Raw genomic sequence first — 229,229 nt, forward strand, 5'->3', positions numbered from 1 at the left:
CGGAACCGTGAGGAGGAATAATCCTCGCGGTTCTCAGCGTCCTCGCTGTGTGTGCCTCCCAAAGCTTTGGGAGGGCTTTCAAAGGAACCTCATCTCCGTGATGGAGACGGGGTATCAACATATCTGGCGTTGACTTTTGGCACGCTGTTGAGTTCTCAAGGAACGGACGCTTCCTTTGCGCCTGTTTCACCAGGCCCTCCGGGCGCTTCCCTTCGGTCTTGCGTCTCCGACTCTATCAGATCCTTTCGGCTCTGATTTTCGCCGGTGCGATCCGGCCTTTCGACTTTCTCGCGGTTCCGACTTTATCAGATCCTTTTTCGTTTCCGGTCCGCTTCTTGGCGAAGCGCTACCGATTCGAATTCGGTTCCGATTTCCCGTCGGAGGGGGTTTGCCTTTCGGCGTGGTCACTACTTTAGCGGCTTTTCCTGGCGGCTCATAATCGGGCCGCTCGGGCCGAATTTCGGCAACGCCGAAAAAGACCCGTCAGGGGGTCGATCGAAGTAGTGGTTTCTGCCGCTTCCGGGTTACGCAGATAGCGCTGCCCGTGTCGAACGGCTCGGGCTACGTTAGGCGTTTGGCGGGACAGAGTCAAGTAGCCGTGGTGGTGCGTCGCCTGGGGGCGCGGGGACGGTAGGGACTCACCGTGGGGTCGCCGTCGATCCAGTAGCGCCAGGGGTGGTCGGCGCCGTCGCCGCCGACGCCGGTGCGCGGGCCGTTGCGGAGCCGGGCGCGTGGGGCCGGGGTGCCGTGGAGGATCGTGATCGGGGCGCCGGCGGGGGCGCAGACGTCGGTGCCGTCCAGGGAGCGGTCGATGTCGAGGGCGGTGGCCAGGCGGGCCGGGCCCTTGGCGAGCTCGTTGGTGTTGCGGGCCTTGGGGCGGCGGCCGGCGGCCAGGTGCGCGCCGGTGAGGATCTCGCCGGCGCGCAGCAGGACCGCGCCGGCCCGGCCCTCGGGGCCGCAGACCAGGTTGATGCTGAACCACATGCCGTAGATGAAGTAGACGTACGCGTGGCCGGGCGGGCCGTACATCGTGGCGTTGCGGGCGGTGCGGCCCCGGTAGGCGTGGGAGCCCGGGTCGCGCTCGCCGTCGTACGCCTCCACCTCGGTGAGGCGGAGTTCGATCGGGCCGTCGGGGCTGTGGCGTACCAGGGTGCGGCCGAGCAGGTCCGGGGCGACGTCCAGGACGGGGCGGTCGAAGAAGTCGCGCGGGAGAGGGGTGCGCTCCGGTACGTCCGTCATGGGTTCCGAGCGTAGTGGAGGGGGCGGGCGGGTGCCGGGGCCGGTTTGGGCGGGTGTGGAAACGGAATTGGGCCGATCGGTCCGCGGTACGTAAAGATCGGCCCACGATCGGCCGGCTGTACGGGGCGCGCGGCGTCAGGGGAGGACGGGCATGGGGTTCAGGAAGCTGCTGGCGAGTCTGGGGGCCGGGGGCGCGTCCGTGGAGACGGTGCTCTTCGAGGAGAACGTGGTGCCCGGCGGGGTGGTCCAGGGAGAGGTGCGGATCCAGGGCGGGTCGGTGCCGCAGGCCGTACAGGGGCTGTCCGTCGGGCTGCAGGCGCGGGTCGAGGTCGAGCACGGGGACGAGGAGGTGCGGCGGGACGTCGAGTTCCACCGGGTGCGGTTGGGCGGGGCGTTCGAGGTGCAGGCCGGGGCCGTGCACACGGTGCCGTTCGGGCTGGAGATCCCGTGGGAGACGCCGATCACCACGATCCTGGGGCATCCGCTGCACGGGATGGGCGTGGGGGTGACGACGGAGCTGGCGATCGCGCGGGCGGTGGACTCCAGTGATCTCGACCCGGTGCGGGTGCATCCGCTGCCGGCGCAGCAGGCGGTCCTGAACGCCTTCGAGCGGCTCGGGTTCCGGTTCAGGTCCGCCGATCTGGAGCAGGGGCAGATCCACGGGACGCGGCAGCAGTTGCCGTTCTTCCAGGAGATCGAGTTCTCGGCGCCGCCGCAGTACCACGGGCTGAGCGAGGTCGAGCTGTCCTTCGTGGCGGACGACCGGGAGATGGACGTGGTGCTGGAGATGGACAAGAAGCCGGGCCTGTTCAGCGAGGGGTCGGACACCTACCGGTCGTTCACGGTGGGGCTGCACGACTTCGAGGGGACCGACTGGGCGGGATATCTCAACCACTGGTTGGCCGAGGTCGGCGGGCGGCGCAACTGGCTCTAACCTGGCCGGACGAAGTGTCAGCAACCGACCAGGAGGTCCGAGGTGTCCGAGCTGAAGCGGCGGCCGCTCCCGCACGATTTCCACCCGCCGGTGGCGGAGTTCACCGTGGTGAGCGAGGAGGTGGAGCCGGGCGGGACGCTCGATGCGGAGCAGGTGTTCTCCGGTGGGAACCGCTCGCCGCAGCTGCGGTGGCAGGGCGCTCCCGCGGGGACCAAGAGCTACGCCGTCACCTGCTACGACCCGGACGCGCCGACAGGCAGCGGGTTCTGGCACTGGGTGCTCTTCGACGTTCCGGCGTCCGTGACGGAGCTGCCGGCCGGGGCCGGCAGCGGTGAGATGAAGGGGCTCCCCGCGGGGGCCGTGCACGTCCGCAACGACTACGGGACGCGGGACTTCGGGGGCGCGGCGCCGCCGCCCGGAGACGGGTCGCACCGCTACGTGTTCACCGTCTACGCGGTGGACCAGGAGAAGCTGGGGCCGGACGGGGACGCCTCGCCCGCGGTGGTGGGCTTCAACCTGCGGTTCCACGCGATCGGGCGGGCCCAGCTGATCGGCGAGTACGAGGTGCCCGCCGCCGGCTGAGCCTCGCCGGGCCGTCGGGCCCGGGAGAAATGCGTTGCGCCCCGGCGCCTCCGCCACGCACAGTGGTACCCGTACCGCCGCCTCCATGAGGCGTCGGGCAGCTGGTACCGCAGTGGCGGGAGCGTCGGGGCGCAGGTGTGTTCGCCCCGTGTTCGCCGGAGTCCCACGCACAGGGCGTCCGCGCCGGCTGCCGTTCGCTCCGGGTTCCGGGTATGCACGGGGGCCGGGACCCGGAGCGCACTCTCTTCACCTGCCCCCGCGGCGCCTTGGCCCCGACTGCGGCACACCTCTTCTTCACCCTGCGCTCACCCGCCATTTCCCTTGTGGCAGACGGAAATTGCGTTGTCCGGGAAATACCTGCCCCTGCACAGTGGAGCCACTTCGCCACGGCGGCGATCAGGGTCCGGGAGGTGGACGGGATGCGCGAGACGCTGGTGCTGAATGCGAGCTTCGAGCCGCTGGCGACGGTTTCGCTGCGGCGTGCGGTGGTGCTGGTGATGCAGGACAAGGCAGTCGTCGAGCACGCCCACCCGGGGCTGCGGATCCGGGCGGCCTCGATGGACGTACCGGTGCCACGGGTGATCAGGCTCAGCAGGTACGTCCGGGTGCCGTTCCGAAGACAGGCGCCGTGGTCGCGGCGCGGGGTACTGGCCCGTGACCAGCACCGGTGCGCGTACTGCGGGAGGCGGGCGACGACCGTGGACCACGTGGTGCCGCGGTCGCACGGCGGTGGGGACACCTGGCTGAATACCGTCGCTTCGTGCGCGGAGGACAACCATCGCAAGGCGGACCGGACGCCGGAGCAGGCGGGGATGCGGCTGCTCCGGCGGCCGTTCGAGCCGACGCCGGCGGATGCGCTGGTGTCGGCCCTGGGGGTGTCCGTACGGGACGAGCTGCCGGAGTGGCTGCGGGCGCTTCCCGCGTAGCGCCGCGGACCGCCGCCAGCTGGTGGCCGTCGTCCAACTACCGCTATTTCATGAGCAGTTGGACGATGGCCACCAGCCCGACCGCGACGATCACGCCGCGCAGCGCGGTGGGCGGCAGGCGGCGGCCGATCTTGGCCCCGATCTGGCCGCCGAGGGCGGAGCCGACCGCGATCAGGATGACCGCGGTCCAGTCGAAGTGGGCGACGAAGAGGAAGAAGATCGCCGCGACGCCGTTGACGAGGGCGGTGAGGACGTTCTTGAGGGCGTTGAGGCGCTGGAGGTCGTCGCTGAGCAGGACGCCCATCAGGGAGAGGTAGATGATGCCCTGGGCCGCGCCGAAGTAGCCGCCGTAGACGCTGGCGAGCAGCAGGCCGCTGAACAGGGCGATGCCGCCGTCACGGTGGGCGGTGGTGCCGTTGCGGGCGCGGTGCGCACGGACCGCGGCGGCCAGCCTGGGCTGCGCGACGACGAGCACCAGGGCGATGGCGATCAGGACGGGGACGACCGCCTTGAAGGCGCTGGAAGGCAGGGCCAGCAGCAGGATCGCGCCGGCCACACCGCCGATCACGGCGCCGATCCCGAAGCGCAGCACCCGGCGCCACTGGCCGCGCAGTTCGCGGCGGTACCCTATGGCGCCGCTGATCGAACCGGGCACCAGGCCAAGGGAGTTGGAGACGTTGGCGGTCACCGGCGGGAGGCCGACGGCGAGCAGGACGGGGAAGGTGATCAGGGTGCCGGAACCGACGATGGTGTTGATGGTGCCGGCTCCGAGGCCGGCGGCGAAGACTGCGACTGCTTCCCAGAGGGACACGTCGTTCTCCTTACAGAATCAGGGTTGCCTCCCCGCCATGGAGGTCGAGGGGCAACCCTGATCATGCACGAGCCAGGCGCGTCGTCAGTCGATGGGGGGCGCCTGGCGCTCGGGGCTGCTGGGCTTGGGGATGCTGCCGCCGCCCGTGGGGTTGAAGTTGCCGAGGGCGCCGCCGAGGCCCTTGAGCGCGTCGCCGATCTCGCTGGGGACGATCCAGAGCTTGTTCGCGTCGCCCTCGGCGATCTTCGGGAGCATCTGGAGGTACTGGTACGACAGCAGCTTCTGGTCCGGGTCACCGGCGTGGATGGACTCGAAGACCACCCGGATCGCCTGGGCCTCGCCCTCGGCGCGCAGGGCCGCGGCCTTGGCCTCACCCTCGGCGCGGAGGATCGCGGACTGCTTCTGGCCCTCGGCGGTGAGGATCTCGGACTGCCGGACACCTTCGGCCTGGAGGATGGCGGCGCGCTTGTCACGGTCGGCGCGCATCTGCTTCTCCATCGAGTCCTGGATGGAGGTCGGCGGCTCGATCGCCTTGAGCTCGACGCGGTTGACGCGGATGCCCCACTTGCCGGTGGCCTCGTCGAGGACGCCGCGCAGGGCCGCGTTGATCTCCTCGCGGGAGGTCAGGGTGCGTTCGAGGTCCATGCCGCCGATGATGTTGCGGAGCGTGGTGACGGTGAGCTGCTCGATCGCCTGGATGTAGCTGGCGACTTCGTAGGTGGCGGCGCGGGCGTCGGTGACCTGGTAGTAGATGACCGTGTCGATGTTGACGACGAGGTTGTCCTGCGTGATCACCGGCTGCGGCGGGAACGGCACGACCTGCTCGCGGAGGTCGATGCGGTTGCGGATCGTGTCGATGAACGGGACGACGATGTTCAGGCCGGCGTTGAGAGTGCGGGTGTAGCGGCCGAAGCGCTCGACGATGGCGGCGCTGGCCTGGGGGATGACCTGGATCGTTTTGATGAGTGCGATGAACACGAGCACCACCAGGATGATCAGGACGATGATGATCGGTTCCACAGCGGCTCCCGTGCCCTTCGTTGCTGGTCCATCCGGCCGCGGCCGGCTTGTTGTTGATCAGTCTTTCAGAGGTGCGGGCGGTAGCGCACCGGGTTCGGTCAGATGACGAGGGCGGTGGCGCCTTCGATTTCCACCACGTCGACCTGTTGGCCCGGTTCGTAGACCCGATCGCCGTCGAGGGCGCGGGCGGACCAGACTTCCCCGGCGAGTTTGATGCGGCCGCCGCTCCCGGCGTCGACCCGCTCCAGGACGGTGGCGGTCCGGCCCTTGAGGGCGTCGATGCCGGAGGCGAGCCTCGGGCCCTGGCCGCGGTGGCGGTTGGCGATCGGCCGGACGACGGCGATCAGCGCGACCGACACCGCCACGAAGATCAGGAACTGCAGAACGGTGCCGCCACCGAGCGCTGCGGTGACGGCACCGGCGACGGCACCGACCGCGAACATCCCGAATTCGGGCATCGCGGTCATGACGAGCGGAATGCCCAGTCCTACGGCGGCGATCAGCCACCACACCCATGGATCCACGGCCTCATGGTAGATCCGTCGGGTGCCCCGGGGACAGGGCGCGATCGGTCAGCGACGGGCCATTAACTACCGGCCGGTGACGGGCCGTTACTTGAGGGGCAGGCCCTGTGCGGTCCAGCGGTCGTTGCCGTTGTGGTCGACGACGAGCGGGAGGCCGAAGCAGTGCGAGAGGTTGCTGGAGGTCAGCTCCAGGTCGAGCGGGCCGGCGGTCAGCACCTTGCCCTGACGGATCATCAGGACGTGGGTGAAGCCCGGCGGGATCTCCTCGACATGGTGGGTGACCATGATCATCGAGGGGGCGTAGGGGTCGCGGGCGAGCCGGCCGAGGCGGCGCACCAGGTCCTCGCGGCCGCCGAGGTCGAGGCCGGCGGCGGGCTCGTCGAGGAGGAGCAGCTCGGGGTCGGTCATCATGGCGCGGGCGATCAGGGTGCGCTTGCGCTCGCCCTCGGAGAGGGTGCCGAACTTCCGGTCGAGGAAGGCGTTCATGCCGAGGCGGTCGAGGAAGGCCCGGGCGCGCTGCTCGTCGATGTCGTCGTAGTCCTCCTGCCAGCTGGCGGTCATGCCGTAGGCGGCGGTGAGGACGGTCTGCAGCACGGTCTGGCTGCGCGGCAGCTTGTCGGCGAGCGCGATGCCGGCGATGCCGATGCGCGGGCGCAGATCGAAGACGTCGACGCGGCCCAGCTGCTCGCCGAGGACCCGGGCGGTGCCGGCACTCGGGAAGAGGTAGCTGGAGGCGACGTTCAGCAGAGTGGTCTTGCCGGCGCCGTTGGGGCCGAGGATCACCCAGCGTTCCCCCTCCTTCACCGACCACGAGACCTGGTCCACCAGAGCCCGTCCTTCGCGGACCACGGATACGTCCACCAGCTCCAGCACATCGCTCATGAGCGCACTGTCTCCCATTGCTTCTCGGTCGTCGTGTGCGCCTGTAGGCGCAGCCCCCCTGCAAACCTACGCCACTCGTTGTCAGTGCCGTTCCCTAGGCTGGGGACCATGCTCGATGAACCTCGTTCCGGACGACTGGCAGCATGGGGAAATGCCCTTTTGGCCGGATTTGTCTCACCTGATGATGCCGCACACCACATCGCGGACGACGACGATGTGCACCGCGTCTCGGGCCTGCCCGGGGAGGACGCCCCGGTCGGCCTGACGCTCGCCCTGGGGCGGCTGCGGACGCTCGGCGCGACCGGCCTGCGGGTGGCGCTGCCGGCGCCGGGGCATCCGCTCGGCCTGAGCGGCCCGCCGGAGTTCAACGCGCGGGCGCTGGAGGCCGGTGAGGCGGTGCTCGCCCAGGGCGCCGGGCTCGGGCTGGTCCCGGAGGTGTTCGAAGCGGGCCCCGAGGGCGCCGCCGGCCCCGATTTGCACGTCGAGGTGGTCTGGCACTGCCTGCCCGCCCGGGAGGCGCCGCCGGCCGACGTGCCGTCGCTGGGCGAGGCCGAGCGGGAGCTGGCGGAGGCGCTGCGGGACGCGACGGAGGTGCTCTCGCGGCTGGACGTGGCCGGATCCGGCCCGGTGGCGGACGCGGCGCTGGCGGCGTACCGGGCCCGGGCGGAGGCCGGCCGGCAGGTGCTGGCGCCGGGCTACCCGCCGCGGGCCGTACGGGTGCTGGAGCTGGCCCAGCGGGTCGGCGCGCTGGTCGGCATCGCCCGGGGCGCGGGCGGGGACGGCCGGGAGCACGGCGCGGCGGTCAGCTCGTCGGAGATCGCGGCCCGCACCGAGGCGCTGCGGCCGGTGGAGCGGACCGCCCGCCGGGCGCAGGTGGCGGCGTACAACTCCGCGGTGGAGGAGCAGGAGCGGCGCCGGGGGTGAACGGCAGCAGGTCCCGCCGGCCATGGCGCGGCCGACGGGACCAGTCAGGAGAGTCGGGGCCGAACTGCCCCGGGCCGCCCGGGAGTTGCGCCCCGGGCCGGTGGCGTCAGTTGTTGACGGCCGGGTTGCCGAAGGCGGAGTTGAGCACGCCCACGACGTTGACGCTGTTGCCGGTCACGTTCGCGGGGATGTGCACCGGGGCCTGGACGAGGTTGCCCGAACCGACGCCCGGGGAGTTCAGGGCCTTGCCGTCGGCGTGCGCGCCGTCGTGGGCGAACGCCGAACCGGCGGCGGCACCGACGGCGAGACCGGTGGTGGCAAGGACAAGGGCGGCCTTTTTGACGCTGTTCATGGTGGCGTGTTCCTCACGTGGTGGCACAGGGCCGGAATAACGGTGTATGTGGAGGGCGGACCGGCCGCACGGCCAGGGCTGGGCGGGGCCGGTCCGGAGTGACCCGCGCGGGCCGGTGCACGGCCCGGCGCAGGGGTCAGCCGGTGGGAGCGGAGGCTCCTGGGCTCACTTGTTGACGCAGGTGTTGCCGAAGACCGGGTTGAGCAGGCCGATCACGGAGACGGTGTTGCCGCAGACGTTCACGGGGACGTGGACCGGCACCTGGGCGACGTTGCCCGAGACGACACCCGGGGACTGCACCGCGGCACCCTGGGCCTGCGGGCCGTCGTGCGCCGAGGCGACACCGGCGCCCGCCAGGACGAGACCGGCGCCCGCCATCGTGATGGCCGCAACCCGCTTGATGTTCTTCACTTCTCTTGCTCCTCGTTGCCGATGCCGTGGCCAGCCGCCACGACTGCACTGGGAAACGCCCGGCACCGAGCTGGGATACGCCGAATGGGCTACGTATACACGACAGTATGAATCTAGGATCCGCGAGGCGACGGTCGGTTCATAGCTTTGACGAACCGTCAGAATGCCGGTCTTCCCTGTGATTCAGGCCCCGATGCCGTGCCGCACGGCCCACAGGGCGGCCTGGGTGCGGTCGGCGAGGTCCAGCTTCATCAGGATGTTGGACACATGGGTCTTGACAGTCTTCTCCGAGAGCACCAACGCGCGGGCGATCTCGCGGTTGGACCGGCCGTCCGCGATCAGGCCCAGCACCTCGCGCTCCCGGTCGGTGAGCGAACTCCCGCGCCCCTGGCCGCCGTTGCCGTCCTCCTGGGAGAGCAGCGCGCCGGCCACCTCGGGCTGGAGCAGTACGTGTCCGGCGTGCACCGAGCGGATGGCGCCGGCCAGGGCGTCCGGGTCGATGTCCTTGTAGACGTAGCCGGCCGCACCGGCGCGCAGGGCCGGGACGACGGTGCGCTGTTCGGTGAAGCTGGTGACGACCAGCACCCTGGCCGGGTTGTCGAGGGTGCGGAGTCGGCGGAGCGCCTCGATGCCGTCCATGCCGGGCATCTTGATGTCCATGAGGACGACGTCCGGGCGCAGTTGCTCGGTGGCGGCGATGCCCTCGGCGCCGTCCGACGCCTCCCCCACCACCTCGATGTCGTCCTGGACCTCCAGGAACGTCCGTAGGCCGCGGCGGACGACCTGGTGGTCGTCGACGAGCAGGACGCGGATCGCGCGCCCCTCGCCGGTGGCCCGTTCCGTACCGCCCTGCGTGCTGTCAGCCACCGGGCACCTCCATCTCGACAGTGGTGCCCGTGCCGGGCTCCGATTCCACGGTGAGCTTGCCGCCGACGCCGCCGGCGCGGTCACGCATCGACACCAGTCCGAGGTGCCGGCCGGCCCGGCGGACCGCGCGGGTGTCGAAGCCCTGCCCGTCGTCGGCGATCCGCAGCAGGGCGCCCTGGCCGGACCGGGTGAGGCTGACCTCGACGCGCTCGGCGCCGGAGTGCCGCAGCGCGTTGTGCAGCGCCTCCTGGGCGACCCGGAGCATCGCCTCCTCCTGGGCGCTGGGCAGGGCCCGTACGCCCTGGGCGGTGAAGGTGACGCGGGCGGAGTGGGCCCGGTCCAGGACCTGGGCCTGGGACCGCAGGGTGGCCACCAGGCCGTCCTCGTCGAGGGCCGCGGGGCGGAGCTCGACGACGGCGGCGCGGAGCTCGTCGGCGGCCTCCGCGGCCAGCGCGGCGACCTGGTGGAGCTCGTCCTTGGCGCGGGCCGGGTCGCGGTCGACCAGGGCGGTCGCGGCCTGGGCGGTCAGCCGGAGCGAGAAGAGCTTCTGGGAGACGGCGTCGTGCAGCTCGTGGGCGAGCCGGGCGCGCTCGCCGGCGATGGTGAGCTCGCGGCTGCGCTCGTAGAGGCGGGCGTTGGTGAGGGCGATGGCGGCGTGCTGGGCGAGTATCCCCAGGAGCCGCTCGTCCTCTTCGGTGAAGAGGCAGCCGTCCCTGCCGGAAGGAGGGTCCTTGGGGCAGCGCTTGTTGGCCAGGAAGAGGGCGCCGAGGATCTCGTCGCCGTCGGCGACCGGCAGGCCGAGGAAGTCGGACATGTCCGGGTGGGCGGCGGGCCAGCCGCCGAAGCGGGGGTCCTCGCGGACGTCGGCGAGCCGCTCGGGGGTGGCGTTGTGCAGCATCGCGGCGAGGATGCCGTGCTGGCGGGGCAGCGGGCCGATGGCCTTCCACTGCTCGGCGCTGACACCGTCCACGACGAACTGGGCGAAGCCCCCGTGATCGTCCGGCACGCCGAGCGCGGCGTACTCGGCGTCCAGCAGCTCGCGGGCCGAGGCGACGATCGTCTTGAGGACGTCGCGCACCTCCAGATGCCTGCTCATGGCCAGGATCGCGGTGCTCACCGCGGGGATCCCGGCCCCCGGTCCGTTGCTCATGCGTTCACCGTACCGGCGTGCCGAGCGGCCCGTATCGGTCCGCCGACGCTCCGTGCCTAGGGCGGCGGGCCTAGGTCGAACGCCCCGCCCCGGCCGTACGCGGGCACTCCCCCGTGATCCATTTCTTCGACTTTGTGTAGTTATGTGCCTTATTTGCTCTCTATGCATGGATGCGCCTTATGCGTGCAGAGACCCCTATATATAGAGACACCCCATATAAGGGGTTCGGTGGGGCGGCTGCGGGAGTGGACGAGCAGGGCGCGACGGAATCAGAGCTTGTCCCCTTATATAGGGACAAGGTCGGGTGGGTCCGGCAGGCGGCTTCGCGTCGTTCTCGCCGGGGAGGCGGGCGGTATCGGCACTCCTGCGGTGAGCCGCGCCTCCTGCCGCCGGCGCGACCCCAGACTCTGGGCATGTCCTCTTCATCTCAGGCGCGCACCGCGCCGACATCCCCGGCGGAGCGCTGGACGCCGACCCACGGAGAGCCCTACCGGCCGGTGCCGTACCGGCCCGAGCGGATGCCCGCGGCCGAGTCGCTGACCCGCGCCGCCGAGCTGCGGGAGCGGATGGACCGGCGGCGGACGGTCCGGCAGTTCGCCGCCGACCCGGTGCCCGAGCAGGTGGTCCGGGACGCGATCGCCTGCGCGGCCACCGCACCGTCCGGGGCGCATCAGCAGCCGTGGACGTTCGTCCTGGTCAAGGACCCCGAGGTGCGCCGCCGGATCAGGGCGGCGGCGGAGGCCGAGGAGCAGCGCTCCTACGAGGGGCGGCTGGGCGAGGAGTGGCTGGCGGCGCTGCGGCCGCTGGGTACGGACGAGGTCAAGCCGCACCTGACCGATGCCCCGCAGCTGATCGTGGTCTTCCAGCAGCGGCACTGGCTGGGCCCGGACGGCAGTACCCGCAAGCACTACTACGTGGACGAGTCGGTGGGGATCGCGGTCGGGATGCTGCTGTCCGCGCTGCACCTGTCCGGGCTGGCGGCGCTGGTGCATACGCCCAGTCCGATGCGGTTCCTCCAGGAGGTGCTGGGGCGGCCGGCGAACGAGAAGGCGTTCGCGGTGATTCCCGTCGGGTACCCCGCGGCGGACTGCCGGGTGCCCGACCTGGTACGGAAGACCCTTGACCAGGTGCTCGTCGAGGTCTGACGGCACACAGCTCGCCCACAGCCTGCGCACAGCGTGTGCGACTGCAACTACTACCGGCGAGATAAACCCTGACCCGGTGTGACCCCGCGCATAGGGCGCAGGTCACTTACGACCCCGGTTAGTGGACCAACAATTCGTCCTTGAACTGGGAATATTCCGTTCCGGACGCATTCCCTGCCAGCCCGGTTCCACTAACCGGGGTCGTACGTCACATCATTGCCCGGCGAATTTCCGGCCGCTAAGAATGGCTCCCGTCGCTCGGCGCCGTGATGAGAACTCGGCGTTCTGCCGCCGCTCATGGCCCGTGTGACGTCCCCCATTGGAAGAGGTCGAGCCGCCATGTCCAAGTACGCCGTCTCCGGTCTGAATCTGACCCGTGCCCACAAGTTCACCGCCGCCGGCATAGCCGCCGCCGGTGCCGCCGCACTGGTCCTCACCGCCGTCCCGGGTGCCGACGCCGGCCAGGGCAAGGCCGAGGCCGCCTCCGCCAGCCTCAACGTCAAGCCGGTGGCCTTCAGCGCCGTCGACACCGCCGCCCGCGCCCAGCAGGCCACCATCGCCCAGCAGGCCGACACCTCCGCCGCCCAGGGCAAGGCCGCGGCCGCGGCCGCCAAGCAGAAGGCCGAGGCCGCCGCCAAGGCAAAGGCCGAGGCCAAGGCCGCCGCCAAGGCGAAGGCCGAGAAGGAGCGCCAGGTCAAGGAGGCCGTGAGCCGCGCCGCCGTGCGCCAGGCCATCCCCGCCGCGGTGCAGAAGCCGGCGAAGGTCTACCCGAACAACCTCGACGGCTGGATCCGCGAGTCGCTGGACGTCATGGCCAAGCACAACATCCCGGGCAGCTACAACGGCATCTACCGCAACCTGATGCGCGAGTCGTCCGGCAACCCCAAGGCGATCAACCTCTGGGACTCCAACGCCCAGGCGGGCATCCCGTCCAAGGGCCTGCTCCAGGTCATCGACCCGACGTTCCGTCAGTACCACGTCGCCGGTACCTCCTGGGACATCTACAACCCGGTCGCCAACATCACCGCCGCCTGCAACTACGCGGCCGCCAAGTACGGCTCGATGGACAACGTCAACTCGGCCTACTGAGCCGGACGTTCGCCGCGGACCGCGGCACCGTGCACACCGCCGAGGGGCGGCACCCGATTCCGGGTGCCGCCCCTCGGGCGTGCCGTTGCGGTGACCGCGCGCTACTTGCGCATGACCTCCGGCTCGTGGCGGCGCAGCAGCCGCGCGACGATGAAGGCGAGCGCCACGCCGAGGGTGACCAGGAGGACCACGTCCATCACGTAGACGCCGGTCTGGTGCTTCCACAGCGGGTCCGGGTTGCCGGGCTCCCAGGGCAGCAGGGTGTTCATGTCCTCGGTGGCGCCGAGTGCGGCGACCGCCCAACGGGACGGCATCAGCCAGGAGACCTGGGAGACGCCGACGGTGTCGAAGAGCTGGAAGAGGACGCCGGTGAAGACGACCTGGACGATGGCGAACATCACCAGCAGCGGCATGGTCTTCTCGGCGGTCTTGACCAGCGACGAGATGATCAGGCCGACCATCATCGAGGTGAAGCCGAGGGCGATGATCGCGATCGTCATCTCGACGGCCGGGGCCTTGGCGACGAGCAGGCCCTGGGACGGCATCGGCCGGGTGGAGAAGCCGATGGCCGCGATGATCACGCCCTGGAGGGCGGTGGCCACGCCGAGCACGATGATCTTCGACATCAGGTACGCCGAACGCGACAGGCCGGTGGCCCGTTCGCGCTCGTAGATGACCCGCTCCTTGATCAGCTCACGGACCGAGTTGGCCGCGCCGGAGAAGCACATGCCGACCGCGAGGATCAGCGAGATGGTGCTCGCGTCGCGGTTGGTCTGGTGCTTGGCGACCGGTCCGTACCCGAGGCCATAGTCGCTGGGGATCAGCAGGGAGACCACGCCGAGGACGGCCGGCAGGATCACCATCAGGGCGAGGAAGCCCCGGTCGGAGGCGAGCACCGAGACGTAGCGCCGCATCAGGGTCCACAGTTGGGAGCCCCAGCTCTGGGACTTCTGTATGCGGGCCGGCGGGGCCTGGACGTTGACCGACTGCGGCGGGGCGGCGTCGAGGTCCGCGGCGTACATCTGGTAGTGCGGGGAACCGCGCCAGCGGCCCGCCCAGTCGTAGTCGCGGTAGTTCTCGAACGCCGAGAAGACATCCGCCCAGGTCTCGTACTGGAAGAAGTTCAGTGCCTCCTCGGGCGGGCCGAAGTAGGCCACCGAACCGCCCGGGGCCATCACCAACAGCCGGTCGCACAGGGCGAGTTCGGCCACCGAGTGGGTGACGACCAGGACCGTGCGGCCGTCGTCGGCGAGACCGCGCAGCAGCTGCATGACGTCGCGGTCCATGCCCGGGTCGAGGCCCGAGGTCGGCTCGTCCAGGAAGATCAGCGACGGCTTGGTCAGCAGCTCCAGGGCGACCGAGACGCGCTTGCGCTGACCGCCGGAGAGCGAGGTGACCTTCTTGTCCTTGTGGACGTCGAGCTTGAGCTCGCGCAGCACCTCGTTGATCCGGGCCTCGCGCTCGGACTCCGCGGTGTCGCCGGGGAAGCGGAGCTTGGCGGCGTAGCGGAGCGCCTTGAGGACGGACAGCTCCTTGTGGAGGATGTCGTCCTGCGGAACCAGGCCGATGCGCTGGCGCAGCTCGGCGAAGTGCTTGTAGAGATTCCGGTTGTCGTAGAGGACGTCGCCCTGGTTGGCGGGGCGGTAGCCGGTCAGCGCCTTGAGCAGCGTCGACTTGCCGGAACCGGAGGGGCCGATGACGGCGATCAGCGACTTCTCGGGGACGCCGAACGAGACGTCCTTGAGGATCTGCTTGCCGCCGTCGACGGTGACGGTGAGGTGGCGGGCCGAGAAGGAGACCTCGCCGGTGTCGACGAACTCCTCCAGGCGGTCGCCGACCAGCCGGAAGGTGGAGTGGCCGACGCCGACGATGTCGTTCGGGCCGACCGGCGCGCTCCCGGACTTGGGGACCGGCTGACCGTTGACGTAGGTGCCGTTGTGGCTGCCCAGGTCGCAGATCTCGAAGCGGCCGTCGGAGGTCGCGCGGAACTCCGCGTGGTGGCGGGAGACCTGGAGGTCGGAGACGACCAGCTCGTTGTCGAGCGCACGACCTATCCGCATCACCCGGTCCATGTCCAGGCGGTGGAAGGTGGTCGGACTGCGGTCGCCGCCCTGGGCCTGCGGGGCCTGCTGCTGGGGCTGCGCGGACTGCTGTGCCGGGACGGCCTGCTGGGGCGCGTGCTGCTGCGGCTGTTGGGCCTGCTGGGGCGGGACGTACGGCTGCCGGCCCTGCGGCGGAGCCTGCCAGTCCTGCTGGGCCGGCGGCTGCTGCTGCGCGGGCGGCGCCTGCCAGCCCTGGTGCGGCGCGGCCGCGGCGGGCTGCGCGCTGAAGGCGTCGGCGGGCGCCGCGGCGGCGGACAGGCTCAGCCGGGGGCCGTCGGTGGCGTTGCCCAGGTGGACGGCGGTACCAGGACCGATCTCCAGCTGCTGGATGCGCTGGCCCTGGACGTAGGTGCCGTTGGTGCTGCCGTGGTCTTCGATGAGCCAGCTGCGGCCGGACCACCGGAGGGTGGCGTGCCGCCAGGAAACCCTGGCGTCGTCGAGCACCATGTCGCCCTGCGGATCACGCCCCACGCTGTAGGACCTGGACGGATCGAGCGTCCAGGTCCTTCCGTTCAGTTCCAGTACGAGTTCAGGCACTCCATGCCCCATTTACATAGTCCCCCGAGTGACGCCCTGTGTGGGAAGTCTAGGGATGGCGAACATCGTGAGGAACTATTTCAGGCTCGGCCCGCGGACCGGAAACCGGGACGGGACCGGGGTACGGGGCGCTCCCGTCGGCATCGGCGAACCCTCCCGGAGAGCCTGAAGAGCCCGTTCTGCCTGAAATGCCGGGAATTCAGGCCATTCGGTGCCGCCGCGGCGGCACCGGCCGCCCTTCCCGGGATCGAAAACGCCATACCAAAAGGGGAGTTGGAGTGCCAGCCGGGTCCCCCGGGCCGGTGCAACCGGGCGGAGGCGGACACGAGTCCATAACGATCACCGCCGGCCCCGGGACCCGGGCGCAGGACCGGCCCGGCGGCGGCCCGGCCCCCGGAGCGCGGGGTCCGAACCCCGGACACCCGTACGGTCGCCGCCGCCCGCCGGTTACCGTAAGGGCACCATGAGCGCATCGCAGACCCCGCCTGCCGCCGCCGCACCAGGCGAAGACGAACCGACACTCCTCGTCAAGATCTTCGGGAAGGACCGGCCCGGCATCACCGCGGGCCTGTTCGACACCCTCGCCGCCTACGCCGTCGATGTCGTGGACATCGAGCAGGTGGTGACCCGGGGCCGCATCACCCTGTGCGTGCTGGTCACCGCCCCCTCCCCCGGTCAGGGCACCACCGGGTCCTCCGAAGGCGACCTCCGCGCCACCGTGCACAGCTGGGCCGAGTCGCTGAACCTCCAGGCCGAGATCATCTCCGGCCGCGGCGACAACCGTCCGCGCGGTGTCGGCCGGTCCCACGTCACCGTGCTGGGACACCCGCTCACCGCGGAGTCGACGGCCGCGATCGCCGCGGCCATAACGGCCACGGGGGGCAACATCGACCGTATTTTCCGGCTCGCCAAGTATCCGGTGACGGCCGTCGAGTTCGCGGTCTCCGGTGCCGAGACCGAGGCGCTGCGCACCGTGCTGGCCCCGGAGGCCGCGAAGCTCGGGGTGGACGTCGCGGTGGTCGCGGCCGGGCTGCAGCGCCGGGCGCAGCGGCTGGTGGTGATGGACGTCGACTCCACCCTCATCCAGGACGAGGTCATCGAGCTGTTCGCGGCGCACGCCGGCTGCGAGGCCGAGGTCGCCGAGGTGACCGCCGCCGCGATGCGCGGCGAGCTGGACTTCGAGCAGTCGCTGCACGCCCGGGTCGAGCTGCTCGGCGGGCTGGACGCGTCCGTGGTGGACCTGGTCCGCAAGGAGGTGCGGCTCACGCCGGGGGCCCGCACCCTGGTCCGGACCCTCAAGCGGCTCGGCTACCAAGTCGGCGTGGTCTCGGGCGGATTCACCCAGGTCACCGACGCGCTCCAGGAGGAGCTGGGGCTGGACTTCGCCTCCGCCAACACCCTGGAGATCGTCGACGGCAAGCTCACCGGGCGGGTCACCGGCGACATCGTGGACCGGGCCGGCAAGGCCCGGCTGCTGCGGCGGTTCGCGCACGAGGCCGGGGTGCCGCTGGTGCAGACCGTCGCGATCGGCGACGGCGCCAATGACCTGGACATGCTCAACGCGGCCGGGCTGGGGGTCGCCTTCAACGCCAAGCCGGTGGTCCGCGAGGCCGCGCACACCGCCGTCAACGTACCGTTCCTGGACACCGTGCTCTATCTGCTGGGGATCACCCGCGAAGAGGTCGAGGCGGCCGACACCCACGCGGAGTGAGCCGCGGGGCCGCCCTCCTGCCGCCCGGCGGCGACCCGAGGGACCGCCCCGCCCCCGCCCCGGACAACCGGAAGGCCCCGGTGCGCGCACTGCGCACCGGGGCCCCTTCGTCGGTCACCCGCCGCCGCGGGCCGCACACCGTCCGGGACGGGCGCCGCGGCAGCCGGCGCACGGCCGGACCGGACGCGCCATGCCGTGGAGCGCCGCTGCGACCTCAGGCGTGCGGCGACCAGAAGGCGACGAGCCGGCCGACGCCGTGCTCGACCGACTTCCAGCTGCCGTTGAACGTCAGCACGGCCATCGCCGACGTCGGGAAGCCGCTGCGGTTCATCCGCGCCAGCAGGTCCCCCTCGGCCTCTCCCGCCAGGGCGTCGGCGAGGGCGTGCACCCCGGGGTTGTGCCCGACGACCAAAAGGTCGCTCACCTCGTCGGAGGTCTCGTTCAGGATCGCGATGAGCTCGCCGAGGGAGGCCTCGTACAGCCGCTCCTCGTAGACGGTCTTGGGCCGGTGCGGAAGCTCGGAGACGACCAGCTTCCAGGTCTCGCGGGTGCGGGTGGCCGTCGAGCAGAGGGACAGGTCGGGGGTGATCCCGGCACCGGCCAGCCAGCGGCCGGCGACCGGGGCGTCCTTGCGGCCGCGATCGGCGAGCGGACGCTCATGGTCGCTCTCGTCCGACCATTCGGCCTTGGCGTGTCGGAGCAGGACAATCCGGCGGGGTGTATCGACGCTCATGGGTCCCAGCTTCGCATGAAACCCGCCGCCCGGCGCGGGGTGTTGAAGCGCTTTGCCCGGCCGGGTGGCCCGCCCTCGGCCGGCGCCGGAAGGCACCCCCGAGCGGGCCCCGCTCACCCTCCGAGCCGGAGCACCCGGGCGAGGAACTCCAGCAGCGGCGCGAGGCTCTCCGGGGCCCGCGCCGCGGCGGCCGCACTCGCCTCGCCGGGGCTCACCACCAGCACCAGCAGGGCTATGAAGGAGACCACCGGCAGCGCCAACCCCCACCACGGCAGGGCCTTCCGCAGGCGCGGTGCCTGCACTGCGGACGGGCGGCTGAACGCGGCGGACATGGCGGGCTCCAGGAGGTGGCGCGGGAACGGCGCGACCGCGTACGGCGGCGCGCCCACCGCGGTACCGCGGTGTGACTCCGACGCTACGGATCTCCGGCGGCCGTTCCTATCCGGGAAGCCACCCATTGATCCCTGATACCGACCCCCTAGGGGATCGGGGGACAACCCCACCCCGGGCCACGGCGGACGGGCCGGGCGCCCGCCCTCCGGATCATGGCGCGGCGATGCTCGCGATGATCGCGACGACGGCGGTCACGCCGAGCATCAGGCCCAGGACGAGCAGCAGCTTCTTCTGGCTGTTCTGCGGATTCGGTTCGAGCACTGGCATGCGCCCAGTGTCGCACCCGCCCGCCGCGCCGCTCCCGCCAGGGCCCGCGACCGGGTGCGAGCGGCGCGGAACGCCACGCCGCCCGGAGCCGCGCCCCGGGCGGCGGCCGGGGCACGGCCGGGACGGGGGCCGGGGCACGGCCGGGACGGGGGTGCCCAGCCCGCGACCGCCGCCCTCACCGCTCGCCCCCGCTCGCCCCGCTCGTCACCGCTCGTCCTCGATGCGGCGGTTCCGCCCCGCCAGTACGCCCACCGCGATCTGCGGCACCATCAGCCCGATCATCAGCGCGATCGGCAGCCCCCAGCCACCGCTGTGCTGGTAGAGCGTGCCGACCAGCAGCGGCCCGGGGATGGAGATCAGATAGCCGACGCTCTGCGCGAACGCGGAGAGCTTGACCACCCCGGCGGGGCTGGTGGACCGCATCCCGATCATCGTCAGGGCCAGCGGGAAGGCGCAGTTGGAGATGCCCATCAGCAGCGCCCAGACCCAGGCCCCGGCAGCCGGTGCCGACCACAGGCCGATGTAGCCGGCCAGCCCGCAGCTGCCCAGGACCACCACCAGCGGCCCCTGGTGCCGCATCCGGGCCGCCAGCCGCGGCAGGACGAAGGAGAGCGGCACGCCGACGGCCATGGTGACGGCCAGCAGCACGCCCGCGGTGCCCGCCGAGACCCCGGCGTCGCGGAAGATCTGCGGCATCCAGCCCATGGTGATGTAGGCGGCGGTCGCCTGGAGGCCGAAGAAGACGGCCAGCGCCCAGGCGGTCGGCGACGAGGTGATCCGTATGGGGGTTTCCCCGGAGCCCGACGCGCCGCCGCCCGGCGCCGATGACGTCGCGGCCGATCGCCGCAGCAGCACCACCAGCCACGGCAGCACCGCGAGCACGGCGAGCAGCGCCCATACGGCCAGTCCGGTGCGCCAACTGCCGCCCAGCGCAGCCGTCATGGGGACGGTGAGCGCCGCCGCCAGCGAGGTGCCCAGGGCCAGCGCCATCGAGTAGAGCCCGGTCATCGACCCGACCCGGTCGGGGAACCAGGTCTTGATGACCACCGGCAGCAGCACGTTGCTGACCGCGATACCGGCCAGCGCCAGCGCGCTGCCGGCCAGGAAGCCGGCCGTACCGCCGGCGTACGGGCGCACCACGACGCCCACCGCGATCGCGACCATCCCGGCGCAGACGATCGCGCCGGGCCCCCAGCGCCGGGCCAGCCGGGGCGCGGCGAAGCCGAAGACGGCGAAGCACAGGGCCGGCACGGAGGTCAGCAGGCCGGCGACGGTGCCGCTCATGCCGAGCCCCGCACGGACCTCCTCCAGGAGCGCGCCGAGGCTGGTGATCGCCGGCCGGAGGTTGAGCGCGGCGAGGACGAGACCGGCGATCACGATCCCCGACAGCCAGCGGGCGGCGGGCCCTTGGTCCGGGACCCGCTCGGCTGCGGCGGCGGGCGGGGCGGTGGGGGCCAGGGGCTCGGCGGCCGGGCCGAGGGTCGTGAGGTCTTCGTCTGCCATAAGGGTCATCATAGAATCATGGGATGAATACTTGTCCAGCCGATATCGGTAGCCTCGGCTCGCCCCCACGGCGCCACCGGCTCCCCCGGACCGTCGCCGTCCGTGCCGCTACCGCCCGCCCGGCCCACCGGCCCCAGCACCTCGGAGCCCAGCCATGCCCCTGACCTCGCCCCGCCGGTCCGCGCTGGCCGACCAGGTGATCGCCCAGCTGCGCGCCCAGATCACGTCCGGCGAATGGCCGGTGGGGTCCCGCATCCCGACCGAACCGGAACTCGTCGAACAGCTCGGAGTGGCCCGCAACACCGTCCGCGAGGCGGTACGGGCACTGGCCCACAACGGCCTGCTCGACATCCGCCAGGGTTCGGGCACCTACGTGGTCGCGACCAGCGAACTGGCCGGGGTGATGAACCGCCGGTTCGCCGACGCCGACCCCCGGCACGTCGCCGAACTGCGCTCCGCCCTGGAGGCCGAGGCCGCCCGGCTCGCCGCACACCGCCGCACCGCACAGGACCTGCGCCAGCTCGACACCCTGCTGGAGCGCCGCGAGCGGGCCTGGGAATCCGGCGCCGCGGAGGCGTTCGTGGAGGCCGACGCGACCCTGCACATGGCGGTGGTGGCCGCCTCCCACAACGACGTACTGGCCGCGATCTACGCCGACCTCGGCGGCGTCCTGCGCAACTTCCTGCGGGCCGACGTCGGCACCGTGCTGCGCCCCGAGGCCCATATGGACCACTCCCGCCTGGTCGAGGCGATCCGCACCGGGGACGGCGAACGGGCCGCCGCCGAGGCGGGCGCCCACCCCTTCGGGTGCCGGGCGGGGGACGGGGCCCTGGGGGAGGTCGAACAGACCCCGTAGGGGGTGCGGAGGCCCCCTGCGGGCCGCAACGGGGCAAAGGCGGGGGATATTCCCGGCCGGGACAGCGGATGTCCCCGGCATCCCAGGCGTCCCCGGCATCCCAGGCATCCCCGGCGCGAACGCGCAACTGCCCGCCCCGGCGGACCGGGACGAGCAGCGTCGAGCGCGGTGGGCGTCAGGCGCCCATCATGTGCACACCGCCGTCGACGTGCACGATCTCGCCCGTCGTCCGCGGGAAGAAGTCGGACAGCATGCCGACGACACCGCGGCCGGCCGGCTCCGGGTCGGTCAGGTCCCAGCCGATCGGGGCGCGGTGGTTCCACACGTCCGCCAGCTCCTCGAAGCCGGGGATGGACTTGGCGGCCATCGACTTGATCGGGCCGGCCGACACCAGGTTGCAGCGGACGCCCTTGGGGCCCAGGTCGCGCGCCAGGTAGCGGTTGGTGCTCTCCAGCGCCGCCTTGGCCACACCCATCCAGTCGTACTTCGGCCAGGCGATCTGCGCGTCGAAGGTGAGGCCGACGATCGAGCCGCCGTGCTCCATCAGCGGCAGGCAGGCCATCGCCAGCGACTTGTAGGAGTACGCCGAAACCTGCACGGCCGTCGAGACGTCCTCCCAGCCGGCCTCCAGGAAGTTGAAGGCGCCCTGCGGGCCGAACGCGATGGAGTGCACGATGCCGTCGAGCCGGGCGTCCTCGCCCTGGTGCTCACGGATCTTTCCGGCCAACCCGTCCAGGTGCTCCTGGTTGGTCACGTCCAGCTCGATGACCGGGGCGGGCTTGGGGAGCCGCTTGGCGATCCGCTCCACCAGGGAGAGCCGGCCGAACCCGGTGAGGATGACGTCGGCGCCCTCGTTCTGGGCGACCTTGGCCGCCTGGAACGCGATCGACGACTCGGTCAGCACACCGGTGACCAGGATGCGCTTGCCTGCGAGGATTCCACTCATGCTGATCAGTGCCCCATGCCCAATCCGCCGTCGACAGGAATGACGGCTCCGGTGATGTACGCGGCCTCCTCGGAGGCCAGGAAGCGGACCGAGGCGGCGACCTCCTCGGGCTGCGCGTAACGCGCCAGCGGCACCTGCTTCACGATGTTCTCCCGCTGCTCGTCGCTGAGCGCCCGGGTCATGTCGGTGTCGACGAAACCGGGGGCGACGACGTTCACGGTGATGTTACGGCTGCCCAGCTCCCGGGCGAGCGAACGGGAGAAGCCGACCAGCGCGGCCTTGGAGGCGGCGTAGTTCGACTGCCCCGCCGCGCCCATCAGGCCGACCACCGACGAGATCAGGACGATCCGGCCCTTGCGGGCCCGCAGCATCGCCCGGTTGGCGCGCTTGACCACCCGGAACGTGCCGGTGAGGTTGGTGTCGAGGACCGTGCTGAAGTCCTCCTCGGACATCCGCATCAGCAGCTGGTCACGGGTGATGCCGGCGTTGGCCACCAGCACCTCGACGGGACCCTGCTTCTCCTCGATCTCCTTGTACGCCTGCTCGACCTGCTCGGCGTCCGTGATGTCGCACTTCACGGCCAAAAATCCCGTCGGGGGCTCGCCCGAGCGGTAGGTGATGGCGACCTTGTCGCCTGCCTCGGCGAAGGCACGGGCAATGGCCAGGCCAATGCCGCGGTTGCCTCCGGTGACCAGAACCGAGCGGCTCAAGAGATCACCCTTTCCGTTTTCTGTCCGTCTTGCGTTCGGTACGAAACTATCGGTCGGTGGGCCCGTACGAGGAATCGAGCCCACACAGGGGCGCGCCCCCGTTCACTGTCGGGTCCCCACAGAAGCACGGCATGATGCAACCGCCGACTACGGGAGGATGCCGTGCCAGCCGCACCCCATGACCTTGACGAGACCTTCCTCGCGCTACCCCTGCGCGCCCTGGCCGACGCCGCACTGGCTCGGGCCCGCGCGCTCGGAGCGGAACACGCCGACTTCCGCCTGGAACGGGTGCGCAGCGCGATGTGGCGCCTGCGCGACGCCCGCACCTCGGCCACCTCCGACAGCACCGACCTGGGCTACGCCGTGCGCGTGGTGCACAACGGCGCCTGGGGCTTCGCCGCCGGCGTCGACCTGACCATGGACGCGGCGGCACGGGTGGCCGGCCAGGCCGTGGCGATGGCGAAGCTGTCCGCCGCAGTGGCCGCGACCGCCGGCACCGGGGAACGCGTGGAACTGGCCGACGAGCCCGTACACGCGGACCGCACCTGGGTCTCCTCCTACGACGTCGACCCCTTCGACGTCCCGGACGCCGACAAGACCGGCCTGCTGGCCGAGTGGAGCGCCCGGCTGCTGGCCGCGCCGGGCGTGGCCCACGTCGACGCACACCTGCTGGCCGCCCAGGAGAACAAGTTCTACGCGGACACCGCGGGCACCAGCACCACCCAGCAGCGGATCCGGCTCCACCCGGAGCTCACCGCGGTCGCGGTGGACCCCGCCACCGGCGACTTCGAGTCGATGCGCACCCTCGCCCCACCGGTCGGCCGCGGCTGGGAGTACCTCACCGGCGGCTACGACTGGGACGGCGAACTGGCCCGGATCCCCGAGCACCTCGCCGAAAAGCTCCGCGCCCCCAGCGTCGAGCCCGGCAGCTACGACCTGGTGATCGACCCGTCCAACCTCTGGCTGACCATCCACGAGTCGGTCGGGCACGCCACCGAACTGGACCGGGCGCTGGGCTACGAGGCCGCCTACGCCGGCACCTCCTTCGCCACCTTCGACCAGCTCGGCGCGCTCGTCTACGGCTCGCCGCTGATGCACGTCACCGGCGACCGGACCGCCGAGCACGGCCTCGCCACCGTCGGCTACGACGACGAGGGCGTCGCCGCCCAGTCCTGGGACCTGGTCAAGGACGGGATCCTCACCGGCTACCAACTCGACCGCAGGATCGCGAAGCTGACCGGCTTCCCGCGCTCCAACGGATGCGCGTACGCGGACTCCCCCGGCCACGTGCCGGTCCAGCGGATGGCCAACGTCTCGCTCCGCCCGGCACCGGACGGCCCGTCGACGGAAGAGCTGATCTCCGGAGTGGAACGCGGCATCTACCTCGTCGGCGACCGCTCGTGGTCCATCGACATGCAGCGCTACAACTTCCAGTTCACCCAGCAGCGGGCCTTCCTCATCCGGAACGGACGGCTGGCCGGGCAACTGCGCGACGTCGCCTACCAGGCCACCACCACCGACTTCTGGGGATCGATGACCGCGGTCGGCGGCCCGCAGACCTACGTCCTGGGCGGCGCCTTCAACTGCGGCAAGGCCCAGCCGGGCCAGATCGCGGCGGTCTCGCACGGCTGCCCCTCCGCCGTCTTCGAAGGCGTGAACGTCCTCAACACGGCACAGGAGGCCGGGCATTGAACGCACACCACCGATCCGGCCGGGGAACCGGGGGACGCCCCCCGGGCCGGCACGGCCTCGACACGACACAGGAGGCGGGGCGATGAGCCCGCGCGGTACGCGCAGCAACCGGCCGTACGAGATCGTCGAGCGGGCCCTGGAGCTGTCCCGCGCCGACGGCTGTGCGGTCATCGCCGAGGAGCACTCCAGCGCCAACCTGCGCTGGGCCGGCAACGCCCTCACCACCAACGGCACCACCCGCGGCCGGACCCTCACCGTCGTCGCGACCGTGGACGGCGCCCAGGGCACCGCCTCCGGGGTGGTCTCGCGGTCGGCGGTCACCGCGCACGAGCTGGAGCCGCTGGTCCGGGCCGCGGAGGCGGCCGCCCGGGACGCCGGCCCGGCCGAGGACGCCCAGCCGCTGGTCACGGGCGGCCCGCCGACCGCCGGCTTCACCGACGCCCCCGCCGAGACCTCCCCGGACGTCTTCGCCGCGTTCGCGCCGGCCCTCGGGGAGTCCTTCCGGCAGGCCCGGGGCGGCGGCCGCGAACTGTACGGCTTCGCCCAGCACACCGTCGTCTCGTCGTACCTGGGCACCTCCACCGGCCTGCGGCTGCGCCACGACCAGCCCACCGGGACGCTGGAGCTGAACGCCAAGTCCCCCGACCGCACCCGCTCGGCCTGGGCCGGCCGGGCCACCCGGGACTTCACCGACACCGACCCGCGCGCACTGGACGCCGCACTCGCCCGGCGGCTGGCCTGGGCCGAGCGCCGGATCGAGCTGCCCGCCGGCCGCTACGACACGCTGCTGCCGCCCAGCGCCGTCGCCGACCTGCTGGTCTACCAGCAGTGGTCGGCGACCGCCCGGGACGCCGCCGAGGGCCGCACGGTCTTCTCCAAGGCCGGCGGCGGGGAGGGCGCCGCCGGGACCCGGATCGGCGAGCGGCTCTCCGCCCTGCCGCTGACCCTGCGCAGCGACCCGGCGGCCCCCGGACTGGAGTGCGCCCCGTTCGTCCTCGCCCACACCTCCGGCGCGGACGCCTCGGTCTTCGACAACGGGCTGCCACTGACCGCCACCGACTGGGTGCGCGACGGGGTGCTCGACCGGCTGGTGGCCACCCGGCACGGCGCCGCGCTCACCGGGCTGCCGGTGGCGCCGGCCGTCGACAACCTCCTGCTGGAGGGCGGGGGTTCGCGCACCCTCGACGAGATGGTGGCGGCCGCGGGCCACGACGGCCCGGCGCTGCTGCTGACGTCCCTCTGGTACATCCGCGAGGTGGACCCGGCGACGCTGCTGCTGACCGGGCTCACCCGGGACGGCGTCTACCTGGTCGAGAACGGCGAGGTCACCGGCGAGGTCAACAACTTCCGGTTCAACGAGTCGCCGGTGGACCTGCTGGGCCGGGCCGCGGAGGCCGGCCGCACCGAGCGGACGCTGTCGCGGGAGTGGGGCGACTTCTTCCCGCGGACCGCGATGCCGCCGCTGCGGGTGCCTGACTTCAACATGAGCTCGGTCAGCCGGGGCGTGTGAGCGGGGGCGCCGCCCGCCTACGGGCGGCGCCCCGACCTGCGGCCGGCGCGGCGGTCGGCCCGGCGGACAGCGCGGTGAGCGGCCGTTCCCGGCCTAATAGACTGTCGCCCTGTCCTCCCCTCGGGGAACCACGATCGATCAGGGACGCCATGACACGCCTCGGCGAATCCGTCGCCCGCGCCAGCACGCTGCTCTCCGCCGACCTCTCCTCGGACGACACGGTCCGGGAGCTGCTCCAGGAGACCGGTGAGCGGCGCTATCTCGACCTGACGGACCTGTCGCCCAAGGAGCAGGCCGAGCTGATCGCGTCCCGCACGGTCGAGGTGCTGCCGGGCGTGGCGAAGCTGGCCGAGCGCATCGAGGAGCGCCGGAGCGCCGGCAAGGGCCTGCACATCAAGCTGGGCATCGACCCGACGGCGACCGATGTGCACCTCGGGCACGCGGTGCCGCTGATCATCCTGAGCCGGTTCCAGCGCCTCGGCCACGACGTCACGCTCATCATCGGCGACTTCACCGCCAAGATCGGCGACCCGTCGGGGCGTACCGCCGAGCGGCCGCCGCTGACCGACGAGGACATCGCGCACAACCTCGCCACCTACCGCGAGCAGGTGCGCCCGTTCTTCGACTTCGAGAAGGTCAGCTTCCGGCAGAACAGCGAGTGGCTGGCGCCGTACACCTTCCCGGAGCTGCTGGGGCTGCTCGCCCAGGTGCCGGCGTCGCAGCTGCTCCAGCGCGAGGACTTCCGCAACCGCCTGGCGGCCGGCTCCGGTCTGACCATGACCGAGCTGCTTTACCCGATCGCGCAGGGCCTGGACTCGGTGGCGCTGGCCTGCGACGTCGAGCTCGGCGGCTCCGACCAGCTGCTCAACCTCCAGATGGGGCGCAAGCTGATGGAGCTGCGCGGGCAGCGGCCGCAGCTGGTGGTGACCATGCCGCTGATCGAGGGCACGGACGGCAGCGGCGCCAAGATGTCCAAGTCCAAGGGCAATTACGTCGGTCTGAGCGCACCCGCCGACGATGTCTTCGGCAAGATCATGTCGGTGCCGGACCGGCTGATGGAGCCGTACCTCAAGGCGTGGACCGAGTGGACCGACGAGGAGATCGCGCTCGCCCTGGGCCGGATCGGCGAGCGGTCGGTGCACCCGATGGACCTCAAGAAGATCCTCGCGGGTGAGGTCGTGGCGGCGCTCTACGGGCTGGACGCGGCGATGGCGGCCCGGGCCGGTTTCGTGGCCCAGTTCTCCAAGAAGTCGTTCGCGGACGTGGAGTCGCTGCCGGCCGTGGACGCCGGGGAGCACGGGGACCTGCCGGTCGCGGCGGTGCTGACGACGGTGCTGGAGTTCACCCCGAGCGCCTCGGCGGCGCGGCGGCTGGCGAAGCAGAACGCGCTGCGGCTGGTGGTCGAGGGCGGGTCCGGCCAGTCGACGGTGGTGCTCGCCGAGGCCGACGCGGTGCGCCCGCTGTCCGAGGTCCTGGCGGAGAAGCTGTCCGACGCGGAGGGTGTCGCGTACCTGAAGGCCGGCCGCAAGCTGGCTCAGATCACCGGCCGTTAGGGCTCGTCCCGGGCCCCTGCTGCCGACCTGCGTTCCCCCGTCCGCTCTCCCGCGGGCGGGGGGGCCGGGCGGCCCCGAGCCCCCTGCCGCCGGAAGCGCCCGCACCGCGGGAGTCCGACGTACGGCTACGGCGTTCGGAGTACCCCTCCGTACGCCGACGACGTGACCCGGTCTCGTGGGGCCGGGAGGGGCGGCGTACCGTGGAATCTGACCGGAATGCGGGGAGAATCCGGCACGACGGAGCAGGTGGTGGAACGAGATGCGGAAGCAGAGCGGTGGAGTCGAAGCCTTCCGGATCACCGGGGCTCGCCAGGGGCTGACCGAGGATGTGCGGGGACGCCAGCGGCGGTACGTGATCTCGATGGCGGTGCGGACCGTGGCCGTGGTCCTCACTGCCGTGCTGTGGAACATCGAGCGGCCGATTGCCATTGCAACGCTCGTGATCGGCTTGGGGCTCCCCTACATCGCGGTGGTCATCGCCAACGCCGGTCGGGAGAACGTCCCTTCGCTGCCGTCGACGTTCGTCAAGCCCGTGCGGCAGGAGCTGCCGCCGGGGCCTGCGGAATCCGTTGCGGAACGGCCGGCGGAGGAGTCCTCGGCCTCGCGCGAGGAGCGGGGCTGAGCTTCGGCGAGGCCGATCGCTCAGCAAAGCTCAAGAAAAGCTCAGATCAATGATGCGGTTCCGCTGCACCGCACACCATTCCCCGTGGCATACTGCGTACGCGCTCCGCATCCCCCGTCGGAGCGACGGACCGACGCCGGGCGGCTCCCCCCGTGGCTGCCCGGCGTCGTCATGTCCGCAGGGCGATGAGGCCGGAGCGGGCACGGGAGCGGGACGTAGGGTTGAGGCGTGAACTCCCCGAACGATTCCGAGAACGTCACCATCTGCTCGGCCAAGGGCTGCCGCGCCGACGCGGTGTGGGTACTGGCCTGGAACAACCCGAAGTTGCACACACCGGACCGGCGCAAGACCTGGCTGGCGTGCGACGAGCACCGGGAGCACCTGTCGCAGTTCCTCGCCGTGCGCGGATTCCTCAAGGACGTGGTGGCGCTGGCGGAATGGGAGCGGCCGCGGTCAGCCTCCGATAGCTGACATGGGGCGGTCGGGCTGGAGGAAGGTGGGGTCGTCGAGGCCGGATCCCGCCTTCTTGCCCCACATGGCCAGCTTCCACAGGCGGGCTATCTCGGCGTCGGGGGCGCCGGAGCGCAGGGCGGCGCGCAGGTCCGTCTCCTCGGTGGCGAAGAGGCAGGTGCGGACCTGGCCGTCGGCGGTGAGCCGGGTGCGGTCGCAGGCGCGGCAGAACGGGCGGGTCACCGAGGCGATGACGCCGACGCGGTGCGGGCCGCCGTCGACGGTCCAGCGCTCGGCGGGGGCGGAGCCTCGCTCGTCCTGGCCCTCGGGGGTGAGGGTGAAGCGGGTGCGCAGCGAGGCGAGGATGTCACCCGCGGTGATCATTCCGTCGCGCTTCCAGCCGTGTTGGGCGTCCAGCGGCATCTGCTCGATGAAGCGCAGCTCGTAGTCGTTGTCGATGGCCCAGGCAAGGAGGTCGGGGGCCTCGCCGTCGTTGAGGCCGGGCATCAGGACGGTGTTGACCTTGACGGGGGTGAGGCCGGCGTCGCGGGCGGCTTCGAGGCCGCGGAGGACGTCGGCGTGCCGCTTGCGGCGGGTCAGGGTCTGGAAGACGTCGGGCCGGAGGGTGTCGAGGGAGACGTTGACACGGTCCAGGCCGGCGTCGCGCAGGGCCGCGGCGGTGCGCTGCAGGCCGATGCCGTTGGTGGTCAGCGACATCCGGGGGCGGGGGGCGAGGGCGGCGACCCGCTCGACGATGCCGACCAGGCCGGGGCGGAGCAGTGGCTCGCCGCCGGTGAAGCGGACCTCCTCGACGCCGAGGTCGCGCACGGCGATGCCGATCAGCCGGACGATCTCGTCGTCGGTCAGCAGATCGGGCTTGGCCAGCCACTGCAGGCCCTCTTCGGGCATGCAGTACGTGCAGCGCAGGTTGCACCGGTCGGTGAGCGAGACGCGCAGGTCGGTGGCCACACGGCCGTAGGTGTCGATGAGCACTGGGCCCCCTCCCCGAGAGTGTGGATCGGTCTGTCGATCAGTACGTCTTCGAGACTACGCGATGGGTCCGACAGTGAGGAGGCGTGAGAAGCACGAGGTGGGCGGGGGGCCGTCGTAGGTCTCTACGACGGCACCCCGCCCGTGTCCTGTAGGGACGGCTCAGTGCGCTCCGGTACCGGTCAGGGAGCGGACTTCCAATTCGGCGTACTTGGCGGCGTCCGGTGCCTCCCGGGAGAGGAGGGAGCCGAGCCAGCCGAGGAGGAAGCCCAGGGGGATGGAGATCAGGCCCGGGTTCTCCAGGGGGAACACCGCGAAGTCGGCGCCGGGGAACATCGAGCTCTTCTTGCCGGAGACGACGGGCGAGAAGAGGACGAGGAGGACGGAGGAGAGCAGGCCGCCGTAGATGGACCAGAGGGCGCCCTGGGTGGTGAAGCGCTTCCAGAAGAGGCTGTAGAGGAGGGTGGGGAGGTTGGCGGAGGCGGCGACCGCGAAGGCGAGCGCCACCAGGCCGGCGACGTTGAGGCTGCGGGCGAAGACGCCGAGGACGATGGCGATCGCGCCGATGCCGACGGTCGCCCAGCGGGCCGCGCCGACCTCTTCCTTCTCGGTGGCCTGCCCCTTGCGGAGGACGTTGACGTAGAGGTCGTGGGCGAAGGAGGAGGACGAGGCGAGGGTGAGGCCGGCGACCACCGCGAGGATGGTGGCGAAGGCGACGGCGGAGATGACGGCGAGCAGGATGGCGCCGCCGGTGGAGCCCGCGCCGCCGCCGATCTCCTGGGCGAGCAGCGGGGCGGCGGTGTTGCCGGCCTCGCTGTAGGCGGTGATGGTGGCGGGCTTGAGGAGGGCGGCGGCGCCGAAGCCGAGGGCGAGGGTCATCAGGTAGAAGACGCCGATGATGCCGATCGCCCAGTTCACCGACTTCCGGGCGGCCTTGGCGGTGGGCACCGTGTAGAAGCGGATGAGGATGTGCGGCAGGCCGGCGGTGCCCAGGACGAGGGCGAGGCCGAGCGAGATGAAGTCGATCTTCGAGGTGGCGGTGGCGCCGTACTTGAGGCCGGGTTCCAGGAAGGCGGAGCCCTTGCCGCTGTTCTCGGCGGCGGCGCCGAGCAGGGCGGAGAGGTTGAAGTGGAACCGCCACGCCACCAGGAAGGTGATCAGCAGGGTGCCGGCGATCAGGAGGACCGCCTTGACCATCTGGACCCAGGTGGTGCCCTTCATGCCGCCGATGGTGACGTAGAGGATCATCACGATGCCGACCAGGACGACGACGAGGATCTTGCCCGCTTCGCTGGTGATGCCCAGGAGCAGGGTCACCAGGGCGCCGGCGCCGGCCATCTGCGCGAGCAGGTAGAAGATCGAGACGACGATGGTGGAGGTGCCGGCGGCGGTCCGGACGGGGCGTTGGCGCATCCGGTAGGCGAGGACGTCGCCCATGGTGAAGCGGCCGGAGTTGCGCAGGGGTTCGGCGACCAGGAGGAGCGCGACGAGCCAGGCGACGAGGAAGCCGATGGAGTAGAGGAAGCCGTCGTAGCCGAAGAGGGCGATGGCGCCGGCGATGCCGAGGAAGGACGCGGCGGACATGTAGTCGCCGGAGATCGCCAGGCCGTTCTGGAAGCCGCTGAACTGCCGTCCGCCGGTGTAGAAGTCCTCGGCGCCCCTGGTCTGCCGGCCGGCCCAGACGGTGATGCCGAGGGTGGCGGCGACGAAGACGGCGAAGAGGGTGACGATCAGGGCGCGGTGGTCGCCGGCGCCACCGGCGGCGAGGTGGTGGGGGAGGTTCATGCGCCGGCCTCCTGTACGCCGGTCGGCTCGGGGCCGTCCTTCGGGGCGTCGGTCTGCGGGGCGCCGGCCTGCCGGGCCGCGGCGGCCTGCGGGGCGGGGGCGGGGGCCTCCAGGCGGGCCTTGATCGCGTCGGCGCGGGGGTCGAGCCGGGCGGCGGCGTGCCGGGAGTACCACCAGGCGATCAGGAAGGTGGTGGCGAACTGGGCGATGCCGAGCACGAAGGCGACGTTGAGGTGGCCCGCGACCTTGAGGGCCATGAAGCCGCCGGCGTAGCTCGACAGCAGCACGTAGCCGAGGTACCAGAGGACGAAGGCGAGGGTGAGCGGGAAGGCGAACGAGCGGTGTGCGCGGCGGAGTTCGGCGAACTCCGGGCTCGACTGGACCTGCGGGTAGTCGGGCGGGTCGTGCTGTCCCCGGTCGGCGTTGGGTGCGGTGATCACGGGTCTCCTGACGCTCGGTGAGCTGGTGCGGGGCCGACAATAAGGCCCGCATAAGTGATGTGGATCACGCATCGTAGGGCCGCCGGACGCGATGCGACAGACGATGGATGGTTGAATTCCCGAAGAAATCGGGGGAATGGGTGCACCGGCCGCCACCGCCCGGGCGACGCTTCGTTGAGCCGGTCATGACTCCGCCGCCCCAGCAGGACCCGCCTCCGTACGCCCCGCGCCGGCGCCCGTACGGCAGCGTCCGGCTGTCCGCGCCGGTCGCCGTCGCCCCCGCGCGGCCGCGCCCGGGGGCGGACGCCCGGCGCTGGTACGGTCCGCGGATCCCGCTGCCGCCGCTGAGCATGGGCGCGCTGCGGCGGCGGGACTGAGGGCGCCCGGCCCCGCCCGAACCCCCATACCAGATCGACTGCCTGACTGGCCGTCAATTTGCCGTGCCTGTGGAGTATTCTCCGCGTTCCATTGCTGTGCGCCGGTGATCGCCGATAGCTTCACCTGTCATGCACCCGCCCCTGCGCGCCCCGCGTACGGGCGGTCCGACGGATGAGGTGGAGTACCCATGGCACGTCCCCTTGCACATCGCCGGAACAGACGCATGCGGGCCCTGGCCGTACCGCTCGGGCTGGCACTGACGGCGACGACCGGGTTCCTCGGATCCCTCCCGGACGCGGTCGGCGCCGCGCCGCCGGACAGTGGCCCGCTGCTGTCGTACGTCGTGAACACCGTCCCCGACCACGCCACCGTCGACAAGGTCGAGCGGGCGATAGGCCGGGCCGGCGGCAAGGTGATCACCGCCCATGAGCGGATAGGCGTGATCGTCGTCCATGCGGCCGATCCCCGGTTCGCCGCCACCATCCGGACGGTGCCGGGCGTGCAGTCGGCGGGCGCGACCCGCACCGCGCCGCTCAAGCAGTCCGGCACCGCCGACGTCGGCACACCGCAGAAGGTCACCGCGGCCCAGCTCGCGGCGGCGGAGCGGACCGCGAAGGCCAAGGGCCAGGAGCCGCTGGAGCCGCTCCAGTGGGACATCCCGGCCATCAAGGCCGACCAGGCGGCGAAGGTGAACCCGGGCAGCCGCAAGGTGACCGTCGCGGTCATCGACACCGGCGTGGACGACACCCACCCCGACCTCGCACCGAACTTCTCCGCCCGGCAGTCCGCCAACTGCGTGGGCGGGGTGCCCGACACCTCGCCGGGGGCCTGGCGGCCCTACGACCCGGTCGAGGACGCCCACGGCACGCACGTGGCGGGCACCATCGCCGCGGCCCGGAACGGCATCGGGGTGACCGGCGTCGCGCCCGGCGTGAAGGTCTCCGGCATCAAGGTGAGCGAGCCCAAGACCAGCCTGTTCTACGCGGAGAGCGTGGTGTGCGCCTTCGTCTTCGCGGCCGACCACGGGGTCCAGGTCACCAACAACAGCTATTTCGTGGACCCCTGGATGTTCAACTGCAAGGACGACGCCGACCAGGCGGCCATCGTTGACGCGGTCGGCCGGGCGGCGAAGTACGCGCAGGACAAGGGCGTGGTCAACGTCGCGGCGGCGGGCAACGCCAACACCGACCTCGCGGCCGACAAGATCACCGACACCGGCAGCCCCAACGACTCCACGCCGGTCAGCCGCACCCTCAGCCCCAAGACCTGCTGGGACGTGCCGACCCAGCTGCCCGGGACGGTGACGGTCGCGGCGACCGGTTCGCACCGCCTGAAGTCCGGTTACTCCAACTACGGCCTGGGGCAGATCGACGTGGCCGCGCCGGGCGGCGACTCCAAGCAGGTGCCCGACCTGCCGGCCAAGAACGGCAACGTGCTCTCCACGATCCCCGGCGGCGACTGGGCCTTCTACGCCGGTACGTCCATGGCCTCTCCGCACGTCGCGGGCGTGGCGGCGCTCCTGAAGAGCACGCACCCGAAGGCCAGCCCGCAGGAGATCCAGTGGCTGCTCAAGCAGCAGGCCGACAACCCCGGGTGCCCGGCGGGTGACGCCACCTGCACCGGCACCCCGCGGGTCAACAGCCACTTCGGCTACGGCATCGTCGACGCGCTGAACGCGGTGGAGTAGCCGGCGGCGCGGCGGGCGGGGCGCGGGCGGGGCGCGGGCGGGTGGCCGACCATCCGCCGGCGGCCCCGCCCGCCGCGTCCGTCACCCCGCCCGCCGGGTCACACCGCGCGCCCCAGATAGGCGGCGAGCCGGTCCGCCGCCGGGGCACCGGGTGGGGCGGGGCGCTCCGGGGCGAACGAGCCGCCTTCGGTGCGCGGCGCGGCCCCGTAGATCCGGCGCGCCGCCGCCAGGGTCTCCTCGGCGACCTCCGGCGCCAGCCCGGTCGGGGCGCCCAGCGCACGCGCCAAGTCCCAGCCGTGCGCGAGGAGTTCGACCACCACCTGTTGGACGAGCAGCGCGCCGGGTGCCTCGTAGGGGCCGAAGGTGCGCGTCAGCATGCCGCTGCTCCGGAAGGTGGTGAGCGCGGTGCGGGTGGCGTCCTCGAAGGCGGTGCGGGGGTCGTGGCCCAGGTGGTCGGCGGCGTGGTCGGTGCGCGGCGTCCCCTCGGCGATCGAGGTGACCATCAGGCTCTCCCACACGAGGTGGTCGAGGAGTTGCCGGACGGTCCAGTCGGCGCACGGTGTGGGCCGGGCGAGGTCCGCCGGTCGCACGCCCGCGACCAGCGCGCCGACGGCCCGGCCGACCCGCTCGTAGGCGTACAGCACCCGCTCCGGGTCGGTGGCGCCGAAGACGGTGCGGTCCACCTGGAGGGGGGTGAGGTGGGCGCGCAGGGCGGCGGCGGTCCAGGTGCCGGCGGTGTCCCAACGGGGCGGTGCGGGGCGGCCGGTGGCGGTGCACAGCAGTCGCCAGTACCGCTCGGCGAGGGGTTCGGTGGCGGCCCGGAGCTGTTCCAGCAGCCGGGTCCGGGCGGCCGGGCCGTCCTCGGTGGGCGGGTCGGGGGTGCCCGCCTGGGTGGGGAGCCAGGCAGCCACCAGTTCGGCGACGAGCGGGGCGGCGGCCGGTGAGTCCGGTGCGATGCCGTCGGCGACGGCGGCCTCGGCGCGGGTGCGCATCAGGGTGGCCACGCGCAGGGCGGCGTCCGCGTCCGCCGCGGGGTCGCCGTCGGCGGGCGGCGCGGTGCGGGTGCTGTAGGCGGCCAACCGGCGCAGGGCCGCGCCGAGTTCGGGGTCGCGGACCAGGGCGGCCAGCTCGACCCAGGCGTGGAGTTGTTCGGGGGTGGGGTCCTCGGGGAGGTCGGGGGTGGCGGCCAGCAGGCCGCTGCGGTAGGCGGGGGCGGGCACACCGTCCAGGGCGTCGTCGATGAAGTCGGCGACGATCCGGCGGCGTTCCTCGGCCGACAGGCGGGCGAGTCGGGTCATCTGCGGCAGCTCCTCTGCTGCGCTGCCCCGCGCGGCCACCGCCCGGAGGACGGCGCGCTGCGAGCGCAGCGCGGCGATCTGCGCGTCCAGGGCGTCCGCCGAGCGCTCGGCCGTATCGGCGAGGGTGCGCTCGCGGTGCAGGACGGCGCGGATCGCGGCGGTGCCGACGCCCAGGTCGCGCAGGCTGCGCACGATCTCCAGGCGGGCCACGGCGTCCGGTCCGTAACGGCGGTAGCCCGCGGGGGTGCGGGCGGCGGGCGGCAGCAGGTCCTGGTCCGACCAGTTCCGGATCGTCTTGACGGAGACGCCGGTCAGGCGCGACAGCGCGCCGATCGACAGCAGTCCCGTGCCGTCCTCGTACATGCCCCCACCTTCGGGTCTCCCACGGGGGGAGACTCAAGGGGCACGCTACGCGACCGCCGGGCGGGGCGCCGCGGACGCCGGGTGCTCCGGGCCGGTCGCGGCGGCCAACACCCCGATGGCGAGGGCCCATTGGGCCGCCGTGTAGGTGAGCATGATCCAGAACTGCGGGGCGGGGAGCTGCGGCCACCGGGCGATGCCGCCGGCGATCAGGGAGTCGGAGAGCAGGAAGAGCAGCCCGCCGACGGCGGCCCAGGGGGCCGTCCAGAGCGCGCCGAAGGCCATCACGGTGAGCAGCAGGCTGTATCCGGCGACCGGGATCCGCAGGTCGGCGGGGAGGTCCGGCCACAGCAGGACCACGGTGGCGACCAGGGCGGCCGCGTACAGCCCGGCGGCGCCGGCGGTGCGCGCCCGGCGGCGCCCGGTGCCCGCGGCGGGCCCATCGGGGCGCCCCCGGCGGCCGTGCCGGGCGAACAGCACCAGGTAGCAGAGGTGTCCGGCGGCGAACGACCCCATGCCGACGAGGAACGCGGTGCCGCCGCCGATCTGGAGGAAGGTGTCGCCGCCGCAGCCGAACAGCAGCGCCCCGGCCAGCAGCGGCGGCCCGCCGCGGAGCAGGACGTGGGCGGCGAGCAGCGGCATCAGGGCCGGTTTGGTGAGGCGCACGACCGTGTCGGCCAGGGCCGCGGGGCCGCTGCCGGGCGCGGCGGCGGCGTGCGCCACCAGGGCGGCGAGGTGGCCGGCGCCCAGGACGGCGAAGACCAGCAGCAGGGCCCGGGCGGCGCGGGGCCGGGGCGCGGGCGGTCTCACGCTGCGGACTCCCCCACGGCGGGCTCGGCGGCACCGGTGCGGTCCGCGGCCGGGCGCGCACCGGCCTGCCCGGCCGTGGCGGCGGCTGCCGCGGCCGCTTCGGCCGCCACCGCGGCCCGGACCCGGGCCGGCTGCCAGCCCGGCCCGCGGAACACCCGGCCGGCGCGCTCGCTCCAGCTGTCCGCGGACCGGATGTCGCGGGCGATGGCGGCGTACTCGTGGGTGGCGACCCGCAGCGGGTTGAAGGAGTCGACGTTCTTGGTGAGACCGTAGACGGGCCGCTCGGTCTCGGGGACGAACGAGCCGAACATCCGGTCCCAGACGATCAGGATCCCGCCGAAGTTGCGGTCCAGGTAGCCGCCCTGGGAGGCGTGGTGGACGCGGTGGTGGGAGGGGGTGTTGAAGACGAACTCGACGGGGCGGGGCAGGGTGCCGATCCGCTCGGTGTGGACCCAGAACTGGTAGACGAGGTTGGCGCCGGAGGTGAAGGCGATCACGGCCGGGTGCACGCCCAGCGCGACCATCGGCACGTAGAACGGCCATACCGTCCAGGTCGTCCAGGGCTGCCGCAGTGCGGTGGTGAGGTTGAACTTCTTGCTGGAGTGGTGGACCACGTGGCAGGCCCACAGGACCCGGATGACGTGGTGGCCGCGGTGCGACCAGTAGTAGAAGAAGTCCTGGGCGAGCAGCATCAGGGGCAGCGTCCACCACAGGATGGGGATGCGCAGCGGGGTCAGCTCGTAGACCGCGGCGTAGATCGCCACGATCGGTATCTTCCACAGCGCGTCGAAGACCAGGCTGCCCAGCCCCATGGTGACGCTGGTGGCCGCGTCCTTCGCCTCGTACCCCTCGGCGTCGTCGTCGGGGTGCAGGCGGTAGCTCACCATCTCCACGACGGTGAGCAGGACGAAGGCGGGTACGGACCACAACACGACATCGGGCAGGTGCGGCATGCCCCGCACCATAAAGGCGCCGACGGGCGTACCGCTAGAGGTTGTTACCGATAAGTATGTAAGACGCGGCGTCAGCTTCGGGGCGGAGGCGTACCGACGGTAGCCCCGGATCCGGGCGGCGGTGGGGGCCGGCGCCCGGACCGAGGGCGTCCACCGGCGGTGGAGCGCTCACCACACCCGCATCGAAGCCCCCGGTGCGAAGGCCGGGCTGGTGGCGTCGGCGGGCGGGGTGGTGAGGGGTTCGGTGAGTTCGGTGGCGGTGGGGCCGATCCGGGCGGCCACGGGGGCGAGGGCGGCGAGGTCGAAGCCGTAGACGCGGGCGGCGTTGCCGCCGGTCATGGCGGCGATCTCGGCGGTCGGGAGGCCGGCGTAGGCGGCGCGCAGGGCGTGTCGGGAGTAGGGGTGGGTGCCCTCGTCGTGCGGGTAGTCGCTGCCCCACATGATCTTGTCGAGGCCGATCCGGTCGCGCAGCGGGACCTCGTGGGGGCGCATGAAGCTGGCACCGACGTAGCAGTTGGCGTGCCAGATCTCGGTGGGGGTGCGGTCCAGGGAGGCCGCCAGGCCGGCGCCGAAGCGGGATTCCGCGGTGCCGGCGCGGGCCGTGGAGGCGACCAGGCGGCCGTGGTAGTAGTCCAGCATGTCCAGGACGCCGGGGATCCAGCCGGAGCCCTGTTCGGTGAGGACGAGGGTCAGCTCCGGATGGCGGGTGAAGACGCCGCCGAAGATGAGGTGCCACAGCGCGCGGTGGGAGAACCAGGTGGTCTCCACCATGAAGACGGCGCGGGCCGCCGGTTCGTCGCCGAGCGGCGGGGACGCCGAGCCGCCGTGGTGGTTGACCGGGACGCCGAGGTCGGCGCAGACCGCCCAGAGGGGGTCGTAGCACGGCGAGTGGAGCTCCGGGAGGCCGGAGCCGGGTGGCGTGCCCGGGAGCATGATGCCGCCGGTGAGGCCGGCGTCCTTGGCCCGGCGGACCTCGCGGACCGCCTCGTCGACGTCGTTGAGGAGGATCTGGGCGACGCCCGCGCGGCGCCCCGGGGCCTGCGCGCAGAAGTCCGCGAGCCACCGGTTGTGGGCGCGCAGGCCGGCCCAGCGCAGCTCGAAATCGGTGCCGGTGGGTGCCGGTGCCATCAGGGACGCGCTGGGGAAGAACGGCGGGATGGTGTTGGGGAAGACGACCTCGGCGACGATGCCGTCGGCTTCCTGTTCGGCCAGCCGCCGGTCGGAGTTCCAGTTGCGGTCGGCGGTGTCGGCGAGCAGGTCCTCGTGCGGATTGACGTAGGTGGCGGCCCAGGCGTCGAACTCCTCGTGGTGGCGGGCCGGGAGGTAGGACCGGTAGTCGAGGAGGTCGGCGCCGGCGTGGCAGTCGGCGGAGATCACGGTGTAGCGGGGCGCGTCGGCGGTCGCGTCCGGCACGGCGGTGGGCTCAGGCATGGGTCACCCCCACGTACGGGAAGTCGTGTCCGGTCAGCCAGTGGCGGCCGGTGTCGCGGGCGCGGCGCCAGGACGCCTCGACCGCGCTCTGGTCGGCGGGCTGGCCCAGTTCCGCCGGGGTGGGGCCGATCCGGCGGGCGTGCGGGGCGAGCCGGTCCGGGTCGAAGCCGAAGACCTCGGCGGCGGACGTGCCGAGGATGCGGCGGGTCTCGGCGACCGGGATGTCGTGGAAGGTGCTGGTCAGCCACTCGCGGGTGCGCGGCCAGGTGCCCTCCGGGTGCGGGAAGTCGCTGCCCCAGAGGATGTTGTCGACGCCGATCTCGTAGCGCTGGGCCAGTTCGCGGCGTTTGGTGTTGGTGGCGCAGACGAAGACGTTGCGGTCGAGGTACTCGTGCGGCGGGCGCCGCAGTCCGGCGAACGGGGAGAGCTTCTTGCCGCCGTGCGCGCCCAAGTAGAGCCGGTCCATGAACCACAGGAGGTTCGGCAGCCACCAGCAGCCCGACTCGGCGACGCCGAACCGCAGGCCGGGGTGGCGTTCGAAGACCCCGGACCAGAGCAGGAACCACAGCGGGCGGGCCGGCCACCAGGTCACCTCGCTGACGAAGATGCCGAGGTGGTCGCCGTACTCCTCGCGCGGCGCGGCGCCGGAGTGGGTGACGACCGGCATCCCGGCCTCGGCCGCGGCGGCCCACACCGGGTCGTAACACCGGTCGTGATAGGGGGTGTTGGCGCCCCACATGGCGGGGATCATCAGGGCGCCCAGCCCGTCGGCGCGGGCCCGGTGGATCTCCGCGACGACGGTGCGGGGGTCCGCGGTGACCGGTAACAGGGCGACGCCGCAGTGGCGTTCGGGATCGGTGGCGCAGAACTCCGCGAGCCAGCGGTTGTGGGCCCGGGCTCCCGCCATGCCCAGCTCCGGGTCCTGGTCGCCGGTCAGGCCGAGGCCGACGCCGAAGGGCGCGGCGGTCGAGCTGTCCACGGCGTCCGCGTCCGGGAAGACGACCTCGGCGGCCACCCCGTCGCCGTCGAGTTCCTTGGCCCGCTGCACCGGGTCCCAGCCGCCGCGCAGCCCCTCCTCGTGGTCCTCGAACCACTGGGCGGCGAAGGTCTCGTTGCGGACGCCGAGCCGGGTCATGGCCGCGCGGCGGGCCTCCCGGCCGGCCAGGAAGTCGTCGAAGGCGCGGTGGAAGCGGGCCTCCAGATAGGGGCGGTACTCCTCGGTGGGCAGCCCGGCGTGGCAGTCGGAGGAGATGATCAGGTACGGGTCCCGGGAGCCGGGGTCCGGCGGCGGGCCGCCGTCCGGTCCGGGGTGCGGTGCGGTGGTGTCCTGGTACGGGTCGCTCATGGCGGTCCCTCACTCGTCGTCGAGGATGAAGTGCTCCAGGTACGCGGGTGCGGCGCGGTCGAGTTGGGACCGCGCCCGCGCCCGGATCTGCGCGTCGGTGTGCGCACTGGGCGGCAGCATCCAGAAACGGCCGGCCCGGATGCCGTCGACGACCTGCTCGGCCACGGCCTCGACGGGCGTGAACGCCACCTCCTTTCCGGCCTCCCCCATGGCCGCCTCCCACTCCGCGAGGCTGCGGTAGGGCGTCCGGCGGGGGCGGGACTTGGCGTGCCGCGCGGGCCGGTTGCGGTGCGACTCCCACAGCCCGGTACGGAGCATGTGCGGGCCGGGGAAGAGCACCGACGCCCCGATGGGCGCGCCCTCGGCCGCCAGGTGCGCGTACAGCGACTCGGTCAGCGTCACCACGGCGGCCTTGGTGACGGCGTAGACGGAGGCGGTGGGCAGCGGCGCGATCCCGCCGTCCGTGGAGGAGGTGTTGACGACGTGGCCGGGCTCCCCGGAGGCCACCATCCGGGGCAGGAAGCACTGGACGCCGTGGAAGACGCCCCAGACGTTGACCTCGAACGCCCACCGCCAGTCGGCGGGGTCGTGCTCCCACATCCGGCCCTCGGCGCCGGAGCCCACCCCGGCGTTGTTGCACAGCACGTGGACGGCGCCGAAGGTCTCGTAGGCGGCGCCGGCCAGCGCCTCGACCTCGGCGCGCACGCCGACGTCCACGGTGCGGGCCAGCAGTTCGACGCCGTCCGCGGCCAGTTCGTCGGCGGCGGCCCGCAGCGGTGCCTCCTCGACGTCGGCGAGGACCACCTTCAGGCCCTCGGCGGCGAAGCGGCGGGCCATCGCCCGGCCGATACCGCTCGCCGCACCGGTGACCACCGCGACCTGCCCGGCCCGCAGCTCCATCACACGCTCCCTTCCGGCGGGGCGTCGAGGACCTGCCGCGGGTCGTCGTAGCGCTGGTGGACGTAGGGCAGCAGGTCCTCGGCGCGGACCCGCGCGACGACCTTGCCGCTCTGGTCCGAGGTCTTCTCGCCGAGGGTGATCCCGACGAGAGTGCGTACCGGGAGGTCGGCGACCGGGTCGTACATCGACTCGCGCAGCACCACGTCGCCGGTGATCCGCTCCAGCCTGCGGACCTTCTCGGTGCGCCGGCAGTGCACCAGGACCGGGTCGCCGTCGAAGCCCGAACCGTCCACGGCGGGCAGGAACTTGAAGTAGAAGTCGGTCCGCACGTCCGGTGCGGGGAGCGCCAACGGGCCGCTGACCGCGCCGCGCACCTCGACGAAGGCGATGCCGTGCCGGGCGAGGGCGGCGCGGACGGTCAGCCCGTCGCGGTCCACGGTGACCTCGCCGAGCTTCTTGGGTTCGCCGAAGACCTCGCGGCCGCCGGTCAGCGCCCGCTCGTGGGTCATCGGCATGACCAGCGGGTACCAGCCCTCGGTGCCGTCGTGGGCGGCCGCGACCGCGACCGAGCCGGCGCCCAGCGGATAGCCGGGCAGGTTGACGGAGCTGATGGTGGCCCGGACCAGCGGGCGGCCGGTGGGGGTGAGCGGGGGCGGCAGGACGGCCGCGACCGCCTCCGGGTCGGTCTCCCACAGGGCCACCACGCCGGTGGACCAGATGTCGGGGAGCCGGGTGCCGGCGGTCCGGGTCGCGGCGATCTCCGCCTCGGTGCGGGCTCCGTAGCGTATGCGTGCCATGGCGTACCACCCTTCGTCGTCCGTAACGCGCGGGGGTCGTGCGAGGCGTCTGTAACACAGTTACACCGCCGCCGATGAAGGGTAAAGAGCCATGCAGGAAAGGGAGTTGGGAGATAGTGGGGTGCTATGACACGTACCGCGCTCACCGGTGAGGAGGTCCTGGCGGCGGCCGCCCGGCTGGTCCGGGCGCACGGCCCGGCGGCCCTGACCATGCGCCGGCTCGCCACCGAACTCGGCACCGCCGTCACCTCCATCTACTGGCACGTCGGCAACCGCGAGTCCCTGCTGGACGCGCTGGTGGCCCGCACCCTCCAGGAGATGGGCGAGATCCGGCCCACCGGCGGCACGCCCCGGGCGCGCGTCGTCTCGGTGGCCCGCACGCTCCGCACCGCGCTGGGCGAACGCCCGCACCTGATCGCGATGGTGCACGAACGCGGGCTGACCGAGCGGATGTTCCTGCCCGCGCAGCAGGCGCTGGTCCACGAGGTGCACGCGGCCGGGCTGCGCGGGGAGCTCGCCGCCGAGGCGGTGCGCGCCGTGCAGTTCCTGGTCGTCGGCTCGGTCCTGGTGGAGCGCAACCGTGCGCGCTCGCCCGCGCAGCACCCCAGCGAGCGCGAGCTGTGGGACTCCCCCGCCGCCGGACGGGATCCGGCGCTGGCCCGCGCGCTGGCCGCACCGGCCGACGCCGAACGGCTCTTCCTGGTGTCCCTGGAGGCCCTGGTGGCCTCACTGCTCGGACCGGACCGGACCGGCAGCGCGCCCGAGGGCGTGGGACGAGGCTGAGGGCATGGGCCCGGGGGGCATGGGCCCGGGGGCGCGGTCCCGAGGGCCCGGGACGGGCATCGGGAAGGGCGGGCAGCGGCGGTGCCCGTCGGCCGGCCGGGCGCGGGCCCGGGCCGGATCCACAGGGCGTCCGACCTGCGTCCGACCTGCGCCGACCGACCCCGGACCGGCCTCCCCGCGGGCCCTCCCGGCAGGCGCCCGGCCGCGGCGGCGCGCGGCGTCCCGGCCGGATGCGCCCCCGGCGATGCGGTGCCTGTCGGTCCCGGCCCGTATCCTCAGTGACCATGCTCGAAGACCGCAGCGCAGCCGCCCCCTCGATCGCGCCGAAGATCGGCCGGCAGCCGGGCCCGCAGACGCCGCCGGCTGAGTGGCCGGCCGGGTACCCCCAGGGGTACGCGGTGGTCGACGTGGAGACCACCGGCCTGGCCCGCGACGACCGGATCATCTCCGCCGCCGTGTACCAACTCGACGCCCACGGCGAGTTCCAGGACTCCTGGTACACCCTCGTCAACCCGCAGCGCGATCCCGGACCGGTCTGGATCCACGGTCTGACGAGCGAGGTGCTGGCGGACGCCCCGCTCTTCCCGGAGGTCGTGCCGGAGCTGTCGGCGCGGCTGGCGGACCGGGTGCTGGTGGCGCACAACGCCATGTTCGACTGGTCGATGCTGGCCCGGGAGTACGCCCGCGCCGCGGCGGTCGCCCCGGTGCGCCAGCGGCTGTGCACCATCGCGCTCTCCAAGGAACTGGGCCTGCCGCTGCCCAACCACAAGCTGGAATCCCTCGCCGCGCACTTCGGCGTCACACAGGAACGCGCCCACCACGCCCTGGACGACGCCCGCGTGCTGGCCGAGACGTTCCGCCCCAGCCTGCACCGGGCCGCGCAGGCGAACGTCCGGCTGCCGCTGCTGACCTGCCAGCCGCTGACGGAGTGGACCGACGCCCCCGCCCCCCGCTCGCACGGCAGCGCCTCCTCGTACCGCCCCGTCTCCTGGCGGCCGGCCCGCAAGCGCCCCGCCTGCCCGTACCCCAACCCCGGGCGCTACGAGCCCGGCGGCCGGCTCGTCCAGGGGATGCGGGTCGCCTTCTCGGGTGACACCTCCGTCGACCGCGAACTGCTGGAGGACCGGGCGATCGAGGCCGGGCTGCACGTGGCGACGAGCGTGTCCCGGCTGACCAGCCTGCTGGTGACCAACGACCCGGACGGCCGGACGTCCAAGACGGTCAAGGCCGCGACGTTCGGTACGGCCGTCATCGACGAGGCGGCGTTCATGCAGCTGCTGCGCGACGTGGCACCGGCACCGGGGACACCGGCGTCCGGGTGAAGCCCGGCCGACACACCCGCCGACGCCTCGCCCCGTAGCGGCCCCACCCGCACGCTGTGGCGCTCCGTGATGCCCCACAGCGCATGTGAGCCGGGGGCCCTACGTGCGGTAGGCGGGGTGCCCGAAGCCCACGATCCGGCGGGCCGCGGCCGTCCGCGCAATTCACCAAAGCCGCTGATCAGCGGCCTGATGAAAGCTCAAGAAAAGCTCAGATCAATCCTGCGGTTCCGGTGCCACGCGGCCGGTTCCCCGGGGACGGGCTCACGCCGCCACGGGCCTCGTATTCGGCTGGCGCGAGGACGACCCAAGCGGACTGGACCCCAAGACTTCGGAGATCAGAAAGAGCCGCTTTCGAATGACTGGGAGAACCTATCCGTCGAGCGGCAGCAAATCGTAACCCGAAAGACACTTCGGATCGTTGTCATCCATCCAGCCAAGAGCCGTGGCGGACGGTTCAACCCAGAGCGGGTCAAGCCAGTCTTTCATTGCGTAAAAGAATAGGCCCTCTCCCCACAGAAGAGGGCCTATCTTTCATCACGCAGATGCACTTACACTGCCGATTCTATCGATAATTCCCACCTTTCCATCCGCGCGGGAGCAGTGCGCGCCGCAATACCATTTGCCTTCCACTTCCACGCCTTGGCCGATGATCTGCACCCGACAGTGCTCGCAGATCGGCGCCATGCGGTGGATCGCGCAGGCGAATGAGTCGAACGTGTGACGTGCACCGTCTCGGGTTTCGATGGTGAACGCCAGGTCATAGTCATTTCCGCATACTTCACAACGTCCCATGCGCATAATGCTTCCCTCTGACAAGTTGGCGGCGCCCTACCCACCAGGGGTTCTACCCGGTCAGCGTAGCGAGGCCATCTGCCACTACAGCTCCATCAACTCCAGGATCTCATCGACCTGCTCCCCGGTCAGGGTCGGAGCTTCCGAGATCCACTTCTCAAGCCACTCTTCCTTGGTCATACGCCCTCTGATTCTTGAAGCTTCCAGTTCGAGAACCGGACCCCGGGAACGCTCACCGATTTCGGCGCCCCCCGGGACGGGAACAAGGCAGAAGCGGTCATCGAATCTCGCGCGACCATCACCTGAGCCAAGCCTCGCCGGCGGCGGAGACTCCAGGCCGCGACGCAAGCCTCATAGCCACCAACACCCCGGCGCGGGCTCCTTCCGGTCGGGGCACCTCCGTAAGCCGCGAAAAACTTCCCTACGGTCCTTCTTTTCTATGACTCACATGAGAAAAGAAGGACCGTAGGGAAGTTTTTCTGCCCCAGGCGTGAGAGAGGCCGACTCACCGGCGAACAAGCTTGTCACGGCCCCCAGTTAATGCTTATGCAGGCGGGCCCGCGCCACGGACTCCAGCGTCCGACGTGGAGGCGTGAGCGCTCCTTCCGCACCGCTCCTCCCGCGCGCCCCGGTGTCTTCCGAGATGCCGCGCGGGAGTTGAGCACCTGCCCCCGTAGCTCAATGGGAGAGCGCCCGACCGACGGCCAGGAGGCCGCCGGTTCGATTCCGGCCGGGTCGCTTACAGCGTCTCCTATGCGGTCGGTAACTCCCGATCGTCGCTGTCGCTGCCGCAGGTCCATCCCTTGAGTGCGTTCACCATGGCGATCATGGACGCTCGCCTCTCTCCTGAGAGAAACAGCCAAGTCAGCGCGGCGGGCGCCATGAGGATGACCAAGAGGACTACTGGAATCAGGCGCATGGTGATAGCGACCGCATGCACGCAATGACTTCATGCCCCCGGGCCCGCGACTACGACCGCCAATGGCAGGAGGTCACCCGCGGAATGACCGGCGCGGAGGCCCGGAGGGCATGGCGTCGCCACGTCGAGGCGTCTAGTGGGCACTAGCCAGCCACATGAGCTGGCCGTTCACCCCTCATGCGTGCTCAGTCTTCATCACCCTGGCCCATCTCGTCGTCATCGTCGTCATCCGCAGGGGAGACGACCTGGTTGGAGTGGGTCGAGGGAGTCTTGTGCACAACGGCAGCCGCCGCACCTGCTCCGTGGAGTACGGCTGTCGCGACCAGGGCTGCGGCAGCAACTGCAGTGCGAATGCGCATGGAAATCTCCAAGGGTCGAAGTCGAACTACTTGCTGAGAAGGTCCCCTGGTGACTGTCCTTCGATCCGTTCACGTAAGGCAGTTAACCCGATCAGGCTCCGTTGCTTCACCTAACTGTCCGGCCTGGGTAGCTGGGGCCGCGCTGCGCATCAGATCCTCACAACACCGAGGAGAGGTTCCTGCATGGGGACCACCCCCACCACCTCCGAGCCGGCCGAAGTTCCCGTCGACAGCGAATCGGAGCCCGACCGACGCGATGAACGACCCAGAGGAGCAGGGCGACGGCCAGGGGCTGGACGCCGACGCGCTCCGCGCGGAGCGGAGGGCCGTACGGGCGGAGGCGGCGAAGTACCGCACCAGGGCACGGGAGACGGCAGAGGCCCTGAAGTCGGCCCGGACCTCGACCCCGACTCGGACGACGATCACTGCCCCTGGCATAAGGCGAAAACCTCCCGCATCGAGAACGCCAAGACCATGCCGTCCCAGGCCGAGATCACCGTCTGGTGCCGGGCCTGCAACGCTGCCGACCACGCCCAGGACCTCATCGCCGCGTCACGCTCGGCTGACTCGATGTACGTCGAATGGCGACATCGGCAACGCACCGGCCTGCGACGCGTCCAAGAAGCCGGCGTTCCCCTGTACCAGCGCACCGCCCGGTTCCGCATCCACTGTTCGCGACCCATGCCCGGACTCCTGCAAACAGAGGGCTACGCCAGAGCCCTACTCGCACACCATCGCGGACTTCCGGGGCCTACCCGACGACTCGGCACGCGCCGCAGCAGCCCGTGTTGACCGCTCGCACATCATCCGAGACGGACACCGCCGCGTCGCCCTCGACTCCCTCGGGTAACTCGCCGGCAACAGACTGCAACAGACTGGCCCACCTCACAACGCCCCGGTGCGCACTGCGCCCGCTCGGCGGGGCGGGTGGGCATCGTCGACCGGGTCTGACGCCGGTCGGGGCGGCGGTGTGCGGCCGTGCCCGGCGTCCCCGACTGCGCCTTCCCGCACCGCTGGGGGGACCCCGGGGCCGGGCGTCCGGGGACGCGGGGTACCGTCGCAGCCGTGTACCGCTTCCTGTTGACCCGGCAGTGGGTGATCCTCACCCTCGTGGGCCTCGCCCTGATCCCCATCATGATCAAGCTGGGGTTCTGGCAGTTCCACCGCCATCAGCACAAGGTGGCGCAGAACGCGCAGATCGCGCACAACCTGGCCGCCACCCCCGTCCCGGTGACCGATCTGGCCGCGGTCGGCCGGACGCTGCCGCACGGCGACATGTGGCGCCGGGTCACCGCCACCGGAAGCTACGACACCGCGCACGAGGTGGTCGTCCGCCAGCGCACCGCCGCCGACGAGCAGACCATCGGCTACTACGTCCTGACCCCGCTGATCCTCGGCAACGGCGACGCCGTCGTCGTCAACCGGGGCTGGATCCCGGCCGGCGACGACCTCACCAAGTTCCCGAAGATCCCGGCCGCCTCCAAGGGGACGGTCACGGTCACCGGCCGGCTGATGGCCGACGAGACCACCGCGGAGAGCGGGATCAAGGACACCAAGGGCCTGCCGCCCCGCCAGGTCATGCTGATCAACAGCAAGCAGCAGGCGAAGCGGGTGGGCCGGCCGACGCTCGGCGGCTACATCGAGATGACCGCTCCCAAGAGCGACAGCCCCGAGCAGGTGCCGGAACCGGACCACGACTCCATCGGGCCGCACATGGCGTACGCGATCCAGTGGTGGCTGTTCGCGGCGGCGGTGCCGGTCGGCTGGGTCGTCCTGGTGCGCCGGGAGCGCCGCGACCGACTGGCCGCCGCGGCCGGGGACGCCGGCTCCGGGGCGGCCGGTGACGGCCCCGAACCCTCCGGTGCCGAGCCCGCCGGCACCGAGGCCGCCGACGAGCAGCCCGTAGCCCGGACGGCCGTCGCCCCCGAGTAACGCACCCGCCGCGCGGGAATGGCCGCGGAGTGCATCCACGCATCGAGGACTACGCGCTCATCGGCGATCTGCAGACCGCCGCGCTCGTCGGCCGAGACGGCTCCATCGACTGGCTCTGCCTGCCCCGCTTCGACTCCCCCGCCTGCTTCGCGGCCCTCATCGGCGGTCGGGACAACGGCCACTGGGCGCTGGCCCCGCGGTCCGGCGAGGCCCGCGCCGCACGCGCGTACCGCGGGGACTCGCTGATCCTCGACACCGTCTGGGAGACCCCCGAGGGCAGCGTCCGGGTCACCGACTTCATGCCGCAGCGCGACCGCATGCCCGACGTCGTCCGGGTCGTCACGGGGCTGCGCGGCCGCGTCGAGATGCACAGCGCGCTGCGGCTGCGGTTCGACTACGGGCGGGTGGTGCCCTGGGTACGCGCCACCGAGGGCTGCCGGGTGGCGATCGCCGGCCCGGACTCGGTGTGGCTGCGCACCCCGTCCCGGGGCACCACCTACGGCAAGGACCTCAGCACCCGCACGGACTTCACCGTCGCGGCCGGCGAGCGCACCGCGTTCGTGCTCACCTGGCACCCCTCGCACGAGCCCCGGCCCGCCCGGATCGACCCGTTCCAGGCACTGGCGGACTCCACCGACGACTGGCACGCCTGGTCCGCCCGGTGCCGCTACGACGGTCCGTACCGCGCCGCGGTGATCCGCTCCCTGATCACCCTCAAGGCCCTCACCTACGCGCCCACCGGCGGGATCGTGGCGGCCCCCACCACCTCGCTGCCCGAGGAGCCGGGCGGGGTCCGCAACTGGGACTACCGCTACTGCTGGCTGCGCGACGCCAGTCTGACCCTGAACTCCCTGATCTCCGCCGGGTATCTGGACGAGGCCGGGGCCTGGCGGGACTGGCTGCTGCGCGCGGTCGCCGGCGTCCCCGACGACCTGCAGATCATGTACGGGCTGGGCGGGGAACGGCGGCTGCCGGAGGCCGAGGTGCCCTGGCTGTCCGGGTACGAGGGATCGGTGCCGGTGCGGATCGGCAACGCCGCCGTCGAACAGCGGCAGCTCGACGTCTACGGCGAGGTGATCGACTCGTTCCACGTCGCACGCACCGCGGGCATGCCGGCCGAAGCGCACGCGTGGGGCATCCAACGGGCGCTGGTGGACTACCTGGAGTCGACCTGGCGCGAACCCGACGAGGGCATCTGGGAGATCCGCGGCCCGCGCCGGCACTTCGTGCACTCCAAGGTGATGGCCTGGGTCGCGGCCGACCGCGCGGTGCAGCTGCTGGAGGGGCACCCGAAGCTCGGCGGGAACGTGGACCGCTGGCGGGCGATGCGCGACGAGGTGCACCGGGAGGTCTGCGCACGCGGCTACGACGCCGAGCGGGGCACCTTCACCCAGTCCTACGGCTCGACGGAACTGGACGCCGCGACGCTGCTCATCCCGCGGGTCGGCTTCCTCCCGGGCGACGACCCGCGGGTGGTCTCCACCGTCGACACCGTGCGCCGCGAGCTGTCGCGCGACGGTCTGGTACGCCGTTACAGCGCCGAGGGGCAGTCGGTGGACGGGCTGCCCGGCGGCGAGGGCACGTTCCTGGTCTGCTCGTTCTGGCTGGCGGACGCGCTGCTGCTGACCGGGCGCCGGGCGGAGTCGCGGAGGCTGTTCGAGCGGCTGCTGGCGCTGCGGAACGACGTGGGGCTGCTCTCCGAGGAGTACGACCCGGTCACCGGGCGCCAGTTGGGGAACTTCCCGCAGGCATTCAGCCACATCGGGCTGGTGGGCACCGCCTTCGCGTTGCACCACGGCCGAGGGGCAGACTAGGTCCATGGATCTTGGACTCACCGACCGGACATACCTCGTCACCGGCGCCACCCGCGGCCTGGGCTTCGCCACCGCCCGCGCACTGGTCGCCGACGGCGCCAATGTGGTGATCACCGGACGCACGGAGGAGGCCGCGGCCAAGGCGGCCGCCTCCCTGGGCGAGCGGGCCCTGGGCGTCGCCGCCGACAACACCGACCCGGAGGCCCCGGCCCGCCTGGTGGCGGCCGCCCGGGATCGCTTCGGCCGCTTCGACGGCATCCTCGTCAGCGTGGGCGGCCCGGCACCCGGCACCGCCGCCGACAACACCGACGCGCAGTGGCAGGCGGCCTTCGAGACGGTCTTCCTGGGCGCGGTGCGGTTCGCCCGCACCGCCGCCGCCGAACTGGGCGAGGGCGGCGCCATCGGCTTCGTCCTCTCCGGCTCCGTGTACGAGCCGATCGCCGGGCTCACCATCTCCAACGGACTCCGCCCGGGCCTCGCCGGCTTCGCCAAGTCCCTCGCCGACGAGGTCGGGCCGCGCGGCATCCGCGTCGTCGGCGTCCTGCCCGGCCGGATCGCCACCGACCGGATGAACCAGCTCGACGGGCTCTCCGGCGACCCCGAGGGCTCCCGGGCCCGCAACTGCGCCACCATCCCGCTGCGCCGCTACGGCGACCCCGAGGAGTTCGGCCGCACCGCCGCCTTCCTGCTGTCCCCCGCCGCGTCGTACCTGACGGGCGTGATGGTCCCGGTGGACGGCGGGGCCCGGCGCGGCTTCTGAGGACCGGGGGCGGCTTCCGGGACCCGGTGGGCAGCCACCGCGTCCCGGCCCGCCCTCCGTGCAAGCAGCGCGCGAGTGACGCCGGGACCTGGACGCCGGGACCTAGCTGACCCGTTCCGCCCGGTGGCGCAGCGCCCGCAGGCGGACCTCCACCGGCAGCCGGTCCAGGCCCGCCGAGGTGCGGGCGTGCGCCACCGCCCCGTCGGACAGCCGCCGCACCACGGTCCCGGGGTCGGCGTGCGGGGCGAGGACCACGAGGGCGCGCACCTGCGGGTCCGTGCGGCGGCCGGTCAGTGCGACGGCCGCCCGGTCGACGCCGTCCACCGCCACCGTCTCGGCCGCCAGTACGGCCTCCAGCGCCCGCCCGCGCACCACCGCGTCCGCCCCGTCGCCGGTGTCGACCAGCACCGCGCCGAGCCGGCGCCGCCGGAACTGGGCGAGCAGCCACCACAGCAGCAACAGCAGGAGCACGGCCAGCACGGCGATGACCACCGGCCACCACCAGCCGCGGTCGGTGAACCGGGTGCGCTGCCGCGCCGTGAGCAGGACGTCGTCCGGGCCGGTCCAGGGCCAGCCGGCGGGCAGGTCGAGGTGCCACCGGGCCGGCAGGTCCAGGCCGCCCAGCAGGACCAGCCCGCCGGTGCCGAACAGCAGCAGGCCGACCAGCCCGAGCAGCACCCGGTTGACCGTCGCGCGCACGGTGCGCATCGCGCGCTCACCTCCTCTTGGGGCGCTGGACGTCGACGGTCAGCCGCGGCCGGCGCGTCAGGTCCAGTTGCCGCAGACCGTCGTCGAGCACCGTGCCGAGGTCGCCGCGGACCTCGTCCAGCTCCCGGAAGTGCGCCACGGCCCGCGCCCGCGCCCGGCGCCGGCCGACGGTCACGTGCACCGACTGCACACCGGAGACCTCCATGGCCCGGTCCCGCAGCACCAGCGCGGCGGCCGGCCGGTCCAGCCCGGCCCGGACGCCGGGGGCGGTGCGCCGCATCGGCAGCACCGTCCGCAGGCCCGGGGTGGCGGCCAGCACGAGCAGCCAGAGCCCCAGGGCCGCCGCGGCCCCCGCGGCGCCCAAGACCCAGGGGTCGTCGAGGTGCCGGACGGCCAGTTCGTGCGCCAGCCGCCGGCGCCAGGCCATGGCGGCGCGGCCGGCCCGCACCGCGGCCACGTCGTAGAGCAGCAGACCCGTGGCGCCCACCAGCACCAGCGCGACCAGTGCGGCCGGCACCCGGCGGGCCGACCAGAAGCGCCCGGCCGGCCCGTCGTCGACCGGCCCGGGGTCCGCGGTGTCCGGTGCCGCCGCCGGCAACCCGCCCGCGGCGCCGGGCCGTTCACCGGACCGTTCACCGGACCGCTCGTCTGCCCCTTCGCGGGCCTCCGCTCCCTCCGCGCTCCCGGGCCCCGTCACCGCAACCGCTCCCGGTCGGCCAGCAGCGGCGAGTTCAGCCGCTCGACCTGCACCGCCACCTCGGCGACCGTCATGCCCGCCAACGTCCTTACGCGCTCCGCCACCTGACGGCGCACCAGGCCGCAGTGCGGGCCGATGGGGGCGGGGTAGGCCAGTTCCACGGCGATCCGCAGCCGGGCTTCGCCGAACGGCGGGTGGACGTCGCGACGGGTCACCGTCACCGTGGCGTGGGCGCCGGTGGGGTCGCCGGGGGACGCCTCGCGCAGCGCCTCCCGGGCCGCCCGCGCGGCGATCTTGGCGACCACCCGGTCGGCGACCCTGGTCGCGCCGCGCTCACCGGCCGGTACGTCGACGGCAGCGGCCGGCGGGGACACCGTCGCCATCCGGGTTCACCGCCGCCGATCGTCGCGGTCGCCGGTCCGGATACGGAAGAACTCCCCGGCCTCCAGGTCGCCCTCCAGGAACCTGCCGGCCACGAACCCGACGGCGCCCAGCGCCGCCACCAGGACGAAGGCCCCGAACCCGCCGAAGTACCCGGCGAAGCCCAGCGCCATCCCCGCCACGAGACCGATCACGGCCATGCTCATCGTGCGCTCCTTCGCTACCGCTCCGGCCGGGCCCGGTCACTGGAGCCGCGGCTCCGCTCCGCCGGCCCCGCCTTCCTCGTCTTCCTCGTCGGGCAGCTGCACGTCGCTCACCGCGATGTTGACCTCGACGACCTCCAGGCCGGTCATCCGCTCCACGGCGGCGATCACGTTCTCCCGGACGGCCCGGGCCACCTCCGCGATGGCGACCCCGTAGTCGACGACGATCTCCAGGTCCAGCGCGGTCTGCACCTCACCGACCTCGGCCTTCACCCCGCGCGTCGCGGTGGCCGACCGCCCGCCGCCGGGCACCCGGTCGCGCACCGCACCCAGCGTGCGGGCGAAGCCGCTGCCCATCGTGTGGACGCCCACCACGTCGCGGGCGGCGAGCCCGGCGATCTTCTCCACCACACCGTCGGCGATGGTCGTCCGGCCGCGGGTGGCGGGGTCGCCCCCGCCCCGTTTCACCGGCGGCTTCGTGGTGTCCGCGCCCTGCTGGCTCTCGGTCATCGCCGTGCGTCCCTTCTGCGCCGCGTCACGGACCCGCCGCCCGACGGCTCACGGACCTGCCGCGGCGACTGGCCTGGCGCGCATCAAGCGGCCTACGCCTTTGGCGCTATTCACGCCATTCGCGCCATTCATCCTGTTCCCCACAGTAGGGGCGGGCGGGCGGGCGCGCTCCGGGGATGCGGCAGCGGAGTGCCGCATCCGGCCGCGGCGGGCGGGCTGCGGCAGGCTGGGGAGGTGGTCCGGAAAGGGGTGACACGGTGGCCTCGAACGAGTTGGCACGCGCCGTACGGGAGCAGCTCGGCCTCGGCCGGGTCCTGCCGCTCGGCGGCTCGGCGGACGGCGCGTGGATCACCGAACGTGCGGCCCGCACCGCGCTCCTGCGGGCCCCCGGCACCCCGCCCGGCATCCGGCTGGGCACCCTGCGGCTCTCCCTCGCCGCCCCCGACGACGCCCCGGCGCCGACCGTACCGGCGCCGCCCAGCGCCCTGCCGCCGGGCCCGCTGCGCATCACCGCGGACTTCGCCGCACCGCCCGGCCGCCCCCTGCCGGCGCTCGCCGAACAGCTCCGGACGGCCCTGCTGGCCGCGGCGGAGGAGGGCCTGGGCCTGCGGGTGAGCGCCGTGGACCTCCGGGTCGGTGCGCTGCTGGACGACGCGGCCGAGCCGGCGGACACCGCGCCGGACGCGACGGGGGACGGTCCGCGGGCCGGGGCGGGCCCGGGCGGCGCCGAGGAACCGGAGGACCTCGCCGCCCGGGTGCTCGCCGTCCCCGGGGTGGCCGGGCTCGCCCCGGCGGGTCGCTCCCGCCCGGTGGCCCGCAGCGGCGACGGGGACCACGTACTGATCCAGGTGGCGACCGCCGCCGGCCACCGCCCGTTGGACGTGGCCCGCGCGGTCCGCCGGGCGGTCACCGGTCGGCCGCCGGCGCCGGCCTCGGCCGCGGTACTGGTCACGGCGGTGGACGGCGCCTGACGGCGACGGATGCGCGCGGAGTGGACGGTCAGTCGCCGACCCCGGCCAGGTCCCGCAGCCGCCGCGCCTGGGCGGCGCGCTCGGCCCGGCGCTGCTCCTCGTAGGTGCGCCCCGCGGCGCCGGCCAGCAGGGCCTTGGTCTCGATGACGGCGTCCCGGGGCGCGGCGGTGAGCGCGGCGGCCAGGTCGGCCACCGCGGCGTCGAGTTCGTCACCGGGCACGACGAGGTTGGCGAGGCCGATCCGCCCGGCCTCTTCGGCATGCACGAAGCGTCCGGTGGCGCAGATCTCCAGCGCCCGGGCGTAGCCGACCAGGCCGACCAGGGGATGCGTGCCGGTCAGGTCGGGAACCAGGCCCAGGCTGGTCTCGCGCATGGCGAACTGCACGTCCTCGGCGGCGACCCGCAGGTCGCAGGCGAGGGCCAACTGGAAGCCAGCGCCGATGGCGTGGCCCTGGACCGCGGCGATCGACACCAGGTCGCTCCGCCGCCACCAGGTGAACGCGTCCTGGTACTCGGCGATCGTGGCGTCCAGCGCTTCGTCCGTACCGCGCGCCAAGTCGAGGAACGACGGTTCGCCGTCGAATCCTTCGGGCGTGAACGCCTGCCGGTCCAGCCCCGCGGAGAAGGACTTGCCCTCACCGCGCAGCACCACGATCCGTACGTTCCCCGGCAGCAGCGAGCCCGCCTCGACCAGCGCCCGCCACATGGCGGGGCTCTGGGCATTGCGCTTGGCCGCGTTGGCAAGGGTCACCGTGGCGATCGCGTCGTCCACGGTGAGCCGCACACCGTGCTTGTCGAGCAGAGTCATGAGGGCGCCTCCGAGTCAGCCACCGCACCTGCGTGCGTAAGTGACTGAACGGTAACCTCCCGGCCGAACCATCGGACGGCCGGGGGGTGACCGCCTGCACTCGGAGCCGCGGCCGTCAGACCGAGGCGGCCTTCTTGCCCCTCGTGGCTCCGCCGCGGCCTCGCAGGACCACACCGGATTCGCTGAGCATCCGGTGCACGAATCCATAGGAGCGGCCGGTTTCCTCGGCCAGCGCCCGGATGCTCGCTCCGGAGTCGTACTTCTTCTTCAGGTCTGCCGCGAGCTTCTCGCGCGCGGCGCCGGTAACCCGGCTGCCCTTCTTCAGAGTCTCGGCCACCCGTGCCTCCTCGTGGGAAGTGCGCTCTGGACTCTCATGATCACCCCTCCCCGGCTTCCTGGCCACCCATTCCGCAAGGTCTGTGGGACATCCTTTGCCGTCCCGCCGGCGCCCGGCGCGCTCGGAATTGCCGCTTCCGTCCGCTCCGCGGCCCCCGCGCGCACCCCGGCATGGGGGAAGTGCCAGGTCAGGTGGTGTGCCGCCGAAAAGGAAACGGCCGGGCCCAAGAGGCCCGGCCGGTCGCCGCAGGCTCGCCGGTGTACGAGCCGTTCTCACTCAGATGATGGATCACCCATGGGCCGAATGATCCAGCCGGCGTGATCCATCCGGCGGCACCGGTAGGGCGGTGATCAGGCCAGGGCGACCAGGTCCGCGTAGTCCTGGCCCCACAGGTCCTCGACACCGTCCGGCAGCAGGATGATCCGCTCCGGTGTCAGCGCGTCCACCGCGCCCTCGTCGTGCGTCACCAGGACGACCGCGCCGCTGAAGGTGCGCAGCGCGCCGAGGATCTCCTCGCGGCTGGCCGGGTCGAGGTTGTTGGTGGGCTCGTCGAGGAGGAGGACGTTGGCGGAGGAGACGACCAGGGTCGCCAGGGCGAGCCGGGTCTTCTCGCCGCCGGAGAGCACGCCGGCCGGCTTGTCGACGTCGTCGCCGGAGAACAGGAAGGAGCCGAGCACCTTGCGGACCTCGACGAGGTCCATGTCGGGCGCGGCGGAGCGCATGTTCTCCAGGACCGTGCGGTCCGGGTCCAGGGTCTCGTGCTCCTGGGCGTAGTAGCCGAGCTTGAGGCCGTGGCCGGGGCGGACCTCGCCGGTGTCGGGCGTCTCCACGCCCGCCAGCATCCGCAGCAGGGTGGTCTTGCCGGCGCCGTTGAGGCCCAGGATGACGACCCGGGAGCCCTTGTCGATGGCCAGGTCGACGTCGGTGAAGATCTCCAGGGAGCCGTAGGACTTGGAGAGGCCCTCGGCGGTGAGCGGGGTCTTGCCGCACGGCGCGGGGTCCGGGAAGCGCAGCTTGGCGACCTTGTCGGAGGCGCGCACCGCCTCCAGGCCGGCGAGCAGCTTGTCGGCGCGCTTGGCCATGTTCTGGGCGGCGACGGTCTTGGTGGCCTTGGCCCGCATCTTGTCGGCCTGGGAGTTGAGCGCCGCGGCCTTCTTCTCGGCGTTGGCGCGCTCGCGCTTGCGGCGCTTCTCGTCGGCCTCGCGCTGCTGCTGGTAGAGCTTCCAGCCCATGTTGTAGACGTCGATCTGCGAGCGGTTGGCGTCCAGGTAGAACACCTTGTTCACGACGGTCTCGACCAGGTCGACGTCGTGCGAGATGACGATGAAGCCGCCGCGGTAGGTCTTGAGGTAGTCGCGCAGCCACGCGATGGAGTCGGCGTCGAGGTGGTTGGTCGGCTCGTCGAGCAGCAGGATGTCGGAGTCCGAGAAGAGGATCCGGGCCAGCTCGACGCGGCGCCGCTGACCACCGGAGAGGGTGTGCAGGGGCTGGCCGAGGATGCGGTCGGGCAGGCCCAGGCTGGCGGCGATGGTCGCGGCCTCGGCCTCGGCGGCGTACCCGCCCTTGGTGAGGAACTCGGTCTCCAGCCGCTCGTACTTCTTCATGGCCTTCTCGCGGGTGGCGCCCTGGCCGTTCGCCATCCGGTCCTCGTTCTCCCGCATCTTGCGCAGGACGGTGTCCAGGCCGCGGGCGGAGAGGATGCGGTCGCGGGCCAGGATGTCCAGGTCGCCGGTGCGCGGGTCCTGCGGGAGGTAGCCGACCTCGCCGGAGCGGGTGACCGAGCCGCTGGCCGGCATGCCCTGGCCGGCCAGGACCTTGGTGAGGGTGGTCTTGCCGGCGCCGTTGCGGCCGACCAGGCCGATGCGGTCGCCCCTGGCGATGCGGAAGGAAGCGGATTCGATGAGGACGCGGGCGCCGGCGCGCAGCTCAAGGCCGGAAGCGGTGATCACGGGAAAACTCCAGGGCAGGAAGACGGCGGGTTGGACGGACGGTCCGAGAGCGGTCTACGCCGTCTAATGAACCCAAAGGAGGACTGCCATGGAGGCAGTCTAACGGGCCGGTGCAAGTCGTTTCCCGGCGTCGCCGGACCCCGCCGCGCGACTGTGAGCCAGGACACAGGGCCGCGGACGGCGCGTGACCGCCCGGTGACGCGCGGGGCGTTTCCCCGTGCCGAACTCACAACTCACCGGCGGGGAAGGGAGGATGACGCCCGGTTCGAGGGGCGCGGCGGCCCGTTCCGCGGAGCGACAGGGGCGCCGAGGGCGGCGTCCGGAGCGTCGGCGCCTGCCGGCCGGGCGGGACGGGGTCGTGACCCGTCGGCGCCCGGCCGGGGCGTCCGGGCGGTTACGCGCCGCCGGTGTGCACCTGGAAGGCCGCCCGGCGGACGGCCTTGGCGAGCGCCGGGTCGGGGTGGGCGGCGGCCAGCGCCACCAGCACCTGGACGGTGCGCGGGTGGCCGACCGCGCGGACCTCCTCCAGCAGCCGCGGCACCGAGCCCTGGACGGCCGAGTCCAGGTGCCGGACCAGCAGTTGGGTCTCGCCGTGGTCGGCGACGGCCGCCGCGGTGTCCACCCACAGCCAGGTCGACTCCTCGCGGGTGAGGACGTCGGGCGCGGTCTCCGGGTCGCCGCCCTCGTGCTCGAAGAGCCACAGCAGGGCGTAGGGCCGCAGTACCGGCTCCTCGGCGACGGCGCGGACGGCGGGTTCGGCGGGGGCGCCGACCGCGCGCAGCGCCTCGAAGGCCAGCCCGCGCAGCAGTGCGTCCTCGCCGCGGGCGGCGGCCAGGAGTTCCTCGACGGCGGCGCCGACGGAGCGGGCGGCGAGCCAGGCGCGGTACTCGGCGCGGGCCGGGCCCGGGGTCAGCCGGGCGCAGCCGCGCAGCATCGCCTCCGCGGACTGCTCGATGTGGCCGGCCGGGCTCTGCGCGGCGACGCAGATCTGCTCCAGCTTGACCCACACCGACCAGTTGCCGAGCGGCGTCAGCTGGGCCTCCTGGCCGTAGTGGCGGCCCTCGTCGGCGTCTTGGGGGGCGCCGTCCGGCGGCATCAGCGCGCCGACCGCGAGCAGCGCGTCCAGCGCCCAACGCAGGAGGGCGGCGAGCGGCGCCCCCGCGGCGTCGCTCACCGTCCCCCCGGCGTCGGTGCCGTCCGCGGCCGGGTCCGCCTCGTAGGGGACCTCGCAGCGTTCGGTACGCAGTTCGGCGACGCGCTGGTCGAGCATGTCGAGCAGCACCGGCAGCCGCACCGGCCCGGCGGACAGGTGCAGCAGGGACAGCAGCTGCGGGACGGCCTCGACGACCTCGGCCACGGCGGCGGGGCCCGCCTCGGCCGGGGTCGGCAGGGCCAGCGACCAGGCGTCGAAGAGCGCGACCCAGCCGCGCAGCGCGGCGGTGTCGTCGCGGTCCCAGGCGCGCAGTCGCCAGCCGGGGCGGGCCAGGCCGTCGTGGAGTTCGACCAGTCCGGCGAGCCGGGCCCGGTCCCAGTCGGCGCGGACCTGGCGGGGGGACAGGCCCAGGGCGTCCGCGGCGACGGCGACGGCGTCCTCCGGGAGCGATCCGTCCGGACCGGCCCGGAGGCTGCCCGCGCGGTCGGCCCAGCGTGCGAGCCGGGCCGGGCCGGCCAGTACGGCACGGGCCTGGCGGGCCAGTTCCGCGGGCGACGGGGTGCCCTCGGGGGGCCTGGGCGCCGGGCGGGTGGCCCGGGTGCTCACCGCCCGGCGGGCGGCCGCAATCGGTTGTCGGGGGACGAGTCGGAGCCGGGAGTCGCGCGGAGTACGGGACGTCACAGGAGCAGTCTTGCCGCTGACGGCCCGAAAGCCCAATCGGAACCCGGTTTGCGGCTCTTCAGGCCCGCGTCACCGCACCGTCCCACCCCTGATGGGGGCAGTTGTCCCCCCGTACACCTGCGGGCCGGGCCGGGGTCCTTCGGGGGCGGTGGCGGCCGGCGGCCGGCGGCGTCACATGAGCGGGGTGAGGAAGCGGCGCAGGGTCTCCTCGTAGCGGTCCGGTGCGGCGTTCCACATCGCGGCGTGCGGGGCGTGCGGGACGGGCTGAAGGGTGATCAGCTCCGGGCGGCGGGCGGCGAAGCGGCGGGAGGCGTCCCAGGGGGCGAGGGTGTCCTCGGGGCCGTGGAAGAGGAGGACGGGCGCGTCGAGTTCGTCGGGGTCGACGGCGTCGGCGGGGCGGTCGACGGGCAGCCCGGTGTGGCCCTCCGCGGCGCGGACGGCCAGCGGCAGCAGGGCGCGCGGGATGTGGCGGGCGGTGGCCAGGGCGCGGACGGTGGCGTGCCGGTCGAGGACCGGGGAGTCCAGGACGAGGCCGGAGACCCGGTGGCGCAGCCCGGAGTTGACGGCGGCGCGCAGCGCCATGGTGGCGCCGGTGGACCAGCCGTAGAGGACGACCGCACGGGCGCCGTAGCCGACGGCGTAGCGGATGGCGGCGTCCAGGTCGCGCCACTCGGTGTCGCCGAGGTGGTGGATGCCGTCGGCGGTGCGCGGGGCGCCGGCGTCGTTGCGGTAGGCGAGGGAGAGGACGGGGAAGTCGTGGCGCCGCAGGAACGGCAGCACCACCATGGGGTGTTCGCGGGTGGTGCCGATGCCGTGGACGGTGATGACCCAGGTGTCGCGGGCGCCGGGCACGAACCACGCGGGCAGGGCGCCGAGTTCGCCGGGGATGTCGACGTCGGCGCAGGTGATGCCGAGGGTGTCGTGGGGGTTGCCGATGTGCACCTGCGGGGTCAGCCGCATCCGGGCGCCGGGCCGCAGGGTGCCGTGGGTGACCCGCTCCAGCCGGCGCACCACGGCGTCGGCGGGGTGCGGGGTGCCGTGGACGACGGGGCCGACCACCGCGTGGCAGCCGGCGCCGGAAAGTCCGTAGGTGCCGGGCCTGAGGGAGGCCAGGCTCCGGGTGAGGACGATGTGGTCGCCGACGGCGGAGTGGACGGTGAGCCGTGAATCGCCGGGGAAGGGATGGCCGGGCGACGGTTTCAGGGCAACGTCGCCGGCGTACCTCCCGGCGGCCACGGCGGCCACCGCGGCACCGATCACAGTGGTGGCGGTCACCGCCGCCACGGTCCCCAGTCGCATCTCTCCAGTGTGCGCAGCGTCGCCGGTCCCGGCCACCGGGCGCCCGGTGCCGGCGGCCGGACCAGCGGTGTCGTGCGGTGCGGGGTGCGGTGCGGGGTCCCGCGAAGGGCTATGCGGGGCCGTCGGCGCGCTGGCCGTAGCCGCGCAGCCGGTCGCCCGCCGCGTCGAGCTGGGCGGGCGACAGCAGGCTGGGGGTGTGGCCGGGCACGGTGGCGGCGATGAGCCAGACCCGGCACATCCACTCCAGTTGGGCGGTGCGGTCCAGTGCCTGGGCGAGGTCGGTGCCGTACGCGATGGTGCCGTGGTTCTGGAGGAGTGCGGCGGTGCGGTCGCGGAGCGCGTCGAGCATGTGGGCGGCGAGTTCGTCGCTGCCGTAGAGGGCGTAGGGGGCGACGCGGACGGGGCCGCCGAGCGCGGCGGCCATGTAGTGGATGGGCGGGAGTTCGGTGACGAGGGTGGAGACCGCGGTGGCGTGCGGGGCGTGGGTGTGCACGATCGCGGTGGCGTTGGTGTTGCGGTAGACGGCCAGGTGGAGCGGGAGTTCGCTGGTCGGGCGGAGTCTGCCGATGACGGCGCGGCCTTCGAGGTCGACGCCGGTGAGGTCGGAGGGGCCGAGCCGGTCGTAGGGGACGCCGCTGGGCGTGACGAGGATCAGGTCCCTGACGCGGACCGAGACGTTGCCCGAGGTGCCGACGACGAGGCCGTCGGCGGCGGTCCGGCGGGCGGTGGCGACGAGTTCGCTCCAGGCGTCGGCGAGGTGGTCGGGGTGGTCCTTCATGCTGTCCTCCGGTGCGACGCTGCGGGACGTGCGGAAACACACGAGGGCGCTGCACGACACCGTACGAGCAGGCCGGGGCACTGTACGCCAAGGTGCCAACTGTCCGTTATCCGCCATATGGGGGTAACTGGCCATCTCAGGGCGATTGGCCGGAGATCATCCACCTTGCGTCGATCATCCACTAACGTCGAGTGAACTACACCCCTTCACATGTCATCACCCAGGGGGACCCATGACTTGTGACCGCTCCACGCCCCGGGCCAGGCTGGCGACCGCGATAGCGGTGGCGTCACTGGCCGGCACCGCACTCGCCGAACACCCCTCCCTGGCCGTCGCGGACAGCCGGCCCCTCGGGCACGACGTCTCGTCGTACCAGAAGCAGATCGACTGGCGGGCGGCCCGCGCCAAGGGCGCGCGATTCGTCTACGTCAAGGCCACCGAGTCGGCCGGCTACCGCAATCCGTACTTCTCCGCGCAGTACAACGGCTCCCGCGCGGCCGGACTGCTGCACGGCGCCTACCACTTCGCCGTGCCCAGCGCGTCGTCGGGCACCCGGCAGGCCCGGTACTTCCTCCAGCACGGCGGCCACTGGAAGGCGGACGGCTGGACGCTGCCGCCCGCCCTCGACATCGAGCACAACCCGTACGACGCCCGGCAGCCGTGCTTCGGGCTGGGGCGGACGGCGCTGGTCCGCTGGATACGGGCGTTCAGCGACGAGGTGCGGCGCAGCACCGGCCGGCGGCCGGTGATCTACACCACCGCCCGCTGGTGGGACCGCTGCACGGGCGGCAGCCGGGCCTTCGGCGCGAACCATCCGCTGTGGCTGGCGGACTACTCGGGCACGGCGCAGACGCCCGCCGGCTGGTCGTACCCGACCATCCGGCAGTACGCCTCGCACGGGCCGCTGCCCGGTGATCAGGACCGCTGGAACGGGACCCTGGCCCAGCTCAGGAAATTTGCCGACGGGTGAGACGCAAGTGGCAGTAGGGGCGCCTCCGCGTGAACACTGCGGGGGTGTCACCGCGGCGCCCGGCCGAGTTCACTTTCCGTTCACCCGCCGTCCGTACGGTCCCGACGACACTGACCTTCGACACGGATTGCCTGGGTGAATGGAACACATCACGCTTCTCATCGGGATCGTGATCGTCACGGCCTTGGTGTTCGACTTTACGAACGGCTTCCACGACACGGCCAACGCAATGGCCACCACCATCTCCACCGGCGCCTTGCGACCCAAGGTCGCGGTGGCGATGTCGGCGGGACTCAATCTCGTCGGGGCGTTCCTCTCCGTGGAGGTGGCCAAGACCATCTCCGGCGGCATCATCGACGAGAGTGCCGGCATCAGACCTGAAGTGATCTTCGCCGGCCTGGTCGGCGCCATCATCTGGAACCTCCTGACCTGGCTCGCCGGCCTTCCCTCCAGCTCCTCCCACGCCCTCTTCGGCGGTCTGATCGGCGCGACGCTGGTGTCCGTCGGCACCGGCGGCGTGCACGGCCAGGCCGTCGTCATGAAGGTCCTGATCCCGGCGGTGGCCGCGCCGTTCGTCGCGGGACTCGCCGCGATGGCCGCGACCCGGCTCACCTACCGGCTGACCCGCGGCCGCGCCGAGGCCGACACCGCCAAGGGCTACCGCGCCGGACAGATCGCCTCGGCGGCCCTGGTCTCGCTGGCCCACGGCACCAACGACGCGCAGAAGACGATGGGGGTGATCACCCTCGCGCTGATCACCGGCGGGGTCATCGCCCCGCACTCCGACCCGCCGATGTGGGTGATCGCCTCCGCGGGCCTGGCCATCGCGCTCGGCACCTACCTGGGCGGCTGGCGGATCATCCGCACCATGGGCAAGGGCATCACCGACATCCAGCCGCCGCAGGGCTTCGCCGCCCAGACCGGCGCCGCGGCCACCATCCTGGCCTCCTCCCACCTCGGCTTCGCGCTCTCCACCACCCAGGTCTGCTCCGGCTCCGTGATGGGCTCCGGACTGGGCCGCAAGGGCGGCGTGGTGCGCTGGTCCACGGCCGGCCGGATGGTCGTGGCCTGGGGTCTGACCCTGCCGGCCGCCGGTCTGGTCTCCGCGGGAGCCGCGTTCCTCGCCGACCAGGGCACCTGGGGCGTGACCGCGGTCGCCGTCCTGGCACTGGCCGTCTGCGGCGGCATCTGGGCCGCCTCCCGGCGCAAGCCGGTGGACCACACCAACGTCAACGAGGGTCCGGCGGCGGAGCCGGCCGGTGTCGTCACCACGGCGCTGCAGACCGTCTCCCCTCCCCCGGCGGGCCCGCTCGCCCCGGCGACCGCCGAAGCCGCGGAAGCGGCTGCCGCTCCCACCCCGGCCGTCGCCCCCGCCCAACCCGCGTCGGTCACCTCCTGACGCCGGCCGATCCGACCTAAGGACTACGCAATGCACATCGACTGGGCAGCTCTCGGCCAGGTCTTCGGCGTCAGCCTCGTGGTGACGGTGGGAATCGTGGGCCTGTTCACCGTCGGGATCGTGGGGACCTCCCGCAAGCCGGCCGTGGACGGCGACGCGGCGGCCACGACGGCGCCGGGCGCGGGAGCGCGCGCCGGGGCGGTGCTGGCCTTCGCGCTCTGCGCGGCCGCGGTGGCGTACGGGATCTATCTGATCGTCGCCGCCTGAGACCGGCGCCGGCCCGGGCCGGCAGCGGACGGGGCGTCCGGCGGACGCGGCAGCAGCCGCGGCCCCGGGCGCCCCGTCCGCGTTCCCGGGGCCCCGCGTCCGTGCGCCGTCGGACGCCCTGTGGTGTGCGCCACAGGGCCGACAGCCGGGCTGCGTCGCAGGTCAAGGGCGAGTTGACGGACCCTCGCGGGCGTGGTGGACTGCCGGGGCCAATCGGCGACAGCAGAGGAAGTCCGGTGCGAATCCGGCGCGGTCCCGCCACTGTCACCGGGGAGTGCTCCTCCGACGAGGGCCACGGCCCGTACGCACCCCGTACGGGCGGGAAGGCCGGGGGAGGCACCGATCCGGGAGCCAGGAGACTCTGGTCGCCGTCACGTCGAGCCAGGGCGAGGACCCTGAGTGAGGACACACACCATGCCTGGCTGCCCGTCGAGAGCTCCACTGCCCGCTGCCGCAGGGCCCCTTCGAGGGCGGACGGCGGCCTGATCCGATGCGCGGCGAACACGCGGGATATGCGTGCGGCGCAGCCCTCGGCTTCCTCGGTGACCTGATCGCGGCGGATCCACGGCGCGGCCATCCGGTGGCCGCGTTCGGCCGGGCCGCCGCCGCCGTCGAACGCCGGCTGTGGCGCGACCACCGCGGCCACGGGGCGGCCCACACCGTGCTGTGCGCCGGCGGCGCGGCCGCCGGTGCCGCACTGCTGGAGCGCGCCGTACGGCACCGCCCGGCCGCCCGGACCGCGTTGACCGCGGCGGCGGTGTGGGCGGTGCTCGGCGGCACGTCGCTCGGCCGGGAGGCGCGGGCCGTCGGCGGCGCGCTGGCGGCGGGCAACCTGGACGCGGCCCGGGCGCGGCTGCCGCACCTGTGCGGGCGCGACCCGCAGGCCCTGGACGGGCCGCAGATGGCCCGTGCGGTGGTCGAGTCGGTCGCCGAGAACACCTCGGACGCGGTGGTCGGCGCGCTGGTGTGGGGCGCCGTCGGCGGGGTGCCCGGTCTGGTGGCGTTCCGGGCGGTGAACACCCTCGACGCGATGGTGGGTCACAAGTCGCCGCGCTACCGGCGGTTCGGCTGGGCCGCGGCCCGCCTCGACGACGTCGCCGGCTGGCCCGGCTCCCGGCTGACCGCGGCACTGACGGTACTGGCGGGCCCGGACCGGCGCGGCGCGCTGCGGGCCTGGCGGGCGGACGGCGGGGCGCATCCGAGCCCCAACGCGGGCCCGGTGGAGGCGTCGTTCGCGGGCGCGCTGGGCATCAGGCTGGGCGGCACCCTGGCGTACGGCGGGCGGGTGGAGCACCGGCCCGTGCTCAACGGCGGCGCACGGCCGCCCGGGGTGTCCGACATCGAGCGGGCGGCGCGGCTGTCCCGGCAAGTGAGCCTGCTGGCGCTGGGCGCCACGGTGGCGGGCCGGTTTGCGGCGGGCGCGGTACGGCGCGGCATCAAGGGAAGGATGACCCGGTGAACGGGCGGAGGAAGGCGGCCGGCGGGGCCGTGGGCGGCGGGCTGCTGGTGGCCGGGACGACGTCCGACGCGGGCAAGAGCGTGGTGACCGCCGGGATCTGCCGCTGGCTGGTGCGGCAGGGCGTCTCGGTGGCGCCGTTCAAGGCGCAGAACATGTCGCTGAACTCGTTCGTGACCCGGGAGGGCGCGGAGATCGGCCGGGCGCAGGCGATGCAGGCGGCCGCGGCCCGGGTGGAGCCGACCGCGCTGATGAACCCGGTGCTGCTCAAGCCCGGTAGCGACCGCAGCAGCCAGGTGGTGCTGCTGGGGAAGCCGGTGGGCGAGCTGAGCGCCCGCGGCTACCACGCGGGCCGGCAGGAGCAGTTGCTGGGTACGGTGACCGACTGCCTGGCGGAGCTGCGGCGCACCCACGACGCGGTGATCTGCGAGGGCGCCGGCAGCCCGGCCGAGATCAACCTGCGGCGGACCGACATCGTCAACATGGGCATCGCCCGGGCGGCGCGGATCCCGGTCGTGGTGGTCGGCGACATCGACCGCGGCGGCGTCTTCGCCTCGTTCTTCGGGACCACCGCGCTGCTGTCCGAGGAGGACCAGTCGCTGGTCGCCGGCTACCTCGTCAACAAGTTCCGCGGCGATGTGACGCTGCTGGAGCCCGGGTTGGAGATGCTGCGCGGCATCACCGGGCGGCGCACCTACGGTGTCCTGCCGTACGCCCACGGGCTGGGCATCGACGAGGAGGACGGGATGGGGGTCCCCCCTGGTCGAGCGAAGTCGAGACCTTGGGGGAGGGTGTCGCTGCGCGGGGCGGTCCGCGAGTCGGTGGTGGCGCCGCCGGCCGGGGAGGACGTGCTGCGGGTCGCGGTGTGCGCGGTGCCGCTGATGTCCAACTTCACCGACGTGGACGCGCTGGCGGCCGAACCGGGCGTGGTGGTGCGGTTCGTGGACCGGCCGGAGGAGCTGGCCGACGCGGACCTGGTGGTGCTGCCGGGGACCCGCGGCACGGTCCGCGCGCTGGCGTGGCTGCGCGAGCGCGGGCTGGCCGACGCGGTGGTCCGGCGGGCCGCGGAGGGCCGCCCGGTGCTGGGCATCTGCGGCGGCTTCCAACTGCTCGGCGCGCACATCGAGGACGAGGTCGAGTCGCGGGCGGGCGCCGTCGACGGGCTGGGGCTGCTGCCGGTCCGGGTCCGGTTCGCGGTGGAGAAGACCCTCGCCCGGCCGTCCGGTCGGGCGCTGGGCGAGCCGGTGGAGGGGTACGAGATCCACCACGGTGTGGCCCAGGTGACCGGCGGCGAGACGTTCTTCTCCGACGACCGGGGCGACAGCCTGGACGGCTGCCGGGTCGGCGCCGTGTGGGGCACGCACTGGCACGGCTCCCTGGAGAGCGACGGTTTCCGGCGGGCGTTCCTGCGGGAGGTGGCCCGCGCGGCCGGGCGCCGGTTCGTACCGGCGCCGGACACCCGCTTCGGGGCGCTGCGCGAGGAGCAGCTGGACCGGCTGGGCGATCTGATCGAGGAGCACGCGGACACCAAGGCGCTGCTGCGGCTGATCGAGGAGGGGGTGCCGGAGGGGTTGCCGTTCATTCCTCCGGGGGCGCCATGAGGGCGGATGCAGGGGACACGACAGGAGCCGGCCGGCGACGTGGAGGACGACAGGGCATGACAACGACGCAGAACCCGACCCGGCAGTACCCGTTCACCGCGGTCGTCGGCATGGACGAGATGCGGCTGGGGCTGCTGCTGAACGCGATCTCGCCGGCCATCGGCGGGGTGCTCGTCCGGGGCGAGAAGGGCACCGCGAAGTCGACGATGGTGCGCGGGCTGGCGGAGCTGATGCCGGTCGTGGACGTGGTCGACGGCTGCCGGTTCTCCTGTGCGCCGGCCGCGCCCGACCCCGGCTGTCCCGACGGGCCGCACGGCGCGTCCGCCGCCGGGCAGCGCCCGACGCGGATGGTCGAACTGCCGGTGGGGGCGTCCGAGGACCGGCTGGTCGGCGCGCTGGACATCGAACGGGCCCTGTCGGAGGGCGTGAAGGCGTTCGAGCCGGGCCTGCTGGCCGACGCGCACCGGGGCGTCCTGTACGTGGACGAGGTCAATCTGCTCCACGACCACCTGGTGGACCTCCTGTTGGACGCCGCCGCCATGGGCGCGTCCTACGTGGAGCGCGAGGGCGTCTCCGTGCGGCACGCCGCCCGCTTCCTGCTCGTCGGGACGATGAACCCCGAAGAGGGCGAGTTGCGGCCGCAGTTGCTGGACCGGTTCGGGCTGACCGTGGAGGTCGCGGCGTCCCGGGATCCGGAGCAGCGGGTCGAGGTGGTCCGGCGCCGGCTGGCGTACGACGACGATCCGGCGGGCTTCGCGGCGCGCTGGGCGGACGAGGAGCGGCAGCTGCGGGAACGGATCGCGCTGGCGCGGGAGTTGCTGCCGTCGGTGCGGCTCGGCGACGCGGCGCTGCGGCAGATCGCGGCGACCTGCGCGGCGTTCGAGGTGGACGGGATGCGGGCGGACATCGTGATGGCCCGCACGGCGACCGCGCTGGCGGCGTGGGCGGGGCGGACCGAGGTACGGCCGGAGGACGTCCGGCAGGCGGCGCTGCTGGCGCTGCCGCACCGGCGGCGGCGCAATCCGTTCGACGCGCCGGGGCTCGACGAGGACAAGCTCGACCAGGTGCTGGAGGAGTCCGGCGGCACGGACGGCGACGACGACCCGGAGCCGGAGCCGGAGGGTCCGGACGGCGGCCCGGACGGCCCCGGCGGGGGTCCGGACGGCGGGCCCGGCGGGCTGCCGCCGCAGGACGGCGGGGGCCGGGAGCAGTCGGGGGACGCGCCGCGCCCGGACGTGCCGCGGCAGCAGGAGCCGGAGCGCCCGACGCCGTCCGAGAGCCCGGAGCGGGCGCCGGAGGGCGAGCCGGCGGCGTCCGGGCCGGGCCGGGAGCAGGCCGCGGTGGGCGCCACCGAGCCGTTCCGGACGCGGCGGCTGGACGTGCCGGGGCTGGGCGAGGGCGCGGACGGCCGCCGGTCCCGGGCGCGTACCGCGCACGGCCGGACGACCGGGGCGCGGCGGCCCCGAGGCACCCTGGGCAAGCTGCACCTGGCGGCGACCGTGCAGGCGGCGGCGCCGCACCAGTGGGCCCGCGGGCGGCGCGGGCCGGGCCTGGTGGTGCGCCGGGACGACCTGCGGGAGGCGGTGCGCGAGGGGCGCGAGGGCAATCTCGTGCTGTTCGTGGTGGACGCGTCCGGGTCGATGGCGGCGCGGAAGCGGATGGGTGCCGTCAAGGGGGCGGTGCTGTCGCTGCTGGTCGACGCGTACCAGCGGCGGGACAAGATCGGGATGATCACCTTCCGGGGTTCCGGTGCCGAGTTGGCGCTGCCGCCGACGTCGTCGGTCGAGGCGGGCGCGGCGCGGCTGGCGCAGCTGCCGACGGGCGGCCGGACGCCGCTGGCGGAGGGGCTGCTGCGGGCCCACGAGGTGCTGCGGGTGGAGCGGATGCGGGACCCGTCCCGCCGGCCGCTGCTGGTGGTGGTCACCGACGGCCGGGCCACCGGCGCATCAGAAGGGGCGGCGCGATGGGGGTCCCCCCGGACGGAGTCTGGGGGAGGCGCGGCCAGGGGTGGCGGTCGGGCGACGGGCGGGCCGGTGGGGCGGGCGCACCGGGCGGCACAGCTGCTGGCCGCCGAGGGCACCGCGTCGGTGGTCGTGGACTGCGAGGCTGGTCCGGTGCGGCTGGGGCTGGCCGGGGAGCTGGCCCGGGAGCTGGGGGGCACCGCCGTCACCCTCGACGAGCTGCGCGCGGACAGCGTCTCCGCGCTCGTACGGACCGTACAGGGCAAGCCCGGCCACGGCGGCGGCAGTGCCGGCCGGGACCGGGATCACGATCACGCCAACAGGGAGAAGGTCGCGTAATGCCACAGGGACAGCCGTCCGTCGTACCGGAGGACGGGCTCACCACCCGCCAGCGCCGCAACCGCCCGCTGGTCCTGGTCCACACCGGCCAGGGCAAGGGCAAGTCCACCGCCGCCTTCGGGCTGGCGCTGCGGGCCTGGAACCAGGGCTGGCCGGTCGGGGTGTTCCAGTTCGTGAAGTCGGCGAAGTGGAAGGTCGGCGAGGAGCGGGCGCTCACGGTGCTGGGCGCCACCGGGGAGGGCGGCACCGTCGCCTGGCACAAGATGGGCGAGGGCTGGTCCTGGGTGCAGCGCGACTCTCAGTTCAGCAACGAGGAGGCGGCCCGGGAGGGCTGGGAGCAGATCAAGCGGGACCTGGCCGCGGAGACCTACAAGCTGCTGGTGCTGGACGAGTTCGCCTACCCGCTGAAGTGGGGATGGGTGGACGTCGAGGAGGTGGTGGCGGTGCTGCGGGACCGTCCCGGGACGCAGCACGTCGTCATCACCGGGCGGGACGCGCCCGAGGCGCTGCGGGACTTCGCGGACCTGGTGACGGACATGACGAAGGTCAAGCACCCGATGGACGCGGGGCAGAAGGGCCAGCGGGGCATCGAATGGTGAGCACGTCATGAGCGGCGGCGCCGTCCCCCGGCTGGTGATCGCCGCGCCGTCGTCGGGCGCCGGGAAGACGACGGTGGCCACCGGCCTGATGGCGGCGTTCGCCGAGGCGGGCCTTGTGGTGTCGCCGCACAAGGTGGGGCCCGACTACATAGACCCGGGGTACCACTCGCTGGCCACCGGCCGGCCCGGCCGCAATCTGGACGCCTACCTGTGCGGCCCGGAGCGGATCGCGCCGCTGTTCCTGCACGGGGCGGCGGGCGCGGACCTGGCGCTGGTCGAGGGCGTGATGGGGCTGTTCGACGGGGCGTCGGGGATGGGTGAGCTGTCCTCGACCGCGCAGGTGGCGAAGGTGCTGCGGGCCCCGGTGGTGCTGGTGGTGGACGCCTCCTCGCAGTCCCGGTCGGTGGCGGCGCTGGTGCACGGCTTCGCGTCGTGGGACCCGGAGGTGCGGCTGGCCGGGGTGATCCTCAACAAGGTCGGTTCGGACCGGCACGAGGAGCTGCTGCGGGACGCCATGGATTCCTCGGGGGTGCCGGTGCTCGGGGCGCTGCGCCGTGCCGAGCAGGCGCGCACGCCGTCCCGGCACCTGGGTCTGGTGCCGGTCGCCGAGCGGCGGGCCGAGGCGCTGGACTCGGTGCGGGCGCTGGCCGCGCGGGTGCGCGAGGGCTGCGACCTGGAGGCGCTGCTGGCGCTGGCGCGCACCGTGCCGGAGCTGCCGGACCGGCCGTGGGACCCGGCCCGGGCGGTGGCGGCACCCGCCGCGGGCGCCGGGCGGCCGGTGGTCGCGGTGGCCGGCGGGCCCGCGTTCACCTTCTCGTACGCGGAGCACGCCGAGCTGCTGACCGCGGCGGGCGCCGAGGTGGTGCCGTTCGACCCGCTGCGGGACGAGCAACTGCCGGCCGGCACGCGGGGGTTGGTGATCGGCGGCGGCTTCCCGGAGGTGTACGCGCCGGAGCTGTCGGCGAACGCGCCGCTGCGGGCGGCGGTGGCGGAGCTGGCCGCGTCCGGGGCGCCGGTCTCCGCCGAGTGCGCCGGGCTGCTCTACCTCTCCCGGTCGCTCGACGGGAAGCCGATGTGCTCGGTGCTGCCCGCCGACGGCCGGATGACGGAGCGGCTGACCCTCGGCTACCGGGAGGCGGTGGCGCTGAGCGACAACGCGCTGGCGGTGGCCGGGACCCGGGTGCGGGGCCACGAGTTCCACCGGACGGTGCTGGAGCCGGGCGCGGGCGCGTCCCCGGCGTGGGGTGTGACGCATCCCCGGCGCGCGGTGGAGGGCTTCGTGACGGGCGGGGTGCACGCCTCGTACCTGCATGTGCACTGGGCGGCGGAACCGGCGCTGGCCGGGCGGCTGGTGGCGGGGGCGGCGCGGGCCGCGGTGCCGCTCGCGGACGGCGCCCGGTGAACGCCGTGGACGGCACGGCCGGGGCAGCCGGGGCGGACGCCGCCCCGGTCCTCGACCACCTCGTCTACGCCACGCCCGACCTGGACCGGACCGTCGCCGAGGTCGCCGAGCTGACCGGTGTGCGGCCGGTGCGGGGCGGCAGCCACCCCGGGCGCGGCACCCGCAACCATCTCCTGGGGCTGGGCGGCGGCGGGTACTTCGAGATCATCGGGCCGGACCCGGCGCAGCCGGCGCCCGGGCGGCCGCGGTGGTTCGGCATCGACGCGCTGGACGGGCCGCGGCTGGTGGCGTGGGCGGTGCGGGTCACCGGGATCGCCGGGCGGGTGGCGCGGGCCCGGGCGGCCGGCCACGACCCGGGGGACCCGGTCGCGATGTCCCGCCGGACGCCCGACGGCACCGACCTGGCCTGGCAGTTGACGCCGCCGGGGGCGGACGGTGGGCTCGCGCCGTTCCTGCTGGACTGGGGCGGCAGCCCGCATCCGTCGGACGCCGGGCTCCCGGTGGTGCCGTTGGTCTCGCTGGCCGCGACGCACCCGGATCCGGCGGCGGCGCGGGCCGAGTGGGCGGCGCTGGGCGTCCGGTGGCCGGGTGCGCCGGTCGCCGCGGGGCCGGTGCAGCTGACCGCCGTCCTGGCGGGGCGGCACGGCCCGGTGGCGTTCGGGCGGGGAGCCGTCGCCCGGTGAGCGACGGGCCTGCGGCCGCCGTCCCGGAGCGGGCGGGCGCGGCCCTCGTCGCGGGGGTGGGGGCCCGTCGGGGGGTGGCGGCGGAGGAAGTAGTGGAGCTGGTCGGCACCGCGTTGGCGGTGGTCGGTCGTACGCCGGGCGCGCTGGTCGCCCTGGCCACCGTCGAGGCCAGGGCGGCCGAGCCCGGGGTGCTGGGTGCGGCGCGGCGGCTCGGGGTTCCGTTGCGGTCGTTCCCGGCGGCGGAGCTGGCGGCGGTGCGGGTGCCGGCGCCGTCCGCCGCGGTGCGGGCCGCGGTCGGCACGCCGAGCGTCGCCGAGGCGGCCGCGCTGCTGGGCGCGGGGCCGGGTGCCCGTCTGGTGCTCGGCAAGCGGGTGTCGGCGCCGGAAGGCCGGCCGGCCGCGGCGACCTGCGCCCTGGCCGCCCGTGCCACCGCGGACACTTGGGACACTGGGACCATTACCTCCGGTACGGCGGGCGCGGCCGACGCTCCCACGGCGGCTGCCGCTATCGTCGTCCCCTCCCCCAACCTGCCCCGCCCCGGCGCGGATCGGCCGGCGGTGGAGGTCGGCGGCTGCCACCCCGAACAGGAACTTCCCGGCACCAAGGAGACGTTTTGACCACCCGTCCCGCACTGCTCATCGCCGGTCACGGCACCCGTCACGAGGGGGCGGCCGACGCGCTGCGCGCGCTGGTGCGCGCGCTCGCCGAACGGCATCCCGACGTGCCGGTCGCCGGTGGTTTCTTCGGCGCCACGGCATCGCCGCTGCCGCTGTCCGGCGCGGTCGACGAGCTGGTCGCGCGGGGCGCGACCCGGTTGGTCGCGGTGCCGCTGCTGATGGCGCCCACCGGGGCCCTTCGGGAGACCCTGCCGGACGCGGTGGCGCGGGCCGTCGCGGCGCACCCCGGCGTCCGCGCGGTCTGCGGTCCCGAACTGGGGCCGGACCCGCGGCTGCTGGGGGCGCTGGAGCGGCGGTTGGACGAGGCGCTGGGCGGCGGTGCGCGCCGTCCCGAGGACCGGGCCCGTACGACGGTGCTGCTGGTGGGGCGGGGCGCGGCCGATCCGCTCGCCAATGCCGAAGTGGTCCGGGCCGCCCGGCTGTTGTGGGAGGGCCGGGGCTTCGCGGGCGTGGAGAGCGCGTTCGTGACGCTGGCGGCGCCGGACGTGCCGGCCGGGCTGGACCGGTGCCGGGTGCTGGCCGCGGCGGCACCGGGGCCGTCCTACGGGCGCCGGACCGTGGTCCTGCCGTACTTCTTCTTCGCCGGTGACCTGCTGGAGCGGCTGCGGATGCAGACCGAGGGCTGGGCGGCGGCGCACCCGGGCGCCGAGGTGCTGGGCGCGGAGCCGATCGGTGTGGCGCCGGAGTTGGCCGAGGTCGTCATGGAGCGCTACCGGGCGGCGGGCGCGGACGAGGCGGCGTTCGACGGCCGGGCGGCGGCGGAGGACGCCCGGCCGGCCGGCGGCGCGCTGCCGGGCGCCGCCATGAGTGCGGCGGCCGCCGGGGGCCCGGCGTGACCGGGCCGGTGCTGTCCGCGGCACGCACCGGGTCCGGCTCCGGGGAGGTGGACCTGCGGCACCACGGTGACGCGGAGGTGCGCGGCGCGGATCTGACGGACCTGGCGGTCAATGTCCGGACGGGCACTCCCCCGGCCTGGCTGAAGGAGCGGATCGCGGCGTCGCTGGACGGGTTGGCGGCGTATCCGGACGGCCGGGCGGCCCGCCGTGCGGTCGCCGTACGGCACGGACTGGCGGCGGACCGGGTGCTGCTGACGGCCGGTGCCGCCGAGGCGTTCGTGCTGCTGGCGCGGGCGGTGCGGGCCCGTCGGCCGGTGGTGGTGCATCCGCAGTTCACCGAGCCGGAGGCGGCGCTGCGGGACGCCGGGTACGAGGTCGGGCGGGTGCTGCTGGCCGAGCGGGACGGGTTCCGGCTGGATCCGGCTGCGGTGCCGGACGACGCGGATCTGGTGGTGGTCGGCAATCCCACCAACCCCACCTCGGTGCTCCATCCGGCGGCCGTGCTGGCCTCCTTGGCGCGGCCGGGCCGCACCCTGGTGGTGGACGAGGCGTTCATGGACGCGGTGCCCGGGGAGCGGGAGTCGCTGGCCGGGCGGGTGGGTGAACTGCCCGGGCTGGTGGTGCTGCGCAGCCTGACCAAGACGTGGGGACTGGCGGGACTGCGGATCGGCTACGTGCTGGCGGACGAGGAGACGGTGGCGGCGCTGGAGCGGGCGCAGCCGCTGTGGCCGGTCTCCAGCCCGGCGCTGGCCGCCGCGGAGGCGTGCTGTGCGCCGGCGGCGCTGGCCGAGGCGGAGGCGGCGGCCGAGGGGATCGCCGCGGACCGGGCCCATCTGCTGGCCCGGCTGGGCGAGTTCCCCGCAGTGACGGTGGCCGGTCCGGCGGCGGGGCCGTTCGTGCTGGTTCGGCTGCCCGGTGCGGCGGCGGTCCGGGCCGGGCTGCGGGCCCGCGGTTTCGCGGTGCGCCGCGGGGACACCTTCCCGGGCCTGGGCCCGGACTGGCTCCGTCTGGCCGTCCGGGACCGGGCAACCACCGACCGGTTCGCGGCCGCCCTGGCGGACGTGCTCGGCCGACCTCCGCGGTAGCGGGGCGCGGGCGGCGGCCCGGGGCCCCTCGCCGGGGTGCTCCACCGGGCCACGCCCCGGCGGCCCCGGCGAGGGGTGGGTGCGCCGCGCGGGCCACGCGACGCACCCGGTCGTATCCGCGGCGGCGCCCCCACGGCACCGGTGCGGATACGGACTCGTCAGCCGCGCCCGTCCGGCGCGGCGTTCCGGCGGCGGCGGGTGTAGGCCAGCGCCCCGGCACCGCCGGCGACCAGCAGGGCCGCGCCGCCGGCGAGGTACGGGGTGGCGGAGCTGCCGCCGGTCTCGGCGAGGTGCTTATCGGTCGCCGGGCGGACACCGCCGCCGGAGTTCACCTGGGTGCCGCCGGAGTGCGTGCCGGGGCCGTGGGGCCCGCCGGGCGACGGCGGGGTGCTGGGCTCGCCGGGGGCGCCGTGCGGGGTGGTGCAGGTGGCCTGGGCCAGGGTGACGTCGCCGTGCACCTCCGCCACGTTGAGCTTGAGCGGGTTGACGGAGACCCGGAGGCGGAGTGCGGTGGCGGCGGCGCTCGCCGAGGTGGTGCTCTTCTGCGACAGGTCGAGCCGGACGTCGCCGACCCCCGGGACGGTGACCACGGTGGTCCCGCCGGCGCGCAGCGCGACCCGCTTGCCGAGCACCACGACGTCGCCCAGCACCTGGGCCTCGGCCCGCGGCCGCTGTCCGGCCTGGCAGACGGCGCGGGCGGTGACCTGCTGGACCTGTGCCAGCGGCAGCGCCGGGAGGCCGGGGAGTTGGACCCTGGCCCGGACGAGGTTGGCGTAGCCCTCGGCGGTCCGCCCGTCGGCGGTGGCGCGGGCGGTGGCGACGTCGGCGCGCAGCAGGCCGACCGGCCGGCCCCCGTCGATGCCGTCCAGGCGGACGGTGAGCGCGGTCTTGTCGGCCGAGGCCGGGGCGTGGACGTCGTTGAGGACGGCCCGGACGGGGATGTTCAGGGTCTTGTCGAGCAGGCCGACGTCCAGGGCGGTGCGCAGCACCACCGCCCCCGAAGTGCCGTGGATGCGGCCGTCGTTGCCACTGGCGTGGGCGGCGGGCGCGGCGGCGGCGAGGGCGACGGCGGGACCGGCCGTCAGGACGGCGGCGGCCAGGACGGCGCCGATCCGTCCGGTCGTGCCGGTGGCGCCGGCGGAACTGGTGGACACGTGTGTGGAACCCCCACATGAGAGATGGAGCCGCCGACCGCGCCAATGGGGGACATCACGCGGGCCGACGGCCTCGACCCGCACATCGTGTACGCACTGAGGGTGAACGGGCAGCCACGCGAGGTGAGTTCACCCCAAAGGGTGGCTTCCGTGCCTTTATTCGATTGCTTCCGGCTCGTCCGCCCCGGCGGGCACCCCACACCACAGCCGTACCGGGCCACGGCGGCCCGGTACGGCGACGGTGCGTCCGCACGGTCAGCGCATCAGGGCGCCGCCGTTGACGTCGTAGGTGGCGCCGGTGACGAACGACTCCCGGGAGGCGAGGAAGAGGGCGACCCGGGCGACCTCCTCCGGGGTGGCGATCCGGCCCATCGGCACCTGGGCGGTGAGCTCGGCGAGCGCCTCCGGTCCGATCGAGCGGACCATCGGGGTGTCGATCATGGCCGGGGCGACCGCGTTCACCGTGACGCCGTACGGGGCCAGTTCGGCCGCGAAGACCCGGGTGAGGGCGATCAGCCCGGCCTTGCTGGTGCCGTACGCGGCGCCGGTGGGGCGGGGCGTCTGGCCGGCGAGGGAGGCCATGTTGACGATCCGGCCGAAGCCGCGGTCGCGCATGTCGGCGGCGACCGCGCGGGTCAGCAGGAAGACCGCGCGCAGGTTGACCGCGAAGACCTCGTCCCACTCCTCGGCGGTGATCTCCCACAGCGACCGGGCGAGCGGCCGGGCGGCGTTGTTGATCAGCACGTCGACCGGGCGCCAGGCACGGACCGCGTCGTAGGCGGCGGCGAGCGCCTCCGGGTCGCCCAGGTCGACCCGGAACGGCCGGATCCGTTCGCCTTCCGGGTCGAGCCGCTCGGCGAGGGCGCGGTTGGCTGCCTCGTCGATGTCCAGCGCGGCGACGTGGGCGCCCTCGGCGTGGCAGGCGCGGACCAGGGCGGCGCCGAGCCCCTGGGCGCTGCCGGTGATCAGGACGGTCCGGCCGTCGAGTCCGGTGTCGAGCACAGCGGTCCCCCCTCAGGCCGTACCGAAGAAGAGCGGGCGCCCGACCCGGGCCTCGATGCGCAGGTAGCGCCAGAGCCGCCCGTCGCCGACCGGGGTGTCGCGGACGATGTCGCACACCGTGGCGACGGTGTCCAGGTCGGGGACGTCGGCCAGGATGTACGAGGTCCACGGCCAGCCGGGGGTGGCGCCGACCATCAGCCGGTCGTCGTCGAGGGTGCCGAGCACCGTGACGCCGAAGCGTTCACCCAGTCGGTCGAAGGCGGGTGGGATCGCGGCGGCCACGGTGGCGCGCAGCGCGTCGTCGGCGGCGAAGAAGTCCTGGGTCACGCCGATGCAGAAGAGCGTGCGCAGCGGCCCGCCGGAGGTCGGGCCCTCGGCGGATACAGGAGCGGATGCGGGTACGGGTGCCGGGTCGGCGGTGGTCATCGCGGAGCCTCGCGGGAGCGGTCGGTGCCAACGGGGCGGGCGGGGGCCCGGTGGCGCCGGGCGCGGGCGCCGTCGGTGAATAATTAGAGGATCGTCAACGCATTGACGATCGCCGACCGTATCACTCGTTTAGAGAGTTCTCGAACAATGCCTCGTACGGACCCGGGCGCGGCCCCTCCCCAGAGCCCCCAGGAAGCTGGCGGGACCTCCGGCGCCGCCTCCGCGCCGGCCGACCCCGACCAGCCGGAGACCGCGCGGATCCGGCTCGGCGACCTGCTCCAGGCGTTCAGCGACCCGCTGCGGCGGCGGGTCGTGCACCGGCTCGCCGCGGAAGGCGAGGTGGGCTGCGGGGAGATCGAGCTGCCGGTCAGCCGGGCCACCGGCTCCTACCACTTCCGGATCCTGCGGACGGCGGGCTGGACCCACACCCGCCGGGCCGGCCGCGAACGCTACGTCTCACTGCGCCGCGCCGACCTCGAAGCGCGCTTCCCCGGCCTGGTGGAGGCGCTGCTGCGGGCCGACGCGGCGGAGCGCGGCACGGCGGCGGACGCACCGCCGCACGACACCCGGCCGCAGGACCCGCCCCGCCCCTGATCCACCCGGAGAGGGCCTGGCAGGCCCGGCCCCGCCCCTGATCCACCGGACCGGGCCCCGGGAGCCGTCCGGCCGCGCCCCGGGGCGGTCAGCCGACGATCCGGCCGCGCAGCACCACCAGGCGCGGCGCCGCCAGCACCCGGACGTCGGCCCGCGGATCGGTCTCGAAGACGACCAGGTCCGCCGGGGCGCCCTCGGTGAGGCCGGGGCGGCCCAGCCACTCCCGGGCGCCCCAGGTCGTCGCCGAGAGGGCGGCCTCGACGGGCAGCCCGGCCTTCATCAGTTCGGCGACCTCGTCGGCGACCAGGCCGTGCGGCAGCGAACCGCCGGCGTCGGTGCCGGCGAAGATCGGCACGCCCGCGTCGTAGGCGGCCCGCACGGTGTCGTAGCGCCGGTCGTGCAGCCGGCGCATATGGTCCGCCCAGCGCGGGAACTTCCCCCCGCCGGCGAAGGCCAGCTGCGGGAAGGTCGCGATGTTGACCAGGGTGGGGACGATGGCGACCTGGCGCTCGGCGAAGAGCGGGATGGTGTCCTCGGTCAGGCCGGTGGCGTGTTCGATGCAGTCGATCCCGGCCTCGACCAGCGGGGCGAGGGACTCCTCGGCGAAGCAGTGGGCGGTGACCCGGGCGCCGAGCCGGTGCGCCTCGGCGATGGCGGCGGCCACCTCGCCGGGCGGCCAGCAGGCGGCCAGATCGCCGACCGAGCGGTCGATCCAGTCGCCGACGAGCTTGACCCAGCCGTCGCCGCGCCGGGCCTCCTGGGCCACATAGGCGACCAGGTCCTCCGGTTCGATCTCGTGCGCGTAGTTGCGGATGTAGCGCTTGGTGCGGGCGATGTGCCGGCCGGCGCGGATGATCCGCGGCAGGTCGGGGCGGTCGTCGATCCACCGGGTGTCCGAGGGCGAGCCGGCGTCACGGATCAGGAGGGTGCCGGCGTCACGGTCGGTGAGCGCCTGCTTCTCGCTGGTGGCGGCGTCCACCGGCCCGTGCGCGTCCAGTCCGACGTGGCAGTGGGCGTCGACCAGGCCCGGCAGCACCCATCCGGTGACGGTCCTGGCATCCCGTGCCATGGCCGGTCGCTCGAACGTCACCCGGCCGTCGAGGACCCACAGCTCGTCGCGGACCTCGTCCGGCCCTACGAGCACCCTCCCCTTGAGGTGCAGCACCGCACCTTCACTCATGGACGTCATGCACGCACTGTATGCGGGGGCCACGGCCGGGGACCACGGTGCGCCCGCGGCCCGCACCCACACATCCGTCGAGTGGATATCCGAAATCCCGCCGCGCTATCCGCCGTATCACCTCGCGGCACTTCCCGCATCTTGTCGGAGTCGGACTTCGGTGACTTCTCGCGGACCTTTTGGTGAACCGTCCGCGGCGCCTTCCGGAGGCGAATTCCCGGCTTCTCCGGAAGTCAGCTTCCCGTATTCGTATGCCCGCTTTCCCGAACCTCAAACGCCAAGATTTCGCTAGCGTCAAGTCTCATTATTCAGGCACTTCGCACGAGCGTTACTGAGCTGTGACCGACTACACAGCGTGTCCATTTCGCCCGGAACTTCCGTGACGAAACGTGACAACCTGCCGCCGGATCGCGCGCTCGCACGCCCCCGCGTGATAACACAAAAACGCCTCCCGCGTAACCCGGACCCGCGATGCAATTTACTTTTCGCCTGGGTAAATTCAATTGCATGACCGCCGCACAAGCACACCATGCCGGTGCCCGAACCGATATCAAGGAATTCCCGGAGGGCTTCGAGCTCGACACCCCCCGGGTGGAGGACGGGGCAGCGATCTGGCGCATCGCCTGCGACTCGAAGACGCTGGACCTCAACTCCTCCTACAGCTACCTCCTGTGGTGCCGCGACTTCGCCGCCACCTCCGCCGTCGCCCGCAACGCGGCGGGCGAACCGGCCGCGTTCGTCACCGGCTACGTGCGCCCCGACCGCCCGGACACCCTCGTCGTCTGGCAGATCGCCGTCGACGAGGCGCACCGCGGACGGGGCCTGGCCGCCGCCCTCCTGGACGGGCTGACCACCCGCGCCATCGAGGAGCTGGGCATCTGCCGCGTGGAGACCACCATCACGCCCGACAACGACGCGTCCAACCGGCTGTTCGCGTCCTTCGCCGAGCGGCACTCGGTGCCGGTCACGCACGAGGTGCTCTTCGACGCCGCGCTCTTCCCCGAGCAGGGCCACGAGCCGGAAGTCCGGCACCTCATAGGCCCGTTCGAGGTGCCGTCCGGCAGCAGTCGCTGACCCGGGCCGCGCACGCGGCGCCGCCCCAGGCTTCTCCCTCCCCGCACTCATCTCCCAGGAGCATGCTGTGACCATCACCCAGCCCGATCTGAGCGTCTTCGAAACCGTCGAGTCGGAGGTGCGCAGCTACTGCCGTGGCTGGCCCGCCATCTTCGACCGCGCGCAGGGCAGCCGCCTGACCGACGAGGACGGCCACACCTACCTGGACTTCTTCGCCGGTGCCGGTTCGCTCAACTACGGCCACAACAACCCGGTCCTCAAACGCGCCCTGATCGACTACATCGAGCGGGACGGCATCACCCACGGCCTGGACATGTCCACCACGGCCAAGCGGGCCTTCCTGGAGTCGCTGCAGAACATCATCCTGCGGCCGCGCGACCTGCCCTACAAGGTCATGTTCCCGGGCCCGACGGGCGCCAACGCGGTCGAGGCCGCGCTCAAACTGGCCCGGAAGGTCAAGGGCCGGGAGTCGATCGTCTCCTTCACCAACGCCTTCCACGGCATGTCGCTGGGCGCGCTGGCGGTCACCGGCAACTCGATGAAGCGGGCCGGCGCCGGCATCCCGCTGGTGCACGGCACCCCGATGCCGTTCGACAACTACCTCGATGGGCAGACGCCGGACTTCCTGTGGTTCGAGCGGCTGCTGGAGGACCAGGGCTCGGGCCTGAACAAGCCCGCCGCCGTGATCGTGGAGACCGTGCAGGGCGAGGGCGGGATCAACGTCGCCCGCGCCGAGTGGCTGCGCGCCCTGGCCGCGCTGTGCGAGCGCCAGGACATGCTGCTGATCGTCGACGACATCCAGATGGGCTGCGGCCGCACCGGCGCCTTCTTCTCCTTCGAGGAGGCGGGCATCGTGCCGGACATCGTCACCGTCTCCAAGTCCATCAGCGGCTACGGACTCCCGCTGGCGCTGACGATGTTCAAGCCGGAGCTGGACATCTGGGAGCCCGGCGAGCACAACGGCACCTTCCGCGGCAACAACCCGGCCTTCGTCACCGCGGCCGCCGCCCTGGACACGTACTGGGCCGACGGCCAGATGGAGAAGCAGACGCTGGCCCGCGGCGAGATCGTCGAGTCGCACCTCAAGGCCATCGTCCAGGAGCACCCGGGCACCTTCGCCGAGTACCGCGGCCGCGGTCTGGTGTGGGGTCTGGAGTGCACCGACAAGGACCTCGCCGACAAGATCGCCAAGCGCGCCTTCGAGCTGGGTCTGCTCATCGAGACCTCCGGCCCGCAGAGCGAGGTCGTCAAACTGCTGCCCGCGCTGACGACCACCCCCGAGGAGCTGGACGAGGGCCTGCGGATCCTCGCCCGCGCGGTGCGCGACTGCGCCTGACCGCTCCCGTCGTCCGACGCCCCTCACCGTTCAACAGAAAGGCACCCGACGCACCATGATCGTCCGCTCGTTCCAGGACATCGAAGGCACCGACCGCCACGTCAAGGCCAAATCCGGCACGTGGGAGAGCAAGCGCATCGTGCTCGCCAAGGAGCGGGTCGGCTTCTCGCTCCACGAGACCGTCCTCTACGCCGGCACCGAGACGTCGATGTGGTACGCCAACCACATCGAGGCCGTGGTCTGCGTCGAGGGCGTGGCCGAGTTGACCAACGACGAGACCGGCGAGAAGCACCTCATCACGCCCGGCGTGATGTACCTGCTCGACGGGCACGAGAAGCACACCATGCGGATCAAGGAGGACTTCCGCTGCCTGTGCGTCTTCAACCCGCCGGTCACCGGCCGCGAGGACCACGACGAGAACGGCGTCTACCCGCTGCTCACCGAGCCCGAGCCCGAGGCGAGCTGAGCACGGACACCGGACCGTCCACCGTCCGGCGTCACCGTGACGCAGTGAGATTCCGTACGAGAGGAGAGGAAGGCACCACCATGACCACCGCACCCGAGCGCACCGCCGACCTGTACCCGACCCGTGGGACCTCCGAGGTCATCACCCCGCGGCAGGACCCGGTGGTGTGGTCGCAGCCCGGCGCGGCGGGCCCCTTCGCCGCGTCCGAGCTGGGCGACTTCGAACGTGACGGCTTCTTCGCCCTTCCGGAGCTGCTCACCGCGGACGAGGTCGCGGTGTACCGCGCCGAGCTGGACCGGTTGGTCGACGACCCGGCGACGCGTACCGATCCGCGCTCGATCGTCGAGCCGACGTCGCAGGACGTCCGCTCGGTCTTCGAAGTGCACCGGATCAGCGAGGTGTTCGCGAAACTGGTCACCGATCCGCGCGTGGTCGGCCGGGCCCGCCAGATCCTCGGCTCGGACGTCTACGTCCACCAGTCGCGGATCAACGTCAAGCCGGGGTTCGGTGCCTCCGGCTTCTACTGGCACTCGGACTTCGAGACCTGGCACGCCGAGGACGGGCTGCCGAACATGCGCACGGTGTCGGTGTCGATCGCGCTGACCGAGAACTACGACACCAACGGCGGCCTGATGATCATGCCCGGGTCGCACCGCTACTTCGTCGGGTGCGAGGGCGCCACCCCGAAGGACAACTACAAGAAGTCGCTCCAGATGCAGGACGCGGGCACGCCGTCGGACGCGGCGCTGACGAGCATGGCGGACCGGCACGGCATCCGCCTGTTCACCGGCAGGGCCGGCTCGGCGACGTGGTTCGACTGCAACGCCATGCACGGCTCCGGCGACAACATCACGCCGTACCCGCGCAGCAACGTCTTCATCGTCTTCAACAGCATGGAGAACACCGCGGTGGAGCCGTTCGCGGCCCCGGTCCGGCGCCCGGAGTACATCGGCGCACGGGCCCCGTTCGTGCCGGTCAGGTAGGGATCCGCGGCGCGCCCGCCCGGCGGTGGACGGCGCGCACGGCGGCGGCCGCCGCACAGCACCCCCGTGGCGCTGTGCGGCGGCCGCCGCGCTCCGCGATCTGACGTAACGTCAGTTCTCCTCCAGGGCCGGGTAGTCCACGTATCCGCGGTCGTCGCCGCCGTAGAAGCTGGGCCGGTCCGGGGTGTTGAACGGGCCGCCGGCCGCCAGTCGGCGGGGCAGGTCGGGGTTGGCGATGAACAGCGCGCCGTACGCGAGCAGATCGGCCTCGCCCCGCTCGACGAGCGGCAGTTCCTCGGGGCCGGTGGGCCGGCCGTCGGTGACCGGGTTGAGCAGGAACGGGCCGCCGAACAGCTTCCGCAGCCGGGCCAGCAGCTCCAGGTCGTGGACGTCGCAGGTGTGGAGGTAGGCCAGGCCCAGCGGGGCGATCGCCTCGACCAGCGCGGTGTAGGTGGCCTCCGGCGCGGGCTCGGCGATGTCGTTGAACGGATTGCCGGGCGAGAGCCGCAGACCGGTGCGGTACGCGCCGATCGCGTCGGCGACCGCGGTGACCACCTCGATCGCGAAGCGGGCGCGGGCCGCGTCGGAGCCGCCCCACGCGTCGGTGCGCCGGTTGGCGTTGGGGGCCAGGAACTGGTGGACGAGGTAGCCGTTGGCGCCGTGGATCTCCACCCCGTCGAAACCGGCCTCGACGGCGTTGCGGGCCGCGGCCGCGAACCCGTCGACGGTCGCGCGGATCTCCTCGTCGGTCAGCTCGCGCGGGGTGACGAAGTCCGTCGGGCCGTTCTGGGTGAAGCCCTGGCCCGCCGCCTTGACCGCGGACGGGCCGACCGGCTCCAGCCCGTCGGGCAGCAGCACCGGGTGGCCGATCCGGCCGCCGTGCCACAGCTGGGCGAAGATCCGGCCGCCGGCCGCGTGGACGGAGTCGGTGACCCGACGCCACCCGGCGACCTGCTCGGGGGTGTGCAGGCCCGGGGTGAGCGGGTACCCGCGGCCGACCACCTCGGTCTGGGTGGCCTCGGTGACGATGAGGCCGGCCGAGGCCCGCTGGGTGTAGTAGCGGACCATGGACGGGGTGGGCACCCCCTCTTCGGTGGCGCGGTTGCGGGTCATCGGCGCCATGACGATGCGGTTGGCGAGCGGGATGCCGGCGAGGTCTATGGGGTCGAACGCAGTGCTCACTGATGGCCTCTCAGCTGGGGGAAACGGGGCGTCAACTCGTCAGCCGAGCTGAACCCTTGGCCATTACATCAGCCACCGCATCCCGCCCCGCATTCCCCCTGGCCTGCGGAAACACCGCGGCAACGGACGGCAATCGCGCCGTCACGAAACCAGCAGCGCCAGCGCCCGTGCCACATCCTCGGAGGAGTTGTAGAGGTGGAACGCCGCCCGGAGCAGCCCGCCGCGGACCGAGACCCGTACCCCGGCCTCGGCCAGCCGCGGTTCGGCGTCCGCCAGCCCGGGGGTGGAGACGATCGCGGACCCGGGCGCCGGGCGCGGGGTGAACCCGGCCGCCACCAGCCCGGCGCGGTACTGCTCGGCCAGCGCCACGTTGTGGGCGTGGACGGTGGCCACACCGATCTCCGCCAGCAGCCCGAGGGACTGCTCGGCGCCCGCGTAGGAGTAGTGGGCGTGCGGCTCGTCGTAGCGGCGGGCGGTCGCCGCCGGCCGCTCGATCGGGCCGTAGTTCGACTCCCCCGGGTCCTCCCCGGCGACCCATCCGGCGTGCACCGGCACCGGCCACCCCGGGCCGCCCGCGTCGCCGTGTGCCGTCCGCTCCCCGCCGAAGACCATGAACGTGGTCCCCTTCGGGCACAGTAGCCACTTGTACGCCCCGCACACCACGTAGTCGAAGTCGGCGACCGGCACCGGCAGCCACCCGGCGGCCTGCGTGACGTCGACGTAGGTCAGCGCCCCGTGCGCCCGGGCGGCGTCCCGGACGGCGGCCAGGTCCGCGATCCGGCCGTCCATGGCGTGCACCGCGCTGACCGCGACGAGCGCCGTGCCGGGCCGCACCGCATCGGCGAGCGCCTCCCGCGGCACCGCCCGCACCGTGCACCCGCCGTGCGCCACCAGCGGATTGACCAACGAGCTGAAGTCCCCCTCGGCGACCAGCACTTCGCTGCCGGCCGGCAGCGAGGCCGCGACGAACGCCGACTGCACCGCGACCGAACTGCCCACCGCGACCCGCTCCGCGGGCACCCCCATCAGCCGCGCGAACGCCCCCCGCGCCCGCTCCGCCGTCCCGAGGTAGTCGCGCCCCATCGTCCCGTACGACGCCGACTCCGCCAGCGCGTCCCGTAGCGCGGCGGCGGTCCGCGCGGGCAGCAGCCCGCTGGCCGCGGAGTTCAGGTAGACCGTCTCGGGCGCGAACTCGTCGCCGCCCAGTGCCGTGTGTCGCTGCATGGCCCCCACTCTGGCCGGTAACCGGTCCGGCGTCCACGGAAATGCCCGGGGCGCCGGACCGGTTCCGGTCGGCTCACGCCTCCGGGACGGCGCAGCCCCCGTCTCCGCAGGTGTCCGCGTCGCCGGCGGCCAGGACCTGGACGGCGGAGTCGGCGTGCGCACGCTCCAGCGCCTGCCGGAAGACGTCCACCGGCTGAGCGCCGGAGATGCCGTAGCGGCGGTCGATGACGAAGAACGGGACGCCGGTGGCGCCGAGTTCGGCGGCGGTGCGCTCGTCGGTGCGGACGTCCTCGGCGTAGGCGTCCGGGTCGGCCAGCACCCGGGCGGCCTCGTCGGCGGGCAGACCGGCCGCGACCGCGATCCCGGTCAGCACCGCGGGGTCGCCGAGCTGCCGGGCCTCGGCGAAGTTGGCGTGGTAGAGGGCGGTGAGCAACGCGTCCTGCACCCCGTGGGCCTTGGCCAGGTGGAGCAGGCGGTGCAGGTCGAAGGTGTTGCCGTGGATGCGGTCGGAGCGGTAGTCCAGCCCCTCCCCGGCCGCCGCCTCGGCGACCCGGGCCTCCATCGCCTCGGCCTGGTCCCGGCTGACGCCGTACTTCGCCGCGAGCATGTCGAGGATCGGCACGTCGGTGGCGGGCGGGGCGTCCCGGTCCAGCTCGAAGGAACGGTGGACGACCTCGACGTCCGCCCGGTGGGCGAAGGCCGCCAGACCGGCCTCGAACCGTGCCTTGCCGATGTAGCACCAGGGGCAGGCGATGTCGGACCAGATTTCGACGCGCATGGGGATGACTTTCCTCGGGGGGACCGGCCGGTGGCCGGTCAGGTGTACGGAGGGGTGCAACGGGGTGGCGGCGGGGGTTATTCCGGCGGCGGGCGGCATACGGAAGCTTGCGATGATATGGGCGATAACGTCCCTGTATGGGCATGCCACCGCCACGCGCGACCGACGGGTTCTGGGAGACGACCGGGGCCGCCAAGACCTTCACGCACCCGATCGACCCCGGGCTGCTGGCGGAGTTCGTGCCGCGGTCCGCGCGGGTGCTGGACTACGGCTGCGGGTACGGGCGGCTCACCGCCGAACTGGTGGGGCAGGGGTATCGGGCGGTGCGCGGGGTGGACCGGTCGGCGGCGCTGATCGCGCGGGGGCGGCGGGAGAATCCGGGGCTGGCGCTGATGCGGTGGGCGGGGTTCCCGCTGCCGTTCGCCGACCGGAGCTTCGACGCGGCGCTGCTGTTCGCGGTGCTGACCTGCGTCCCGGACGATGCCGGGCAGCGGGCGATCGTCGGGGAGCTGGCGCGGCTGGTGCGGCCGGGCGGGGTGCTGTACGTGAGCGACGTGCCGTTGCGGGACGACCCGTTCAACCGCGAGCGGTACGGGCGGTTCGCGGCGCGGTACGGGACGTACGGGGTGTTCGAGACGGAGGACGGCGGGGTGTTCCGGCACCATGCGCCGACGTGGCTGCGGGGGCTGCTGCGGGCGGCGGGTTTCACGGTGCTGCGGGAGTGCCGCGCGACGGTGCCGACGCCGGACGGCCGGACCGCCGAGCGGCTCCAGATCATGGCGCGGCGGGAGCCGGCGGGTCCTCCGGAGGCGTCAGGGACAGGGTGAGCGCGAGGTGGGTGGCGTCGGGGGCCGGGCGGCGGTCCGGATCGGGGCACCAGCCGAGGCGGCTGTAGAAGGTGCGGGCGCGGTGGTTGTGCCAGAGCACGTCGAGGACGGCCCGGGAGCAGCCCGCGGCGCGCCAGGCGTGCAGGCAGGCGGCGTGCAGGGCCCGGCCCACGCCGGTGCCCCAGTGGGCCGGGTCGACGTGCAGCTGGTGGAGCGTGACGGTGTCCGCGGGGGCGGCGCGATGGCCGTCTCCCCGCGCCGTCGGGGCGTGCGGGAGGTAGGAGGCGGCGCCGACGACGGCGCCGTGGCGGACGGCGCAGAGCGTCGGGGCCTCGTCGTGGTGCAGCAACCGGTGCCAGGCGTCCCGCCAGCGGGCGTGTTCGGCGGGGGCGTCGAAGGGCGCGTCCGGCATCCGGCCGCGGAGGTAGGCGGCGCGGGCGGCGGTGTGCAGGGCGGCGATCGGCTCCAGGTCGGCGGGGGTGGCGGGGCGGACCTGCGGGGTGGGGTGCGGCGGGGCGGCGGGGGTCATGGGGCGGCCTGCGCCCCCTCGGCCCGGCCGTCGACGCGGCGCGGCAGCCCCAGCGGGTTGGCGTCGCGCAGCTCGGGCGGGAGGAGGGCCTGCGGGGTGTCCTGGTAGGCGACGGGGCGGAGCCAGCGCTCGACGGCGGTGGCGCCGACCGAGGTGGCGGTGGAGGTGCTGGCCGGGTAGGGGCCGCCGTGGTGCTGGGCGGGGGCGACCGCGACGCCGGTGGGCCAGCCGTTGACCACGACCCGGCCGGCGAGCGGGGTGACCGCGGCGAGCAGTCGGGCGCCGCGGCCGGCGGGGTCGGTGCCGGCGCCCTCGGCGGTGGAGAGCTGGAGGGTGGCGGAGAGGGTGCCGGGGATCCGGGCGAGGACCGCGGCGGCCTCGTCGTCGCCGGTGCAGCGGGCGACGACGGTGACCGGGCCGAAGCACTCCTCCAGCAGGAGGTCGTGCGGGCCGGCGGTGGCGAGGCGGGCGGCGGGGACGGTGAGCACGGCGGCGCCGACGGTGTGTCCGCCGTCCTCGGAATCGGGGGCCAACGGGGCCTGGACGTCCGGGAGTTGAGTCCGTTCGCGGACGCCGGAGAGGAAGGCGTCGCGCATCCGGTGGGCGAGCATGGTGCCCGGCCCGGTGGCGCCGGCGGCCGCGGTGAGCGCGGCCAGCAGCCGGTCGCCGGCCGCTCCGTCGGGCACCAGGACCAGCCCCGGCTTGACGCAGAACTGTCCGGTACCGAGCGTCGTCGAGCCGGCCAGGCCGGTGCCGATCTCCTCGGCGCGTTCGGCGGCCGCGGCCTCGGTGACCACCACGGGGTTGAGGCTGCCCAGTTCGCCGTGGAAGGGGATGGGGTGCGGGCGGGCCGCGGCGGCGTCGTGGAGGGCCCGGCCGCCGCGGACCGAGCCGGTGAAACCGGCCGCGGCGACCAGCGGGTGGCGGACCAGGTCGAGCCCGGCCCCGAAGCCGTGCACCAGGACCACGGTGTCGGCGGGCAGCCCGGCCTCGGTGGCGGCGCGGCGCAGCAGGGCGGCGCACCGCTCGGAGGTGGCCGGGTGGTCGGGGTGGGCCTTGACGACGACCGGGCAGCCGGCCGCGAGGGCACTGGCGGTGTCGCCGCCGGGCACGGAGAAGGCGAGCGGGAAGTTGCCGGCGGCGTAGACCGCGACGACGCCCAGCGGGATCTTGTAGCGGCGCAGGTCGGGGCGGGGCGGGGTGAGGCCGGGGTCGGGGTGGTCGATCCGGACGTCGAGGAAGGCGCCCTCGTCGACCTGGTCCGCGAAGGAGTGCAACTGGTAGGCGGTGCGGGCGAGTTCACCGGTCAGGCGGGCGGCGCCGAGGGCGGTCTCGGCGTCCGCGGTGGCGACGACCCGGTCGGCGTCGGCTTCGAGGAGGGCGGCGGCGCGGCGCAGCAGGGCTGCCCGTCGGCCGCGGTCGGCGAGCGGACCGCGGGCGGCGTGGGCGGCGCGGACCGCGGCGTCCACCGCGTCGGCTGTGGCCTCCACCGCAACCCGCTCCCGGCGCTTCCCGGTTCGGGGGTCGACGCTCCAGACTGGTGCTGCCACCGGTGCTGCTCCCGCCACTGTCACCGTGCGTCCCTCCCGGGCCGAGTCGTTGCCGCGCGAACCCTTGCCGCACACGGGACGGCGTTCTATATGCTGAACGCTGTCCCAGATGATGAATCCCTGGGACTCTATGGCTGTCCGAACAGAGGGGTCAAGGGCGATGTCAGCTGCCGAGGCCGGTGGAGCGCAGGTCAAGTCCGCGGTGCGGACGGTGGAGTTGCTCGAATACTTCGCGGGCAGCCCCGGCATGCACAGCCTCGCCTCCGTCCAGGAAGCCGTCGGATACCCCAAGTCCAGCCTCTACATGCTGCTGCGCACCCTGGTCGACCTCGGCTGGGTGGAGACCGACGCCACCGGCACCCGCTACGGCATCGGCGTCCGCGCCCTGCTGGTCGGCACCTCGTACATCGACGGCGACGAGGTGGTGGCCGCCGCCCGGCCCACGCTGGACCGGCTCTCCGACGACACCGCCGAGACCATCCACCTCGCCCGGCTCGACGGCGTCAACGTCGTCTACCTCGCCACCCGCCAGTCGCAGCACTACCTGCGCCCGTTCACCCGGGTCGGCCGCCGACTGCCCGCGCACTCCACGTCGTTGGGGAAGGCGCTGCTCGCCACCCACACCGACGACCAGGTGCGGGCGATGCTGCCGCCCACCCTGGCCGCGCTGACCGAGCACACCCTCACCGACCGCGAGCAGCTGATCGAGGAGCTGCACACGGTCCGCGAGCAGGGCTTCGCGGTGGACCGCGAGGAGAACACCCTCGGGCTGCGCTGCTTCGGCGTGGCGATCCCCTACCGCACCCCGGCCCGGGACGCGATCAGCTGCTCGGTGCCGGTGGCCCGGTTGACCTCCGCCCACGAGCAGACGATCAAGGACGCGCTGTTCGACGCCCGGGACCGGCTGACGCTGGCCACCCGCCGGCTCTGAACCGGGCGGCCCGGCGGCCCTCCGCCCGGCGGCTCCTGGAGGCGGTGCACGGGCTCACCTACGCTGTGCGCATGATCACGGGGATGCCGGTGGCCGTCGCGGGGGCCCGTTTCTTCGCCGAACGCGCGGCACGGACCACCGGAGCCGTCCGATGCGGCTGACCGCGGGCCGGGTGGCGCGGCGCTGGGTCCATCTGGTGCTGGGCGGGGCGCTGTTGATGCCGTTCTTCCTGCTGACGTCGGTGGCGCTGACGCTCCTCGTGCCCGGCGCGGACCCGCTGGGCCGCCTCGGCTGGCAGTTCGCCACGTTCGGCGGGGCGCTGCCGCTGGCCGCGCTGGCCGCGCTGCTCTTCCCGCTGCTGCGGCCGTTGGAGACGGCCGCCGTCCGGGCGCTGTGCGCGGTGCCCGCGGAGCGGCTGGCCGACGGACCGGCCCGGTCCTGGGCGGCGCGGCGGCGCAGCGCGCTGTGGTTCACGGCGCACCTGCTGGCCGGCGGGATCGTCAGCGGGATGACGCTGGGCGTGCCGCCGGCCGCGGTGGTGCTGCTGGCCGCGCCGTTCGGCGTCGACGTACCGCCGCTGGGATGGCCGCGCGCCGCCGACGGGTGGGCCGCGCCGTCGGCCGGTCTGGCCCTGCTGGCGCTGCTGCTGGGCACCGTCTGGGGCGCGGGGGCACTGCTGGCCCGCTGCGCGCCGGCGCTGCTGGGCCCCACCACCGCCGACCGGCTGGCCGCCGCCGAACGCCGGGCGGCCGAACTCGCGGCCCGCAACCGGCTGGCGCGCGAACTGCACGACGCGGTGGGCCACGCGCTGAGCGCGGTCACCCTGCAGGCGGGGGCGGCCCGCCGGGTGCTGGACAGCGACCCGGAGTTCGCCCGGCAGGCGCTGGCCGCCATCGAGGACACCACCCGCGAGGCGGTCGCCGAACTCGACACCGTGCTGGGCCTGTTGCGGGCCGAGCACGACACCGGTCCGGCCGGTCCGGCCGCGCCCGCGCCCACCCTGGACGCCCTGGAGGCGCTGTTCGACCGGACCCGCGCGGCGGGCGTCGAGATCGCGGCGGAGCTGTCCGGGGACCGCGCGGCGGTGCCGCCGGTGGTCTCGCGGGAGGCGTACCGGATCGTCCAGGAGGGGCTGAGCAATGCCCTGCGGCACGCCGGACCGGTTCCGGTGGCCGTGCGAATTCGGGTGGAAGAGGGGGAGTTGGCGTTGGTGATGGAGAATCCGGTGGCCGCTGCGGCGGAGCCGGGCGGGGCGGGCCGCACCGGCGGCGGGCGCGGGCTGCGCGGCATCGCCGAACGGGCCCGGCTGCTGGGCGGTGCGGCGTCGGCCGGGTCCGCGGACGGCGGCTGGCGGCTGACCGCCCGGCTGCCGTTCGCCGGGCCCGGCCGCGGGGACGGGGGCCCGGCGTGATCCGGATCGTGCTCGCCGACGACGAGCGGATGGTGCGCACCGCGCTCCGCGCCATCCTGGGCGCGGAGGCCGACATGGAGGTGGTCGGCGAGGCGGCGGACGGCGCGGCGGCGGTGCCACTGGTCCGCGACCTGCGCCCGGACGTCGTGCTGATGGACGTCCGGATGCCGGGGATCGACGGGATCCGGGCGACCGAGCGGATCCTGGCCGGCTCGGCGGATCCGCCCCGGGTCCTGGTCGTCACCACCTTCGAGAACGACGCCTACGTCTACGACGCGCTGCGCGCCGGGGCCAGCGGGTTCCTCCTCAAGCGGGCCCGCGCCGACGAGCTGGTCCAGGCGGTGCGGCTGGTGGCGCGCAGCGATTCGCTGCTGTTCCCGGCCGCGGTGCGGGCGCTGGCCGCCCGGCACGCCGGGGAGCGGGCCGCGGCCGAGACGGCGCGGGCGCTGCGGGACCGGCTGTCGGAGCGGGAGGGTGCGGTGCTGCGGCTGATGACGGCCGGGCTGACCAACGCGGAGATCGCCGAGCGGCTGGGGGTCGGCCCGGCCACCGTGAAGACGCATGTCGCCGGGGTGCTGGCCAAGCTCGGGGTGCGGGACCGGACGCAGGCGGTGATCGCCGCGTACGAGTGCGGGTTCGTCCGGCCGGGGTGACCGTGGGACCCGGACGGCGCAGTCGGCCGGGTCCGCTCACCCGTTCACCGTAGGCCAGCAGGACCGCGGGGCCGTCGGGGGCTTATCTCGTGGGAGGAGGCGCGGAACTCCACCGACTTCCCCAGTGGCACACCTGTGCCGCGGCCGCGCTTCGCGGAGGTTGTTCCCATGCGTTCCACCCGACTGCTCACCGGCACCGCGCTGTCCGCCGCCACGCTGGGTCTGGCCGCCACCGCGGCGTACGCCGGCGACTTCGGCACCATCGAGGTCTCACCGGGCATGGCCAAGGCCGGTTCCACGGTCTCCCTCTCCACCACGGGGTGCGGGAGCAGCCGCTCGGCGAGCGTGGACGCCGCCGCCCTCGGCGGCGGCACGGTCACCTTCGCCCCGGGCTCCGCCAAGGGCTCCCTGATGGGGAAGGTGATGGTCAAGTCCGGCACCAAGCCGGGCAATTACGGGATCGGCGGCAAGTGTGCCGACGGCAAGGAGCTCACCGGTACGGTCCGGGTCGGCACGCAGGAGGCGTCCGCCGGTCCGAGCATGAGCCCCGGGATGAGCATGAGCCCGAGCATGAGCATGAGTCCTGGGATGGGGCACAGCGCCAAGCCGAGCATGCCCGCCAAGGAGCACTCCGCGATGCCAGCGCCGGGCAGCACCATGCCGCCCAAGGGCAAGATGAAGACCGGCGAGGGGTCCACCAGCGAGGACGGCGTCAGCACCACCGAGATCGCCGCGGGCGCCGGTGTGGTGCTGGTGGCCGCCGCCACCGGGGTCTGGCTGGTCCGCCGGCGGCGGCCCGGCGGCCGGTACTGACTCCGGTCCCCGCTCCCGGCCGACCATGCCGCCCGACGGCTCCCCACGGCCTGGTTCCCCGCCGCCGGGTGGCGGCGGGGAACCAGGGCGGATGGGCCGCGGACGCGGCCGCAGGGGCCGGGCGCGGTGGGCCGGTGCGCTGGCGGCCGCCGCCGCGTGCGCTGCCGGCGGCTGGCTGATCGCCAACGGCACCCGGGACACCGCGCCGCCCCAGCCGTCCGCCGCGCAGGGGTTCACCACCGGGCCGCCGGGCGCGGGGGCGGCGACCGGGCACCCGGCCGCGCCACCGCTGCCGGCCGCGGAGCCGCTCCGGGTGGCGGTGCCGTCGCTGCGCATCGACGCACCGCTGACCCGGCTGGGGCTGGCCGCGGACGGCAGCCTGGCGCCGCCGCCGGAGGGCGACCGGAACCTGGCGGGCTGGTACGCGGAGGGCACCCCGCCGGGCGCCACCGGCACCGCCCTGATCGCGGGGCACGTGGACACCCGCGCGGGCCCCGCGGTCTTCTACCGCCTGGGCGCCCTGAAGAGGGGGCACACCGTGCGGATCCTGCGGGCGGACGGGCGGACCGCGGTGTTCACGGTCGACGCGGTGGAGGTGTACGACGGGCGGCACTTCCCGGACGAGAAGGTCTACGGCGAGGCGCGCCGCCCCGAACTCCGCCTGATCACCTGCGGCGGCGGTTTCAACCGGTCCCGGCAGGAGTACCTGGGCAATGTCGTGGTCTTCGCTCATCTGACGAGTAGTCAGGTGGGTGGGGCGGACTCCGCGCCGCTGCCCTGGGCCCGGCCGCCGGCCGACCGGTTCAGCGCCCGCAGCGCCCCCCGCACCGCCGCCAGGTCCGCCGCGCCGGCCAACCCCGCGTGGTAGAGCCGCAGTTCGTCCGCGCCGAGCGCGGCGGCGTGTGCGGAGTCGGCGGCCAGCGTGCCGGGGCTGCCGCCCATCCCGGCGACCACGGTGAGGTTGGCGGCCAGCGTCGTGCCCGCCGGGCGGGACGCGAACGGCCCCAGTGCCGCGGCCCGGACCGCGGCGTCCCCGGTACAGGGCACCACCACCCCGTCCGCGCACGCCAGGGCCGCCGCCGGGTCCACCCCGGCGTTGGCCCCGCACCGGTGCGGGGCGGGGTCTGCGTGCAGCAGCACCCGGAAGCCGTCCACCCCGGCCGAAGCCGCGGCGTCCCGCACGGCGTGCACCACCGCGCGCCGCAGCGCGCCCGCTGCCCGGTCCCGCCAGGCGCGCACCGCACCGGCCGTCTCCTCGCCCAGCAGTTCCTCGACGGCGGCCCACTCCGCCGCCCGGCCGCCGCCGTCCGGTGGCGCGGCGCCGGCCCACACCGGCTCCAGGGCGCGCCGCACGGCCGCCGGCACCTCGTCCTCCGCCAGGCCGAGTCCGGCGTATCCGGCGAGGCACACCGGGCAGCAGCACAGGGACATCAGGTACTCCGCGGCGCCGCCCAGTCCGACGCCCGCGACCTTGTCGTGGCCGTGCAGGTGCGCCAGCCCGTACCAGCCGCAGGATTCCAGCTCCACGCCCCGGGCGCCGGGCCGGACGGCGGCCTCGGCGGCGAGGCGGACGAGGTGGTCGAACACCTCGGGGCGGGCGATGCAGGGCGCCCACGGGTAGCGGTCGCCGTAGGCGTTGCGGACGACCGAGGACGGATGGTCGGCGCCGAGGCGGGAGTTGTGGGCGAGGACGACCCAGCTGTGCACCTCCAGGCCGGCGGCGGTCAGCGCCCGCGCGGCGGTGCCGAAGGGGTCCGGGTCGGCGACCCAGTCCTGGGTGTACGGGCGCAGCGCGCGGCCCGCCCAGCGGTCCGGGTCGGGCGGGTAGAGGACGGCGGAGTGCCGGGCGGTGACGATGCGGTGGCGGGGGTGGCGCGGGGTGAGGGCGCGGGTGGAGTGGTAGGCGGCGGCCAACGTGACCTGCTGGAGGCCGAGTTCGGCGAGGCGGGTGGCGGCGCGCGGGTCGCCGACCACGTCCCAGGGGTAGAGGAAGGCGGCGGCGCGCATCAGGCGCCGCGCCCGGGGGCGGCCGCGGCCAGCGCCAGACCGCGGTCGAGGAGGTGGGCGAGGCGCTCGACGTGTTCGGGCCGGGGGTCGCACAGCGGTGGCCGCACCCCACCGACGGCCGGTCCGCCGCGCAGTCCCACGCCCGCCTTGACCAGCGAAACGGCGTATCCGCGGCCCTCGTTGCGGAGTTCCACCAGCGGGCGGTAGAAGCCGTCCAGCAGGCGGGTGACGGTGGGCTCGTCGCCGTCGCCCAGCGCCCGGTGGAAGGCGAGCGCGATCTCGGGGGCGAAGGCGAAGACGGCGGAGGAGTAGAGGTGGACGCCGAGGCCGCGGTAGGCGGGGCCGGTGAGTTCGGCGGTGGGCAGGCCGTTGAAGTAGCGGAACGGCCGGCCGGGGGCGTCGGTGCGGACCGCGCTGATGATCCGCTGGAGCAGGTCCAGGTCGCCCAGGCCGTCCTTGAGGCCGATGATGCCGGGGGTGCGGGCGAGGGCGGCGACGGTGTCCGGCGTGAAGACGGCGTTGTCGCGCTGGTAGACGATGACCGGGAGCGGGGTGGCGGCGGCGAGCGCGGCGTAGTGGCGGAGCAGGCCGGACTGGTCGGCCTGGACGAGGTACGGCGGCATGGCGAGCAGTCCGTCGGCGCCGGCGGTGTGCGCGAGGCGGGCGAAGTGGCCGGCGAGCGCGGTGCCGTAGCCGGTGCCGGCCAGCACCGGGACCCGCCCGGCGGTCTCCTCGACGGCCGCGGCGACGCAGGCGGCGTACTCGTCGGGGGTGAGGGCGTGGAACTCGCCGGTACCGCAGCAGGCGAAGACGGCGCCCGCACCGGCGTCGAGGCCGCCGCGCACATGCGCGCGGAAGGCGTCCAGGTCCACCGCGCCACCGGGTGCGTACGCGGTCACGGGGAAGAACAGCAGTCCGTCGAGGCGGTCGGCGAGGTCGGGGGACCTCCCGGCGGCGGGGCGAGGGTGTGCGGTCACGGGCTCTCCCTGACGTACACAGACGCGATCTCGTATACGTTTATGATCGATGTCCATATCTCTGAACGGCAGCACGGTATTGCAGCCGAACCGGGCGGGTCAAGGGTCCCAAACCCGTGCCGTACAAGCCGATTTGACCATTCCGTCATACGTCTTGACCGGCCAGGATCGGCCTCCCTAGCGTGTCCCCCCATCTGGCGCGTCCACCCATGTGAACCTGGTCCGCGCGCCTGCCCCCGCCGCCCAGCCGGAGGAGTACCGCCCATGACCGCACCCCGCACCGTCCTGCTCACCGGCGCCGCCGGCGGCGTCGGCACCCTGATGCGGGCACTGCTGCCGCCCTACGGCTACCGCCTGCGCCTGTTCGACGAGCGCCCGATCGACGGCGAACCGGACGCCATCACCGCGGAGTTGGCCGACACCGGGGCGCTGCGCGCGGCCGTCGAAGGGGTCGACGCCGTCGTCCACCTCGCGGGCATCTCCCTGGAGTCGTCGTTCGAGAAGATCCTGCGGGCCAACATCGAGGGCACCTACCGGCTCTACGAGGCGGCCCGCGAGGCCGGCGTGCGGCGGGTGGTCTTCGCCTCCTCCAACCACGCCGTCGGCTTCGCCCCGCGCCCGCCGGACGGCTCCGCCGCCCTCCCGGTCGACATCCCGCACCGTCCCGACACCTTCTACGGCCTGTCCAAGGGCTTCGGCGAGGACCTGGCCGCCCTCTACTGGGAGCGGCACGGCATCGAGACCGTGTCGCTGCGCATCGGCTCGTGCTTCCCGGAGCCGACCACGGTGCGGATGCTCTCCCTCTGGCTGAGCCCGGCGGACTGCGCCCGACTGCTGCACGCCGCGCTCACCGCCGACCACGTCGGCCACACCATCGCCTACGGTTCCTCCGCCAACACCCGCCTGTGGTGGGACCTGTCCACCGCCCGCGCCCTCGGCTACGAGCCGCAGGACGACTCCGAGCCGTACGCCGCCCGGCTCATCGCCGCCCAGGGGGAACTCGACCCGGAGAACCCCGAACACACCCACCTCGGCGGAACCTTCTGCACAAACCCGCCCATTTGGCAGCATTGATCGCGATTCCCTGACAATCCACCACCGTACGGAACCTCGTCCCCGCCGCCCGGCGTCCTTGAGGGCACAACGCCCGCCGGCACCCCACCGGGTGCCGGCGGGCGCGAAGCACACGACGCGAGAACGAGGTAACACACCATGGGCATCGTCAGCTGGCTCCTCCTGGGCCTGATCGCGGGCGTCATCGCCAAGGTCCTGCTGCCGGGACGGGACCCGGGCGGCCTCGTCGGCACCACCCTGATCGGCATCGCCGGCTCCTTCATCGGCGGCTGGCTCTCCACCCGCATCCTGGACCGCCCGATACCCAAGGACTTCTACGACCCGGCCATGTGGATCGCCGCGGTGGCCGGCTCCCTGGTCCTGCTGATCGCCTACCGGCTGCTCTTCGGCAACTCCCGCGCCCGACGCTGACCAGCGCGGACACCCCCCCCGGCCGCCCCGGGGCGGCGCCCGCGGGGAACCGCGCACACCCCCGGACCGTTAGGGCTGGCATGACCGCAATGACTCCTGGCTCGAACCTCCCGCTCACCGCCGCGCGGGTGGCGGTGACCGTCACCGCACCCGTGCGGCTGGACGTGTCGGGCCTGCTGCTCACCGCCGGCGGCAAGGTGCGCTCCGACGACGACTTCGTGTTCTACAACCAGCCCACGGGGCCGGGGGTGAGCCACGGCACGGCGCCCGGCGGCGACACCATCACGGTGGACACCGCCGCGGTGCCCGCGGACATCGACAAGGTCGTGATCACCGCGAGCCCGGACGCGCCCGGTGCGACCTTCGCCGGGACCGAACCGACCGGCACGGTCCGCGACGCGGACGGCGGCGGAGTCCTGGCCACCTTCACCCCGCCGCAACTCGGCCCGGAGACCGCGCTGGTGGTCGTGGAGCTCTACCGCCGCGGCGGCGGCTGGAAGGTCCGCGCGGTCGGCCAGGGGTACGCGAACGGACTCGCCGGCATCGCCACCGACTTCGGGGTGAGCGTCGAGGAGCCGGCCGCCGCGCCGGCGCCCCAGGCACCCGCCGCGACCGTTCCGCCCGCCCCGCAGGCGCCTCCCGCCCCGCCGGCACCCCCGGCGGCGGTCCCCGCGGAGCAGTGGGCACCGCCGGCCGGAGCCCCGGCGCCGCTCGCCCCGCCGCAGCCCCCCGCCCCGGCGGCCCCGCCGGCCGCCGGGAAGGTCAACCTCGACAAGGGCCGGGTCAGCCTCCAGAAGAACCAGACCGTCTCGCTGGTCAAGGACGGCCGCCCGCTGCTCAGCACGGTCCGGATGGGCCTGGGCTGGGAGCCCGCCCGGCGCGGCCGCAGCATCGACCTGGACGCCTCGGTGATCGCCTACGGCCCGGACCGCGGCAAGATCGACAGCTGCTACTTCGGCAAGCTCAGGATCCTCGACTCGGCGATCCAGCACTCCGGCGACAACCTCACCGGCGACGGCGCCGGCGACGACGAGGTGATCACCGTCCACCTCGGCGGGATCCCCCCGCAGGTCTCCGGCCTGGTCTTCGTCGTCAACTCCTTCTCCGGCCAGAAGTTCTCGGACGTCGCCAAGGCATACTGCCGGCTGACCGACGCCCAGACCGGGGAGGAGCTGGTCCGCTTCGACCTGACCGGCGCCGAACCGCGGACCGGCGTGATCATGGCCAAGCTGATCCGGCAGTTCTCCGGCGAGTGGGAGATGACCGCGCTGGGCTCCTTCGTCGACGCCCGCACGGTGCGCGGCATGGTCAAGCCCGCGGCCGCCGCGCTGTAGTCCGCTCCCCCGGTGGATGCGGCGCCTGCGCCCGCACCCACCGGGGCCGGCACCGTACCGCTCAGCCCCGTTTGGACAGTCCCGCCAGCCGGGCCAGCCGCTCGAAGGACTCCAGCAGCGCCGCCCGGTCGTAGGTGCTGGTGGTCACCAGCACCTCGTCCGCCCCGCTCCGCTCGATCAGCGTCCCGAGCTCCTGTGCGACCTGCTCCTCCGTGCCGTGGAGGTGGCCTCGCAGCGCGTCCTCGTAGAAGCCCCGCTCCCGCTCGGACACGCCCGCCCCGGCGGCCGCCGGCTCCCCGTCCGCCACCGGGCGCAGCGGCGGGAACACCCCGTGCGTCCGCGAGTACGCCAGCGCCCGCGCCTCCGGTACGAGCAGCCGCCGGGCCGCCTCCGCCGTCCCGGCCACCGCCACCGTCCCGGAGACCACCACGTACGGCCGCGCCCAGAGCCCCGACGGGCGGAACGCCGCGCGGTACTCCTCGATCGCCGGCAGCAGCTTCGCCGGGTCCCGGACGTCGCCGATCACCAGCGCCAGCCCGGCCCGCGCCGCCACCCGCGCCCCCGCGCCGGTGGCCAGCACGAACGCCGGTACCGCCAGCCCCTCGGCGGGCCGGGCGTGGACCTGCGGATGGGCGGTCCGGGTGCCCGTGAAGTAGCCCAGCAGCTCGGCGAGCTGCGCCTCGAAGTCCTCGGCGGCGTCCTTCTCCGTGCCCAGCGCCCGCCGGATCCCGCCGGTGAAGCCGACCGAGCGGCCCAGACCCATGTCGATCCGGCCCGGGAAGAGCGAGGCGAGCACGCCGAACTGCTCGGCGACCACCAGCGGGCGGTGATTGGGCAGCATCACCCCGCCGGTGCCCACCCGGATGGCGGTGGTGGCCGAGGCCACCGCGGCGGCCAGCACCGTGGGCGCCGAACCGGCGACACCGGGCACGCTGTGGTGCTCCGCCACCCAGAACCGGTGGTACCCGAGCCGCTCGGCATGCCGGGCCAGCTCCACGGTGTCCCGCAGCGCCGCCGCGGGCGGGTGCCCTTCCCTGGTGCGGGAGCGGTCAAGGATCGAGAATTGTGTCGTCCGCATCGTCGAGCTCACCTCCCCTTCAACATCCGCACGCGCCCAGGATTCCGTCCCCACGCCCCCTCGGCCCCTCTCCCCCCCCACGGCCTACGACGAGGAGCGTCCGATGACCGAGCAGCCGCCCCCGACCTGCGGATCCGGCCGGTCCGCGCACCCCGACCAACCGGACGGCGCAGCCCGCCCGGACCTCCCCGAGCGGGTCGCCGCCACCTACGGCGAGGAGGACCTCAGCACCGTCACCGCGTTCACCGGCGGCTTCATCAACTTCGGCTACTGGGCCTGGCTGCCCGAGCCCGCGGACCGGCCGCTGACCGAGGACGACCGGCTCCGCAGCGAGCAGGACCTCTACCGGCTGGTGCTGGACACCTTCGACCGGCCGCGCGGCCGCACCGCCCTGGAGGTCGGCTGCGGGCGCGGCCTGGGCTGTGCGCTGGCCCTGCGCGAGTTCGACTTCGGGTCGGTGATCGGCCTGGACGCCCATCCGGACCAGATCGCCCGCGCCCTGGAGGCCAACGCCGAACTGCTCCACGAGGCCCCCGGCGCCCGCCGGCTGGAGTTCGTGCTCGGCCCGGCCCAGCGGATGCCGCTGCCGGACGCCTGCACCGACTTCGTCTACTCCGTCGAGGCCGCCCAGCACTTCCGCGACCTGGCCGGCTTCGCCCGGGAGGTGGTGCGCGTACTGCGTCCGGCCGGCCGGTTCGCGCTGACCACGTTCTTCGCCCGGGTCCCGGAGGCGGTCCGGGTACTGCCCCAGCTGCTGCCCCCGTACGCGGACGGGCTGGACGTGACCCACCTGGTGGACGACGTGGCCGCCACCTTCGACGGGGCCGGGCTGGCCGACGTCGCGGTGACGCCGATCGGCGACGGCGTCTGGGAGCAGTACGACCGCTATATGGCGCAGCGGCCGGAGCTGCGCGACAAGTGGCCCCGGCAGTACCTGACGGCCTATCAGACGGGGCTGCTGGACTACTACCTGATCACGGCGGCGGCCCCGGCCGGCTGAGCCGGGGCCCCCGTGCGGGACCGGCTCAGCCGGCCTGCCGCGACCGCGCCTTGAAGGCGGCCTTGCGCGCCTCCTTGGCGGCCTTCTTGTCCGGGTGGAGCCGCCCCATGGCCTCCAGCACGTCCGCGGTGGCCGGGTGGTCCACCCGCCAGACCGCGTCGAAGAACCCGCTGTGCTGGTCGCTCAACCCCTGTAGCAGTTCCTGGAGTTCGGCGGTCGACTCGTCGTCGGTGTCGCCGAGCTGGGCCGCGATGGTGTCCACCGTCAGCCAGAAGACCAGGTCCTGGGACGGCTCGGGGATGCCGGGCAGTCCGCGCTCGGCGAGCCAGACCCGGGCCAGCCCGCCCAGGTGCCGGTCGTCGAGCACCTCGCGCAGCGCCGGCTCGGCCTCGGGGGCGATCAGGGAGAGGGCCTGCTGGGCGGCGAGCCGGCGCAGCGGGCCGTGCCCGTCGTCGCCGCGGGCGGCCGCGAGCAGCTCCCGGGCCGCGTCCAGCGGGGCGCGGGCGGCGAGCCACTGCTCGGACTCCGCCTGGGCCATCGCCTCGGGGTAGTCGGGCAGCGCCGTCAGCAGGGCATCGGCGCCCTTGGTGGCGAGGTCGCCGACGGCGGGGGCGTCCACACCGGCGTCCAGCATCCGGGCGCGGACCGCCCAGACGCCGAGCGGGGTGAGCCGGACCAGGCCGTAGCGGGCGACGTCCTCGTCCGCGAGCGGCTCGGCCGCGCTCACCGTCTCGCCGTCCTCGTCGAGCTCCTCGATCAGCGCCTCGTCGACCGGCCGGTAGGCGACCAGTCCGATCGGCTCCAGCACCCGGAACTGGTCGTCGAGCCGCATCATCGCGTCGGAGACCTCTTCGAGGACCTCGTCGGTGGGCTCGTCCATGTCGTCCGGGACGATCATGGAGGCGGCCAGGGCGGGCAGCGGGACATCCTGGTCGGGGACCTCGCCCAGGGCGCTGAGGAGGTAGAGGTTGCCGAGGATGCCGTCCAGGAGCTCGGCCTCCTCCTCCGGGTTCCAGTCCAGGGCGTCCAGGTCGAGCTCCTCGCCCTCGGCGAGCTGCTCGGCGATGTCGGAGAGGTCCGGGGCGACCGCGTCGGCGAGCACGGTCTCCATGCCGCCGAGCCAGATGTCCAGGACGTCCTGCGGGCTGCCGGAGGTGAGCAGGTCCAGCTCCTCGCCGGGGGTGGCGGTGCCGACCGCGGCGTCGTCCGGGAGGTTCGCGGCGTCGACCCCGTCGGCCTCGTCACCCTCCTCGTGCTCGGCGATCTCGACCAGCCCGGTGTCCACCGCCAGCTGCCACGCCTCGGCGGCGTAGGCGGGGCCGTCCTCGTCGTCGGCCAGGCCCAGGTGCTCGGTGGCCTCGGCCAGCGGCTTCTCCAGCAGCTCACCGCCGACACCGACCGGGACGCCGGACCCGGCCCACCGGGCGAGCCGGGCGGCCCGGGCCAGCAGCGGGGCGCTCAGCGCGGCGCGGGCCAGCTCCGCTTCGGAATGCAGCCGCACCGGCGGCATGGTGGGGCGGTCTGCGGACATCTGGCTCAGCTCCTCGGACGGACATCGGCTCGTGCGCCGCCCAAGCGTAGACGGAATCCGCACCATCCCGGACGGTTCACCCTCCCGTACGCTCCCGTCCACCGGGAGAACCTTGACAACTCCCTTGCGCACACAAGAGATTGACGCGCGTAGCGAGCGCCGGTCCCGCTCCGCCACATCTCCTACCCCCCTTCTCCGGAGGCATTGATGCCATCCCGTCGTACGCTCCGCAGACCGGTCGCCCTCACCGCGGTGGCTGCCTGTGCCGCCCTCGCCGGCGGACTGCTCAGCGTGCAGTCCGCCTCGGCGGCCGGCACCCGGATCCACGACATACAAGGCAGGACCCGGATATCCCCGCTGGCCGGCAAGCAGGTCGGCGACGTTCCCGGCACCGTGACCGCGATCCGGGCGTTCGGCTCGTCCCGCGGCTTCTGGGTCCAGGACCCGCACCCGGACGACGACCCGGCGACCAGTGAGGCGGTCTTCGTCTTCACCGGCAAGGAGACGCCGAAGGTCGCGGTCGGCGACGCGGTCACCTTCAGCGGCACGGTCAGCGAGTACTACCCGGGCGGCAAGGACGCCGGCGGCCAGTCCGTCACCGAGATCACCGGTGCCACCTGGCAGGTCACCGCGAGCGACCAGCCGCTGCCGGCACCCGTCAAGCTCAACGCTTCCTCGATTCCCGCGGCTTACGCGCCCGACGCGGGCGGCGGGAGCATCGAGTCGCGCACCCTCCGGCCCACGAAGTACGCCCTCGACCGCCTGGAGTCGCTGGAGGGCATGCGGGTCTCGGTCACCGGCGCCCCGGTCGTCGGCCCCACCAACACCCACAACGAGCTGTGGGTGACCGCCACCCCCGGCCACAACCGCACCGCCCGCGGCGGCACGCTCTACGGGTCGTACGCCGACCCCAACGGCGGCCGGATCAAGGTCCAGTCCCTCATCCCCCCGGCGCAAGCGCCGGCTCCACCGGAGCTTCGCACCCCTGAAGGGCGGCCGTTCCCGGTGGCCAACGTCGGCGACCGGCTGAACGGCACCACCGCCGGCCCGCTGGACTACGACAACTTCGGCGGCTACACCCTCCAGGCCACCGAACTGGGCACGCTCGCCGTCCACACCCCGGCGCCCGAGGTCACCCGCAAGCAGGCGGCCGACGAGCTGGCGGTGGCGACGTACAACGTCGAGAACCTCGCCCCGGACAACCCGCAGACCAAGTTCGACCGGCTGGCGAAGGGGCTGGTGCACAACCTCGCCGCCCCCGACGTCGTCGCCTTGGAGGAGGTCCAGGACGACAGCGGCGCCACGGACGACGGCACGGTCACCGCGGGGACCACCCTCAAGAAGCTCACCGACGCCATCAAGGCCGCCGGCGGCCCGGCGTACGAGTGGCGGGCGATCGACCCGCAGAACGACCAGGACGGCGGCCAGCCCGGCGGCAACATCCGGGTGGCGTTCCTCTTCAACCCGCAGCGGGTGGCGTTCACCGACGTCAAGGGCGGCGACGCGACCACGCCGGTGAAGGTCGTCGACGACCACGGCCGGGCCGGACTGTCCGCGTCGCCGGGCCGGATCGCGCCGACCGACGCGGCGTGGAAGTCCAGCCGCAAGCCCCTGGTCGGCGAGTTCGCGCTGCGCGGCAAGCCCGACCGCCGGGTCTTCGTGATCGCCAACCACTTCAACTCCAAGGGCGGCGACCAGGGCCTGGACAGCCGCTTCCAGCCGCCGGCCCGGACCTCGGAGACCCAGCGCACCGCGCAGGCGAAGCTGGTCAACGCCTTCGTCAAGGAGCTGCTGGCCAAGGACCCCAAGGCCGACGTGGTGGTGGCCGGCGACCTCAACGACTACCAGTTCTCCCCCGCGCTCAAGACCCTCACCAGCGGCGGCGTGCTCACCGACCAGGTCACCAAGCTGCCGGCCGCCGAGCGCTACAGCTACGTCTACCAGGGCAACTCCCAGGTACTGGACCACCTGCTGACCAGCAAGGCGCTGACCCGCGCCGACTACGACGTGGTGCACATCAACGCCGAGTACGCGGACCAGACCAGCGACCACGACCCGCAGGTGCTGCGGATCAAGCCCTGACGCCCGGCATCCCTGCCCCTCGCCTCACCTGGGGTGACCGTCCCGTCACTCCACCAGCCCACTTCCGGGGGCCGACTGCGCCCCGGGGTGCGGTACTGGAACGGCAAGCACCGTTTCGGCGAGACAAAGGGAGTCATGATGCCGAAGTCGCAGAACCGTAAGTCGGGCAAGCAGGACCGGGCCGCCGAGCGCCGCTCCGACCAGCACCGGCCGCAGTCGGAGGAGTCCGCCGCCGAGCGCACCCAGGACCTGAAGCCGCGGTCGCGCAAGGCTGACTGACGCGGGTAGGGCAGTACGCAAGAGCGGCCGCCGCACCACACGGTGCGGCGGCCGCTCCGTCGTTCCGGGCGCCCCCGGACGCGGTCACCAGGCGGCGGGCACCGCCCGTCCCTCCGGCTCCTCCCCGTCCGCCACCGGCGGCCCGGCATCCGGTCCGGCCGGCACCAGCTCCCGCACCAGCAGGGTCGCCCCGGCCACCGCGCCCGGCATCAGCACCACCGCCACGAACGGGATCAGGAACAGCAGCACCAGCGGCGTCCCGAAGCCCACCGCCAGCGCCTTGCGGCCGCGCAGCAGCCGCAGCCGCTCGCGGACCGGGATGTCCCGGCGCTGCATCGCCACCGTGGTCAGCTCGACGGTGAGGAAGAAACCGGAGACGCAGAAGCCGACGGCCGGCACCACGGTCTGCCCGACGAACGGCAGGAAGCCCAGGAGGAACAGCAGTACCCCGAACCCGGCGGCCCGCAGCAGCACATGGACCATGTCCCGCAGCGCGATGCCGATCTCCCGCCACAGCGGACGGCCCGCGGCGGGCGGGCAGCCGCCCTCGCTCTCCTCGACCTGCTCCGACAGCGACTCGTAGAACGGGTCGCCGATCAGCAGGGTGACGGCGGTGAACGTCAGCACCGACAGCGTCAGCCCGCCGGCCAGCAGCAGCGCCACGAACAGCCCGCGCAGCAGGCCCTGCCACGGCGAGCCCCAGCCGTCGGCGAACGGCGTCGCCCAGGCGGCGAGGTCGCCGGACCACAGGGCCAGCACGGTGAGCAGCCCCGCGTACAGCACCAGTGCGACCAGTGCGGGGATCAGCCCGAACCCCCACCACCGGCCGTGCCCGGCGACCCAGCGCACGCCCCGGCCCAGATACCGCACCCCCGCTACAAGATCACGCATGGGGCACACCCTATCGGCGCGGGGTGACAACCGACCGGTCCGGGACGACGCTTCGCGGTACCGGGTCGACACGCGCACACGCCCCGGGCCCGGCGGTGCGGCCGCCGGGCCCGGGGCGAGGACTGCGGGACGGTGCCCGGTCAGTTGTGGCTGTGCAGGATCTCGTTCAGACCGCCCCAGACCGCCTTGTTCGGGCGGGCCTCGACGGTGCCGGTGGTGGAGTTCCGGCGGAAGAGGATGTTGTCGGCGCCGGACAGCTCCAGTGCCTTGACGATCTGGCCGTCGGGCAGCGTGACGCGGGTGCCCGCGGTCACGTACAGACCGGCCTCGACCACGCACTCGTCGCCCAGCGCGATGCCGATGCCGGACTCGGCGCCGAGCAGGCAGCGCTCGCCGATCGAGATGATCTGCTTGCCGCCGCCGGAGAGGGTGCCCATGGTGGAGGCGCCGCCGCCGATGTCGGTGCCGTCGCCGATCAGCACACCGGCGCTGATCCGGCCCTCGATCATCGAGGTGCCCAGCGTGCCGGCGTTGAAGTTGACGAAGCCCTCGTGCATGACGGTGGTGCCGGCCGCGAGGTGGGCGCCCAGCCGCACCCGGTCGGCGTCGGCGATCCGGACACCGGCGGGCGCCACGTAGTCGGTCATCCGCGGGAACTTGTCGACGCTGGTGACCTGGAGGTGCAGGCCCTCCGCGCGGGCGTTCAGCCGGGCCGTCTCCAGCTGGTCTACGGGCACCGGGCCGAGCGAGGTCCAGGCGACGTTGGCCAGCAGGCCGAACATGCCTTCCAGGCTCTGGCCGTGCGGCTTGACCAGGCGGTGGCTGAGCAGGTGCAGGCGCAGGTAGACGTCGTGCGCGTCCAGCGGCTTGTCGTCCAGGGAGGCGATGACCGTGCGGACGGCCACGACCTCCACGCCGCGGACCGGGTCGGGGCCGACGGCCTTGCGGACGGCGTCGCCCAGCAGCTCGGCGGCGCGGTCGTCCGCCAGCTGCTCGGTGCCCGCCGGGCCGGGCGCGTCGACCAGCTCGGGCGCGGGGAACCAGGTGTCGAGAACGGTGCCGTCGGAGGCGACGGTGGCGAGCCCGGCGGCGACGGCGCCGGTGGTACGGGGAGTTGCAGCATCGGTCATGTGGGAAACCTAACCGGAGCCCGCCCGCGGAGGCGAACCGGTCTCAGCGATCGGTCCCGGGCCGTACGGTCGTACCATCCGGCTCGTAGGGTCGCACCAGCCGCCCGGCCCGCGGCCGCCGCTCACCGGGCGGCTCCCAGCACCCCGGCCAACCCCTCGCGCACCAGGGCCGGCTGGAACGGCTGCCCGGTGAGCAGGTGCTGGAGCATCAGCCCGTCGGTGAAGGCCACCACCGCCCGGGCGGCGGCCCGGTCGCCGATCCGCCGGGCGAGCAGCGTCACCATCTCGTCCAGGCACTCGGCCGCGATCGGCCGGACCGCCTCGTGGCGCAGCGCCGCCAGGTACAGCTCGTACTCCAGCTCCACCCGCGCCCGGTCCCCGGCGAGGGTCTCGGCGACCAGGCGGGCCGCCTCGTCGGCGAGCGGCACGTCCGGGTCGATCCCGTCCACCCAGCGCGCGAAGTCCGCCAGCCACCAGCCGTTGGCCTGCCGCAGCGCGGCGACCAGCAGGTCGTCGAGGGTCGCGAAGTGGTACGTCGTGGAGCCCAGCGGGACGTCCGCGGCGGCCGCCACCGCGCGGTGGCTGAGCCCGGCGATCCCCCGCTCTCCGACCACCGCGAGCGCCGCGTCGATGATCCGCTGCCGCCGCTCCGGGTCGTAGCGCCGGGCCATCAGTGCGCCCCGTCGAGGTTGAGCACCACCACCCCGGCGATCACCAGCAGCACCCCGAAGATCTTGGCTGCGCTGGCGCTCTCGCCCAGGAACACCATCCCGATCGCGGCGATCGCCGCGGTACCGGCCCCGGCCCAGATCGCGTACGCGGTCCCGACGCTCATCGACTTGAGCGTCTGGGCGAGCAAGGCAAAGGCGAGTACGTATCCGAGGGCGGTGCCCAGCGAGGGCCACAGCTTGCTGAAGCCGTGGCTGTACTTCATCGAGGTCGTCGCGAGGACCTCGGAGAGGATCGCGCCGGCGAGCGTCAGATAGGCCATGCGTACGAGCGTACACATCGTTGTGTACGGCCGTACGCAACGAACGGGGGGAGACGGCTCCCGGCTCCCGGCTCCCGGCTCCCGGCTCCCGGCTCCCGGAACGACGAAAGCGGCCGTGCCCACCGGAGGAACCGGTGGACACGGCCGCTTCGACCGTGCGGTGGCGCCGCGGAGCGACGCTCAGACGTTGAACCCCAGCGCGCGCAGCTGCTCGCGGCCGTCGTCGGTGATCTTGTCCGGGCCCCACGGCGGCATCCAGACCCAGTTGATCTTCAGCTCGTTGACGATGCCGTCCGTGGCGGACCTCGCCTGGTCCTCGATGACGTCGGTCAGCGGGCAGGCCGCCGAGGTCAGCGTCATGTCGATGGTGGCGATGTTGGCGTCGTCGATGTGGATGCCGTAGATCAGCCCGAGGTTGACGACATCGATGCCCAGCTCGGGGTCGACGACGTCGTACAGCGCCTCGCGGACCTCTTCCTCCGAGGCCGGCTTGGTGGTGGTCGGGGTGTCGGTCATGCGGTCTTCGCCTCCTGGGAAAGGGCCTTGGCCGTGGCGTCCTTCCAGGCCATCCAGCTGAGCAGGGCGCACTTCACACGCGCCGGGTACTTGGAGACACCGGCGAACGCCACCGCGTCCTCCAGCACCTCCTCCATGGCGTCATCCGGCTCCACCTGGCCCTTGGACTGCATCAGCGCCAGGAACGTCTCCTGGATCCGCTGCGCCTCGCCGAGCTCCTTGCCGACCAGGAGGTCGTTGAGCACCGACGCGCTGGCCTGGCTGATGGAGCAGCCCTGCCCCTCGTACGACACGTCCTCGATGGTCGTGCCGTCGAGCCGCACGCGGAGCGTGATCTCGTCGCCGCACGTGGGGTTGACGTGGTGCACCTCGGCGTCGCCGTCCCGAAGACCGCGCCCGTGGGGGTGCTTGTAGTGGTCCAGGATGACGTCCTGGTACATGGAATCCAGCTTCACGACTCAGTCAGTCCTCGTCCTCATCCGCCGTGCTCGTTAACCGCGGTGATCATTAACCGAAGAAGTTGCGGACGTGCTCCAGGCCCTCGACCAAGGCGTCGACCTCACCCGGGGTGGAGTACAGATAGAACGACGCTCGCGTGGTCGCAGGAATTCCGTAGCGCAGGCAGACCGGGCGCGCGCAGTGGTGCCCCACCCGCACCGCGATGCCCTGCTCGTCCAGAACCTGGCCCACGTCGTGCGGGTGGATGTCGCCGAGCGTGAAGGAGAGCGTCGCCCCGCGGTCCTCGGCCGTGCTCGGGCCGATGATCTTGAGGTCGGGGACCTCCAGCAGCCGCTTGACGGCGTACTCGGTGAGCGCGTGCTCGTGCGCGGCGATGTTCTCCATGCCGATCGCGGTGAGGTAGTCCACGGCCGCGCCGAGGCCGACGGCCTGCGCGATCGGGGGCGTACCGGCCTCGAACTTGTGCGGCGCGGGCGCGTAGGTCGAGGAGTGCATGGACACCGTCTCGATCATCTCGCCGCCACCGAGGAACGGCGGGAGGTCCTCCAGCAGCTCCTGGCGGCCCCACAGGACGCCGATACCGGTCGGGCCGCACATCTTGTGGCCGGTGAAGGCCACGAAGTCGGCCTGCAGCGCCTGGACGTCCAGCACCATGTGCGGCGCGGCCTGCGAGGCGTCGATGCACACCAGCGCGCCGACCTCCTGCGCGCGCCGGACGATCGTCTCGACCGGGTTGACGGTGCCCATGATGTTGGAGACCAGCGTGAAGGAGACGATCTTCGTCTGCTCCGTGATGACCTCGTCGATGTTGGACAGGTCGAGGCGGCCGTCGTCGGTGATGCCGAACCACTTCAGCTTCGCGCCGGTGCGCTGCGAGAGCAGCTGCCACGGGACGATGTTGGAGTGGTGCTCCATCTCCGTGATGACGATCTCGGTCTCGCGGTCCACGCGGTAGGGCTCGTCGGCCCAGCCGAGCATGTTCGCCACGAGGTTGAGCGACTCCGAGGCGTTCTTGGTGAAGATCACCTCGTCGCGGCTCGGCGCGTTGATGAAGGCGGCGACCTTGTCGCGGGCGCCTTCGTACAGCGCCGTGGCCTCCTCGGCAAGCACGTGCACGCCGCGGTGGACGTTGGCGTTGTGGCGTTCGTAGTAGGCACTCAGGGCGTCGAGGACCTGGCGCGGCTTCTGCGAGGTCGCCGCGTTGTCCAGGTACACGATCTTCTTCCCGTCGTGGACCTGGCGGTCCAGGAGGGGGAAGTCCTTGCGGATCGCCTCTGTGTCGAGGAGGCCCGGCAGCTGTGTCACGCGGTCGTACCACCCTTCACGTACGCCTCGTAGCCCTCGGCCTCCAGCTTGTCCGCCAGCTCGGGACCGCCGGACTCGGCGATCCGGCCGTTGGCGAAGACGTGGACGTGGTCGGGCTTGATGTAGCGGAGAATCCGCGTGTAGTGGGTGATGAGCAGGGTGCCCACCTGGCCCGTCTCGCGGATGCGGTTGACGCCCTCGGAGACGATCCGCAGCGCGTCGACGTCGAGGCCCGAGTCGGTCTCGTCGAGGATCGCGATGGCCGGCTTGAGCAGCTCCAGCTGGAGGATCTCGTGGCGCTTCTTCTCGCCGCCGGAGAAGCCCTCGTTGACGTTGCGCTCGGCGAACGCCGGGTCCATCTGGAGACGCGCCATGGCCTCCTTGACCTCCTTGACCCACGTGCGGAGCTTGGGGGCCTCGCCGCGGATCGCGGTGGCGGAGGTGCGCAGGAAGTTGGAGACCGAGACACCGGGGACCTCGACCGGGTACTGCATGGCGAGGAAGACGCCGGCCCGGGCGCGCTCGTCGACGGACATCTCAAGGACGTCCTCGCCGTCGAGGGTGACGGTGCCACCGGTGATCGTGTACTTGGGGTGACCTGCGAGGGAGTAGGCGAGGGTCGACTTGCCGGAGCCGTTGGGGCCCATGATGGCGTGCGTCTCGCCCTGCTTCACGGTCAGGTCGACGCCCTTCAGGATCTCGCGCTGGCCGTTCTCGGCCTCGACGGAGACGTGCAGGTCGTGGATCTCAAGCGTTGCCATGGGGAACTCAGGACTCCTGGGTGACGGAGACGAGCACGTCGTCCCCTTCGATCTTTACGGGGTATACGGGGACGGGGCGCGTCGCGGGAAGGCCGGACGGCTTGCCGGTCCGCAGGTCGAAGCTGGAGCCGTGCAGCCAGCACTCGATCGAGCAGTCCTCGACCTCGCCCTCGGAGAGCGAGACGTTGGCGTGCGAGCAGATGTCGTTGATCGCGAACACCTCGCCCTCGGTGCGCACCAGCGAGATCGGCGTGCCGTCGATCTCCACCCTCTTGGGGGTGTCCTCCTCCAGCTCGCTCAGCGCGGCCGCGCGTACGTAGCTCATGCCGCGGACGCTTCCAGCTCGGCTTCGATCTTGCTCATCAGGCGCTCCTCGACGTCCGGGACGCCGATCTGCTGGACCAGCTCGGCGAAGAAGCCGCGGACGACCAGTCGGCGCGCCTCGTCGGCGGGGATGCCGCGGGCCATCAGGTAGAAGAGCTGCTCGTCGTCGAACCGGCCGGTCGCCGAGGCGTGGCCGGCGCCGACGATCTCGCCGGTCTCGATCTCCAGGTTGGGCACCGAGTCGACCCGCGCGCCGTCGGTGAGGACGAGGTTGCGGTTGAGCTCGTAGGTGTCGGTGCCGGTGGCGGCCGCCTGGATGAGGACGTCGCCGATCCAGACCGCGTGCGCGTCCTGGCCCTGCAGCGCGCCCTTGTAGGTCACGTGGGAGCGGCAGTTGGCCACGTCGTGGTCGACGAAGAGGCGGTGCTCCTGGTGCTGGCCTTGCTCGGTGAAGTACAGGCCGTAGAGCTCGGCCTCGCCGCCCGGCGCCGCGTAGGTGATCCGCGGGTGGAGGCGGACCAGGTCGCCGCCGAAGGTGACGACCACGGACTTGAAGGTGGCGTCCCGGCCGACCAGGGCGTTGTGCTGGCCGCAGTGGACGGCGGTGTCGTCCCAGTCCTGGACGGAGACCACGGTCAGCTTGGCGCCGTCGCCGAGGAGGTAGTCGACGTTGGCGGCGAGCACGCCGTCACCGGTGTGGTCGATGACCACGACGGCCTCGGCGAACGCGCCCAGCTCGATGACCTGGTGGCCGAAGGCGGTGCCGCCCTCGCCGTGCACCCGGATCCGGATCGGCTCGGTGAGGACCGTCTCCTTGGGGACGGTGACCACCGACGCCTTCTCGAACGTGCTGTACGCCTGCGCGGCGACCCGGTCCACCGGCGTGCCGGCCTTGCCGACCCGCGGGTCGGCGCGGTCGACGAGCTCGTGGGTGACGCCCTCGGGCGCGGTGATGTCGACCTTCAGGTCGGGACCGCCGGCCGCGGCGCTGCCGTCGTGCAGACCGCGCAGCCGCGCGAGCGGCGTGAACCGCCACTCCTCCTCGCGGCCGTGCGGCACCGGGAAGTCCGCCACGTCGTAGGACGGCGGGGCGCTCATCCGGGTGGCGACGGTGGACTCCGCGGCCACCGCGACGGAACCGGCGGTCGTGGAACCCAACGGGATGTTCTGAGCCTCAGCCATGGCTGTCGTCTAGCTCGCTTTCTGCGTTCTTGCGGGAGTCAGTCGCTGCGTGGGGGCCGGGGTCAGCCGACCGCGCCTTCCATCTGCAGCTCGATCAGCCGGTTGAGCTCCAGCGCGTACTCCATCGGCAGCTCACGGGCGATCGGCTCGACGAAGCCGCGGACGATCATCGCCATGGCCTCCTGCTCGCTCAGACCCCGGCTCATCAGGTAGAAGAGCTGGTCCTCGCTGACCTTGGAGACGGTCGCCTCGTGGCCCATGGAGACGTCGTCCTCGCGGACGTCCACGTACGGGTAGGTGTCCGAGCGGGAGATGGTGTCCACCAGCAGCGCGTCGCACAGCACGTTGGACTTGGAGCCCGCGGCGCCCTCGCCGATCTCGACCAGACCGCGGTAGGAGGTCCGGCCGCCGCCCCGCGCCACCGACTTGGAGACGATGTTGGAGGAGGTGTTCGGCGCCATGTGGACCATCTTGGAACCGGCGTCCTGGTGCTGGCCCTCGCCCGCGAAGGCGATCGAGAGGGTCTCGCCCTTGGCGTGCTCACCCATGAGGTAGACCGCCGGGTACTTCATGGTGACCTTGGAACCGAGGTTGCCGTCGACCCACTCCATGGTCGCGCCCTCGTAGGCGACGGCGCGCTTGGTGACCAGGTTGTAGACGTTGTTCGACCAGTTCTGGATGGTCGTGTAGCGGCAGCGGCCGCCCTTCTTCACGATGATCTCGACGACCGCGGAGTGCAGCGAGTCCGACTTGTAGATCGGCGCGGTGCAGCCCTCTACGTAGTGGACGTAGGCGTCCTCGTCGACGATGATCAGCGTCCGCTCGAACTGGCCCATGTTCTCGGTGTTGATCCGGAAGTAGGCCTGCAGCGGGATGTCCACGCGGACACCCTTGGGCACGTAGATGAACGAGCCACCGGACCAGACCGCGGTGTTCAGCGACGCGAACTTGTTGTCGCCGACCGGGATGACCGTGCCGAAGTACTCCTGGAAGAGCTCCGGGTGCTCCTTCAGCGCGGTGTCGGTGTCCAGGAAGATGACGCCCTGAGCCTCCAGGTCCTCACGGATCTGGTGGTAGACGACCTCGGACTCGTACTGCGCGGCGACACCGGCGACCAGGCGCTGCTTCTCCGCCTCCGGGATGCCCAGCTTGTCGTAGGTGTTCTTGATGTCCTCGGGCAGGTCCTCCCAGGAGGCGGCCTGCTGCTCGGTGGAGCGGACGAAGTACTTGATGTTGTCGAAGTCGATGCCCGAGAGGTCGGAACCCCAGGTCGGCATGGGCTTCTTGTCGAACAGCTTCAGCCCCTTGAGGCGCAGCTTGAGCATCCACTCCGGCTCGTCCTTCTTCGACGAGATGTCGCGGACGACGGCCTCGGACAGGCCGCGCTTGGCAGCGGCGCCGGCGATGTCGGAGTCGGCCCAGCCATATTCGTACTTACCCAGTCCCTCGAGCTCAGGGTGAGCAGTCTCCGTGGGGAGCGTCATGCGGGGTTCCTCCCGGCCGTGCTAGCAGATGCTGTGGTGGTCTTGGTGGGGCGCTCACCGGTGCGGTGAGCTGCCTTGCCGGCGCCGGCCTTCGGGACGAAGGTCGTGCACACCCCGTCGCCGTGGGCGATGGTGGCAAGGCGCTGTACGTGGGTCCCGAGCAATCGGGAGAAGACCTCGGTCTCCGCCTCGCACAGCTGCGGGTACTGCTCGGCGACGTGGACGACCGGGCAGTGGTGCTGGCAGAGCTGTTCACCGAGCTGTGGATTGGGCGCACTGCGCGCCGTAGCAGCGTACCCGTCCGCGGTCAACGCCTTCGCCAGGGCCTCGGTGCGGGCCTCCGGCGCGGCCGTCTCGACCGCCTCGCGGTACCCCTCGGCCTGGGCGGCGAGCCGGGCCCGGGCGAACGCGGCGACCGCCGCCTCGCCCTTGGCGCCGCCGCCCGCGCTCTGCGCGATCCAGCGCATCGCATCGGCGGCGAGGTCGTCGTATGCCTGGTCGAAAGCGTCCCGACCGCACTCGGTGAGGGCGAACGCCTTGGCCGGACGGCCGCGGCCGCGAGCGCCGTAGACCCGCTTCTCGCGAGGCTCCACGACCCCCTCGGCGACCAGCGCGTCCAGATGACGGCGGACCGCGGCCTGGGTCAGCTCCAGACGGAGGGCCAGCTCGGCCGCGGTGGACGGGCCGTGGTCGAGGACGGAGCGGGCGACGCGGTTGCGAGTGCCGCGCTGCTCGTCGTGCGCGGGCGCGGTGGAGTCCGGACCGGCGGTCTGCCGGGCCGCGGGCCCCTTCCGATCCTCGCTCGCGTTTTTCACAACGCCATTGTTGCGTAATTCGTCGAAGCGATTCAACCCCGTATCGCATCGCGGACCGGTGGCCTCCATCACTTAGGGTCACCTAATGACGGGGTCGCCCCTCACGCTCCGAAACCGGCATCGGCCCTTCCGGAGGACCGCTCCGGAGGCCGCCCCCGCACGCCTCCTGGACAGGTCCCGGCCCCCGCTCCCGGCACCCCGTCCCGCTCCGTAGACTGCCCGGCATGCCCAGCACCTCCCCAGGGGACGCCCCCCGCTCCCCCGGCCGTGAGCCTGCCGTCGAGGTCGTCGGCCTGGTCAAGCGGTACGGGACCAAGACCGCCGTGGACGGTCTCGACCTCACCGTCGCACGCGGCACCGTGACCGCCGTCCTCGGCCCCAACGGCGCCGGGAAGACCACCACCGTCGAGACCTGCGAAGGCTACCGGCGCCCGGACGCCGGCCGGGTCCGCGTCCTGGGACTGGACCCGGTCGCCGACGCCGCCGCCCTGCGCCCGCGGATCGGCGTGATGCTCCAGTCGGGTGGGGTCTACGCGGGCGCCCGGGCCGAGGAGATGCTCCGGCACACCGCCACCCTGCACGCCCACCCCCTCGACGTGGACCAGCTGATGGACCGGCTGGGCCTGGACAGCTGCGGGCGCACCTCGTACCGGCGGCTGTCCGGCGGCCAGCAGCAGCGGCTCGCCCTGGCGATGGCCGTGGTCGGCCGCCCCGAGCTGGTGTTCCTGGACGAGCCGACGGCCGGTCTCGACCCGCAGGCCCGGCGCGCCACCTGGGAACTCGTCCGGGAGCTGCGCGCCGACGGCGTCAGCGTGGTGCTGACCACCCACTTCATGGACGAGGCCGAGCAGCTCGCCGACGACGTGGCGATCATCGACGGCGGCCGGGTCGTCACCCAGGGCAGCCCGGAGCAGCTGTGCAAGGGCGGCGCCGAGAACAGCCTGCGCTTCACCGGCCGCCCCGGCCTGGACGTCGCCTCGCTCCTCAAGGCGCTGCCGGCCGACAGCGCCGCCGCCGAGCTGACCGCCGGCACCTACCGCGTCCAGGGCCGGATCGATCCGCAACTGCTGGCCACCGTGACCTCGTGGTGCGCCCAGAACGGTGTGATGCCCGCCGCGATAGCCGTCGAGCGCCACACGCTGGAAGACGTCTTCCTGGAGCTGACCGGCAAGGAGCTGCGCGCATGACCACCGCGACCGGTACGTTCGCCCCCCGGCCCGGTGCCGCACCGCTGCCCCGGATGATCCGCGCCCAGGCCGCCCTGGAGACCAGGATGCTGCTGCGCAACGGCGAGCAGCTGCTGCTGACCGTGATCATCCCGACGCTGCTGCTGGTGCTGTTCTCCGCGGTCCGCATCATCGACACCGGCGCCGGCAAACCGGTGGACTTCCTCGCGCCGGGCGTCCTGGGGCTCGCCGTGCTGTCCACGGCGTTCACCGGGCAGGCCATCGCCACCGGCTTCGAGCGGCGCTACGGCGTGCTCAAGCGGCTGGCCGCCTCGCCGCTGCCGCGCTGGGGGCTGATGACCGCGAAGACCTGCGCGGTGCTGGTCACCGAGGTGCTCCAGGTCGCCCTGCTGACCGCGGTCGCCCTCGCGCTGGGCTGGTCCCCGCACGGCAACCCACTCTCCGTGGTCCTGCTGCTCCTGCTGGGCACCGCCGCGTTCTCCGGTCTGGGGCTGCTGATGGCCGGCACCCTCAAGGCCGAGGCCACACTGGCCGCCGCCAACCTGGTCTTCCTGCTGCTGCTGGTCGGCGGCGGGGTGATCGTCCCGATGGACAAGTTCCCGGCCGCGGCCCAGCAGGTGCTCCAGTTCCTGCCGATCTCCGCGCTCTCGGACGGGCTGCGGGAGGTCCTCCAGCACGGCGCCGGCCTGCCCCTGGCCGACCTGGGGATCCTGGCCGTCTGGGCCGTCCTGGGCCTGGGCGCGGCGGCGAAGTTCTTCCGCTGGGAGTAGTCGGGGCGCGTCGGGGGCGCAGCACGCCCCCGACCAGGCCCGCACGCCCGTTTCGCACCCCTCGTGAAAACACGCACAAGCCGCCGCCTACGATGACACCCGTGCCGAACACGCTGAATCCCCTTGAGCTGATCGCCCGCCACTGGCAGCCCTCCGCGCGCTTCGTCCGGCGGGCGGCGCTCGCCGCCGTCGTGATGGCCGTGGTCATCGTCGTGACCGGCGGCGCGGTCCGGCTGACCGAGTCCGGTCTGGGCTGCTCGACCTGGCCCAAGTGCACGCCGGACAGCCTCACCCCGACCGCCGCGATGGGCATCAACGGCCTCATCGAGTTCGGCAACCGCCTGCTGACCTACGTCCTGTGCGCGGTCATCGGGCTGTTCATCATCGCCGCCCGGGCCCGCGCCCCGCGTCGCCGCTCGCTCACCCGGCTCGGCTGGGCGCAGTTCTGGATCGTGATGGGCAACGCGGTCTGGGGCGGCGTCGTCGTACTGACCGGCCTGAACCCGTACCTCGTCGCCGCGCACTTCCTGCTCACCAGCGCCCTGCTCACGGTCGCCGTGCTGAGCTGGCAGCGCGCCAAGGAGGGCGACGAGGAGCCGCGCGACCTGGTCGCCCGGCCGGTCAGGCAGCTGTCCTGGCTGCTGGTGGCGGCGACCGGCGCGCTCACCGTCATCGGCACGGTCGTCACCGGCACCGGCCCGCACGCGGGCGACGCGCACAAGGTCCACCGCATCCCGCTGAACTGGCAGGAGATCACCCAGCTCCACGTCGACTTCGTCTACGTCGTGGTCGGGCTGAGCGTCGCGCTGTGGTTCGCCCTGCGCGCGGTCAAGGCCCCGGCCGCCGCGCGCCGGACGGCGCTGGAACTCCTCGGCTGCATCGCCCTCCAGGGCGTCATCGGCTACGTCCAGTACTTCACCGGCCTGCCGGAGATCGTCGTCGGCCTGCACATGCTGGGCTCGACCCTGGTCTGGATCGCCGTGCTGCGGGTCTGCCTGTCGCTGCGCGACCGCGGCCCGCTCCAGGAGGACGACGAGCGCCCGGCGGCCGCCGACGAGGCGACGGACGCTCAGCTCGCCTCCGCCGCCAGCCGGTAGACCCGGCGCGCGGTCCCCGAGCCGATCAGCTCGGTGATCCGCCGCCCGTCCGCGGCGGCGCACAGCCCTTCGGCGGTCCACTCCCCCATCACCCGCGCCATGGCCCGGGCGAAGAGCCGGGCCGCGGTGACGTAGAGCTCGGGCAGCCCGCGCGCCCCCGAGGAGAACAGCAGCTTGCCGAACGGCGCCTGGCCCAGCGCCTCCTCGGGGAACGGTCCGGTGTCCGCGTACACGTGGGCGTGCACCCCGGCGAGTTGTGCGGCCCGCCGGTGGTGCGGGGCCGCGGGCAGCAGCACGAGGTCGGAGCCGAGCCCGGCGGTGGCCCGGAGGAAGGCGGCCAGCGGCTGCGGGTCGGAGCAGTGCAGCTGTACCGGGAGCCCGGTCGCCACCGCGCTCCACAGCAGGTGCCGGACGAGCGCGGGCTCCCCCAGCGGCTCCCCGGGGCGCCGGCCGCGCAACCAGCGGTCAGCGGCCCGCCATACCTCACCCGCCCCCGGGGCGTGCCCCTCGCAGTACACGGCGCCCGAGGCGAAGGCGGTGGCGTGCTGGGCGGCGGAGTACAGGGCCTCGGCGGTGTAGCCGAGGAAGGAATCGACGCTGCCCGAAGTGTCGGCGACCTGCTCGGCGAGCGGTTCCAGCCGGACCACCTCATGGGCGCGGCCCTCGGCCGCGGCGGCGAGTTCGGCGGCCGAGGTCAGGCCGCCGGGAGTGCCGGACTCCACCAGGAACGTGCCGATACCGGCCCCGCGGAGCAGCATCCGGCCGGCGTGGAAGGCGCCCACCTCGCGCCGGCGGGCCAGATAGCGCACCGGCGCGCAGTGCGGCTCCAGACCGAGCAGCGGGGGGCACCAGCGGCGTATCGCGAGACCGGTGCGGGTGTCGAAGTGGCTGGTGCCGGCGGGGGCCGGACCCTGCGCACGGGCCGCGGCGGCCAGATGGGCCTCGAAGGAACCGAGGCCCAGTTCACCGTGGACGGCGCCGTGGCTGTGCTGGTCGACGAGCGGGGGGAGTGTGTCCATCCGCCCCTCCTCGCCATCAGCCCGATGGGCGTGGCCGGTCCACCGCGCCTGTGAGCTTAACGGGCGAGCCGGTGGTGAGGTAGCGGGCGATGCGCCCCGGCGCACGGCACCGGGGCGGGAGTTCGAGCGTCCTACGCGTTGGCCGGGCCGCCCACCTGGATGCCGGCCATCCGGGACCACTCGTAGCGGCCGGTGCGGACCTTGGCGGCCAACTCGCCGTCGAAGTCGTCCTGGAGCGTGATCCCGGCCTGCTCGGCGGCCCGCTCGGCGGCGGCGTAACTGTCCGCGACGAGGTTGCCCCATTCGCCGTTGGCACCGACCAGGGCGATCCGGGTGCGCCCGCGGCCGATGTGGGCCAGCTGCCCCTCAGCGCTGCCGCCGTGGGTGCTCGCGAAGGCCCGGATCTGCTTGGCGAGTCGGGCCGCCTGCTTGTCGGCCCGCTTCTGCGCCGGGGTCGCGGTGGCCGTGCCGCCCGCCGCCTGCTCGTCCGCCTGCTGGGTGTCTGCCATGGTCAGCATGCTACTCGCGAGTACTGCTTTTGTGGGGGTGATCCCCCACACCTCCTAGCGCAGGAACGGGTCCACGGCGACGGCGACGAACAGCAGCGACACGTAGGTGATGGACCAGTGGAACAGCCGCATCTCCTTCAGCTTGGACCCGGTGATGCCGGCCTTGGCACGGCCCTGGAGGGCGTGCGCCTCACGCAGCCAGAAGGCGCCGCAGGCGACCGCGACCGCGGTGTAGAACCAGCCCGTGTAGCCCAGCGGCTGGAGCAGCAGCGAGACCCCGACCATCACCCAGCTGTAGAGGACGATCTGCCGGGCGACGACCTTGTTGCCCGCGACGGCCGGCAGCATCGGCACGCCGGCCCGCTTGTAGTCGTCCGAGACCTTCATCGACAGCGGCCAGTAATGCGGCGGTGTCCAGAAGAAGATGACGAGGAAGAGGACGACGGACGCCCAGGAGACCGTGTTGGTCACCGAGGACCAGCCGATGAAGACCGGCATGCAGCCCGCGATGCCGCCCCAGACGATGTTCTGCGAGGTCCGCCGCTTGAGGATCATCGTGTAGACGACGACGTAGAAGAGCAGCGCCCCGAGGGACAGCATCGCCGACAGCGGGTTGACGAGGTACCAGAACCAGGCGGTGGAGCCGACCGCGAGGACGGTGGCGAAGACCAGGCACTCGCGCGGCGAGACCATGCCCGTCACCAGCGGCCGCTGGGAGGTGCGGTCCATCAGCGCGTCGATGTCGCGGTCGAGGTACATGTTGTACGCGGCGGCACCGCCGGCGGAGAGGTATCCGCCGATGCAGGTCGCCAGCACCAACCACAGGTCCGGCACACCACCGGCCGCCAGGAACATCACCGGCACCGTGGTCATCAGCAGCAGCTCGATGACCCGCGGCTTGGTCAGCGCGAAGAACGCCTTGAGCCGGGCCCCGAACGGCCGGTTACCGGGACTCCCGGGGACCTGAGAGAGCCCCCCCGCAGGACGGGTTTCGACGGCCGTCACGCACACCCCTGGAAGTTAACGTCAGCGGCCTGGGCCGCGGAGATAAGGCCAGCAAGCTCCGCCGGCGGTGAACACCCGGTAAAGGCTTGCGCTTACCACGCCACTTTAGACGTTGGCCATACGGCGGCTCTCGCGGGGGTGGGGTCGTGTTGGGCGCCCGGCCGCGGGGTGGTGGTGGCGGCTCTCCCGGCGGACCCCGCGGCGGTTTGTCCGGAGCATTCCCGGGACGTTCGCCCGGCGTTCAGGAGGCGGAGGCGCCCGGTGCCCGGCAGTCTGGTCCTATGGCGCGACCTCGGCGCCGGGAATACCCCAAGTGTCTACTTCGTTGCCCTAAGCGACAATTGTTCCCTCGACAGCCATCCGCCGAGTGAGCGCCCCGACCACCGACTGAGCACCGACTGAGCGGTGAAATCACCGACTGAGCGTCGAAAAGGCGGGCGCATTTACGGGGGTAGGCTCGACACCGCCTGGCGGACATGCAGTCCGCGTTCGACATGTGGAGAGGAGCCCTGACTCAGGGTGAGCACCAAGCCGACCACCACAGATTTCGAGTGGACCGAACTGGACCAGCGGGCGGTGGACACCGTCCGCGTCCTGGCCATGGATTCCGTGCAGAAGGTCGGTAACGGCCATCCGGGTACGGCCATGAGCCTGGCGCCCGCCGCCTATGTTCTCTTCCAGAAGCTGATGCGGCACGACCCCGCCGACGCGGACTGGACCGGCCGGGACCGGTTCGTCCTCTCCGCAGGCCACTCCAGCCTGACCCTCTACATCCAGCTCTACCTGGCCGGCTACGGCCTGGAGCTGGACGACCTCAAGAGCTTCCGCACCTGGGGCTCGAAGACCCCGGGTCACCCGGAGTACGGCCACACCACCGGCGTCGAGACCACCACCGGCCCGCTGGGCCAGGGTGTCGCCAACGCCGTGGGCATGGCGATGGCGTCCCGTTACGAGCGCGGTCTGTTCGACCCCGAGGCGGCGCAGGGCACCTCGCCCTTCGACCACATGGTGTACGTCGTCGCCGGTGACGGCTGCCTCCAGGAGGGCATCGCCGCCGAGGCGTCCTCCATGGCCGGCCACCAGAAGCTCGGCAACCTCGTCATGCTGTGGGACGACAACCACATCTCCATCGAGGGCGACACCCAGACCGCCGTCTCCGAGGACACCCTCAAGCGCTACGAGGCGTACGGCTGGCACATCCAGCGCGTCGACCAGCGTCCCGACGGCGACCTGGACCCGGCCGGCCTGGCCAAGGCCCTGGAGGCCGCCAAGGCCGAGACCGAGCGCCCGTCGTTCATCGCGGTCCGCTCGATCATCGCCTGGCCGGCCCCCAACGCCCAGAACACCGAGGCCGCGCACGGCTCGGCGCTGGGCGACGAGGAGATCGCCGCCACCAAGCGCGTGCTGGGCTTCGACCCGGAGCAGTCCTTCGAGGTCGCCGACGAGGTCCTGGCGCACACCCGCGGCGCCCTGGACCGCGGCCGCGAGGCCCGCGCCGAGTGGGAGAAGTCGTTCGCCGCCTGGCGGACCGCCAACCCCGAGCGCGCCACCGAGTTCGACCGGATCGCTGCGGGCGAGCTGCCCCAGGGCTGGGAGGACCACGTCCCCTCGTTCGAGACCGGCAAGGCCGTCGCCACCCGCGCCGCGTCCGGCAAGGTGCTGCAGGCGCTGGGTGCGGTCATCCCCGAGCTGTGGGGCGGCTCCGCCGACCTCGCGGGGTCGAACAACACGACGATCGACAAGACCTCGTCGTTCCTGCCGGAGGGCAACCCGCTGCCGGGCGCCGACCCGTACGGCCGGACCATCCACTTCGGTATCCGCGAGCACTCCATGGCCGCGGAGATGAACGGCATCACGCTGCACGGCAACACCCGCGTCTACGGCGGCACCTTCCTGGTGTTCTCCGACTACATGCGCAACGCCGTCCGGCTGTCCGCACTGATGCACCTGCCGGTGACGTACGTGTGGACGCACGACTCCATCGGCCTGGGCGAGGACGGCCCGACCCACCAGCCGGTCGAGCACCTGGCCTCCCTGCGCGCCATCCCGGGCCTGAACGTCGTGCGCCCGGCCGACGCCAACGAGACCGCCATCGCCTGGCGCGAGATCATGCGCCGCTGGACGAAGGAGTTCGGCGTGGGCGCCCCGCACGGTCTGGCGCTGACGCGTCAGGGCGTGCCGACGTACGAGGCCGACGAGAACACCGTCAAGGGCGGTTACGTCCGCTTCGAGGCCGAAGGGGCCGACGGCCGGAGCGCCGAGCCCCAGGTCGTGCTGATCGCCACCGGTTCCGAGGTGCAGCTGGCCGTCGCGGCCCGCGAGCAGCTCCAGGCCGAGGGCGTCCCGACCCGCGTGGTGTCGATGCCGTCGGTGGAGTGGTTCGAGGAGCAGGACCAGGAGTACCGCGACAGCGTGCTGCCGCCGTCCGTCAAGGCCCGGGTGGCCGTGGAGGCCGGCATCGGCCTGACCTGGTACCGCTACGTCGGGGACGCCGGGCAGATCGTGTCGCTGGAGCACTTCGGCGCCTCGGCCGACGCCAAGCTCCTGTTCCGCGAGTTCGGCTTCACCCCCGAAGCGGTGGCCGCCGCCGCGCGGGAATCGCTGACCGCCGCCGCGCGCTGACGCCCGTATACGACAAGTAGGAGATGCAGAACCCATGACAGACGCACTCAAGCGCCTCTCCGACGAGGGCGTGGCGATCTGGCTGGACGACCTGTCGCGCAAGCGCATCACGTCCGGCAACCTGGCCGAGCTGATCGACCAGCAGCACGTCGTCGGCGTCACCACCAACCCCTCGATCTTCCAGAAGGCGATCTCCTCGGGCGACGGCTACAGCCAGCAGCTGGCTGACCTGGCGACCCGCAAGGTCACCGTGGACGAGGCGATCCGCATGATCACCACGGCGGACGTCCGGGACGCCGCCGACGTGCTGCGTCCGGTCTTCGAGGCCACCGGCGGCCAGGACGGCCGGGTCTCCATCGAGGTGGACCCGCGGCTGGCGCACCACACCGCGCCGACCATCGCCGAGGCCAAGCAGCTGGCGTGGCTGGTGGACCGCCCGAACACGCTGATCAAGATCCCGGCCACCAAGGCGGGCCTGCCGGCCATCACCGAGGTGATCGGCCTGGGCATCAGCGTCAACGTCACCCTGATCTTCTCGCTGGAGCGCTACCGCGAGGTGATGGACGCGTACCTCGCGGGCCTGGAGAAGGCCAAGGCCGCGGGCCTGGACCTGTCCGAGATCCGTTCGGTGGCGTCGTTCTTCGTGTCCCGCGTGGACAGCGAGATCGACAAGCGCCTGGAGAAGCTCGGCACCGACGAGGCCAAGGCGCTCAAGGGCAAGGCCGCGCTGGCCAACGCCCGGCTGGCGTACCAGGCGTACGAGGAGGTCTTCTCCTCCGAGCGCTGGTCCGCCCTCGACAAGGCGGGCGCCAACAAGCAGCGTCCGCTGTGGGCCTCGACCGGCGTGAAGGACCCCGCGTACAAGGACACCCTGTACGTGGACGACCTGGTCGCCCCGGGCACGGTCAACACCATGCCGGAGGCCACCCTGCAGGCCACCGCCGACCACGGCCAGATCATCGGTGACACGGTGCGCGGCACCTACGCCGCCGCCCGGGCCGACCTCGACGCGATCGCTGCGCTCGGGATCTCGTACGACGACGTCGTGCAGCTCCTGGAGGACGAGGGCGTGGAGAAGTTCGAGGCGTCCTGGAACGACCTGCTCAAGTCGACCGAGGCGGAGCTCGCGCGCCTCGCTCCTTCGGAGGGCTGATCCCTTGACCGCTGTTCATGGAGCGAACCCGCTCCGTGACGCCGCGGACCGACGGCTCCCGCGTATCGCGGGGCCGTCGGGCCTGGTCATTTTCGGCGTCACTGGCGATTTGTCGCGCAAGAAGCTGATGCCCGCCGTCTACGACCTCGCGAACCGGGGTCTGCTGCCGCCGGGCTTCTCGCTGGTCGGCTTCGCCCGTCGCGAGTGGGAGGACGAGGACTTCGCGCAGGAGGTGTACGAGGCTGTCAAGCAGCACTCCCGTACGCCGTTCCGCGAGGAGGTGTGGCAGCAGCTGGTCCAGGGCTGCCGCTTCGTCCAGGGCAACTTCGACGACGACGAAGCCTTCGAGACGCTCAAGGACACCATCAACGAGCTCGACAAGGCGCAGGGTACGGGCGGCAACTTCGCCTTCTACCTGTCGGTGCCGCCGAAGTTCTTCCCCAAGGTCGTCCAGCAGCTCAAGAAGCACGGGCTGGCCGACCAGAAGGCGGACTCCTGGCGCCGCGCGGTCATCGAGAAGCCCTTCGGCCACGACCTGGCCAGCGCGCAGGAGCTCAACCGGATCGTCCACGAGGTCTTCCCGCCCAACGAGGTCTTCCGGATCGACCACTACCTGGGCAAGGAGACGGTCCAGAACATCCTGGCGCTGCGGTTCGCCAACACCATGTTCGAGCCGCTGTGGAACCGCAGCTACGTCGACCACGTGCAGATCACGATGGCCGAGGACATCGGCATCGGCGGCCGGGCCGGCTACTACGACGGCATCGGCGCCGCCCGTGACGTCATCCAGAACCACCTCCTCCAGCTGCTCGCGCTGACCGCCATGGAGGAGCCCGCCTCCTTCGAGGCGGACGCGCTGGTCGCGGAGAAGACCAAGGTGCTGGGCGCCGTCCGGCTGCCGAAGGACCTCGGCAAGGAGACCGTCCGGGCGCAGTACACGTCCGGCTGGCAGGGCGGCGAGAAGGTCGTCGGCTACGTCGAGGAAGACGGCATCGACCCCCGGTCGAAGACCGACACCTACGCCGCGATCAAGCTCGGGATCGACAACCGCCGCTGGGCGGGCGTCCCCTTCTACCTGCGGACCGGCAAGCGCCTGGGCCGCCGGGTCACCGAGATCGCGGTGGTCTTCCAGCGCGCTCCGCACTCCCCGTTCGACCACACCGCCACTGAGGAGCTGGGGCAGAACGCCCTGGTCATCCGGGTGCAGCCGGACGAGGGCGTGACCGTGCGGTTCGGCTCCAAGGTGCCCGGCACCTCGATGGAGGTGCGCGACGTCTCGATGGACTTCGCGTACGGCGAGTCCTTCACGGAGTCCAGCCCCGAGGCGTACGAGCGGCTGATCCTCGACGTGCTGCTCGGCGACGCCAACCTCTTCCCGCGCCTGGAGGAGGTCGAGCTCTCCTGGAAGATCCTCGACCCGATCGAGACGTACTGGGACAAGCACGGCAAGCCCGCGCAGTACCCGGCGGGCACCTGGGGTCCCGACGAGGCGGACGAAATGCTCGCACGAGACGGACGGAGCTGGCGTCGGCCATGAAGATCGATCTGACGGAAACCACAGCCAGCAAGATCAACAAGGCACTGGTCCAGGGCCGCCGCGCCGTCGGCACCCCGGCCATCGGCATGGTGCTCACCCTCGTCATCGTCACCGACGAGGAGAACGCCTACGACGCCCTGAAGGCCGCCAACGACGCCTCCCGCGAGCACCCCTCGCGCACCCTCGTCGTCATCAAGCGGGTCAGCCGGTCGCCGCGCGACCGCGCCAAGGCCCGCCTGGACGCCGAGGTGCGGGTCGGCACGGACGCCGGCACCGGCGAGACGGTGGTGCTGCGGCTGTACGGCGAGGCGATCGACCACGCCCAGTCCGTGGTGCTGCCGCTGCTGCTGCCGGACGCCCCGGTCGTCGTCTGGTGGGCGGTCAACGCCCCGCTGGACCCGGCCAGCGACCCGCTCGGCGCGCTGGCGCAGCGCAGGGTCACCGACGCCTACGCCTCCGAGGAGCCCGTCCGGGACCTCTCCGCACGCGCCGGCACGTACACCCCGGGTGACACGGACCTGTCCTGGACCCGGATCACGCCCTGGCGTTCGATGCTGGCGGCGGCGCTCGACCAGTCGCCGTGCACGGTCACCTCGGCCGTGGTCGAGGGCGAGGAGTTCAACCCCAGCTGCGAGCTGCTCGCCATGTGGCTCGCCAGCAGGCTGGACGTACCGGTCGAGCGCACCGTTTCGACCGGCCCCGGGCTCACCGCGGTGCGCCTGGAGTCCAGTGGCGGAACGATTGTCCTGGACCGCCCGGACGGCTCCCTCGCCACCCTCTCCATGCGCGGCCAGCCGGACCGCGCGGTGGCGCTCAAGCGGCGGGAGACCTCCGAGCTGCTCGCCGAGGAGCTGCGCCGGCTCGACCCGGACGACATCTACGCCGCCGCGCTGAAGTACGGCGTGGAGCGGATCGGCGAGCCGGGCGGAGCGCCGGCGGCACCGGCCGCGGCGGACCGGCCGGCGGACCCGGTCGGCGGCAAGGCCGCGGACGAGGACAGCGCCCCGGCCAAGCCCGCGGCGAAGAAGGCGCCCGCCAAGAAGGCGGCCGCCAAGTGAGCACACCTCAGGTCGTCGTCCACCGCGACAAGGAGCTGATGGCGAAGGCCGCCGCGGCCCGGCTGATCACCAAGATCGTCGATGCCCAGTCGGCCCGCGGCACCGCCTCCGTCGTGCTCACCGGCGGGCGCAACGGCAACGGGCTGCTCGCGGCCCTGGCCGAGGCGCCCGCCCGGGACGCGATCGACTGGTCCCGGCTGGACCTGTGGTGGGGCGACGAGCGGTTCCTGCCGGACGGCGACCCGGAGCGCAACTACACCCAGGCCCGCGAGGTGCTGCTGGACAGCGTCCCGCTGGACCCGGCCCGGGTGCACCCGATGGCGCCCTCGGACGGCCCGTTCGGCCACGACGCGGACGCCGCCGCGGAGGCGTACGCGGCCGAACTCGCCGCCGCCGCGAGCCCGGAGCACTATCAGTCGGCGGCCACCGACGGGGGCGGCGCGGTGCCGTCCTTCGACGTACTGCTGCTGGGCGTCGGCCCGGACACCCACGTCGCCTCGCTCTTCCCCGAACTCCCCGCGGTGTACGAGCGGGAGCGGTCCGTGGTCGGGGTGCACGGCGCCCCCAAGCCGCCGCCCACCCGGGTCACGCTGACCCTGCCCGCGATCCGCGCGGCACGGGAGGTGTGGCTGCTGGCGGCCGGCGAGGACAAGGCCAACGCCGCGGCCATCGCGCTGTCCGGTGCCGGCGAGGTGCAGGCCCCGGCGGCCGGGGCACGCGGCCGCAGCCGGACGCTGTGGCTGTTGGACGAGGCGGCCGCCGCCCAGCTGCCGCGCGCCCTCTACCCCCCGGCGTCCTCCTGAGCCGGGCGGCGCGCCGGGCCCACCGGAGCGCCGCGCACACGCCGACGGCCCCACACCCCCGCGGGTGTGGGGCCGTCGGCGTATCGCATCAACGCCCGCGCAGCTCGCGGTACTTGGCGACCAGGCCGGCCGTGGAGGCGTCCAGGCCCGGCACGTCGGCGCCCTCGGCGAGCGCCGGTTCGACGCGCTTGGCCAGGACCTTGCCCAGCTCGACGCCCCACTGGTCGAAGGAGTTGATGTTCCACACCGCGCCCTGGACGAACACCTTGTGCTCGTAGAGCGCGATCAACTGGCCCAGCACCGACGGGCTGAGCTCCGACGCCAGGATCGTGGTGGTGGGGTGGTTGCCCTGGAAGGTGCGGTGCGGCACCAGTTCCTCGGCGACGCCCTCGGCCCGCACCTCGTCGGAGGTCTTGCCGAACGCCAGCGCCTGGCCCTGCGCGAAGAGATTGGCCATCAGCAGGTCGTGCTGGGCGACCAGGTGCGGCTGGAGGTCCTCGACCGGCCGGGCGAAGCCGAGCAGGTCGGCCGGGATCGTCTTCGTGCCCTGGTGGAGCAGTTGGTAGTAGGCGTGCTGGCCGTTGGTGCCGGGGGTGCCCCAGACCACCGGGCCGGTCTGCCAGCCGACCGGCCGGCCCTCGCGGTCCACGGACTTGCCGTTGGACTCCATGTCCAACTGCTGGAGGTAGGCGGTGAACTTGGAGAGGTAGTGGCTGTAGGGCAGCACGGCGTGCGCCTGGGCGTCCCAGAAGTTGCCGTACCAGATGCCCAGCAGGCCCAGCAGCAGCGGAGCGTTCTCCTCCGGCGGGGCGGTGCGGAAGTGCTCGTCGACGAGGTGGAAGCCGGCCAGCATCTCGCGGAACCGCTCCGGGCCGATCGCGACCATCAGCGACAGGCCGATGGCGGAGTCGTACGAATAGCGGCCGCCGACCCAGTCCCAGAACTCGAACATGTTGTCGGTGTCGATGCCGAACTCGGCGACCTTCTCGGCGTTGGTCGACAGCGCCACGAAATGCTTGGCGACCGCTTCCTGGCCGGCGCCGAGACCGGCCAGCAGCCAGTCGCGGGCGGAAGTGGCGTTGGTGATCGTCTCGATGGTGGTGAAGGTCTTCGAGGCGATGATGAACAGCGTCTCGGCCGGGTCCAGATCGCGGACCGCCTCGTGCAGGTCGGCGCCGTCGACGTTGGAGACGAAGCGGAACTGCATGTCCCGGTGGGTGTAGGCGCGCAGCGCCTCGTACGCCATCGCGGGGCCCAGATCCGAGCCGCCGATACCGATGTTGACGACCGTTTTGATGCGCCGGCCGGTGTGGCCCTTCCAATTCCCGGAGCGGACCCGGTCGGCGAACGTCGACATCCTTGTCAGGACGTGCTGCACCGCGGGGACGACGTTCTCCCCGTCGGTGGCGATGACCGCCGAGCCGGGCGCGCGCAGCGCGGTGTGCAGCACGGAGCGGTGCTCGGTGATGTTGATCTTCTCGCCGCGGAACATCGCGTCCCGCAGCTCGGCCACGCCGGTCGCCGCGGCCAGTTCGCGGAGCAGTCGCAGGGTCTCGTCGGTGACCAGGTGCTTGGAGTAGTCCAGGTGCAGATCGCCGACCTGCAGGGTCAGGCGCCCGGCACGACCGGGGTCCTTGTCGAACAGCTCGCGCAGGTGCACCTCCCCCATCTGCTCGCGGTGCTTGCTCAACGCGGTCCACTCAGGCATCTGGTCGAGCCTGCCGCGGCCTTCTGCGTTCATTCGGACATCAGCCTTCTTCGTCTCGTAGCGGCCCCGCCGTTCTCCAACCTAATTGATCAGGGCGCGGTATGAGGTATCTGTCCCCTGTCGGACGAGGTGCTGTCGCCGCCCCGAACAACCGGTATCAGCACCACGGTGCCCACCCCCAGCAGCGCGGCGGCCAGCAGCGCCGGGGAGTTGGGCCCGCAGACCACCGCGGCCGCGCCGCCCAGCAGCGCGCCCAGCGGGGTCCCGGCGATCGAGGCCGTGCGGAACGCGGAGCTGATCCGGCCCAGCATCGCCTCCGGTGCGCGCTGCTGCACCACCGTGGTCTCCAGGACGTTCCACACCGTGCCGGCGAAGCCGAACACGCCCAGCGCCAGCGCCGCGGGCCACAGCGCACGTACCGTGCCGAACACCACCAGCACCGCGGTCTCCACCACACCGGCCACCAGCAGGGTGCGGAGCTGACCGCCGAGCGCGGCGACGACCCGGCCGGCCAGCAGCCCGCCGAGCACCGTGCCGGCGCCGTATCCCGTGGTCACCGCGACATAGCCGAAGTCCCCCGCGCCCAGCCAGTCCTTGACGATCACGACGAGTTCGGCGATCAGCGCGCCGATGCCGACGTTGCCCAACGCCACCGAGAGGCAGCACCCCCGCAGCACCCGGTCGCCCCGCAACGCCCGTACGCCCTCCGCGATTTCCCGCCGCAGGGTGCGCCCGGACGGGGCCGGCGGCCGGGGCGGCGCACCGGTGCGCAGCGACGCCACCAGGGCGGCGGCGATCAGGTACGTCGCCGCGTCGGCCACGAAGGGCAGCGCGACGCTCACCCCGATCAGCACCGGCGCCACCGGTCCCCCGACGAACCGGCCGACGACCTCCTGCCCGGTCATCAGACGGGCGTTGGCGGTGGTCAGCGCCTCCCTGGGCACCACCGCCGGCAGCAGGGCGGTGGCGGCGTTGTCGAAGAGCGTCTGGAGGGTGGTGAGCGCGAAGGCCAGCGCCAGCAGCAACCCGATACCCGCCGCGCCCGCCGCCACCGCCAGTGCGAAACCGCCCATCAACAGCCCGCGCAGCAGATCGACCGCCCACATCGCCCGCCGCTGGTCGACCCGGTCGGCGACCGCGCCGCCGAGCAGTCCGAAGAGCAGCCACGGCGCGAACCCGCAGGCGGTGACCAGCGCGATCAGCAGCGGATCGCTGGTCACCGCATGGGCGAGCAGCGGCAGGGCGGTGCCCCGCAGCGCGTCACCGAAGCGGGAGACGACGGCGGCGCTCCACAGCCGCCCGAACCCGCCGCCCCAGGCGAACCCGGCAACTCCCGCCGCACCGCCCGCTTCCGTCCGCGCCATGCCCGCCCCCGTACCGCGCCTCCGAAGACCCCCGAGTGGGATCCGCCGCTACGAAAACCGTACGGTCGACCACTGACAACGGGCCTGGGGCAACTTCCCCATCCCACCCCTCAGATGCCGCCGGCCCCGCCCGGCACCGCGCGGCGGGACCCGGAAACGCGGCCGGCCCGGCGGGAGGGACGCGGTGTCCCTCCGGCCGGGCCGGTCGTATCGAGCGGGGTGAACGTGTGGTGCGGTTCCGTCAGATCTCGCCGCGGAGTTTGGCGAGCGCCTCGGCCAGGATCGCCTCGCCGTCGGCATCGCTGCGGCGCTCCCGGACGTAGGCGAGGTGCGTCTTGTACGGCTCGGTACGCGGCGGGTCCGGCGGGCTGTCCCGGTCCTTGCCGGCCGGGAAACCACAGCGGGGGCAGTCCCAGGTGTCCGGCACCTGGGCATCGCCGGCGAAGCTGGGCTGCGTCTCGTGCCCGTTGGAGCACCAGAAGGAGATGCGGATGCGCGGCGCGGACTCGCCACGCTCGGCCTCCCCCATCGGCCCCGCCCCGACCCGACTTCCTCGGATCGCGTTGCCACTTGCCACGGTCGTAACTCCCTGCGTAATGGTGCCGCGTGCCTCTCACAGCAACTGCGCTGCGGGCGCCCCAGTGTACGAAAGGCCCAACGCGCGTCCAGTGACACGAGTTACCGTCCCGGGACGCTGCCTTCATGATAGGCCGCGTCCCCGACGGCGTGTCAGCTGCCGAGCTTCATCAGGATGCCGAGCACCACGATGCAGGCGAACCACAGCAGACCGATCACGATGGTGATGCGGTCGAGGTTGCGCTCGGCGACCGAGGAGCCGCCGACCGTGGACTGCATACCGCCGCCGAACATGTCGGACAGACCGCCGCCCTTCCCCTTGTGCATGAGCACCAACATCATCAGCAACACGCTGAAGATGATGAGGGCGATCGAGAACCCGATGACCACGGCTGGACCAACTCTCTGAGGACTGTCGGACGGAACGTGCCGGCCGTCCGGCGGGGCCGGACGGTGCGGGGCCGGGCGGTGCACGCGACACCGGACCCGGCCCCGACAGGGTACGACGGGCCGGGCCCGTCGTCATAGCTGCTACTGATCGCGGAAGCGGACGATCTTCACGAACTCGTCCGCATCCAGTGCCGCGCCGCCGATCAGGGCGCCGTCCACATCCGGCTGCGCCATGATCGCCGCGACGTTGCCGGACTTGACCGAGCCGCCGTACTGGATGCGGACCTTGTCGGCCAGCTCCTGGCTGTAGAGCTCGGCGAGGCGGCCGCGGATGGCACCGCAGACCTCCTGCGCGTCCTCGGGCGTGGCGACCTCGCCGGTGCCGATGGCCCACACCGGCTCATAGGCGATCACGATCGTCTCGGCCTGCTCGGCCGGGACGTCCTTCAGACCGCCGTCGACCTGGGCGAGGGTGTGCGCGACCTGGTTTCCGGCCTTGCGGACGTCCAGGCCCTCGCCGACGCACAGGATCGGGGTCAGGCCGTGCTTGAACGCGGCCTTGACCTTGGCGTTGCAGATCGCCTCGTCCTCGCCGTGGTACTGGCGGCGCTCGCTGTGGCCGACGGCCACGTAGGCGCACTTGAGCTTGGCCAGCATGGCGCCGGAGATCTCACCGGTGTAGGCACCGGAGTCGTGCGCCGACAGGTCCTGGGCGCCGTACTTGAACTTGAGCTTGTCGCCGTCGACGAGGGTCTGCACCGAGCGCAGGTCGGTGAAGGGCGGCAGGACCGCGACCTCCACCTGGTCGAAGTCCTTGTCGTTGAGGGCGAAGGCGAGCTTCTGGACGTGGGCGATGGCCTCGAGGTGGTTGAGGTTCATCTTCCAGTTGCCCGCCATCAGCGGGGTGCGGTCACTCACGGTTGTTCAGTCCTCCAGAGCGGCGAGGCCGGGGAGCGTCTTGCCTTCGAGGTACTCGAGGCTGGCGCCGCCGCCGGTCGAAATGTGGCCGAAAGCATTCTCGTCGAAGCCGAGCAGGCGTACCGCGGCGGCCGAGTCACCGCCGCCGACGACGGTGAAGGCGTCCGACTCCAGCAGCCCCTGCGCCACGGCCTTGGTGCCGTTCGCGTAGTCGGGGTGCTCGAAGACGCCCATCGGGCCGTTCCAGAAGACGGTGCCCGCGTCGGCGAGCTTCGCGGCGTAGAGCTCGCGGGTCTTCGGGCCGATGTCCAGGCCCTCCTTGTCCGCCGGGATGGCGTCCGAGGCGACGACGTCGTAGGTGGCCGGGGCCTTGGTCTTCAGGTCCGGGAAGTCGGCCGAAACCAGCACGTCGACGGGGAGCACGAACTCCACGCCGCGCTTCTCCGCCTCCGCCAGGTACTTCAGGCAGACCGGGATCTGGTCCTTCTGCAGCAGCGAGATGCCGACCTCGTGGCCCTTGGCTGCGAGGAAGGTGTACGCCATGCCGCCGCCGACCAGGATGCGGTCGGCCTTCTTGAGCAGGTTGTCGATGACGGCGAGCTTGTCGGAGACCTTGGCGCCGCCGAGCACGACGGCGTACGGGCGCTTGACGTCGTCGGTGAGCTTCTTCAGGACGCCGACCTCGGTGGCGATCAGGTCGCCGGCGGCGTGCGGCAGCCGCTTGGGCAGGTCGAAGACCGAGGCGTGCTTGCGGTGCACGGCGCCGAAGCCGTCGCCCACGTAGAGGTCGGCGAGCTCGGCGAGCCGGTCGGCGAAGGCGCCGCGCTCGGCGTCGTCCTTGCTGGTCTCACCGGCGTTGAAGCGGAGGTTCTCCAGGACGGCCACCTGGCCGTCGGCCAGGCCCGCGGTCACGGACCGGGCGGAGTCGCCGACCGTGTCGGTGGCGAATGCCACGTCCCGACCGAGGATTTCACCGAGCCGCGCGGCCGCGGGGGCCAGCGAGAAGGCGGGGTCCGGGGCGCCCTTGGGACGGCCCAGGTGGGAGGCGACGATCACCTTGGCGCCGAGCGCGGCCAGCTTGGCGATCGTCGGGGCGACGGCGCGGATCCGGCCGTCGTCGGTGATGGTGGTGCCGTCCAGAGGAACGTTGAGATCGGCGCGGACGAAGACCCGCTTGCCGGCGACGCCTTCCGTGGCGAGGTCGTCGATCGTCTTCATATGAAGTGACTCCGTTGTAGTCCGTCATGGGACGGGGCCCGTACGACGCGTTTCCGCGTCCTACGAGCCCCGTCCACACATTCCGGTGCCTTGGGTGACGTCAGGCAGTGATCAGAGCTGGCCACCGACGAAGACGGTGAGGTCCACCAGACGGTTGGAGTAGCCCCACTCGTTGTCGTACCAGCCGACGATCTTGACCTGCTTGCCCTGCGCCATCGTAAGCGAGGAGTCGAAAGTGCAGGAGGCCGGCCAGTTGACGATGTCCGAGGAGACGATCGGGTCCTCGGTGTACTCCAGGATGCCCTTGAGCTGACCCTCGGCGGCCTTCTGGAAGGCGGCGTTGATCTCGTCCTTGCTGGCCTCGCGGTCGAGTTCCAGGACGAGGTCGGTGACCGAGCCGGTGGGGACCGGGACGCGCATGGCGATGCCGTCCAGCTTGCCCTTGAGCTGCGGGAGGACCAGGGCGGTGGCCTTGGCGGCGCCCGTCGAGGTCGGGATGATGTTCTCCGCGGCGGCCCGGGCGCGGCGCAGGTCCGAGTGCGGGAAGTCCAGGATGCGCTGGTCGTTGGTGTACGCGTGGACCGTGGTCATCATGCCCTTGACGATGCCGAAGTTCTCGTCGAGAACCTTGGCCATCGGCGCCACGCAGTTGGTGGTGCAGGACGCGTTGGAGATGACGTGGTGGTTGGCCGCGTCGTACTTGTCGTGGTTGACGCCCATCACGATGGTGATGTCCTCGCCCTTGGCGGGCGCGGAGATCAGGACCTTCTTGGCACCGGCGGCGAGGTGCTTCGCGGCGTCCTCGCGCTTGGTGAAGATGCCGGTCGACTCGATGACGATGTCGGCACCCAGCTCGCCCCAGGGGAGCTTGGCGGGGTCGCGCTCGGCCATCGTCTTGAAGGTCTGGTTGCCGACCGTGATGGAGTCGTCGGTGTGGCTGACGTCCTGCTTCAGGCGACCCAGGATGGTGTCGTACTTCAGCAGGTGGACCAGGGTGGCGTTGTCGGTCAGGTCGTTGACACCGACGATCTCGATGTCCGCACCCTGCTCCAGGAGCGCGCGGAAGTAGTTGCGACCAATGCGGCCGAATCCGTTGATGCCTACGCGGATCGTCACGAACCGATCTCCTCGTTGGTACGCCGGTTTTGGATACCGGCGAGGTGTATGGACTGTCCCCGACCGCCTCCGACCCTACCTCCTGAACGAGACGTACGTGACATTGACATCGGGGCTCAAAGATGCTCAGGTGAGCGGCTTCCAGCCCCTCTGACGCCCACCCGTGCGCACCCCCGCACGGCGTCCGCACGCACGCGCCCCCGACACCCGGTGCGGGTGTCGGGGGCGCGTGTGGACGAGGGGCGCTCCGGGTCAGCCGACCATGCCGTCCGCGAGCTCCTCGGTGAGGTTGGACTCGGTGCCCGGGATGCCCAGGTCCTGGGCGCGCTTGTCGGCCATCGCGAGCAACCGCCGGATCCGCCCGGCGACCGCGTCCTTGGTCAGCGGCGGATCGGCCAGCGCCCCCAACTCCTCCAGGGACGCCTGCTTGTGCTCCATCCGCAGCCGGCCGGCGGCGGCGAGGTGTTCGGGCACCTCCTCGCCGAGGATCTCCAGGGCGCGCTGGACCCGGGCGCCGGCGGCGACCGCGGCCCGCGCCGAGCGGCGGAGGTTGGCGTCGTCGAAGTTGGCGAGGCGGTTGGCGGTGGCCCGGACCTCGCGGCGCATCCGCCGCTCCTCCCACGCCAGCACCGACTCGTGGGCGCCGAGCCGCGTCAGCAGCGCGCCGATGGCATCACCGTCACGGACGACGACGCGGTCCACACTGCGCACCTCGCGGGCCTTGGCGCCGATGCCGAGCCGGCGGGCCGCGCCGACCAGGGCGAGGGCGGCCTCGGGACCGGGGCAGGTGACCTCCAAGGAGGACGAGCGGCCGGGCTCGGTCAGCGAGCCGTGGGCGAGGAAGGCACCGCGCCAGGCGGCCTCCGCGTCGCAGGTCGCGCCGGAGACCACCTGCGGGGGCAGGCCGCGGATGGGGCGGCCGCGGCCGTCGACCAGCCCGGTCTGCCGGGCCAGCTGGTCGCCGCCGGCCACCACGCGGACCACGTAGCGGCTGCCGCGCCGCAGTCCGCCGGGGGCCATCACCACCAGGTCGGAGGAGTGGCCGAAGATCTCCAGGATGTCCTTGCGGAGCCGGCGGGCGGCGATGCCCGTGTCGAGCTCCGCCTCGATCACAATGCGGCCACTGACCAGGTGCAGACCACCCGCGAACCGCAGGATCGACGAGACCTCCGACTTCCGGCAGCAGGTCCGGGTGACGGGGAGCCGGGAGATCTCGTCCTTCACCGCAGCCGTCATCGCCATGGGCCGATCCTTCCATGCATCCGAAAAATACGGTCGTACGCGGCTGCCAGCAGTTCCGGATCGTGCCGGTCGGGGGCTTCCCCGGCACCGGGCCGGGTGTCCTCTTCGCGTGCAGCGACCGCGGCCAGCTCGACCTCGCTGCCCACCAGCTGCTTGGCGGCAACCGTCAGACCATCGATGTCGGGCACCGCGGCCTCGTCGGCCAGCACCACGTCGAAGGCGAGTTTAGGGGCGTGTCGGGCCAAAACCTCCAAATGACGCTGCGGGGAGAAGCCCTCGGTTTCGCCCGGCTGGGGCGCGAGGTTGAGCGAGAGCACCTTTCGCGCCTTGGTCTCCTCCAGTGCCTCGCGCAGCTCGGGCACGAGCAGATGCGGGATGACCGAGGAGAACCACGAGCCGGGACCCAGCACCACCCAGTCGGCGTCGCGGACCGCGGCGACCGCCTCGGGGACGGCCGGCGGGTCCTCGGGGACGACGTGGACGGACTGCACTTCACCGCGGGTCAGGGCGACGGTGGCCTGGCCCCGGACCGTGCTGATCTCGTCCGGGTGATTCTGGTCCAGGCCCTTGACCTGGGCCTGGAGCTCCAGCGGCACCGCCGACATGGGCAGCACCCGGCCGTGCGCGCCGAGCAGCTTGCCGACCAGGTCGAGCGCCTGGACGTGGTCGCCGAGCTGCTCCCACAGCGCGACGATCAGCAGATTGCCCACCGCGTGGTCGTGCAGCTCGCCCTCGCTCTCGAAGCGGTGCTGGATCACCCGGGCCCAGGTCTGGCCCCAGTCGTCGTCACCGCACAGCGCGGCCAGCGCCTTGCGCAGGTCGCCGGGGGGCAGCACGCCCAGCTCGTCGCGGAGCCGGCCGCTGGAGCCGCCGTCGTCGGCGACGGTGACCACGGCGGTCAGGTCCCGGGTGATGCGGCGCAGCGCGGCGAGCGAGGCGGACAGGCCCATGCCGCCGCCGAGCGCCACCACCTTGGGGGTGGCGCCCTTCGCCGCGCGGGCGCTGGGAACGAAGCGGCGGACCCGGCGCAGCCGCGGCGTACGGGGGGTCATTCGCGCCCCATGTCCCGGTGCACGACGACCGTTTCGACGCCCTCGGAGACCAGTCGGCGGGCCAGCTTCTCGGACATCGCGACGCTGCGGTGCTTACCGCCGGTGCAGCCGACGGCGATGGTCACGTAGCGCTTGCCCTCGCGGCGGTAGCCGGCCGCCACCAGGCGCAGCAGCTCGGTGTAGCCGTCCAGGAACTCCTTGGAACCGGGCTGGTTGAAGACGTACTGGGAGACCTCTTCGTTCAGGCCCGTGAAGGGGCGCAGCTCGGGGACCCAGTGCGGGTTGGGGATGAAGCGGCAGTCGACGACCATGTCGGCGTCGACCGGCAGGCCGTACTTGAAGCCGAAGGACATGACCGTGGCCCGCAGCTCGGGGACCTCCTCGCCGGCGAACTGGGCGTCGAGCTTGGCGCGGAGTTCGTGGACGTTGAGGCTGGAGGTGTCGATGACCAGGTCGGCGTCGCCGCGCAGCTCGCGCAGCAGGTCGCGCTCGGCGGCGATGCCGTCGACGATCCGGCCGTCGCCCTGGAGGGGGTGCGGGCGGCGGACGGACTCGAAGCGGCGCACCAGGGCCTCGTCGGAGGACTCCAGGAAGACGATGCGGCGCTTGACGTTCTGTGCGTCGAGGGTGGCCAGCGACTCCTTGAGGTTGGCGAAGAAGCGGCGGCCGCGGACGTCGACGACCACGGCGATCTTGGCGACGTTGCCCTGCGAGCGGGCGCCCAGCTCGACCATCGGCGGGATCAGCTCGGGCGGGATGTTGTCGACGACGAACCAGCCGAGGTCCTCCAGACACTTCGCCGCCGTGCTGCGTCCGGCGCCGGACATGCCGGAGATGATCACCAGCTCGGGGATCGCGGCGCTCTCGCCCTGGTCGGCTTCGCGCATCGTGCCCGTACTCACCTGTGCACCGTCTCTCTCGGGTTCCTGCGTCTCGTGCGGTGTGCTCATCGGTCCTGCCCCCGTTCTGCTGACAACGCGGCCGGTGGGGCCCCGTCATCCTCAATGATCTCTCCTGTGGCGGTATTCACCGCGGGGGCGGGCGGGGCCGCGGCGGCCAGCGCCGCGGCGACCGTCTCGGCGGTCTTCCGGCCGACGCCCGGGACCTGGCAGATCTCCTCGACCGTGGCGGCCCGGAGCTTCTTCAGCGAGCCGAAGTGTGTGAGGAGCGCCTGCCGGCGGCTGTCGCCGAGGCCGGGGACGACGTCCAGCGGGGAGGACTTCAGCCGCTTGCCGCGCTTGTTGCGCTGGTAGGTGATCGCGAAGCGGTGCGCCTCGTCGCGGACCCGCTGGAGGAGGTAGAGCCCCTCGCTGCTGCGCGGCAGCACCACCGGGTCGTCCTCGCCGGGCAGCCAGACCTCTTCCAGGCGCTTGGCCAGGCCGCAGACCGCGACGTCGTCGATGCCCAGCTCGTCCATGGCCCGGCGGGCGGCCGCCACCTGAGGGGCGCCGCCGTCGACGACCACGAGCTGGGGCGGGTAGGCGAACCGCTTGGGGCGGCCGTCCTCGTCGGTGAGGTGGCCGGCGGAGTCGGCGGCGGTGGCCGGATCCGCGGCCGGATCCGCGGCGGCCGGCCCGGCGGGGTCCGCGGCGGCCGGCTCCTCGACCCACTCCCCGGACTTCTGCTTCTCCTGGAGGTAGCGCCGGAAGCGGCGCCCGACGACCTCGTGCATGGAACGCACATCGTCCTGGCCGGCGAAGCCCCTGATCTGGAAGCGGCGGTATTCGCTCTTCCGGGCGAGACCGTCCTCGAACACCACCATCGAGGCGACGACGTCCTCGCCCTGGAGGTGCGAGATGTCGAAGCACTCGATGCGCAGCGGGACCGTGTCCAGGTCGAGGGCCTGGGCGATCTCCTCCAGGGCGCGGGAGCGGGTGGTCAGGTCCGAGGCGCGCTTGGTCTTGTGCAGGGCCAGCGCCTGCTGGGCGTTGCGCGCGACCGTGGCCATCAGGTCCTTCTTGTCGCCGCGCTGCGGGATGCGCAGCGAGACCTGGGAGCCACGGCGCTGGGTGAGCCACTGGGCGACCGGCTCGACCGGCTCGGGGAGCGCCGGCACCAGGACCTCCTTGGGCACCGCGTCGCCCTGCTCCTCGCCGTAGAGCTGCTGGAGGGCGTGCTCGACCAGGCCGGCGGTGGTGACCGCCTCGACCTTGTCGGTGACCCAGCCGCGCTGGCCGCGCACCCGGCCGCCGCGGACGTGGAAGATCTGGACGGCGGCTTCGAGTTCGTCCTCGGCGACGGCGATCAGGTCGGCGTCGGTGGCGTCGGCGAGCACCACCGCGCTCTTCTCCATGGCGCGCTTGAGCGCGCCTATGTCGTCCCGCAGGCGGGCGGCGCGCTCGTACTCCATCTCCTCGGCCGCCTCCTGCATCCCGCGCTCCAGGCGGCGGAGGTGGGCGCCGGTGCGGCCGGCCATGAACTCGCAGAACTCCTCGGCGAGTTCGCGGTGCTCCTCGGGGGAGACGCGGCCGACGCAGGGGGCCGAGCACTTGCCGATGTAGCCGAGCAGGCAGGGGCGGCCGATCTGGGCGGAGCGCTTGAAGACGCCGGCGGAGCAGGTCCGCACGGGGAAGACCCGCAGTAGCAGGTCGACGGTCTCGCGGATGGCCCAGGCGTGGGCGTACGGGCCGAAGTAGCGGACGCCCTTCTTCTTGGCGCCGCGCATCACCTGGACGCGGGGGAACTCCTCGCCCAGGGTCACCGCGAGGTACGGATAGCTCTTGTCGTCGCGGTACTTGACGTTGAACCGCGGGTCGAACTCCTTGATCCAGCTGTATTCGAGCTGGAGCGCCTCGACCTCGGTGGAGACGACGGTCCACTCCACCGAGGCGGCGGTGGTGACCATCGTGCGCGTGCGCGGGTGGAGACCGGCCAGGTCCTGGAAGTAGTTGGCCAGGCGCTGGCGCAGGCTCTTGGCCTTGCCCACGTAGATGACCCGGCCGTGCTCGTCGCGGAACTTATAGACCCCCGGCGAGTCGGGGATCTGTCCCGGCTTGGGTCGATAGCTGCTGGGGTCTGCCATGCCCACCACCCTACTGACCGCCACCGACAATCAGGGCCGCAGCGGCGGAGCCCGCCCCTCCCGTGCCCGGCGGACGGGGCGGAGGGGCGGGCTCCGGTGATGCGGTGGCGCGGCGTCCGGTCAGCGGCTGCGCCGCCGGCGCACCGCCGCCGCGGCCGACAGGCCCAGGGCGAGCACGGCGGCGGCCCCCGCGACGGTCGAGGCGGCAGTCACCGCGCCGTTCGCGGTGTCCGCGGTGTCAGCCGCGTCAGCGGTGTCCACCGCGGAGGCCGCGAGCGGCTGCGGCGCGCGGCCGGTGTCGGCGGTCGGCGCCCCGTCGGGGCCGAAGCCGCCGGCCTCGCCGCGCTTGTCGTACGCGGAGCCGGGGAGCTTGTCGCCGTACGCCTCGGTGACCCGCTTCCGGTAGGCGGCGACGGTGGTGCCGTCGGCGCCGACGGCCTTGCGGGCCGCGTCGTCCAGGGGCTCGATGCGGTCGCCGCGCTGGACGTACCAGGCGTCGATCTGCGGCTCGTGGAAAACCGTTCCGCCGCCCTGTCCGGCGCCGGCCGCGGCGTAGCGGGTCTCGTCGTCGCCGCTGGCGATGTTGACGACCTTCCAGGCGGAGCCCTTCTGGGCGGTCCACACGGAGGCCGTGCGGCCGTCGGCGGCGACCGCCTTGCTGGCCATGAACTCCACCCGCGCCACGGGGGCCCCGGCCTTGCCGCGGACGAAGTCGGGCGACAGGACGTAGACGGGCACGGTGGCGCCCTCGATGCGCGGGGCGGTCCCGGCCGGGGCGGCGAGGCCCGCTCCGCCTTCGGCGCGGGTGCCGTCCTTGGCCGGTGCGGCGGCGAAGAAGCGGGCCAGGGTGTCCGCGGTCGCGGCGGAGGCGGCCGCGTCACGGGCCGCGGTGACGGCGGCGCTGGGCGGGGCCTGCGGCGCGGGCACGTCGGCGGCCAGCGCGGTGAGCGGGGCCAGGCCGAGGAAGGTGGCGGCGAGCGCGCCCGCGGTGGCGGCGCGGGCGACGGTGCGCTTCGTCATGACCTCAGGCCCCTATCCGGTAGAGGGAGTGCGTCCAAGAGAAGGAGCTGCCGTTCACGTAGTTGTCGAAGTCGCCCCAGTTGTAACGGTTGTTGGTGGCCCATGGGTCGCCCCAGTACACCCAGTTCCGGGAGGCGTCGTAGCCGTAGATGACGTGCATGTGGCCGCCGCCGGACGACCACTGGATGCGGGTCTCGATGGGGCGCCTGGCGTTTATCTCGCTCTGCACGGTGCCGTAGCGGAGCCAACCGGTCACATATGAGCCAGAATTGATGCCCATCCAGCCGAGCGCGTTCTGAACATTGCCCAGTGTGGCCTGGTTGTTGGGGCAGTTGGAACCCTGCTGGCGGTTGAAGGCCGCGTTGCAGAACTGGTTCTGGCTGTACTTCCTGCCGTACCAGGTCGCGATGGTGTTGCCCGACGCGGCCCAGCACCAGTTGGTGTTCTCCTGGGCCTGCATGGTGATGTCCAGGCGGTTGGCGGCCTGCGGGGCGGCACCGGCGGCCCCCGGGATCGCGGTCAGCGCCACCGCGGCGAGCACGGCCGCCGACAGCCGTCTACCGCGCCGACGGCGGGTGCGAAGGGGTTGGGACATGGCGTTCCTCCCGGTCAGTGGGTGAGGGGGGAGAGGAGCGCATCCGGATGCTGTTGAGGAGCATCGGGTGTTGTCGCAGGCAGGTCAACACGCTTCAATGCGAGGTGACATGGGGGTGTGGACGAACGGGCCCGGAAGTGAACGGCCGGCGCCCGGCGTCCTGCAGTGACAAGGCAGGGAGAGCGCGCGCCGTGCGTCCCGGTTGTGAATGTTCACGTCGCGCGCCGGAGGATTGAGGCAATGGCACAGAACACCCCCGACATGACGCAAAACCTTCCCATTTCGGCCGAGTTGGCGCAGCTCCTGCGGACCGGCCCGTTCCATCTCGCCCTGCGCGGCGCACTCACCGCCCGCGGGCTGGCCCTCACCCGCGTCCAGCACAAACTCGCCCAGCGCGGCATCACCATCGGCGTCACCAGCCTGAGCTACTGGCAGCAGGGGGCCCGGCGCCCGCAGCGCCCCGAGTCACTGCGCGCGGTCCGCGCCCTGGAGGACGTCCTCGGGCTGCCCGACCGGTCGCTGCACCGCCTCCTGGTGCCGGAGGGCGGCGCCCGCCCGGAGACCGAGCGGCCACCGGCCCGCTCCTACCGCTCGCTGGTCGCACCGGCCGACTGCCTCCAGCAGCTCTTCGCCGAGCTGGAGACCCCGGTGGACGGCGGGCTGCACACGGTCGGCCACCACGAGTGGGTGCGGATCGGGGCCCGGCGCGAACTGGGCGAACGGGAGTCGCTCCAGGTGGTGCGCGCCCACCGGGACGGGGTGGACCGCTACGTCGCCATCCACCAGGGCGACGCCGGCTGCGACCCGTCCCTGGTGCGGGTGCGGGCCACGGAGAACTGCCGGCTGGGGCGGGTGCGCGGGGACGCGGCGAACGGCGTGGTCGTCGCCGAGCTGCTCTTCGACAGCCGCCTGCGGGCCGGCGAGACCCACGTCTTCGGCTACACCTTCGAGGACGGCAGCGGCGGCCCCAGTTCCGAGTACCTGCGCGGGTTCAGCTTCGCCGGCGGCCAGTACGTCCTGCAGGTGCGGTTCGACGAGGCGGCGCTGCCGGTGCGCTGCCGCCGCTTCACCCAGGCGTCGGCCGGCGCCCCGCGCACCGGCCAGCAGGAGCTGACGCTGAGCGGGCAGCACCACGCGGTGCACATGGTGGAGCAGGGGGTGCGGCAGGGCATCCTGGGGATCACCTGGGACTGGGGGTGAGCCGGGCGGCGGGGCGCCGGCTCAGCCCGCCATCAGCTTGCCGCCCTTGACCTTGACCGGGACCTCCTCCAGCGGGCTGGACGCCGGCCCCTGGGCGACCTTGCCGGTGGCCACCTCGAAGTGGCTGCCGTGCAGCGGGCAGACGGCCTGCCCCTTCTCGATCTTGTTCAGGATCGCGCCCATGTGCGTGCACACGCTGCTGAAGCACTTGAACTCGCCCTTGGTGGGCTGCGAGACCAGCAGCCGCTGCGCGGCGTAGAGCTTGGCGCCGCCGACCGGCACGTCCGCGGCCGGACCCAGCTCGACCGGCGCGTCGGAGGACGGCCGGGCGCCCGATCCCTGCTCCCCCGCGGCGCAGCCGGCGGCGCCGAAGCAGGCGATGCCGGCGAGCGCGGCCCCGCGCAGCACGGTCCGGCGGTCCGGGGACCCACTCATGTGGTACCTCCTGGTCAGTGGGCGGCGTCGGCCCCCGACGATACCGGGGCGGTCCGCTCGCTCGGACGGCGGTCCACCCCGCCCCGCAGCAGCTCCGCCTCGATCTCCTCCAGGCTGCGGCCCTTGGTCTCCGGCAGCAGCCGCTGGACGAAGACGAACGCCAGCAGCGTCGTCCCGGCGAAGAAGCAGAAGTTGATCCCGGCACCCCAGGCGTGCAGCAGGGAGGGGAAGAGCAGCGCCACGATCATGTTAAACAGCCAGTTGAAGAGGACGCACAGGCTGACCGCAGCGGCCCGGATCCGCATCGGGAACAACTCCGGCAGCATCACCCACTGCACCGGCCCCCAGGAGACCGCGAACGAGGCGATGTAGAGCGCGATCCCGAGCAGGGTGAGGGTGGACAGCAGCGCGCCGTAGCCGAGCCCGGAGAGGTTGGTGACGGCCAGCAGGACCATCGCCGCGCACATGCCCAGCGCCCCGGTCCGCAGCAGCGGCTTGCGGCCCCTGCGGTCGATCAGCCGCATCGCCGGCAGCGTCATCAGCATGTTGAGCAGGCCGATGCCGACGTTGGCGAGGATGGCGCCGCCCGAGCCGAAGCCGATGTCGGTGAGCAGGGTCGGCGCGTAGTAGATGATCGTGTTGATCCCGACGAAGTTCTGGAAGAGCACCAGCAGCATCCCGACCGTGAAGGCCGGCCGCAGCTGCGGCGACAGCAGCCGCCGCAGGCTCAGCGGCTCGCTCGCCTCCCGTTCGGCGCGCTCGGCCCGCTCGATCTCGGCCAGCTCCTCCCCCGCGGCCGCGGCGTCCCCGCGCAGCCGGGTCAGCACCGCCCGGGCCTCCGCGCCCCGGCCCCTGCCCACCAGCCAGCGCGGGCTCTCCGGCTGGGTGACGATGCCCAGCGCCAGCACCGCGGCCGGGACCACGCCCAGGCCGATCATCCAGCGCCAGGCCCCCGAGTCGGCGAGCAGGTAGTCGGTGACGTAGGCGACGAAGATGCCGACGGTCACCAGCAGCTGCATCAGCGAGGTCAGCCCGCCCCGCAGGTGCTTGGGCGCGAGTTCGGTGAGGTAGAGCGGGACGACCACGGAGGCGATGCCGACACCCACGCCGATCACGCAGCGGAACGCGATCAGCGGGACGGCCCCGGTCGCACAGGCCGCGCCGAGGGTGCCGAGGATGAAGACCCCGGAGGCGGCCAGGATCAACCGGCGGCGGCCCCACGAGTCGGAGAGCCGCCCCGAGAGACCGGCACCGAGCATCGCGCCTACGAGGAGGCCGGAGACGACCAGGCCCTCCAGGAGCGGGGTGAGCGCGATATCGCGCTTGAGGAAGAGCATGGCGCCGGAGATGACGCCGGTGTCGTAGCCCCAGAGGATGCCCCCGAGGGCGCCGAAGACCCAGATCATGGCGTTCTTGACGGATGCCGGCACGACGGTCAGCCCTTCTGCGGGGCGATGTGGATCTTGCGGCCGGTGCCGGCCCGGAAGCGGGCCACCGCCTCGTCGAAGCCGTCCAGGCCGTAGACGTCGGAGACCAGCGAGTCGACGGGGACTCCGCCGAGGCCGGCGGCGAGCAGGTCGATGGCCGGCTGGAAGCTGTTGTGCACGGCCATCGAGCCGATGATGTCGATCTCCTGGCTGTAGACGCGGTACGGCGAGAAGGACGCGGCGCGGGCCGGGTCGGCGACGCCGAACTGGAGGAACGTCCCCCCGCGGCGCACCCGGCCCAGACCGTCCTCGATGGCCGCGATCACCCCGGTCGCGTCGATCACCACCTCGAAGCCGGGCGCCCGGCCGAGGGCGTCGGCGTGCGTCACCGCCGCGTCCGCGCCGAACGACCGGGCGAACGCCAGCCGTTCCTCGTTGAGGTCCACGACGGAGACCGAGGCGGCCCCCGCGGTCCGCACCAGCGCGGCCATCAGCAGGCCCATGGTGCCCGCCCCGTAGATCAGGTAGTGCTCGCCGGGGCGGCGCGGCAGCCGGTTGAGCCCGTGCACCGCACAGGACAGCGGCTCGACGAGCCCGGCGGCGGCCTCCGAGAGGTGCGCCGGCAGGACGTAGGCGCAGCGGGCCGGGACGGCGACCAGTTCGGCGAAGCCGCCGGCCCGGGTGACGCCGATCGCGGTGTAGTCCTCGCAGAGGTTGCCGCGGCCGATCCGGCAGTAGCGGCAGGCGCCGCAGGGCATGTTGGGGTCGACCGCGACCCGGTCGCCGACCGCCCGGTCCCGCACCGCCGCACCCACCGCGACGACCTCGCCGGTCAGCTCGTGCCCGGGGACCAGCGGGTAGCCGACCACCGGCAACTCGCCGCCGAGGATGTGCATGTCGGTGCCGCACAGCCCGCACGAGGTGACGCGCACGACCACCTCGTCGGGCTCCGGGCGGGGATCGGGCAGTTCGGTGACAGCGGCGGTGCCCCGGGGGCCCGGCGCGGTGACCACGAGAGCGCGCATCGGCGCCTCCTCACGACGTCGTGCGGGTTCGATGGCGGGGACACTACAGAAGATCCACCAGTACGTAAACGCTTACGCAAGCGTTTACGTTTGGGCCTGCGCGGACGTACTGTGATGGACTGCGACGGACGGGCACGGAGGCCGTCCGCCGGGAGCCGGAGCACGGTGCGCCGTGCGCCGTGCGCCGGGGCATCGGGGAGGAAAGAGCCGGATGACGACGATGGTGGATGTGGCACGGCGCGCGGGCGTCTCCGTCGCCACGGTCTCGCACGTGGTGAACGGCACCCGGCCGGTGCGCCCGGACACCCGGGCCTCTGTGCTGGCCGCCATCGAGGAGCTCGGCTACACCCACAACACCCTCGCCCGCTCCCTGGTCACCTCCCGCACCCGCTCCATCGGCCTGGCGGTCTCGGCGATCAGCAACCCGTACTTCACCGAGATCCTCCAGGGCGTCGAGGCCGGCGCCCTGGAGGCCGGATACAGCCTGCTGATCGCCGACCCGCACGACGATCCCCGGCACGAGCGCAAGGTCGTCCAACTGCTGCACGAGCGGCGGGTGGACGGCATGATCGTCGCGCCCTCCGCGGAGCCGGCCGAGACGACCGACTACGTGTTGCGCCGCCGGGTGCCCACGGTCTTCCTCGACCGGCTGGTCGGCGACGGCTTCGACCAGGTCTGCGCGGAGAGCACCGGCCCGGTCCGCCGACTCGTCGAGCATCTTGCCGACCTGGGGCACACCCGGATCGGCCTGGTGGCGGGCCTGCCCGGACTCAGCACCACCACCGAGCGGGTAGAGGGCTACCGCGCGGGACTGCGCGCCCGCCGACTGCCTTTCGCGCCCGAGCTGTTGGCCGGCGGCAACTCCGAGGCCGAGGGCGCCCAGGACGCCACCCGCCAGCTGCTCGCCGCGCCGGAACCGCCCACCGCGATCATCACCGCCAACAACGCGATGACCATCGGCGCGCTCCAGGCCCTGCGCGACCTGGGCCTGGAGGTCCCCCGCGACATCGCCCTGGCCTGCTTCGACGACTTCTCCTGGGCGGACCTCTTCACCCCGCGGCTGACCGCGATCGCCCAGCCCAGCAGGGAACTGGGCGCCACGGCGGTCCGGCTGCTGCTGGAGCGACTGGACGATCCCGACCGGCCGCCCCGCACCGTCCGGCTGCCCTGCACCTTCGTGCACCGCACCTCGTGCGGCTGCCCCGAGACCGCTTAACGGCCGTCCGGCGGACCGGGCACCCCGCCCGCCGGACCGCCCCGGGGCCCGGACGGGCCCCCGCCCGGCACGCCCCGGCCGACCCCGGCCTCCGTAGGAAAGGACCCGCCCCCGTGATCGTCGTCGCCGGCGAGGCGCTGATCGACCTCGTCCCCAGTCAGCAGCCGTCCCCGGACGGCCCGTTGCCGGCGCTGCTGCCGCGGCGCGGCGGCGGGCCGTACAACACCGCGGTGGCGCTCGGGCGGCTGGGCGCGCCCACCGCGTTCTGTTCCCGGGTCTCGACCGACACCTTCGGTGCGTCGCTGCTGCGCGGCCTGCGGGACGGCGGGGTGGACACCTCACTGGTGCAGCGCGGTCCGGAGCCGACGACCCTGGCGGTGGCGGACATCAGCCCGGACGGCTCGGCCGGCTACGGCTTCTACGTGGAAGGCACCGCCGACCGGCTCTTCACGCTGCCCGCGGCGCTGCCGGAGGCGGTGCGGGCGCTCTCCCTGGGCACCTGCTCGCTGGTGCTGGAGCCGGGCGCCGGGGCGTACGAGGCGCTGCTGCGCCGGGAGGCCCGGCGCGGGGTGTTCACCGCGCTCGACCCCAACATCCGCCCCGGGCTGATCCCCGACCCGGACGCCTACCGGGCACGGTTCCGCTCCTGGCTGCCGGACCTGGCGCTGCTGAAGCTGTCCGAGGAGGACGCGCTGTGGCTGGCCGGGGCGGGCACCGGCCGACCGGGCGCGCCGGGCACCGATCGGGCGGCGGTCCTCGCGGCGGCCCGGGAGTGGCTTGCCGCCGGACCGGCGGCGATCGTGCTCACCCACGGCGGCGACGGGCTGACGGTGCTGAGGCGGGGCGGCGGTGAGCTGGCGGTGCCCGGTGAGCGGGTCGCCGTCGTCGACACCATCGGCGCGGGCGACACCGTCAACGCGGCGCTGCTGCACCGCCTGGACGTCCATGGCGCGCTGTCGTACGCGGCGGTCGGGGCGCTCGGCGACGGCGACTGGGAGGACATCCTCCGCTTCGCCGCGCGGGCGGCGGCCGTCACCTGCTCCCGGGCGGGCGCGGAGCCGCCGTACGCCGCGGAACTGGCGGCCTGAGGGGCCGGCCGGACGGCCCGGCAGGCCGCGGGCCGGGGCCTGCCGGATAGCGGGAAAGCACAGCGGGGGCGGCGCCCCGGAAAGAGGCTCCGCCCCCGCTGTTCCGTGCGGCGGTGCGGCGATGCGGCGTCAGGTGGTCCGACGGGCCCGCGTCGTCGTCTTCTTGGCGGCGGTCGTCTTGGCCGCCGTCTTCTTCGCGGGGGCCTTCTTGGCGGTGGACGCGGCGGTGCTCTTCTTGGCGGCGGTCTTCTTCGCCGCGGTCGAGGCGGTCACCGTCGTCTTCCCTGCCGAGTCGGCGGCCACCGCCTTCTTCGCCGCGGTCTTCCGGGCGGCCGGCTGCCGGGGCGCGCCGTCGACCAATGCCGCGTCGCTGACCCGGTCGCCGAGGATGTCCCGCAGGAACTTGCCGGTGTGGCTGGCCGGGATCGCCGCAACCTGCTCCGGGGTGCCCTCGGCGACGACCATGCCACCGCCGTTGCCGCCCTCGGGGCCCATGTCGATGACCCAGTCCGCGGTCTTGATCACATCGAGGTTGTGCTCGATGACGATCACCGTGTTGCCCTTGTCGACCAGGCCGGACAGCACCTTGATGAGCTTGCTGATGTCCTCGAAGTGCAGACCGGTGGTGGGCTCGTCGAGGACGTAGACGGTGCTGCCGGTGGAGCGCTTCTGGAGCTCGCTGGCCAGCTTGACCCGCTGCGCCTCACCGCCGGAGAGGGTCGGCGCGGACTGGCCGAGCCGGACGTAGCCGAGGCCGACCTCGTTGAGCGTCTTGAGGTGGCGGGCGATGGTCGGCACCGCCTCGAAGAAGCTCAGCGCCTCCTCGATCGGCATGTCCAGCACCTCGGCGATGGACTTGCCCTTGTAGTGGACCTCCAGCGTCTCGCGGTTGTAGCGCGCGCCGTGGCAGACCTCGCACGGCACGTACACGTCCGGCAGGAAGTTCATCTCGATCTTGATGGTGCCGTCGCCGGAGCAGTTCTCGCAGCGGCCGCCCTTGACGTTGAAGGAGAAGCGCCCGGGCAGGTAGCCGCGGACCTTGGCCTCCATCGTCTCCGCGAAGAGCTTGCGGACGTGGTCGAAGACGCCGGTGTAGGTGGCCGGGTTGGAGCGCGGGGTCCGGCCGATCGGCGACTGGTCGACGTGCACCACCTTGTCGACGAGGTCGTCGCCGGCGACCCGGGTGTGCCGGCCGGGGACCGACTTGGCACCGTTCAGCTCGCGGGCGAGGTGGGTGTAGAGGATGTCGTTGACCAGCGTCGACTTGCCGGAGCCGGAGACGCCGGTGACGGCGGAGAGCACCCCGAGCGGGAAGGAGACGTCGATGTCGCGGAGGTTGTTCTCCTTCGCGCCGTGGACCGTCAGCTTGCGGGACGGGTCGGTGGCGCGGCGGACGTCCGGTGTCGCGATGGCCTTCTTGCCGGCGAGGTACTGGCCGGTGATCGAGTCCTTGTTGGCCAGCAGCTGCTTCATCGGGCCGCTGTGGACGACCTTGCCGCCGTGCTCGCCGGCGCCCGGGCCGATGTCGACGACCCAGTCCGCGACCTTGATGGTGTCCTCGTCGTGCTCCACCACGATCAGGGTGTTGCCCATGTCGCGCAGCCGCACCAGGGTCTCGATCAGCCGGTGGTTGTCGCGCTGGTGCAGACCGATCGACGGCTCGTCGAGGACGTAGAGCACGCCCACCAGGCCGGAGCCGATCTGGGTGGCGAGGCGGATGCGCTGGGCCTCGCCGCCGGAGAGGGTGCCGGCCGCGCGGTTCAGCGAGAGGTAGTCCAGGCCGACGTCGACGAGGAACTTCAGCCGCTCGTTGACCTCCTTGAGGACCCGCTCGGCGATGGTCTTCTCGCGGGCGTTGAGCGTCATCGTGCGCAGGAAGTCGGCGCAGTCGCTGATCGACATCGCCGCGACCTCGGCGATCGACTTCTCCTGGACCGTGACGGCGAGCACGATCGGCTTGAGCCGGGTGCCCTCGCAGGTCGGGCAGGGCACCTCGCGCATGTAGCCCTCGAAGCGCTCCCGGCTGCTGTCGCTCTCCGCTTCGCTGTGCCGCCGCTTGACGAACGGCACCGCGCCCTCGAAGGCGGTGGTGTAGGCCCGCTGGCGGCCGTAGCGGTTGCGGTAGCGGACCTCGATCTGGGTCTTGTGGCCGTACAGCAGGGCCTTCTTGGCGCGCTGCGGCAGCCCGGCCCAGGGGATGTCCGTACGGAAGCCGAGGGCGTCGGCGAGCGCGCCGACCAGGCGGCCGAAGTAGTCCTTGGTGTGGCCGCCGGACCAGGGGTGGATGGCGCCCTCGTCGAGGGAGCGCTCCTCGTCCGGGATGATCAGCTCCGGGTCGACCTCCATGCGGGTGCCGATGCCGGTGCAGTCCGGGCAGGCACCGAAGGGCGAGTTGAAGGAGAAGGAGCGGGGCTCCAGCTCCTCGAAGGAGAGGTCGTCGTAGGCGCAGTAGAGGTGCTCGGAGTACATCCGCTCGCGCTGCGGGTCGTCGGCGTCGAGGTCGACGAAGTCGAGGATGACCATGCCGCCGGAGAGCCCGAGGGCGGTCTCGACGGAGTCGGTCAGCCGGCGCTTGGCGCTCTCCTTGACCGTGAGGCGGTCGATGACCACCTCGATGGTGTGCTTCTCCTGCTTCTTCAGCTTCGGCGGATCGGTGAGCTGGATGGTCTCCCCGTCGACCCGGGCGCGGCTGTAGCCCTTGGTCTGGAGGTCGGAGAAGAGGTCGGCGAACTCGCCCTTGCGCTCGCGCACCAGCGGCGAGAGCACCTGGAAGCGGCTGCCCTCGGGGAGCTCCAGGACCTTGTCGACGATGGCCTGGGGCGACTGCCGGGCGATCGGCCGCCCGCACTCCGGGCAGTGCGGCTTGCCGATCCGGGCGAAGAGCAGCCGGAGGTAGTCGTAGACCTCGGTGATCGTGCCGACCGTCGAGCGCGGATTGCGCGAGGTCGACTTCTGGTCGATCGAGACCGCGGGGGACAGGCCCTCGATGAAGTCCACATCGGGCTTGTCCATCTGCCCGAGGAACTGCCGGGCGTACGAGGAGAGCGACTCGACATAGCGCCGCTGCCCCTCGGCGAAGATCGTGTCGAAGGCGAGCGAGGACTTGCCCGACCCGGAGAGCCCCGTGAAGACGATGAGGGAGTCGCGGGGGAGGTCGAGCGAGACGTTGCGGAGGTTGTGCTCGCGAGCGCCACGGACGATGAGACGGTCGGCCACGCCGGTCGGCACCTTTCTTGGAGAGGGGCGGAAGCCGCGGGCTGCGTCCACCGCGCGGTGAGCGAGCAGAGGCGGCGGAGCGGAGCGGGCCCCCGACCAAGGGTATGGGGGCCGTCGCGGCAGTGTCTTTGGGATGCCACACACGAGCCTATAGCACGTGCATTCGATTTACGGGCCTCGCAAGCCCTCTTCACCCAAACGTGTGGCGGCCCCACAACCTTCCCACCGCGGTGACCAGCCGTTACGCCGTCCGGTGGGCGACACCCCCGCGCTCAGGTCCGCCCCAGCCCCCCGTCCGGCAGCGCCCGCGCCAGCACGTCGAACGTGTGCCGGATCACTGCTTCGTGCTCAACGGCCACCTCCTCCACGGGGTCACCCTCCAGCTGCCGGTCGACGAGCTCCGCATAGAGCGCCCGCCAGGCCGCGATGATCATCGCCGCGGCGAGCCGGGCGCTCCGGTCGGGCCGTGCGGGGTCGCCGCCGGCCGCCTCGGCCAGCGCCCCGGCCAGCGCCGCCTCGATCTCCTCGGCCGCCTCGCGCGCCCGCGCCCGCAGCGAGGGCGCGTCCACCACGGTGCGGAAGAAGTGCCCGAACCCCTCCCCCAGCCCGCCCAGCGGATGCCGCCGGGCCAGCAGGTCCAGCGCCAGCCGGCGCAGCGCGGCGAGCGGCGTCTCGTCCGCGCCGCGCTCCCGCACCGCGCCGACGATCAGCTCCACGGCCTCGGGGATCCGGTCGAGGAAGAGGTCCTCCTTGCGCGGGAAGTAGTTGAAGACGGTCATCGTGGAGACCCCGGCGGCGCGGGCGACCTCGGCGACGGCGACGTTGTCGAAGCCGCGCTCCAGGAACAGCAGCGTCGCCTCCCCGGAGATCCGCTGCCGGGTGAGGCGCTTCTTGCGCTCGCGCAGGCTCAGTTGCGCGTCGTCGTCGACACCCCCGGCCACCTGGCGTTCCGCGGTCGCCCCCCGATCCCCCGTGGACTTCTTCTCGTTCACCGTCTCGCCTTCCACGGCAAAAATTGTAGCGGAAACAAATTTTTAGTGACTACACTCTCGCCACATGAAGCGCGACGCAGACGTAGTGGTGGCAGGGGGCGGCCCGGTGGGGCTGATGCTCGCCTGCGAACTGGCACTGGCGGATGTCCCGGTCGTCGTCCTGGAGCGACTGACCGAGGTGGACACCACGATCAAGGCGGGGGCCATCAACACCCCCAGCGCGGAGGCCTTCTATCGGCGCGGGCTGCTGCCGCCGCTGAGGGAGGTGCAGAAAGTCGGCCTGGCGCAGTTCGCGTCGTTCACCCGGCAGCGGCAGGCGGCCGGCGCCGCGGTCACGGGGTCGGCGCCGCGGTTCGCCGGGCACTTCGCGGGCATCATGCTCAGCGGCGACCGGCTCGACGAGTCGGATCCGGACTTCGCCGACCGCGGCCCGGCCGGCGAGGTCGGCATGATCCCCCAGGATGCCCTGGAGCGGATCCTCGCCGAACGCGCCGCCGAACTGGGCGTGACCCTGCGCCGCGGGGTGGCCCTCACCGGCTTCGACGCCGACGAAGAGGGCGTGCACGTCCACACCTCGCACGGGTCGCTGCGCGCCGGCTGGCTGGTGGGCTGCGACGGCGGCCGCAGCACGGTGCGCCGGCTCAGCGGCATCCCGTTCCCCGGGACCGCCCCGTCGATCACCGGCCGCCAGGCCATGGTGGAGATGACCGGCGCCGACGACCTGGGCGCCGGCTGGAACTGGACCGACATCGGGACGTACGTCCACGGGCCGATGCCCGGCCGGATCCTCACCGTGGAGTTCGACGGACCGCCCGCGGACCGCGAAGCCCCCATCACCGCCGAGGAGTTGCAGACCTCGCTGCGCCGGGTCTCCGGCGTCCCGGACGTGACGGTCACCAAGGTGCTCTCGGCCACCCGGTTCACCGACAACGCCCGGCAGGCGTCCGAGTACCGCCGCGGCCGGGTACTGCTGGCCGGGGACGCGGCCCATGTGCACTCTCCGTTCGGCGGCCAGGGGCTCAACCTCGGGATCGGCGACGCGATGAACCTCGGCTGGAAGCTGGCGGCCACGGTGCGCGGCTGGGCCCCGGAGGGCCTGCTGGACACCTACACCGCCGAGCGGCACCCCCTCGGCGCGTGGGTGCTGGACTGGACCCGGGCCCAAGTGGCCCTGATGCGGCCGGAGTCGCACGCCGCGGCGCTGCGCCGGGTGATCGACGAACTGTCCGGGACGACCGACGCCACCACCTTCTTCGTCAAGAAGATCTCCGGCGTCTGGCAGCGCTACGACCTGCCCGGTTCGCACCCGCTGACCGGCCGCAGCGCCCCCGACCTGGAGCTGTCCGACGGCCGCCGGCTCGCGGACCATCTCCACGACGGCCGGGGCCTGTTGCTCGACCTCGCCGACGACCCGGCGCTGCGCGAGCGCGCCGCCGGCCACGGCGACCGGCTGCGGACCCTGACGGTGGCCTGCCCGGACCGGCCCGACCTGGCCGGCCTCCTGCTGCGCCCGGACGGCTGCACCGCCTGGGCGGCCGACGCCCCCGGCGCCTACGAGGAGTTGGACGCCGCGCTGGGCCGGTGGTTCGGGGCGCCCGCCGCGGTCCCGGCCGCCTGACGCCCGCCCTGGGCCTGTCCGGCCCCGGCCACCGGACAGGCCCGGCAGGGGGCGCAGGCCGGGCGGACGGCGTGGCGCAGCCGGCGGACCCGTCCGCCCCTGCCGCGCCCGCGCGCACCGTCCGCGCGACCGGCACCACCCCGCGGGCGCCGCCGAATGCCGCCGTACGGCTCCCGCGCCCGCCCGCCCGGCGCTAGCGTCGGGCCATGACCATCCCTCCTGATTTCCCGCGCGATGCGGCCGCCGTCCACGAGTCGACCGACCGGCTGCTGGTCTCCCTGGGCAAGCTCGACGACGCCGCGGTCGGCGAGCCGTCGCTGCTGCCCGGTTGGACCCGGGGTCACGTCCTGGCCCATCTGGCCCGCAACGCCGATGCCCTGGTCAACCTCCTGACCTGGGCGCGGACCGGCGTCCGCACACCGATGTACGCCAGTGCCGCGGTCCGTGACGGCGACATCGAGCGGGACGCCGACCGTCCGCTGGCGGTCCACCTGGAGGACCTCCAGGAGAGTGCGGCCCGCTTCGAGGCGGCCGCCCAGGCCCTGCCGGCGGACCGCAGGGCGTACGAGGTCGAGATGCGCAACGGTGTCGTCGAGCGGGCCGACCGGCTCGCGCTGCGCCGGCTGGCCGAGGTCGAACTGCACCACGTCGACCTGGGCGTCGGGTACACCGTCGAGCAGCTCTCGCCGGCCTTCGTGGGCAGCGAGTTGGACTTCCTCACCGGGATCAAGTTCGCCGGGCACCCGGACCTGCCCGCGCTGGAGCTGCACGGCGACGACGGCCGCCGGTGGCACACGGGGCGTTCCGCCGACGGCGCGACGGCCGCCCCCGTGGTGGTCGGCGGCTCGCCGACGGACCTGGTCGGCTGGCTGACCGGGCGCGCGGACGGCGGACGGCTGGACACCCACGGCGCGCCGCTGCCGGTGATCCCGCCGCTCTAGAGTTGGTGCCATGACCTACAGCGGAGCAGTGAAGGTCGGCGGACCGGCCGACGTGCACGAGCTGACCGACCTGATGATCTCGAAGGTCGCGGTCGGCCCGATGGACAACAACGCGTACGTGCTGCGGTGTCGTGCGACCGACGAGCAGTTGCTGATCGACGCGGCCGCCGACCCGCACACACTCCTCACCCTGGTCGGCGACAGCGGTCTGGCGTCCGTGGTCACCACGCACCAGCACGGCGACCACTGGGGCGCGCTGCGCGAGGTCGTCGACGCCACCGGCGCGCGGACGTACGCGGGGCGGTACGACGCCGAGGGCATCCCCGTCCCCACGGACGTCCTGGTCGAGGACGGCGACACGATCACCGTCGGCCGGGTCCGGTTGACCGCGCGCCACCTGGTCGGGCACACCCCGGGCAGCATCGCGCTGGTCTACGACGACCCGCACGGCCACCCGCACGTCTTCACCGGGGACTGCCTCTTCCCCGGCGGGGTCGGCAACACCTGGGGCAGCGCCGAACGGTTCGCCAGCCTGGTGGACGGCGTGCAGACCAAGCTCTTCGACCAGCTGCCGGACGAGACCTGGGTCTATCCGGGGCACGGCTCCGACACCACGCTCGGCGCCGAGCGGCCGCACCTCGCCGAGTGGCGGGAGCGCGGCTGGTAGCGGCCGGACGCCCGGCACCGGGCCCGGCGGGCGGACCTCCGCCCGCCGGGCCCGCGTCGTTCGCCGCGGCGCTCAACCGCGGGTGTGCGCCCCGGCCCCGTCGGCCGCCTCCGCGGACTCCTCGGCCGCCTGCCGCCGCGAGGCCCGCAGGCTGGTGACCGTCGTGACGGCCAGCACCGCGCAGATCACGCCCAGCGAGACCGGAATGCTGATCTCCGGGACGGCCACCCCGGACTCGTGCAGGGCGTGCAGCACCAGCTTCACGCCGATGAACCCGAGGATGACCGACAGCCCGTAGGAGAGGTGGACCAGCTTCTTGAGCAGTCCGCCGATCAGGAAGTACAGCTGCCGCAGGCCCATCAGGGCGAAGGCGTTGGCGGTGAAGACGATGTACGGGTCCTGGGTCAGGCCGAAGATCGCCGGGATCGAGTCCAGGGCGAAGAGGACGTCGGTGGTGCCGATCGCCAGCATGACGATCAGCATCGGGGTCATCAGCCGGCGGCCGTTCTCGACGATGAACAGCCTGGTGCCGTGGTACCGGTCGGTGGACGGGAAGCGGCGCTCGACCGCCTTCAGGAAGCGGTTCTCCTCGAACTCCTCGTCCTCCTGGCCGGCCCGCGCCTCCTTGATCAGCTTCCAGGCGGTCCAGATGAGGAACGCGCCGAAGAGGTAGAACACCCAGGAGAAGTTGGCGATGATCGCCGCGCCCGCGCCGATGAATCCGGCCCGCAGCACCAGCGCGATGAGCACCCCGACCATCAGCACCCGCTGCTGGTAGACGGCCGGGACCGCGAACTTGCCCATGATCAGGACGAAGACGAAGAGGTTGTCGACGCTCAGCGACTTCTCGGTGATGAAGCCCGCGAAGAACTCACCGGCCGGCGCGCCCCCGCCGAAGGCCAGCAGGCCGAGTCCGAACAGTACGGCGAGGCCCATCCAGACGCCGGTCCAGATGCCCGCCTCCTTGAGGGACACCTCATGGGGTTTGCGTCCGCCGATGAAGAAATCGACGGCGATCAGGGCACCCAGACCGAGGATGGTCAGCACCCACAGGGTCAGGGAAACGTCCACTGCTTCCTCCGGCATGGTCGTACGGCACACACAGCGTCGTCGCTGCCGGGGATTCCTACACCCCTCCAAAGAAGGGTAAAGGAAGTTCATGAAATGGCAAAGAAAAGGGTAAAACCGCAGGTGAGAGGCGGTTTATGGAACGGCTGACAGGGCCGTTCGGGGTCAGCCCCGCCCGGGGTCCACGGCCGGACGGGCGTCGGCGACCCGGTCCAGGACCCGGCGGATCACCTCGCTGCGCCGGGGCGCGAGGGGCGGCTCGTACGTCCAGGCGTGACCGACCCACGGATCGGCGAGATGGGCGTCGGGAACCGGGGTGATCCGCAGCAGGGCGCGCCAGAGCGGATCCAGCACCGGCCCGTACTCCCGCGCCCGTTCCCGGTCGGCGACCAGCATCAGATGGACCCCGACCGCGGGGCCCTCGTCGGCCAGATAGCGCAGCTGGTTCAGGGCGCGGTCGTCGAAGCCGTGCGGGAAGTCATGGACGATCAGCAGTTGCTCGGCGGGGTCCAGCTCCGGCGGCAGGGCCTCCGTGGCGCGGTGCCGCACCGCCATCTGGAGGAGGTCGACCCGCCGGGTCAGCGCCTCCAGTACGGCGGCCACGCCCCGGGCGCCGGCGGGCGGGGACGCGGGCAGCACCCCGCTCTCCCGCAGCGGGGCGAGCGCCGGTCCGGCCGTGCCGGCGGGGTCGAGGACCTGGACCGCGAACGCACCCGGCGGATGGGCGGCCAGCAGCCGGGCGGCGACCGCGACGGCGGTCTCCAGGGCCAGCCGCGCCAGCGCGGCCTCGTCGGGCGCCGCGTCGGTCAGCGCGCTGCCCAACTCGCGGCGGCCGTACTCCCGCTCGGGGTCGTGCTCGGCGCGCGGATACGGTCCGGGACCGCTGTCGATCCACAGTCCGCGCTCCAGGGGGAGCCGGACGAGCAGCGGGATGCGCAGGCCGGGGGCCTCCGGGAGGTGCAGATCGCCCAGCCGCACCGCCATCGGGTGCTGCCGCGGGACCTCGTAGCCGTGCCACACCGGGTGGTCCCAACGGGCGAGGGCGGGCGGTAGCGCGGGCTCGACCACCTCCGACTCGGCGGTCAGCTGGGCGAGGTCGCGGTCGAGGACCGCGCGGGCCCGGTCGACCAGGTCGGTGTGCCGGTCCCGGGCGGCGGCGCGGGCGGCCTCGGCGGCGTCGCCCAGGCGGGCGCCGGGGTCGGCGAGCGCCGCGTCGAGCTCGCGCTCCAGTCGGGAGGCGGCGAAACCGGCGGCGCTGCGGTACGCCGCGACCGACCGGGCCAGATCCTCGAACATGCCGCGGACCTGGTTGTAGAGCCGCTCCTCCATGCTCCAGCCGTTGGCGTCGCCGGCGACCGGGGCGGTCGGGCCCGCCGGGTCGCCCGGGGCCGTGGCCGGACCGGTGGGGGCTGAGGGCGTGGACGGCGTGGACGGGGCCGCGGGGGCCGGCTCGGGGACGGTGGGCCGCCCGGGGTGGCGGTAGTCGACCCGGCCGCCGGAGGGCGGGGCGGCGGGGCCCGCCGCCGGGGTGCCGGGGGTGCCCGCGGTGGTCCCTGCCGCCGGTCGCTCGGGGCGGCGCTCGGCCGCCGCCCCGGGCGCCGCCGCCGTCGGGGCCCGGTGGTGGCCGGCCGCCTCCTCGATCTCCGCGGCCAGCTCCGCGGCCCGTCGCAACCCCAGATCATGCAGCAGCTCCGCCAGTCCGCCGGCGTACCCCTGGCCCACGGCGCGGATCCGCCAGGCGCCCCGCCGGCGGTAGAGCTCGACGGCGACCAGCGCGGACTCGGCGCCCAGGCCGGTGACGGGGTAGGCGACGAGGGGGGTGCCGTCGACGCGTGTCACGGCGATCGACGGCGCGGCGGCGGCGGCGCCGAAGCTGCGCGGCGCGCCGGGCCCGCCCGGCAGCGCCAGCAGCACGCTCACCCGGTGCACCTCCGCGGGCAGCGCGTCGAGCGCGACCGCGACGCGCTGCCCGGCGGCCGCCCCGGAGGGAACCTCGACGCCGGGCCGGTGGGGCGCCCCCGGATGGACCACCGCCTCGGCGCCCGGCGGCCGGCCCTGCTCGTCGCCGAGCACGACCGCGACCAGGACGGGCCCGGCGGCCGCGATCCGGATCTCCACCCGGGTGCCGTCCAGTGGGTGGTTCTGCCCCCGGACCAGCTCCGCCGTCATCGTCGTCCCCTTGTGTGTCGTACCGGTGGTGGGCGGTGTGTCGACCGGTCGCTGGTCGGTGCCGCGGTGCCTACAGGTGCGGCCGGATCGCCGGCACCAGGTCCTCGAAGGTGCGGCCGGCGGCGGGCTCGCCGATGGCGGTCAACTGCCAGCCGTCGCCGGAACGGTGCACCTTGCACATGACCTGCGCGGTGTGGTCGCCGCCGCCGGTGAGGGTGTAGCGCGCCAGTTCCTGGCCGGTGGTCTCGTCCACCAGCCGGCAGAACGCGTCCTGGACCTCGGCGAAGGTCTGGCCGGTGAAGGAGTTGACGGTGAACACGATCTGGTCGACGTGGACCGGCACCCGTTCCAGGTCGACCAGGATCGACTCGTCGTCACCCCCCTGGCCGGCCCCGCCGACGCGGTTGTCGCCGGTGTGCCGGACCGCGCCGTCGTCACTGGTGAGGCGCTGGAAGTAGACCACGTCGGCGGGGCTGTCGTCGGCGAAGAGCAGCGCCGAGGCGTCCAGGTCGATCTCCTGGGTGCGGCGCCCGAACAGGCCGCGGCGCGGCGCCGACCGCCATCCCAGACCCATCCGGACCGCGGTCAGCGTCCCCCCGTCGGACTTCCGCAGGCTGATGCCCTGCCCCTTGGACAAGTCGACCGACACGTGCCGTCCCCTCCTCGCCGTCCCGTCCGCCGTTTCAGCGGCCCCTGCCGACCCTACGCACGTGGGCGGGCGGCGGCGCGGCGGGCCTGCCGTCTGTGGCGGTTCTGCAACACGCCCGTGCAGGTCCGCGGCGCGACCACCGTCGCCCGGCGTGCGTGCCGCGGACCCGGCCGCTACTTCAGTCCGGCCTCCTTCATCTGCCGCAGCTCCTTCTTCAGCTCGCCGACCTCGTCCCGGAGCCGGGCCGCGACCTCGAACTGCAACTCCGCGGCAGCCGCCCGCATCCGCTCCGTCAGCTCTTCGATCGTCTCGGCGAGTTCGGCGGCGGGACGATCCGTCAGGACCTCGCCGCCCTTGCCGCCCTTGCCCTTGGCGGCCTTGCCCGCCTTGCCGGCCTTCCCGCCGAGCGCCGGGACCGGTGCCTTGGCCTTGCCGTCCTTGTCGCCGGCCTTGCGGTAGCCGGAGCCCAGCAGCTCCTGGGTGTCGAGCTCCTCGCGGGCGAGGGTGGCGACGATGTCGCCGATCTTCTTGCGGAGCGGCTGCGGGTCGATGCCGTTCTCCTTGTTGTACGCCAGCTGCTTCTCCCGACGGCGATTGGTCTCCTCGATGGCCTTCTCCATCGCCGGGGTGATCTTGTCGGCGTACATGTGCACCTGGCCGGAGACGTTGCGAGCCGCGCGGCCGATGGTCTGGATCAGCGAGGTGCCGGAGCGCAGGAAGCCCTCCTTGTCGGCGTCCAGGATCGCCACCAGGGAGACCTCCGGCAGGTCCAGGCCCTCCCGGAGGAGGTTGATGCCGACGAGCACGTCGAACTCGCCCGACCGCAGTTCGCGCAGCAGCTCCACGCGCCGCAGGGTGTCCACGTCGCTGTGCAGGTAGCGGACCTGGATGCCGAGCTCCAGGAAGTAGTCGGTGAGGTCCTCGGCCATCTTCTTGGTGAGGGTGGTGACCAGGACCCGCTCGTCCTTCTCGGTGCGCTTGCGGATCTCGTGCACCAGGTCGTCGATCTGCCCGTCGGTGGGCTTGACCACCACCTCCGGGTCGATCAGGCCGGTCGGCCGGATGATCTGCTCCACGAAGCCGTCGCCGCGGGACAGCTCGTACGGGCCCGGCGTCGCGGAGAGGTAGACGGTCTGGCCGACCCGCCCCAGGAACTCCTCCCACTTCAGCGGCCGGTTGTCCAGCGCGGACGGGAGCCGGAAGCCGTGGTCGACGAGGGTGCGCTTGCGGGAGGCGTCGCCCTCGTACATGGCGCCGATCTGCGGGACGGTGACGTGCGACTCGTCGATGACCAGCAGGAAGTCTTCCGGGAAGTAGTCGAGGAGGGTGTTGGGCGCCGTGCCCGGCTCACGGTCGTCCAGGTGCATCGAGTAGTTCTCGATGCCCGAGCAGGAGCCGATCTGCCGCATCATCTCGATGTCGTAGGTGGTGCGCATCCGCAGCCGCTGGGCCTCCAGCAGCTTGCCCTGCTTCTCCAGGGTGGCGAGCCGGTCCGCCAGTTCCGCCTCGATCCCGGCGACGGCCTTCTCCAGGCGCTCGGGGCCGGCGATGTAGTGGCTGGCGGGGAAGACGTACAGCTGCTGGTCGTCGCTGATCACCTCGCCGGTGAGCGGGTGCAGGGTGGACAGCGCCTCGATCTCGTCGCCGAACATCTCGATCCGGACGGCCAGCTCCTCGTAGACCGGGAAGATCTCGATGGTGTCGCCGCGGACCCGGAAGGTGCCCCGGGTGAACGCCACGTCGTTGCGGGTGTACTGAATGTCGACGAAGCGGCGCAGCAGCTGGTCCCGGTCGATCTCGTCACCGACCCTGAGGGGCACCATCCGGTCGACGTACTCCTGGGGCGTACCCAGGCCGTAGATGCAGGAGACCGAGGCGACGACGATGACGTCCCGCCGGGTGAGGAGGGAGTTCGTCGCGGAGTGGCGCAGCCGTTCGACCTCCTCGTTGATGGAGGAGTCCTTCTCGATGTACGTATCGGACTGGGGGACGTACGCCTCGGGCTGGTAGTAGTCGTAGTAGGAGACGAAGTACTCGACGGCGTTGTTGGGCAGCAGCTCGCGGAATTCGTTGGCGAGCTGCGCCGCGAGGGTCTTGTTGGGTGCCATCACCAGCGTCGGGCGCTGCAGCTTCTCGATCATCCACGCGGTGGTCGCCGACTTGCCGGTACCGGTCGCGCCCAGCAGGACGACGTCCTTCTCACCGCCGCGGATGCGCCGTTCCAGCTCGGCGATGGCCGCCGGCTGGTCGCCGCTGGGCTGGTAGGAGCTGACGACCTCGAAGGGCGCCACCGTGCGTTCGATCTTGGAAACGGGCCGCATGGGATCCACCGTACGACCCGCCACTGACAATCGGTGCCGCATCGGACCTGACCTGCGGTTTTCCGAGGGCCGCCGGAGTGCTGGGACGCCCGGTCCGGCCCCGGCCGAGCCGTGGGCGCTCCACCGGCACGATCACGGTGGCCGCCCCGGGCCAGGGCGTCACGGCCGGCCGGAATGATATGCCCTGGGCACGGGCGGCAAAACCGGTCAACTGCCCGAGGGGTGACTCCTCGTCGGCCGAGATGCGCGGATGCCGCGGCTCCGGCAAGTTGGACGACGGCGGGACGTATGTCTGCTGCACGGCCATTCCGGGCATCCTGCAACTGCGACGCTCCGCACGGATAACCGGCCATTGTTCGTTCAGCGCCCGGCCACCGCACGTCCGCCTCCCCCTCCGGCCCGGCTGCGAGCCTCCGTCTGTCCGTCCGCCCCGTTCACCTCACTTCACGTCAGCTCCCTACCACGACGTCACGAGGAGTCCGTATGCGTATTCGCCCCGTCGCCGCCCTCGCCGGTGCGCTCCTGGGTCTCTCCGCGCTCGTCCTCCCCGCCAGCGGCGCCCAGGCCGCGGCCCACGGACATGGCCCTGTGGTGGTCGGCCACCGCGGCGCCGCGGCCTACGCACCCGAAAACACGCTCGCCTCGGTCGACGCGGCGCACCGGCTCGGGATCTCCTGGGTCGAGAACGACGTCCAGCGCACCAAGGACGGCGAGCTGGTCGTCCTGCACGACACCTCGCTGGCCAGGACGACCAACGTCAAGAAGGTCTTCCCGAACCGCTCCCCCTGGAACGTCGGCGACTTCACGCTCCGGGAGATCGAGAAGCTCGACGCGGGCAGCTGGTTCGGCGCGAAGTTCAAGGGAGTGCGGGTGCCGACCCTTGAGGACTACCTGGACAAGGTCGAGCACAACGGCCAGCGGCTGCTGATGGAGCTGAAGAACCCGGAGCTCTACCCCGGGATCGAGCGGCAGGCTCTCCGGGAGCTGCGCCGTGACGGCTGGCTGGACAGCGGGCACCTCAAGCGCCGTCTGATCGTCCAGAGCTTCAACGCCGACGCGATCAAGAAGGTCCACCGCCTGAACCCGGCGGTCACGACGGGCTTCCTCGGCAACCCCCCGGTGGCCGACCTGCCCAAGTACGCCGCATACTGCGATCAGATCAATCCGCCCCACACCGCCGTCACCCATGCGTACGTGAAAGCCGTACACGCGCTGCGAGGCCCGCACCACCGGCCGCTGGAGCTCTACACCTGGACCGTCGACGACGCCAAGGCCGCGGTCGGCTCCGCCGGCCTGGGGGTCGACGGGGTCATCAGCAACAAGCCCGACGTGGTGCGCAGGGCACTGGCCGACGCGGGCTACTGACCGCCCGGCGCGGCGGGTGACGGAGCCGGCGGCGGCCGCCGGGGCCGTTTCCCGCCGCGTTGTCGGTGGCCGGTCCTACCCTGGGGCATGTGACGAACGCAGAGCACGCTCCAGGACCCGCCGCGGCGCCGGACGCCGCCCCGGAGGCGGTCCGCCAAGCCCGCCGCGACTGGGCCTGGACGCGCATCGGGACCCCGATCGGCCCGCTGCTGCTGGCGGCGACGCGGGAGGGCCTGGTCAAGATCGCCTTCCATGCCGACGAGCGGGTGACCCGACGGACGCTGACCCGACTGGAGGACACCTTCGGCGGGCCGCCGCTCCCGGAGATACCCCATCTGGCGACGGCCACCGCCGAGCTCGCCCGCTACTTCTCCGGTGAACTGCGGGCCTTCACAGTCCCCCTGGACTGGTCGCTGTCGGGCGGCTTCAACGCCCGGGTGCTGCACACGCTGGCCGCCGGCGTCCCGTACGGCGGCGTGGTCGGCTATCAGGACCTGGCCGACCGGGTCGGGGAGCCGGGCGCGGCCCGGGCGGTGGGCGCGGCGATGGGGTCCAATCCGCTTCCCGTGGTCGTCCCCTGCCATCGGGTGGTGGCCAGCGACGGCGGGATCGGCGGCTTCGGCGGCGGTCTGGAGACCAAGCGGCTGCTGCTGGCCCTGGAGGGCGTGCTCCCCGCTCCCCTGTTCTGAGCGCCGCCCGGCCGCTCTCCCGAGTGCTTCCCGTCCGTTCCCCGGGTGCTTCCCGTCCGCTCCCTGTCCCCGCCGCCGGGCTCCGTCCCGCCGGCCGGCACCGTCCACGAAGGGCCGCGCATGTCCCGTCAGATCGCCCTGCTCCGCGGTATCAACGTCGGAGGCCACAATTCCTTCCCCAAGGCCCGCCAGCTGGAGCTGGCCCGTTCCCTGGGGCTGGAGGAGGTCTCCGTCCTGCTGCAGACGGGCAACATCGTCTTCGCCGACCCGGGGACGCCGCCGGCGGAGACGGCCCGGCGGATCGAGGAGCGGATCGCGGCCGACCTGGGCCTGACGGTGCCGGTGGTCGTGCGGACCAGGGGCGAGCTGGCCGCCACGGTCGCCGGGAACCCGTTCCCGGCGGCCGTGCCGGAGCCCAGGACCCTGCACGTGACGTTCCTGTCGGAGGTGCCAGCCGACCCGGCCCGGCTGGACGCGCTCGACCAGGCCGCGTACGCACCGGACCGGTTCCGGCTGATCGGCCGCGAGCTGTACCTGTGGTGCCCGCAGGGCATCGGGCGCTCCAAGCTCGCCGAGGCGGTCGGCCGGGCCCGGCTCGGTGTGACGGCGACCGCGCGCAACTGGAACACCGTCACCAAGCTCCTGGCGCTGGCCGACGCCTGATCTGCCTGCGGGGGCCCGGGGCTGGGATCGGCTCCGGGCGCGGCGCGGGCGTCAGCGCCAGCCGTGGAGCTCCCGCAGCCGGTTGGCGACGAGGTTGAAGCGGCCCCGGTCGAGCGCGCACGCCTCTCGTCGCATCCCGTCCGCGTGGACCCGCAGCACCCGGTCCGCGGCCACCCAGGAGTCGCGCCCCGCGCGGTCCCAGGGGCCCGCGCCGATCGCCACCCAGTCCCGGTCGTCGTTGTGACGCTTGCTCGACAGCTGCACGGCCAGCAGCGTCCCGGCCGCCTCCCGCGCCACGACCAGCACCGGCCGGTCCTTGCCGCGGCCGTCGTTCTCCTCGAAGGGGACCCAGGTCCAGACGATCTCGCCGGGGTCGGGGTCGCCGTCCGGGTCGGGAGCGTAGGACATCGACACGGTTCCGACGGCGCGCGGCGGGATCTCCACGGTCGCGGTGGGGCCTTGGCTGCCGGGCAGGGGCGGGTGCGAGTCTGCTGCGTTGAACGAGGTCGTCATCCCCCGCACGCTACCGGCCGCGGTGAACACGCTGTCGGGCGGCCTGCGTCGGGCCGTCCGCGGTCGATTGTCAGTGGTCGGCCGTACGGTTTTTCACAGCGGGGGCGGTCGCCGGGACCGTCACGGCGGGGGGGAGCACCATGTCCGAGCACACGACGTATCGGGAACCGCCCCAAGAAGGCGGCGAGGCAAGGGAGTTGCCCGGTGTTCCCGTGGGGGGCACCGTGGGCGGGGCGCGACCCGGGCGGCTCGTTCGCCGGCCGTGTGCGCGGCGGCCGGTCCGCTCAGTCGGCGGCTCCGTTCCAGGCCGGCCGGCGGGGGTCGTCGGCCCGTACGACGACGTCCGCCGCCTCCTCGGGCCGGGTCTCGGCGTCGTAGCGGGTGAACGCCGGGAGCGTCCAGCGCTGGTCCTGCGGGGTGCGGCGGGAGAGCGCGCCCGGGGACAGCTTCAGATGCACGGAGAGATCGAACGGAAACCACTGCCCGAGCAGCAGCGGGCCGTGCAGCAAGAGCACGCCGCCGGGCGGCAGTTCCACGTAGGCGCTGCGCGTCGCCCGGTCCGCCACCGGGTCCCAGAGGTCCGAGAGCACCCGCCCGGTGCCGCCCGGCTCCAACGGCTGGAACAGCTCGCGCCACAGGGCCCGCCGGTCGAACCACTCGTCGTAGTAGGCATCCGGGTCCTCCCGGCCGTACTCCAGTCGCAGCGAGGCGGGCCGCAGAAAGCCGTCGGCGCCGGCCTCGTGCACCGCCCGCCCCCTCAGCCGCAGCGCCTCGGCGAGCCGCCCGGCGAGGTCTCCGGGAGCGGCAGCGGGAGCCCCGTCGACCGCCACCCGCAGCCAGGGGCTCCCGTCGTGCGCCGTCAGCCTGTCGATGCGCCCGGCGAGCGCATCGGTGAGCCGTTCCCAGGTGATCGCTTCGAGCCGCACCCGGCCATTGTGCCCCGGCGGCGGGTGCCGGGCGCCCGGGGTCAGCGGGATCGCGGTCCGCTGGGCGGGAAGCCGTTCTGGACGTCCCCGGAGACCAACCCGACCTGCATCACCATCCCGTGCGAACCACCACTGATGTTGTTGTGGATGTCCCGCACGGTGCCCTGGGTCTGCTGCTGGGGCGCCACCTCGTCGAGCAGTCGGCGCAGTTCGGCCGCCGCGGCCGGGTCCTCGGCGAGCAGCCGCCGCAGCCGGGCCTTCCAGACCACGGCCACCCCTTGGGCCACCTCCTCGTCGCCGTCCTCCTGGGCGATGACGACGTCGGTGCGCGCCTGGTCCAGCTCGCGTTCGACCGCCGCCTCCTCCTCCGCACCGCTGCGCCGGGCGAGCAGGGCCGCCATCCGCCGGCGGACCGCGCCCCAGCCCTCGGTCGCCATCTGCTGCACCAGCGTCGTCGCCCCCGCCGTCGCGAGCGCCACCAGTTCCGCTTCCATCGGACCCCCTTGTGTGTCGTGCGCGTCGTGTCGCGCTGGTGCCACGGTAGAGAGGCGGGCCGCCTCATGAACAGCAGCGCCGCCGGGTGCCGCCGCGATCCGGGTTCAGGAGTCCGAGGTCGGCCGGGCCGCGCCGTGGCGGCTGAGTACGGCCGCCGCCTCCTTCGTCGCCTCGATGACGCGGTCGGGGGCCTGCGGCATCACGGTCTTCTGCTTGAGCAGCAGCACCGCGCCCATGATGGACCCGTCCCACATGATCGGCGCGGCACAGGAGTTCCAGCCGGCCATGCACTCCTCGTAGCCGAGCGCGTGGCCGAGGTCGCGGACCTCCGCCAGGGAGGCCAGCAGCGCGTCGTTGTCCCGGTAGACGCCGGGGCCGGCCTGTTCGGGGACGGGCTCGGCCAGTACGCGCTGCTGGAGGACGTCCGGGAGGTAGGCGAGGATGGTGCGCCCGGAGGCACCGGTGCGCAGGGAGCGGGTCACGGACAGCACGTCCCGCGGTGTCATGCCGAGTTCGGCGAGGTCGGAGTCGCCGACGGCCATGTCGACGCACTGCCGCTGCGCGCCGGAGAACGGCGCCACCATGTAGAGGAACACCAGCCCGTTCCCGGTCGCCTCGCGCAGGTCGCTCAGGACGGTCTGCGCACCGTCGAGGCGGTGGTCGAGCGCGGTGAAGGCGAGTTGGACGGCCGAGGTCCGCAGGCGGTAGAGGCCGCGGTCCACCCGTTCGAAGATCCGCTGGTAGATGCCGGATTGCAGGATGCGGTAGACGACGGAGTCGTCCAGGCCGGTGAACTCCGCGATCTCACCGGGTCCGTGGGCGGATCCGCCGAGTTCGGCGAAGGCCGTCTGGACGAGGAAGACCCGCTCGGCATGGCCGGATCCGGACGTCCGGGAGCCGGCGGCGGCCGTGCCCCCGCGGGCCTGGCCGGTGTGCTGCGCGGCCTCCGGAGCCGTGGACTGCGACGCTGCGGTGCGATGGCCCATCGTGTGCTCTCCTCCCTGGCAGTGGTCCGCGCCCGAAGGCGAACGGCGTGTGCGGTGCGGGGCGCCCCGCCCCCGATGCCTCCGGCGTCACCGGTTCACGTCGAGGGCGAGTTTCCCGGTCGGGGTGCGGGCGGCGAGGTCGTGGTGCGCCTGCGCCGCCTCCCCGAGCGCGTAGGTGGTACCGGTCAGTGTCGTGAGGGAGCCGTCGGCGACGGCGTCGAACAGCGCCCGCATGGACGTCGGCAGCGCGGTGCGGTCCCCGTAGAGCTGGGGCAGCCAGAAGCCCGAGACGGTGAGGGAGCGCTCCATCAGTTCGCGGGTGGACACGTCCGCCAACTCCCCGCCGGCGAAGCCGTAGACGGCGAGGCGGCCGCGCGGCGCGACGGCGGCCAGGGTCCGGGCGAAGGTGGCGCCGCCGGTCATCTCCAGCGCCGTCTCGACCGGCCCGCCGGCCGCGTCCAGGATGCGCTCCGTGAGGTCCTCCGCCGTGGAGTCGACGACCGCGTGCGCGCCCAGGTCCAGGGCCAGTTGGCGCTTGGCCGCGGACCCGGCGAGACCGATGACCCGCGCGCCGGCCCGGGCCGCGAGCTGGACGGCCAGTGTGCCGACCCCGCCCGCCGCGGCCGGGACGACGACGGTCTCGCCCTTGGTGAGGCGCAGCGCGGTGAACAGCAGATGCCAGGCGCTGTTGCCCTGGAGGGCCAGCGCGACCGCCTGCTCGTCGCTGACGGCGTCGGGGACGTCCCAGGTGACGCGGCGGTGCAGCAGCGCGCGTTCCGCGTATCCGCCGCCGCGGGTGAGTCCCACGACCCGTCGGCCGTCGATGGTGCCCACGACTTCGTTGCCGGGTGTGTAGGGCAGTTCGACCGGGGCGAGGTAGGTGTCCCCACGGACGTGCACATCGGCGTAGTTGACACCGGCCAGGGCCACCTCGACGAGTGCGTGACCGGCGCGGGGCGCCGGCTCGGGGGCGTCCTCCAGCCGGAGCACGTCCGGGCCGCCGAATTCTCGCATCACGATCGCGCGCACGACTCTCCCTCGGGTTCTCCGGTGCGGTGCCCGCACAGGGTAGGCACGGCACCGGGCGGGCCGCCGCTCCCCGATCATTTCGCGCCAACCCTCCGGGCTTTCCCGGAACGGCGCCCTCCCCCGCGCCCCCGATTCCTGGGGACTTTCTCGTGTCGCGAGAAAACTCCGGCGCAATTACCACCCATTGCGCCCTTTTGGTGTGGGTCTACCCGGCGGTATAGGGCGGGTGGCTCCCACACATCCCTCACTCCCCGCCGGCTACCAGAAGTGATCGACGCCGCCTACCATCCGGACGTGTGTCCGCCGTTGACCAGAGGCGACGGCCGCGTCCTCAGGGGCAGAGCACGGCGTGCGAGGCTGCAGTGCCGGCCCGTCCCGCCCGGTACCCCGGGCGGGGAGTGGCGGAGGACGGGGTCCGGGCTGCGGCAGGGCGGGCACGGCCTGAGGGGGAATCATGATGGGGAAATCGGGGGGCGGCAGGCCGGCGTTCGCGCCGGCCTGCCGGGACCTACAACGGGCTCTGCCTCTTCCGCCGGCACCTCTGCGCATCCTGCGAACCGCGTCTGCTTCCCTGCCGTCGCTGACGGCGCGGGTCACCGCCGCCACCGACGCCGTCATCGCCGCCGCGCGCCGCCACTCCCGGCCGTATGCCGCCCCGCCCTTTCTGGAGACGGCCGGGCCGCGCCGGGGATTCGCGCGCCACCGCCGAGAAGGGGACCGCCCATGAACGCGTCGAGCAGAACGAGCAGCGCCGAGCTCCAGTTCACACACCCGTACCTCGCCGTGGTGCTCGGCGGCGGGTTCACCGGCATGCTCGCCGCCGCGGCGCTGTCCGCGTACGCCGACGTCATCGTGGTGGAGCGGGAGCGGCTGCCGCGGACCCCCGCGCTGCCCACCGACCTTCCGCAGCCCCGGCACGCCCATCTGCTGGCGGCGGACGGCGCCCGGGTCGTCGAGGGCCTGCTGCCCGGCACCGTCGAACGGTGGCTGGCGGAGGGCGCGCGCCGGCTCGCGGTGCCGTCGGAGCCCACCGGTCTGCTGCTGCCCGGCCGGCCGGTCCGCCGGGCCCGCACCCGGCAGGTGTTCGCCTGCTCCCGCGATCTGCTCGACCGGGTCGTCCGCGAGCAGGTGCCGGCGCTCGCCGGGGTGACGGTCCTCGACGGCACGGAGGCGGAGCGGTTGACCGGCACCGCCGAGCACGTCACCGGAGTGTGGGTCAGGGGCACCACCAGCGGTGAAACGTACCGCCTGGACGCCGATCTCGTGGTCGACGCCACCGGCCGCTCCTCCACCACCCCGGACCGGCTGTCGGGGCTGGGGCTGCCCGCCGTCCCGGAGGACGTCCGGGACTCGGGAATCGTCTGCGCCACCCGCATCTTCCGCGCCCCGGCCGGATACGAGAACTGCCGGGTGCTCACCGCCCGTTCGGCCCGCCGCCCCGTCGGCGGGGCCCCGGCATCCGGATCCCGGCTCCCGGCCGCCCGGACGGCGACGCTGGTCCCGATCGAGGGCGGGCGCTGGCTGGTGACCCTCACCGGCGGCGGCAGCGACGCCGAGCGGCCGTCCGAACGCGCCGATCACTTCGTGCCGTTCGCCCGTCGGATCCACGCGGCCATCGGTGACCTCATCGCCGACGTCGAGCCGCTGAGCGAGGTGCGGCTGACCCGCGACACCGCCAGTCGCCGCCACCGTTACGAGCAACTGCCCGGCTGGCCCACCGGGTTCCTCGCCCTCGGCGGCGCGGTGGCCTCGGTCAACCCGGACTGCGGCCAGGGGCTGTCCCTCGCCGCCCACGGCGCCGCCGCGCTCCGCGAGGCGCTGCGGCGGTACGGCCTGGACGACCCCGCGCTGGCCCGCCGGGTGCAGCGCACCGTCGGCGGTCTCGTCGAGGCACCGTGGGCACTGGCCACCGGCGAGGAGTTCCCGGTCCCCTCGCGCCCGGGCGCGTCCCGGCCGTCCCTGGCCACCCGCTTCGTACGCGGCGCCGTGAGCAGCGTGCTCGCCCCGGCCGCCGGCCTGCCCCCGGTCTGCCGCGGCTACGTCGATGTGGTCACGCCCACCGCCCCCGCGGCCTGCCCGCCGCCGGCACCGGACCAGCAGCCGGCACCCGCCGCCGCATCGTCCGCGGTGCGGTCACCGGGCTCCGACGCACCGGACGAGCCGTCCGCGCTGCCGTCCCTGTGCGCCTCCTCGGCCGCCACCGCATTGACCGCGGCGCCGCCCCCGGCCACGCCGAGCGCCGCCGGCCCCGAGCGGGCGCCCCGCCGGCTGCCCCGCTCCCTGGGCTTCGGCCCCGCGTCGCTGCGGTTTCGGCGGTTCAACGGCGGCCGGCGCAAGCCCGACGGCGTCTGAGGCCCGGCCCTGGCCCCGGTGCGGCGTCGGCCCTGAACTACGGTGGGCCCCAGGGACACGTTCGATCACCGGTGACAGGCTGCCGCCGATCGTCACCATCAGGGGGTTGCGGAGAAGGGTGATGCGCGCTAAGAGCACTCTGCCCGCGAACCGCGAACCGCGAACCGCGAACCGCGAACCGCGAACCGCGAACCGCGAACCGCGAACCGCGAACCGGGGATGGGGGATGGGGCGGGGGCGGAGATGGCGGCATCGAGGAGTGTGCGTCCAGGGGCGCGGCTGATCCCAGCCACGGACTGCTGCCTCCGCTGCGGGTGCCCGTGGGTGAGGATCCCGAGCGCTGGCGGACGTTCCCCGGCGCGCGGTTGGTCGTCGCCGTCGCCCGCACCGTCACCTCGACCGTCCGGGTCCTCGATGTCCTGCGCCCGGTGCTGCGCGACGACCCGCGGGTCCACCTGGTCTTCGCCTTCGACCCCACCTCGGCGTTCAACGACGGCGTGCACGCGCTGCTCCGCTCGGTCGGCGCCCGGGTGCTGCCCTGGCACCAGTTCGCCCGGGTCAGCCCCGACCTGATCATCACGGCGACCGAGAACGCCGATCTCACCGCTGCGCACCACACCTGCCCGGTGCTGGTACTGCCGCACGGCGTCGGCTTCCACAAGGTCGTCCCCGACTCCCGCAGCGATCGCGACCGGCTGGCCGGCGTCGTCCCGGACGCACTGCTGCACAGTGGCCGCGCCTGGCTCGCGATCTCCCACCCCGACCAGGCGGCCCAACTCGCCGCCGCCCATCCCGCCACCGCCGGCCGCACCCTGCTCGTCGGCGATCCCTGCCATGACGCCCTCCTCGACGGGCGGGCCCTGCGCACCACGTACCGCACGGCGCTCGGCATCGCCGACGGGCGACGACTGATCATGCTCAGCTCGACCTGGCGCGACCACTCGGTCCTGGGCCGCGACCCCGCCCTACCGGCCCGGCTGCTCGCCGAACTCCCCCTGGACGACTACGCCGTCGCCCTGGTCACCCACCCCAACATCACCTCCGCCCACGGCAGTTACGTCCTCCGATCGCACCTCGACTCCGCACATGACGCCGGGCTGCTGACCATTCCGCCGACCGCAGGCTGGCAGGCCACCCTGCTCGCCGCCGACCTGCTGATCGGTGACCACGGTTCGGTCACCTTCTACGGCGCGGCACTCGGCACACCCCTGCTGCTCGGCGCGTTCGGCGACGACGAGGCCGTCGACGGAACCCCCATGGCGGAGCTGGGCCGGATCGCCCCGCGGCTGCGACCCGACGCAGCGCTGCGGCCGCAGATCGAGCGCGTGCTCGGCCTGGGGCGGGTGCCCGGCGACGACACCCTGGAACGGCTGCGGAAGGTCGGCGAGAGCGCCTTCGCCGCCCCCGGCCGCGCCCTGGAACTCCTGCGCACCGCCGTCTACGACCTGCTGCGCCTACCCGAGCCGGCGGACGGCTCGCCACCTCCACGCCGGGCCCCGGAGCCGCCCGTTCCGCAGGACCGCCCTGAACCCGTCACGGCCTGTTACGTCCACACCTCCCTCTCCGAGGACTCTGGCGACTCCTGGGGCTTTGGGGACTCCCGGGACTCTGGTGATTCCTCGAACTCTGGTGACTCCTGCGGCTTTGGCTACTCCTGGGGCTCTGGTGACTCCTGGAATCCTGGCTACTCCGGTGGGCTCGGTGACTCCGAGAGGCCCGGTGGCTTCGGGGGATCCGGTGGCTTCGGCAGTTTCGAGGAGACCGGCTGTCCCCGGATATCCGTCGAACGCACCCCGGCGGCCGTGGCCGCCTTCTCACCCGCGCCCGTGCCGCTCACATCCGATTCATCCGTGTCACCCGTCCCATCCATCTCACCTGTCCCATCCACCACATCCGGCTCGGCCATGGCGCGGGGCGATGGTCCCGACGGCCCGTACCGCCATCTGTCCTGTGCCGACGACGAGGGGGACCGGCGGTGGCCGGAGAGCGCGTCCGTCCTGGTCCGCCGGGCCCCGGCCGGCACCACCGTGGCTGCCGATCGGTGGATCGAGGACACCCTCGCCCGCTATCCCGGCTGTCTGCTCGCCGCCGCGACCGTCACCGGCCGAGGCTGCCGGGTCGGTCTGCGCGACGGGCGGACGGTCGAGGTGTCCGCCACCGGCCCGAAGTGCGACGCCACCGTCCTGGCCGCTGTCGTCTACGCCTGCCTGCGCGCCCGACGCCCGCCGACGGGCTTCGTCACCCTCGTACTGGGCGACCGTAGCGAGGACGCGGTGCTCCGCCTCACCCGACGGGCGAGCCGGCCGCGCTCCCCGGGCTGACGTATCCGCATGCGGGGACCGCCGCGCCCCGGCGCCCCGGCACCCCGGCACCCCGGCACCCCGGCACCCCGGCACCCCGGCACCCCGGCACCCCGGCACCCCGCGACGGTCCGCTGCCGGGTGGGGCCGCACCAGCCCCGCCCGGCCACGCACTGCCTACGCTCCCCCGGCCGCCGCACCGTCCGCGCCGTCCGAACCGTCCACGGCATTCGAACCGCTCGCACCACTCGAACCGTCCGCGGCACCCGTCAGTCTGCGGCGCAGCTCCACGGCTCGCGGGCCGCCGCCCGCCTCGTATATCTCCAGGGCCCGCGTCAGATGGCGCCGCCACCGCTCGTGGTCACCGCGCTCCTCGGCAAGCTCTGCCAGCGTCTCGCACACCTGCGCCTCATAGTGGACAGCGCCGCGCTCGCGCAGCATGGCCACGGCTTCCTCCAGGGCGGCCACGGCCTCCGCCCCCTGCCCGAGCTCGCGGAGTACGCCCCCGATGGCGGCCAGCGCGCGGGCGCCCATCCGCTGGTCGTCGATGGCCATGAACCCGTCGTAGGCGTCCTCCAGAGTGGCCCGTGCCTCCTCGGTGCGGCCGACGGCGTGCTGCGCACAGCCCATGAAGTAGCGGCCGATGGCGATACCGCGCTCGTCGCCCGCGGCACGGTAGAAGACCATCGCCTCCTCGTAGGTCGTCACGGCGCGGGCCGGATCGCAGCGGTCCCAGTAGCGGCCGTGGAACTCGCGGACGGAGGCGCGCAGCAGGGTGTGGCCGGACTCGTCGGCCCGGGCGACGGCGGTCTCCAGTTCCCGGCGGGCGCGGCGCAACTCGTCGCGGTCCATCAGCGGGCGGGACAGCAGTGTGCGCAACCGGGCCTCGGCGGCGGGGTTGCCGTCCGCCGCGGCGTGCCGGGCGCCCAAGTCCCCGCTTCTGACCCAGTCGTTGAGATATCTGCGGTTGAGGAAGAGCGCGGTCATCGCCTCGGCGAGCTCCCACACCCGCCGGTGCCATCCGTGGTCGGCGGCGGTCTGCTGGGCGGACAGCAGCTCGCCGCGCCAGGCGTCGAGCCAGTCCAACGCCTCCTGCCGACCGGCGAAGGCGGTGGCTCGGTCCGCCTCGCCCAACCGGTCGGTGTACGACCCGATGCGCATCCGGCGGCCCATGACGGCGAGATCGGCCTGGGCGGCGCGGGTGAGCAGGTGGTCGACGATCCGGGCCACGGCTGCCGTGCGCTCGGCCTCGTCGTCCTCCTGGACGGCCAGCTCGCGGGCGTGCAGCCGCACCAGGTCGTGGAACCCGTAACGCCCGTCGGGGGTCACCGCGACCAGGCTCGCGGTCTCCAGGACGTCGAGTTGCTCGGCAGCCCGGTCCGCAGTCGTCCCGGCTGCCGCGGCTGCCGACCCGGCGTCCCAGTGGCGGCCGGGATGCAGGCCCAGCAGCCGGTAGAGCCGGGCGGCCGGCGCAGGCAGTCCCGCGTAGGCCACTCCGAAGACAGCGGACACCGTGCGCTCCCCTCCCCGACGCAGGGCGTCCAGCCGGCGTCGGTCGTCGGCCAATTCATCGGCCAGTGCGGCGACCGGCAAACGCGGATGCATCACCAGTCGTGCGGCGGCGACGTGCAGGGCCACCGGCAGTCCGCCGCAGCTCGCCACGATCCGCTCGGCCGTGCCCTCGCCGCCCGCGGCGATCCGCTCCTCCCCGCACAGCCGGCGGAGCAGTTGCAGCCCGTGCTCCGCCGACAGCGGCTCCAGCGGCATCAGGCGGGCGCCGTCGTCGAGCAGTTCCCCGAGCATCGATTGGCTGGTCGCCAGGACGACGCTGCCGGGGGCGCCCGGGACCAGTGCCCGCACCTGGGCCGGCTCGGTCACGTCGTCGAGCACCATCAGCACCCGTTTGTCCGCCGTCATGGTGCGCAGCAGTCCGGTCAACTCGCCCAGGGTGTCGGGGAGATAGCGGTCCTCGACGCCGAGCGCCCGCAGGCAGCGGCTCACCCCGGCGGAGACGTCGCCGCCGGCCTGCGCCCGCAGCTCGGCGAAGTCGATGTAGAACTCGCCGCCGGGGAACCGGCCGCGCTCCTCCTGCGCCCATCTCCGTACGGTCGCGCTCTTGCCCACCCCCGGCAGGCCGCTGAGCACCGCGAGGCCGCCGCCGTCCCCCACCCAGCCGTCGATCTCGGCCAGCACCGGCTCGCGGTTGACGAACTGCGCCGCCCCGGCCGGCACCTGCCGTGGCACCGGCAGCTCCGGTCGCGGCAGCTCGAACCGCACATCGCCCTCGATCACCCCGGCCTGGACCACCAGTCCGTGCGCCGTCCCGCTGAATTCGTTCCGGACGCGCTCGGCGTCCGCCTCGTCGTTCCTCACGCCGGCTCCCCCCGTCGGTCGATTCCGTCCACGAAAAACGCTACTTGACGCCACTGACAACGCGGCGCGGCGGTCGGCCGGATGGTCACCTCCCACTCCACCACACGGTCACATCCGGTCAACAGCAGCGAAATTCGGTCGCTGGTCGACATTGACTCGATCACAGTGGTGGCGGAGCACCGACCGGCACCGCCGACCGGAAGCACCACAACACCGAGCCGGCAACGGCGACAGCAACAGCAACAGCAACAGCAACAGCAACAGCAACAGCAACAGCAACAGCAAGAAGAAACGGGGGACGGCGTGTCGACGCTGCGCGTCACGGTCGAGGAACTGACGGTCCATGAGCATCCCAACGCCGATGCGCTGGAACTCGCCCAGGTGGGCCTGTATCGGGCGGTGGTCGCCAAGGGCGCCTATCGGACGGGGGACTTCGCCGTCTACATACCGGAGCAGGCCGTCCTCCCGGAGGGGCTGATAGCCGAGCTGGGCCTGACAGGCAAGCTGGCCGGTGCGGCCGCCAACCGGGTCAAGACGATCCGGCTGCGCGGCGAGTTGTCGCAGGGCATCGTCTGCCGTCCGCGGGCGCTGGCCGGGGTGGTCGATCTGGCCGGCGCGCACAAGGACGGCACGGATTTCGCGGTGGAACTCGGGATCGTGAAGTGGGTTCCCCCGGTGCCGATTTCGATGAGCGGGGAGGTCGAGCCGGCACCCGACCTGCTGCCGTGGATCGACGTCGAGAACCTGAAGCGGTACCCGGCGGCGTTCCCCGAGGGCGAGCCGGTGGCCGTCACCGAGAAGGTGCACGGCACCGCCTGCTGCCTGACCTACCACGCCGGCGAGGGCCGGGTGCAGGTGACGTCCAAGGGGCTGGGAACGCAGCGGCTGGCGCTCGTCGAGGATCCCGGGAACCTGTACTGGCGGGCGGTACGCGGGCACGGCCTCCCCCAGGTCGCCGCGGAGCTGGCCGGGGAGTTGGGGGCGTCGCGGGTCGGGATCTACGGAGAGGTGTACGGCGACGGGGTCCAGGACCTCGGGTACGGCGCGGACAGCCGGCGCGGAGTGCCCGGCTACGCGGTCTTCGACGTCGCGGTGGAGACCGGCGGCGAGGTGCGGTGGCTGGATCCGCAGGAGCTGACGAGCGTGCTGGACGGGCGGCTGCCCGTGGTGCCGACGCTGTTCAGCGGTCCGTACGAGGCGCGGCGGGTGATGGCGCTGGCCGAGGGCCGCGAGACGCTGTCCGGGCGGGCGGCGCACCTCCGGGAGGGGGTGGTGATCCGTCCGCTGACCGACCGCCACAGCCCGGAACTCGGCGGGCGGGCCATCGCCAAGGTGGTCAGCGGCGCCTACCTGACCCGTAAGGGCGGCACGGAGTACGAGTGACCGGACGGCGCCCCGGGCCGCGCCGACCTGACGGTGCGGCCCGGATCAGCCGCCTCCGCTCGTGGCGCTCTCCCGGGACGCCGCCTGGTGCCCCAGGAGGCGCCGGGCGAGGGCGAGCGCGGCCTGCGGGGCGCGGGTGGGGCCGGGGGCCGCGGTGCGGTGGCTGGGGAGCCGTTCGACGGTGGCGGCGCCGGTGCCGGACTCCAGGGAGGGGGCATAGCCCGCGGCACGCAGGGCGTCCAGGGTGACGGCCGGCGGGCGGGCGCTGACCAGAACGGTCGGGGCGATGGCACGCAGCGCGAGTTCGCGCAGCGCGTGGTGGGCGGCGAGTTCGGCGACCAGGGCTTGGTCGTCGGAGCGGATGCAGCAGGCGGCGGGCACGACCCGCATCCGGCCGTGGGTGCGTGCGGTGTCCTGGAGGAGGTAGCCGAGGGGCTGCGGCAGGGCACCGGTGGCCGAGGCGGCGGTCAGCGCGGCGCGGAGGGTGTCGGCGGTGTGGCCGGAGTCCAGCGCACGGCGGACCGAGCCGGGGGTGAAGCGCCAGGTCACGGCGTGGCCCTCGGACTCCCGGTCGGCGGCGGAGGCGAGGAGTCCGGCGAGCGCGGTGGCCGGGCGGCCGGGCACTACGGCGGTCAGATCGGCCTGGAAATGGGCCTGTTCGACGGGTGGCGGCAGCAGGTCGCGGAGCGGCTCGTCGAGGTCCGTCGGGTCGGTGAGCAGGGCCCGGCCGAGGGGGGTGAGGGTGCCGTGGGCGGTGAGTCCGAGGTAGGCCGCCTCGTGGAGGGTGTGGGCGGCGCGTTCCTCGGCCATCGGCTGCTCGGTGACGGCCAGCGGACGGTGCCAGTCCGCCGTCCGGAGCAGACGCCGGAAGGGCCCGAGGGCTTCCGTGTCCGCCGGCGAGTCGGGGAGCGGCAGGGGCGGGGGCGTCGAGCCGGCGCCCGGTGGGACGTCGGCCAGGGAGGCGAGGAGGGCGTGCCGGAGGGCGGGGGCGTGCCGGTCGTGGCCGCGTACCAGGGCGGTCGGCGTCTCGCCGAACGGGGTGTGGGTGGGGACGTCCCAGAGGGCGTGCCACGCGGCCAGTACGGGAGCGAGGCGGGCGCCGGGCGGGCGGCTGAGCCAGTCGTCGTAGGCATGGGTGGGCAACGCCGTGATCCCCGACGGGCTGCGGGTCAGCGCGATCAGGCCGGCGGCCAGCGCCAGATCGAGCAGGAGCCGGGTGTGCGCTTCCGTGGTGCCGGCCGCCTTGGCCAGGCGCTTGAGCTCCCGGACGGTCAGTCCGCCTGATTTGCGGAGCGTGGCGGGCTCGGTGGCCAGGGCCGCAAGCAGGCGCTCCACGGTGGTGGCCAGGTGCGCCGCGGCGGCCCGGGATTCGTCGTACGGCGAGGTCCGCGGGGCGGGCACGGCAGGGGCACCGGACCGGTCGCCGTGGCGTACTGCGCCCTCGGGGACGGGCTCCGGGGCGTGCGGCGCGAACGAGCCGAAGTCGTGGGCGGCGAGCAGTTGCGGAGCGCGCGGCGGGACGACGACGGCGCCGCCCTCGGTGACTGCGGCGAGGCCGTCGGCACACAGCGCGTCCAGGGCGGCTTCGGCGGCGGTCCGGGCGGGTCCGGGAGCGGTGGCACCGAGCGCGGCGTGGACGTCCTCGGGCGGCACCGGTTCGCTGGCCAGCTGCGGGAAGGACAGCCGGTGGGCCATCAGGGACTGGTAGTCGGCGCCCGCGGCCGGGGCGGCGGGCGCGGCCGCGTGCCGGGCGGCCCGTTCCTGGCTGATGCGGGCGGTGGCGGCGAGCACCTGCAATCGGGGGTGATCGAGGTGCAGCACCACGTGGTGGAGGGTTTCGTACGACCACAACGCGCTCGCCAGGCCGCGGAGTTCGGTGGGTGCGGGCCGGCGGGCGAGCGGCTCGGCGTGGCGGGTGAGGAGTGCGGCGAGCTGTTCGGGGGTGCGCTGCGCGAGGGAGCGGGTGAGTGCGTCGAGACCTTCCACGACGTCGAGGTTAGTCATCGTGCCAACAAGGTCGTCAGGGCACCCACGGGGTCCGGGGCCGCGGGGCCGGTGGGCCACCAGTCGTCGGTGCCGGGCTCGGATTCGTACGGGTACCAGCGGTGGTCGCGGCCGAAGCGCAACTGGATGCCCCGGGCGGAGTCGGTGAGGTGATTCCGGTGCGGGCGGAGCGCCGGCAGGCCGGCGGCCAGCAAGGCGCTGCGGGCCCGGTCGAAGTCGCCGGCCGGGGGATTCCAGGCGTCTCCCAGGAGGGCGAGCCCTTCGGGACCGCCCTGCCGCCAGGCGGCGACGGAACGTGCGATGTCGGCGGAGGTGCGGCCGGTCGCCGCCGCGATGTCGCGGTAGAGCGCACGGGTGGTGGCGGTCAGACCCGCCGTGGGATGGGCGGTCGCGACCAGGCGGATGGCGTCCTCCCACGGGGGCAATGCCGCGAACGGGCCGGGGCCGGCCGGGCCGGCGTCCCCCGTGGCGCCGGCGGCGGACAGATGGGCGTGGGCACGGGCGGCGGCGTCGGTGGCAACGAGTTCGAGGGTGGCGGCCTCGAACGGCAGCCCGTCGGCGTCCGGGAGCGTCTGCGGTCGACCGGGCCGCGGCGGCACCACCGCCGGTGGCGGAAGCGGCGGCCGGGGCCGGTCGGCGAGGGCCTCCCGCGCGAGGACGCCCCGGGCCGAGGCCGCCACGGGCGCGGTCTCCCCACCCCGCTCAGCAGCCGACCGCGGCCGGACCGCGCCGGGCGGTGCGGAACGGTCCGCAGCTCCGGACGCTGAGGTGGAGGTGGCAGTGGAGGTGGACGGGGCGGCCGAGGTGGAGATGGCGGCGGAGGTGGTGCCGTACGCAGCGGTTGCGCCAGCCCCGGACACGGCGGCATCACCGGTTCCGGACTCGGAGGACGGCCCGTCTCCCGGCAGGGACTCAGGCACCGCGGAAGCCTCGGATACCGAAGCGGAGACGGACTCGGACGCCGAGACCGAGGCCGACGCCGACGCCGACGCCGAGGCGGACGCGGACGCGGATACGGACGCGGACCCACCGCTCCCCGGCGCCGTGGCGGACACGACCGCGACCCGCCCCCGACTTTCCCGTGCACCGTGGCCGGCGTTGCGGCGCGCGAGCTCGTCGAGGAGCTCCCGCTCGCCCCGCCCACGGATCAGCAGCAGGACGAAGGGGTCCGCGTCGAGCAGCCGGGCCACCTGGAAGCAGAGCGCGGCGGCATGCTTGCAGGGCCGGCCGCTGTCCGGGCAGGAACACCGGGGCACCAACTCACCGGGCCCCGGAAGGAGACCCGCCTCCCCCTCGGCCAGCGCACGGGGCAGCTTCTTGGCCAACAGCTCCGTGAGCCGGTCGGGCTGGGAGGCGACATCCTCCAGGAGGGATTCCCACTCCTGCTCGGTGAGCGTTCTGACGCGCAGCTCGGCGCTGTACGGGCGGGGCCGGCTGCCCCGTACGGTGGCGATCACCCGGCCCGGTGTGATGTTGATCGTGTCGACGTGGCCGTCGCGGGCGTAGGCCCGGCCGCGGTCGAGGCGGGCACCGTCGAGAGCGCTGCTCTCCAGCGCTTCCAGCCACGCGCCGCCCCACCAGGATTCCGCACGCGCCCCGTCCGTGGCGTCCTGGCCCGGCAGCGGCGGGAACGTACGCGAACGGTCGGCGCGGACCAGCCGGTCCGCCGCGACGGCGCGCCCCGAGAGTGGCATACGGCGCCGGTGTCCGGGGCTCATCCGGCCCTCCTCAGGGAGACGAGGTCGGCGAGTTCGGCGTCGGTCAGTTCGGTGAGCGCGCTTTCGCCACCGGAGAGCACCGCGTCGGCGAGCGCCCTTTTGGCGGCGAGGAGTTGGGCGATGTTGTCCTCCACGGTGCCCTCGGTGATCAGCCGGTGGACCTGGACGGGCTGGGTCTGGCCGATGCGGTAGGCGCGGTCGGTGGCCTGCTCCTCCACCGCGGGGTTCCACCAACGGTCGTAGTGGATGACATGTCCGGCGCGAGTGAGGTTCAGCCCGGTGCCGGCCGCCTTCAAGGACAGCAGGAAGACCGGTGTCCGGCCCGACTGGAAGCGGTCGACCATCTTCTCCCGTTCGGCCACCGGGGTGCCGCCGTGCAGGAGTTGGCTGGGGATGCCCCGACCCGCGAGATGGCGTTCGAGCAGCCGCGCCATTCCGACATACTGCGTGAAGACCAGAGTGGCGCCGCCCTCCGCCAGGATGGTGGCCAGGAGTTCGTCGAGCAGTTCGAGCTTCCCGGAGCGCGCGGCGAGTCCCGGGGCGGTCTCCTTGAGGTACTGCGCGGGATGGTTGCAGATCTGCTTCAGGGCGGTGAGCAGCTTCATCACCAGGCCGCGCCGCGCCATGCCCTCGGCGCCCTCGATCCTCGCGAGGGTCTCGCGCACCACGGCCTGGTACAGCGCGGCCTGTTCGCGTCCGAGCGGAACCGGGTGGTCCGTCTCGGTCTTGGGCGGGAGTTCGGGCGCGATCCCCGGGTCGGACTTCTTGCGGCGCAGGATGAACGGGCGTACCAGTCTGGCCAGCCGTTCCGCCGCCCGTGGGTCCTCGCCGCCCTCGACCTCCCGGGCGTGCAGCGCACGGAACGTCTTGAGCGGGCCGAGGAGCCCTGGGGTCGTCCAGTCCAGCAGCGCCCACAGCTCGGACAGGTTGTTCTCGACGGGTGTGCCGGTGAGGGCGATGCGCGCCGGGGCGTTGATGCCGCGCAGCGCCCGGGCCGTCGAGGACCGCGGATTCTTCACGTGCTGCGCCTCGTCGGCGACGACCCACGCCCAGGTGCGTCCGGCGAGTGCGGCGGCGCTGCTGCGCATCGTCCCGTAGGTCGTCAGCACGAAGCCGCTGTGCACGCCGTCGAGGCTGCGGCCCGCCCCGTGGAAGCGGTGCACGGGCGTGCCGGGGGCGAAGCGTTCGATCTCGCGCTGCCAGTTGCCGAGCAGGGAGGTGGGGCAGACGACGAGGACGGGGGCGGTGGGCCGCCGGTGGAGGTGGAGCGCGATGACGGTGATGGTCTTGCCCAGGCCCATGTCGTCGGCCAGGCAGCCGCCCAGCCCGATGGAGACAATGGTGTCGAGCCATGCCATGCCGCGCAGTTGGTAGTCGCGCAGGGTCGCGCGGAGGCCGGGCGGCTGGGGCAGCGGGCGTGCCCGGGTGGTGAGCCGGCCGCGCAGGGCGGCGAGCGCGCCCAGGGGCACCACCTCGACCTCTTCGCCGTCCACCTCCGTGCTGCCGTCGAGCGTCGCGGCGAGCGCCCGGGCCGGGTCCAGATAGCCCAGTTCGCGTTTGCGCGCCTTACGGACCAGTGCGGGATCGATCAGGACCCACTGGTCGCGCAGTCGGACCACCGGGCGATGCGCCTCGGCAAGGATGTCCATCTCCGCCTCGCTGAGCGGTACGCCGTCCATGGCCACCTGCCAGCGGAACTGCGCCAGTGCGCCGGCGTCGAAGAAGCCGAAGCCGTCCGCCGCCGACCCCGGCGCGGGGCGCAGCACCGTCGTCGCGGTCAGGCCGCGGCTCAGCTCCTTGGGCCAGTGGACGGCCACCCCGGCGGCGCCGAGGCGCGGCGCGGCCTCCCCCAGCAGCTCGGACAACTCGTCCTCGCTGAGCGGGAGTACGTCGGGGACGGGGCGCTCCAGGAGACGGTCGAGCGGGGGCCAGACACGGGCGGCCCGGCGCAGCGCGAGGAGCGTATCGGCGTGGGACCGCGGGCCGAAGGCGTCGGGCGCCTCGCCCTCCCACAGCTGGCGCGCGTCCACCATCAGGGTGGGGTCGGTGAGGCTGTGGACCTGGAGGACTGCCGCCGCCGCTCGGCGTTCCTCGGCACCGGCGTGCGCCGCCGGCCCTCCCCCGGCCTCGCTCTCCGGGCCCCCGTCCGTCGTCGCGCCGTCTCCCTCTCCCGCCGTGTCGAAGAGCTGGTGCGGGGCGAGGTCGAGACGGAGCGAGAGCCGCACACCGGCGTCGACACCGGCCGCGACCTCGGCCGCCCACTCCCGGGCGGCCGGGAGGTACTGCGGCGCCGTCGCGGCGAACGGGGCACCGGCCACCAGCGCCGCGGCCGGGGTGCGCGGCAGGGTGTCGACGACGGCGTCCACGAACTGCCGTACCAGGCCGAACGGATCGGGCAACTGGAGAGGCCGGCTGCCGGGGAGCGGTGCGGCGTACGCCTCGCCGGGCATGGCGGCGGCGATGGCCCGTAGATGGGCGACGTCGTCCGGGTCGAGCGGACCGGCCCGCCAGGCGTCGGTGTCGTCGCCGGTCAGGCCGGGCAGGAGTCTGCCGCGGGCGGCCAGGTGCAGGGCGTGCAGGGTGGCCGCGCCCCAGCAGGCCGCGGCCGGGTGGGCGTCCGGCGCGCGCCGGGCCCGGACCAGAACCGGAACGGCCTCGGTCAGGGTGAGCACCAGCGCGGGCACCGTACGGCTGCGTGCCCCGTTGCCGTGGCGCCGGGCCACGGCGAGCCGTGTGACCACACCTCCCGGCTCCCCCTCGCCCCCGGCCGCGGCGTCGGGGAGCGGCCCGCCGTCCGGCCGCCAGAAGGCCACCGTCCCGGCGCGCGGCGTGGGAGCGGGCAGGAAGACCGCGGCGCACCCCTCGACGGCCGCGATCAGGTCGCCGACTCCGCCGTCGACCGTCTCAGCCACCCCGGGCGCCCTCTCGGCAGGGGTGACCGACGGCCGGGGCGCCCCTCTCGACGCCTCCTGCCACCTCGCCATGCCATCCCCTGCCGTCGGGTCCTTCCACGCCGGTAACGGCGCGCGCCGGGCCCGTCGCGCCCGGATACCTTCTGCTGCTCCCCCGACCTGCGAGTCTACGGTCGTCGCCATGTCGTCCTCCCCCGTCGTTCTGCGGCGGCCACGACGCGCTCAAGCGGTCGCGGCGCACTCCTCGGTCGACTGCCCCACTCCCCTCCCTTCCGCGCCATCCGCCACGGCCTTCCGCGCCGCTTCCGCCGTCTCGGCTCTGCGTGATGTCGAGGAAAGCAGACACCACTGACAATCCACCCGCGCACAGCCGCCCGCGGAGCCCGCACACTGCACCGCTGCCCCCACCCGCATCCGCAAGCCCCCTCCCGACCAGCGCAGATCCACCCGCACAACGCCTCGCGAACAACGCGGAAAATGCCCCGGCGAAGTTATCCACAGGCCGAGCGCACCTCACCCACCCGCACACCAAAGCGATTACAGTCAGTAATCGAATCGCGGCACGGTGGCTCGCTGCGACGCACCACTCACCGTGCATCACGCCACCGGAGCGACAGTTCCGACCCCATCGAGGAGCACCCATGCGCATCCCGACCCCCGAACAGACCGCCGCCGCCGAGGCCTTTCCGACCGGCGCCCATCTCGTGATCCAGGCCGGAGCCGGCACCGGCAAGACGACGACCCTGGCGATGCTGGCGCACACCGCACGGCGGCAGCGCCGCACCGGCCGCTACGTCGCGTTCAACCGCGCCGTCGCACGCCACGCCGCCCGGACCTTCCCCACCGAGGTGGCCTACGGAACCGCCCACGCCCTCGCGTACGCCGCGGTGGGCAGGCACTACCAAGCGCGGCTGAACGCCCCCCGCCAGGCAGGCTGGCGCATCGGTGCCGCCCTGGGGGTCGATGACGGCATGCGCTTACACATCGGCCCGCGCAAGGTCGACAACAAGGCCCTCTCGCACACCGTCCTGCGCACCGTCACCCGCTTCCGCCAATCCGCCGACAGGAAGATCGCCCACCACCACGTCCCGCCGCTGCGCGGAGCCGAATCCGAGCCGCTGCACGCCCAACTCTCCGGCCTCGTCCTGCCGTACGCCCGCAAAGCCTGGGCCGATCTGCGCCACCCCGACCACGGCGTGGTCCGCTTCGAGCACGGCCACTACCTCAAGATGTGGGCACTGGGCGACCCCGTCATCCCAGCGGACTTCCTCCTCCTCGACGAGGAGCAGGACACCGACCCGGTCGTCGAACAGGTCCTCACCGCGCAGCGCGATCACGCGCAGCTGGTCCTGGTCGGGGACTCCGCGCAGGCCGTCTACGGCCGGCGCGGCGCCCGCGATGTGATGACCGGCTTCGACGGCATCCACCTCAGCCTCTCCCGGTCCTTCCGCTTCGGCCCCGCCCTCGCGGCCGAGGCCAACCGCTGGCTGACGATCGTCAGCGCCCCCATCCGCCTCACGGGGTCGCCCCACCGGGAGACCGAGTTGTGCCGCCTCCCCACACCCGAGGCGATCCCGTGCCGGACGGACGTGGGCGCCATGGTCGAAGTGATACGTCAGCTGGAGGCAGACCGGCGGGTCGCGCTCGCCGGGGGCGGGGAGAGCCTGAGCGCCCTGGCCCGCGCCGCCCACGACCTCGCGTCGGGACGGCGCACCGCCCACCCCGAGCTGGTGCTCTTCGAGTCCTGGTCCGAGCTCCGCGGGTACGCGGAATTCGACCCGGCCGGCCGCGATCTGCTGCCCCTGGTGGAGCTCCTCGACGAACATGGCGCAGACGCCGTACTACGCGCCTTGGATCAGCTCTCCCCCGAGGAGTCCGCCGAGGTCACGGTGTCCACGGCGCACCGCGCCAAAGGCCGCGAGTGGTCGAGCGTACGCATCGCGGACGACTTCACCGGTCCCGATGATCTCGACGAGCACGACGAGGACGGCACCCCACTGCCCGGTCCGGTGGACCTCGACGAGGCATGCCCGGCCTATGTCGCGGTGACCCGCGCCCGGTCGCGGCTCGACATCGGCGGACTGTCATGGATCAACACCCACCCGGCCGGCGATCCGCGCCCCGGAACCAACGTCCCGGAGCCACGACGGCCCAGGAACCCACCCGCCACCACCCGGAAACCGGCAACGTGAGAGACCGCACGGTCCGGAACGGCACACCACGAGGAACACCCACGGGAAAGGAGGAACGCCACGGGAAAAGCGTCCGCCGGGACGGAGCAAACGGCACATGACGGACGTCTCGATCAGGAGGATGCTGGAGGTGGGAGATGGAGAGCGATGCGCTCGGGTGATGAACCTCTGCACGCACGCAGCCCGCTTCGAATGCGGTGCGGGTTGGCGCTGTGGGGGCTGCTGTGGGCCACCGCCGGCACCGTGGCCTTCGTGATGGCCGGCCGGCCGCAGTGGGCGGCCGCGTGCGCCGCCCTGGCCGCCGTGGCCGCCACCGATCTGGTCATGGTGATCCGGCACATCCACCAAGGGCCGCACTACCAACCCGGCAGGAACATCCCGCCCTACGAACCCGACCGGGGTCGCAACGAGATACGTGGGACTGCCGGGCGGCGGCGCGGCTTCAGACCGTAGCCACAGCCGCCACCCGACGGCGGACGACCGGTTCCTCAGCGGTGGTTACCCGGCGGCGTCATCCGGACCGACCGCGCGGCCCCCGTTGCCCCGGTCCGGCGCGAAGTCGGCGGCCTCGAGGAAGTCCGGGCGCGGTTCGAGGGCTGCGGCCAGGCGGAAGTGACGCAGCGCCTCGTCGGGACGGCTAGCGCGTTCCAGGGTGCGGCCGAGAGCGAAGTGGGCGAAGGAATTGTCCGGTTCGCGTTCCAGCACGATCTGGAACTGCAGCTCGGCGCGGCGGAGTTGGGCGGAGAGAAAGAAGGCACGGGCGCGCAGCAGTCGCGCCGCGGTGTTCTCGGGGTGTGCGGCGATGACCGAATCCAGCAGCTGGATCGCGCCGCGCGGATCGCGGGCGGACAGCAGTTGCTCCGCGGCACGGTAATCAATGACGTGTGTCTCGGGACTGCGCTCAGGCACGGGCCGTCTCCTCTCCGGGTGGCGTCGGGCAGGTCAGGAAGGACCATGCTCCGTACCGCGATCTGTGCGGTACAGCGACCACGTCGTCAACACACGGGTCTGTTGCCGCATTCCCGGTCCGGCGGGCTCGTCCCGCCGGGTGCCCCCGGCTACCGGTGGCGCGTCCCGCACCGACGTCAGCCCCTCACGCTGACGCCGATGCACCACCGCTAGAGGCTGATGTGGTACGCCTTGCGCAGCGTCTCGTGCACCGTCCATCGCGTCCGGTCACCCTCGCGCAGGACGCAGGCGTCGCCCGGCCCCACCTCCAGGACCTGGCCGCCCTCGACCTCGATGGTGGCGCGCCCGCTGACGACCACGAACAGTTCGTTCGCCTCGGTGTCCGTCACGACACCCGGTGTGATCTGCCAGATGCCCCGGATCTGGCGGCTGTCCGGCGACTCCCACAGCACCTTGCCGGTCACCACCGGGTCACCGGAGACGATCTGTTCGGGGTCGAGGGGCTCCGGCTCCAGATCGGCGTCCGCGAGTCCGGGGACATTCACCACGAATGATGCGGGGGCAGCACCGGCGGCGTCGGCGGCCGGGCCGGAGTCCCCGGCGGTGGTTCCGGGGCCGGTGGCAGGGGTCTGGGGATCAAGCTCGGTAGTTGTCATGGCGGTGAGGCTATCGTCCGGCCTCAGGCACCCCTCAGGCGCTCCCACACCTCGCGGACCTGGGGCTCCAGCGCCTCCAGCGGACCGTCGTTGTCGATCACCAGATCGGCCACGGCCAGCCGTTGCTCGCGGCTGGCCTGCGCCGCCATCCGCTGCGCCGCCTCGTCCTGCGACATGCCCCGCAGCCGCACCAGCCGGTCCAGTTGGGTCTGCGGTGCCGCGTCGACGACCACCACCAGGTCGTAGAGCGGCGCCAGGCCGTTCTCCGTCAGCAGCGGCACGTCGTGGACCACCACGGCGTCCGGCCCGGCCGACCCTTCGAGTTCAGCCGACCGCACCCCGACGAGCGGATGCACGATCGCATTGAGCGCCTTGAGCTTCTCCTGGTCGGAGAAGACCAGCGCGCCCAGCTTCGGCCGGTCCAGGGTGCCGTCCGGCGCGAGGACGTCCGCCCCGAATTCCTCGACCACCGCCGCGAGTCCGGGGGTCCCCGGCTCGACGACCTCGCGTGCGATCTTGTCCGCGTCCACGATCACCGCACCGTACGACGCCAGCAGTCGCGACACTTCACTCTTGCCGGCGCCGATCCCGCCGGTCAGCCCCACCTTCACCATGGCCCCACGCTATACGGCCCCTGCCGCGAAACGACGCCCGGGCGCCGCCCCGTACGCAACCGGAGCCACACCGCCCGAAGACGGCCCACCCGCAAACACCTCAGCCCGGAGTCCCACGGCGAGCCCCACCGGCCCGGGCGTGGGCCACCGGCACGGGACGAGAGGCGACCGGCTGCCCCCGTACAGCCCGCCAACCAGCCTTACTGGGGCGGCAGTTGGCAGCCGACATCCGGCCTTCCCCTCCAAGCCCCGCCCATCGTCCCGCCTCAGATCACGCCCCCGCCGCCCTCGGCCTCGCGCTCCGCCAGGAATTGTTCGAATTCGCGTCCGATCTCGTCCGCCGACGGGAGTTCCACCGGCTCGGCGACGAGATTGCCCCGGGTCTCCGCCCCGGCCACCGCGTCGTACTGGTGCTCAAGACCGCTGACCAGGGCGACCAGTTCCTCATCGCCCTCGGAGATCTGCCGCTCGATCTCCTCCTGCGTCCGCAGCGCCTCCGTGCGCAGCGCGTGCGCGGCGCTCGGCAACACCAGGCCGGTGGCGGCCGTCACCGCCTCCAGAGCGGTGAGCGCGGCGTCCGGGTACGCGGACCGGGCGATGTAGTGCGGCACGTGCGCCGCCACGCCCAGAACGTCGTGGCCCGCCTCGGCCAGCCGGAATTCGATGAGGGACTCGGCACTGCCGGGCACCTGGGCCTCGTCGAAGAAGCTGCTGTGCCCCGGCATCAGGTCGGTGCGGTTGCCGTGCGGCGTGAGACCCACGGGCCGGGTGTGCGGAACGCCCATCGGAATGCCGTGGAAGTTGACCGACAGCCGGACGCCGAGCCGCTCCACCATCTGCCGGACCGCCGCCGCGAACCGCTCCCACTCGACATCCGGTTCGGGCCCGGACAGCAGCAGGAACGGCGCACCGGTGGCGTCCTCGACCAGATGCAGTTCGATGCTCGGGGTCTCGTACGCGGTCCAGCGGTGCCGTTCGAAGGTGAGCAGCGGGCGGCGCGCCCGATAGTCGACCAGCCGGTCGTGGTCGAAGCGGGCCACGACCCGATGCGGCAGGCCGTCCAACAGCCTGTCCACGATCTGATCGCCGGTCTCACCGGCGTCGATGTAGCCGTCGAAGTGGTACAGCAGCACCAGACCGGCGGAATCCCTGGCAGTGATCGCCTCGACCGCCGCGAGCCCGCTCGGCTCCCATTCGTACAACCCCTGGGGATCCAACACAGTGACCGCTCCTCCTCATGTCCACAAGCAAGAACGTCCCGCACGGTCCCGGGCATTCCCGCCCCCGCTTTCCCGTCCCGGCTTTCCCGCCCGACGCCCCCGGTCCCACCCCCGGCCCCACCCTGGCCTGCCCCTGGCCACCCGGCCCGGCAGCGCACCGCCCCTCCTCCCCCTCCCGCAACCCCAGCATTCACGTCAATGAACCCCAAGGCCTCCCGGACCAGTTACCGCACCCCGCCACCAGACCGTCCATCGCACCTCAGCCCACCCCCGCGCGAACCCTTGACGCCGCTTGGTCCGTACCTCTACCTTCACCACCGCCCCAGCGATTCACATTCCCGCCCAACGTTCATATACGGAAAGGCAGTTGAATGCGCACCGGACCCCTCACCGCCCTCGCCGCCGCCGCACTCCTGGCCGCCACCACCACGCATGGCGCGCCCACCCCGGCCACCGCCACCGCCCCAGCGACGGCCTCCCCCGCCCGCGTGATCGACGTCTCGACCGCGCCACAGCTCAAGACCGCCCTCGCCGCCGCCCGCCCCGGCGACACCATCCAGCTCGCCGACGGCACCTACCGCGGCAACTTCTCGGCCTCCACGGCCGGCAGCGCCACCTCCCGCATCACCCTCACCGGTTCCCCCAAGGCCGTGCTCACCGCCGGCGGCGGCTACGGCCTCCACCTGGACGGGGCGTCCTACTGGACCCTGCGGGGCCTCACCGTCACCGGCGGCCAGAAGGGCATCGTGATGGACGCCGCGAACGGCGTCGTGATCGATACGGTCACCGTCCACGACCTGACCATGGAGGGCGTGCACTTCCGTACGTCCAGCAAGGACGGGATCATCCGGAACTCCACCATCCGCGACACCGGCAAGGACGGCCGGGGGATGGGCGAGGGCGTCTACGTGGGCAGCGCGGGCGGCACGGACGACAAGAGCGACAACGTCCAGATCCTGAACAACACGATCGGCCCGGGCGTCGGCGGCGAGAACGTCGACGTCAAGGAGGGCACGACCGGCACCAAGATCATCGGCAACACCTTCGACGGCAGCGGACTGACCGGCGCCCACTTCGACGACTCATGGGTCGACATCAAGGGCAACAAGGTCCTCGTCGAGAAGAACACCGGCGTCCACACCACGAACAACGGCTACGAGACCCACACCCAGCAGCCCGGCTGGGGCTGCGGCACGGTCTTCCGCGGCAACCGGTCCGACCTGAGCGGGGCGACCGGCGCGGGCCGTTACGGCTTCAACATCACCAACTACCAGGCAGACGACTGCCCGGTCGGCATCGCGGCCGACAACACGGTCACCGGCGGCCGCGGCACCGCCAACCCGGGAGTCCCGGTCGGCTGAGCCACACCCCGGCGAACGATCCAGCACCCGCCCCCGCTCACGCCCGGACCGATCCGCCGGCCACCGCCCCACGACACGACGAAGGCCCGCCCCCCTAAGGGAGCGGGCCTCACGTCTTCAGCTACCGCAACCGGCTAGCGCTGACGGTGGGAACCGTTCAGCTCTGGCCGCCGGCCAGCTTCTCGCGGAGCGCGGCGAGGGCCTCGTCCGACGCCAGGGCGCCGGAGTTGTCCGCCGACTCCGAGGAGTACGAGCCACCGGAGACGTTGCCGCCGCCGCCCTGGCCACCGGCCGCCGGAGCCGCCGCACCCTCGGCCGCAGCCTGCTCGTCGGCCTCGCGGGACTTGATGACCTGGGCCTGGTGCTGCTCGAAGCGCTGCTGAGCCTCGGCGTACTGGTTCTCCCAGGCCTCGCGCTGCGTCTCGTAGCCCTCGAGCCAGTCGTTGGTCTCGGGGTCGAAGCCCTCGGGGTAGATGTAGTTGCCCTGGTCGTCGTAGGACGCGGCCATGCCGTACAGGGTCGGGTCGAACTCGACCGCCGACGGGTCGGCACCGAAGGACTCGTTGGCCTGCTTCAGCGAGAGGCTGATGCGACGACGCTCGAGGTCGATGTCGATGACCTTGACGAAGATCTCGTCGTTGACCTGGACGACCTGCTCCGGGATCTCCACGTGGCGCTCGGCCAGCTCGGAGATGTGGACCAGACCCTCGATGCCCTCGTCCACGCGGACGAACGCACCGAACGGCACCAGCTTCGTGACCTTGCCGGGCACGACCTGGCCGATCTGGTGGGTGCGGGCGAACTGCTGCCACGGGTCTTCCTGGGTCGCCTTGAGCGACAGGGAGACGCGCTCGCGGTCCATGTCGACGTCCAGGACCTCGACCGTGACCTCCTGGCCGACCTCGACAACCTCGGACGGGTGGTCGATGTGCTTCCAGGACAGCTCGGAGACGTGGACGAGACCGTCGACGCCACCCAGGTCCACGAAGGCACCGAAGTTGACGATGGAGGAGACGACGCCGGAGCGCACCTGACCCTTCTGCAGGGTGGTGAGGAAGGTCTGACGGACCTCGCTCTGGGTCTGCTCCAGCCAGGCACGGCGGGACAGGACCACGTTGTTGCGGTTCTTGTCCAGCTCGATGATCTTGGCCTCGAGCTCCTTGCCCACGTAGGGCTGAAGGTCGCGGACACGGCGCATCTCGACCAGGGAGGCCGGGAGGAAGCCGCGGAGGCCGATGTCGAGGATGAGACCACCCTTGACGACCTCGATGACGGTACCGGTGACGATCCCGTCCTCTTCCTTGATCTTCTCGATGGTGCCCCAGGCACGCTCGTACTGGGCGCGCTTCTTCGAGAGGATCAGGCGGCCTTCCTTGTCCTCCTTCTGAAGGACAAGGGCCTCGATCTCGTCACCGACGGCGACGACCTCGTTGGGGTCGACGTCGTGCTTGATCGAGAGCTCACGGCTCGGGATGACGCCTTCGGTCTTGTAACCGATGTCGAGCAGGACCTCGTCCCGGTCGACCTTCACGATGACGCCGTCGACGATGTCGCCGTCGTTGAAGTACTTGATCGTCTCGTCGATCGCGGCGAGGAAAGCTTCCTCGTTACCGATGTCGTTGACCGCAACCTGCGGGGTGGTGGCGGTGGTCTCGGTGCTGCTCGTCATGTGGGAAAGGGCTCCGGTACGGACATTGAAGTCGTAGGTACTGCTACGCCGAGAGCCCGTATCGCCTCTGCATCAGACCGGACAGCGTCTAAGGCGCATCCTCCGGACGCCCGGCAAAAGCCGGATCAATCCGAAACGCCTCAAAACCGAGGGGACATTCATACAGATGCGAGCGCGGCCTGCTCCGTCCGAGGCGCGCAGGCCCGCAGCGCAACTTGTAGCATACGGGGGCAGCCGGGCAGGGTCAATGCGCGAAAGGCGCACACCTGGGACAGAAGGCCCCATAACCGGCACACGCGATGTTCCGCGAGGCCGTGCGGCCTCACAGTCCCCCGCTGCAACAAGCAGAGCGAAGACTACGACGACGGGCGCGATGAGCCAATACGCGAAGGACAGCGAACCGGAGGCGACTCGCCGTGATGCCTCGGACACCGAGAGCAGTCGGGCCAGTCGCGGCTGGTGGGACCGCAATGCGGACGAGTACCAGAGGGAGCACGGCGCCTTCCTCGGGGACGACCGGTTCGTCTGGGGCCCGGAGGGGCTCGACGAAGCGGATGCCGCGCTGCTGGGGCCGACCGCGGAGCTGAAGGGGCGGCGGATCCTGGAGATCGGGGCCGGGGCGGCGCAGTGCTCCCGCTGGCTGGCGGCCCAGGGAGCGCTTCCGGTGGCGCTGGACCTCTCCCATCGGCAGCTCCAGCACGCGCTGCGGATCGCCGGCGACGACGGTGACGGCCCGGTGGACCTGGTGGAGGCGGACGCGGGCGCGCTGCCGTTCCGCGACGGCAGCTTCGACCTGGCCTGCTCCGCCTACGGGGCGCTGCCGTTCGTCGCCGATCCGGTGCGGGTGCTGCGCGAGGTCCGGCGGGTGCTGCGGCCGGGCGGGCGGTTCGTCTTCTCGGTGACCCACCCGATCCGCTGGGCGTTCCCCGACGAGCCCGGGCCGGAGGGCCTGTCGGTGGGGGCCTCGTACTTCGACCGCACGCCGTACGTGGAGCAGGACGAGAACGGGCGGGCGGTGTACGTGGAGCACCACCGGACGCTGGGCGACCGGGTGCGGGACGTGGTGGCCGCCGGCTTCCGGCTGGTCGACCTCGTCGAACCGGAGTGGCCGGACTGGAACACCCAGGAGTGGGGCGGCTGGTCGCCGCTGCGCGGGCATCTGATTCCGGGGACGGCGATCTTCGTGTGCACGGCGGACGGGGCGTAACGACCCCTGGGCGGACCGTGCCGGGGCGGGCGGCCGGCGCGGGCGGACCGGGCGGCAGACTGGAGCGGTGAGCCTCACCCCTTCGCCGGCCGCGGGTACGCCCGCTGCCGCCCTCGCCCAGCTGCCCGTCCGCAGCGCGCTGCCCGCGCTGCGCAGTGCCCTCGACACGGTCGGTGCCGCGGTGCTGTGCGCGCCGCCGGGCACCGGCAAGACGACCCTCGTGCCGCTGGAGCTCGCCGGGCTGACCGGCGCGGGGCCGCGGCGGCGGGTGCTGGTCGCCGAGCCGCGCCGGATCGCGGCTCGTGCGGCGGCCCGGCGAATGGCGTGGCTGCTCGGCGAGCGGGTGGGCGACAGTGTCGGCTTCACGGTGCGCGGGGAGCGGCGGGCCGGGCCCCGCACGGCGGTGGAAGTGGTGACCACCGGGGTGCTGCTGCAACGACTGCAGCGCGATCCGGAGCTGGCCGGGGTGGACGTCGTGGTGCTGGACGAGTGCCATGAGCGGCATCTGGACGCCGATACCTGCGCGGCCTTCCTGCTGGACGTGAGGGCGGCGCTGCGGCCGGAGCTGCAGGTGCTCGCCGCCTCCGCGACGACGGACGCGGAGGGGTGGGCGCGCCTGCTGGGCGGCGACGGGGAGCCGGCTCCCGTGGTGGCGGCGGCGGGGGTGTCGTACCCGGTGGAGGTCGTGTGGGCGCCGCCGGCGCGGCCGGTCGCGCCGGCGCACGGGATGCGGGTGGATCCCGCGCTGCTGGCGCACGTCGCCGCCGTGGTGCGGCGGGCGCTGCGCGAGCAGGCCGGTGACGTGCTGTGCTTCCTGCCCGGGGTCGGGGAGATCGCGCGGGTCGCGGGGCAGCTGGGCGGGGTGGACGCCGAGGTGCTGCAGGTGCACGGGCGGGCGCCGGCCGAGGTGCAGGACGCCGTGCTGGCCGGCGGGGACGGAACCCGCCGGGTCGTCCTGGCGACCTCCGTGGCGGAGTCCAGTCTGACCGTGCCGGGGGTGCGGACCGTGGTGGACAGCGGGCTGGCGCGGGTGCCGCGGAGGGACCATGCGCGCGGGCTCAGCGCACTGGCGACCGTGCGGGCCTCGCGGGCGGCGGGGCGGCAGCGGGCCGGGCGGGCCGGGCGGCAGGGGCCCGGCGTGGTCTACCGCTGCTGGGCCGAAGGGGAGGACGGGCGGCTGCCGCGCTTCCCGGATCCGGAGATCAGGGTCGCCGATCTGACCGCGTTCGCCCTCCAGGCGGCCTGTTGGGGCGATCCGGCCGCGAGCGGGCTGGCGCTGCTCGACGCACCGCCGGCCGGGGCGCTGGCCGCGGCCCAGGAGGTGCTGGCGGCGATCGGCGCGGTGGACGCGGCGGGCCGGGCCACCGGGCGGGGCGTGCGGATGGCGCGGCTCGGGCTGCACCCGCGGCTGGCCCGCGCACTGGTGGACGGCGCGGCGGAGGTCGGGGTGCGGCGCGCCGCGGAGGTGGTGGCGCTGCTCAGCGAGGAGCCGCCGCGGTCCTACGGGGACGATCTGGCGGCCGCCTGGCGCACCGCGCGGCGGGGCGGCGATGCCTACGCCGCGCGGTGGCGGCAGGAGGCGCGGCGGCTGGCGTCGGCGGCCGGGGAACCCGCGCGGGAGGACGGCGAGCGGCCGGGGCCGGCGACCGGAGGGCCCGCGTCCGAGGACGCGGTGGCCGGGCTGATCGCGGCGCTGGCCTTCCCGGAGCGGGTGGCCCGGGCGCGCGGGGCGGGCGGCTACCTGATGGCGTCCGGGACCGGGGCCGAACTGGCCGGGGCGGAGGCCGGCGGCAGGGCCGGGGACGGGTCGCGGCTGCGGGACGCGGCGTGGCTGGCGGTCGCGGTGGCGGACCGGCCGGTCACGGCGGCGTCGGCGCGGATCCGGCTCGCGGCGGTGATCGACGAGGAGACCGCCCGCGCCGCGGCCGGGGCGCTGTACTCCTCCGGGGAGGAGGTGCACTGGGCCGATGGGGAGGTGGTGGCCCGGCGGGTGACCCGGCTGGGCGCGATCGAACTGGCGGCCCGGCCGCTGACCGCACCGGATCCCGCACTGCTGCGGGACGCGGTCGTCGACGGTCTGCGGCGGGAGGGGCTCGGGCTGCTGCGGTGGACGGCCGGGGCGACCGCGGTGCGGCAGCGGATGGCCTTCCTGTACCGGGAGGTGGGCGCGCCGTGGCCGGAGGTGTCGGACGCGGCGCTGCTGGAGCGCGTCGAGGAGTGGCTGGGGCCCGAGCTGGGGCGGGCGCGGCGGCGGGCCGATCTGGCGCGGGTGGACGCGGGGCAGGCGCTGACCCGGCTGCTGCCGTGGGCGACTGGTGAGGCGGTGCGTTTCGAGGAGCTGGCGCCGGAGCGGATCGAGGTGCCGAGCGGGTCCCGGGTGCGTGTGGACTACGACGGTGAGCAGCCCGTACTCGCCGTCAAGCTGCAGGAGTTGTTCGGACTGCGGGAGTCGCCGCGGCTGGCGGGCGGGCGGGTGCCCGTGGTGGTGCACCTGCTCTCCCCGGCGGGGCGGCCGGCGGCGGTCACGGCGGACCTGGCCTCCTTCTGGCGGGAGGGCTACCGGGCCGTCCGGGCGGAGTTGCGCGGCCGCTACCCGAAGCATCCCTGGCCGGAGGACCCTTCGACGGCCGAACCGACCCGGCACACCGCGGCTCGGCTGCGGCGGGGGTGAGAGCCCGCCGGGCGGGGCGGTCCCGCCGCCGGGCGGACGGCCCCGCGCGCCGCGCTCTCCGGGGGCGGCCGGGCACGTCAACTCCCTTTCGTGGCGGGTCGTTCGGAGGGTGGGCGGTCGGTTCGTCGGTGTCATGTCTCCACGTTACGGACCGCCACTGACAACGCCCTCGGCCGCCGGTGGCGCAGCGTCGCGGCGGGGCCGCCGGCCGCGGGCTTCGAGATGCAGGCTGACGGCGAGGAGCACGGCGCCGAGGGCCAGGAAGCCCCAGGGGAGGTAGCGGGTGAGCAGCAGCACGAGGGTGCGCTGGGACTTGACCAGGGACACGGTGGCGTCGACGTAGTCGGGGCGCATCTTCACGTCGCCGGCGAAGGCGGTGACCTTGCCGCCGCCGGGCAGCAGTTGGCCGCCGCGCAGCTCCTCCTTGTGGAGCTCCTCGCCGTTGACCGGGGCGCCGGTGACCGGGTCGACCCAGAACATCCGCGTGGTGGAGTACCAGCGGGTGGTGCCCATCTTCTCGACGGCCTCCGGGGTGATGCCCTTGACCGGCATCTTCTTGGGGAGCGGGACCCTGGTCCAGGGGATGGTCTGCTCGAAGTAGTAGACCTCCAGGCCGTGGAAGGTGCGGGTCCCCTTGTAGTGGATGGGGGCGGAGGTGCGGGTCTGCGCGTCGAAGTAGGTGTAGTCGCGCTTCTCGGTGAGGAACGGCCACTTGTACTCGATGCCGGACCGGCGTACGGGGTCGCCGTCGACCATCTCGCCGGCGGCGTGGACGGGGTCCTGGGAGTGCGCGTCGAAGACGTAGCGCTCGGGGACCTCGGAGACCATCTTGCCGTCGGGGCCGGCCACGAAGGAGAGGGTGTCCCAGACCACCACGTCGCGGCCCGCGGTTCGCCTGATCCGGTCGGCCTCGGCGACGTCGCCCTTGAGGGTCTGCACGATGGTGACCTTGGGGACCTGCCGGGCCTTCATGGTGCCGTAGTCGAGGAGGGTGGCGGGCCGGGCCTCCAGGACCATGTCCTGGTACTGGCTGGGCGGGATCTTGGCGAGGCGGGGGAAGGCGTACCACCGCATCAGCGGGGACAGGGCGGTGAAGAAGGCGGCGAGCCCGAGCAGGACGAGGCTCGCGGTGCGGCGCATCCCTCTCCGCTGCTTCGACGGGTGCGCCCCGGTACCGGGCGGGTTTCGGCGCATGGCGGTGGCGGCCCTCCCTCAGGGGTGTGCGGGGACGGTGGTCAGCAGTGGCTTGGGGGAGGTACGCCCCTCGGGGGCGCCGATCGCGGTGACGGTGAAGATGAGGGCGAGCGCCGCGGCCAGGCCGATCGCGGCTGCTATCAGGGCGCGCATGGCCGTCCTCCCGGAGAACTGAACTGATGCAGCGTCAGGGCGGGGGCACGGTAGCAACGGGCGGCCGAGATGAGAACACGTTTCACCGCCGCCCCGCCCGGGTGAACGGGCGGGACGGCGGTGGCGGCGGAGATGCGGCCGGGGGCCGGGCGGTCAGGAGGAGGCGGCCGGTGCCGTGACGGTGAGGGTGACGGTCAGCACGGCGCCGTCGGCGGTGGTCAGCCGGAGCCGGAAGGTGCCCGGGTGGGCGTCGGTGTAGATCGTCGGGAGGGTGAGCAGGCCGTCGGCGCCGGTGGTGAGGCCGGTGAGGGTGCGGATCGGCTTGTCCTTGTCGGCACCGGTGGCCTTGGGGTCCTTGAAGTAGGGGCCCCGGTCGTTCTCGACGGGCTTCTTCGGGTCGTCGGTGACCAGGGTGGCGGTGACCGCGACTCCGGCCGCGGCCTTGCCCTGGTAGGTCGCCTTGACCTGGACGGCGTCGGCGGCGTACGCGCCGCCGGTCTTCGCGGTCGGCTCCTTGTCGGACGTCCGGGCGAGCGCGTCGGCCTTCGGTGCGGGCTTGGCGGTGACGGTGCCGGTGAAGTCGACGGGGGGCACGGTGCGCCCGACGGCGGTGGCCCGGACGGTGAACGGGCCGGCCGTGTCGCCGGCGTGCAGCGTCGGGGCGGTGGCCAAGCCGTCCTTGTCGGTGGTGACCGTGACCGCGGTGGCGTCACCGGGGAAGCGGGTGCCGGTGGTGCCGGTGAGGGTGAAGCGGACGTCGGCGCCGGCCACCGGCTTGCCGTCGGCGTCCTTGGCGCGGACCCGGGGCGCGGTGGCGAAGTCGGTGCCCGCGGTGGCGGTGAGGTCCTTGCCGTCCTTGTCGCCGACCGGTTCGAGGGCGGTCGGCGGGGCGGGCTTCGTGGGCGGCTTCGGAGTGGGCGTGGGGGTCGGGGTGGGCTTCGGGTCCGGGGTCGGCTTCGGGTCCGGGGTGGGCTTCGGATCCGGGGTGGGCTTCGCGGGCGGCGTGGGGGTGTGGGTGCCGCCGCCGGGGGCGGGCCCGGTGGAGCCGCCCGGGACAGCCGGCTCGTCGGGCTTCTCCCGGCCGGCCGCGCCACCGGGCGCCGGGGGCGTGCCCTTCGCACCGCCGCGGGCGCGGCCCGCCTTCCCGGCGCCGTCACGGGTGTCGGCGGTGCCGCCGCCGCGCTGTACGGGGAGTACGCCCTTGCCGTCCGGCACCTCGAACGTGCCGTTCCGGTAGAAGGCGTACCAGGACAGCACCGTGCGCAGGTACTCGCCGGAGTCGTTGTAGCCGAGGACGGCCCGGTCCAGGTCGGCCTGGACGGACAGGTCGCGGCCGTTGGCGCAGAGGTAGCGGCCGGCGGCGAGGGTGGCGTCGAAGACGTTGTTGGGGTCCTTGATGCCGTCCCCGTTGCCGTCGGCGCCCCAGCCCTCGCCGTGCGGGCCCCCTTGGGACCAGGTGGAGGGGATGAACTGCATCGGGCCGACGGCGCGGTCGTGCGTGGTGTCGCCGTCGTAGCGACCGTGGTCGGTGTCGGGTATCAGGGCGAAGCCCTGGCCGTTGAGCTGGGGGCCGAGGATCGGTTGCAGGGTGGTGCCCTCGGCGTCGACCGCGCCGCCCCGGGCATGGCCGGACTCCACCTCGCCGATCCCGGCGAGCAGTTGCCAGGGCAGCCGGCAGCCGGGGGTGGACGCGCGGAGTTGGGCCTCGGCCTTCTTGTAGGCGGCCAGGACGGTGGCCGGAATACCCGCCTGGGACGGGCCGTGCGCCGGACGTACAGTGCTGCCGGAGTGGCCGGAACCCTTCGGTGGGACGGGGCTCTTGAGGGGTGGCAGGTCGGTGTAATACGGCGAGCCGCCGTCGATGGGGGTGCCGGCGGGCGGTACGGGGCCGCGGTCGGCGCGAGCGACCGCGCGTTCGACGGCACCGGGCGCCTGGGAAGCGGTCAGCGCGGCCAGCGCCGCCGCTGCCACGGCCGTCGAGGCCGCTCCCCTTTGGAGCCGCCGCCGGAATGTGGCTGCCATACCTGGTGTCCCCTCCGTGTCGACCGACCGCGCACACCTGTCTCAGGTCCTGCGTGTCGTGCGTGACGCCGTACGGCGCTCCCCCAGCGCCTCAACTCCGGCGACACTACGACAACTCGGGCCGCGCAGCCACCACTCGCATCGGCCACATAATGATCCGAATCGATCAAGGAGGGGCAGATGCCGTTCACCCTGAGCCATGCCGCCGCCGTCCTGCCGCTCATCCGTCGAACCGGCGCGGCGCGTGGCCCCTTGGTCGCCTCGGCGCTGGTCGCCGGATCGTTCGCACCGGATGTGACGTACTACGCGGGCACCGTGGTTCCCGGGGGCATGGCGTTCGGCACGGTCACCCACTCCCCGGTCGGCGTGGTGACGGTGGACGTGCTGCTCACCGCGGTGCTGGTCGGCGGGTGGCGGCTGGTGCGCGCACCGCTGCCGGCGCTGCTGCCGCGGGCCGGGCGGGAGCGGCTGGGGGCGTTCCTCGGGGGCCGGCCGAGGCGGCCCCGGACACTCGGCGAACGGGCCGCGTGGGCGGGCTGGTTCGCGGTGTCGGCGGTGCTCGGCTCGGCGTCCCATGTGGTCTGGGACGCCTTCACCCATCCCGGCCGCTGGGGCACCCGGCTGCTTCCCGTGCTCAACACGGTGGTGGGCGACCGGCCGCTGGCCATGTACGTGCAGTACGGGACCTCGGCGCTGGCCCTGGCGGGGATCGGGTGGTTCCTGTGGGCGGCGCTGCGGGAGCCGCCCGCGGCGGGGGCCTGCGGCGTCGGGCGGGCGGCGCCCGAACTGCCGGTGCGGCTACGGCTGTTGCTCGCCGCCCCGATCGTCCTGGGGATGCTGCTCGGCGCCGGGTACCGCACGCTGCGGGCGTACGCCGTCCACGGGGCGACGGTGGGGTGGTTCGACTACCTGCCGGACCTGCTCTTCGGGGCGGGTGCCGGGCTCGTACCGGGGCTACTGGTCTGCGCGGCGGCCTTCCGGCTGCTGGACCGGCGGGCGCACCGGAGCGGGGCCGCGGCGGACGGGGCCGTGCCGGGGCGGCCGGCGGGCGCCGGGGCCGAAGCCACCTGACGGGGCGGGCGGGCCGGGGTGCGTACGGCGCGAGCACCGTACGCACCCCGGGCGGCGGTCAGTGCGCCGCGGACTCCCAGTCCTCGCCGGAGCCGATCGAGACGTCGAGCGGGGCGCGGAGTTCGACGGCGGCGGCCATCTCCCTCCGGAGCAGTTCCTCGACCGCGGCGCGCTCGCCGGGGGCCACCTCGACCACGATTTCGTCGTGGACCTGGAGCAGCATCCGGGAGGTCAGCTCCGCCGTGCGCAGCGCGGCGTCGACCCGCAGCATCGCGATCTTGACGATGTCGGCGGCGGTGCCCTGGATCGGGGCGTTCAGCGCCATCCGCTCGGCCATCTCGCGGCGCTGGCGGTTGTCGCTGTTGAGGTCGGGCAGATAGCGGCGGCGGCCCAGGATCGTCTCGGTGTAGCCGGTGGCGCGGGCCTCCTCGACGACGCGCTGGAGGTAGTCGCGCACCCCGCCGAAGCGCTCGAAGAAGGTGTCCATCAGCTTGCGGGCCTCGTCGGGCTGGATGCCCAGCTGCTGGGAGAGGCCGAATGCCGAGAGTCCGTAGGCCAGGCCGTAGGACATCGCCTTGATCTTGCGGCGCATCTCCGGGTCGACCTCGCGCTTGGCGACCGAGAAGACCTGGGAGGCGACGGTGGTGTGCAGGTCCTCGCCGGAGGCGAACGCCTCGATCAGGCCCTCGTCCTCGGAGAGGTGGGCCATCACCCGGAGTTCGATCTGGCTGTAGTCGGCGGTCAGCAGCGACTCGAAGCCCTCGCCGACGACGAAGCCGCGGCGGATCGCCCGGCCCTCGTCCGTCCGCACCGGGATGTTCTGCAGATTGGGGTCGGTGGAGGACAGCCGGCCGGTGGCCGCGACGGTCTGGTTGAAGGTGGTGTGAATCCGGCCGCCCGCGGCGATGGCCTTGATCAGACCCTCGACCGTGGTCCGCAGCTTGGCCTGCTCCCGGTGGCGGAGCATGATCACCGGGAGTTCGTTGTCGGTCTGCGCGGCCAGCCAGGCCAGCGCGTCGGCGTCGGTGGTGTAGCCGGTCTTGGTCTTCTTGGTCTTGGGCAGGCCCAGCTCGCCGAAGAGGACCTCCTGGAGCTGCTTGGGCGAGCCGAGGTTGAACTCGTGGCCGGCGGCGGCGTGCGCCTCCTTGACGGCCTGCTGCACGGCGCCCGCGAACTGCTGCTCCATGCGCTCCAGCCAGCCGCGGTCGGCGGCGATCCCGGCCCGCTCCATCCGGGCCAGCAGCTCGCTGGTGGGCAGCTCGACGTCGCGCAGCAGATCGGTGGCGCCGACCTCGGCCAGCTTCGCCTCGAATGCCGCCCCGAGGTCCAGGACCGTGCGGGCCTGCGCCATCAGGGCCTCCGCCTCGGCCTCGTCGTCCGCGCCGAACGCCAGCTGCCCGTCGCCGGCGGCGGCCGGGGCGAGATCGCGGCCCAGGTACTCGACGGAGAGGGCGTCCAGCGCGAAGGAGCGGCGGCCGGGCTTGACCAGATAGGCGGCGAGTGCGGTGTCCATGGCGACGCCGTCGATCCGCCAGCCGTGCTCGCCGAAGACCCGCATCAGGCCCTTGGCGTTGTGCATCACCTTGGGCCGGGCCGGGTCGGCGCTCCAGGCGGCGAAGGCCCGCTCGTCGGCCTCGTCCAGCTGGGCCGGGTCGAACCAGGCGGCCGGACCGTGCCCGGTGGCCAGCGCCACCTCGGCGACGCTGCCGCTGCCCAGCGTCCACACGTCGACGGTGGCCACGCCCAGCGGTCCGGTGCCGTGCTCGGCCAGCCACGGGGCGAGCTCGCCGGTGCCGAGGACGGTGCCGTCCACCTCGACGCCGGCGGCCGGCTCGACCGTCTCGGCGGACTCGGCGGCGCCCGGGTCCACGGCCAGCAGGCGGTCCCGCAGGCCCTGGTTGCGGATCTCCAGGGCGTTGAGGAAGACCTTGAGGGCCTCGCGGTCGTAGGGCGCGCGGCCGAGCTCGGCGGGGCCGCAGGGCAGCTCGACGTCGCGGACCATCTCGGTCAGCCGGCGGTTGAGCTTCACCGACTCCAGGTGGTCGCGGAGGTTCTGCCCCGCCTTGCCCTTGACCTCGTCGACGCGCTCCACCAGCTCGGCGAACGAACCGAACTGGTTGATCCACTTCGTGGCGGTCTTCTCGCCGACGCCGGGGATGCCGGGGAGGTTGTCCGACGGGTCGCCGCGCAGGGCCGCGAAGTCCGGGTACTGGGCAGGGGTCAGGCCGTACTTCTCGGCGACCTTCTCGGGGGTGAAGCGCGTCAGCTCGGAGACGCCCTTGGTCGGGTAGAGGACCGTGACGTCCTCGGAGACCAGCTGGAAGGAGTCGCGGTCGCCGGTGACGATCGCGACCTCGAAGCCCTGGGCGGTGGCCTGGGTGGCCAGGGTGGCGATGACGTCGTCGGCCTCGAAGCCGTCCACCGCGAAGCGCTTGACGTGCATCGCGTCGAGGAGCTCGCCGATCAGCTCGACCTGGCCCTTGAACTCGTCGGGCGTCTTGGAGCGGTTCGCCTTGTACTCGGGGAACTCCTCGGAGCGCCACGTCTTGCGGGAGACGTCGAACGCCACCGCGAAGTGCGTGGGCGCCTCGTCACGCAGGGTGTTCGCGAGCATCGACGCGAAGCCGTAGATCGCGTTGGTCGGTTGCCCGGTCGCGGTGGTGAAATTCTCCACGGGCAGGGCGAAGAACGCCCGGTATGCCATGGAATGCCCGTCCATCAGGAGCAGGCGCGGACGGCCGCCCGCCGCCTCGGTGCCGGTCGCTTCGCTCATCTTCACTGCCTTTCCTGCCACGCCCCCGATCCTGCCACGGCCCACTGACAATCCCCGCCGCGACGGGAGACACCGGGCCGACGGACCGCCGCCGCGCCACACCCAGCGCCCCGCAGTCCCCTTACTGCCCCGTCCCCGTCCATGACAGGATCGGGGGCGCACGAAAGCAGATGTGCACGGCAACGATCCACCGCGACCCGGCGGTCCGACACCGGCACACGAACCGAGGGAGAGTGCCATGGCAGGCAAGCCGCCCGCGTCGGACCCCGTCCAGGACGCGCCCGAGGTCGGCGCGCCCCAGCACTCCGCGGTCGGTATCCCGGCCATCGCCCACGCGCTGAAGATCTCCCAGCAGCAGATGGGCGTCCGCCGCACCGCCCTCACCCTGCTGCGGGTCAACCAGAAGAACGGCTTCGACTGCCCCGGCTGCGCCTGGCCCGAGGACGACAAGCGGCACGCCGCCGAATTCTGCGAGAACGGCGCCAAGGCCGTCGCCGAGGAAGCCACCCTGCGGCGGGTCACCCCCGACTTCTTCGCCGCCCACCCGGTCGAGGACCTCGCCACCCGCAGCGGCTACTGGCTCGGCCAGCAGGGCCGCCTCACCCACCCCATGTACCTCCCCGAGGGCGCCGAGCGCTACGAGCCGGTCACCTGGGAGCGCGCCTTCGACCTCATCGCCGAGGAGCTCACCGCCCTCGGCTCCCCCGACGAGGCCGTCTTCTACACCTCCGGGCGGACCAGCAACGAGGCCGCCTTCCTCTACCAGCTCTTCGCCCGCGAGTTCGGCACCAACAACCTCCCCGACTGCTCCAACATGTGCCACGAGTCGTCCGGCTCGGCACTGACCGACACCCTCGGCGTCGGCAAGGGCAGCGTCCTGCTGGAGGACCTCTACAAGGCCGACCTGATCATCGTCGCCGGGCAGAATCCGGGCACCAACCACCCCCGGATGCTCAGCGCCCTGGAGAAGGCCAAGGCCGGCGGCGCCAAGATCATCTCGATCAACCCGCTGCCCGAGGCCGGCCTGGAGCGGTTCAAGAACCCCCAGACCCCGCGCGGCCTGGCCGGCGGCGGCACCGCCCTCACCGACCTCTTCCTCCAGGTGCGCATCGGCGGCGACCAGGCCCTCTTCCGCGCCCTCAACCGCGGCATCCTGCAGACCGACGGGGCCCTCGACGAGGACTTCATCCGCGACCACACGCACGGTTTCGAGGAGTTCGCGGCCCTGGTCCGGGCCGGCGAGGACGCCGACGACACGCTGCGCGCCACCGGGCTCACCCAGGACGAGATCGAGCGCGCCCTGGCCATGGTCCTCGCCTCCGAGCGCACCATCGTGTGCTGGGCGATGGGCCTGACCCAGCACAAGCACTCCGTCCCCACCATCCAGGAAGTCGTCAACCTCCTCCTGCTGCGCGGCAACGTCGGCCGCCCCGGAGCCGGCGTCTGCCCCGTACGCGGCCACAGCAACGTCCAGGGCGACCGCACCATGGGCATCTTCGAACGGCCCGCACCGGCCTTCCTCGACGCCCTGGAGAAGGAGTTCGGCTTCGCCCCGCCCCGCGAGCACGGCTACGACGTCGTCCGCGCCATCCGCGCCCTGCGCGACGGCCGGGCCAAGGTCTTCTTCGCCATGGGCGGCAACTTCGTCTCCGCCACACCGGACACCGACGTCACCGAAGCCGCCGTCCGACGCGCCCGCCTCACCGTGCACGTCTCCACCAAGCTCAACCGCTCCCACGTGGTCACCGGCGCCCGCGCCCTGATCCTGCCGACCCTGGGCCGCACCGAACGCGACCGCCAGGCGAGCGGCGACCAGTTCGTGACCGTCGAGGACTCCATGGGCATGGTGCACGCCTCCCGCGGCCGCCTGGAGCCCGCCGGCCCCCGACTGCTGTCCGAGCCCGCCATCGTCGCCCGCCTCGCCCGCCGCACCCTCGGCGACCGCAGCAGCACCCCCTGGGAGGCGTTCGAAAAGGACTACGCCGCGATCCGCGACCGGATCGCCCGCGTCATCCCCGGCTTCGAGGACTTCAACGCCAAGGTCGCCCGCCCCGGAGGCTTCGCCCTGCCGCACGGCCCCCGGGACAGCCGCAGCTTCCCCACCGCCACCGGGAAGGCCAACTTCACAGCCGCCCCCGTGGAACACCCCACCGCCCCCGAAGGGCGGCTGCTCCTGCAGACGCTGCGCTCCCACGACCAGTACAACACCACCATCTACGGCCTCGACGACCGCTACCGCGGCATCAAGAACGGCCGCCGCGTCGTCCTCGTCCACCCCGACGACGCCCGACAACTCGGCTTCGCCGACGGCGCCTACGCCGACCTGATCAGCGAGTGGACCGACGGCAGCGAACGGCGCGCCCCCGGCTTCCGGGTGGTGCACTACCCCACCGCCCGCGGCTGCGCGGCCGCCTACTACCCCGAGACCAACGTCCTGGTCCCGCTGGACCACACCGCCGACACCAGCAACACCCCGGCCTCGAAGTCCCTGGTCGTCCGGCTGGAGGCCGCGCGGGAGAGCTGACCGCCGCCCCGCGCGGTGCACGACCACGGGCACCCCGCGGCGGGTGCCCACCCCGAGACCTGATAGGAACAGGCCCAGATCCGCGACGATCAAGGGCGCGTTCAGGGCGAACGAAACGGAGCAGTCCATGGGTGAGCAGAGCACGACCACGTTCCCGCAGGAGATCCTCGACCAGTGGGCCGGCATCGGGGTCGACCTGCCCGCCCTGTTCTCCGCCGGGCACCTGGGCGAGCGGATGAGCGTGCAGGTCACCGAGGCGGCCGCCGAGCGCGTCGTCGGCACCATGCCCGTCGAGGGCAACACCCAGCCCTACGGACTGCTGCACGGCGGCGCCTCCGCCGTACTGGCCGAGACCCTCGGCTCCGTCGGCGCCATGCTGCACGGCGGCCCCGCCAAGGCGGCCGTCGGCGTCGACCTCAACTGCACCCACCACCGCGGCGTCCGCTCCGGACTGGTCACCGGCGTCGCCACCCCCGTACACCGCGGCCGCTCCACCACCACCTACGAGATCACCATCACCGACGAGGACGGCAAGCGGGTCTGCACCGCCCGTCTGACCTGCCTGCTGCGCGACGCCGACCCCGGCATGTACCGCGCCTGACGTCGGATATCAGCCAGCCAGCCGGCCGGCGCCTCGGCGCCGGCCGCCACGGCCCCGCACCCGGACCCCGGGGCGGGGCCGTTCGCCTTCCCGTCACACTGCGTCACACGCGCGCGGTGCGGCCCTCCGGCCGAACATCTCCCCCCGGCCACCGCCCCCCTGTCACCAGGCGTCGCAGCCGTTCCGCCCCACCAACTCGGGGCCACAAGTGCGAGTTCACGCTCCGCTCCCCCGCCGCCACTCGGTAAGGGGCATGGCGGCAAAACGCTCATAGAAGGTCATAACAAGAGCGTCACAAGCTCGACAGGGTCAGTTCCGGCCAGCCGAAGGGCGCTCTAGAGTCCACCGCCAGTCACTGCGCCGCCGGGCGCGCACGAGCACGGCCCTGCACCGCCCCGTACGGCCCGGCGCGCGATCCGGCCAGGCGTCAGCCGTGGCCGCGGCCAAGGAAAGGACTGATCGTGCGTCACCGTTCCTTGCTCCTCCTCACCACCGCACTCACCACCGGCGCCCTCACCCTCACCGCCTGCGGATCCCGCGGCGACAACAAGAACGCCGACGGCGGGAAGACCACCGTCGTCATCGGCCTCGACGCCCCGACCACCGGCGAACTCTCCGCCCTGGGCCTGGGCATCCGCAACTCCGCCCAACTCGCCGTCGACACCGCCAACAAGACCGGCGAGGCACCGGCCGTCACCTTCAAGCTCGAACCCCTCGACGACAAGGCGCTCCCCAACGTCGGCCAGCAGAACGCCACCAAACTCGCCGGCGACAAAAGCGTCCTCGGCATCGTCGGCCCGCTCAACTCCGGCGTCGCCCAGTCCATGCAACAGGTCTCCCAGCAAAACGGCGTCACCCTGATATCCCCCGCCAACACCACCCCCGACCTCACCCAGGGCAAGGACTGGAAACAGAACAGACGCACCCGCCAATTCCCCACGTATTTCCGCACCGCCACCACCGACGAGGTACAGGGCGCCTTCGACGGCCAGTACGCCTGGGAAAAGATGAAGGCCAAGAACACCTACGTCATCGACGACCAGAAGACCTACGGCACCGGCCTGGCCTCCTCCTTCAAGGACCAGTTCACCAAACTCGGCGGCACCGTCGTCGGCACCGACCACATCAGCCCCGACGACCGCGACTTCAAGGCCGTCGTCTCCAAGGTCAAGGCCGCCGCCCCCGACATGGTCTTCTACGGCGGCGAATACCCCGCCTCCGGCCCGCTCAGCCAGCAGCTCAAGGACGGCGGCGTCACCGTCCCGCTCATGGGCGGCGACGGCATGTACAGCGCCGACTACATCAAACTCAACAAGAAAGCCCAGGGCGACTACGCCTCCTCGGTCGGCAAACCCGTCGAACAGCTCGCCTCCGCCAAGAAGTTCATCGCCGACTACAAAGCCGCCGGATTCAAAGAACCCTACGAGGCATACGGCGGCTCCGCCTACGACGCCACCTGGGCCCTCATCCAGGCCGTCAAGAAAGTCGTCACCGACAACAACGGAAAACTCCCCGACGACGCCCGCGCAAAAGTCACCACCGCCATGAACACCGTCACCTTCGACGGCGTCACCGGCCACATCGCCTTCGACAAATACGGCGACACCACCAACACCATGATCACCGCCTACCAGGTCGAGAAGAACGCCTGGGTCTCCCGCTTCAGCGCGGAGTTCAAGAAGTTCGACAAGAGCTGACCGGCCGCACCGGCCCCCACCGACGCCCCGGGCCGCGCCCGGCCCCACCCCCCGCCCCGGCGCGGCCCCCCGGCACCACGGAAACGCACACCTTCCCACCCCACGGAGGCCCTGCGGTGACCGAACTGCCGCAACAGCTGGCCAACGGACTCATCCTCGGCGCGATGTACGGCCTCATCGCGATCGGGTACACGATGGTCTACGGCATCGTCCAGCTCATCAACTTCGCCCACGGCGAGATCTTCATGGTCGGCGGATTCGGCGCCCTCACCGTCTACCTCGCCCTCCCCACCGGCACCGGCCTCGCCGTCGCGCTGCCCGTCATGCTCCTCGGCGGCATCGCGGTGTCCGTCCTCGTCGCCGTCGCGGCGGAACGATTCGCCTACCGCCCGCTCCGCGGCGCCCCCCGCCTCGCCCCCCTCATCACCGCCATCGGCCTGTCCATCGCCCTCCAACAAGCCATCTGGAAGTGGTACCCCGACGGCAAACAAGCCCGCGTCTTCCCCCAGTTCAAAGGCCACGCCCTCAACATCCTCGGCGCCACCGTCCAGCGCGGCGACCTCTTCGTCCTCATCGCCGCCCCCCTGTGCATGACCGCCCTCGGCCTCTACGTCGCCCGCACCCGCACCGGCCGCGCCATGCAGGCCACCGCCCAGGACCCCGACACCGCCCGCCTCATGGGCATCAACACCGACCGCATCATCGTCCTCGCCTTCGCCCTCGGCGCCGCCTTCGCCGGCGTCGCCGCCGTCGCCTACGGCCTGCGCACCGGCGAAGTGCAGTTCCGCATGGGCTTCATCATGGGCCTCAAAGCCTTCACCGCAGCCGTCCTCGGCGGCATCGGCAACATCTACGGCGCCATGCTCGGCGGCATCGTCCTCGGCATCGCCGAAGCCCTCGCCACCGCCTACATCGAGCACCTCCCCGGCATGGAGCAGTTCGGCGGCGGCGCCTGGAAAGACGTCTGGGCCTTCGTCCTCCTCATCCTCGTACTCCTCCTGCGGCCCCAGGGCCTCCTGGGCGAACGCGTCGCGGATCGGGCGTGATACCGATGACCACCACAACCCCCGCCACACCCACCGGCCTCCTCCCCCTCCCCGCACGCGCCGCCCGCCTCACCACCGCGGCCGGCGCCCTCGCCACCGCCGCCACCACCGGCCTCGCCTGGACCTGGACCAGCGACTTCCCCGGCGACCTCACCTACTACGGCTCCCCCGCCGGCCTCCAACTCGTCACCCTCGCCGGCGCCCTCCTCACCCTGCTGTTCGCCACCTCCGCGCACGGCCTCCCCGGCCTCCGCTGGCTCACCCCCGCCGGCCGCACCGCCCCCACCCTGCTCGCCGCCCTCGGCACCTTCGCCACCACCGCCTTCACCCTCACCGCCATCGCCGTCCACCTCGGCGGCCTGGTCAACCTCGAACCCGGCGGCTGCCTCGCCGGCACCACCGCCCTCCTCACCCTCCTAGGCGCCCTCGCCCTACCCCCCGACCACCCCACCGACCCAGCCCCCGCCGGCCCCCGGCAACGCCTGACCGCGGCCCTCACCGCCGGCCCCCTACAACCCCCCGCCCGCCCCCTCCCCACCTGGGCCGAGCACCTGGCCATCGCCGCCGCCACCGCCACCGCCCTGCTCGCCTTCACCTACGGCATCGACACCGACGACGGCGCCCCCTTCATCGGCTACCTCCTCCTCGTCGCCCTCGCCGTCCCCGCCCTCCACCGCGCCGGGCTCCTCGCCCGGCTCACCGCCCTCACCCACCGGCACCGCGGCACCGCCCTCGGCACCGCCTTCCTGGCCGCCGCGGTCTTCCCCTTCACCCAGGACACCGACCAGTACACCCTCATCGGCGCCAACATCCTGATCTTCGCCACCGTCGCCCTGGGCCTCAACGTCGTCGTCGGCCTCGCCGGACTCCTCGACCTCGGCTACGTCGCCTTCCTCGGCGTCGGCGCCTACGCCGCCGCCCTCGTCTCCGGCTCCCCCGAATCCGCCCTCGGCCTCCACTTCCCCTTCTGGGCAGCCCTCCTCACCGGCGCCGCGGCCTCCCTCGCCTTCGGCGTCCTCATCGGCGCCCCCACCCTCCGCCTCCGCGGCGACTACCTCGCCATCGTCACCCTCGGATTCGGCGAGATCTTCCGCATCGCCATGCTCAACCTCAACGGCACCACCGGCCCCGACATCACCAACGGCGCCATGGGCATCCCCAACATCCCCAACCTGGAGATCCTCGGCTTCAACTTCGGCGAACCGCACCGCATCCTCGGCCTCCCCCTCGCCCCCTACGGCAACTACTACCTGCTGATGATCCTCGTCACCGCCCTCGTCGTCCTCGTCTTCCGCCGCGCCGCCGCCTCCCGCATCGGACGCGCCTGGATCGCCATCCGCGAGGACGAGACCGCGGCCGTCGCCATGGGCATCAACAGCTTCCGCCTCCGGCTCCTCGCCTTCGCCCTCGGCGCCGCCCTCGCCGGACTCGCCGGAACCGTCCATGTACACGTAGTAACCACCGCCACCCCCGAACAATTCCAGTTCGCCGGCCCCCAACCCCCCAACTCCGCCTTCCTCCTCGCCGCCGTCATCCTCGGCGGCATGGGCACCCTCAGCGGACCCCTAGTCGGCGCCGCCCTCCTCTTCCTCATCCCCGCCAAACTCGACTTCCTCCAGGACTACCAACTCCTCCTCTTCGGCATCGCCCTCGTCCTCCTCATGCGCCTCCGCCCCGAAGGACTCGTCCCCGACCGCCGCAAGCAACTCGAATTCCACGCCCCCGACCGGCCCGACACCCCCGAGAAGGAAGTCCCCCCGACCGGACCCCGGGGGAGCCTCACCGACCCCGCCGGCACCCTCGGCGCCCCCCAGGCGAAGGCATGACCCCCATGACGACACCCACACCCGCCCCCACCACTCCGGCACCCGCCACCGGACCCCTCCTCGAAGCCACCGACGTCACCATGCGCTTCGGCGGACTCACCGCCGTCCACCGCGTCGACCTCACCGTCCGCACCGGCGAAATCGTCGGCCTCATCGGCCCCAACGGCGCAGGAAAAACCACCTTCTTCAACTGCCTCACCGGCCTCTACACCCCCACCGAAGGCACCATCACCTACCGAGGCACCCGCCTCTCCCCCAAACCCCGCCGCGTCACCCAAGCCGGCATCGCCCGCACCTTCCAGAACATCCGCCTCTTCGCCAACATGACCGTCCTCGAAAACGTCCTCGTAGGACGCCACACCCGCACCAGAGAAGGACTCTGGTCCGCCCTCCTCCGCACCCCCGCCTTCACCCGCGCCGAACGCCACAGCACCCAACGCGCCACAGAACTCCTCGACTTCACCGGACTCGCCGCCAAACGCGACCACCTCGCCCGCAACCTCCCCTACGGCGAACAACGCAAGCTCGAAATCGCCCGCGCCCTCGCCAGCGAACCCGGACTCCTCCTCCTCGACGAACCCACCGCCGGCATGAACCCCCAGGAAACCCGCGCCACCCAGGACCTCGTCCACGCCATCCGCCGCGACCACGGCACCGCCGTCCTCGTCATCGAACACGACATGCGCTTCGTCTTCGGCCTCTGCGACCGCGTCACCGTCCTCGTCCAGGGCCGCAAACTCACCGAAGGCACCCCCCACACCGTCCAGGCCGACGAACGCGTCATCGCCGCCTACCTCGGCACCACCGACGACCCCGCCCCCACCCCCGACACCCCCGGAGAACCCACCGGAGACACCCCATGACCCCGCTGCTCGAAGTCGAGGACCTCCACATCGCCTACGGCAAGATCGAAGCCGTCAAAGGCATCTCGTTCACCGTCCGGGCCGGCCAGGTCGTCACCCTCATCGGCACCAACGGCGCCGGAAAGACCACCACCCTGCGCGCCCTCTCCGGCCTCCTCACCCCCCGCGCCGGAAAGATCACCTTCGACGGACACCCCCTCAACGGCGTCCCCGCCCACACCATCGTCCGACGCGGCCTGGCCCACTCCCCCGAAGGCCGCCGCCTCTTCCCCCGCCTGACCATCGCCGAGAACCTCCAACTCGGCGCCTTCCTCCGCAAGGACACCGCCGCCGTCAACGCCGACACCCAACGCGTCTACGACCTCTTCCCGGTCCTCGGCGAACGCCGCCGGCAACCCTCCGGAACCCTCTCCGGCGGCGAACAGCAAATGCTCGCCATGGGCCGCGCCCTGATGTCCCGCCCCAAACTCCTCATGCTCGACGAACCCTCCATGGGCCTCTCACCGATCATGATGCGCACCATCACGGACACCATCCGCGCCCTCCGCGACCAGGGCACCACCATCCTCCTCGTCGAACAGAACGCACACGCCGCGCTCTCCCTCGCCGACGAGGGCCACGTCATGGAAACCGGCCGCATCGCCCTCTCCGGCACCGGCGCACACCTCCTCCACGACGCCTCCGTCCGCAAGACCTACCTGGGCGAGGACTGACCCCACGGAACCCCGGCCGACCCCGGCCCCGCACACGACAAAGCGCCGGCGGCGCCCCACACGGGCACCACCGGCGCTCGACGAACCAGTCCGGGCCTCCCGGCCCCCCCGGCCCCGGACCTACTGGTCCTGACCCGGCTCCTTCGCCTGACCCTTCTGCTGCTGACGCTCCGTCGCGTCCTGGATGACCGCCTCGGCCACCTGGTGCATCGACAGCCGACGGTCCATCGACGTCTTCTGGATCCACCGGAACGCGGCCGGCTCCGACAGCCCGTACTCCGTCTGCAGAACGCTCTTCGCCCGATCCACCAGCTTCCGCGTCTCCAGCCGCTGGCTGAGGTCGGCGACCTCCTTCTCCAGCGCCCGCAGCTCGGTGAACCGGCTCACCGCCATCTCGATCGCCGGCACGACATCGCTCTTCGAGAACGGCTTCACGAGGTACGCCATGGCACCCGCGTCCCGGGCCCGCTCCACCAGCTCGCGCTGCGAGAACGCGGTCAGCATCAGGACCGGCGCAATGCTCTCCTCGGCGATCTTCTCGGCCGCCGAGATACCGTCCAGGATCGGCATCTTCACGTCCAGGATCACCAGATCGGGACGGTGCTCCCGGGCCAGCTCCACGGCTTTCTGACCGTCCCCGGCCTCACCGACGACGGAGTAGCCCTCCTCCTCCAGCATCTCCTTGAGGTCGAGGCGGATGAGCGCCTCGTCCTCGGCGATCACGACGCGCGTGGTCAGCGGCGGGACGTGCGACTGGTCGCCGTCGGCGACGGGCTGCTGGGGCTCGGCAGCACTCAAGGGGACTCCTCGTTCCAGGCAGGTGGTGCCCCATGAGCCTACCTATCTCCTGTAGGGTGGTCCCACAGCAGGTAGGCACTAGCCTTTGATTCCGCTGGCCCCGGTAGCCCAATTGGCATGAGGCAATGGATTCAAAACCCATACAGTGTCGGTTCGAGTCCGACCCGGGGCACTTTACCTTCGATTGCAAGGTCACCCAAGAGCCTAGGGAATTCGCTCGATAGAGCGAACAATCGTCCATTCGGACACCCCGGGGCATTTTTTTGCCTCACGGTCGCTTCCGTGTACGACCGAGCAGCCCGTGAGCACGCCCTCGCCCTCGTAGCGCAAGGCCGCAGCCTCAACTCCGTCAGTAAACAGACAGCGATATCACGCCACGCGATCCGGTCGTGGCAGCACCGTATCCAGCCACTCTCGCGCACGACGGCGTGCACCCGCTGCGAACGGGAGCCACGACCGCCCGACGCGACCGCGCCGTACGCCTATCTGCTCGGCCTGTACCTCGGCGACGGCTGCATCAGCCGCCAGCCCAGGGGCGGCTACGCACTCCGCATCGCGTGCGCGGATGCCTGGCCCGGACTAATCGCGGCGTGCCGAGCAGCGGTGCGGGCGGTTCGCCCGATGAACAGCGTGTGCGTCGCGCAGAAAGCGGGCTGCGTCATGGTGACGAGTTACAGCCGGCACTGGCCGTGCCTCTTCCCCCAGCATGGCCCCGGCAAGAAGCATGAGCGGCGGATCATCCTCGAACCCTGGCAGCAGCAGATCGTGGACGACCATCCGTGGGAGTTCCTCCGCGGGCTCATCCACTCTGACGGCTGTCGGATGACCAACTGGACAACCCGTGTGGTCGGTGGCGAGCGCAAGCGCTACGAGTATCCGCGGTACTTCTTCACCAACATGTCTGCGGACATCCTGCGGCTCTATACGGAGACACTCGACAAGGTCGGTGTCGAATGGAAGCCCGCACGGCAATCCCGGAAAGCGGAGAACATCTCCGTCGCCCGGCGCGCCTCCGTCGCCCTCATGGACAAACACATCGGGCCGAAGTACTGACAGGGACGGCAGTCAGTTCCTCGGCCCAGCGGGTTCAGGTGCGGGTGGAGCTAGTTGCGGATGTCGTCCTCGCCGATGTGGTGGACGCGGACGAGGTTGGTGGAGCCGGGGACTCCGGGCGGGGAGCCGGCGGTGATGATGACGACGTCGCCCTTCTTGCAGCGGCCGATCTTGAGCAGTTGCTCGTCGACCTGGGCGACCATCTCGTCGGTGGAGTTGACGGTGGGGCCGAGGAAGGTCTCCACGCCCCAGGTGAGGTTGAGCTGGGAGCGGGTCGCGGGGTCGGGGGTGAAGGCGAGGAGGGGGATGGGCGAGCGGTAGCGGGAGAGGCGGCGGACGGTGTCGCCGGACTGGGTGAAGGCGACGAGGAACTTGGCGCCGAGGAAGTCGCCCATTTCGGCGGCGGCGCGGGCGACGGCGCCGCCCTGGGTGCGGGGCTTGCTGTGTTCGGTCAGCGGCGGCAGTCCCTTGGCGAGGATGTCCTCCTCGGCGGCTTCGACGATGCGGCTCATGGTGCGGACCGTCTCGGTGGGGTACTTGCCGACGCTGGTCTCGCCGGAGAGCATCACGGCGTCGGTGCCGTCGATGATGGCGTTGGCGACGTCGGAGGCTTCGGCGCGGGTGGGGCGGGAGTTGTCGATCATCGAGTCGAGCATCTGGGTGGCGACGATGACCGGTTTGGCGTTGCGCCTGGCGAGTTTGACGGCGCGCTTCTGGACGATCGGGACGGTTTCCAGGGGCATTTCGACGCCGAGGTCGCCGCGGGCGACCATGATGCCGTCGAAGGCGGCGACGATGTCGTCGATGCTGTCGACGGCCTGGGGCTTCTCGACCTTGGCGATGACGGGCAGGTAGCGGTTCTCCTCGCGCATGATGCGGTGGACGTCCTGGATGTCGCGGCCGCTGCGGACGAAGGAGAGGGCGATGATGTCGGCGCCGTAGCGCAGGGCCCAGCGGAGGTCGTCCTGGTCCTTCTCGGAGAGGGCGGGGACGGAGACGGCGACGCCGGGGAGGTTGAAGCCCTTGTGGTCGGAGACCATGCCTCCTTCGACGACCTTGGTGTGGACGCGGGGGCCTTCGACGGCGGTCACTTCGAGGGTGACCTTGCCGTCGTCGACGAGGATGCGTTCGCCGGGGGTGACGTCGCCGGCGAGGCCGGGGTAGGTGGTGCCGCAGAGGTGGCGGTCGCCTTCGACGCCGTCCTCGACGGTGATGGTGAAGGTGTCGTCGCGTTCAAGGAGTACGGGTCCTTCGCGGAATCGACCGAGGCGGATCTTCGGGCCTTGAAGGTCGGCGAGGATTCCGACGCTGCGGTGGGATTCTTCGGATGCTTTGCGGACCCGGTCGAAGCGCGCTTCGTGATCGGCGTAGGTGCCGTGGCTGAGGTTGAAGCGGGCGATGTCCATTCCGGCGTCGACGAGGGCTTTGATCTGCTCGTACGAGTCGGTGGCGGGTCCCAGTGTGCAGACGATCTTTGCTCGGCGCATGTTTCGACCCTATGACTTACCCGGCGGTAGGGAACTGTGGGGACATGACTGCTCAACGACCGCTTGGTGAAAGGCTGTTGACAAGTAATGGAATGGGCGCGAAGCCGCTCCGATGAGCAGAATTACGGCTTCGCGCGGTGTCGTCTCACAGCACGGGACGGGTCATCGTGAAGCGTGCGTTGACGCTGGCGTAGACGGTCTGGCGGCGGGGTTCGAGGTCGAGGGCGGGAGCGGATTCGAGTCCGGCGCCGCGGGCGGAACCGGGGGCCGCGAAGCCGTAGCCCTGCTGCTGGGGCGGGCCCTCGGCGCCGAGGTCGGCGATTTCGAGGACGGCTTCGAGGCGGGCGCCGAGGGCTTCGGCGTATTCGCGGGCGCGTTGGACGGCTTCGTGGACGGCCTGGGTGCGGGCGCTGCGGTGGGCGGGCGAGTCGGGGCGGAGGGCCCACCAGGGGCCGTCGACGCGGGTGAGTTCGAGGTCGGCGAGGCGGGTGGTGAGTTCGCCGAGGGCGGTGAAGTCGTTGAGGGTGGCGGTGAGGGTGACGCGTCCGTGGTAGGCGCGGATGCGTTCGTGGCGGCCTTTGTCGGTGAGTTGGGGGGTGAGGGTGAAGCTGCTGGTCTCCAGCTTTTCGACGGCGTCGCCGTAGCTCTTGATGAGGGTGAGGGCGTGTTCGTTGCGGCGGGTGAGGTCGGTGAGGGCGGTTTTGCGGTCGGTGCCGCGGGCGCTGACGGTGAGGGTGATGCGGGCGATCTCGGGGTCGATTTCGAGGCGGGCTTCGCCGCGGACGGCGAGGCGGGGGGCATCGGGGGTGCCGTAGGGGAGGGCGGCGGCGGTGGGTTCGGTCATGGGTGGCAGGTGCCTTTCGGGTGGTGGGTGCGGGGCCTGGGGTTGCAGGGTTGCACAGGGAGGCGGGGTGGGGTTGGTCATCGGATCGCAACCTGTTGGGGGTGTTGCGCGGGGGGTGGCTGCGCCAGAATCTACGCGCGTTGCCCCGGGCCGGACGTCCGGGTCCGTCGCGCGGTGCAGGGCATGTGCCGTGTTCTTTCTGGGAGTTGCGATGACGTTCGACCGGAGGAAGTTCCTGGGTGGTTCCGTGGTGACGGGGGCGGGGGTGGTGCTCGCGGGAGCGGGCGCGCCGACCGCGGCCGCGGCACCGGCCGCCCCGGCGGGCCGCGGGGGCGGTGCGGGTCGGGAGCGTTATGCGTTCACGGTCATGGGGACGACGGATCTGCACGGGAACGTCTTCAACTGGGATTACGCCACCGACGCCGAGTTCGACGACAAGGACCACAATGATGTGGGGCTGGCGAAGATCTCCACGCTGGTGCAGGACGTCCGCCGGGAGAAGGGGCGGAAGAACACCCTGCTGATCGATGCGGGCGACACCATTCAGGGGACGCAGCTGGGGTATTACTACGCGAAGGTGGATCCGATCACGGGGCCGCACGGCCCGGTGCATCCGATGGCGCGGGCGATGAATGCGATCGGCTATGACGCGGCGGCGCTGGGGAACCACGAGTTCAATTACGGGATTCCGGTGCTGCGGAAGTTCGAGGAGAGCTGTCGTTTTCCGCTGCTGGGTGCGAACGCGGTGGATGCGAAGACGCTGCGGCCGGCGTTCCGGCCGTATGTGATCAAGCGGTTGCGGACCCCGCGCGGGCGGGACGTGCGGGTGGCGGTGCTGGGTCTGACGAATCCGGGGATCGCGATCTGGGACAAGGCGAACGTGCAGGGGAAGCTGGCGTTCCCGGGCCTTACGGAGCAGGCCGCGAAGTGGGTGCCGAAGCTGCGGTCGATGGGTGCCGACGTGGTGATCGTGGCGGCGCATTCGGGGGCCAGCGGTACGTCGTCGTACGGGGATCAGTTGCCGTATGTGGAGAACGCGGCGGCGCTGGTGGCGGAGAAGGTGCCGGGGATCGACGCGATCCTGGTGGGGCATGCGCATGTGGAGATCCCGGAGCGGCGGGTGGTGAACAAGGCGACGGGCCGGGAGGTGGTGCTGTCGGAGCCGCTGAAGTGGGGGCAGCGGCTGACGTGCTTCGACGTGGAGGTGGAGTGGCGTCGGGGCCGTTGGGCGGTGGCGTCGGTGGGTTCGAAGGTGCTCAACTCCAATGCGGTGGCGGAGGATCCGCAGATCACGGACATGCTGCGGGCGGCGCATGCCAAGGTCGTGGCGTATGTGAACCGGGTGATCGGGAAGTCGAAGGCGGAGATGTCGGCGGCCGAGGCGCCGGTGAAGGACACCGCGATTCTGGATTTCATCGCGTTCGTGCAGGCGGAGGCGGTGCGTAAGGCGCTTGCCGGGTCGGCGCACGCGGCGTTGCCGGTGTTGTCGCAGGCGTCGTGTTTCTCGCGGACGGCGAAGGTGCCGGCGGGGGAGGTGTCGATCCGGTCGATGGCGGCGCTCTACCCGTTCGACAACACCTTGGAGGCGCGGGTGTTGACGGGCAGGCAGCTGCGGGAGTACCTGGAGTTCTCCGCGCGGTATTACGTGCAGACGGCGCCGGGCGGTCCGGTGGATCCGGCGCGGGTCACCAATGCGGACGGTACGCCGGATTACAACTATGACGTGGTGAGCGGGGTCTCGTACGAGATCGATATCGCGCAGCCGGCGGGTCGGCGGATCGGGAAGCTGACGTTCGAGGGGAAGCCGTTGGCGGATGACGCGCGGTTCGTGCTGGCGGTGAACAACTACCGGGCGAGTGGCGGTGGTGGTTTTCCGCATGTGGCGTCGGCGGAGCAGGTGTGGTCGACGTCGGAGGAGATCCGGAATCTGATCATCGCGTGGGTGGAGGCGAGCGGGTTGATCGATCCGGCGGTGTTCGCCTCGGTGGACTGGAGGCTGACGCGGGACGGGGTGCCGGTGTTCTAGGCACGGTCGGGTCGTGTCGCCGTCGTGTCGGCGGGCCGCCCCTCTCCCCCGGTCCGGGTTCGGGCGGGGTGGGAGGGGCGGTGGCGTTCAGTGGCGCGGGACGAGGGTGGAGCTCTGGCGGGGGACGGTGCCGGTGCGGCGGGTCGGGGGGTGGCTGAGGCCGAAGGTGGTGAAGGCGGTGCGGTGCGGGAGGGGGTAGGCGGGGCTGCCGGTGAGGGAGTTGAGGATGGTGGCGCTGCGCCAGGCGGCGAGGCCGAGGTCGGGGGCGCCGACGCCGTGGGTGTGGCGTTCGGCGTTCTGGACGTAGAGGGAGCCGGTGATGGCGGGGTCGAGGACGAGGCGGTGGTGTTCGTCGATGCGGGGGCGTTCGGAGGCGTCGCGGCGGAGGTAGGGGTCGAGGGCGGCGAGCAGGGTGTCGAGGCGGCGTTCGCGGTAGCCGGTGGCGAGGACGACGGCGTCGGTGGTGAGGCGGGAGCGGCTGCCCTGCTGGGCGTGTTCCAGGTGGAGTTCGACCTTGGTGGTGCCGACCCGGCCGGCGGTGCGGACCTGGACGCCGGGGGTGAGGACGGCGTTGGGCCAGCCGCCGTCGAGGGTGCGGCGGTAGAGCTCGTCGTGGAGGGCGGCGAGGGTGTCGTGGTCGATGCCTTTGTAGAGCTGCCATTGGGCGGGGAGGAGCTCGTCGCGGACGCGTTCGGGGAGGGCGTGGAAGTAGCGGGTGTAGTCGGGGGTGAACTGCTCCAGGCCGAGTTTGCTGTATTCCATGGGCGCGAAGGCCGGGGTGCGGGCGAGCCAGTGGAGGTTCTCGCGGCCGGCGGGGCGGGCGCGGAGTTGGTCGAGGAAGATCTCCGCGCCTGACTGGCCGGCGCCGATGACGGTGAGGTGGTCGGCGTCGAGGAGGCGTTCGCGGTGGTCGAGGTAGTCGGCGGCGTGGATGACGGGGACGGTGGGGGCCTCGGCGAGGGGGCGCAGGGGGATGGGGATGTGGGGGGCGGTGCCGATGCCGAGGACGAGGTTGCGGGCGTAGGTGCGGCCGAGGGCTTCGGCTTCGCCGTCGGCGCCGAGCTGGGTGAAGTCGACTTCGAAGAGGTTGCGTTCGTGGTTCCAGCGGACGGCGTCGATGTGGTGGCCGAAGTGGAGGGAGGGGAGGTTTTCGCTGACCCAGCGGCAGTAGGCGTCGTATTCGGCGCGGTGGATGTGGAAGCGCTCGGCGAAGTAGAAGGGGAAGAGGCGTTCGCGGGTTTTGAGGTAGTTGAGGAAGGTCCAGGGGCTGGCGGGGTCGGCGAGGGTGACGAGGTCGGCGAGGAAGGGGACTTGGAGGGTGCTGCCGTCGATGAGGAGGCCGGGGTGCCAGTGGAAGGCGGGGTGCTGGTCGTAGAAGGCGGTGCGGAGCTCGGTGAGGGGGTGGGCGAGGGCGGCGAGGGAGAGGTTGAAGGGGCCGATGCCGATGCCGACGAGGTCGAGGGGCTCGTCGGGGCCGGGGGTGTCGGTGGCGGTGCCGGGCTCGGTGTGCGGTGGGGTGTTCATCGCGGGGTGTGGCCTTCCACGAGCTTGAGGAGGTTGGTGAGGTCTCCGGGTTGGGTGTGGGGGTTGAGGAGGGTGGCTTTGAGCCAGAGGCCGGTGGGGGTGGTGGCGCGGCCGAGGACGGCGTGGCCTTCGGTGAGGAGGGAGCGGCGGATGGCGGCGAGGGTGGTGTCGTCGGCACCGATGGGGCGGAAGAGAAGGGTGGCGAGGGTGGGGCGGGAGTGGAGTTCGTAGCCGGGGTGGGCGTCGATGAGGTCGGCGAAGGTCCGGGCGGCGGCCAGGGTGCGGTCGACGAGGTCGCCGAGGCCCTGTCGGCCCAGGGCCTTGAGGGTGACGGCGATCTTGAGGATGTCGGGGCGGCGGGTGGTGCGCAGGGAGCGGCCGAGGAGGTCGGGGAGTCCGGCTTCGGTGTCGTCGTCGGCGTTGAGGTAGTCGGCTTGGTGGGCGAGGGGGGTGAGGGTGGCCGGGGCGGGGACGGCGAGGAGGCCGGCGGCGACCGGTTGCCAGCCGAGTTTGTGCAGGTCGAGGGTGACGGTGTGGGCGCGGGCGAGGCCGGTCAGGGCGTGCCGGTGGGTGTCGCTGAAGAGGAGCGGGCCGCCGTAGGAGGCGTCGATGTGGAAGCGGGCGCCGTGCCGGTCGGCGAGGGCGGCGAGGGCCGGGAGGGGGTCGATGACGCCGGCGTCGGTGGTGCCGGCGGTGGCGATGAGCAGGACGGGACCGGTGCGTCCGGTGAGTTCGGCGAGGCAGGTGTGGACGGTGGCGGGGTCGAGGGTGCCGTCGGGGGTGGGGAGGGTGAGGGGTTCGGGGAGGCCGAGGAGCCAGGCGGCGCGGTGGATGCTGTGGTGGGCGTTGGCGCCGCAGACGATCCGGAGCGGGCCGGTGGTGTCCGGGGGGCGGGGGGCTTCGCGGGCCAGGAGGACGGCGAGTTGGTTGGATTCGGTGCCGCCGGTGGTGACCAGCGCGTCGGGTGCGGTGGCCGCGGGGTAGACGAGGCCGGCGAGGGCGCGGGCGGTGCGGACTTCGAGTTCGGCGGCGGCGGGGGCCTGGTCCCAGGAGTCCATCGAGGGGTTGAGGGCGCCGACGGCGAGGTCGGCGGCGGTGGCCAGGGCCAGTGGCGGGCAGTGCAGGTGGGCGGCGCAGTGCGGGTCGGCGGGGTCGGCGGCGCCGGCGGCGAGGGTGTGGACGAGGGTGCGCAGGGCGGTGTGCGGGCCGGTGCCCTGCTCGGGGAGGAGCGGCAGGCAGGCGTCGCGTACGGCGCGGGCGACGGCGTCGGGGCCGCCGGGCGGGAGGGGGCCGGAGCGGTCCTGGGCGCCGGTGGTGAGGGCGTCGAGGACGATGTCAAGGAGGGGGCGGAGCGCGCGGGGGCCGTCGGTGCCGCCTGCGAGGGCGGTGCCGGCAGGGGCGACTGGCATCAAAGGGCTCTTCTTCAACGGGAGTTGGGTGCACGGTGCACCGGGCCTTAGGCCGCCCTAAGTTACTGGCCCGGTACGGCGGGTATCCACCCGTTGCGCCGGGACCACCCGTTCGCGGGACGGATGTCCCGCAGGTGTTCGATTGCCTGCGGTCTTGCGTCCCGTCGAGGAGCGGGTGCCCGGGGGGCATGGAGGTGGCGTGGACGCGGCGCGGGTGCCGTCCGGCGGTCTCCCTCCGCCCGACGGCACCCGTGCGTACCGCGTCCGGTGAGCTAGCGCACGGCGGCCGTCCGCACCCTCAACGCCCGGTGCAGGTCGTCGAGTTGGTCGGCGAGGGCGCGTCGCAGGGCCGGTGTCGGGTCGCCCTCGGTCAGGCATTCCTCGCCGCGGCGGAGGGTGTCCTCCTCGACGAGGACGGCGGGGAAGGCGTATCGGCCGGCGGCCTGGGCGAGGGCGGGGCCGCGGCGGGCGGCGAGGGCGGGGACCTCGGCGAAGTAGCGGGCGGCGTAGGGGCGGAGCAGGTCCAGCTGCTCGGGGGCCCAGAAGCCGCCGGCGGTGGCGGTGAAGAGGTAGTTGGAGAGTTCGGACTGCGTGTCGGTGGTGAACAGGGCGTCCCACGCGGCCTGTTTGGCGGCCGGGTCGGGGAGCGCGGCGCGGCAGCGGGCGGCGCCCTCCTGGCCGGTGGCGCTCGGGTCGCGGGCGAGTTCGGCGTCGATGGCCTCGTGGAGTGCGGCCAGCGGTGTGGCGCCGAGCGTGGCGAGCCGGGCGAGGATGCGCCAGCGCAGTTCGTGGTCGAGGGCGGGGCCGCCGGGGACGCTGCCGTCGTCGAGCCATTCCTGGAGGGTCTCGGGGCCGGTGGCGCCGGCGATGAAGGCGCGGACGGCGGTCAGCCGCAGTCCGGCTTCGGGGCCGTGGCCGGGGCCTTCGGTGCGGCGCAGGATGTCGCGGCTGAGGGAGGTGAGGGTGGTCAGGGCGGTGCGGCGGGCCTCCGGGGGGAGGTAGCGGTCGGCGATCTGGGTGCGGGCGAAGGCCAGGACGCCCTGGACGATGGCGAGGTCGGTCTCGTGCGGGAGGTGGTCGCGGGCCGCGTCCAGGTAGGCGGTGGGCGCCAGTTCGCCGTCGCGGACCAGGTCGCGGGCGGCGTTCCAGACGACCGCGCGGGTCAGCGGGTCGGGCAGCCCGGACAGTGCGCGGGCGGCGGTCTCCCAGGAGGCGGCGTCGAAGCGGACCTTGGCGTAGCTGAGGTCGCCGTCGTTGAGGACGACGAGGGCGGGGGCGGCCTTGGGGAAGGTGTGCCGGGTGGGGTGGCCGTCCGCCGGGATGTCCACGTCGAAGCGGTCGCGCAGGGTCAGCCGGTCGGGGTGGTCCGGGTCGGGGGCGTAGGCGCCGACGGCGATGCGGTGCGGGCGGCTGCCGGTGTGGGCGATGTCCAGGTGCCAGGTGCCGGCGTCCTCGGCGACGGTCGGGGTGAGGGTGTCGACGCCGGTGGTGCGCAGCCAGCGTTCGGCCCAGGCGTGCACGTCGCGGTCGGTGGCGCGGGCCAGGGAGTCGATGAAGTCGGCGAGGGTGGCGTTGCCGAAGCGGTGCCGGGCGAAGTGGTCGTTGATGCCGGCGAGGAAGTCCTTCTCCCCCATCCAGGCGACGAGTTGGCGCAGGGCGGAGGCGCCCTTGGCGTAGGAGATGCCGTCGAAGTTGAGGAGTGCGGAGGCGGTGTCGGGGACGTCGTCGGGGGCGGGGGCGACGGGGTGGGTGGAGGGGCGCTGGTCGGCGTCGTAGCCCCAGCCCTTGCGGGCGATCGCGAAGTCGGTCCAGGTGTCGGTAAAGCGGGTGGCCTCCGAGAGGACCTGGTAGCCCATGTACTCGGCGAAGGACTCGTTGAGCCAGATGTCGTCCCACCACTGGAGGGTGACGAGGTCGCCGAACCACATGTGGGCCATCTCGTGGGCGATGACCATGCCGCGGGTCTGCCGCTCGGTGTCGGTGACGGCGGAGCGGAAGACGAATTCGTCGCGGAAGGTGACCAGGCCGGGGTTCTCCATCGCGCCGGCGTTGAACTCGGGGACGAATGCCTGGTCGTAGGAGTCGAAGGGGTACGGCTCGTCGAAGATCTCGTGGTAGCGGTCGTAGCAGCGGCGGGTGAGGTCGAAGAGCTCCTCGGCGTCGGCGTCGAGGTGGGGGGCGAGGGAGCGGCGGCAGTGCAGGCCGAAGGGGAGGCCGGCGTGTTCGGTGTGGAGGGAGTGCCAGGGGCCGGCGGCGACGGCGACGAGGTAGGTGCTGATGCGGGGGGTGGCGGCGGCCCGCCAGGTGCCGTCGGGGAGCTGTTCGGTGCGGCCGTTGGCGAGGACGGTCCAGGCCGGTGGGGCGGTGGCGGTCAGCTCGAAGACGGCCTTGAGGTCGGGCTGGTCGAACGCGCCGAAGACGCGCTGGATGTCGTCCATGAACAGCTGCGTGTAGACGTACTGCTCGCCGTCGGCGGGGTCGGTGAAGCGGTGCATGCCCTCGCCGGTGCGGGAGTAGCCCATGGTGGCGTCGAGGCGCAGTTCGTGGGGGCCGGCGGTCAGGGCGGTCAGGGGGAGGCGGTTGCCGTCGAGGGCGGCGGGGTCCAGGGGCCGGCCGTCGAGGGTGGCGGCGTGGAGTGCGACGGGCCGGATCTCGACGAAGGTGTCGCCCGGTTCGCGGGCGGTGAAGTGGATGACGGTGCGGGAGGTGAACTCTTCGTCGCCGTGTGTGAGATCGAGGGCGATCTCGTACCGGTGGACGTCGAGCATCTGGGCACGGGCCTCGGCTTCGGGGCGCTGCAGTACGGGCATGCGTGGCAGCTTCCCACGTCGCGGTCCCGGTGGCGCGGGGTATTCCGCGGGCCCGGTCGGGGGCGGGGTGCGCCCGTCCTACTGCACCCGCGGGGGGTCGGCGGGGTCCGGTACCTGCGTCGACCATCCGCCGGGTACGGAGCGGACCTGGCGGTCGCGGAAGCGGGCCGGGGCGAGGCCGACGCGGCGGGTGAAGAGGCGGCTGAAGTAGGCGGGGTCGTCGTAGCCGACGCGGCGGGCGACGGCGGCGACGGGGAGGTCGGTGGCGACGAGGAGTTCCTTGGCGCGGCCGAGGCGGATGCCGAGGAGGTAGTCCTTGGGGCTGCAGCCGGCCCCGTGGCGTACCGCGGTGCGGAGTGCGGCGGGGGTCATGCCGTGCCGGGCGGCGTGCTCGGCGACCGAGAGCGGGAGGAACGCGTCGCGGGCGAGGGCGGCCAGGACCGGTTCGCCGTCGGCGTCGGTGTCGGCGCGGGCGCGGCGCAGCGCGACGAGGAGTTCGTGGACGGCGGCGGCGGTCTCGACCTCCAGGAGCGGGTTGCCGCGGCGGGCGGCACGGGCGATGCGGCCGATCGCGGCGCGGGCCGGTCCGGGGTCGGCGAGCGGGACGAGGGGCTGGTGGGGGTCGATGTAGCCGAGTTCGGTGTAGGTGTCGGCGGCGGGGCCGGTGAAGTCGACGAAGCTCTCGTCCCAGCCGGTGTCGGGGTCGGCGCCGTAGTGGTGCGGGACGCCGGGCAGGAGCCAGAGCAGGGCGGGGGCGGTGACGGTGCGGCGGCGGCCGTCGGGGGCGGTGCACCAGCCGCGGCCGGCGCTGATGACGACGGCTACGTGGTGGTCGAGGGTGCGCGGGCCGACGGGTGGCAGGGCGCCGTGCTGGAGGCCGACGCCCAGGCAGACCAGGCCGAGCCGGTGGTGGACCGGGCTCGGGGTGAAGTAGCGCATCCAGGTGTGGTACATGCCGGCCGGCCTCCCGTCCTCGTGCGCCGCCGCTCCGCCGCGCCCGTGAAGCGCCGGGCCGTCGGGCGGTCCGGACGATCCGAGCGGTCCGGGACGCGCCGTCCGGGGCGAACCGTCCAAACAGCCTTGATCTTTGTCCATGGACCGGCGGGCCGCCAGAGGGCGAGGGTGTGGGCGATCGGGGAACGAGCGGGGGAACGACCAGCCGGGAGGCGTGACGTGCGGTTTGCCGTTGGGGAGCGGGACTTCGAGGTGGACGGGCGGCCGGTGCGGCTGCTGTCGGGCGCGCTGCACTACTTCCGGGTGCACGAGGCGCAGTGGGGGCACCGGCTGGCGATGCTGCGGGCGATGGGGCTGAACTGCGTGGAGACGTACGTGCCGTGGAACCTGCACGAGCCGCGGCCGGGTGAGCTGCGGGACGTCGCGGCGTTGGGGCGGTTCCTCGACGCGGTGCGGGCGGCGGGGCTGCTGGCGATCGTGCGGCCGGGTCCCTACATCTGCGCGGAGTGGGAGAACGGGGGGCTGCCGTCGTGGTTGACGGGGGCGTTGGGGCGGCGGGTGCGGACCCGGGACACGGCGTTCCTGCGGGCCGTGGACGGCTGGTGGCGGGCGCTGCTGCCGCAGGTGGTGGCGCGGCAGTGCGACCGGGGCGGGCCGGTGGTGCTGGTGCAGGTGGAGAACGAGTACGGGTCGTACGGGTCGGACGCGGAGTATCTGGATCATCTGGCGCGGCGGTTGCGGGAGCTGGGGGTGACCGTCCCGCTGTGCACGTCGGACGGCGCGGAGGACCACATGCTGACCGGTGGGAGTGTGCCGGGGGTGCTGGCGACGGTGAACTTCGGGTCGGGGGCGCGGGCGGCGTTCGCGGCGCTGCGCCGGCACCGGGGGCGGGGGCCGCTGATGTGCATGGAGTTCTGGTGCGGGTGGTTCGCGCATTGGGGGCGGGCGGAGGAGCCGCGGGGGGCGGCGGACGCGGCGGCGGCGCTGCGGGAGGTGCTGGAGTGCGGTGCGTCGGTGAATGTGTACATGGCGCACGGCGGGACGAGTTTCGGTGGGTGGGCGGGGGCGAACCGGGCGGGTGAGCTGCAGGACGGGGCACTGCTGCCGACGGTGACGTCGTACGACTACGGGGCGCCGGTGGACGAGCGGGGGCGGCCGACGGAGAAGTTCTGGCGGATGCGGGAGGTGCTGGCGGAGTTCGCGGAGGGGCCGTTGCCGGAGCTGCCGGAGCCGGAGCCGGTGTTGGCGGGGCCGGTGGGGGTGGTGTTGTCGGGGTGGCTGTCGTTGGACGCGGTGCTGGAGGCGTTGGGTGATCCGGAGGTGTGCGCGGGGGTGCCGCCGACGTTCGAGGAGGTGGGGGTGGACCGGGGGCTGGTCCGGTACCGGGTGGCGGTGCCGGGGCCGCGGGAGCCGTACGAGCTGCGGGTCGTCGGGTTGCGGGACCGGGCGGTGACGGTGGTGGACGGGGTGCGGGGGCCGGTGCTGGTGGAGGAGTCCGGGGCGGGCCCGGCAGACCCGGCGGGCGCGCTGCTGGGGGCGGTGCCGGGGCCGGCGGAGGTGGAGCTGTGGGTGGAGTCGCTGGGCCGGGTCAACTACGGCCCGCGGCTGGGCGAGGCGAAGGGGATCACGGGCGGGGTGCTGCACGAGCGGCAGTATCTGCACGGGGTGCGGGCGCGGGGGTTGCGGCTGGACGCGCTGGAGGGGCCGGCGGGGGTCGCGGCGGTGGCCGGGCTGGGGTTCGGTGCGCCGGCGGCGGGGGCGCGGGGGCTGCACCGGGGCACGGTGACGGTGCCGGCGGGCGGGGTGGGGGATGCGGTGCTGGAGTTGCCGGGGTGGACGCGCGGGTTCGTGTGGGTGGGGGGATTTCCGGTGGGGCGCTACTGGTCGGCGGGTCCGCAGCGGGGGTTGTTCGTGCCGGGCCCGGTGTTGCGGGAGGGGGCGAACGAGGTGGTGGTGTTGGAGCTGGAGGGGCCAGAAGGGTCAGAAGAGAGCGAAGGGATGGAAGGGATGGAAGCGGCAGCCGGATCGGAAGGGTCGGCTGGTGCGGGCGGGGCGGTGGGGGTGCCGCGGCTGGTGCCGTGAGGCAGGCAGGCAGGCGGGCCGGGGCGCGGGGGTCGGCGCCCCGGCCCGCCGGTCCTCACACCTCGGTGACCTGGAAGGCGTCGAGGGCGAATTCGGCGGTGCCGTCGGTGCCGGTCTTGCGCAGGCCGACCCAGGCTTCGCCGTGGTCGGGTGCGGTGAACTCGTAGCTGAGGGTGGTGGGTTGGGTGGCGGCCGGCAGTGGCAGGCGGGTGAGTTCGCGGGCCGCGGGGTCGTCGACGGCGGTGATCCAGGCGTACTGGCCGGCCTTCTCGTTCTCGTAGCGGAAGGTGACGCGGTAGCGGCGGCCGGGGGCGAAGCGGGCGGTGTGCGGGACGGTGCGGTAGACCAGCCCGGCATTCTCGCCGCGGGACTTGAGGGACTGGCCGCCGTCGATGACGTCGTCGATCGCCTTGCCGTTCCAGCCGCGCTGGGTGTAGGGCGCGTGGCGTTGGGCGAGGTGGGTGCGGGGGTCGGTGGAGCCGCCGGCGTCGCCCTTGACGAACGGGCCCCAGCCCTGCGGAACCTGCTCGAAGTCCTCGAAGACGAGGGTGCCCGGCCGGGTGGTGCGGGGCGCGGGGACGATGCGGACGTTGTCGAAGCGGATCCGGGCCTGGCCGGGGGCGGCGGTGAGGGTGAGGGTGGCGGGGCCGCCGCCGTCGGGGACCGTGAAGGGGGTGGACATGCGTTGGAAGCGGGTGCCGGTCTTGCGGTCGGCGGCGACGTAGTTGGCGGCGGTGGAGGTCTCGGTCCAGTTGGTGGCGGTGACGCCGTCGGCGGTGCGGACCGTCAGGCCGGCGCGGCGCCGCTCCCCCGCGGTGGCGCCGACCTCGACCTGGACGGAGGCGGTGTAGTCGCCGGGGGCGAGGCGGGCCAGGCGCTGGGCGACGGTGGCGGCGGCGCCGGGCCCGATGACGAGTTCGTAGTCGCCGCGGTCGCTCGGGTGGACGGCGGCGGGGCCGGTGGTCCGCCAGGCGGCGAGGTCGCCGGCGTGGAAGCCGGGGTCGGCCAGGGGGGTGCCCTCGCCCCAGTGGGGGTCGGGCTGGGCGGGGGCCTTGGTGCGGTAGACGACGTAGGCGGTGCCGGGGCGGGCGGTGAGGGTGATCCGGCCGGCGGTGACCGGGGTCCGGGTCTCGTCGGTGCGGCCCTGGTCGGTGAGCCGGTAGACGTAGACCGCGGAGGCACCCGACCAGCCGCGCGGCAGCTGCCAACTGCTGTCTCCGCCACGGGCGTTGTAGTGGTAGAGCTTGGCGGGGTCGGTGGCGCGGCGGGGTTCCCAGGGCAGGAGGTAGCTGCCGCCGTCGTAGACGAGGCGGCCGTCGGTGGTGATCTTGCGGGTGCCGTCGGCGTCGGTGACGACGGTGCGGGTGGGGCCCTCGAAGGTGATCTCGTGGGTGTCCCAGGTGCGGATGGGGTACGCCTGGAGGTATTTGGCGGGGAGGGCGTCGTTCCAGACGATGGCGTGGAAGGTGTGCCAGTCGTTCTTGCCGGTCCAGCCCTCGAAGTTGCCCATGCGGGGTGCGCCGAGCAGGGTGGGCCACTTGTCGGCGAAGACGTCCTTCTGGTGGTTGCGGAGGAAGCGGATGAGCCGGGAGTTCAGGCCGCGGGAGGTGTCGGGGCCGTAGTCGGTCTCGTTGGCCCAGTGCGACCAGAGGGCGGAGCGTTCCAGGCCGTGGCCCCATTCGGTGGCGACCTGCCAGCCCTGGTCGCGCAGGTGGCGCTGGAGGCGGTCGGAGTTCCAGCCGGATTCGCGGAAGACGTCGAGGTAGACGGTGTTCAGGGCGGGGTCGGTCTCCGTGCGGAGCTGGGCGAAGCGGGCGGCGATGTCGCCGGAGACCAGGTCGCGGCGGGCGTCGATGCGGTAGGACTGGTCGAGCCAGTCCCATTGCTTGTCGTCCTTGTTGACGAGTTTCTCGGAGAAGGCGTGCGCGACGGGGTAGGACTCGGTGGCGTTGACGTGCACGGCGAAGTCGCTGTGCCACTTCTTCCCGGCCCGGAGCAGGGTGTTGAGGTCGGTCAGGCCGCCGGCGCGCCGGTTGTAGTTGCCGCCGTAGTCGGGGTGGGCGGAGTCGTGGCCTTCGGACTGGTAGCCCTTGAGGAGGGTGAACTGCCGCAGGCCGTCGGTGGCCAGGGCGATCCGTTTGACGTTGTCGAGGGTGGCGAGGAACGGGTTGGTGGCCTGGCTGGCGAAGTTGAAGGGGATGTGCGGGACGACGCGGAGGTGCTGTTCGTCGGCGCCGAGCGGGCTCACCATGATGTCGCGCAGCGCGATGGCGGCGTCCTGCCAGTCGGTGCGGCCGTCGCCGTTGCGGTCGCGGGTGAGGATGACGGTTGCGTACGGCAGGGGTTCGGTGGCGTCGGCGGGTTGGCCGGCGGCGCGGTGGGTCCACTGCCCGGGGGCGAGTTGGGCCTTGACGTAGCCGTCGCCGTGCAGGGTTTGGCGCCAGAGGCGGCCGTTCTCCCAGGTGGTGGCGCCGGTGGGGATGTCGTAGACGGTGTTGGTCTCGATGGCGGCGGCGAGTTGGCCGGTGGCGACGACGGCGTAGGCGCAGCCGGTGGGGGTGGGCTCGGCCGGGGTGTCGGGGGTGAGCTGGACGAGGGTGTCGCCGCTGGTGGCCTTGTCGAGTTGGAGGCGGGCGGCGAGGAGGTGGGCGCCGGGTTGGTCACTGCGGACGGCGAGCAGGGCGAGGTCGGGGATCTGGAGCGTGCCGACACGGAGCGCGGGGGTGTCGTGGACGGCGGTCAGCCGCCA

General features: G+C 72.9%; 198 protein-coding genes, 1 tRNA gene, 2 pseudogenes and 1 riboswitch (1 of these 202 running past the window's edge). Of the genes and pseudogenes, 87 read left to right on the forward strand and 114 right to left on the reverse strand.

Going from position 1 to position 229,229, the window contains the following annotated elements; all coding sequences use genetic code 11:
- Positions 1-588: 588 nt before the first annotated feature.
- Positions 589-1,239: a DNA-3-methyladenine glycosylase gene (locus CG747_RS07945; protein ID WP_100600936.1), complete on the reverse strand. Its 651-nt coding sequence runs from the start codon at positions 1,237-1,239 to the stop codon at positions 589-591.
- 151 nt (positions 1,240-1,390) lie between these two features.
- Here CG747_RS07945 and CG747_RS07950 point away from each other — a divergent pair, with 151 nt between their 5' ends.
- The 3 genes from CG747_RS07950 (at position 1,391) to CG747_RS07960 (ending at position 3,681) form a co-directional block, all read left to right on the forward strand.
- Positions 1,391-2,173, forward strand: a complete 783-nt coding sequence (locus CG747_RS07950; protein ID WP_100600937.1) for a sporulation protein — start codon at positions 1,391-1,393, stop codon at positions 2,171-2,173.
- Between the two features lie 42 nt (positions 2,174-2,215).
- The gene (locus tag CG747_RS07955; protein WP_100600938.1) at positions 2,216-2,755 is read left to right on the forward strand and encodes a YbhB/YbcL family Raf kinase inhibitor-like protein; all 540 of its coding nucleotides are present in this window, start codon (positions 2,216-2,218) and stop codon (positions 2,753-2,755) included.
- A 419-nt stretch (positions 2,756-3,174) separates the two neighbouring features.
- Positions 3,175-3,681, forward strand: a complete 507-nt coding sequence (locus tag CG747_RS07960; protein WP_100601254.1) for an HNH endonuclease — start codon at positions 3,175-3,177, stop codon at positions 3,679-3,681.
- Positions 3,682-3,724: 43 nt separating this feature from the next.
- Here the strand turns inward: CG747_RS07960 and CG747_RS07965 are convergent, their stop codons facing one another.
- The 4 genes from CG747_RS07965 to CG747_RS07980 all read right to left on the reverse strand — a co-directional run bounded on the left by CG747_RS07965 (position 3,725) and on the right by CG747_RS07980 (position 6,936).
- Positions 3,725-4,492 (reverse strand): sulfite exporter TauE/SafE family protein, encoded by a 768-nt coding sequence (locus CG747_RS07965; protein WP_100600939.1) that lies wholly within the window; start codon positions 4,490-4,492, stop codon positions 3,725-3,727.
- An 84-nt stretch (positions 4,493-4,576) separates the two neighbouring features.
- Positions 4,577-5,512, reverse strand: a complete 936-nt coding sequence (locus CG747_RS07970; protein ID WP_100600940.1) for an SPFH domain-containing protein — start codon at positions 5,510-5,512, stop codon at positions 4,577-4,579.
- Between the two features lie 98 nt (positions 5,513-5,610).
- Positions 5,611-6,024: an NfeD family protein gene (locus CG747_RS07975; protein ID WP_100600941.1), complete on the reverse strand. Its 414-nt coding sequence runs from the start codon at positions 6,022-6,024 to the stop codon at positions 5,611-5,613.
- Between the two features lie 99 nt (positions 6,025-6,123).
- Positions 6,124-6,936 carry an ABC transporter ATP-binding protein gene (locus CG747_RS07980; protein ID WP_100600942.1) on the reverse strand — a complete coding sequence of 271 codons (813 nt, stop codon included), beginning with the start codon at positions 6,934-6,936 and terminating at the stop codon, positions 6,124-6,126.
- Positions 6,937-7,026: 90 nt separating this feature from the next.
- On the opposite strand from CG747_RS07980, the gene CG747_RS07985 reads away from it, so the two are divergent.
- Positions 7,027-7,842 carry a hypothetical protein gene (locus CG747_RS07985; protein ID WP_100600943.1) on the forward strand — a complete coding sequence of 272 codons (816 nt, stop codon included), beginning with the start codon at positions 7,027-7,029 and terminating at the stop codon, positions 7,840-7,842.
- 106 nt (positions 7,843-7,948) lie between these two features.
- On the opposite strand, the gene CG747_RS07990 is transcribed toward CG747_RS07985, so the two are convergent.
- The 4 genes from CG747_RS07990 to CG747_RS08005 form a co-directional block, all read right to left on the reverse strand.
- Positions 7,949-8,194 (reverse strand): chaplin, encoded by a 246-nt coding sequence (locus tag CG747_RS07990; protein ID WP_016571702.1) that lies wholly within the window; start codon positions 8,192-8,194, stop codon positions 7,949-7,951.
- A 165-nt stretch (positions 8,195-8,359) separates the two neighbouring features.
- Positions 8,360-8,572, reverse strand: coding sequence for a chaplin (locus CG747_RS07995; protein ID WP_100601255.1), 213 nt, complete (start codon positions 8,570-8,572; stop codon positions 8,360-8,362).
- 216 nt (positions 8,573-8,788) lie between these two features.
- On the reverse strand, positions 8,789-9,472 hold the full coding sequence (locus CG747_RS08000) for a response regulator transcription factor (RefSeq protein ID WP_100600944.1): 684 nt from the start codon (positions 9,470-9,472) through the stop codon (positions 8,789-8,791).
- Positions 9,465-10,622 (reverse strand): GAF domain-containing sensor histidine kinase, encoded by a 1,158-nt coding sequence (locus CG747_RS08005; protein WP_100600945.1) that lies wholly within the window; start codon positions 10,620-10,622, stop codon positions 9,465-9,467. The genes CG747_RS08000 and CG747_RS08005 overlap by 8 nt, the downstream gene beginning before the upstream one ends.
- 413 nt (positions 10,623-11,035) lie before the next feature.
- Between CG747_RS08005 and CG747_RS08010 the strand changes: the two genes are divergently transcribed.
- Entirely contained in the window at positions 11,036-11,767 is a 732-nt protein-coding gene (locus tag CG747_RS08010; protein WP_374701747.1) for a nitroreductase family protein, read from the forward strand.
- Positions 11,768-12,106: 339 nt separating this feature from the next.
- Positions 12,107-12,856, forward strand: a complete 750-nt coding sequence (locus CG747_RS08015; RefSeq protein ID WP_100600947.1) for a transglycosylase SLT domain-containing protein — start codon at positions 12,107-12,109, stop codon at positions 12,854-12,856.
- A gap of 101 nt (positions 12,857-12,957) precedes the next feature.
- On the opposite strand, the gene CG747_RS08020 is transcribed toward CG747_RS08015, so the two are convergent.
- Positions 12,958-15,507 (reverse strand): FHA domain-containing protein, encoded by a 2,550-nt coding sequence (locus CG747_RS08020; protein WP_100600948.1) that lies wholly within the window; start codon positions 15,505-15,507, stop codon positions 12,958-12,960.
- Positions 15,508-15,958: 451 nt separating this feature from the next.
- Between CG747_RS08020 and serB the strand changes: the two genes are divergently transcribed.
- Positions 15,959-17,206 (forward strand): phosphoserine phosphatase SerB, encoded by a 1,248-nt coding sequence (gene serB, locus CG747_RS08025; RefSeq protein ID WP_100600949.1) that lies wholly within the window; start codon positions 15,959-15,961, stop codon positions 17,204-17,206.
- 214 nt (positions 17,207-17,420) lie between these two features.
- Here serB and CG747_RS08030 read toward each other — a convergent pair whose 3' ends face one another.
- The 4 genes from CG747_RS08030 to CG747_RS08040 all read right to left on the reverse strand — a co-directional run bounded on the left by CG747_RS08030 (position 17,421) and on the right by CG747_RS08040 (position 20,102).
- Positions 17,421-17,939 (reverse strand): histidine phosphatase family protein, encoded by a 519-nt coding sequence (locus CG747_RS08030; protein ID WP_100600950.1) that lies wholly within the window; start codon positions 17,937-17,939, stop codon positions 17,421-17,423.
- A gap of 113 nt (positions 17,940-18,052) precedes the next feature.
- Positions 18,053-18,328: a hypothetical protein gene (locus CG747_RS08035; protein ID WP_308303765.1), complete on the reverse strand. Its 276-nt coding sequence runs from the start codon at positions 18,326-18,328 to the stop codon at positions 18,053-18,055.
- Between the two features lie 154 nt (positions 18,329-18,482).
- Positions 18,483-18,599 (reverse strand): SGM_5486 family transporter-associated protein, encoded by a 117-nt coding sequence (locus CG747_RS49180; protein WP_257980285.1) that lies wholly within the window; start codon positions 18,597-18,599, stop codon positions 18,483-18,485.
- Between the two features lie 204 nt (positions 18,600-18,803).
- Entirely contained in the window at positions 18,804-20,102 is a 1,299-nt protein-coding gene (locus tag CG747_RS08040; protein ID WP_100600951.1) for an MFS transporter, read from the reverse strand.
- Between the two features lie 154 nt (positions 20,103-20,256).
- Here CG747_RS08040 and CG747_RS08045 point away from each other — a divergent pair, with 154 nt between their 5' ends.
- The gene (locus CG747_RS08045; protein ID WP_100600952.1) at positions 20,257-20,958 is read left to right on the forward strand and encodes a FadR/GntR family transcriptional regulator; all 702 of its coding nucleotides are present in this window, start codon (positions 20,257-20,259) and stop codon (positions 20,956-20,958) included.
- A gap of 175 nt (positions 20,959-21,133) precedes the next feature.
- Here the strand turns inward: CG747_RS08045 and fabI are convergent, their stop codons facing one another.
- Entirely contained in the window at positions 21,134-21,904 is a 771-nt protein-coding gene (fabI, locus tag CG747_RS08050; protein ID WP_100600953.1) for an enoyl-ACP reductase FabI, read from the reverse strand.
- A 5-nt stretch (positions 21,905-21,909) separates the two neighbouring features.
- On the reverse strand, positions 21,910-22,614 hold the full coding sequence (fabG, locus tag CG747_RS08055) for a 3-oxoacyl-[acyl-carrier-protein] reductase (protein WP_100600954.1): 705 nt from the start codon (positions 22,612-22,614) through the stop codon (positions 21,910-21,912).
- A gap of 162 nt (positions 22,615-22,776) precedes the next feature.
- On the opposite strand from fabG, the gene CG747_RS08060 reads away from it, so the two are divergent.
- The 5 genes from CG747_RS08060 to CG747_RS08080 all read left to right on the forward strand — a co-directional run bounded on the left by CG747_RS08060 (position 22,777) and on the right by CG747_RS08080 (position 28,462).
- A complete protein-coding gene (locus tag CG747_RS08060; protein ID WP_100600955.1) occupies positions 22,777-24,306 on the forward strand; it encodes a TldD/PmbA family protein in 1,530 nt (509 codons plus the stop codon).
- Positions 24,307-24,388: 82 nt separating this feature from the next.
- Positions 24,389-25,816, forward strand: a complete 1,428-nt coding sequence (locus CG747_RS08065) for a metallopeptidase TldD-related protein (RefSeq protein ID WP_100600956.1) — start codon at positions 24,389-24,391, stop codon at positions 25,814-25,816.
- A gap of 149 nt (positions 25,817-25,965) precedes the next feature.
- Complete coding sequence (gene tyrS / locus CG747_RS08070; protein WP_100600957.1) at positions 25,966-27,369, forward strand: tyrosine--tRNA ligase; 1,404 nt, start codon at positions 25,966-25,968, stop codon at positions 27,367-27,369.
- 259 nt (positions 27,370-27,628) lie between these two features.
- Positions 27,629-27,991 carry a DUF3099 domain-containing protein gene (locus tag CG747_RS08075; RefSeq protein ID WP_100600958.1) on the forward strand — a complete coding sequence of 121 codons (363 nt, stop codon included), beginning with the start codon at positions 27,629-27,631 and terminating at the stop codon, positions 27,989-27,991.
- Between the two features lie 228 nt (positions 27,992-28,219).
- Positions 28,220-28,462 (forward strand): hypothetical protein, encoded by a 243-nt coding sequence (locus CG747_RS08080; RefSeq protein ID WP_100600959.1) that lies wholly within the window; start codon positions 28,220-28,222, stop codon positions 28,460-28,462.
- Here the strand turns inward: CG747_RS08080 and moaA are convergent.
- From moaA to CG747_RS08095, 3 genes and pseudogenes are all read right to left on the reverse strand, one after another.
- Positions 28,445-29,434: a GTP 3',8-cyclase MoaA gene (moaA, locus tag CG747_RS08085; RefSeq protein ID WP_100600960.1), complete on the reverse strand. Its 990-nt coding sequence runs from the start codon at positions 29,432-29,434 to the stop codon at positions 28,445-28,447. The genes CG747_RS08080 and moaA overlap by 18 nt on opposite strands.
- 159 nt (positions 29,435-29,593) lie before the next feature.
- A complete protein-coding gene (locus CG747_RS08090) occupies positions 29,594-31,216 on the reverse strand; it encodes a cation acetate symporter (protein WP_100600961.1) in 1,623 nt (540 codons plus the stop codon).
- A gap of 98 nt (positions 31,217-31,314) precedes the next feature.
- Positions 31,315-31,656: pseudogene (locus CG747_RS08095) on the reverse strand (DUF485 domain-containing protein); the annotation flags it as partial.
- 185 nt (positions 31,657-31,841) lie between these two features.
- Here CG747_RS08095 and CG747_RS08100 point away from each other — a divergent pair.
- Together CG747_RS08100 and CG747_RS08105 are read left to right on the forward strand one after the other, a co-directional pair.
- Complete coding sequence (locus CG747_RS08100; protein WP_100600963.1) at positions 31,842-32,033, forward strand: hypothetical protein; 192 nt, start codon at positions 31,842-31,844, stop codon at positions 32,031-32,033.
- Between the two features lie 188 nt (positions 32,034-32,221).
- A complete protein-coding gene (locus CG747_RS08105) occupies positions 32,222-33,721 on the forward strand; it encodes a S8 family serine peptidase (protein ID WP_100600964.1) in 1,500 nt (499 codons plus the stop codon).
- A gap of 98 nt (positions 33,722-33,819) precedes the next feature.
- Here the strand turns inward: CG747_RS08105 and CG747_RS08110 are convergent, their stop codons facing one another.
- The 7 genes from CG747_RS08110 to CG747_RS08140 form a co-directional block, all read right to left on the reverse strand.
- The gene (locus CG747_RS08110) at positions 33,820-35,382 is read right to left on the reverse strand and encodes a TIGR03086 family metal-binding protein (protein ID WP_100600965.1); all 1,563 of its coding nucleotides are present in this window, start codon (positions 35,380-35,382) and stop codon (positions 33,820-33,822) included.
- Positions 35,383-35,427: 45 nt separating this feature from the next.
- Positions 35,428-36,189: a lysoplasmalogenase gene (locus CG747_RS08115; RefSeq protein ID WP_100600966.1), complete on the reverse strand. Its 762-nt coding sequence runs from the start codon at positions 36,187-36,189 to the stop codon at positions 35,428-35,430.
- On the reverse strand, positions 36,186-37,142 hold the full coding sequence (locus tag CG747_RS08120; RefSeq protein WP_100600967.1) for a sterol desaturase family protein: 957 nt from the start codon (positions 37,140-37,142) through the stop codon (positions 36,186-36,188). Before CG747_RS08120 ends, CG747_RS08115 begins: the two co-directional genes overlap by 4 nt.
- A gap of 168 nt (positions 37,143-37,310) precedes the next feature.
- Positions 37,311-38,573: an amidohydrolase family protein gene (locus CG747_RS08125; RefSeq protein ID WP_100600968.1), complete on the reverse strand. Its 1,263-nt coding sequence runs from the start codon at positions 38,571-38,573 to the stop codon at positions 37,311-37,313.
- A complete protein-coding gene (locus tag CG747_RS08130; protein WP_257980286.1) occupies positions 38,566-39,918 on the reverse strand; it encodes an amidohydrolase family protein in 1,353 nt (450 codons plus the stop codon). Before CG747_RS08130 ends, CG747_RS08125 begins: the two co-directional genes overlap by 8 nt.
- A gap of 9 nt (positions 39,919-39,927) precedes the next feature.
- On the reverse strand, positions 39,928-40,818 hold the full coding sequence (locus tag CG747_RS08135) for an SDR family NAD(P)-dependent oxidoreductase (RefSeq protein WP_100600969.1): 891 nt from the start codon (positions 40,816-40,818) through the stop codon (positions 39,928-39,930).
- Complete coding sequence (locus CG747_RS08140) at positions 40,818-41,615, reverse strand: acetoacetate decarboxylase family protein (protein ID WP_100600970.1); 798 nt, start codon at positions 41,613-41,615, stop codon at positions 40,818-40,820. The genes CG747_RS08135 and CG747_RS08140 overlap by 1 nt, the downstream gene beginning before the upstream one ends.
- A gap of 126 nt (positions 41,616-41,741) precedes the next feature.
- On the opposite strand from CG747_RS08140, the gene CG747_RS08145 reads away from it, so the two are divergent.
- Positions 41,742-42,398, forward strand: a complete 657-nt coding sequence (locus tag CG747_RS08145; RefSeq protein WP_100600971.1) for a TetR/AcrR family transcriptional regulator — start codon at positions 41,742-41,744, stop codon at positions 42,396-42,398.
- Positions 42,399-42,682: 284 nt separating this feature from the next.
- Entirely contained in the window at positions 42,683-43,720 is a 1,038-nt protein-coding gene (locus tag CG747_RS08150) for a DEDDh family exonuclease (RefSeq protein WP_100600972.1), read from the forward strand.
- A gap of 534 nt (positions 43,721-44,254) precedes the next feature.
- Here CG747_RS08150 and CG747_RS49185 read toward each other — a convergent pair.
- Positions 44,255-44,512: a hypothetical protein gene (locus tag CG747_RS49185; RefSeq protein WP_100601258.1), complete on the reverse strand. Its 258-nt coding sequence runs from the start codon at positions 44,510-44,512 to the stop codon at positions 44,255-44,257.
- 2,343 nt (positions 44,513-46,855) lie between these two features.
- Here CG747_RS49185 and CG747_RS08170 point away from each other — a divergent pair.
- From CG747_RS08170 to CG747_RS08180, 3 genes are read left to right on the forward strand one after another with little or no spacing between them, the layout of a single operon-like run.
- Entirely contained in the window at positions 46,856-47,722 is an 867-nt protein-coding gene (locus tag CG747_RS08170; RefSeq protein WP_100600974.1) for an SURF1 family protein, read from the forward strand.
- Between the two features lie 29 nt (positions 47,723-47,751).
- Entirely contained in the window at positions 47,752-49,536 is a 1,785-nt protein-coding gene (locus CG747_RS08175; protein ID WP_100600975.1) for a glycoside hydrolase family 15 protein, read from the forward strand.
- Between the two features lie 4 nt (positions 49,537-49,540).
- Positions 49,541-50,296 (forward strand): SDR family oxidoreductase, encoded by a 756-nt coding sequence (locus CG747_RS08180; protein ID WP_100600976.1) that lies wholly within the window; start codon positions 49,541-49,543, stop codon positions 50,294-50,296.
- Positions 50,297-50,398: 102 nt separating this feature from the next.
- Here the strand turns inward: CG747_RS08180 and amaP are convergent, their stop codons facing one another.
- Genes amaP through CG747_RS08205 form a run of 5 tightly spaced genes read right to left on the reverse strand, consistent with a single transcriptional unit; the run spans position 50,399 to position 52,795 of the window.
- Positions 50,399-51,004 carry an alkaline shock response membrane anchor protein AmaP gene (amaP, locus tag CG747_RS08185; RefSeq protein ID WP_180985439.1) on the reverse strand — a complete coding sequence of 202 codons (606 nt, stop codon included), beginning with the start codon at positions 51,002-51,004 and terminating at the stop codon, positions 50,399-50,401.
- A 7-nt stretch (positions 51,005-51,011) separates the two neighbouring features.
- Positions 51,012-51,701, reverse strand: coding sequence for a DUF6286 domain-containing protein (locus CG747_RS08190; RefSeq protein WP_100600977.1), 690 nt, complete (start codon positions 51,699-51,701; stop codon positions 51,012-51,014).
- A complete protein-coding gene (locus tag CG747_RS08195; protein ID WP_100600978.1) occupies positions 51,698-52,084 on the reverse strand; it encodes a hypothetical protein in 387 nt (128 codons plus the stop codon). The genes CG747_RS08190 and CG747_RS08195 overlap by 4 nt, the downstream gene beginning before the upstream one ends.
- Positions 52,085-52,090: 6 nt before the next feature.
- Positions 52,091-52,288, reverse strand: a complete 198-nt coding sequence (locus CG747_RS08200) for a hypothetical protein (RefSeq protein ID WP_100600979.1) — start codon at positions 52,286-52,288, stop codon at positions 52,091-52,093.
- 36 nt (positions 52,289-52,324) lie between these two features.
- The gene (locus CG747_RS08205) at positions 52,325-52,795 is read right to left on the reverse strand and encodes an Asp23/Gls24 family envelope stress response protein (protein ID WP_100600980.1); all 471 of its coding nucleotides are present in this window, start codon (positions 52,793-52,795) and stop codon (positions 52,325-52,327) included.
- 257 nt (positions 52,796-53,052) lie between these two features.
- Between CG747_RS08205 and CG747_RS08210 the strand changes: the two genes are divergently transcribed.
- Positions 53,053-53,766 carry a hypothetical protein gene (locus tag CG747_RS08210; protein WP_100600981.1) on the forward strand — a complete coding sequence of 238 codons (714 nt, stop codon included), beginning with the start codon at positions 53,053-53,055 and terminating at the stop codon, positions 53,764-53,766.
- A 28-nt stretch (positions 53,767-53,794) separates the two neighbouring features.
- On the opposite strand, the gene CG747_RS08215 is transcribed toward CG747_RS08210, so the two are convergent.
- The 6 genes from CG747_RS08215 to CG747_RS08240 form a co-directional block, all read right to left on the reverse strand.
- Complete coding sequence (locus CG747_RS08215; RefSeq protein ID WP_100600982.1) at positions 53,795-54,574, reverse strand: enoyl-CoA hydratase/isomerase family protein; 780 nt, start codon at positions 54,572-54,574, stop codon at positions 53,795-53,797.
- 115 nt (positions 54,575-54,689) lie between these two features.
- Positions 54,690-54,911 carry a helix-turn-helix domain-containing protein gene (locus tag CG747_RS08220; RefSeq protein WP_016573902.1) on the reverse strand — a complete coding sequence of 74 codons (222 nt, stop codon included), beginning with the start codon at positions 54,909-54,911 and terminating at the stop codon, positions 54,690-54,692.
- Positions 54,912-55,261: 350 nt separating this feature from the next.
- Entirely contained in the window at positions 55,262-56,860 is a 1,599-nt protein-coding gene (locus CG747_RS08225; RefSeq protein ID WP_100600983.1) for an ABC-F family ATP-binding cassette domain-containing protein, read from the reverse strand.
- Between the two features lie 394 nt (positions 56,861-57,254).
- Positions 57,255-58,694 carry a hypothetical protein gene (locus CG747_RS08230; protein ID WP_100600984.1) on the reverse strand — a complete coding sequence of 480 codons (1,440 nt, stop codon included), beginning with the start codon at positions 58,692-58,694 and terminating at the stop codon, positions 57,255-57,257.
- A 171-nt stretch (positions 58,695-58,865) separates the two neighbouring features.
- Positions 58,866-59,993, reverse strand: a complete 1,128-nt coding sequence (locus CG747_RS08235) for an alpha/beta hydrolase (RefSeq protein WP_100600985.1) — start codon at positions 59,991-59,993, stop codon at positions 58,866-58,868.
- 109 nt (positions 59,994-60,102) lie between these two features.
- Positions 60,103-60,771, reverse strand: coding sequence for a class II aldolase/adducin family protein (locus CG747_RS08240; RefSeq protein ID WP_100600986.1), 669 nt, complete (start codon positions 60,769-60,771; stop codon positions 60,103-60,105).
- Between the two features lie 232 nt (positions 60,772-61,003).
- On the opposite strand from CG747_RS08240, the gene CG747_RS08245 reads away from it, so the two are divergent.
- The 12 genes from CG747_RS08245 to cobC all read left to right on the forward strand — a co-directional run bounded on the left by CG747_RS08245 (position 61,004) and on the right by cobC (position 74,046).
- Positions 61,004-61,741 (forward strand): GH25 family lysozyme, encoded by a 738-nt coding sequence (locus CG747_RS08245; protein ID WP_180985440.1) that lies wholly within the window; start codon positions 61,004-61,006, stop codon positions 61,739-61,741.
- A gap of 139 nt (positions 61,742-61,880) precedes the next feature.
- The gene (locus CG747_RS08250) at positions 61,881-63,140 is read left to right on the forward strand and encodes an inorganic phosphate transporter (RefSeq protein WP_100600988.1); all 1,260 of its coding nucleotides are present in this window, start codon (positions 61,881-61,883) and stop codon (positions 63,138-63,140) included.
- A gap of 30 nt (positions 63,141-63,170) precedes the next feature.
- Positions 63,171-63,407, forward strand: coding sequence for a hypothetical protein (locus CG747_RS08255; RefSeq protein WP_100600989.1), 237 nt, complete (start codon positions 63,171-63,173; stop codon positions 63,405-63,407).
- Positions 63,408-63,631: 224 nt separating this feature from the next.
- Positions 63,632-63,769, forward strand: a riboswitch (cobalamin riboswitch).
- A gap of 128 nt (positions 63,770-63,897) precedes the next feature.
- On the forward strand, positions 63,898-64,866 hold the full coding sequence (locus tag CG747_RS08260; RefSeq protein WP_100600990.1) for a cobalamin biosynthesis protein: 969 nt from the start codon (positions 63,898-63,900) through the stop codon (positions 64,864-64,866).
- Positions 64,867-64,895: 29 nt separating this feature from the next.
- Positions 64,896-66,464, forward strand: a complete 1,569-nt coding sequence (locus CG747_RS08265; protein ID WP_374701753.1) for a cobyric acid synthase — start codon at positions 64,896-64,898, stop codon at positions 66,462-66,464.
- A gap of 56 nt (positions 66,465-66,520) precedes the next feature.
- Positions 66,521-68,764 (forward strand): putative cobaltochelatase, encoded by a 2,244-nt coding sequence (locus tag CG747_RS08270; RefSeq protein ID WP_100600992.1) that lies wholly within the window; start codon positions 66,521-66,523, stop codon positions 68,762-68,764.
- Positions 68,764-69,363 carry a cob(I)yrinic acid a,c-diamide adenosyltransferase gene (gene cobO, locus CG747_RS08275; RefSeq protein ID WP_100600993.1) on the forward strand — a complete coding sequence of 200 codons (600 nt, stop codon included), beginning with the start codon at positions 68,764-68,766 and terminating at the stop codon, positions 69,361-69,363. The genes CG747_RS08270 and cobO overlap by 1 nt, the downstream gene beginning before the upstream one ends.
- Before the next feature lie 7 nt (positions 69,364-69,370).
- Positions 69,371-70,765: a cobyrinate a,c-diamide synthase gene (locus tag CG747_RS08280; protein ID WP_100600994.1), complete on the forward strand. Its 1,395-nt coding sequence runs from the start codon at positions 69,371-69,373 to the stop codon at positions 70,763-70,765.
- A complete protein-coding gene (locus tag CG747_RS49190) occupies positions 70,762-71,448 on the forward strand; it encodes a VOC family protein (protein ID WP_308303766.1) in 687 nt (228 codons plus the stop codon). The genes CG747_RS08280 and CG747_RS49190 overlap by 4 nt, the downstream gene beginning before the upstream one ends.
- Complete coding sequence (locus CG747_RS49200; protein WP_257980287.1) at positions 71,445-72,065, forward strand: cobalamin biosynthesis protein; 621 nt, start codon at positions 71,445-71,447, stop codon at positions 72,063-72,065. Before CG747_RS49190 ends, CG747_RS49200 begins: the two co-directional genes overlap by 4 nt.
- A complete protein-coding gene (locus CG747_RS08290) occupies positions 72,062-72,961 on the forward strand; it encodes a sirohydrochlorin chelatase (RefSeq protein WP_100600995.1) in 900 nt (299 codons plus the stop codon). Before CG747_RS49200 ends, CG747_RS08290 begins: the two co-directional genes overlap by 4 nt.
- Positions 72,958-74,046, forward strand: coding sequence for an Rv2231c family pyridoxal phosphate-dependent protein CobC (gene cobC, locus CG747_RS08295; protein WP_100600996.1), 1,089 nt, complete (start codon positions 72,958-72,960; stop codon positions 74,044-74,046). The genes CG747_RS08290 and cobC overlap by 4 nt, the downstream gene beginning before the upstream one ends.
- Positions 74,047-74,204: 158 nt before the next feature.
- On the opposite strand, the gene CG747_RS08300 is transcribed toward cobC, so the two are convergent.
- The 3 genes from CG747_RS08300 to CG747_RS08310 form a co-directional block, all read right to left on the reverse strand.
- Positions 74,205-75,200, reverse strand: coding sequence for an SCO1860 family LAETG-anchored protein (locus CG747_RS08300; protein WP_100600997.1), 996 nt, complete (start codon positions 75,198-75,200; stop codon positions 74,205-74,207).
- A 255-nt stretch (positions 75,201-75,455) separates the two neighbouring features.
- Positions 75,456-76,202 (reverse strand): SDR family NAD(P)-dependent oxidoreductase, encoded by a 747-nt coding sequence (locus tag CG747_RS08305; RefSeq protein ID WP_100600998.1) that lies wholly within the window; start codon positions 76,200-76,202, stop codon positions 75,456-75,458.
- A gap of 12 nt (positions 76,203-76,214) precedes the next feature.
- Complete coding sequence (locus tag CG747_RS08310) at positions 76,215-76,628, reverse strand: hypothetical protein (protein WP_100600999.1); 414 nt, start codon at positions 76,626-76,628, stop codon at positions 76,215-76,217.
- Positions 76,629-76,775: 147 nt separating this feature from the next.
- Here CG747_RS08310 and CG747_RS08315 point away from each other — a divergent pair, with 147 nt between their 5' ends.
- Positions 76,776-77,222: a helix-turn-helix transcriptional regulator gene (locus CG747_RS08315; RefSeq protein ID WP_100601000.1), complete on the forward strand. Its 447-nt coding sequence runs from the start codon at positions 76,776-76,778 to the stop codon at positions 77,220-77,222.
- A gap of 88 nt (positions 77,223-77,310) precedes the next feature.
- On the opposite strand, the gene CG747_RS08320 is transcribed toward CG747_RS08315, so the two are convergent.
- Positions 77,311-78,402, reverse strand: a complete 1,092-nt coding sequence (locus CG747_RS08320; RefSeq protein WP_180985460.1) for an amidohydrolase family protein — start codon at positions 78,400-78,402, stop codon at positions 77,311-77,313.
- A 507-nt stretch (positions 78,403-78,909) separates the two neighbouring features.
- Here CG747_RS08320 and ectA point away from each other — a divergent pair.
- The 4 genes from ectA to thpD all read left to right on the forward strand — a co-directional run bounded on the left by ectA (position 78,910) and on the right by thpD (position 82,261).
- Complete coding sequence (gene ectA / locus CG747_RS08325; protein ID WP_100601002.1) at positions 78,910-79,476, forward strand: diaminobutyrate acetyltransferase; 567 nt, start codon at positions 78,910-78,912, stop codon at positions 79,474-79,476.
- Between the two features lie 67 nt (positions 79,477-79,543).
- Entirely contained in the window at positions 79,544-80,812 is a 1,269-nt protein-coding gene (gene ectB, locus CG747_RS08330) for a diaminobutyrate--2-oxoglutarate transaminase (RefSeq protein ID WP_100601003.1), read from the forward strand.
- Positions 80,813-80,867: 55 nt separating this feature from the next.
- Positions 80,868-81,278, forward strand: coding sequence for an ectoine synthase (locus CG747_RS08335; protein ID WP_100601004.1), 411 nt, complete (start codon positions 80,868-80,870; stop codon positions 81,276-81,278).
- A gap of 80 nt (positions 81,279-81,358) precedes the next feature.
- Positions 81,359-82,261 carry an ectoine hydroxylase gene (gene thpD, locus CG747_RS08340; protein WP_100601005.1) on the forward strand — a complete coding sequence of 301 codons (903 nt, stop codon included), beginning with the start codon at positions 81,359-81,361 and terminating at the stop codon, positions 82,259-82,261.
- A 111-nt stretch (positions 82,262-82,372) separates the two neighbouring features.
- On the opposite strand, the gene CG747_RS08345 is transcribed toward thpD, so the two are convergent.
- From CG747_RS08345 to CG747_RS08355, 3 genes are all read right to left on the reverse strand, one after another.
- Positions 82,373-83,443 (reverse strand): alkene reductase, encoded by a 1,071-nt coding sequence (locus CG747_RS08345; protein WP_100601006.1) that lies wholly within the window; start codon positions 83,441-83,443, stop codon positions 82,373-82,375.
- Positions 83,444-83,584: 141 nt separating this feature from the next.
- Positions 83,585-84,667, reverse strand: coding sequence for an aminotransferase class V-fold PLP-dependent enzyme (locus CG747_RS08350; protein ID WP_100601007.1), 1,083 nt, complete (start codon positions 84,665-84,667; stop codon positions 83,585-83,587).
- A 73-nt stretch (positions 84,668-84,740) separates the two neighbouring features.
- On the reverse strand, positions 84,741-85,445 hold the full coding sequence (locus CG747_RS08355) for a DsbA family oxidoreductase (RefSeq protein ID WP_100601008.1): 705 nt from the start codon (positions 85,443-85,445) through the stop codon (positions 84,741-84,743).
- Between the two features lie 137 nt (positions 85,446-85,582).
- Here CG747_RS08355 and CG747_RS08360 point away from each other — a divergent pair, with 137 nt between their 5' ends.
- A complete protein-coding gene (locus tag CG747_RS08360) occupies positions 85,583-86,272 on the forward strand; it encodes a bifunctional 2-polyprenyl-6-hydroxyphenol methylase/3-demethylubiquinol 3-O-methyltransferase UbiG (RefSeq protein WP_100601009.1) in 690 nt (229 codons plus the stop codon).
- Here the strand turns inward: CG747_RS08360 and CG747_RS08365 are convergent.
- Both CG747_RS08365 and CG747_RS08370 read right to left on the reverse strand, forming a co-directional pair.
- On the reverse strand, positions 86,220-86,801 hold the full coding sequence (locus CG747_RS08365; RefSeq protein WP_100601010.1) for a GNAT family N-acetyltransferase: 582 nt from the start codon (positions 86,799-86,801) through the stop codon (positions 86,220-86,222). The genes CG747_RS08360 and CG747_RS08365 overlap by 53 nt on opposite strands.
- Entirely contained in the window at positions 86,798-88,351 is a 1,554-nt protein-coding gene (locus CG747_RS08370; RefSeq protein WP_100601011.1) for an aldehyde dehydrogenase family protein, read from the reverse strand. The genes CG747_RS08365 and CG747_RS08370 overlap by 4 nt, the downstream gene beginning before the upstream one ends.
- Positions 88,352-88,511: 160 nt before the next feature.
- Between CG747_RS08370 and CG747_RS08375 the strand changes: the two genes are divergently transcribed.
- The 5 genes and pseudogenes from CG747_RS08375 to CG747_RS08395 form a co-directional block, all read left to right on the forward strand.
- Complete coding sequence (locus tag CG747_RS08375; RefSeq protein WP_100601012.1) at positions 88,512-89,282, forward strand: IclR family transcriptional regulator; 771 nt, start codon at positions 88,512-88,514, stop codon at positions 89,280-89,282.
- Between the two features lie 151 nt (positions 89,283-89,433).
- On the forward strand, positions 89,434-90,693 hold the full coding sequence (locus tag CG747_RS08380) for a sensor histidine kinase (RefSeq protein ID WP_180985442.1): 1,260 nt from the start codon (positions 89,434-89,436) through the stop codon (positions 90,691-90,693).
- The gene (locus CG747_RS08385; protein ID WP_100601013.1) at positions 90,690-91,346 is read left to right on the forward strand and encodes a response regulator transcription factor; all 657 of its coding nucleotides are present in this window, start codon (positions 90,690-90,692) and stop codon (positions 91,344-91,346) included. The genes CG747_RS08380 and CG747_RS08385 overlap by 4 nt, the downstream gene beginning before the upstream one ends.
- Positions 91,347-91,514: 168 nt before the next feature.
- Positions 91,515-92,159: a hypothetical protein gene (locus CG747_RS08390; RefSeq protein WP_100601014.1), complete on the forward strand. Its 645-nt coding sequence runs from the start codon at positions 91,515-91,517 to the stop codon at positions 92,157-92,159.
- A gap of 91 nt (positions 92,160-92,250) precedes the next feature.
- Positions 92,251-92,907, forward strand: a pseudogene (locus CG747_RS08395) (class F sortase); the annotation flags it as partial.
- On the opposite strand, the gene CG747_RS08400 reads toward CG747_RS08395, so the two are convergent.
- Positions 92,904-94,166 (reverse strand): hypothetical protein, encoded by a 1,263-nt coding sequence (locus tag CG747_RS08400; protein ID WP_257980288.1) that lies wholly within the window; start codon positions 94,164-94,166, stop codon positions 92,904-92,906. The pseudogene CG747_RS08395 and the gene CG747_RS08400 sit on opposite strands and share 4 nt — an antisense overlap.
- Positions 94,166-95,143: a 5-dehydro-4-deoxyglucarate dehydratase gene (locus tag CG747_RS08405; RefSeq protein ID WP_100601016.1), complete on the reverse strand. Its 978-nt coding sequence runs from the start codon at positions 95,141-95,143 to the stop codon at positions 94,166-94,168. Before CG747_RS08405 ends, CG747_RS08400 begins: the two co-directional genes overlap by 1 nt.
- Before the next feature lie 264 nt (positions 95,144-95,407).
- Between CG747_RS08405 and CG747_RS08410 the strand changes: the two genes are divergently transcribed.
- The 3 genes from CG747_RS08410 (at position 95,408) to CG747_RS08420 (ending at position 97,962) form a co-directional block, all read left to right on the forward strand.
- Entirely contained in the window at positions 95,408-96,217 is an 810-nt protein-coding gene (locus CG747_RS08410; RefSeq protein WP_100601017.1) for an NAD(P)-dependent oxidoreductase, read from the forward strand.
- Positions 96,218-96,355: 138 nt separating this feature from the next.
- Positions 96,356-96,628, forward strand: a complete 273-nt coding sequence (locus tag CG747_RS08415; protein WP_100601018.1) for a GlsB/YeaQ/YmgE family stress response membrane protein — start codon at positions 96,356-96,358, stop codon at positions 96,626-96,628.
- Between the two features lie 89 nt (positions 96,629-96,717).
- A complete protein-coding gene (locus CG747_RS08420; RefSeq protein ID WP_100601019.1) occupies positions 96,718-97,962 on the forward strand; it encodes a TerD family protein in 1,245 nt (414 codons plus the stop codon).
- A 61-nt stretch (positions 97,963-98,023) separates the two neighbouring features.
- On the opposite strand, the gene CG747_RS08425 is transcribed toward CG747_RS08420, so the two are convergent.
- Complete coding sequence (locus CG747_RS08425; protein ID WP_100601020.1) at positions 98,024-99,040, reverse strand: MsnO8 family LLM class oxidoreductase; 1,017 nt, start codon at positions 99,038-99,040, stop codon at positions 98,024-98,026.
- Positions 99,041-99,143: 103 nt separating this feature from the next.
- Between CG747_RS08425 and CG747_RS08430 the strand changes: the two genes are divergently transcribed.
- Positions 99,144-100,040, forward strand: coding sequence for a class I SAM-dependent methyltransferase (locus CG747_RS08430; RefSeq protein ID WP_100601021.1), 897 nt, complete (start codon positions 99,144-99,146; stop codon positions 100,038-100,040).
- 25 nt (positions 100,041-100,065) lie between these two features.
- On the opposite strand, the gene CG747_RS08435 is transcribed toward CG747_RS08430, so the two are convergent.
- Positions 100,066-101,571 carry a hypothetical protein gene (locus tag CG747_RS08435; RefSeq protein WP_100601022.1) on the reverse strand — a complete coding sequence of 502 codons (1,506 nt, stop codon included), beginning with the start codon at positions 101,569-101,571 and terminating at the stop codon, positions 100,066-100,068.
- 207 nt (positions 101,572-101,778) lie between these two features.
- Between CG747_RS08435 and CG747_RS08440 the strand changes: the two genes are divergently transcribed.
- Both CG747_RS08440 and CG747_RS47830 read left to right on the forward strand, forming a co-directional pair.
- Complete coding sequence (locus CG747_RS08440; protein WP_100601023.1) at positions 101,779-103,653, forward strand: endonuclease/exonuclease/phosphatase family protein; 1,875 nt, start codon at positions 101,779-101,781, stop codon at positions 103,651-103,653.
- Between the two features lie 135 nt (positions 103,654-103,788).
- Positions 103,789-103,932: a hypothetical protein gene (locus tag CG747_RS47830; RefSeq protein ID WP_180985464.1), complete on the forward strand. Its 144-nt coding sequence runs from the start codon at positions 103,789-103,791 to the stop codon at positions 103,930-103,932.
- Positions 103,933-104,016: 84 nt separating this feature from the next.
- On the opposite strand, the gene CG747_RS08445 is transcribed toward CG747_RS47830, so the two are convergent.
- From CG747_RS08445 to CG747_RS08500, 12 genes are all read right to left on the reverse strand, one after another.
- Positions 104,017-104,823, reverse strand: coding sequence for an EI24 domain-containing protein (locus CG747_RS08445; protein ID WP_100601024.1), 807 nt, complete (start codon positions 104,821-104,823; stop codon positions 104,017-104,019).
- A gap of 140 nt (positions 104,824-104,963) precedes the next feature.
- The gene (gene dapD, locus CG747_RS08450; protein ID WP_100601025.1) at positions 104,964-105,953 is read right to left on the reverse strand and encodes a 2,3,4,5-tetrahydropyridine-2,6-dicarboxylate N-succinyltransferase; all 990 of its coding nucleotides are present in this window, start codon (positions 105,951-105,953) and stop codon (positions 104,964-104,966) included.
- A 122-nt stretch (positions 105,954-106,075) separates the two neighbouring features.
- Complete coding sequence (locus tag CG747_RS08455) at positions 106,076-106,624, reverse strand: TetR/AcrR family transcriptional regulator (RefSeq protein ID WP_100601026.1); 549 nt, start codon at positions 106,622-106,624, stop codon at positions 106,076-106,078.
- Positions 106,624-106,944: a multidrug efflux SMR transporter gene (locus CG747_RS08460; protein ID WP_100601027.1), complete on the reverse strand. Its 321-nt coding sequence runs from the start codon at positions 106,942-106,944 to the stop codon at positions 106,624-106,626. The genes CG747_RS08455 and CG747_RS08460 overlap by 1 nt, the downstream gene beginning before the upstream one ends.
- Positions 106,945-107,124: 180 nt before the next feature.
- Positions 107,125-107,460: a metal-sulfur cluster assembly factor gene (locus CG747_RS08465; protein ID WP_016578639.1), complete on the reverse strand. Its 336-nt coding sequence runs from the start codon at positions 107,458-107,460 to the stop codon at positions 107,125-107,127.
- Complete coding sequence (gene sufU / locus CG747_RS08470; protein ID WP_100601028.1) at positions 107,457-107,915, reverse strand: Fe-S cluster assembly sulfur transfer protein SufU; 459 nt, start codon at positions 107,913-107,915, stop codon at positions 107,457-107,459. The genes CG747_RS08465 and sufU overlap by 4 nt, the downstream gene beginning before the upstream one ends.
- A gap of 52 nt (positions 107,916-107,967) precedes the next feature.
- The gene (locus tag CG747_RS08475; protein ID WP_100601029.1) at positions 107,968-109,224 is read right to left on the reverse strand and encodes a cysteine desulfurase; all 1,257 of its coding nucleotides are present in this window, start codon (positions 109,222-109,224) and stop codon (positions 107,968-107,970) included.
- On the reverse strand, positions 109,221-109,985 hold the full coding sequence (gene sufC / locus CG747_RS08480; protein ID WP_100601030.1) for a Fe-S cluster assembly ATPase SufC: 765 nt from the start codon (positions 109,983-109,985) through the stop codon (positions 109,221-109,223). Before sufC ends, CG747_RS08475 begins: the two co-directional genes overlap by 4 nt.
- Positions 109,986-109,992: 7 nt before the next feature.
- The gene (locus CG747_RS08485; RefSeq protein WP_030411902.1) at positions 109,993-110,310 is read right to left on the reverse strand and encodes a non-heme iron oxygenase ferredoxin subunit; all 318 of its coding nucleotides are present in this window, start codon (positions 110,308-110,310) and stop codon (positions 109,993-109,995) included.
- Complete coding sequence (gene sufD, locus CG747_RS08490) at positions 110,307-111,491, reverse strand: Fe-S cluster assembly protein SufD (protein ID WP_100601031.1); 1,185 nt, start codon at positions 111,489-111,491, stop codon at positions 110,307-110,309. The genes CG747_RS08485 and sufD overlap by 4 nt, the downstream gene beginning before the upstream one ends.
- A 62-nt stretch (positions 111,492-111,553) precedes the next feature.
- On the reverse strand, positions 111,554-112,975 hold the full coding sequence (gene sufB, locus CG747_RS08495) for a Fe-S cluster assembly protein SufB (RefSeq protein ID WP_100601032.1): 1,422 nt from the start codon (positions 112,973-112,975) through the stop codon (positions 111,554-111,556).
- A complete protein-coding gene (locus CG747_RS08500) occupies positions 112,972-113,790 on the reverse strand; it encodes a metalloregulator ArsR/SmtB family transcription factor (protein WP_100601033.1) in 819 nt (272 codons plus the stop codon). The genes sufB and CG747_RS08500 overlap by 4 nt, the downstream gene beginning before the upstream one ends.
- A 224-nt stretch (positions 113,791-114,014) precedes the next feature.
- Between CG747_RS08500 and CG747_RS08505 the strand changes: the two genes are divergently transcribed.
- From CG747_RS08505 to CG747_RS08515, 3 genes are all read left to right on the forward strand, one after another.
- Positions 114,015-114,977, forward strand: coding sequence for an ABC transporter ATP-binding protein (locus tag CG747_RS08505; protein WP_100601034.1), 963 nt, complete (start codon positions 114,015-114,017; stop codon positions 114,975-114,977).
- Positions 114,974-115,747 carry an ABC transporter permease gene (locus CG747_RS08510; protein WP_100601035.1) on the forward strand — a complete coding sequence of 258 codons (774 nt, stop codon included), beginning with the start codon at positions 114,974-114,976 and terminating at the stop codon, positions 115,745-115,747. Before CG747_RS08505 ends, CG747_RS08510 begins: the two co-directional genes overlap by 4 nt.
- Positions 115,748-115,848: 101 nt before the next feature.
- On the forward strand, positions 115,849-116,844 hold the full coding sequence (locus tag CG747_RS08515) for a heme A synthase (RefSeq protein WP_100601036.1): 996 nt from the start codon (positions 115,849-115,851) through the stop codon (positions 116,842-116,844).
- Here CG747_RS08515 and CG747_RS08520 read toward each other — a convergent pair.
- The 3 genes from CG747_RS08520 to CG747_RS08530 form a co-directional block, all read right to left on the reverse strand.
- Positions 116,817-117,863, reverse strand: coding sequence for an amidohydrolase (locus CG747_RS08520; RefSeq protein ID WP_100601037.1), 1,047 nt, complete (start codon positions 117,861-117,863; stop codon positions 116,817-116,819). The two genes, CG747_RS08515 and CG747_RS08520, sit on opposite strands and share 28 nt — an antisense overlap.
- A 131-nt stretch (positions 117,864-117,994) precedes the next feature.
- Entirely contained in the window at positions 117,995-118,381 is a 387-nt protein-coding gene (locus CG747_RS08525; RefSeq protein WP_100601038.1) for a hypothetical protein, read from the reverse strand.
- Positions 118,382-118,426: 45 nt separating this feature from the next.
- Positions 118,427-119,377, reverse strand: coding sequence for a heme o synthase (locus CG747_RS08530; RefSeq protein WP_100601039.1), 951 nt, complete (start codon positions 119,375-119,377; stop codon positions 118,427-118,429).
- 519 nt (positions 119,378-119,896) lie between these two features.
- On the opposite strand from CG747_RS08530, the gene tkt reads away from it, so the two are divergent.
- Genes tkt through pgl form a run of 5 tightly spaced genes read left to right on the forward strand, consistent with a single transcriptional unit; the run spans position 119,897 to position 126,550 of the window.
- Complete coding sequence (gene tkt, locus CG747_RS08535) at positions 119,897-121,999, forward strand: transketolase (RefSeq protein WP_100601040.1); 2,103 nt, start codon at positions 119,897-119,899, stop codon at positions 121,997-121,999.
- A 34-nt stretch (positions 122,000-122,033) separates the two neighbouring features.
- Positions 122,034-123,152, forward strand: a complete 1,119-nt coding sequence (gene tal, locus CG747_RS08540) for a transaldolase (protein ID WP_100601041.1) — start codon at positions 122,034-122,036, stop codon at positions 123,150-123,152.
- Positions 123,153-123,156: 4 nt separating this feature from the next.
- A complete protein-coding gene (gene zwf / locus CG747_RS08545; RefSeq protein WP_100601042.1) occupies positions 123,157-124,689 on the forward strand; it encodes a glucose-6-phosphate dehydrogenase in 1,533 nt (510 codons plus the stop codon).
- The gene (gene opcA / locus CG747_RS08550; RefSeq protein WP_100601043.1) at positions 124,686-125,747 is read left to right on the forward strand and encodes a glucose-6-phosphate dehydrogenase assembly protein OpcA; all 1,062 of its coding nucleotides are present in this window, start codon (positions 124,686-124,688) and stop codon (positions 125,745-125,747) included. Before zwf ends, opcA begins: the two co-directional genes overlap by 4 nt.
- On the forward strand, positions 125,744-126,550 hold the full coding sequence (gene pgl, locus CG747_RS08555) for a 6-phosphogluconolactonase (RefSeq protein ID WP_100601044.1): 807 nt from the start codon (positions 125,744-125,746) through the stop codon (positions 126,548-126,550). The genes opcA and pgl overlap by 4 nt, the downstream gene beginning before the upstream one ends.
- 88 nt (positions 126,551-126,638) lie before the next feature.
- Here the strand turns inward: pgl and pgi are convergent, their stop codons facing one another.
- The 13 genes from pgi to CG747_RS08620 all read right to left on the reverse strand — a co-directional run bounded on the left by pgi (position 126,639) and on the right by CG747_RS08620 (position 140,771).
- On the reverse strand, positions 126,639-128,291 hold the full coding sequence (gene pgi / locus CG747_RS08560; protein ID WP_100601045.1) for a glucose-6-phosphate isomerase: 1,653 nt from the start codon (positions 128,289-128,291) through the stop codon (positions 126,639-126,641).
- A gap of 56 nt (positions 128,292-128,347) precedes the next feature.
- Complete coding sequence (locus CG747_RS08565; protein ID WP_180985443.1) at positions 128,348-129,622, reverse strand: MFS transporter; 1,275 nt, start codon at positions 129,620-129,622, stop codon at positions 128,348-128,350.
- A 241-nt stretch (positions 129,623-129,863) separates the two neighbouring features.
- Entirely contained in the window at positions 129,864-130,199 is a 336-nt protein-coding gene (locus CG747_RS08570; protein WP_016578660.1) for an RNA polymerase-binding protein RbpA, read from the reverse strand.
- Between the two features lie 152 nt (positions 130,200-130,351).
- Entirely contained in the window at positions 130,352-130,588 is a 237-nt protein-coding gene (secG, locus tag CG747_RS08575; protein ID WP_100601046.1) for a preprotein translocase subunit SecG, read from the reverse strand.
- Positions 130,589-130,729: 141 nt separating this feature from the next.
- Entirely contained in the window at positions 130,730-131,506 is a 777-nt protein-coding gene (tpiA, locus tag CG747_RS08580) for a triose-phosphate isomerase (protein WP_100601047.1), read from the reverse strand.
- Positions 131,507-131,512: 6 nt separating this feature from the next.
- Positions 131,513-132,724 carry a phosphoglycerate kinase gene (pgk, locus tag CG747_RS08585; RefSeq protein WP_100601048.1) on the reverse strand — a complete coding sequence of 404 codons (1,212 nt, stop codon included), beginning with the start codon at positions 132,722-132,724 and terminating at the stop codon, positions 131,513-131,515.
- Positions 132,725-132,835: 111 nt separating this feature from the next.
- Entirely contained in the window at positions 132,836-133,840 is a 1,005-nt protein-coding gene (gap, locus tag CG747_RS08590; RefSeq protein WP_100601049.1) for a type I glyceraldehyde-3-phosphate dehydrogenase, read from the reverse strand.
- Between the two features lie 252 nt (positions 133,841-134,092).
- Positions 134,093-135,082: a DNA-binding protein WhiA gene (whiA, locus tag CG747_RS08595; protein ID WP_039637542.1), complete on the reverse strand. Its 990-nt coding sequence runs from the start codon at positions 135,080-135,082 to the stop codon at positions 134,093-134,095.
- On the reverse strand, positions 135,073-136,134 hold the full coding sequence (gene yvcK / locus CG747_RS08600; protein WP_100601050.1) for a uridine diphosphate-N-acetylglucosamine-binding protein YvcK: 1,062 nt from the start codon (positions 136,132-136,134) through the stop codon (positions 135,073-135,075). The genes whiA and yvcK overlap by 10 nt, the downstream gene beginning before the upstream one ends.
- Positions 136,131-137,084, reverse strand: a complete 954-nt coding sequence (gene rapZ, locus CG747_RS08605) for an RNase adapter RapZ (protein WP_180985444.1) — start codon at positions 137,082-137,084, stop codon at positions 136,131-136,133. Before rapZ ends, yvcK begins: the two co-directional genes overlap by 4 nt.
- Positions 137,081-139,156 carry an excinuclease ABC subunit UvrC gene (gene uvrC / locus CG747_RS08610; RefSeq protein WP_100601052.1) on the reverse strand — a complete coding sequence of 692 codons (2,076 nt, stop codon included), beginning with the start codon at positions 139,154-139,156 and terminating at the stop codon, positions 137,081-137,083. The genes rapZ and uvrC overlap by 4 nt, the downstream gene beginning before the upstream one ends.
- A 120-nt stretch (positions 139,157-139,276) precedes the next feature.
- Entirely contained in the window at positions 139,277-140,176 is a 900-nt protein-coding gene (locus tag CG747_RS08615; protein ID WP_100601053.1) for a hypothetical protein, read from the reverse strand.
- 4 nt (positions 140,177-140,180) lie between these two features.
- Complete coding sequence (locus tag CG747_RS08620; protein ID WP_100601054.1) at positions 140,181-140,771, reverse strand: papain-like cysteine protease family protein; 591 nt, start codon at positions 140,769-140,771, stop codon at positions 140,181-140,183.
- Between the two features lie 261 nt (positions 140,772-141,032).
- Here CG747_RS08620 and CG747_RS08625 point away from each other — a divergent pair, with 261 nt between their 5' ends.
- Positions 141,033-141,971 (forward strand): hypothetical protein, encoded by a 939-nt coding sequence (locus CG747_RS08625; RefSeq protein WP_100601263.1) that lies wholly within the window; start codon positions 141,033-141,035, stop codon positions 141,969-141,971.
- Positions 141,972-141,992: 21 nt separating this feature from the next.
- On the opposite strand, the gene CG747_RS08630 is transcribed toward CG747_RS08625, so the two are convergent.
- From CG747_RS08630 to CG747_RS08640, 3 genes are read right to left on the reverse strand one after another with little or no spacing between them, the layout of a single operon-like run.
- The gene (locus tag CG747_RS08630) at positions 141,993-142,406 is read right to left on the reverse strand and encodes a Rieske (2Fe-2S) protein (protein WP_100601055.1); all 414 of its coding nucleotides are present in this window, start codon (positions 142,404-142,406) and stop codon (positions 141,993-141,995) included.
- A 14-nt stretch (positions 142,407-142,420) separates the two neighbouring features.
- A complete protein-coding gene (locus tag CG747_RS08635; protein WP_100601056.1) occupies positions 142,421-143,836 on the reverse strand; it encodes a sugar porter family MFS transporter in 1,416 nt (471 codons plus the stop codon).
- A gap of 5 nt (positions 143,837-143,841) precedes the next feature.
- Positions 143,842-144,858, reverse strand: coding sequence for a zinc-dependent alcohol dehydrogenase family protein (locus CG747_RS08640; protein WP_100601057.1), 1,017 nt, complete (start codon positions 144,856-144,858; stop codon positions 143,842-143,844).
- Between the two features lie 211 nt (positions 144,859-145,069).
- On the opposite strand from CG747_RS08640, the gene CG747_RS08645 reads away from it, so the two are divergent.
- Complete coding sequence (locus tag CG747_RS08645) at positions 145,070-146,074, forward strand: LacI family DNA-binding transcriptional regulator (protein ID WP_100601058.1); 1,005 nt, start codon at positions 145,070-145,072, stop codon at positions 146,072-146,074.
- A gap of 113 nt (positions 146,075-146,187) precedes the next feature.
- On the forward strand, positions 146,188-147,162 hold the full coding sequence (locus tag CG747_RS08650) for a carbohydrate kinase (protein ID WP_100601059.1): 975 nt from the start codon (positions 146,188-146,190) through the stop codon (positions 147,160-147,162).
- A gap of 129 nt (positions 147,163-147,291) precedes the next feature.
- On the opposite strand, the gene uvrA is transcribed toward CG747_RS08650, so the two are convergent.
- Positions 147,292-150,378 (reverse strand): excinuclease ABC subunit UvrA, encoded by a 3,087-nt coding sequence (uvrA, locus tag CG747_RS08655; protein WP_100601060.1) that lies wholly within the window; start codon positions 150,376-150,378, stop codon positions 147,292-147,294.
- A 272-nt stretch (positions 150,379-150,650) separates the two neighbouring features.
- On the reverse strand, positions 150,651-151,385 hold the full coding sequence (locus CG747_RS08660; RefSeq protein WP_374701748.1) for a TetR/AcrR family transcriptional regulator: 735 nt from the start codon (positions 151,383-151,385) through the stop codon (positions 150,651-150,653).
- Positions 151,386-151,434: 49 nt separating this feature from the next.
- Between CG747_RS08660 and CG747_RS08665 the strand changes: the two genes are divergently transcribed.
- The 3 genes from CG747_RS08665 to CG747_RS08680 all read left to right on the forward strand — a co-directional run bounded on the left by CG747_RS08665 (position 151,435) and on the right by CG747_RS08680 (position 154,596).
- On the forward strand, positions 151,435-152,988 hold the full coding sequence (locus CG747_RS08665) for an FAD-dependent oxidoreductase (RefSeq protein WP_100601061.1): 1,554 nt from the start codon (positions 151,435-151,437) through the stop codon (positions 152,986-152,988).
- A gap of 206 nt (positions 152,989-153,194) precedes the next feature.
- Entirely contained in the window at positions 153,195-153,929 is a 735-nt protein-coding gene (locus CG747_RS08675; RefSeq protein WP_100601063.1) for a maleylpyruvate isomerase family mycothiol-dependent enzyme, read from the forward strand.
- 10 nt (positions 153,930-153,939) lie between these two features.
- The gene (locus tag CG747_RS08680) at positions 153,940-154,596 is read left to right on the forward strand and encodes an MBL fold metallo-hydrolase (protein ID WP_100601064.1); all 657 of its coding nucleotides are present in this window, start codon (positions 153,940-153,942) and stop codon (positions 154,594-154,596) included.
- A gap of 72 nt (positions 154,597-154,668) precedes the next feature.
- Here the strand turns inward: CG747_RS08680 and CG747_RS08685 are convergent, their stop codons facing one another.
- The 4 genes from CG747_RS08685 to uvrB all read right to left on the reverse strand — a co-directional run bounded on the left by CG747_RS08685 (position 154,669) and on the right by uvrB (position 160,803).
- Entirely contained in the window at positions 154,669-155,667 is a 999-nt protein-coding gene (locus tag CG747_RS08685) for a TerC family protein (RefSeq protein WP_100601065.1), read from the reverse strand.
- Between the two features lie 162 nt (positions 155,668-155,829).
- A complete protein-coding gene (locus CG747_RS08690; RefSeq protein WP_100601066.1) occupies positions 155,830-157,833 on the reverse strand; it encodes a TerD family protein in 2,004 nt (667 codons plus the stop codon).
- 70 nt (positions 157,834-157,903) lie between these two features.
- Positions 157,904-158,482: a TerD family protein gene (locus CG747_RS08695; RefSeq protein ID WP_100601067.1), complete on the reverse strand. Its 579-nt coding sequence runs from the start codon at positions 158,480-158,482 to the stop codon at positions 157,904-157,906.
- Between the two features lie 173 nt (positions 158,483-158,655).
- On the reverse strand, positions 158,656-160,803 hold the full coding sequence (uvrB, locus tag CG747_RS08700; RefSeq protein ID WP_100601068.1) for an excinuclease ABC subunit UvrB: 2,148 nt from the start codon (positions 160,801-160,803) through the stop codon (positions 158,656-158,658).
- Positions 160,804-161,286: 483 nt separating this feature from the next.
- Between uvrB and CG747_RS08705 the strand changes: the two genes are divergently transcribed.
- The 3 genes from CG747_RS08705 to CG747_RS08715 all read left to right on the forward strand — a co-directional run bounded on the left by CG747_RS08705 (position 161,287) and on the right by CG747_RS08715 (position 163,520).
- The gene (locus tag CG747_RS08705) at positions 161,287-162,168 is read left to right on the forward strand and encodes a glycerophosphodiester phosphodiesterase family protein (protein WP_100601069.1); all 882 of its coding nucleotides are present in this window, start codon (positions 161,287-161,289) and stop codon (positions 162,166-162,168) included.
- Positions 162,169-162,257: 89 nt separating this feature from the next.
- Positions 162,258-162,857 (forward strand): methylated-DNA--[protein]-cysteine S-methyltransferase, encoded by a 600-nt coding sequence (locus CG747_RS08710; RefSeq protein ID WP_100601070.1) that lies wholly within the window; start codon positions 162,258-162,260, stop codon positions 162,855-162,857.
- 120 nt (positions 162,858-162,977) lie between these two features.
- Positions 162,978-163,520, forward strand: a complete 543-nt coding sequence (locus CG747_RS08715) for a DUF1697 domain-containing protein (RefSeq protein ID WP_100601071.1) — start codon at positions 162,978-162,980, stop codon at positions 163,518-163,520.
- 51 nt (positions 163,521-163,571) lie between these two features.
- Here CG747_RS08715 and CG747_RS08720 read toward each other — a convergent pair whose 3' ends face one another.
- The 5 genes from CG747_RS08720 to CG747_RS08740 all read right to left on the reverse strand — a co-directional run bounded on the left by CG747_RS08720 (position 163,572) and on the right by CG747_RS08740 (position 167,469).
- Positions 163,572-164,033 carry a type II toxin-antitoxin system PemK/MazF family toxin gene (locus tag CG747_RS08720; RefSeq protein WP_100601072.1) on the reverse strand — a complete coding sequence of 154 codons (462 nt, stop codon included), beginning with the start codon at positions 164,031-164,033 and terminating at the stop codon, positions 163,572-163,574.
- 284 nt (positions 164,034-164,317) lie between these two features.
- Positions 164,318-164,959 (reverse strand): uridine kinase, encoded by a 642-nt coding sequence (locus CG747_RS08725; RefSeq protein ID WP_100601073.1) that lies wholly within the window; start codon positions 164,957-164,959, stop codon positions 164,318-164,320.
- Positions 164,960-165,000: 41 nt separating this feature from the next.
- Positions 165,001-165,453 carry a hypothetical protein gene (locus CG747_RS08730; protein WP_100601074.1) on the reverse strand — a complete coding sequence of 151 codons (453 nt, stop codon included), beginning with the start codon at positions 165,451-165,453 and terminating at the stop codon, positions 165,001-165,003.
- A 105-nt stretch (positions 165,454-165,558) separates the two neighbouring features.
- Positions 165,559-166,440, reverse strand: a complete 882-nt coding sequence (locus CG747_RS08735) for an IclR family transcriptional regulator C-terminal domain-containing protein (protein ID WP_100601075.1) — start codon at positions 166,438-166,440, stop codon at positions 165,559-165,561.
- Positions 166,441-166,527: 87 nt separating this feature from the next.
- Positions 166,528-167,469 (reverse strand): zinc-binding dehydrogenase, encoded by a 942-nt coding sequence (locus CG747_RS08740; protein WP_100601076.1) that lies wholly within the window; start codon positions 167,467-167,469, stop codon positions 166,528-166,530.
- A 723-nt stretch (positions 167,470-168,192) separates the two neighbouring features.
- On the opposite strand from CG747_RS08740, the gene CG747_RS08745 reads away from it, so the two are divergent.
- Together CG747_RS08745 and CG747_RS49205 are read left to right on the forward strand one after the other, a co-directional pair.
- A complete protein-coding gene (locus CG747_RS08745; protein WP_100601077.1) occupies positions 168,193-169,821 on the forward strand; it encodes an NAD(P)/FAD-dependent oxidoreductase in 1,629 nt (542 codons plus the stop codon).
- A 320-nt stretch (positions 169,822-170,141) separates the two neighbouring features.
- Entirely contained in the window at positions 170,142-172,142 is a 2,001-nt protein-coding gene (locus CG747_RS49205) for a CDP-glycerol glycerophosphotransferase family protein (protein WP_257980289.1), read from the forward strand.
- A gap of 156 nt (positions 172,143-172,298) precedes the next feature.
- Here CG747_RS49205 and CG747_RS08765 read toward each other — a convergent pair whose 3' ends face one another.
- A complete protein-coding gene (locus CG747_RS08765) occupies positions 172,299-174,494 on the reverse strand; it encodes an NB-ARC domain-containing protein (protein ID WP_257980290.1) in 2,196 nt (731 codons plus the stop codon).
- A gap of 303 nt (positions 174,495-174,797) precedes the next feature.
- On the opposite strand from CG747_RS08765, the gene CG747_RS08770 reads away from it, so the two are divergent.
- Entirely contained in the window at positions 174,798-175,877 is a 1,080-nt protein-coding gene (locus CG747_RS08770; RefSeq protein ID WP_100601078.1) for an RNA ligase (ATP), read from the forward strand.
- Positions 175,878-175,922: 45 nt separating this feature from the next.
- On the opposite strand, the gene CG747_RS08775 is transcribed toward CG747_RS08770, so the two are convergent.
- The 3 genes from CG747_RS08775 to CG747_RS08785 are packed head-to-tail and all read right to left on the reverse strand — an operon-like array spanning position 175,923 to position 182,583.
- On the reverse strand, positions 175,923-177,863 hold the full coding sequence (locus CG747_RS08775) for a helicase-associated domain-containing protein (protein ID WP_257980291.1): 1,941 nt from the start codon (positions 177,861-177,863) through the stop codon (positions 175,923-175,925).
- Positions 177,864-177,877: 14 nt separating this feature from the next.
- On the reverse strand, positions 177,878-179,599 hold the full coding sequence (locus CG747_RS08780; protein WP_100601080.1) for an SWIM zinc finger family protein: 1,722 nt from the start codon (positions 179,597-179,599) through the stop codon (positions 177,878-177,880).
- On the reverse strand, positions 179,596-182,583 hold the full coding sequence (locus CG747_RS08785; RefSeq protein ID WP_100601081.1) for a DEAD/DEAH box helicase: 2,988 nt from the start codon (positions 182,581-182,583) through the stop codon (positions 179,596-179,598). The genes CG747_RS08780 and CG747_RS08785 overlap by 4 nt, the downstream gene beginning before the upstream one ends.
- Before the next feature lie 569 nt (positions 182,584-183,152).
- Between CG747_RS08785 and CG747_RS08790 the strand changes: the two genes are divergently transcribed.
- Both CG747_RS08790 and CG747_RS08795 read left to right on the forward strand, forming a co-directional pair.
- On the forward strand, positions 183,153-184,703 hold the full coding sequence (locus CG747_RS08790) for an AAA family ATPase (RefSeq protein WP_100601082.1): 1,551 nt from the start codon (positions 183,153-183,155) through the stop codon (positions 184,701-184,703).
- Between the two features lie 147 nt (positions 184,704-184,850).
- Positions 184,851-185,156, forward strand: a complete 306-nt coding sequence (locus CG747_RS08795; RefSeq protein WP_100601083.1) for a DUF6343 family protein — start codon at positions 184,851-184,853, stop codon at positions 185,154-185,156.
- 45 nt (positions 185,157-185,201) lie between these two features.
- Here the strand turns inward: CG747_RS08795 and CG747_RS08800 are convergent, their stop codons facing one another.
- From CG747_RS08800 to CG747_RS08815, 4 genes are all read right to left on the reverse strand, one after another.
- A complete protein-coding gene (locus tag CG747_RS08800) occupies positions 185,202-185,612 on the reverse strand; it encodes a tetratricopeptide repeat protein (RefSeq protein WP_100601084.1) in 411 nt (136 codons plus the stop codon).
- Positions 185,613-185,821: 209 nt separating this feature from the next.
- Positions 185,822-186,268 (reverse strand): cupin domain-containing protein, encoded by a 447-nt coding sequence (locus tag CG747_RS08805; RefSeq protein WP_257980292.1) that lies wholly within the window; start codon positions 186,266-186,268, stop codon positions 185,822-185,824.
- Between the two features lie 23 nt (positions 186,269-186,291).
- Entirely contained in the window at positions 186,292-186,882 is a 591-nt protein-coding gene (gene coaE / locus CG747_RS08810) for a dephospho-CoA kinase (protein ID WP_100601085.1), read from the reverse strand.
- Positions 186,883-187,148: 266 nt separating this feature from the next.
- Positions 187,149-188,102 carry a PAC2 family protein gene (locus tag CG747_RS08815; protein ID WP_100601086.1) on the reverse strand — a complete coding sequence of 318 codons (954 nt, stop codon included), beginning with the start codon at positions 188,100-188,102 and terminating at the stop codon, positions 187,149-187,151.
- A 371-nt stretch (positions 188,103-188,473) separates the two neighbouring features.
- Between CG747_RS08815 and CG747_RS08820 the strand changes: the two genes are divergently transcribed.
- Positions 188,474-189,463: a right-handed parallel beta-helix repeat-containing protein gene (locus tag CG747_RS08820; protein ID WP_100601087.1), complete on the forward strand. Its 990-nt coding sequence runs from the start codon at positions 188,474-188,476 to the stop codon at positions 189,461-189,463.
- A gap of 157 nt (positions 189,464-189,620) precedes the next feature.
- On the opposite strand, the gene rpsA is transcribed toward CG747_RS08820, so the two are convergent.
- A complete protein-coding gene (rpsA, locus tag CG747_RS08825) occupies positions 189,621-191,132 on the reverse strand; it encodes a 30S ribosomal protein S1 (RefSeq protein WP_016575406.1) in 1,512 nt (503 codons plus the stop codon).
- A 373-nt stretch (positions 191,133-191,505) separates the two neighbouring features.
- Here rpsA and CG747_RS08830 point away from each other — a divergent pair, with 373 nt between their 5' ends.
- Positions 191,506-192,339, forward strand: coding sequence for a class I SAM-dependent methyltransferase (locus tag CG747_RS08830; RefSeq protein ID WP_100601088.1), 834 nt, complete (start codon positions 191,506-191,508; stop codon positions 192,337-192,339).
- Between the two features lie 67 nt (positions 192,340-192,406).
- On the forward strand, positions 192,407-195,010 hold the full coding sequence (gene hrpB, locus CG747_RS08835; RefSeq protein ID WP_100601089.1) for an ATP-dependent helicase HrpB: 2,604 nt from the start codon (positions 192,407-192,409) through the stop codon (positions 195,008-195,010).
- Between the two features lie 144 nt (positions 195,011-195,154).
- On the opposite strand, the gene CG747_RS08840 is transcribed toward hrpB, so the two are convergent.
- From CG747_RS08840 to CG747_RS08845, 3 genes are all read right to left on the reverse strand, one after another.
- A complete protein-coding gene (locus CG747_RS08840) occupies positions 195,155-196,150 on the reverse strand; it encodes a DUF3068 domain-containing protein (protein WP_100601090.1) in 996 nt (331 codons plus the stop codon).
- Positions 196,151-196,222: 72 nt separating this feature from the next.
- Positions 196,223-196,357 carry an SPW_0924 family protein gene (locus tag CG747_RS46880; protein WP_107490305.1) on the reverse strand — a complete coding sequence of 45 codons (135 nt, stop codon included), beginning with the start codon at positions 196,355-196,357 and terminating at the stop codon, positions 196,223-196,225.
- Between the two features lie 153 nt (positions 196,358-196,510).
- Positions 196,511-198,379 (reverse strand): lytic transglycosylase, encoded by a 1,869-nt coding sequence (locus tag CG747_RS08845; protein ID WP_100601091.1) that lies wholly within the window; start codon positions 198,377-198,379, stop codon positions 196,511-196,513.
- 180 nt (positions 198,380-198,559) lie between these two features.
- Here CG747_RS08845 and CG747_RS08850 point away from each other — a divergent pair, with 180 nt between their 5' ends.
- Positions 198,560-199,450: a DUF4184 family protein gene (locus tag CG747_RS08850; RefSeq protein ID WP_100601092.1), complete on the forward strand. Its 891-nt coding sequence runs from the start codon at positions 198,560-198,562 to the stop codon at positions 199,448-199,450.
- Between the two features lie 58 nt (positions 199,451-199,508).
- Here CG747_RS08850 and polA read toward each other — a convergent pair whose 3' ends face one another.
- Positions 199,509-202,223, reverse strand: coding sequence for a DNA polymerase I (polA, locus tag CG747_RS08855; RefSeq protein ID WP_180985445.1), 2,715 nt, complete (start codon positions 202,221-202,223; stop codon positions 199,509-199,511).
- A gap of 238 nt (positions 202,224-202,461) precedes the next feature.
- Between polA and CG747_RS08860 the strand changes: the two genes are divergently transcribed.
- The 7 genes from CG747_RS08860 (at position 202,462) to CG747_RS08890 (ending at position 211,493) form a co-directional block, all read left to right on the forward strand.
- Positions 202,462-204,747, forward strand: a complete 2,286-nt coding sequence (locus CG747_RS08860) for an FdhF/YdeP family oxidoreductase (RefSeq protein WP_100601094.1) — start codon at positions 202,462-202,464, stop codon at positions 204,745-204,747.
- A 127-nt stretch (positions 204,748-204,874) separates the two neighbouring features.
- Positions 204,875-205,348 carry a PaaI family thioesterase gene (locus tag CG747_RS08865; RefSeq protein WP_100601095.1) on the forward strand — a complete coding sequence of 158 codons (474 nt, stop codon included), beginning with the start codon at positions 204,875-204,877 and terminating at the stop codon, positions 205,346-205,348.
- Between the two features lie 476 nt (positions 205,349-205,824).
- A complete protein-coding gene (locus tag CG747_RS08870; RefSeq protein WP_100601096.1) occupies positions 205,825-207,045 on the forward strand; it encodes a branched-chain amino acid ABC transporter substrate-binding protein in 1,221 nt (406 codons plus the stop codon).
- 116 nt (positions 207,046-207,161) lie between these two features.
- A complete protein-coding gene (locus CG747_RS08875; RefSeq protein WP_100601097.1) occupies positions 207,162-208,091 on the forward strand; it encodes a branched-chain amino acid ABC transporter permease in 930 nt (309 codons plus the stop codon).
- A 5-nt stretch (positions 208,092-208,096) separates the two neighbouring features.
- Positions 208,097-209,917 (forward strand): branched-chain amino acid ABC transporter permease, encoded by a 1,821-nt coding sequence (locus CG747_RS08880; protein ID WP_100601098.1) that lies wholly within the window; start codon positions 208,097-208,099, stop codon positions 209,915-209,917.
- A gap of 5 nt (positions 209,918-209,922) precedes the next feature.
- Complete coding sequence (locus CG747_RS08885; protein ID WP_100601099.1) at positions 209,923-210,780, forward strand: ABC transporter ATP-binding protein; 858 nt, start codon at positions 209,923-209,925, stop codon at positions 210,778-210,780.
- Positions 210,777-211,493 (forward strand): ABC transporter ATP-binding protein, encoded by a 717-nt coding sequence (locus CG747_RS08890; RefSeq protein ID WP_100601100.1) that lies wholly within the window; start codon positions 210,777-210,779, stop codon positions 211,491-211,493. Before CG747_RS08885 ends, CG747_RS08890 begins: the two co-directional genes overlap by 4 nt.
- 120 nt (positions 211,494-211,613) lie before the next feature.
- On the opposite strand, the gene CG747_RS08895 is transcribed toward CG747_RS08890, so the two are convergent.
- Entirely contained in the window at positions 211,614-212,291 is a 678-nt protein-coding gene (locus tag CG747_RS08895; protein ID WP_100601101.1) for an ANTAR domain-containing response regulator, read from the reverse strand.
- Positions 212,292-212,388: 97 nt separating this feature from the next.
- Here CG747_RS08895 and CG747_RS08900 point away from each other — a divergent pair.
- Positions 212,389-212,463 (forward strand) — tRNA-Leu (locus CG747_RS08900).
- Positions 212,464-212,573: 110 nt separating this feature from the next.
- Positions 212,574-213,344: a transcriptional regulator gene (locus tag CG747_RS08905; RefSeq protein ID WP_100601102.1), complete on the forward strand. Its 771-nt coding sequence runs from the start codon at positions 212,574-212,576 to the stop codon at positions 213,342-213,344.
- A 50-nt stretch (positions 213,345-213,394) separates the two neighbouring features.
- Here the strand turns inward: CG747_RS08905 and pyk are convergent, their stop codons facing one another.
- Positions 213,395-214,831, reverse strand: coding sequence for a pyruvate kinase (gene pyk / locus CG747_RS08910; RefSeq protein ID WP_100601103.1), 1,437 nt, complete (start codon positions 214,829-214,831; stop codon positions 213,395-213,397).
- 145 nt (positions 214,832-214,976) lie between these two features.
- A complete protein-coding gene (locus CG747_RS08915; RefSeq protein WP_100601104.1) occupies positions 214,977-215,675 on the reverse strand; it encodes an SIMPL domain-containing protein in 699 nt (232 codons plus the stop codon).
- 211 nt (positions 215,676-215,886) lie between these two features.
- Here CG747_RS08915 and CG747_RS08920 point away from each other — a divergent pair, with 211 nt between their 5' ends.
- Entirely contained in the window at positions 215,887-217,701 is a 1,815-nt protein-coding gene (locus CG747_RS08920; RefSeq protein WP_100601105.1) for a bifunctional UDP-sugar hydrolase/5'-nucleotidase, read from the forward strand.
- Positions 217,702-217,788: 87 nt separating this feature from the next.
- On the opposite strand, the gene CG747_RS08925 is transcribed toward CG747_RS08920, so the two are convergent.
- The 4 genes from CG747_RS08925 to CG747_RS08940 form a co-directional block, all read right to left on the reverse strand.
- On the reverse strand, positions 217,789-219,225 hold the full coding sequence (locus CG747_RS08925) for a lysine N(6)-hydroxylase/L-ornithine N(5)-oxygenase family protein (protein WP_100601106.1): 1,437 nt from the start codon (positions 219,223-219,225) through the stop codon (positions 217,789-217,791).
- Positions 219,222-220,634 carry an aminotransferase class V-fold PLP-dependent enzyme gene (locus CG747_RS08930; protein WP_100601107.1) on the reverse strand — a complete coding sequence of 471 codons (1,413 nt, stop codon included), beginning with the start codon at positions 220,632-220,634 and terminating at the stop codon, positions 219,222-219,224. The genes CG747_RS08925 and CG747_RS08930 overlap by 4 nt, the downstream gene beginning before the upstream one ends.
- Positions 220,635-220,906: 272 nt before the next feature.
- Positions 220,907-223,444 (reverse strand): aminopeptidase N, encoded by a 2,538-nt coding sequence (pepN, locus tag CG747_RS08935; RefSeq protein ID WP_100601108.1) that lies wholly within the window; start codon positions 223,442-223,444, stop codon positions 220,907-220,909.
- 78 nt (positions 223,445-223,522) lie between these two features.
- Positions 223,523-224,398 (reverse strand): AraC family transcriptional regulator, encoded by an 876-nt coding sequence (locus CG747_RS08940; protein ID WP_100601109.1) that lies wholly within the window; start codon positions 224,396-224,398, stop codon positions 223,523-223,525.
- A 219-nt stretch (positions 224,399-224,617) separates the two neighbouring features.
- Between CG747_RS08940 and CG747_RS08945 the strand changes: the two genes are divergently transcribed.
- On the forward strand, positions 224,618-226,480 hold the full coding sequence (locus tag CG747_RS08945; RefSeq protein WP_100601110.1) for a beta-galactosidase: 1,863 nt from the start codon (positions 224,618-224,620) through the stop codon (positions 226,478-226,480).
- A gap of 55 nt (positions 226,481-226,535) precedes the next feature.
- On the opposite strand, the gene CG747_RS08950 is transcribed toward CG747_RS08945, so the two are convergent.
- Positions 226,536-229,229, reverse strand: the 3' portion of a protein-coding gene (locus CG747_RS08950; RefSeq protein WP_100601266.1) for an endo-alpha-N-acetylgalactosaminidase family protein. The gene runs 375 nt beyond the window's last position; the window shows 2,694 of its 3,069 coding nt (coding positions 376-3,069); its start codon lies beyond the right edge, outside the window — the gene reads right to left on this strand; its stop codon occupies positions 226,536-226,538.

Source organism: Streptomyces sp. CB02959, from assembly GCF_002803155.1.
GTDB lineage: Bacteria > Actinomycetota > Actinomycetes > Streptomycetales > Streptomycetaceae > Streptomyces.

Bases quoted from the DNA above. Each gene is read 5' to 3' on its own strand.
- CG747_RS07945 (WP_100600936.1), bottom strand. From the start codon at position 1,239: ATGACGGACGTACCGGAGCGCACCCCTCTCCCGCGCGACTTCTTCGAC.
- CG747_RS07950 (WP_100600937.1), top strand. From the start codon at position 1,391: ATGGGGTTCAGGAAGCTGCTGGCGAGTCTGGGGGCCGGGGGCGCGTCC.
- CG747_RS07960 (WP_100601254.1), top strand. From the start codon at position 3,175: ATGCGCGAGACGCTGGTGCTGAATGCGAGCTTCGAGCCGCTGGCGACG.
- CG747_RS07980 (WP_100600942.1), bottom strand. From the start codon at position 6,936: ATGGGAGACAGTGCGCTCATGAGCGATGTGCTGGAGCTGGTGGACGTA.
- CG747_RS07985 (WP_100600943.1), top strand. From the start codon at position 7,027: ATGCTCGATGAACCTCGTTCCGGACGACTGGCAGCATGGGGAAATGCC.
- CG747_RS07990 (WP_016571702.1), bottom strand. From the start codon at position 8,194: ATGAACAGCGTCAAAAAGGCCGCCCTTGTCCTTGCCACCACCGGTCTC.
- CG747_RS07995 (WP_100601255.1), bottom strand. From the start codon at position 8,572: ATGGCGGGCGCCGGTCTCGTCCTGGCGGGCGCCGGTGTCGCCTCGGCG.
- CG747_RS08005 (WP_100600945.1), bottom strand. From the start codon at position 10,622: ATGAGCAACGGACCGGGGGCCGGGATCCCCGCGGTGAGCACCGCGATC.
- CG747_RS08010 (WP_374701747.1), top strand. From the start codon at position 11,036: ATGTCCTCTTCATCTCAGGCGCGCACCGCGCCGACATCCCCGGCGGAG.
- CG747_RS08015 (WP_100600947.1), top strand. From the start codon at position 12,107: ATGTCCAAGTACGCCGTCTCCGGTCTGAATCTGACCCGTGCCCACAAG.
- CG747_RS08020 (WP_100600948.1), bottom strand. From the start codon at position 15,507: ATGGGGCATGGAGTGCCTGAACTCGTACTGGAACTGAACGGAAGGACC.
- serB (WP_100600949.1), top strand. From the start codon at position 15,959: ATGAGCGCATCGCAGACCCCGCCTGCCGCCGCCGCACCAGGCGAAGAC.
- CG747_RS08030 (WP_100600950.1), bottom strand. From the start codon at position 17,939: ATGAGCGTCGATACACCCCGCCGGATTGTCCTGCTCCGACACGCCAAG.
- CG747_RS49180 (WP_257980285.1), bottom strand. From the start codon at position 18,599: ATGCCAGTGCTCGAACCGAATCCGCAGAACAGCCAGAAGAAGCTGCTG.
- CG747_RS08040 (WP_100600951.1), bottom strand. From the start codon at position 20,102: ATGGCAGACGAAGACCTCACGACCCTCGGCCCGGCCGCCGAGCCCCTG.
- CG747_RS08045 (WP_100600952.1), top strand. From the start codon at position 20,257: ATGCCCCTGACCTCGCCCCGCCGGTCCGCGCTGGCCGACCAGGTGATC.
- fabI (WP_100600953.1), bottom strand. From the start codon at position 21,904: ATGAGTGGAATCCTCGCAGGCAAGCGCATCCTGGTCACCGGTGTGCTG.
- CG747_RS08065 (WP_100600956.1), top strand. From the start codon at position 24,389: ATGAGCCCGCGCGGTACGCGCAGCAACCGGCCGTACGAGATCGTCGAG.
- tyrS (WP_100600957.1), top strand. From the start codon at position 25,966: ATGACACGCCTCGGCGAATCCGTCGCCCGCGCCAGCACGCTGCTCTCC.
- CG747_RS08075 (WP_100600958.1), top strand. From the start codon at position 27,629: ATGCGGAAGCAGAGCGGTGGAGTCGAAGCCTTCCGGATCACCGGGGCT.
- CG747_RS08090 (WP_100600961.1), bottom strand. From the start codon at position 31,216: ATGAACCTCCCCCACCACCTCGCCGCCGGTGGCGCCGGCGACCACCGC.
- CG747_RS08100 (WP_100600963.1), top strand. From the start codon at position 31,842: ATGACTCCGCCGCCCCAGCAGGACCCGCCTCCGTACGCCCCGCGCCGG.
- CG747_RS08105 (WP_100600964.1), top strand. From the start codon at position 32,222: ATGGCACGTCCCCTTGCACATCGCCGGAACAGACGCATGCGGGCCCTG.
- CG747_RS08110 (WP_100600965.1), bottom strand. From the start codon at position 35,382: ATGTACGAGGACGGCACGGGACTGCTGTCGATCGGCGCGCTGTCGCGC.
- CG747_RS08120 (WP_100600967.1), bottom strand. From the start codon at position 37,142: ATGCCGCACCTGCCCGATGTCGTGTTGTGGTCCGTACCCGCCTTCGTC.
- CG747_RS08125 (WP_100600968.1), bottom strand. From the start codon at position 38,573: ATGCCTGAGCCCACCGCCGTGCCGGACGCGACCGCCGACGCGCCCCGC.
- CG747_RS08130 (WP_257980286.1), bottom strand. From the start codon at position 39,918: ATGAGCGACCCGTACCAGGACACCACCGCACCGCACCCCGGACCGGAC.
- CG747_RS08135 (WP_100600969.1), bottom strand. From the start codon at position 40,818: ATGGAGCTGCGGGCCGGGCAGGTCGCGGTGGTCACCGGTGCGGCGAGC.
- CG747_RS08140 (WP_100600970.1), bottom strand. From the start codon at position 41,615: ATGGCACGCATACGCTACGGAGCCCGCACCGAGGCGGAGATCGCCGCG.
- CG747_RS08145 (WP_100600971.1), top strand. From the start codon at position 41,742: ATGACACGTACCGCGCTCACCGGTGAGGAGGTCCTGGCGGCGGCCGCC.
- CG747_RS08150 (WP_100600972.1), top strand. From the start codon at position 42,683: ATGCTCGAAGACCGCAGCGCAGCCGCCCCCTCGATCGCGCCGAAGATC.
- CG747_RS49185 (WP_100601258.1), bottom strand. From the start codon at position 44,512: ATGGGACGTTGTGAAGTATGCGGAAATGACTATGACCTGGCGTTCACC.
- CG747_RS08180 (WP_100600976.1), top strand. From the start codon at position 49,541: ATGGATCTTGGACTCACCGACCGGACATACCTCGTCACCGGCGCCACC.
- amaP (WP_180985439.1), bottom strand. From the start codon at position 51,004: ATGCGCACCGTGCGCGCGACGGTCAACCGGGTGCTGCTCGGGCTGGTC.
- CG747_RS08195 (WP_100600978.1), bottom strand. From the start codon at position 52,084: ATGGCGACGGTGTCCCCGCCGGCCGCTGCCGTCGACGTACCGGCCGGT.
- CG747_RS08200 (WP_100600979.1), bottom strand. From the start codon at position 52,288: ATGAGCATGGCCGTGATCGGTCTCGTGGCGGGGATGGCGCTGGGCTTC.
- CG747_RS08205 (WP_100600980.1), bottom strand. From the start codon at position 52,795: ATGACCGAGAGCCAGCAGGGCGCGGACACCACGAAGCCGCCGGTGAAA.
- CG747_RS08215 (WP_100600982.1), bottom strand. From the start codon at position 54,574: ATGACTCTGCTCGACAAGCACGGTGTGCGGCTCACCGTGGACGACGCG.
- CG747_RS08235 (WP_100600985.1), bottom strand. From the start codon at position 59,993: ATGCGACTGGGGACCGTGGCGGCGGTGACCGCCACCACTGTGATCGGT.
- CG747_RS08240 (WP_100600986.1), bottom strand. From the start codon at position 60,771: ATGAAGGACCACCCCGACCACCTCGCCGACGCCTGGAGCGAACTCGTC.
- CG747_RS08245 (WP_180985440.1), top strand. From the start codon at position 61,004: ATGACTTGTGACCGCTCCACGCCCCGGGCCAGGCTGGCGACCGCGATA.
- CG747_RS08250 (WP_100600988.1), top strand. From the start codon at position 61,881: ATGGAACACATCACGCTTCTCATCGGGATCGTGATCGTCACGGCCTTG.
- CG747_RS08255 (WP_100600989.1), top strand. From the start codon at position 63,171: ATGCACATCGACTGGGCAGCTCTCGGCCAGGTCTTCGGCGTCAGCCTC.
- CG747_RS08260 (WP_100600990.1), top strand. From the start codon at position 63,898: ATGCGCGGCGAACACGCGGGATATGCGTGCGGCGCAGCCCTCGGCTTC.
- CG747_RS08270 (WP_100600992.1), top strand. From the start codon at position 66,521: ATGACAACGACGCAGAACCCGACCCGGCAGTACCCGTTCACCGCGGTC.
- cobO (WP_100600993.1), top strand. From the start codon at position 68,764: ATGCCACAGGGACAGCCGTCCGTCGTACCGGAGGACGGGCTCACCACC.
- CG747_RS08280 (WP_100600994.1), top strand. From the start codon at position 69,371: ATGAGCGGCGGCGCCGTCCCCCGGCTGGTGATCGCCGCGCCGTCGTCG.
- CG747_RS08310 (WP_100600999.1), bottom strand. From the start codon at position 76,628: ATGACCACCGCCGACCCGGCACCCGTACCCGCATCCGCTCCTGTATCC.
- CG747_RS08315 (WP_100601000.1), top strand. From the start codon at position 76,776: ATGCCTCGTACGGACCCGGGCGCGGCCCCTCCCCAGAGCCCCCAGGAA.
- CG747_RS08320 (WP_180985460.1), bottom strand. From the start codon at position 78,402: ATGAGTGAAGGTGCGGTGCTGCACCTCAAGGGGAGGGTGCTCGTAGGG.
- ectA (WP_100601002.1), top strand. From the start codon at position 78,910: ATGACCGCCGCACAAGCACACCATGCCGGTGCCCGAACCGATATCAAG.
- CG747_RS08335 (WP_100601004.1), top strand. From the start codon at position 80,868: ATGATCGTCCGCTCGTTCCAGGACATCGAAGGCACCGACCGCCACGTC.
- thpD (WP_100601005.1), top strand. From the start codon at position 81,359: ATGACCACCGCACCCGAGCGCACCGCCGACCTGTACCCGACCCGTGGG.
- CG747_RS08350 (WP_100601007.1), bottom strand. From the start codon at position 84,667: ATGCAGCGACACACGGCACTGGGCGGCGACGAGTTCGCGCCCGAGACG.
- CG747_RS08355 (WP_100601008.1), bottom strand. From the start codon at position 85,445: ATGCGCGTCGAAATCTGGTCCGACATCGCCTGCCCCTGGTGCTACATC.
- CG747_RS08360 (WP_100601009.1), top strand. From the start codon at position 85,583: ATGGGCATGCCACCGCCACGCGCGACCGACGGGTTCTGGGAGACGACC.
- CG747_RS08365 (WP_100601010.1), bottom strand. From the start codon at position 86,801: ATGACCCCCGCCGCCCCGCCGCACCCCACCCCGCAGGTCCGCCCCGCC.
- CG747_RS08375 (WP_100601012.1), top strand. From the start codon at position 88,512: ATGTCAGCTGCCGAGGCCGGTGGAGCGCAGGTCAAGTCCGCGGTGCGG.
- CG747_RS08380 (WP_180985442.1), top strand. From the start codon at position 89,434: ATGCGGCTGACCGCGGGCCGGGTGGCGCGGCGCTGGGTCCATCTGGTG.
- CG747_RS08390 (WP_100601014.1), top strand. From the start codon at position 91,515: ATGCGTTCCACCCGACTGCTCACCGGCACCGCGCTGTCCGCCGCCACG.
- CG747_RS08400 (WP_257980288.1), bottom strand. From the start codon at position 94,166: ATGCGCGCCGCCGCCTTCCTCTACCCCTGGGACGTGGTCGGCGACCCG.
- CG747_RS08410 (WP_100601017.1), top strand. From the start codon at position 95,408: ATGACCGCACCCCGCACCGTCCTGCTCACCGGCGCCGCCGGCGGCGTC.
- CG747_RS08415 (WP_100601018.1), top strand. From the start codon at position 96,356: ATGGGCATCGTCAGCTGGCTCCTCCTGGGCCTGATCGCGGGCGTCATC.
- CG747_RS08420 (WP_100601019.1), top strand. From the start codon at position 96,718: ATGACTCCTGGCTCGAACCTCCCGCTCACCGCCGCGCGGGTGGCGGTG.
- CG747_RS08425 (WP_100601020.1), bottom strand. From the start codon at position 99,040: ATGCGGACGACACAATTCTCGATCCTTGACCGCTCCCGCACCAGGGAA.
- CG747_RS08430 (WP_100601021.1), top strand. From the start codon at position 99,144: ATGACCGAGCAGCCGCCCCCGACCTGCGGATCCGGCCGGTCCGCGCAC.
- CG747_RS08435 (WP_100601022.1), bottom strand. From the start codon at position 101,571: ATGTCCGCAGACCGCCCCACCATGCCGCCGGTGCGGCTGCATTCCGAA.
- CG747_RS08440 (WP_100601023.1), top strand. From the start codon at position 101,779: ATGCCATCCCGTCGTACGCTCCGCAGACCGGTCGCCCTCACCGCGGTG.
- CG747_RS47830 (WP_180985464.1), top strand. From the start codon at position 103,789: ATGATGCCGAAGTCGCAGAACCGTAAGTCGGGCAAGCAGGACCGGGCC.
- CG747_RS08445 (WP_100601024.1), bottom strand. From the start codon at position 104,823: ATGCGTGATCTTGTAGCGGGGGTGCGGTATCTGGGCCGGGGCGTGCGC.
- dapD (WP_100601025.1), bottom strand. From the start codon at position 105,953: ATGACCGATGCTGCAACTCCCCGTACCACCGGCGCCGTCGCCGCCGGG.
- CG747_RS08455 (WP_100601026.1), bottom strand. From the start codon at position 106,624: ATGGCCCGGCGCTACGACCCGGAGCGGCGGCAGCGGATCATCGACGCG.
- CG747_RS08460 (WP_100601027.1), bottom strand. From the start codon at position 106,944: ATGGCCTATCTGACGCTCGCCGGCGCGATCCTCTCCGAGGTCCTCGCG.
- CG747_RS08465 (WP_016578639.1), bottom strand. From the start codon at position 107,460: ATGACCGACACCCCGACCACCACCAAGCCGGCCTCGGAGGAAGAGGTC.
- sufC (WP_100601030.1), bottom strand. From the start codon at position 109,985: ATGGCAACGCTTGAGATCCACGACCTGCACGTCTCCGTCGAGGCCGAG.
- CG747_RS08485 (WP_030411902.1), bottom strand. From the start codon at position 110,310: ATGAGCTACGTACGCGCGGCCGCGCTGAGCGAGCTGGAGGAGGACACC.
- sufD (WP_100601031.1), bottom strand. From the start codon at position 111,491: ATGGCTGAGGCTCAGAACATCCCGTTGGGTTCCACGACCGCCGGTTCC.
- sufB (WP_100601032.1), bottom strand. From the start codon at position 112,975: ATGACGCTCCCCACGGAGACTGCTCACCCTGAGCTCGAGGGACTGGGT.
- CG747_RS08505 (WP_100601034.1), top strand. From the start codon at position 114,015: ATGCCCAGCACCTCCCCAGGGGACGCCCCCCGCTCCCCCGGCCGTGAG.
- CG747_RS08510 (WP_100601035.1), top strand. From the start codon at position 114,974: ATGACCACCGCGACCGGTACGTTCGCCCCCCGGCCCGGTGCCGCACCG.
- CG747_RS08520 (WP_100601037.1), bottom strand. From the start codon at position 117,863: ATGGACACACTCCCCCCGCTCGTCGACCAGCACAGCCACGGCGCCGTC.
- CG747_RS08525 (WP_100601038.1), bottom strand. From the start codon at position 118,381: ATGCTGACCATGGCAGACACCCAGCAGGCGGACGAGCAGGCGGCGGGC.
- tal (WP_100601041.1), top strand. From the start codon at position 122,034: ATGACAGACGCACTCAAGCGCCTCTCCGACGAGGGCGTGGCGATCTGG.
- opcA (WP_100601043.1), top strand. From the start codon at position 124,686: ATGAAGATCGATCTGACGGAAACCACAGCCAGCAAGATCAACAAGGCA.
- pgi (WP_100601045.1), bottom strand. From the start codon at position 128,291: ATGAACGCAGAAGGCCGCGGCAGGCTCGACCAGATGCCTGAGTGGACC.
- CG747_RS08565 (WP_180985443.1), bottom strand. From the start codon at position 129,622: ATGGCGCGGACGGAAGCGGGCGGTGCGGCGGGAGTTGCCGGGTTCGCC.
- pgk (WP_100601048.1), bottom strand. From the start codon at position 132,724: ATGAAGACGATCGACGACCTCGCCACGGAAGGCGTCGCCGGCAAGCGG.
- whiA (WP_039637542.1), bottom strand. From the start codon at position 135,082: ATGGCGATGACGGCTGCGGTGAAGGACGAGATCTCCCGGCTCCCCGTC.
- yvcK (WP_100601050.1), bottom strand. From the start codon at position 136,134: ATGACCCCCCGTACGCCGCGGCTGCGCCGGGTCCGCCGCTTCGTTCCC.
- rapZ (WP_180985444.1), bottom strand. From the start codon at position 137,084: ATGAGCACACCGCACGAGACGCAGGAACCCGAGAGAGACGGTGCACAG.
- uvrC (WP_100601052.1), bottom strand. From the start codon at position 139,156: ATGGCAGACCCCAGCAGCTATCGACCCAAGCCGGGACAGATCCCCGAC.
- CG747_RS08615 (WP_100601053.1), bottom strand. From the start codon at position 140,176: ATGACGAAGCGCACCGTCGCCCGCGCCGCCACCGCGGGCGCGCTCGCC.
- CG747_RS08620 (WP_100601054.1), bottom strand. From the start codon at position 140,771: ATGTCCCAACCCCTTCGCACCCGCCGTCGGCGCGGTAGACGGCTGTCG.
- CG747_RS08625 (WP_100601263.1), top strand. From the start codon at position 141,033: ATGACGCAAAACCTTCCCATTTCGGCCGAGTTGGCGCAGCTCCTGCGG.
- CG747_RS08630 (WP_100601055.1), bottom strand. From the start codon at position 142,406: ATGAGTGGGTCCCCGGACCGCCGGACCGTGCTGCGCGGGGCCGCGCTC.
- CG747_RS08640 (WP_100601057.1), bottom strand. From the start codon at position 144,858: ATGCGCGCTCTCGTGGTCACCGCGCCGGGCCCCCGGGGCACCGCCGCT.
- CG747_RS08645 (WP_100601058.1), top strand. From the start codon at position 145,070: ATGACGACGATGGTGGATGTGGCACGGCGCGCGGGCGTCTCCGTCGCC.
- CG747_RS08665 (WP_100601061.1), top strand. From the start codon at position 151,435: ATGAAGCGCGACGCAGACGTAGTGGTGGCAGGGGGCGGCCCGGTGGGG.
- CG747_RS08675 (WP_100601063.1), top strand. From the start codon at position 153,195: ATGACCATCCCTCCTGATTTCCCGCGCGATGCGGCCGCCGTCCACGAG.
- CG747_RS08680 (WP_100601064.1), top strand. From the start codon at position 153,940: ATGACCTACAGCGGAGCAGTGAAGGTCGGCGGACCGGCCGACGTGCAC.
- CG747_RS08690 (WP_100601066.1), bottom strand. From the start codon at position 157,833: ATGACGGCGGAGCTGGTCCGGGGGCAGAACCACCCACTGGACGGCACC.
- uvrB (WP_100601068.1), bottom strand. From the start codon at position 160,803: ATGCGGCCCGTTTCCAAGATCGAACGCACGGTGGCGCCCTTCGAGGTC.
- CG747_RS08705 (WP_100601069.1), top strand. From the start codon at position 161,287: ATGCGTATTCGCCCCGTCGCCGCCCTCGCCGGTGCGCTCCTGGGTCTC.
- CG747_RS08715 (WP_100601071.1), top strand. From the start codon at position 162,978: ATGTCCCGTCAGATCGCCCTGCTCCGCGGTATCAACGTCGGAGGCCAC.
- CG747_RS08720 (WP_100601072.1), bottom strand. From the start codon at position 164,033: ATGACGACCTCGTTCAACGCAGCAGACTCGCACCCGCCCCTGCCCGGC.
- CG747_RS08730 (WP_100601074.1), bottom strand. From the start codon at position 165,453: ATGGAAGCGGAACTGGTGGCGCTCGCGACGGCGGGGGCGACGACGCTG.
- CG747_RS08735 (WP_100601075.1), bottom strand. From the start codon at position 166,440: ATGGGCCATCGCACCGCAGCGTCGCAGTCCACGGCTCCGGAGGCCGCG.
- CG747_RS08745 (WP_100601077.1), top strand. From the start codon at position 168,193: ATGAACGCGTCGAGCAGAACGAGCAGCGCCGAGCTCCAGTTCACACAC.
- CG747_RS08780 (WP_100601080.1), bottom strand. From the start codon at position 179,599: ATGAGCCCCGGACACCGGCGCCGTATGCCACTCTCGGGGCGCGCCGTC.
- CG747_RS08785 (WP_100601081.1), bottom strand. From the start codon at position 182,583: ATGGCGAGGTGGCAGGAGGCGTCGAGAGGGGCGCCCCGGCCGTCGGTC.
- CG747_RS08790 (WP_100601082.1), top strand. From the start codon at position 183,153: ATGCGCATCCCGACCCCCGAACAGACCGCCGCCGCCGAGGCCTTTCCG.
- CG747_RS08795 (WP_100601083.1), top strand. From the start codon at position 184,851: ATGCGCTCGGGTGATGAACCTCTGCACGCACGCAGCCCGCTTCGAATG.
- CG747_RS08805 (WP_257980292.1), bottom strand. From the start codon at position 186,268: ATGACAACTACCGAGCTTGATCCCCAGACCCCTGCCACCGGCCCCGGA.
- coaE (WP_100601085.1), bottom strand. From the start codon at position 186,882: ATGGTGAAGGTGGGGCTGACCGGCGGGATCGGCGCCGGCAAGAGTGAA.
- CG747_RS08820 (WP_100601087.1), top strand. From the start codon at position 188,474: ATGCGCACCGGACCCCTCACCGCCCTCGCCGCCGCCGCACTCCTGGCC.
- rpsA (WP_016575406.1), bottom strand. From the start codon at position 191,132: ATGACGAGCAGCACCGAGACCACCGCCACCACCCCGCAGGTTGCGGTC.
- CG747_RS08830 (WP_100601088.1), top strand. From the start codon at position 191,506: ATGAGCCAATACGCGAAGGACAGCGAACCGGAGGCGACTCGCCGTGAT.
- CG747_RS08840 (WP_100601090.1), bottom strand. From the start codon at position 196,150: ATGCGCCGCACCGCGAGCCTCGTCCTGCTCGGGCTCGCCGCCTTCTTC.
- CG747_RS46880 (WP_107490305.1), bottom strand. From the start codon at position 196,357: ATGCGCGCCCTGATAGCAGCCGCGATCGGCCTGGCCGCGGCGCTCGCC.
- CG747_RS08845 (WP_100601091.1), bottom strand. From the start codon at position 198,379: ATGGCAGCCACATTCCGGCGGCGGCTCCAAAGGGGAGCGGCCTCGACG.
- CG747_RS08850 (WP_100601092.1), top strand. From the start codon at position 198,560: ATGCCGTTCACCCTGAGCCATGCCGCCGCCGTCCTGCCGCTCATCCGT.
- polA (WP_180985445.1), bottom strand. From the start codon at position 202,223: ATGAGCGAAGCGACCGGCACCGAGGCGGCGGGCGGCCGTCCGCGCCTG.
- CG747_RS08860 (WP_100601094.1), top strand. From the start codon at position 202,462: ATGGCAGGCAAGCCGCCCGCGTCGGACCCCGTCCAGGACGCGCCCGAG.
- CG747_RS08865 (WP_100601095.1), top strand. From the start codon at position 204,875: ATGGGTGAGCAGAGCACGACCACGTTCCCGCAGGAGATCCTCGACCAG.
- CG747_RS08880 (WP_100601098.1), top strand. From the start codon at position 208,097: ATGACCACCACAACCCCCGCCACACCCACCGGCCTCCTCCCCCTCCCC.
- CG747_RS08885 (WP_100601099.1), top strand. From the start codon at position 209,923: ATGACGACACCCACACCCGCCCCCACCACTCCGGCACCCGCCACCGGA.
- CG747_RS08890 (WP_100601100.1), top strand. From the start codon at position 210,777: ATGACCCCGCTGCTCGAAGTCGAGGACCTCCACATCGCCTACGGCAAG.
- pyk (WP_100601103.1), bottom strand. From the start codon at position 214,831: ATGCGCCGAGCAAAGATCGTCTGCACACTGGGACCCGCCACCGACTCG.
- CG747_RS08915 (WP_100601104.1), bottom strand. From the start codon at position 215,675: ATGACCGAACCCACCGCCGCCGCCCTCCCCTACGGCACCCCCGATGCC.
- CG747_RS08920 (WP_100601105.1), top strand. From the start codon at position 215,887: ATGACGTTCGACCGGAGGAAGTTCCTGGGTGGTTCCGTGGTGACGGGG.
- CG747_RS08925 (WP_100601106.1), bottom strand. From the start codon at position 219,225: ATGAACACCCCACCGCACACCGAGCCCGGCACCGCCACCGACACCCCC.
- CG747_RS08930 (WP_100601107.1), bottom strand. From the start codon at position 220,634: ATGCCAGTCGCCCCTGCCGGCACCGCCCTCGCAGGCGGCACCGACGGC.
- pepN (WP_100601108.1), bottom strand. From the start codon at position 223,444: ATGCCCGTACTGCAGCGCCCCGAAGCCGAGGCCCGTGCCCAGATGCTC.
- CG747_RS08940 (WP_100601109.1), bottom strand. From the start codon at position 224,398: ATGTACCACACCTGGATGCGCTACTTCACCCCGAGCCCGGTCCACCAC.